This window comes from Luteibacter rhizovicinus (assembly GCF_004342265.1).
Classification (GTDB): domain Bacteria; phylum Pseudomonadota; class Gammaproteobacteria; order Xanthomonadales; family Rhodanobacteraceae; genus Luteibacter; species Luteibacter rhizovicinus_B.
The window spans coordinates 57672-288357 of sequence record NZ_SMCS01000004.1 but is presented as its reverse complement, the minus strand read 5'-3'; the positions used below and the strand labels follow the sequence as shown (position 1 = coordinate 288357).

At 63.7% G+C, this 230686-nt stretch carries 202 protein-coding genes, 1 tRNA gene and 1 riboswitch (2 of these 204 only partly in view); of the genes, 79 read left to right on the top strand and 124 right to left on the bottom strand.

Going from position 1 to position 230686, the window contains the following annotated elements:
• Window positions 1–791, bottom strand: the 5' portion of a protein-coding gene (gene sufB, locus EC912_RS12130) for a Fe-S cluster assembly protein SufB (protein ID WP_132144684.1). It extends 670 nt beyond the left edge of the window; the window shows 791 of its 1461 coding nt (coding positions 1–791); the start codon lies at window positions 789–791; its stop codon lies beyond the left edge, outside the window.
• Window positions 792–817: 26 nt separating this feature from the next.
• On the bottom strand, window positions 818–1261 hold the full coding sequence (locus tag EC912_RS12125; RefSeq protein ID WP_132144349.1) for an SUF system Fe-S cluster assembly regulator: 444 nt from the start codon (window positions 1259–1261) through the stop codon (window positions 818–820).
• 247 nt (window positions 1262–1508) lie between these two features.
• Here EC912_RS12125 and EC912_RS12120 point away from each other — a divergent pair, with 247 nt between their 5' ends.
• Window positions 1509–1847, top strand: a complete 339-nt coding sequence (locus EC912_RS12120) for a P-II family nitrogen regulator (RefSeq protein WP_132144347.1) — start codon at window positions 1509–1511, stop codon at window positions 1845–1847.
• Window positions 1837–3168 (top strand): ammonium transporter, encoded by a 1332-nt coding sequence (locus EC912_RS12115; RefSeq protein ID WP_207906830.1) that lies wholly within the window; start codon window positions 1837–1839, stop codon window positions 3166–3168. The genes EC912_RS12120 and EC912_RS12115 overlap by 11 nt, the downstream gene beginning before the upstream one ends.
• A 153-nt stretch (window positions 3169–3321) precedes the next feature.
• Here the strand turns inward: EC912_RS12115 and EC912_RS12110 are convergent, their stop codons facing one another.
• Window positions 3322–3945 carry a glutathione S-transferase family protein gene (locus EC912_RS12110; RefSeq protein ID WP_132144345.1) on the bottom strand — a complete coding sequence of 208 codons (624 nt, stop codon included), beginning with the start codon at window positions 3943–3945 and terminating at the stop codon, window positions 3322–3324.
• A gap of 328 nt (window positions 3946–4273) precedes the next feature.
• On the opposite strand from EC912_RS12110, the gene EC912_RS12105 reads away from it, so the two are divergent.
• On the top strand, window positions 4274–7285 hold the full coding sequence (locus tag EC912_RS12105; RefSeq protein WP_132144343.1) for a TonB-dependent receptor: 3012 nt from the start codon (window positions 4274–4276) through the stop codon (window positions 7283–7285).
• A gap of 584 nt (window positions 7286–7869) precedes the next feature.
• Here the strand turns inward: EC912_RS12105 and EC912_RS12100 are convergent.
• The 4 genes from EC912_RS12100 to EC912_RS12085 all read right to left on the bottom strand — a co-directional run bounded on the left by EC912_RS12100 (window position 7870) and on the right by EC912_RS12085 (window position 11668).
• Entirely contained in the window at window positions 7870–9147 is a 1278-nt protein-coding gene (locus tag EC912_RS12100) for a nucleotide sugar dehydrogenase (protein ID WP_132144341.1), read from the bottom strand.
• A 63-nt stretch (window positions 9148–9210) separates the two neighbouring features.
• Window positions 9211–9699 (bottom strand): RidA family protein, encoded by a 489-nt coding sequence (locus tag EC912_RS12095; RefSeq protein WP_132144339.1) that lies wholly within the window; start codon window positions 9697–9699, stop codon window positions 9211–9213.
• The gene (locus EC912_RS12090) at window positions 9696–10094 is read right to left on the bottom strand and encodes a c-type cytochrome (protein WP_207906829.1); all 399 of its coding nucleotides are present in this window, start codon (window positions 10092–10094) and stop codon (window positions 9696–9698) included. The genes EC912_RS12095 and EC912_RS12090 overlap by 4 nt, the downstream gene beginning before the upstream one ends.
• Window positions 10091–11668 (bottom strand): flavin monoamine oxidase family protein, encoded by a 1578-nt coding sequence (locus EC912_RS12085; RefSeq protein ID WP_132144679.1) that lies wholly within the window; start codon window positions 11666–11668, stop codon window positions 10091–10093. The genes EC912_RS12090 and EC912_RS12085 overlap by 4 nt, the downstream gene beginning before the upstream one ends.
• A 254-nt stretch (window positions 11669–11922) precedes the next feature.
• On the opposite strand from EC912_RS12085, the gene EC912_RS12080 reads away from it, so the two are divergent.
• On the top strand, window positions 11923–12939 hold the full coding sequence (locus EC912_RS12080; protein WP_132144337.1) for an aminoglycoside phosphotransferase family protein: 1017 nt from the start codon (window positions 11923–11925) through the stop codon (window positions 12937–12939).
• Window positions 12936–13613, top strand: coding sequence for an N-acetylmuramate alpha-1-phosphate uridylyltransferase MurU (gene murU, locus EC912_RS12075; RefSeq protein ID WP_132144335.1), 678 nt, complete (start codon window positions 12936–12938; stop codon window positions 13611–13613). The genes EC912_RS12080 and murU overlap by 4 nt, the downstream gene beginning before the upstream one ends.
• On the opposite strand, the gene EC912_RS12070 is transcribed toward murU, so the two are convergent.
• From EC912_RS12070 to EC912_RS12055, 4 genes are all read right to left on the bottom strand, one after another.
• Window positions 13610–13852 (bottom strand): hypothetical protein, encoded by a 243-nt coding sequence (locus EC912_RS12070; protein ID WP_132144333.1) that lies wholly within the window; start codon window positions 13850–13852, stop codon window positions 13610–13612. The two genes, murU and EC912_RS12070, sit on opposite strands and share 4 nt — an antisense overlap.
• A 290-nt stretch (window positions 13853–14142) precedes the next feature.
• Complete coding sequence (motB, locus tag EC912_RS12065) at window positions 14143–15174, bottom strand: flagellar motor protein MotB (RefSeq protein ID WP_132144331.1); 1032 nt, start codon at window positions 15172–15174, stop codon at window positions 14143–14145.
• A 9-nt stretch (window positions 15175–15183) separates the two neighbouring features.
• Window positions 15184–16038: a flagellar motor stator protein MotA gene (motA, locus tag EC912_RS12060; protein WP_132144329.1), complete on the bottom strand. Its 855-nt coding sequence runs from the start codon at window positions 16036–16038 to the stop codon at window positions 15184–15186.
• A 129-nt stretch (window positions 16039–16167) separates the two neighbouring features.
• Window positions 16168–17505 (bottom strand): two-component system sensor histidine kinase NtrB, encoded by a 1338-nt coding sequence (locus EC912_RS12055; RefSeq protein WP_132144327.1) that lies wholly within the window; start codon window positions 17503–17505, stop codon window positions 16168–16170.
• Window positions 17506–17673: 168 nt separating this feature from the next.
• Between EC912_RS12055 and EC912_RS12050 the strand changes: the two genes are divergently transcribed.
• Window positions 17674–18042 carry a response regulator gene (locus tag EC912_RS12050; protein ID WP_165973580.1) on the top strand — a complete coding sequence of 123 codons (369 nt, stop codon included), beginning with the start codon at window positions 17674–17676 and terminating at the stop codon, window positions 18040–18042.
• A 4-nt stretch (window positions 18043–18046) separates the two neighbouring features.
• Here the strand turns inward: EC912_RS12050 and EC912_RS12045 are convergent, their stop codons facing one another.
• Window positions 18047–18337 carry a hypothetical protein gene (locus tag EC912_RS12045; RefSeq protein ID WP_132144317.1) on the bottom strand — a complete coding sequence of 97 codons (291 nt, stop codon included), beginning with the start codon at window positions 18335–18337 and terminating at the stop codon, window positions 18047–18049.
• Window positions 18338–18506: 169 nt separating this feature from the next.
• Between EC912_RS12045 and EC912_RS12040 the strand changes: the two genes are divergently transcribed.
• Complete coding sequence (locus tag EC912_RS12040) at window positions 18507–18746, top strand: hypothetical protein (RefSeq protein ID WP_132144315.1); 240 nt, start codon at window positions 18507–18509, stop codon at window positions 18744–18746.
• Between the two features lie 63 nt (window positions 18747–18809).
• Here EC912_RS12040 and secF read toward each other — a convergent pair whose 3' ends face one another.
• The 4 genes from secF to tgt all read right to left on the bottom strand — a co-directional run bounded on the left by secF (window position 18810) and on the right by tgt (window position 23340).
• Complete coding sequence (gene secF / locus EC912_RS12035) at window positions 18810–19772, bottom strand: protein translocase subunit SecF (RefSeq protein ID WP_132144313.1); 963 nt, start codon at window positions 19770–19772, stop codon at window positions 18810–18812.
• Window positions 19773–19788: 16 nt separating this feature from the next.
• Window positions 19789–21663 (bottom strand): protein translocase subunit SecD, encoded by a 1875-nt coding sequence (secD, locus tag EC912_RS12030; protein WP_132144311.1) that lies wholly within the window; start codon window positions 21661–21663, stop codon window positions 19789–19791.
• A gap of 45 nt (window positions 21664–21708) precedes the next feature.
• Complete coding sequence (gene yajC, locus EC912_RS12025) at window positions 21709–22053, bottom strand: preprotein translocase subunit YajC (RefSeq protein WP_132144310.1); 345 nt, start codon at window positions 22051–22053, stop codon at window positions 21709–21711.
• 156 nt (window positions 22054–22209) lie between these two features.
• A complete protein-coding gene (gene tgt / locus EC912_RS12020) occupies window positions 22210–23340 on the bottom strand; it encodes a tRNA guanosine(34) transglycosylase Tgt (RefSeq protein ID WP_132144308.1) in 1131 nt (376 codons plus the stop codon).
• Window positions 23341–23508: 168 nt separating this feature from the next.
• On the opposite strand from tgt, the gene EC912_RS12015 reads away from it, so the two are divergent.
• Window positions 23509–24663, top strand: coding sequence for a flagellar hook-length control protein FliK (locus EC912_RS12015; RefSeq protein WP_132144306.1), 1155 nt, complete (start codon window positions 23509–23511; stop codon window positions 24661–24663).
• The gene (locus EC912_RS12010) at window positions 24660–24929 is read left to right on the top strand and encodes a flagellar biosynthesis protein (RefSeq protein ID WP_132144304.1); all 270 of its coding nucleotides are present in this window, start codon (window positions 24660–24662) and stop codon (window positions 24927–24929) included. Before EC912_RS12015 ends, EC912_RS12010 begins: the two co-directional genes overlap by 4 nt.
• A 154-nt stretch (window positions 24930–25083) precedes the next feature.
• On the opposite strand, the gene murD is transcribed toward EC912_RS12010, so the two are convergent.
• From murD to EC912_RS11995, 3 genes are read right to left on the bottom strand one after another with little or no spacing between them, the layout of a single operon-like run.
• Window positions 25084–26439: a UDP-N-acetylmuramoyl-L-alanine--D-glutamate ligase gene (gene murD / locus EC912_RS12005; protein WP_132144302.1), complete on the bottom strand. Its 1356-nt coding sequence runs from the start codon at window positions 26437–26439 to the stop codon at window positions 25084–25086.
• The gene (gene murL / locus EC912_RS12000; RefSeq protein WP_132144300.1) at window positions 26426–27772 is read right to left on the bottom strand and encodes a UDP-N-acetyl-alpha-D-muramoyl-L-alanyl-L-glutamate epimerase; all 1347 of its coding nucleotides are present in this window, start codon (window positions 27770–27772) and stop codon (window positions 26426–26428) included. The genes murD and murL overlap by 14 nt, the downstream gene beginning before the upstream one ends.
• Entirely contained in the window at window positions 27769–30330 is a 2562-nt protein-coding gene (locus tag EC912_RS11995) for a bifunctional aspartate kinase/diaminopimelate decarboxylase (RefSeq protein WP_132144677.1), read from the bottom strand. Before EC912_RS11995 ends, murL begins: the two co-directional genes overlap by 4 nt.
• A 191-nt stretch (window positions 30331–30521) precedes the next feature.
• Between EC912_RS11995 and EC912_RS11990 the strand changes: the two genes are divergently transcribed.
• From EC912_RS11990 to EC912_RS11970, 5 genes are all read left to right on the top strand, one after another.
• Window positions 30522–31835 carry an amino acid permease gene (locus EC912_RS11990; protein WP_132144298.1) on the top strand — a complete coding sequence of 438 codons (1314 nt, stop codon included), beginning with the start codon at window positions 30522–30524 and terminating at the stop codon, window positions 31833–31835.
• 47 nt (window positions 31836–31882) lie between these two features.
• Window positions 31883–32431, top strand: coding sequence for a (2Fe-2S)-binding protein (locus EC912_RS11985; protein WP_132144296.1), 549 nt, complete (start codon window positions 31883–31885; stop codon window positions 32429–32431).
• Window positions 32428–34704: a xanthine dehydrogenase family protein molybdopterin-binding subunit gene (locus EC912_RS11980; protein ID WP_132144294.1), complete on the top strand. Its 2277-nt coding sequence runs from the start codon at window positions 32428–32430 to the stop codon at window positions 34702–34704. The genes EC912_RS11985 and EC912_RS11980 overlap by 4 nt, the downstream gene beginning before the upstream one ends.
• 10 nt (window positions 34705–34714) lie before the next feature.
• Entirely contained in the window at window positions 34715–35476 is a 762-nt protein-coding gene (locus EC912_RS11975) for a class I SAM-dependent methyltransferase (RefSeq protein WP_132144292.1), read from the top strand.
• A gap of 142 nt (window positions 35477–35618) precedes the next feature.
• Entirely contained in the window at window positions 35619–36902 is a 1284-nt protein-coding gene (locus tag EC912_RS11970) for a polyhydroxyalkanoate depolymerase (protein WP_132144290.1), read from the top strand.
• Between the two features lie 197 nt (window positions 36903–37099).
• Here the strand turns inward: EC912_RS11970 and EC912_RS11965 are convergent, their stop codons facing one another.
• Window positions 37100–38161: an aldo/keto reductase gene (locus EC912_RS11965; protein WP_132144288.1), complete on the bottom strand. Its 1062-nt coding sequence runs from the start codon at window positions 38159–38161 to the stop codon at window positions 37100–37102.
• 128 nt (window positions 38162–38289) lie between these two features.
• Between EC912_RS11965 and EC912_RS11960 the strand changes: the two genes are divergently transcribed.
• Window positions 38290–39186 (top strand): LysR family transcriptional regulator, encoded by an 897-nt coding sequence (locus tag EC912_RS11960; RefSeq protein WP_132144286.1) that lies wholly within the window; start codon window positions 38290–38292, stop codon window positions 39184–39186.
• Here the strand turns inward: EC912_RS11960 and EC912_RS11955 are convergent.
• On the bottom strand, window positions 39175–40308 hold the full coding sequence (locus EC912_RS11955) for an SLC13 family permease (protein ID WP_132144284.1): 1134 nt from the start codon (window positions 40306–40308) through the stop codon (window positions 39175–39177). The two genes, EC912_RS11960 and EC912_RS11955, sit on opposite strands and share 12 nt — an antisense overlap.
• A 100-nt stretch (window positions 40309–40408) precedes the next feature.
• Complete coding sequence (locus EC912_RS11950; RefSeq protein ID WP_132144282.1) at window positions 40409–41173, bottom strand: DUF4097 family beta strand repeat-containing protein; 765 nt, start codon at window positions 41171–41173, stop codon at window positions 40409–40411.
• A gap of 171 nt (window positions 41174–41344) precedes the next feature.
• Between EC912_RS11950 and EC912_RS11945 the strand changes: the two genes are divergently transcribed.
• Window positions 41345–41866 carry a hypothetical protein gene (locus tag EC912_RS11945; protein ID WP_132144280.1) on the top strand — a complete coding sequence of 174 codons (522 nt, stop codon included), beginning with the start codon at window positions 41345–41347 and terminating at the stop codon, window positions 41864–41866.
• Between the two features lie 233 nt (window positions 41867–42099).
• Here EC912_RS11945 and mazG read toward each other — a convergent pair whose 3' ends face one another.
• Genes mazG through gspN form a run of 5 tightly spaced genes read right to left on the bottom strand, consistent with a single transcriptional unit; the run spans window position 42100 to window position 45836 of the window.
• Window positions 42100–42897 carry a nucleoside triphosphate pyrophosphohydrolase gene (gene mazG, locus EC912_RS11940; RefSeq protein WP_132144278.1) on the bottom strand — a complete coding sequence of 266 codons (798 nt, stop codon included), beginning with the start codon at window positions 42895–42897 and terminating at the stop codon, window positions 42100–42102.
• A gap of 8 nt (window positions 42898–42905) precedes the next feature.
• Entirely contained in the window at window positions 42906–43715 is an 810-nt protein-coding gene (gene cysQ / locus EC912_RS11935; protein WP_132144276.1) for a 3'(2'),5'-bisphosphate nucleotidase CysQ, read from the bottom strand.
• Complete coding sequence (gene nudE, locus EC912_RS11930) at window positions 43712–44269, bottom strand: ADP compounds hydrolase NudE (RefSeq protein WP_132144274.1); 558 nt, start codon at window positions 44267–44269, stop codon at window positions 43712–43714. The genes cysQ and nudE overlap by 4 nt, the downstream gene beginning before the upstream one ends.
• Window positions 44266–45066: an inositol monophosphatase family protein gene (locus EC912_RS11925; RefSeq protein ID WP_132144272.1), complete on the bottom strand. Its 801-nt coding sequence runs from the start codon at window positions 45064–45066 to the stop codon at window positions 44266–44268. Before EC912_RS11925 ends, nudE begins: the two co-directional genes overlap by 4 nt.
• On the bottom strand, window positions 45063–45836 hold the full coding sequence (gene gspN / locus EC912_RS11920; protein WP_165973579.1) for a type II secretion system protein N: 774 nt from the start codon (window positions 45834–45836) through the stop codon (window positions 45063–45065). The genes EC912_RS11925 and gspN overlap by 4 nt, the downstream gene beginning before the upstream one ends.
• A gap of 59 nt (window positions 45837–45895) precedes the next feature.
• Between gspN and EC912_RS11915 the strand changes: the two genes are divergently transcribed.
• A complete protein-coding gene (locus tag EC912_RS11915; protein WP_132144268.1) occupies window positions 45896–47269 on the top strand; it encodes an adenosylmethionine--8-amino-7-oxononanoate transaminase in 1374 nt (457 codons plus the stop codon).
• Between the two features lie 97 nt (window positions 47270–47366).
• Here the strand turns inward: EC912_RS11915 and EC912_RS11910 are convergent, their stop codons facing one another.
• Window positions 47367–47993: a 2-hydroxychromene-2-carboxylate isomerase gene (locus EC912_RS11910; RefSeq protein WP_132144266.1), complete on the bottom strand. Its 627-nt coding sequence runs from the start codon at window positions 47991–47993 to the stop codon at window positions 47367–47369.
• 82 nt (window positions 47994–48075) lie between these two features.
• Here EC912_RS11910 and EC912_RS11905 point away from each other — a divergent pair, with 82 nt between their 5' ends.
• A complete protein-coding gene (locus EC912_RS11905; protein WP_132144264.1) occupies window positions 48076–48807 on the top strand; it encodes a 16S rRNA (uracil(1498)-N(3))-methyltransferase in 732 nt (243 codons plus the stop codon).
• 65 nt (window positions 48808–48872) lie between these two features.
• Here EC912_RS11905 and EC912_RS11900 read toward each other — a convergent pair whose 3' ends face one another.
• The 12 genes from EC912_RS11900 to glyA all read right to left on the bottom strand — a co-directional run bounded on the left by EC912_RS11900 (window position 48873) and on the right by glyA (window position 59338).
• Window positions 48873–49841 carry a potassium channel beta subunit family protein gene (locus EC912_RS11900; protein WP_132144262.1) on the bottom strand — a complete coding sequence of 323 codons (969 nt, stop codon included), beginning with the start codon at window positions 49839–49841 and terminating at the stop codon, window positions 48873–48875.
• 10 nt (window positions 49842–49851) lie between these two features.
• Window positions 49852–50349, bottom strand: a complete 498-nt coding sequence (locus EC912_RS11895; RefSeq protein WP_132144260.1) for a phosphatidylglycerophosphatase A family protein — start codon at window positions 50347–50349, stop codon at window positions 49852–49854.
• Window positions 50346–51299, bottom strand: coding sequence for a thiamine-phosphate kinase (thiL, locus tag EC912_RS11890; protein WP_132144258.1), 954 nt, complete (start codon window positions 51297–51299; stop codon window positions 50346–50348). Before thiL ends, EC912_RS11895 begins: the two co-directional genes overlap by 4 nt.
• Window positions 51300–51348: 49 nt before the next feature.
• Window positions 51349–51792 (bottom strand): transcription antitermination factor NusB, encoded by a 444-nt coding sequence (nusB, locus tag EC912_RS11885; RefSeq protein ID WP_207906828.1) that lies wholly within the window; start codon window positions 51790–51792, stop codon window positions 51349–51351.
• A complete protein-coding gene (gene ribH / locus EC912_RS11880) occupies window positions 51789–52256 on the bottom strand; it encodes a 6,7-dimethyl-8-ribityllumazine synthase (RefSeq protein ID WP_132144253.1) in 468 nt (155 codons plus the stop codon). Before ribH ends, nusB begins: the two co-directional genes overlap by 4 nt.
• A gap of 45 nt (window positions 52257–52301) precedes the next feature.
• Window positions 52302–53243, bottom strand: coding sequence for a muramoyltetrapeptide carboxypeptidase (gene ldcA, locus EC912_RS11875; RefSeq protein WP_132144251.1), 942 nt, complete (start codon window positions 53241–53243; stop codon window positions 52302–52304).
• Window positions 53244–53295: 52 nt separating this feature from the next.
• Window positions 53296–54393 carry a 3,4-dihydroxy-2-butanone-4-phosphate synthase gene (gene ribB / locus EC912_RS11870; protein ID WP_132144249.1) on the bottom strand — a complete coding sequence of 366 codons (1098 nt, stop codon included), beginning with the start codon at window positions 54391–54393 and terminating at the stop codon, window positions 53296–53298.
• 50 nt (window positions 54394–54443) lie between these two features.
• Window positions 54444–55085, bottom strand: coding sequence for a riboflavin synthase (locus EC912_RS11865; protein WP_132144247.1), 642 nt, complete (start codon window positions 55083–55085; stop codon window positions 54444–54446).
• Window positions 55086–55209: 124 nt separating this feature from the next.
• Window positions 55210–55382: riboswitch (FMN riboswitch) on the bottom strand.
• Between the two features lie 63 nt (window positions 55383–55445).
• The gene (locus EC912_RS11860) at window positions 55446–56426 is read right to left on the bottom strand and encodes a Gfo/Idh/MocA family protein (protein ID WP_132144245.1); all 981 of its coding nucleotides are present in this window, start codon (window positions 56424–56426) and stop codon (window positions 55446–55448) included.
• Window positions 56423–57484: a bifunctional diaminohydroxyphosphoribosylaminopyrimidine deaminase/5-amino-6-(5-phosphoribosylamino)uracil reductase RibD gene (ribD, locus tag EC912_RS11855; protein ID WP_132144675.1), complete on the bottom strand. Its 1062-nt coding sequence runs from the start codon at window positions 57482–57484 to the stop codon at window positions 56423–56425. The genes EC912_RS11860 and ribD overlap by 4 nt, the downstream gene beginning before the upstream one ends.
• 60 nt (window positions 57485–57544) lie before the next feature.
• Complete coding sequence (gene nrdR / locus EC912_RS11850; protein ID WP_132144243.1) at window positions 57545–58063, bottom strand: transcriptional regulator NrdR; 519 nt, start codon at window positions 58061–58063, stop codon at window positions 57545–57547.
• Window positions 58064–58081: 18 nt separating this feature from the next.
• On the bottom strand, window positions 58082–59338 hold the full coding sequence (gene glyA, locus EC912_RS11845; protein WP_132144241.1) for a serine hydroxymethyltransferase: 1257 nt from the start codon (window positions 59336–59338) through the stop codon (window positions 58082–58084).
• 288 nt (window positions 59339–59626) lie between these two features.
• Here glyA and EC912_RS11840 point away from each other — a divergent pair, with 288 nt between their 5' ends.
• On the top strand, window positions 59627–60733 hold the full coding sequence (locus EC912_RS11840; RefSeq protein ID WP_132144239.1) for a reprolysin-like metallopeptidase: 1107 nt from the start codon (window positions 59627–59629) through the stop codon (window positions 60731–60733).
• A gap of 503 nt (window positions 60734–61236) precedes the next feature.
• Complete coding sequence (locus EC912_RS11835; RefSeq protein WP_132144237.1) at window positions 61237–61644, top strand: hypothetical protein; 408 nt, start codon at window positions 61237–61239, stop codon at window positions 61642–61644.
• A gap of 156 nt (window positions 61645–61800) precedes the next feature.
• On the opposite strand, the gene EC912_RS11830 is transcribed toward EC912_RS11835, so the two are convergent.
• Complete coding sequence (locus tag EC912_RS11830) at window positions 61801–62967, bottom strand: hypothetical protein (RefSeq protein ID WP_132144235.1); 1167 nt, start codon at window positions 62965–62967, stop codon at window positions 61801–61803.
• A 245-nt stretch (window positions 62968–63212) separates the two neighbouring features.
• Between EC912_RS11830 and EC912_RS11825 the strand changes: the two genes are divergently transcribed.
• The 4 genes from EC912_RS11825 (at window position 63213) to EC912_RS11810 (ending at window position 67090) form a co-directional block, all read left to right on the top strand.
• On the top strand, window positions 63213–63881 hold the full coding sequence (locus tag EC912_RS11825; protein ID WP_132144233.1) for a hypothetical protein: 669 nt from the start codon (window positions 63213–63215) through the stop codon (window positions 63879–63881).
• Window positions 63882–64045: 164 nt separating this feature from the next.
• On the top strand, window positions 64046–65704 hold the full coding sequence (gene ettA / locus EC912_RS11820) for an energy-dependent translational throttle protein EttA (RefSeq protein ID WP_132144231.1): 1659 nt from the start codon (window positions 64046–64048) through the stop codon (window positions 65702–65704).
• A 71-nt stretch (window positions 65705–65775) separates the two neighbouring features.
• Window positions 65776–66591, top strand: a complete 816-nt coding sequence (pyrF, locus tag EC912_RS11815) for an orotidine-5'-phosphate decarboxylase (RefSeq protein WP_132144229.1) — start codon at window positions 65776–65778, stop codon at window positions 66589–66591.
• A gap of 115 nt (window positions 66592–66706) precedes the next feature.
• Window positions 66707–67090 carry a helix-turn-helix domain-containing protein gene (locus EC912_RS11810; RefSeq protein ID WP_132144227.1) on the top strand — a complete coding sequence of 128 codons (384 nt, stop codon included), beginning with the start codon at window positions 66707–66709 and terminating at the stop codon, window positions 67088–67090.
• On the opposite strand, the gene EC912_RS11805 is transcribed toward EC912_RS11810, so the two are convergent.
• Together EC912_RS11805 and def are read right to left on the bottom strand one after the other, a co-directional pair.
• Window positions 67087–67365, bottom strand: coding sequence for a DUF427 domain-containing protein (locus EC912_RS11805; RefSeq protein WP_132144225.1), 279 nt, complete (start codon window positions 67363–67365; stop codon window positions 67087–67089). The two genes, EC912_RS11810 and EC912_RS11805, sit on opposite strands and share 4 nt — an antisense overlap.
• A 52-nt stretch (window positions 67366–67417) precedes the next feature.
• The gene (gene def, locus EC912_RS11800) at window positions 67418–67954 is read right to left on the bottom strand and encodes a peptide deformylase (protein WP_132144223.1); all 537 of its coding nucleotides are present in this window, start codon (window positions 67952–67954) and stop codon (window positions 67418–67420) included.
• Window positions 67955–68218: 264 nt separating this feature from the next.
• Here def and EC912_RS11795 point away from each other — a divergent pair, with 264 nt between their 5' ends.
• On the top strand, window positions 68219–70294 hold the full coding sequence (locus tag EC912_RS11795) for a carbon starvation CstA family protein (RefSeq protein WP_132144221.1): 2076 nt from the start codon (window positions 68219–68221) through the stop codon (window positions 70292–70294).
• A gap of 11 nt (window positions 70295–70305) precedes the next feature.
• On the top strand, window positions 70306–70512 hold the full coding sequence (locus EC912_RS11790; RefSeq protein ID WP_165973578.1) for a YbdD/YjiX family protein: 207 nt from the start codon (window positions 70306–70308) through the stop codon (window positions 70510–70512).
• 16 nt (window positions 70513–70528) lie between these two features.
• Here the strand turns inward: EC912_RS11790 and EC912_RS11785 are convergent, their stop codons facing one another.
• From EC912_RS11785 to xerD, 5 genes are all read right to left on the bottom strand, one after another.
• The gene (locus EC912_RS11785; protein WP_132144219.1) at window positions 70529–71425 is read right to left on the bottom strand and encodes a DMT family transporter; all 897 of its coding nucleotides are present in this window, start codon (window positions 71423–71425) and stop codon (window positions 70529–70531) included.
• Entirely contained in the window at window positions 71422–72303 is an 882-nt protein-coding gene (locus tag EC912_RS11780; RefSeq protein ID WP_132144217.1) for a glycosyltransferase family 2 protein, read from the bottom strand. Before EC912_RS11780 ends, EC912_RS11785 begins: the two co-directional genes overlap by 4 nt.
• Window positions 72304–72496: 193 nt before the next feature.
• Entirely contained in the window at window positions 72497–76357 is a 3861-nt protein-coding gene (gene purL / locus EC912_RS11775; protein WP_132144215.1) for a phosphoribosylformylglycinamidine synthase, read from the bottom strand.
• 159 nt (window positions 76358–76516) lie between these two features.
• Window positions 76517–77272, bottom strand: coding sequence for a DsbC family protein (locus tag EC912_RS11770; RefSeq protein ID WP_132144213.1), 756 nt, complete (start codon window positions 77270–77272; stop codon window positions 76517–76519).
• 94 nt (window positions 77273–77366) lie between these two features.
• Entirely contained in the window at window positions 77367–78260 is an 894-nt protein-coding gene (gene xerD, locus EC912_RS11765; protein WP_132144211.1) for a site-specific tyrosine recombinase XerD, read from the bottom strand.
• A gap of 122 nt (window positions 78261–78382) precedes the next feature.
• On the opposite strand from xerD, the gene EC912_RS11760 reads away from it, so the two are divergent.
• Entirely contained in the window at window positions 78383–78862 is a 480-nt protein-coding gene (locus tag EC912_RS11760; protein WP_132144209.1) for an RDD family protein, read from the top strand.
• On the opposite strand, the gene EC912_RS11755 is transcribed toward EC912_RS11760, so the two are convergent.
• A complete protein-coding gene (locus EC912_RS11755; RefSeq protein WP_132144207.1) occupies window positions 78855–80825 on the bottom strand; it encodes a hypothetical protein in 1971 nt (656 codons plus the stop codon). The genes EC912_RS11760 and EC912_RS11755 overlap by 8 nt on opposite strands.
• Window positions 80826–80869: 44 nt before the next feature.
• Window positions 80870–81904, bottom strand: coding sequence for a hypothetical protein (locus EC912_RS11750; protein ID WP_132144205.1), 1035 nt, complete (start codon window positions 81902–81904; stop codon window positions 80870–80872).
• A gap of 414 nt (window positions 81905–82318) precedes the next feature.
• On the opposite strand from EC912_RS11750, the gene fusA reads away from it, so the two are divergent.
• Both fusA and EC912_RS11740 read left to right on the top strand, forming a co-directional pair.
• Window positions 82319–84358 (top strand): elongation factor G, encoded by a 2040-nt coding sequence (gene fusA, locus EC912_RS11745; protein WP_132144203.1) that lies wholly within the window; start codon window positions 82319–82321, stop codon window positions 84356–84358.
• A gap of 60 nt (window positions 84359–84418) precedes the next feature.
• Complete coding sequence (locus tag EC912_RS11740; RefSeq protein WP_132144201.1) at window positions 84419–84907, top strand: GreA/GreB family elongation factor; 489 nt, start codon at window positions 84419–84421, stop codon at window positions 84905–84907.
• Between the two features lie 53 nt (window positions 84908–84960).
• Here the strand turns inward: EC912_RS11740 and EC912_RS11735 are convergent, their stop codons facing one another.
• The gene (locus EC912_RS11735; protein ID WP_132144199.1) at window positions 84961–85440 is read right to left on the bottom strand and encodes an SET domain-containing protein; all 480 of its coding nucleotides are present in this window, start codon (window positions 85438–85440) and stop codon (window positions 84961–84963) included.
• A gap of 188 nt (window positions 85441–85628) precedes the next feature.
• On the opposite strand from EC912_RS11735, the gene EC912_RS11730 reads away from it, so the two are divergent.
• The 3 genes from EC912_RS11730 to EC912_RS11720 all read left to right on the top strand — a co-directional run bounded on the left by EC912_RS11730 (window position 85629) and on the right by EC912_RS11720 (window position 88515).
• Window positions 85629–86120 carry a hypothetical protein gene (locus EC912_RS11730; RefSeq protein WP_132144197.1) on the top strand — a complete coding sequence of 164 codons (492 nt, stop codon included), beginning with the start codon at window positions 85629–85631 and terminating at the stop codon, window positions 86118–86120.
• A gap of 21 nt (window positions 86121–86141) precedes the next feature.
• Window positions 86142–87917, top strand: a complete 1776-nt coding sequence (locus EC912_RS11725) for an acyl-CoA dehydrogenase C-terminal domain-containing protein (protein ID WP_132144195.1) — start codon at window positions 86142–86144, stop codon at window positions 87915–87917.
• Between the two features lie 118 nt (window positions 87918–88035).
• Window positions 88036–88515: a GNAT family N-acetyltransferase gene (locus EC912_RS11720; protein WP_132144193.1), complete on the top strand. Its 480-nt coding sequence runs from the start codon at window positions 88036–88038 to the stop codon at window positions 88513–88515.
• 108 nt (window positions 88516–88623) lie between these two features.
• Here the strand turns inward: EC912_RS11720 and EC912_RS11715 are convergent, their stop codons facing one another.
• Entirely contained in the window at window positions 88624–89379 is a 756-nt protein-coding gene (locus tag EC912_RS11715) for a SapC family protein (protein ID WP_132144191.1), read from the bottom strand.
• Between the two features lie 274 nt (window positions 89380–89653).
• Between EC912_RS11715 and EC912_RS11710 the strand changes: the two genes are divergently transcribed.
• Both EC912_RS11710 and dxs read left to right on the top strand, forming a co-directional pair.
• Complete coding sequence (locus EC912_RS11710) at window positions 89654–90262, top strand: HNH endonuclease (protein ID WP_132144671.1); 609 nt, start codon at window positions 89654–89656, stop codon at window positions 90260–90262.
• 75 nt (window positions 90263–90337) lie between these two features.
• Window positions 90338–92233 carry a 1-deoxy-D-xylulose-5-phosphate synthase gene (dxs, locus tag EC912_RS11705; protein ID WP_132144189.1) on the top strand — a complete coding sequence of 632 codons (1896 nt, stop codon included), beginning with the start codon at window positions 90338–90340 and terminating at the stop codon, window positions 92231–92233.
• Between the two features lie 523 nt (window positions 92234–92756).
• On the opposite strand, the gene EC912_RS11700 is transcribed toward dxs, so the two are convergent.
• The 3 genes from EC912_RS11700 to prmC form a co-directional block, all read right to left on the bottom strand.
• Window positions 92757–93488, bottom strand: a complete 732-nt coding sequence (locus EC912_RS11700) for an RHS repeat-associated core domain-containing protein (protein WP_132144187.1) — start codon at window positions 93486–93488, stop codon at window positions 92757–92759.
• A 178-nt stretch (window positions 93489–93666) separates the two neighbouring features.
• Complete coding sequence (locus EC912_RS11695; protein WP_132144185.1) at window positions 93667–94827, bottom strand: alginate lyase family protein; 1161 nt, start codon at window positions 94825–94827, stop codon at window positions 93667–93669.
• 134 nt (window positions 94828–94961) lie between these two features.
• Window positions 94962–95804 carry a peptide chain release factor N(5)-glutamine methyltransferase gene (gene prmC, locus EC912_RS11690; protein ID WP_132144183.1) on the bottom strand — a complete coding sequence of 281 codons (843 nt, stop codon included), beginning with the start codon at window positions 95802–95804 and terminating at the stop codon, window positions 94962–94964.
• Between the two features lie 49 nt (window positions 95805–95853).
• Between prmC and EC912_RS11685 the strand changes: the two genes are divergently transcribed.
• Window positions 95854–96729, top strand: coding sequence for an alpha/beta hydrolase (locus EC912_RS11685; protein ID WP_132144181.1), 876 nt, complete (start codon window positions 95854–95856; stop codon window positions 96727–96729).
• 3 nt (window positions 96730–96732) lie between these two features.
• Here EC912_RS11685 and EC912_RS11680 read toward each other — a convergent pair whose 3' ends face one another.
• Window positions 96733–97632, bottom strand: a complete 900-nt coding sequence (locus tag EC912_RS11680) for a phytanoyl-CoA dioxygenase family protein (protein WP_132144179.1) — start codon at window positions 97630–97632, stop codon at window positions 96733–96735.
• Between the two features lie 134 nt (window positions 97633–97766).
• Here EC912_RS11680 and EC912_RS11675 point away from each other — a divergent pair, with 134 nt between their 5' ends.
• Both EC912_RS11675 and EC912_RS19860 read left to right on the top strand, forming a co-directional pair.
• On the top strand, window positions 97767–98894 hold the full coding sequence (locus tag EC912_RS11675; RefSeq protein WP_132144177.1) for a Gfo/Idh/MocA family protein: 1128 nt from the start codon (window positions 97767–97769) through the stop codon (window positions 98892–98894).
• A gap of 269 nt (window positions 98895–99163) precedes the next feature.
• Window positions 99164–99643 carry a DUF4879 domain-containing protein gene (locus EC912_RS19860; protein ID WP_132144175.1) on the top strand — a complete coding sequence of 160 codons (480 nt, stop codon included), beginning with the start codon at window positions 99164–99166 and terminating at the stop codon, window positions 99641–99643.
• Between the two features lie 51 nt (window positions 99644–99694).
• Here the strand turns inward: EC912_RS19860 and EC912_RS11665 are convergent, their stop codons facing one another.
• The 4 genes from EC912_RS11665 to EC912_RS11650 form a co-directional block, all read right to left on the bottom strand.
• Complete coding sequence (locus tag EC912_RS11665; protein WP_132144173.1) at window positions 99695–100393, bottom strand: hypothetical protein; 699 nt, start codon at window positions 100391–100393, stop codon at window positions 99695–99697.
• Between the two features lie 181 nt (window positions 100394–100574).
• Window positions 100575–101618: a LacI family DNA-binding transcriptional regulator gene (locus EC912_RS11660; RefSeq protein WP_132144171.1), complete on the bottom strand. Its 1044-nt coding sequence runs from the start codon at window positions 101616–101618 to the stop codon at window positions 100575–100577.
• 102 nt (window positions 101619–101720) lie between these two features.
• Complete coding sequence (locus EC912_RS11655; RefSeq protein WP_132144169.1) at window positions 101721–102092, bottom strand: hypothetical protein; 372 nt, start codon at window positions 102090–102092, stop codon at window positions 101721–101723.
• A gap of 124 nt (window positions 102093–102216) precedes the next feature.
• Window positions 102217–102765, bottom strand: coding sequence for a hypothetical protein (locus tag EC912_RS11650; protein ID WP_132144167.1), 549 nt, complete (start codon window positions 102763–102765; stop codon window positions 102217–102219).
• A 106-nt stretch (window positions 102766–102871) separates the two neighbouring features.
• Here EC912_RS11650 and EC912_RS11645 point away from each other — a divergent pair, with 106 nt between their 5' ends.
• On the top strand, window positions 102872–103387 hold the full coding sequence (locus EC912_RS11645) for a DUF4879 domain-containing protein (protein ID WP_165973577.1): 516 nt from the start codon (window positions 102872–102874) through the stop codon (window positions 103385–103387).
• Window positions 103388–103458: 71 nt separating this feature from the next.
• Here EC912_RS11645 and EC912_RS11640 read toward each other — a convergent pair whose 3' ends face one another.
• The 4 genes from EC912_RS11640 to EC912_RS11625 all read right to left on the bottom strand — a co-directional run bounded on the left by EC912_RS11640 (window position 103459) and on the right by EC912_RS11625 (window position 107960).
• Window positions 103459–106140 carry a M1 family metallopeptidase gene (locus tag EC912_RS11640; protein ID WP_132144163.1) on the bottom strand — a complete coding sequence of 894 codons (2682 nt, stop codon included), beginning with the start codon at window positions 106138–106140 and terminating at the stop codon, window positions 103459–103461.
• Between the two features lie 97 nt (window positions 106141–106237).
• Window positions 106238–106594, bottom strand: coding sequence for a DUF1428 domain-containing protein (locus EC912_RS11635; protein ID WP_243649247.1), 357 nt, complete (start codon window positions 106592–106594; stop codon window positions 106238–106240).
• A gap of 85 nt (window positions 106595–106679) precedes the next feature.
• Complete coding sequence (locus EC912_RS11630) at window positions 106680–107222, bottom strand: carboxymuconolactone decarboxylase family protein (protein ID WP_132144159.1); 543 nt, start codon at window positions 107220–107222, stop codon at window positions 106680–106682.
• 189 nt (window positions 107223–107411) lie between these two features.
• The gene (locus EC912_RS11625) at window positions 107412–107960 is read right to left on the bottom strand and encodes a peroxiredoxin (RefSeq protein ID WP_132144157.1); all 549 of its coding nucleotides are present in this window, start codon (window positions 107958–107960) and stop codon (window positions 107412–107414) included.
• Window positions 107961–108110: 150 nt separating this feature from the next.
• Here EC912_RS11625 and oxyR point away from each other — a divergent pair, with 150 nt between their 5' ends.
• A complete protein-coding gene (gene oxyR / locus EC912_RS11620) occupies window positions 108111–109076 on the top strand; it encodes a DNA-binding transcriptional regulator OxyR (protein ID WP_132144155.1) in 966 nt (321 codons plus the stop codon).
• Between the two features lie 12 nt (window positions 109077–109088).
• On the top strand, window positions 109089–109691 hold the full coding sequence (locus EC912_RS11615) for a hypothetical protein (protein ID WP_132144153.1): 603 nt from the start codon (window positions 109089–109091) through the stop codon (window positions 109689–109691).
• Between the two features lie 19 nt (window positions 109692–109710).
• Here EC912_RS11615 and msrA read toward each other — a convergent pair whose 3' ends face one another.
• The 3 genes from msrA to EC912_RS11600 all read right to left on the bottom strand — a co-directional run bounded on the left by msrA (window position 109711) and on the right by EC912_RS11600 (window position 111246).
• Window positions 109711–110358, bottom strand: coding sequence for a peptide-methionine (S)-S-oxide reductase MsrA (gene msrA / locus EC912_RS11610; RefSeq protein WP_132144151.1), 648 nt, complete (start codon window positions 110356–110358; stop codon window positions 109711–109713).
• A 63-nt stretch (window positions 110359–110421) separates the two neighbouring features.
• Window positions 110422–110940 (bottom strand): adenine phosphoribosyltransferase, encoded by a 519-nt coding sequence (locus tag EC912_RS11605; protein ID WP_132144149.1) that lies wholly within the window; start codon window positions 110938–110940, stop codon window positions 110422–110424.
• A 36-nt stretch (window positions 110941–110976) separates the two neighbouring features.
• Entirely contained in the window at window positions 110977–111246 is a 270-nt protein-coding gene (locus EC912_RS11600) for a putative signal transducing protein (RefSeq protein WP_132144146.1), read from the bottom strand.
• Between the two features lie 122 nt (window positions 111247–111368).
• Between EC912_RS11600 and EC912_RS11595 the strand changes: the two genes are divergently transcribed.
• From EC912_RS11595 to EC912_RS11550, 10 genes are all read left to right on the top strand, one after another.
• Entirely contained in the window at window positions 111369–113096 is a 1728-nt protein-coding gene (locus EC912_RS11595; RefSeq protein WP_132144144.1) for a glutamine--tRNA ligase/YqeY domain fusion protein, read from the top strand.
• The gene (locus tag EC912_RS11590; protein ID WP_132144142.1) at window positions 113096–113650 is read left to right on the top strand and encodes a nucleoside deaminase; all 555 of its coding nucleotides are present in this window, start codon (window positions 113096–113098) and stop codon (window positions 113648–113650) included. Before EC912_RS11595 ends, EC912_RS11590 begins: the two co-directional genes overlap by 1 nt.
• 59 nt (window positions 113651–113709) lie before the next feature.
• Window positions 113710–114420, top strand: coding sequence for a TVP38/TMEM64 family protein (locus EC912_RS11585; protein ID WP_132144669.1), 711 nt, complete (start codon window positions 113710–113712; stop codon window positions 114418–114420).
• A 145-nt stretch (window positions 114421–114565) separates the two neighbouring features.
• Entirely contained in the window at window positions 114566–116482 is a 1917-nt protein-coding gene (locus EC912_RS11580) for an ATP-binding response regulator (RefSeq protein WP_132144140.1), read from the top strand.
• A gap of 178 nt (window positions 116483–116660) precedes the next feature.
• A complete protein-coding gene (locus EC912_RS11575) occupies window positions 116661–117350 on the top strand; it encodes a response regulator (protein ID WP_132144138.1) in 690 nt (229 codons plus the stop codon).
• Between the two features lie 68 nt (window positions 117351–117418).
• Window positions 117419–118459 (top strand): phosphate/phosphite/phosphonate ABC transporter substrate-binding protein, encoded by a 1041-nt coding sequence (gene phnD, locus EC912_RS11570; protein ID WP_132144136.1) that lies wholly within the window; start codon window positions 117419–117421, stop codon window positions 118457–118459.
• Window positions 118460–118578: 119 nt separating this feature from the next.
• On the top strand, window positions 118579–119967 hold the full coding sequence (locus EC912_RS11565; protein ID WP_132144134.1) for a sensor histidine kinase: 1389 nt from the start codon (window positions 118579–118581) through the stop codon (window positions 119965–119967).
• 98 nt (window positions 119968–120065) lie between these two features.
• A complete protein-coding gene (locus tag EC912_RS11560) occupies window positions 120066–121016 on the top strand; it encodes a VTT domain-containing protein (RefSeq protein ID WP_132144132.1) in 951 nt (316 codons plus the stop codon).
• 58 nt (window positions 121017–121074) lie between these two features.
• A tRNA-Lys gene (locus tag EC912_RS11555) sits at window positions 121075–121150 on the top strand.
• Between the two features lie 335 nt (window positions 121151–121485).
• Window positions 121486–122940 carry an alpha-L-fucosidase gene (locus tag EC912_RS11550; protein ID WP_132144130.1) on the top strand — a complete coding sequence of 485 codons (1455 nt, stop codon included), beginning with the start codon at window positions 121486–121488 and terminating at the stop codon, window positions 122938–122940.
• Window positions 122941–123334: 394 nt separating this feature from the next.
• Here EC912_RS11550 and queC read toward each other — a convergent pair whose 3' ends face one another.
• From queC to EC912_RS11455, 19 genes are all read right to left on the bottom strand, one after another.
• Entirely contained in the window at window positions 123335–124018 is a 684-nt protein-coding gene (gene queC / locus EC912_RS11545; protein ID WP_132144128.1) for a 7-cyano-7-deazaguanine synthase QueC, read from the bottom strand.
• A 59-nt stretch (window positions 124019–124077) separates the two neighbouring features.
• Window positions 124078–124770, bottom strand: coding sequence for a 7-carboxy-7-deazaguanine synthase QueE (gene queE / locus EC912_RS11540; protein ID WP_132144126.1), 693 nt, complete (start codon window positions 124768–124770; stop codon window positions 124078–124080).
• A gap of 3 nt (window positions 124771–124773) precedes the next feature.
• Entirely contained in the window at window positions 124774–125601 is an 828-nt protein-coding gene (gene ybgF, locus EC912_RS11535; RefSeq protein ID WP_207906827.1) for a tol-pal system protein YbgF, read from the bottom strand.
• A 3-nt stretch (window positions 125602–125604) separates the two neighbouring features.
• A complete protein-coding gene (gene pal, locus EC912_RS11530; protein WP_132144124.1) occupies window positions 125605–126117 on the bottom strand; it encodes a peptidoglycan-associated lipoprotein Pal in 513 nt (170 codons plus the stop codon).
• Between the two features lie 252 nt (window positions 126118–126369).
• Window positions 126370–127686, bottom strand: a complete 1317-nt coding sequence (gene tolB, locus EC912_RS11525; RefSeq protein WP_132144122.1) for a Tol-Pal system beta propeller repeat protein TolB — start codon at window positions 127684–127686, stop codon at window positions 126370–126372.
• A gap of 123 nt (window positions 127687–127809) precedes the next feature.
• Entirely contained in the window at window positions 127810–128751 is a 942-nt protein-coding gene (locus tag EC912_RS11520; RefSeq protein ID WP_132144120.1) for a cell envelope integrity protein TolA, read from the bottom strand.
• A complete protein-coding gene (tolR, locus tag EC912_RS11515; RefSeq protein ID WP_132144118.1) occupies window positions 128738–129181 on the bottom strand; it encodes a protein TolR in 444 nt (147 codons plus the stop codon). Before tolR ends, EC912_RS11520 begins: the two co-directional genes overlap by 14 nt.
• Before the next feature lie 19 nt (window positions 129182–129200).
• The gene (gene tolQ / locus EC912_RS11510) at window positions 129201–129884 is read right to left on the bottom strand and encodes a protein TolQ (protein WP_132144117.1); all 684 of its coding nucleotides are present in this window, start codon (window positions 129882–129884) and stop codon (window positions 129201–129203) included.
• 29 nt (window positions 129885–129913) lie between these two features.
• Window positions 129914–130321 (bottom strand): tol-pal system-associated acyl-CoA thioesterase, encoded by a 408-nt coding sequence (gene ybgC, locus EC912_RS11505; protein WP_132144115.1) that lies wholly within the window; start codon window positions 130319–130321, stop codon window positions 129914–129916.
• A complete protein-coding gene (ruvB, locus tag EC912_RS11500; protein WP_132144113.1) occupies window positions 130318–131358 on the bottom strand; it encodes a Holliday junction branch migration DNA helicase RuvB in 1041 nt (346 codons plus the stop codon). Before ruvB ends, ybgC begins: the two co-directional genes overlap by 4 nt.
• Window positions 131359–131425: 67 nt before the next feature.
• On the bottom strand, window positions 131426–133312 hold the full coding sequence (locus EC912_RS11495) for a potassium transporter Kup (RefSeq protein ID WP_132144111.1): 1887 nt from the start codon (window positions 133310–133312) through the stop codon (window positions 131426–131428).
• Window positions 133313–133326: 14 nt separating this feature from the next.
• Window positions 133327–133926 carry a Holliday junction branch migration protein RuvA gene (gene ruvA, locus EC912_RS11490; RefSeq protein WP_132144109.1) on the bottom strand — a complete coding sequence of 200 codons (600 nt, stop codon included), beginning with the start codon at window positions 133924–133926 and terminating at the stop codon, window positions 133327–133329.
• Window positions 133923–134444 (bottom strand): crossover junction endodeoxyribonuclease RuvC, encoded by a 522-nt coding sequence (gene ruvC, locus EC912_RS11485; RefSeq protein WP_132144107.1) that lies wholly within the window; start codon window positions 134442–134444, stop codon window positions 133923–133925. Before ruvC ends, ruvA begins: the two co-directional genes overlap by 4 nt.
• Window positions 134445–134479: 35 nt before the next feature.
• Window positions 134480–135229, bottom strand: a complete 750-nt coding sequence (locus EC912_RS11480; RefSeq protein ID WP_132144105.1) for a YebC/PmpR family DNA-binding transcriptional regulator — start codon at window positions 135227–135229, stop codon at window positions 134480–134482.
• A 73-nt stretch (window positions 135230–135302) separates the two neighbouring features.
• Entirely contained in the window at window positions 135303–135935 is a 633-nt protein-coding gene (locus EC912_RS11475; RefSeq protein WP_132144103.1) for an esterase/lipase family protein, read from the bottom strand.
• Window positions 135936–135948: 13 nt separating this feature from the next.
• Window positions 135949–137715 carry an aspartate--tRNA ligase gene (gene aspS / locus EC912_RS11470; RefSeq protein WP_132144101.1) on the bottom strand — a complete coding sequence of 589 codons (1767 nt, stop codon included), beginning with the start codon at window positions 137713–137715 and terminating at the stop codon, window positions 135949–135951.
• Between the two features lie 106 nt (window positions 137716–137821).
• Window positions 137822–138457 carry a DUF3011 domain-containing protein gene (locus EC912_RS11465; protein ID WP_132144099.1) on the bottom strand — a complete coding sequence of 212 codons (636 nt, stop codon included), beginning with the start codon at window positions 138455–138457 and terminating at the stop codon, window positions 137822–137824.
• Window positions 138458–138562: 105 nt separating this feature from the next.
• Window positions 138563–139168, bottom strand: coding sequence for a DUF3011 domain-containing protein (locus tag EC912_RS11460; RefSeq protein ID WP_132144097.1), 606 nt, complete (start codon window positions 139166–139168; stop codon window positions 138563–138565).
• A 106-nt stretch (window positions 139169–139274) separates the two neighbouring features.
• Window positions 139275–139580 carry an FmdB family zinc ribbon protein gene (locus EC912_RS11455; protein ID WP_132144095.1) on the bottom strand — a complete coding sequence of 102 codons (306 nt, stop codon included), beginning with the start codon at window positions 139578–139580 and terminating at the stop codon, window positions 139275–139277.
• Window positions 139581–139953: 373 nt separating this feature from the next.
• Here EC912_RS11455 and EC912_RS11450 point away from each other — a divergent pair, with 373 nt between their 5' ends.
• Window positions 139954–142326 (top strand): TonB-dependent receptor plug domain-containing protein, encoded by a 2373-nt coding sequence (locus EC912_RS11450; protein ID WP_132144093.1) that lies wholly within the window; start codon window positions 139954–139956, stop codon window positions 142324–142326.
• Window positions 142327–142462: 136 nt separating this feature from the next.
• Here the strand turns inward: EC912_RS11450 and clpB are convergent, their stop codons facing one another.
• Window positions 142463–145045 (bottom strand): ATP-dependent chaperone ClpB, encoded by a 2583-nt coding sequence (clpB, locus tag EC912_RS11445; protein WP_132144091.1) that lies wholly within the window; start codon window positions 145043–145045, stop codon window positions 142463–142465.
• A 146-nt stretch (window positions 145046–145191) separates the two neighbouring features.
• On the opposite strand from clpB, the gene otsB reads away from it, so the two are divergent.
• The 3 genes from otsB to EC912_RS11430 all read left to right on the top strand — a co-directional run bounded on the left by otsB (window position 145192) and on the right by EC912_RS11430 (window position 148539).
• A complete protein-coding gene (otsB, locus tag EC912_RS11440; protein WP_165973576.1) occupies window positions 145192–145962 on the top strand; it encodes a trehalose-phosphatase in 771 nt (256 codons plus the stop codon).
• Between the two features lie 115 nt (window positions 145963–146077).
• Window positions 146078–147493 (top strand): alpha,alpha-trehalose-phosphate synthase (UDP-forming), encoded by a 1416-nt coding sequence (gene otsA, locus EC912_RS11435; RefSeq protein WP_132144087.1) that lies wholly within the window; start codon window positions 146078–146080, stop codon window positions 147491–147493.
• A gap of 89 nt (window positions 147494–147582) precedes the next feature.
• Window positions 147583–148539 carry a DUF2167 domain-containing protein gene (locus EC912_RS11430; RefSeq protein ID WP_132144085.1) on the top strand — a complete coding sequence of 319 codons (957 nt, stop codon included), beginning with the start codon at window positions 147583–147585 and terminating at the stop codon, window positions 148537–148539.
• Here EC912_RS11430 and pgeF read toward each other — a convergent pair.
• Together pgeF and rluD are read right to left on the bottom strand one after the other, a co-directional pair.
• The gene (pgeF, locus tag EC912_RS11425; protein WP_132144083.1) at window positions 148536–149306 is read right to left on the bottom strand and encodes a peptidoglycan editing factor PgeF; all 771 of its coding nucleotides are present in this window, start codon (window positions 149304–149306) and stop codon (window positions 148536–148538) included. The genes EC912_RS11430 and pgeF overlap by 4 nt on opposite strands.
• A 2-nt stretch (window positions 149307–149308) precedes the next feature.
• Window positions 149309–150280 (bottom strand): 23S rRNA pseudouridine(1911/1915/1917) synthase RluD, encoded by a 972-nt coding sequence (gene rluD / locus EC912_RS11420; protein ID WP_132144081.1) that lies wholly within the window; start codon window positions 150278–150280, stop codon window positions 149309–149311.
• 69 nt (window positions 150281–150349) lie between these two features.
• On the opposite strand from rluD, the gene EC912_RS11415 reads away from it, so the two are divergent.
• Complete coding sequence (locus EC912_RS11415) at window positions 150350–151174, top strand: outer membrane protein assembly factor BamD (RefSeq protein WP_132144665.1); 825 nt, start codon at window positions 150350–150352, stop codon at window positions 151172–151174.
• 659 nt (window positions 151175–151833) lie between these two features.
• Here EC912_RS11415 and EC912_RS11410 read toward each other — a convergent pair.
• The 8 genes from EC912_RS11410 to EC912_RS11370 all read right to left on the bottom strand — a co-directional run bounded on the left by EC912_RS11410 (window position 151834) and on the right by EC912_RS11370 (window position 167340).
• A complete protein-coding gene (locus EC912_RS11410) occupies window positions 151834–153450 on the bottom strand; it encodes an NAD+ synthase (RefSeq protein ID WP_132144079.1) in 1617 nt (538 codons plus the stop codon).
• Between the two features lie 88 nt (window positions 153451–153538).
• Window positions 153539–156547: a TonB-dependent receptor gene (locus EC912_RS11405; RefSeq protein WP_243649246.1), complete on the bottom strand. Its 3009-nt coding sequence runs from the start codon at window positions 156545–156547 to the stop codon at window positions 153539–153541.
• Between the two features lie 529 nt (window positions 156548–157076).
• Window positions 157077–158123, bottom strand: coding sequence for a serine hydrolase domain-containing protein (locus tag EC912_RS11400; RefSeq protein ID WP_132144077.1), 1047 nt, complete (start codon window positions 158121–158123; stop codon window positions 157077–157079).
• Between the two features lie 2 nt (window positions 158124–158125).
• The gene (locus tag EC912_RS11395) at window positions 158126–158845 is read right to left on the bottom strand and encodes a M15 family metallopeptidase (RefSeq protein ID WP_428993099.1); all 720 of its coding nucleotides are present in this window, start codon (window positions 158843–158845) and stop codon (window positions 158126–158128) included.
• Window positions 158826–161477 carry a membrane dipeptidase gene (locus tag EC912_RS19800; protein ID WP_343136954.1) on the bottom strand — a complete coding sequence of 884 codons (2652 nt, stop codon included), beginning with the start codon at window positions 161475–161477 and terminating at the stop codon, window positions 158826–158828. Before EC912_RS19800 ends, EC912_RS11395 begins: the two co-directional genes overlap by 20 nt.
• On the bottom strand, window positions 161474–162742 hold the full coding sequence (lysA, locus tag EC912_RS11380; protein ID WP_132144073.1) for a diaminopimelate decarboxylase: 1269 nt from the start codon (window positions 162740–162742) through the stop codon (window positions 161474–161476). Before lysA ends, EC912_RS19800 begins: the two co-directional genes overlap by 4 nt.
• Window positions 162743–162801: 59 nt before the next feature.
• Window positions 162802–165795, bottom strand: coding sequence for a TonB-dependent receptor (locus EC912_RS11375; RefSeq protein WP_132144071.1), 2994 nt, complete (start codon window positions 165793–165795; stop codon window positions 162802–162804).
• 51 nt (window positions 165796–165846) lie between these two features.
• Entirely contained in the window at window positions 165847–167340 is a 1494-nt protein-coding gene (locus tag EC912_RS11370; RefSeq protein WP_132144069.1) for a transglutaminase-like domain-containing protein, read from the bottom strand.
• A 168-nt stretch (window positions 167341–167508) separates the two neighbouring features.
• Here EC912_RS11370 and EC912_RS11365 point away from each other — a divergent pair, with 168 nt between their 5' ends.
• The 7 genes from EC912_RS11365 to EC912_RS11335 are packed head-to-tail and all read left to right on the top strand — an operon-like array spanning window position 167509 to window position 175246.
• On the top strand, window positions 167509–168657 hold the full coding sequence (locus tag EC912_RS11365; protein WP_132144067.1) for a DUF819 domain-containing protein: 1149 nt from the start codon (window positions 167509–167511) through the stop codon (window positions 168655–168657).
• 22 nt (window positions 168658–168679) lie between these two features.
• Window positions 168680–170071 carry an SH3 domain-containing protein gene (locus EC912_RS11360; protein WP_132144659.1) on the top strand — a complete coding sequence of 464 codons (1392 nt, stop codon included), beginning with the start codon at window positions 168680–168682 and terminating at the stop codon, window positions 170069–170071.
• Window positions 170072–170111: 40 nt separating this feature from the next.
• On the top strand, window positions 170112–171206 hold the full coding sequence (locus EC912_RS11355; RefSeq protein WP_132144065.1) for a dipeptide epimerase: 1095 nt from the start codon (window positions 170112–170114) through the stop codon (window positions 171204–171206).
• 10 nt (window positions 171207–171216) lie between these two features.
• Window positions 171217–172068 carry a MurR/RpiR family transcriptional regulator gene (locus tag EC912_RS11350; protein WP_132144063.1) on the top strand — a complete coding sequence of 284 codons (852 nt, stop codon included), beginning with the start codon at window positions 171217–171219 and terminating at the stop codon, window positions 172066–172068.
• A 21-nt stretch (window positions 172069–172089) separates the two neighbouring features.
• On the top strand, window positions 172090–172860 hold the full coding sequence (locus EC912_RS11345) for a L,D-transpeptidase family protein (RefSeq protein WP_132144061.1): 771 nt from the start codon (window positions 172090–172092) through the stop codon (window positions 172858–172860).
• On the top strand, window positions 172857–174101 hold the full coding sequence (locus EC912_RS11340) for a dicarboxylate/amino acid:cation symporter (protein ID WP_132144059.1): 1245 nt from the start codon (window positions 172857–172859) through the stop codon (window positions 174099–174101). The genes EC912_RS11345 and EC912_RS11340 overlap by 4 nt, the downstream gene beginning before the upstream one ends.
• Complete coding sequence (locus EC912_RS11335) at window positions 174098–175246, top strand: NAD(P)/FAD-dependent oxidoreductase (protein WP_132144057.1); 1149 nt, start codon at window positions 174098–174100, stop codon at window positions 175244–175246. The genes EC912_RS11340 and EC912_RS11335 overlap by 4 nt, the downstream gene beginning before the upstream one ends.
• Window positions 175247–175453: 207 nt before the next feature.
• On the opposite strand, the gene sucD is transcribed toward EC912_RS11335, so the two are convergent.
• Together sucD and sucC are read right to left on the bottom strand one after the other, a co-directional pair.
• Window positions 175454–176326: a succinate--CoA ligase subunit alpha gene (sucD, locus tag EC912_RS11330; RefSeq protein WP_132144055.1), complete on the bottom strand. Its 873-nt coding sequence runs from the start codon at window positions 176324–176326 to the stop codon at window positions 175454–175456.
• Between the two features lie 10 nt (window positions 176327–176336).
• Window positions 176337–177569, bottom strand: coding sequence for an ADP-forming succinate--CoA ligase subunit beta (gene sucC / locus EC912_RS11325; protein ID WP_279389028.1), 1233 nt, complete (start codon window positions 177567–177569; stop codon window positions 176337–176339).
• A gap of 274 nt (window positions 177570–177843) precedes the next feature.
• On the opposite strand from sucC, the gene EC912_RS11320 reads away from it, so the two are divergent.
• A complete protein-coding gene (locus EC912_RS11320) occupies window positions 177844–179478 on the top strand; it encodes an ATP-binding protein (RefSeq protein WP_132144657.1) in 1635 nt (544 codons plus the stop codon).
• Between the two features lie 68 nt (window positions 179479–179546).
• A complete protein-coding gene (locus EC912_RS11315; RefSeq protein WP_132144051.1) occupies window positions 179547–180935 on the top strand; it encodes a sigma-54-dependent transcriptional regulator in 1389 nt (462 codons plus the stop codon).
• A gap of 332 nt (window positions 180936–181267) precedes the next feature.
• Here EC912_RS11315 and EC912_RS11310 read toward each other — a convergent pair whose 3' ends face one another.
• The 4 genes from EC912_RS11310 to EC912_RS11295 form a co-directional block, all read right to left on the bottom strand.
• Window positions 181268–182824: a response regulator gene (locus EC912_RS11310; protein WP_132144049.1), complete on the bottom strand. Its 1557-nt coding sequence runs from the start codon at window positions 182822–182824 to the stop codon at window positions 181268–181270.
• Window positions 182825–182876: 52 nt separating this feature from the next.
• Window positions 182877–183323 (bottom strand): response regulator, encoded by a 447-nt coding sequence (locus EC912_RS11305; RefSeq protein WP_132144047.1) that lies wholly within the window; start codon window positions 183321–183323, stop codon window positions 182877–182879.
• Window positions 183320–185119 (bottom strand): ATP-binding protein, encoded by a 1800-nt coding sequence (locus EC912_RS11300; protein WP_132144045.1) that lies wholly within the window; start codon window positions 185117–185119, stop codon window positions 183320–183322. The genes EC912_RS11305 and EC912_RS11300 overlap by 4 nt, the downstream gene beginning before the upstream one ends.
• 264 nt (window positions 185120–185383) lie before the next feature.
• Window positions 185384–187726: a GH92 family glycosyl hydrolase gene (locus EC912_RS11295; protein WP_132144043.1), complete on the bottom strand. Its 2343-nt coding sequence runs from the start codon at window positions 187724–187726 to the stop codon at window positions 185384–185386.
• 161 nt (window positions 187727–187887) lie between these two features.
• Between EC912_RS11295 and EC912_RS11290 the strand changes: the two genes are divergently transcribed.
• The 4 genes from EC912_RS11290 to EC912_RS11275 all read left to right on the top strand — a co-directional run bounded on the left by EC912_RS11290 (window position 187888) and on the right by EC912_RS11275 (window position 192544).
• Window positions 187888–188937: a LacI family DNA-binding transcriptional regulator gene (locus EC912_RS11290; RefSeq protein ID WP_132144041.1), complete on the top strand. Its 1050-nt coding sequence runs from the start codon at window positions 187888–187890 to the stop codon at window positions 188935–188937.
• A gap of 107 nt (window positions 188938–189044) precedes the next feature.
• Window positions 189045–190274 (top strand): L-fucose:H+ symporter permease, encoded by a 1230-nt coding sequence (fucP, locus tag EC912_RS11285; protein ID WP_243649258.1) that lies wholly within the window; start codon window positions 189045–189047, stop codon window positions 190272–190274.
• Window positions 190275–190349: 75 nt separating this feature from the next.
• On the top strand, window positions 190350–191330 hold the full coding sequence (locus EC912_RS11280; RefSeq protein ID WP_132144037.1) for a carbohydrate kinase family protein: 981 nt from the start codon (window positions 190350–190352) through the stop codon (window positions 191328–191330).
• Window positions 191327–192544 (top strand): AGE family epimerase/isomerase, encoded by a 1218-nt coding sequence (locus EC912_RS11275; protein WP_132144035.1) that lies wholly within the window; start codon window positions 191327–191329, stop codon window positions 192542–192544. The genes EC912_RS11280 and EC912_RS11275 overlap by 4 nt, the downstream gene beginning before the upstream one ends.
• Before the next feature lie 138 nt (window positions 192545–192682).
• Here EC912_RS11275 and ligD read toward each other — a convergent pair whose 3' ends face one another.
• From ligD to EC912_RS11255, 4 genes are all read right to left on the bottom strand, one after another.
• On the bottom strand, window positions 192683–193549 hold the full coding sequence (gene ligD / locus EC912_RS11270; protein ID WP_132144033.1) for a non-homologous end-joining DNA ligase: 867 nt from the start codon (window positions 193547–193549) through the stop codon (window positions 192683–192685).
• A gap of 175 nt (window positions 193550–193724) precedes the next feature.
• The gene (locus EC912_RS11265) at window positions 193725–195650 is read right to left on the bottom strand and encodes a CocE/NonD family hydrolase (RefSeq protein WP_132144031.1); all 1926 of its coding nucleotides are present in this window, start codon (window positions 195648–195650) and stop codon (window positions 193725–193727) included.
• A gap of 90 nt (window positions 195651–195740) precedes the next feature.
• Window positions 195741–196640: an endonuclease/exonuclease/phosphatase family protein gene (locus EC912_RS11260; protein ID WP_132144029.1), complete on the bottom strand. Its 900-nt coding sequence runs from the start codon at window positions 196638–196640 to the stop codon at window positions 195741–195743.
• Between the two features lie 134 nt (window positions 196641–196774).
• Window positions 196775–196984, bottom strand: coding sequence for a hypothetical protein (locus EC912_RS11255; RefSeq protein ID WP_207906826.1), 210 nt, complete (start codon window positions 196982–196984; stop codon window positions 196775–196777).
• Between the two features lie 279 nt (window positions 196985–197263).
• Between EC912_RS11255 and EC912_RS11250 the strand changes: the two genes are divergently transcribed.
• The 6 genes from EC912_RS11250 (at window position 197264) to EC912_RS11225 (ending at window position 204570) form a co-directional block, all read left to right on the top strand.
• Window positions 197264–198277: an NADP-dependent oxidoreductase gene (locus EC912_RS11250; protein ID WP_132144025.1), complete on the top strand. Its 1014-nt coding sequence runs from the start codon at window positions 197264–197266 to the stop codon at window positions 198275–198277.
• Between the two features lie 139 nt (window positions 198278–198416).
• Window positions 198417–201068, top strand: coding sequence for an autotransporter outer membrane beta-barrel domain-containing protein (locus EC912_RS11245; RefSeq protein ID WP_165973575.1), 2652 nt, complete (start codon window positions 198417–198419; stop codon window positions 201066–201068).
• Between the two features lie 835 nt (window positions 201069–201903).
• On the top strand, window positions 201904–202176 hold the full coding sequence (locus EC912_RS11240; protein WP_132144021.1) for a hypothetical protein: 273 nt from the start codon (window positions 201904–201906) through the stop codon (window positions 202174–202176).
• 619 nt (window positions 202177–202795) lie between these two features.
• Complete coding sequence (locus EC912_RS11235) at window positions 202796–203539, top strand: TIGR02117 family protein (RefSeq protein WP_132144019.1); 744 nt, start codon at window positions 202796–202798, stop codon at window positions 203537–203539.
• Between the two features lie 7 nt (window positions 203540–203546).
• Window positions 203547–204083, top strand: a complete 537-nt coding sequence (locus tag EC912_RS11230) for a DUF6630 family protein (RefSeq protein ID WP_132144017.1) — start codon at window positions 203547–203549, stop codon at window positions 204081–204083.
• A gap of 163 nt (window positions 204084–204246) precedes the next feature.
• Window positions 204247–204570, top strand: coding sequence for a lysozyme inhibitor LprI family protein (locus EC912_RS11225; protein ID WP_207906825.1), 324 nt, complete (start codon window positions 204247–204249; stop codon window positions 204568–204570).
• 297 nt (window positions 204571–204867) lie between these two features.
• Here EC912_RS11225 and ssb read toward each other — a convergent pair whose 3' ends face one another.
• From ssb to EC912_RS11155, 14 genes are all read right to left on the bottom strand, one after another.
• Window positions 204868–205464, bottom strand: a complete 597-nt coding sequence (gene ssb, locus EC912_RS11220) for a single-stranded DNA-binding protein (protein ID WP_132144013.1) — start codon at window positions 205462–205464, stop codon at window positions 204868–204870.
• A gap of 292 nt (window positions 205465–205756) precedes the next feature.
• The gene (locus EC912_RS11215) at window positions 205757–206275 is read right to left on the bottom strand and encodes a fimbrial protein (protein WP_132144011.1); all 519 of its coding nucleotides are present in this window, start codon (window positions 206273–206275) and stop codon (window positions 205757–205759) included.
• Window positions 206276–206335: 60 nt separating this feature from the next.
• Window positions 206336–206869, bottom strand: coding sequence for a fimbrial protein (locus EC912_RS11210; RefSeq protein ID WP_132144009.1), 534 nt, complete (start codon window positions 206867–206869; stop codon window positions 206336–206338).
• On the bottom strand, window positions 206862–207395 hold the full coding sequence (locus tag EC912_RS11205) for a fimbrial protein (RefSeq protein ID WP_132144007.1): 534 nt from the start codon (window positions 207393–207395) through the stop codon (window positions 206862–206864). Before EC912_RS11205 ends, EC912_RS11210 begins: the two co-directional genes overlap by 8 nt.
• Window positions 207396–207423: 28 nt before the next feature.
• Window positions 207424–210012: a fimbria/pilus outer membrane usher protein gene (locus EC912_RS11200; protein WP_165973574.1), complete on the bottom strand. Its 2589-nt coding sequence runs from the start codon at window positions 210010–210012 to the stop codon at window positions 207424–207426.
• A 112-nt stretch (window positions 210013–210124) separates the two neighbouring features.
• Window positions 210125–210874, bottom strand: a complete 750-nt coding sequence (locus tag EC912_RS11195) for a fimbrial biogenesis chaperone (RefSeq protein WP_132144003.1) — start codon at window positions 210872–210874, stop codon at window positions 210125–210127.
• 84 nt (window positions 210875–210958) lie between these two features.
• The gene (locus EC912_RS11190) at window positions 210959–211516 is read right to left on the bottom strand and encodes a fimbrial protein (RefSeq protein ID WP_132144001.1); all 558 of its coding nucleotides are present in this window, start codon (window positions 211514–211516) and stop codon (window positions 210959–210961) included.
• A gap of 275 nt (window positions 211517–211791) precedes the next feature.
• Window positions 211792–212499 (bottom strand): response regulator, encoded by a 708-nt coding sequence (locus tag EC912_RS11185; protein WP_243649243.1) that lies wholly within the window; start codon window positions 212497–212499, stop codon window positions 211792–211794.
• A 14-nt stretch (window positions 212500–212513) separates the two neighbouring features.
• Window positions 212514–215186, bottom strand: coding sequence for a sensor histidine kinase (locus EC912_RS11180; protein WP_132143997.1), 2673 nt, complete (start codon window positions 215184–215186; stop codon window positions 212514–212516).
• A 52-nt stretch (window positions 215187–215238) separates the two neighbouring features.
• Window positions 215239–215829: a potassium-transporting ATPase subunit KdpC gene (kdpC, locus tag EC912_RS11175; RefSeq protein WP_428993100.1), complete on the bottom strand. Its 591-nt coding sequence runs from the start codon at window positions 215827–215829 to the stop codon at window positions 215239–215241.
• Window positions 215830–215912: 83 nt separating this feature from the next.
• On the bottom strand, window positions 215913–217955 hold the full coding sequence (gene kdpB / locus EC912_RS11170) for a potassium-transporting ATPase subunit KdpB (RefSeq protein ID WP_132143993.1): 2043 nt from the start codon (window positions 217953–217955) through the stop codon (window positions 215913–215915).
• Between the two features lie 4 nt (window positions 217956–217959).
• Complete coding sequence (kdpA, locus tag EC912_RS11165) at window positions 217960–219678, bottom strand: potassium-transporting ATPase subunit KdpA (protein WP_132143991.1); 1719 nt, start codon at window positions 219676–219678, stop codon at window positions 217960–217962.
• Between the two features lie 2 nt (window positions 219679–219680).
• The gene (kdpF, locus tag EC912_RS11160; RefSeq protein ID WP_132143989.1) at window positions 219681–219770 is read right to left on the bottom strand and encodes a K(+)-transporting ATPase subunit F; all 90 of its coding nucleotides are present in this window, start codon (window positions 219768–219770) and stop codon (window positions 219681–219683) included.
• A 143-nt stretch (window positions 219771–219913) separates the two neighbouring features.
• Entirely contained in the window at window positions 219914–221089 is a 1176-nt protein-coding gene (locus EC912_RS11155) for an MFS transporter (RefSeq protein ID WP_132143987.1), read from the bottom strand.
• A 126-nt stretch (window positions 221090–221215) separates the two neighbouring features.
• Between EC912_RS11155 and EC912_RS11150 the strand changes: the two genes are divergently transcribed.
• Window positions 221216–222214 carry a polyprenyl synthetase family protein gene (locus EC912_RS11150; RefSeq protein WP_132143985.1) on the top strand — a complete coding sequence of 333 codons (999 nt, stop codon included), beginning with the start codon at window positions 221216–221218 and terminating at the stop codon, window positions 222212–222214.
• Between the two features lie 46 nt (window positions 222215–222260).
• Here the strand turns inward: EC912_RS11150 and EC912_RS11145 are convergent, their stop codons facing one another.
• The 3 genes from EC912_RS11145 to ubiH form a co-directional block, all read right to left on the bottom strand.
• Entirely contained in the window at window positions 222261–223043 is a 783-nt protein-coding gene (locus EC912_RS11145) for a dienelactone hydrolase family protein (RefSeq protein ID WP_132143983.1), read from the bottom strand.
• 89 nt (window positions 223044–223132) lie between these two features.
• Window positions 223133–224344 (bottom strand): UbiH/UbiF/VisC/COQ6 family ubiquinone biosynthesis hydroxylase, encoded by a 1212-nt coding sequence (locus tag EC912_RS11140; protein WP_279389027.1) that lies wholly within the window; start codon window positions 224342–224344, stop codon window positions 223133–223135.
• On the bottom strand, window positions 224341–225549 hold the full coding sequence (gene ubiH / locus EC912_RS11135) for a 2-octaprenyl-6-methoxyphenyl hydroxylase (protein ID WP_243649242.1): 1209 nt from the start codon (window positions 225547–225549) through the stop codon (window positions 224341–224343). The genes EC912_RS11140 and ubiH overlap by 4 nt, the downstream gene beginning before the upstream one ends.
• Before the next feature lie 94 nt (window positions 225550–225643).
• On the opposite strand from ubiH, the gene EC912_RS11130 reads away from it, so the two are divergent.
• The 4 genes from EC912_RS11130 to EC912_RS11115 all read left to right on the top strand — a co-directional run.
• A complete protein-coding gene (locus EC912_RS11130; RefSeq protein WP_132143979.1) occupies window positions 225644–226243 on the top strand; it encodes a hypothetical protein in 600 nt (199 codons plus the stop codon).
• 10 nt (window positions 226244–226253) lie between these two features.
• Window positions 226254–226814, top strand: a complete 561-nt coding sequence (locus EC912_RS11125; RefSeq protein ID WP_132143977.1) for a cob(I)yrinic acid a,c-diamide adenosyltransferase — start codon at window positions 226254–226256, stop codon at window positions 226812–226814.
• A gap of 224 nt (window positions 226815–227038) precedes the next feature.
• Window positions 227039–229495, top strand: coding sequence for an LPS-assembly protein LptD (locus EC912_RS11120; RefSeq protein WP_243649241.1), 2457 nt, complete (start codon window positions 227039–227041; stop codon window positions 229493–229495).
• A gap of 143 nt (window positions 229496–229638) precedes the next feature.
• Window positions 229639–230686 carry the 5' portion of a peptidylprolyl isomerase gene (locus EC912_RS11115; protein WP_132143973.1) on the top strand. Its footprint extends 347 nt past the window's final position, so 1048 of the gene's 1395 nt are visible here — the first part of the coding sequence; the start codon lies at window positions 229639–229641; its stop codon lies beyond the right edge, outside the window.

Below are 230686 nucleotides of genomic sequence, written 5' to 3'. Positions count from 1 at the left end.
AGCGCGACCAGCTCGACGACCGCCGCGTGCAGCTGGTTCTCGTCGCGCATCGGCGCGGTGCAACCTTCGAGATAGGACACATACGCATCGTCTTCGACGACGATCAGCGTGCGCTCGAACTGTCCGGTGTTCATCGCATTGATGCGAAAGTAGGTCGACAATTCCATCGGGCAACGCACGCCCTTCGGAATGAAGACGAAGCTGCCGTCGGAGAACACCGCGGAGTTCAGCGCCGCGAAATAGTTGTCGCCGGTCGGCACGACGCTGCCCAGGTACTGGCGGACCAGGTCGCCGTGCTCGCGGATGGCCTCGGACATCGAGCAGAAAATCACACCTGCTTCGGCCAGTTCCTTACGGAAGGTGGTGCCGACGGACACCGAATCGAACACCGCGTCGACCGCCACGCCCGCGAGCTTCGCGCGTTCGTGCAACGGCACACCGAGTTTCTCGTAGGTTTCCAGCAGTTTCGGGTCGACTTCGTCCAGCGATTTCAGGCCGGCCTTCGGCGCCGAGTAATAACTGACGGACTGATAGTCGATGGGCGCGATCTCAAGCTTCGCCCAGTCCGGCTCCTGCATGGTCAACCAGTGACGGTAGGCGGCGAGGCGCCATTCGGTCATCCACTCCGGCTCCTGCTTGATCGCGGAAAGCTGGCGGACGACGTCTTCGCTGAGTCCGGGCGGAAGGCTCGTCGATTCGATATCCGTGACGAAACCCGCCTCGTAGCGCCGGTTGAGGGCCGCTTCGACTTCGGCGTTGTCGCGCACGGGCGCTGCCACTTCGCGTGTCATGTTTTCGCTCTCGTTCATGCGTTTGCTTATCCCGCGGCGGTCGCCGCGTGTTTTGCCGTCGCCTGCGGGGCGCCGGCAAGCATCTGTGCCAGGGTCATGGCGCGCAGCACACCGTCGACGGCACCGCTGACCTGCTGCCAGCTACCGCGCACGCCGCACTGCGACTCGCGCTCGCACTGGCCCTGCGCCGCGCTGCACTCGGTCATGCCGATCGGTCCTTCCATCGCCTCGACGATATCGGCAAGGCTGATCGCCTCGGGCGCACGGGCGAGCCGGTAGCCGCCGTTGACGCCACGAAACGACTCCACCAGACCCGCATGCCCCAACAGCTTCAGGAGCTTGCTGACCGTGGGCAGTTCCAGACGGGCGCCGTCCGCGATCTGCGCCGTGCTGAGCACGTCGGCAGGGTGCGCGGCGATGACGGTCATCACCACGGTCGCGTAATCGGTCAGTCGGCTGACACGGAGCATCGGGGAAGGTCGGGTGTGGATACAGGACCAAAATGGTACAGATTGTGTCGTCCCAACGCAATCCGGTTGCACTGCACCATAAGCGGGCAACATGCCCCATAGACGTGCGCGATATGGAGGCAGGCCGGATCGCTACCCGGACGCCTCCCCACGCAACCCACTGTAATGACTTGATTTAGCGATTGGAAAATCGCTGGCACGCAATCTGCTGGGTGCACTCAGGGCCATCAACCGGGGAGCGAGTCGCATGAAGTGGATCAACGCGATCATCAAGCCATTCACGCTGGACGATGTCCGCGAGGCATTGGCCGAGGTGGGAGTGCAAGGGATGACGGTGACCGAGGTCAAGGGCTTCGGGCGCCAGCACGGACATACCGAGCTTTACCGCGGCGCCGAATACGTCGTCGATTTCCTGCCAAAGCTGAAGATCGAAATCGCCGTATCCGACGAACAGCTGGAACGCGCCATCGAGGCGATCACGACCGCCGCGCGCACGGGGAAGATCGGCGACGGGAAAATCTTCGTCATCGACCTCGAACAGGCTATCCGTATCCGCACCCAGGAGATCGACGCCGATGCGCTCTGAATTCCGACGTATGCTCCGGGCGCCTGCCGCTGCCCTCACCTGCCTGCCGCTGACGGCCTTCGCGCAGACGGCGACGCCCAAACTCGACAGCGGCGATACCGCGTGGATGCTGACGTCCACCATGCTCGTGCTGCTGATGACCATTCCCGGCCTGGCGCTTTTCTACGGCGGCATGGTTCGCGCGAAGAACCTGCTCTCGGTCCTGATGCAGTGTTTCGCCATCACGGCGCTGGTGACCGTGCTGTGGATCGTCTACGGCTACAGCGTCGCCTTCGATACCACCGGCATGGTGGAAGGCAGCACCAACATCCATTCGTTCGTCGGAGGCTTCAGCCACGCGATGCTCGCGGGCCTGACGCCCAACAGTCTCTACAACACCGTGCCTGAGGCTGTGTTCGTCATGTTCCAGATGACGTTCGCGATCATCACGCCCGCGCTGATCGTCGGCGCCATCGCCGAACGCATGAAGTTTTCCGCGCTGCTGGTCTTTACGGCGCTGTGGTTCACGATCGTGTATCTGCCCATTGCGCATATGGTGTGGGGTGGCAAGGGATCGTTCCTCGGCGATCTTGGCGTGCTGGACTTCGCGGGCGGTACCGTCGTCCATATCAACGCGGGTATCGCGGGCCTCGTCGGCTGTCTGGTGATCGGCAAGCGTCGCGGTTATCCGACCACACCGATGCCGCCGCACAATCTCGGTTACACCCTGGTCGGCGCAAGCATGCTCTGGCTGGGCTGGTTCGGTTTCAACGCGGGTTCCGCCGTGGCAGCGAATGGCAGCGCCGGCATGGCGATGCTGGTGACACAGATCGCGACAGCGGCCGCCGCCATCGGTTGGACGGCCGTCGAATGGCTGACCCATCGCCGCCCCAGCGTGCTCGGTATCGCATCGGGTGCGGTCGCCGGCCTCGTCGCCATTACGCCCGCGGCGGGCACCGCCGGACCGGGAGGCGCGCTGGTTCTCGGACTGGTGTCGGGCATCGTGAGTTTCTTCTGCGCCACGCGACTCAAGCGTTATTTCGGTTACGACGATTCGCTGGACGTCTTCGGCGTGCATGCCATCGCCGGCATCGTCGGCGCTTTGCTGACCGGACCGCTGGCCTCGGCCACGCTCGGCGGTTTCGGCAACGTCACCGACCTCGGCCTGCAGTTGTGGATTCAGTTCAAGGGCGTGGCATTCACCATCGTGTGGAGCGCGGTGCTGTCGTACGCCATCTTCAAGGGCATTGCGTTGACGATGGGTCTGCGCGTCGACGAAGAACAGGAGCAGGTCGGCCTGGATATCGCGCTGCACGAGGAGCGTGGTTACAACCTGTCGTAAACCTGCTCTTTTGTAGGAGCTCGCTTGCGGGCGAAAGCCAAAGAAGCGGTGATGCCGTGGGTGACATCCGCAGCCAGGATATCGGACTGGCGGATGTGAACACCCGGCGTCCTCTCCCTGTTGGCTTTCGCTCGCAAGCGAGCTCCGTATGTGTCAGGCCGCTGCCAGTTCCGCATCGCGTGCCCGTGCCCGCACCACCGCCGGACGCGAATTCACGCGATCGATGTACGCCTGCACCAACGGCGTCGCCTCCACCAGTTTGAACGCGGTGATCCAGGTCAGGGCGTTGCCCCAGAGTATGTCCGCCGCCGAGAAACGCTCGCCGAGGACGTAAGGGCCCTTTTCAAGTTGCCCCATCAACGTGGACAGCATCGTGTCGTAGTCGCCGTACGGACACATCGACGGCGGCGTGGGGCCGTAACCCTGCGACTTGTCCACCACGGCCGGCTCGAAGCAGCTGGCATAAAAAACCATCCAGCGCAGATACGGCCCACGCAGCGGATCGCCGATAGCGGGGGCGAGGCCAGCCTCCGGATACAGGTCGGCCAGATACAGGAAAACCGCGACCTGCTCCGTCACCAGCGCGCCGTCATGGACGATCGCCGGCACCTTGCCCATGGGATTGACCGCCAGGTATTCCGCACCGCGCTGCTCGCCCGCGCGCATGTTCAGCTGATGCAGATCGTAGTCGGCCCCCAGCTCCTCCAGCAGGATCATCGTTCCACCGGCCCGCGTCTGCGGCGAATAGAAAAACGTGACGCGCGACTTCGTATCCATGGCGGTTCTCCGGTGGGGAAACGTCGAGTCTAAGACCTCGCAATCGCAAATACCTGCGCCCGCCCCATGTCTGCTGTCAAGTACGCAAATCCGGCAAAAACCCTACTAGGACACTATTGTCATCGATGTTTCACGAAAATTTGACAACAGTGAAATGTCCGTATAAACCTACGCCCGCAGCTTTTTGCGATACCCAGGTTCTGGCCACAGGGGAGTCACCGGCCAGGACCACGCGGACGCTGTCTACCGCGGTCGTTACCACAAACGATCGCACTTCAATCCATAAAAAGATGGGCCCCGTTCGCGGGGCCTGACAGGGGCTCTTTGCATGATCAGATCCATCCACGGCCGCACCGGCTTTTTGCGGCCCACCGCGCTTGCACTCGCACTCGGTCTGTCGATCGGCGGCGTCGCGCACGCGCAGTCCAACGCCTCGGGCGTTGTATTCGGACGTACCGCGGCCGACGCCGGCACGGTCGTCCACCTGCAGAACAAGGACACGGGCTTCAGCCGTGACATCACGGTCGACGCCGACGGTCGCTACCGCGCCTCGTCGCTGCCGGTCGGCCGTTACGACGTGTCGGTCATGCGCAATGGCACCGTCGTGCAGACGCGCGAAGATGTCGCCGTCCAGCTCGGCACCGGCACGGACGTCTCGTTCGTTTCCGAAGCCACCGGCGCCCAGACGCTGGAAGGCGTGCAGGTCACCGGCAACGTGCTGCCGGCCATCGACGTTTCGTCGGTCGACTCGCGCACCGTGCTGACCTCCGAACAGCTGCAGAAGCTGCCCATCGCGCGCGACGTCACGTCCGCCGCGCTGCTGGCTCCGGGTGCCGTTGGCGGCGACTCGCGCTACGGCAACGTCGCTTCGTTCGGTGGCGCTTCGGCCGCTGAAAACCAGTACTACGTGAACGGTTACGCCGTCACCAACGCACTGACCGGCCTGGGCCTCACCAGCCTGCCCTACGACGCGATCGACCAGCAGCAGATCTACACGGGCGGTTACGGCGCCGAATACGGCCGTTCCACCGGCGGCGTGGTCAACATGATCACCAAGCGCGGCGGCAACACGTTCAAGGCAGGCGGCCAGATCGTCTACACGCCGACCGGCCTGCGCGATTCCCCACGTGACATCTACCTGGTCAATGGTCAGCTGTATCAGGACCGTGCGCGCAACAAGAGCTGGAACACCGAATACTCCGCATACATCAGCGGTCCGTTGATCAAGGACAAGCTGTTCTTCTACCTGACCGGCGACTTCATCAAGCAGGAAGGCATGACCATCGGGTCAACCGCTGCTTCGACGCATACCGACTTCAGTACGAAGACGTCGCGTTACCTCGCCAAAGTCGACTGGAACATCACGGACAGCCATCTGCTCGAACTGACCGGCTTCAGCGACAAGACGACCAATACCGACCAGATCTACGCGTACAACTACGCCACCGGCACTCGCGGCGCTTACCGTGGTTCGGCTTACACGAAGAACTACGGCACCGCAGGCGCGACGCCGGGTGGCGACGTCTACATCGCCAAGTACACCGGTTACATCACGGACAACCTGACGATCAACGCACTGTACGGCCGCAGCACCACGGAACACGTGCAGACGACCAACAGCGTCGGCGGCAGCTGCCCGCTCATCAGCGGCAGCTTCACCGTCGGCGGTCAGGCCGTCTTCCCGCCCAGCTGCTACCTCGTTGGCCAGCTGCTGGCGCCGGGCGCCAAGGACAAGACGCACGGCTGGCGCCTCGATGCCGAATATCGCATCGGCGATCACGACATCCGCGCGGGTCTCGACAACCAGACGCTGCAGTCTTTCGCCGGCAACTCGTACGAAGGCCCCGAATCGGGTCGCGGCAACGGCGGCTCCTACTACTGGTCGTATGGCAACGCCAACAAGACCGGCACGATCCAGGGCTATCCGGACGTACTGTTCTCGCCGAACCAGCGCTATGTCCAGCGCGTGTACTACTACGCGGCATCGAACGTCGAAACCGTGCAGGAAGCGCAGTTCATCGAAGACCACTGGCAGGTCACCGACCGCTGGCTGGCTTACGTCGGCCTGCGTAACGAGCAGTTCAAGAACATCAACGGCGGCGGCGACGTCTACGTCAAGCAGCGTCATCAGCTGGCCCCGCGTCTTGGCGTGAGCTGGGACGTCTTCGGCGATTCGACGCTGAAGATCTACGGCAATGCCGGTCGCTACCACCTGGCCATTCCGTCGAACGTCGCCGTGCGTGCCGCGTCGGGTTCGTACTACCTGCGCCAGTTCGGTTCCTTCGACAGCATCGATCCGGTCACCGGCGCACCGATCGGCTTCAAGCCGAACGGCAAGGAATACCCGTCGAACGGTCATGACGGCACCAACCCCGATTCGCGCACCATCGCGGCCAAGGGCATGGGCGCCTACTACCAGGACGAGTACATCCTGGGCTTCGACAAGATGTTCGACAACAACTGGACGGTCGGCGCCAAGGGCACGTACCGCAAGCTGAAGAGCTCGATCGACGACTTCTGCGATTCGCGTCCGTTCACGAACTGGGGCAAGCGCAACAGCGTCGACATGAGCAAGGCCGTCGTGTCGGGCTGCTACCTGTTCAACCCGGGCAAGGCGAATACGTTCCAGGTGAACATGGACGGCAAGGGCACGTTCCGCGACGTCACGCTCACCAAGGAAGACTTCACCAACAACGGCATCGGCTTCCCGGAGCTGAAGCGTAAGTACGTCGCGCTGAACCTGTACGCCGAACACCAGTTCAACCAGCAGTGGTACGGCAAGGTCGACTACGTCTGGTCGCACAGCTACGGCAACTCCGAAGGCATGCTGAAGTCCGACATCGGCCAGCGCGACCCGTCGGTCACGCAGGACTGGGATGCACCGGAACTGATGGTCGGCTCGAACGGCTCGCTGCCGAACGACCGCAAGCACCAGCTGAAGGCGTACGGCTACTACCAGTACAACCCCGAGTGGCTGTTCAGCGCCAATCTCACGGTAGCTTCCGGCCGTCCGGTCAACTGCCTCGGCGTGGCTCCGGGCGACCCGGTCAAGTACGGCGCCGCCTACTTCTACTGCGATGGCAAGGTTTCGCCCCGTGGCAGCCGTGGCCGTCTGCCGTGGACCGAGCAGCTTAACCTCGGTGCGGAATACCGTCCGGCGTTCGCCGACCACAAGCTGGCGTTCAACGTCGATGTGTTCAACGTGTTCACTCAGCAGCGCAAGACCAGCGTGATCGAAGTCGGCGAGAACAGCGCCGGCGCTCCGGTCGTCACGTACCTGCGTCCTGCGTCCTACAGCGCCCCGCGTTACTTCCGCTTCGCGGTTCGCTACGACCTGTAACTGTGACAAAGCGCCGCGCGGGACCTCCCTTCCGCGCGGCGTTGCTGACTTCTTCGAGATATCTCGGACCCGGCCCCCAGGCCGGGTTTTTTTATGGTTCTTCACGCACTGCGGGAACGGTCTCGTGCAGCTCATCGCTCTTTGGTTGAGGACAGTCGCTGGGCGGCTCGTGTTATCCGTGACTTGGTCGCCTCACGCTCGTGCGTCGACGCGATGCTTTCCTCCACGTCATCGCAGCATCCGGAAGAGCCGTCGGCCACCACCCTCGACGCGACTTGCGGAACCGAGCGCGGCGGGCGGACAAGGCCCGCAGGGGGCGGACCTGGACGGTCCGCCGTTTTTTCTGAGGCAGGGAGGCCGAATCAAAAAACCCCGCCCGCAGCGCGGGCGCGACGGGGCGTAAGCCATCAGACAAAAGCCGCGCAGCGGCTCTCCTTCCCCGAGCGACGGTGAAGCCGGAGCGTCGAGGGTGGTGGCCGACGGCTCTCCCCGAAACGTCCGAGCGCGAAAGCGATGGCGAAGCCGAGCCCTCCCGAATTGCAGAAAGAACCAAATAAATCGCACCGATCCCTAAAACAACAGCGTCAGAGGCGACCGTCTACCGCATTTTGCGGAAGTACCGACTTCACGTCGTAAACCACACCGCCTGGCTTCGCGAACGCGCGGATGCGTTCCGCGCCGAAGTCGCGGAACTGCGAATGCGCCACGGCGATGATGACCGCGTCATAGACGCCTTCCTCGATCTGCACGATCGGACGCAGGCCGTATTCGCGTTCGGCTTCGTCGGCATCGACCCAGGGGTCGTAGACATCGACGCTGGCCATGGAGTGCTGCAGCTCGCGCGTGATGTCCACGACGCGCGTATTGCGCAGGTCCGGGCAGTTTTCCTTGAACGCCAGCCCCAGCACCAGTACACGCGCATCGACGATATGCAGACGGCGTTCGCTCATCAACCGGATGACGCGGTCGGCGACATAGGTTCCCATGCGGCTATTGATACGCCGCGCGGCGAGGATCAGTTCGGGGTGGTAACCCGTGACCTCCGCCTTGTGCGTTAGGTAGTAAGGGTCCACGCCGATGCAATGACCGCCCACCAGACCCGGACGGAACGGCAGGAAGTTCCACTTCGTGCCCGCGGCTTCCAGCACTTCTTCCGTGTCGATGCCCAACCGGTTGAAGATCAGTGCAAGTTCGTTCACCAGCGCGATGTTCACGTCGCGCTGCACGTTCTCGATGACCTTGGCCGCCTCCGCGACACGCACCGACGAGGTCTTGTGCGTGCCCGCGCGAATGATCGTGCGATAGAGCGCGTCGACGCGCTCGGCGGCCTCCGGCGTGGAGCCCGACGTCAGCTTGCGGATGTCCACGACGCGACGCGCGTGATCGCCGGGATTGATGCGCTCCGGGCTGTATCCGCAATGGAAGTCGACGTTGAACTTAAGACTGGAGCCTGCCTCGAGAATCGGCACGCAGACTTCTTCGGTGGTACCCGGATAAACCGTGGACTCGAAAACGACCAGATCGCCCGGCGTCAGCAACTCGCCGAGCATGCGGCACGCACGTTCCAGCGGCTCCAGGTCGGGGCGCTGCGCCTCGTCGATGGGCGTGGGCACGGTCACGATATAGACATTGCGATCGCGCAGGTCGTGCACCGATTCGGTATATCGCAGGCGCGCCGCGTCGGTCAGCGCGTCCGCCGGTACTTCCATGGTGTGATCGCGGCCCGAGCGAAGCTCGGCGATGCGCGCCGGGTTGATGTCGAAACCGAGCGTGTCGTAATGCCTGCCGAATTCGACCGCCAGAGGCAGTCCGACGTAGCCGAGGCCGATGATGCCGATCCGCGGATCCGAGGTAGAGACCATGTCGCAACCGAGCTTAAAAGAAAGGAAGCGTACATGGTCGGACCGCCGATCAGGAACTGGTCGTCAGGGACGGACGGCCGTGACCTCGATTTCCACCAGGAAGGCCGGGTTCGCCAGCGCCGCGACCTGCATCGCCGAACGCGACGGCAGGTTCGGCTGTGCCGGCGTGCCGAAGAACTGCGTATAGCCCGCCATGAAACCCGCGAAGTCCATCTTGCCGCCCTTGGCCGGATCGCCCGCCAGGAAGACCTGCATCTTCACCACGTCGCCCATGCCCAGGCCCATGCCCTTGAGCTGCTTCTCGATGGACGTCAGCACGCCAACCGTCTGGGTCTTCGTATCGCCATAGGCCGCCAGGGAATCCTTCGCCGCGGAAGCATCGGCCACGGGAGGTACGACACCGCTCAGGAAAACCAGGGTCTTTCCGGCCGGTATTTCGACCGCCGCGGAAATGGGAAACGTGCTGTTCGGGATTTTGTGCCTGACGACGTCCGCGCCGAACGCGGAGGTCGAAAGAATGAAGGCGGACAGGAACATCGCGAGGTTTTTCATGGTTTCTCCGGTGGGCGAAGCGCTTTGACGTCGGCGGCGCTTAAGGTATCGGGATAATGGTTACCGAGATGGGTGCGTACGTAGTTCACCACGCTTGCGATCTGTTCGTCGCTGAACATCTGGCCGAACCCGGGCATCGCGCCACGACCGTTCATGACCATCGCGGCGGGATAGAGAGGCGCCAGCAGCTTCGGATTGCCGGCGAGCGCGGGATAGGCTCCCGCACCCGTTGCGCCCTTGCCGTCGGCCATGTGGCAGGCCTGGCACAGGTGGGTAAAGATCGTCCGGCCATCCACCGTCGCAGCGTCTTTCCGGTCGATGAAGGCATCGTCGTGTCCGGCATGCGCCATGCCCGCGATCGCAAGGGTCACCGCGAAGATCGGCATGCGCATCATGCGTGGCCTCCCGCGAGTGCGCGTCGATGCAACTGGTCGATGGCGCTCAGCGACGAGAGAATCGCGCCTTCCTGCCATGCGGGAAGATACGAGGCATGCTCGCCGGCCAGTGCAATCCTGCCGTCGACGGCGCACAGATCGGCGTAATGCTTCTCGCGCTTCTCGTCGGTCCACCAGCCGAAACAGCCCAGCGTGAAAGGCGAGCGATGCCAGGCGACAGCCATGCCGTTCTCGAACGTCTTGTCGTACTGCGGATGGATCTGCCGTCCGTATTCGAGGGCCTTGCGTATCCGCTCGGCCGGATCGAGCGCCGTGAATTCGAATGCTTCCGTGAAGAACGTATACGAGCCCAGCAGGACGCCCTTCTTCGTGCCGAAGCCGTGACTGGGATAGGACAACATGCCGATAGGCAGGTCGCTGAACGACACGCCGCCATAGATGGCATCGTCTTCCTCCCAGAATCGCCGGCTGAACTGAAGCCCGACCTTCGACGAAGACATATAGGGTACGGCGCCGATCGCGGCCGACATCGCGCTGCCTACCTGGATGGGAATCTGGCTCAGGATCGACAACGGTATGGTGCACAGGCACCAGTCCGCTTTCGACTGCTGCTTCGTGCCTGGCGCTTTCGTGTCTTCCCAGGTGACGGTGACGCCCTGCCCGTCCTGTGCGATGTCGGTCACCTTCGCGCCGTAGCGGATAAGACTGCCGACTTCGCGGGTAAAGGCGCGGGCGATCGCATCCATCCCGCCAACCGGCTGCATCATCGTCGTCTGGTATTCGTACTGATCGCTGGCGGCGATGTTGCTCCACAACCGTGCGTTGAGCACGTCGTGCAGATTCGCCGGCTTCGAGAATTCGGGTTTGCCAAGTGCTCCGCCACCCGCGTCGCGGGTATAGCCGCGATGCTCGCTGCTCTCGATGCCGGATGCGTAAGCGAAGTCCTTGTTGAGGCCGCCCCACTGACGCAGTGCCTCGAGCAGGATCTCGCGATCCTCCTTCGTTACCAGGTCGTCGAGCCGCCCTTTCGACGAGGCCTTGGCCAGCAGTTCGCTGATGCCGCCCTGAAAGTCGGCCTTGACCTCGCGCAGTCGCTGCGGCTTGCCGCCGTAGACATCGCGGCCGTGGAAATAGGCGTTGTGGTTGACCTGTACGAACGGCTCCAGCGCGACGCCCAGCTGACGGCAGTAATCGAGCACACCGTAATGGTGATAGGGAATGCGCCACGGCCCGGGATTGAAGTACTGACCCTGGTCGAACTGGCAGGTCTGGGTATGGCCTCCGAGTTCCGTATACGTATCGCCGCCGCGCAGGGTCCAGTTCCGGCCGCCCGCGCGCTGGTTGTATTCGAGTACCTGAACTTTGTAGCCGGCCTTGCGCAGTTCGTACGCCGCGACCAGCCCTGCCAGGCCCGCGCCAAGAATCAGCACGGATGCGCCGTTGCCCGAGCCGGTCAGCGGCGGCGGCCGCCGGTACGTCGACTCGGCGGCGAAACCCAGCCCCGACATCGCCTGATACATCAGCGCCCCACTCCCGGCGACGCCGATCATCCTCAGGAGCTGCCTGCGGGTCATGGGTAACGAACTGACGTTATCTGGCATGGTCTCTCCCCTCTGCCTGAAGCAAAGCACAAGAAACGGATGGCGACAACGGGGAAAACGGGGGTTGGGGGATGGGTAGTGGGGGCGTGGTTCCGGCGATTGTCCGAGGGAATGACAATCGCCCAGCAGACGTAGCGTTCGCCGGGCGATTGTCGTTCCCTCAAGCGTTCGTCGGAAACACGCCCCCACTACCCATCCCCCAACCCCCGCTTCGCTATCATTCGCCCATGCCCACAACATCCACCGACCGCTCCGCCGCCCGCCTCGCCTGGGCCCGTGCCGCCACCGGCCACCCTGGCCTCGCGCTGGTACCCGCCTCGGCTGACGCCAGCTTTCGCAGCTACTGGCGAGGCGACCTCGATGGCCGCACCGTCATCGTCATGGATTCGCCGCCCGCGCAGGAAAATCCCGCGCCGTGGATCGACATCGGCGGCAGACTCGCCGCTGCCGGCCTGCACGTTCCGGCCATCGAGGCCGTCGATGCGACGCAAGGCTTCCTGCTTATCGAGGACCTGGGCACGCGCACGTACCTGCCGGAGCTGAACACCTCGTCGGTCGACGCCCTCTATGCCGACGCGCTCGATGCTCTGGTCCACATGCAGACGCAAGTCGACACCCATGATCTCCCCGCGTTCGACCGCGCATGGCAGACCATGGAACTGGAAATCATGCCGACATGGTTCATCGAAAAGCACCTCGGTCTGCCCATATCGTGCGACGAGTGGGATGTCGTCGAAGCGGCGTTCGACACGATCATGCATGGCATCGCGGAGCAGCCGCGCACTTTCATGCATCGCGATTATCACAGCCGCAACCTGCTGATCTGTCCGCCGCATAACCCGGGCATCATCGATTTCCAGGGTGCCATGGTGGGACCGGTCACCTACGATCTGGCCTCGCTCCTGCGCGACTGCTATATCGCCTGGGACAACGAACGCGTGGAAGGCTGGGTGGAAGGCTACCGTCTGCGCCTGCTCCACACGCATATCATCGGCGAAGACATCGACAGCGACCGCTTCCGACGCTGGTTCGACCTGGCCGGATTGCAGCGGCACATCAAGGTACTCGGCCTCTTCTGCCGCCTTTGGTATCGCGACGGCAAGGCCGGCTATCTCGACGATCTGCCACGCGTACTCGCCTATGTACTCGACGTCGCGCGGCGCCATCACGAACTGGCGGACTTCGCCGATCTGATCGAACGAAAAGCAGCCAGCCGCGACATCCGCCGGCCGCTCGAAGCATGAGGCATGCCCTGATCCTGGCCGCCGGGCTCGGCGAGCGCATGCGCCCTCTTACGACGCACACGCCCAAGCCCCTGCTCGAGGTCGGTGGCAAGCCGCTTATCGTGTGGCATCTGGAAAAGCTCGCGGCCGCCGACGTACGTTATGTCGTCATCAACACATCGCATCTTGCCGATCAGTTTCCCGCTGCGTTGGGCGACGGTTCGCGCTGGGGCATGCGTATCCGGTACGCCTATGAAGGGCCGCAACCGCTCGAAACCGGCGGAGGCATCCTCAACGCATTACCGCTGCTCGGGCCCGAACCGTTCATCGTGGTCAGTGCCGATATCTACAGCGACTTCGACTACGCGTCGCTTCCAGCCGAACCGGATGGCGTAGCTCACCTCGTGATGGTTCCCAATCCCGACTGGCATGCGAATGGGGACTTCGCGCTCGCGGATGGACGTCTTTATGAAGACGATGCGCCGGCCGCCGCCGAACGGCTGACATTCGGCAATATCGGTGTGTATCGACGCGAGATCGTCAGCGGTCAGGAACCGGGGCGGTTCAAACTGTTACCGATGTATCGACGCGCCATGCAAGAAAAGACGCTTCGTGGCGAACGCTACGACGGATTCTGGCGAAACATCGGCACGCCCGCACAACGGGACGAACTCGATGCGCGGCTTCGCGACTAAACTACCGCATCTTCGGCGCCGAGCAGCTTCAGCCGCTCGTGTCCGAGCGCGAAAGCTTCGTTGTAAGCACTGGTGATATCGCTGTAAGCATGGGTGCCCGTTCTGGTTTCGATCTCTTCGCCCTGCGCATCGAGAATACGATAGCTGGAACGATAGACCGATTGACCGGTATCGTCGTCCTGCTTCATCGCCTTGGCGACAACACGAAGTTTACTGTGACTATTACTGTTGCTATTCACTAGTTGCTCCTTCCCCTGTTGCCCCATCCTGCGCCCCGCGGGAGCCGAGCGCAAGCGCCGGTCGCCACAAGGGATTCGGCACGCCATGCCGTGCTAAGTTACGGAGGTTGCACGTCAAATCGAGCTTCCGGCACGACCTGCCGCCAGCAGCGTGCCGACTCGCTCCATCGCTACGTCAATTGGACGTCCAAACGTTTATCGCTGGCGAAAATCCGGCGGCATCCGGATGGAGACATCGTCACGACGCCCCTCGTATCGCATACCTGTTCAGATCGCCTGACGTACGTCGTTCAGATCGGTGCCCGAGGCGGCGCCGGAGGCGGTGCTGCCGATTCCCGGGTCGACACCTCGGCCGCGTGCGATGCCGGTGCCGCTGGCACGCCAGCGCCAGCGTGCCCGGGTTCGGCCGGATGAAGGACCGGTACGCTGGGCAGCGCCCTGGGCGCGGACACCAGTTCCGACGACAAAGCGGCCCTGGCCGCCTGCTCGGTCATGACGACGATGCTGATACGGCGATTGATGGCGGCCGAGGGATCGTTCTTGTCGAACGGAACCGATGCCGCGAGACCCACGACACGAGCCACCTTGGCCGCCTGCATGCCGCCATCGGTCAACGTACGTCGTGCGGCGTTGGCGCGATCGGCCGACAGTTCCCAGTTGCCGTACTGGCTGTCCGCCCGGACATAGGGTGCGCTGTCCGTGTGGCCCGAGATGCTGATCTGGTTGGGCACCTGATTCACGAACCCTGCCAGCTCGTGCAGAATCTGGACGGTATAGGATTTCAAAGCACCGCTGCCCATGTCGAACATGGGCCGGTTCTGCTTGTCGACGATCTGGATGCGTAGCCCCTCGGACGTGATGTCGAGCAACAGCTGATCCCTGAACGGCGCCATCGCCTGACTCTTGGCGATCGCTTCGTTGAGGTCCTTCATCAACTGTTCGAGGCGCTTCTTTTCCTTTTCTTTCGCCAGCTTCTCGGCTTCCTCGGCACTAGGCGGAGCAAACGCGGATTCCTTGCCCGGACCGGTGGGCAGGTTCATTGCGCCACCCAGCTTGATCATGCTGGTACTCGCGCCACCGGGACCCGTTCTGCCCGAGGGCGCCATGGTCGACTGTCCCTGCGTCATGCTGGGATTTCTGAAGTATTCGGAGATCGCCGCGCGCTGCTGTTTCGTGCCGGCGCCGACGAGCCACATCACCAGGAAGAACGCCATCATCGCGGTGACGAAGTCGGCATAGGCGACTTTCCACGCACCGCCGTGATGGCCGCTGCCGCGGTTCTTTCGTCTCCGGACGATGATGACCTGTTTCAGTTCGGACATGGCGACGGCTTAACGAACGGCTTTCAGGTGCGCTTCCATGTCCTGGAAGTTCGGGCGCGTCCTCGATGTCAGCGACTTGCGGGCGAACTCGATCGCAACCATCGGGTTGTAACCGCGAAGCGAGGCAAGAAGACCGACCTTTACGCATTCGAATGCTTTGCCATCTTCTGACACCCGCGCTTCCATCGCCGCGGAGAGCGGTCCGACGAAGCCGTAGCAAAGAAGGATGCCCAGGAACGTGCCCACCAGCGCGCCAGCGATGTGCTCGCCGATAACGACGGCATCGCCATCGATGGACTTCATCGTGATGACGATGCCGAGAACCGCCGCGACGATACCGAAACCGGGCAGCGCGTCGGCCATTTTCTGGACGGCGTGCGCGGGTGCGACCGCTTCGTGATGATGGGTTTCCAGTTCGATGTCCAGCAACTGTTCGAGCTCGTGCGGGTCCATGCTGCCGCCGACGATCAGACGCAGGCAGTCCGTGATGAAGTCGACCAGATGGTGTTCGGCGACCAGACGCGGATAGGCCGAGAACAGCGAACTGGTCGCTGGGTTCTCGATATGCTCTTCCATCGCCAGCTGCCCTTCCTTACGCATCTTCACGAAGATGTCGTAAAGCAGCGACAACAGATCGACGTAGTCCTGTTTGCGGTACCTCGGCCCTTTGAAAAGAGCGGCGATGTCGCGCAGCGAGCCCTTCACGATGTCCATCGAATTGGCACTGATGAACGCACCCAGCGCGCCGCCGAAGATGATCAGCAGTTCGTAGGGTTGCCATAGTGCGCCGATGGTGCCGTGTGAAAGTACGTAACCGCCCAGTACGCTGACGAGGACAATAATGGAACCGATAATGACCAACATGAAAACATTCCTCTCAGCCAGGGACGCTCCGAACGGCAATGAGTGACAGGCAACAAGGCCCGCGTAAACGTATTCAGAGCATCTCTGAGGTCTTATCGGCAGCGATCTCCATGAGTTGAGCGACTTTCGTCACACTTTCCGCACGGAATCGCTCATCGGTTCCACGACGCCGAAGTAACGCGGGAAGACCAGCTGAATCCTGGTGCCCCGTCCGGCTTCGCTTTCCACCTCGATGAAACCGCCCGCCTGGGCCACGCTGCCATACACCTCGGCCAGGCCGAGGCCGCTGCCGCCGGCTCTCGTCGTGAAATAGGGCTCGAAAAGGCGCTGGCGTACCGCTTCGCTCATCCCCTCGCCGCTGTCGCTCACAGCGATGGCGACGTAGCGGCCCGCCCCGCGGTCGCGCAACGAAACGCCCGGCATCGCCACCAACTCCCGAGCGAACAGCTCGATGCGCACCGTACCGCCGGCCGTCATCGCATCGCGAGCGTTCAGGCACAGATTCATGAGCGCCTGCTCGAGGGCGTGACGGTCCAGATACGCGGGGAGCCGCTCCTCGGCCGTTTCGACGACCAATCCAATACGCCCACCCATGCCGTGCCGCGCGAAATCGCCGAACTCGTTGACCACCTGCACCAGGTCTAGCGGTTCCGGATGTGCGGGATGCGTCCTTGCGAACGCAAGGAGGCGGCGTGTCAGCGCCGTCGCATGCCGGGAACCCTCGACGGCATAGCGGAGCATCTTGCGATGCTGGGGAGCCAGCAACTCGATGTCTTCTTCCAGTCCGCTCAGACTGACGATGACGGTCTGCAGCATGTTGTTGAAGTCGTGGGCAATGCCTCCGACCAGTTGCCCGATCGCCTGCTGCCTGTGCGCTTGCCGGGCGCTTTCCTCGGCGAGCCGGCGCGCGGTCGTCGCCATATTCAGCTCGGTACTGACCTGGGCGAGCCGCCGCTCCGCCGCCTCGAGCGCGTCATGCTCGGCCGCCAGGCGCTCCAGCAACGTTCCGTAACGGCTGGTGGCGGATACCGAGCTGGCCACAGTCTCGTTCAATTTGTCCTGCAGCCGTTCGTTGATCGACTCCAGCGCGACCTGGAGTTGCACCCGATCGGTGATGTCGCGGCTGATGACGATGAAATGATCGAACGAGCCGTCGTCGGCCAGCACCGGCGTCACGGACACATCCCACCAGCGCAGCGCGCCGCCGGGCGACGGCCGCGTACAAGCGAACGTCACGCGGGTGCCCGACCGCGCAGTGGCAAGGGAGCGCGCCACCATCTCGCGGGCGTCCGCCGGCCACAGGTCGATCCACGACACGCCCAGTGCATCCGCCGGATTGTCGAACCCGAGCACCGCGGCACCGCGGCCGCCGATGAAACGGATGACACCATCCGGATCGAGCTCCTTTATGCAATCGGCGGAAGCTTCCACGTACTCCCGGTATTTGCCGTCGGTACTGTTCGCCACGAAGGAATGCTCGCTTTTTTTGTGTGTCGACCCGTATGGAGACGCAGCGTCGGCGGAGTGTCAAGTCCGGTTGTCGCCGCGCGGCGTCCATCGTTGTACCAAAGGCGTCACGGTTTACCGACGCGAGGTGGGACACATTCCCGGCCGACGCCTCGCAATGAGATCCCTATGCAGTCAGACGAAGCCACGGTACTCATCGTCGAGGACGACCGGAACGTGCTGGATATCACGGGCTTCATGCTCGAACTGGCGGGCTACCACGTACTCACGGCGTCCAATGCCACCGATGCGCTTTCTGCCGTCCGCGAACATCCGGACATCGGCCTCGTCTTTACGGATGTGAATATGCCCGGCGACATGGACGGCATCGAAATGCTGAACGAACTACGCCGCCTCGGACTGAGCATCCCGGTACTGGTCGTGTCCGGCGACGTGGGCGGCGTAGAGCACCGTATCGGCATCCGCACGTCGTTCCTGCCCAAGCCTTACGACCGCCGTCAGCTTCTCCAGGCCGTGGAAGCGGCGCTGCACAGCTGAGCGCCTAGTCGCGCTCCTCGGCTTCTTCTTCGCCCGGCCGGTCGTCGTCGAATCCGGTCTCCCCTTCCGCGAAGACCGGCGTACCGTCTTCCTCGACATCCAGGACCAGTCCGAGCGCTTTCTCGGCCGCCGCTTCGGCAACGCCGAGTTCGCGGAAACTCCGGTTGTCGTACACCGTGAAGTACTGCGGGAAGCCCGGGCCATTGGGATGAACCGACAGATACGCCGTATAGCGGGAACCGTCCTTGCTGGCGCCAGATCGCATCACAAAGTTCGGGAAGGCGCGTTCGGCCATGGTTCTTTCCAGCACGGGGAGGATGTGAACCGGTAGTTTAGCGCGCGACCACCCCTGCCGTTCAGAAAATGGGCACTTGCTGGGATCACTTTTGTAGGGTATTTCCTACAAGCGTCGACGTCACATTTGTCTGCACGGCGTCACGAAATCGAGCACAGGGGCTCAGTCGATGAACACTTCCACCAAGTACGTGCCGTCCAGGAGGCTGGTCTGGACGGTCGCCGCATTCCTTGCCGTTGTCGGCATGAGCGGCCTGGCTTTCGCACCCAAAGTCGCTGCCGCCGTACCGCGAATGCCTCTTCAGATCGCCTACGCGTGGCTCTGCGCCTCGCTGATCGGTGCCGCCTATGTCGTCGTTACGCTGCGTGACGACGCCGAAGGCGCGAGCCGGGACGACGAAGAGTTCTGAGAAGCGCAAGGACCATAAAAAAGGCCCGGACTAGCCGGGCCTTTTCACTACTGATGCGATGACTCAGGGCCGGCGAGCAAGCTCGCCCTCGTCCTTGGCCACCGGCATCAGGTCCTTCTTCGACACGCCCAGCCACAGCAGGATCGGGCTGGCGACGAAGATCGACGAGAGCGTACCGACCAGGATGCCGATCAGCATCGTGATCGCGAAGCCATGAACCACGGGGCCGCCGATGAAGTACAGCGCGGCCATCGTGATACCCGTGAACAGCGACGTGATGATGGTTCGCGAAAGCGTGCTGTTGATCGAGCGATTCAGCACTTCTTCCGGCGTGGCGTTGCGGCTGACGCGGAACAGTTCGCGAACGCGGTCGAATACGACCACCTTGTCGTTGATCGAATAGCCGACCACCGCAAGCACCGACGCCAGAACCGTCAGGTCGAATTCGCGCTGGGTAAGCGCGAAGATGCCCAGGGTGACCAGCACGTCGTGGACTTCCGTGGCCAGCGCCGCGATGGCGAAGCGCTTCTCGAAGCGGATCCACAGGTAACCCATGATGCCGACGATGACGAAGATCACCGCGACGATACCGTCGCTGCGCAGCTCTTCGCCAACCTGCGGACCGACGAACGAGCGGCTCGTCATACGCACATCCGGACGCGCCGCCTTCAGCGCCGCGACAACGTCCTGCGCGACCTTGCCCGCGGCCTCGTCGCCGGAGAGGCCGGTGGACGCGGTATCGTCCTTGCCCTGCAGGCGTACGGACAATTCGCGCGTGCCGCCCACGGCCTGCACAAGCGTGTTTTCCAGGCCGGCCTTTTCGAGCGCCGTGCGAACGTCGGCGGTGCTGATCGGGTTGTCGTAAGCGACGCCGACCACGATACCGCCGGTGAAGTCCTGGCCGTAATTGAAGCCCTTCCCGAGGATCAGGCCGACCGAGCCCAGCATCAGCAGGATCGCCAGACCGATGCTGAAACGGCGCAGGCCCAGGAAGTTGAAGTTGGAATTGTGGTTGAAGATTTCCATGTCGTTCTCCTGCCCCTTAGACCGACAGCGTCTTGAGCTTGCGGCCGCCGTGGATCAGCGCGGTGATGGCGTGGGTCACGGTCACCGAGGTGAACATGGATGTCAGGATGCCGATGAACAGCGTAACGCCGAAGCCCTTGATCGGACCCGAGCCCATCGTCATCAGACCCAGCGCGGCAAGCAGATGGGTGACGTTGGCATCGAGAATGGTCGCCCATGCCTTGTCGTAACCCGTGCGGATCGCGGCCAGCGGCGAGGAGCCGTTGCGCAGTTCTTCGCGGATGCGTTCGCAGATGAGTACGTTGGCGTCGATCGCCATACCGAGCGTAAGCACGATACCCGCGATACCCGGCATGGTCAGCGTCACACCGATCAGCGACATCACGGCAACGAGCAGCACCAGGTTGAGGAACAGCGCGATGTCGGCGACCAGACCGAAGAGCTTGTAGTAGATCGCAGCGGCCAGCAGCACGAGGCCAAGGCCGATCATCACGGCATTGAAACCCTTCTTGATGTTGTCCGCGCCAAGGCTCGGACCGATGACGCTTTCGGCGACGATGTCGACCGGCGCGGCCAGCGAACCGCCACGCAGCAACAGGGCGAGATCGCGGGCTTCCGAATCGCTCGGCAAGCCGTTGGTCTGGAACTTGCTGCTGAACGGGCTGCTGATGTTCGCGTAGTTGATGACCTCTTCGGTCGTCTTCGGCACCTTCACTTCCTTGCCGTCGATGATCTTCACCTCGTTCACGCGGGTGATGTAGAGCACCGCCATCGGCTTGCCAACGTTCGCGTTGGTGAACTCCGCCATCTTGCGTGCGCCGGAACTGTTCAGCTGGACGTCGACATTCGGCGTACCGTTTTGCTGGTCTCGGCCCGAGTTGGCGTTGATCAACTCGTCGCCGGTCGCGATGATTTTCTTGCTGAGCAGGTACGGACGGCCGTCGCGGCCGTAGTACAGCTTCGCATCGGGCGGCACGCTGCCCGAACGGGCGGCGTCCACTGCCTGCTGCGGGCTGTAGAGGCCGGCGCGGTATTGCAGCGTCGCGGTCGCGCCGATCAGCTTCTTGGCCTCGGCCGTATCCTGGACGCCGGCGAGTTCGACGATGATCTGGCTTTCGCCCTGCTGCTGGATGATCGGCTCGGACACGCCCAGCGCGTTGACGCGATTGCGCAGCGTGCTGACGTTCTGGCGGATGGTGCTCTGGGCCAGTTCGCGCAGCTTTGCCGGCTTGACTGTCGCATTCAGCACGAAACGATCGCCGGTCGTCGGGCCATCGCCGACCTGCAGGTCGGTGTATTCCGTGGAGAGCAGCGTCGCGGCTGCCTGACGGTCCGCGTCGGAACGCAGGATGACGCCAACGCCCTGACCACGCGGATTGCGGTTCACCGAGTCGTACGGGATGTTCTTGTCGCGCAGCAGGGAACGAATGTCCTCGGCGTAACGCGTTTCCTGCGTGTCGACGACCGCGTTCTGGTCCACTTCCATCAGGAAGCGCACGCCGCCCTGCAGATCGAGGCCGAGCGGCATCGAATTGGCATTGATCGAACGAAGCCAGCCGGGCACCGTCGAAGCCAGGTTCAGCGCAACGGTGTACTGCTCGCCCAGCGATTGACGCAACGCATCGCCCGCTTTCGACTGCGAGTCGGCATCGGGGAAGCGCGCGAGCAGGCGCGTGCCGGCGGCGTCGATCTCGACGGACGACACGGGCGTCTTGTTCTGCTGAAGCACCCCTTCGACCTTGGCCTTCAGAGCCGCATCGACGGTAGCACCGCGATTGGCCGATATCTGTACGGCGTTCTGGGGCGGGAAGATATTCGGCAGCGCGTAAACGAGACCGAACAGCAACACGATTACGACCAGCGCATATTTCCAGCGTGGAAAATCAGTCATGCCTTGCATTCCATTAAAGCGGCAACCGAGCCGCGGCAGCGGGCGTCAGGAGTTCTTCAGCGAGTCCTTGGGGAGGACCTGCGAGATAGCGCCCTTCTGCACCTTGATCGACACGTTCGGCGCGATTTCGATGCTGATGAACGACTCGCCCACTTCCGTGATGCGACCGGCGATACCGCCGCTGGTGACCACTTCGTCGCCCTTGGACAGCGCGGAAAGCAGCGCGCGGTGCTCCTTCTGACGCTTCATCTGCGGGCGGATCATCATGAAATAGAAGATGCCGAACAGCACCGCCATCAGGATCAGGGGCGACAGGCCGAACGCGCCATTGGGGGCCGCGACGGCTGGAGCGGCGGCCTGGGCAAGTGTTGCGGAGGTCATGATGCTCATCGGATATCTCGCAAGTTATGGAACGGCCTGAAAAAAATGCCCGTTCGCTGAAAAAGATCGTGGATTATGCCACGCACCCCGGCCCCGTGCACCGGAAGTGAACGGGTTGGGGGCCGCGGGGATCGAACCCAAGCCGGCTGGCGGCCCGGTGGCGGGTCAGCCGTCGACCTCGGCCTTGTGCCGCGCGGCATAGAAGGCGGCGACGAAGTCCTCCAGAACGCCCCGCTCGATGGCGTCCCGCAGACCGGCCATCAGGCGCTGGTAGTGCCGCAGGTTGTGCATCGTGTTGAGCTGGGCGCCGAGGATCTCGTTGCAGCGGTCCAGATGGCGCAGATAGGCCCGGCTGAAGCCGCTGGCGCAGGTGTAGCAGTCGCAGCCCTCTTCGATCACCCGGGTATCCATGGCGAACTTCGCGTTGCGGATGCGCAGGGTGCCGCTGGCCGTGAACAGGAAACCGTTGCGGGCGTTGCGGGTGGGCATCACGCAATCGAACATGTCGATGCCGCGGCGTACCGCCTCGACGATATCCTCCGGCCGGCCCACGCCCATCAGATAGCGCGGACGGTCCTTCGGCAGCATCGGCAGGGTCAGGTCCAGCGTGTGGTTGCGCTCGGCTTCCGGCTCGCCCACGGCCAGACCGCCGATCGCATAACCGTCGAAGCCGATCTCGACCAGCCGCTCGGCCGAACGGTGGCGCAGCTTTTCGTACGTGCTGCCCTGGACGATACCGAACAGCGAGTTGGGATTCTTCAGATCGTCGAACGCCTGCCGCGACCGCTCGGCCCAGCGCAAGCTCAGTTCCATGGAGTCGCCGGCCACTTTCTCCGTGGCCGGATACGGCGTGCACTCATCGAAAATCATCGCGATGTCGGAATCCAGCACCTTCTGGATACGCATGGATTCCTCGGGCGAGAGAAACACCTTCGAGCCGTCGACCGGTGAGGCAAAGGTCACGCCCTCTTCCGTGATCTTGCGCTTGTGCGCCAGCGAAAAGACCTGGAAGCCGCCGGAGTCCGTGAGGATCGGCTTTTCCCATCCGATGAATTTATGCAGCCCACCGAACTCCCCGACGATGTCGAGGCCGGGGCGCAGGAACAGGTGAAACGTGTTTCCGAGAATGATTTCCGCGCCAATATCGTTGATATCGCGCGGCGTCATGGCCTTCACGGAACCGTAGGTGCCCACGGGCATGAACGCGGGCGTTTCCACGGTGCCGCGTTCGAATCGGACGCGGCCGCGCCGGGCCGCGCCATCGGTGGCGAGGAGGTCGAAAGCTAATTGGGTCATGGACATAGTTTAGCCGGTCGAGGCATCACCTGTAGGGGCGCGCTCAAGCGCGCTCCTACAGGGAACGGGCCCTTGCGCCTTCTAAAGTTCTTGCGAAATCGGCCGATGCCCTGAGCAACAGGAACGCGCCCATTCGGGCCGCGACAACGGACGCAGGAGGCCCTGCCCATGAACATCCCACCGACCACCAGTCTGGCTGCCCAGCTATGGGCGGGCGCGGCTGCGGGTACCGCCGGTTCGGTGGATAGCTGGCGTGTCGGTACGTTGCTGTCGGCGAATCTGCTCGGACTGAGCGATCAGGGCCGGTTGTTGCTCCAGGTGGGTGGCATGACGGTCGAGGCCGATGCCGCGGGCACCCAGCTTCCCCAGCAGTTCCAGGTCCGCGTCCTTACCCAGGGCGCACAACCCCAGCTCGAAATCCTGGCCCAGCCGGCCGGCGACCGCATTGCCATGCAAGGACTACGCGATCGGCTGCCTCTGCAGAATGGTTATGCACCGCTGCTCGGCGTACTCAGCGCGCTGGCGCGACGACCCGCTGCCCGCTTGCTGCCCGCGCCGCTACGCACCGCGCTGGCGACGCTGGAAGCCGCTATCAGCAAGCCCGGCGATGTGGGCAGTCCGAGCGGCCTGAAGGAAGCCATCGCACGCAGCGGGCTATTCCTGGAGTCGCGCCTGTCCACGCCCGCGGATGAAGCACCCGCCACCGACGACTGGAAAGCCGCCCTGCTCCAGCTTCGTCGCACGCTGGACGAACTCCCGCCGGCGCGAGCTCGCAGCGGCTTGCCGCCCTCGCTGAGCGACACCGCGCCACCGTTGCGCCAGCGACCGCTGATCGCACAGATGCGTCTGCCTGAGATGTCCACCGAAACCGAAGTCGAGGACCTCGTCGCCCAGTTGCGCGTGAATGTCCGCAGCGCGCTCGCGCGCGTGGAAATCGCCCAACTGGAATCGCCACCGCAGACCGGCGTGTGGATGGTCGAAATTCCGCTGGGCGGCGTTCGCGGATACGACATCCTGCAACTGCGCATCGAGGAATCAGCGCCGCGTCCCGAAGATCGCGAAGGCGCATGGACCGTCGGCTTCGCCGTCGATCTGCCGTCGCTTGGCGCCATACAGGGAGAAATCCAGTTGCGTACGACGCGCGTGTCGGTACGCATCTGGGCGCAGCACGGCCCGACGGTGAGCCGCATCGAAGACGAATTCCTGACGTTGCGCCAGCTACTGGAACGCAGTGGCCTGCAGCTCGACCACCTCAGTTGCATCCATGGCCTGCCCCAGCCAGCCGGCGCGTACAGCGCCGTATTACTCGAAGCCACCGCATGACCGCCAGCCTGCCTTCGCCCCGCCGCAGCGTGACGCTGCGGGTCGCGTCACCCACCGACAGTGGCACCAGCAAACATATCGATGCCGCCGGCGTGAAGGCCATGCTCGATCGCGCCCAGTCGCTGGGGCTGTCGCCGCATCTCGATCCGCAGATAGCGACGCTGCTGGCAGCCGTGAAGCTGCGCGACGATGTACCGACCGAGCTCTATGCGGCGCTGGCGGCGGTGGTGGGTACGTTGCTGTCGGCGGCGCAAGAACAGCGCTGACTTGCGGATCTTCTGGGCAATCGCTGTTCGGCTAATCCGCTCCGTTGGCTTTCGCGCGCAGGCGCGCTCCCACAGAGATCAATAGCGCGTTCCTGTCTTTCTGTGGGAGCGCGCCTGCGCGCGAAAGCCAACGGAGCGATAAAGCCGTAACGCCTCAGTAAACGCCCAGCCCCTGAATCGACGCGACACCCGCATCGAAACCCGCCAGCTCCGCGAATCGCCGACCGCGGTCGGCATAGTCGTGGAACTGATCGAAACTCGGCGCGCCCGGCGACAGCACGACATAGCCGTGACCATCCAGCAACGCGCGGGCTTTGCTCACCGCACCCGCAAGATCGGTCGCGTGATGCACGACCCCGACGCCAGCGGCTTCAAGAGCTGCCGCGATGCGCTCGCCGTTCGCGCCCTGACAGACGATAGCCAACGGCGCATCGACACGCATCGCATCGACGAACACGCTCCAGTCAAGACCGCGATCGTGGCCGCCGACAATAAGCGCGATGCGCTCGCCCTGCAGGCTTTCCAACGCGGCGAGACTGGCTAACGGCGTCGTGCTGATGGAATCGTTGACCCAGCGCAGCCCGTCGCGCTCCCCGAGCGGCTGCAGGCGGTGCGGCAGCGGCGCAAAAGTCGCGAGCGCGGGCGCGGCGGCACGCGCATCGAAACCCATGAGTTCGAGCGCCGCCAATGCGGCACATGCATTGACGGCGTTATGCAGGCCCGGTGCCGTAACGCACGCGGCTTCGATCACACGTTCGTCGCCGCGACGAATCCAGCCATCGGCGACATGCCAGCCCTGCGCGTCGCCGAAACGGTGCACGTCGGGATGCGCCGCAACGTGAGCCAACAGCGTAGGCTGCATCGCGTTCACCAGCACACGGGAAGACGCGCTCGCAAGCTTCAGCTTGTCTTCCAGATAACGTTCGCGCGAACCGTGCCAGTCGAGATGTTCTTCGTAAAGGCTGGTCACGACGCCAAGATCGACGCCACTCGCATCGCCCGTCTGAAAACTCGACAGCTCGATCACCCACAGGCCGGCCTGCGCGTCGTCGAGTTCGAGCAGCGGCAGACCGATATTTCCCGCCAGCGCGGTGCGAACGCCGAGCGAACGTGCCAGATGCGCGATAAGCGCACTGGTCGTGCTCTTGCCCTTCGTACCGGTGACGGCGATGGTGTGCGCGTCGCGATGCGTCGCGAACCACAGTGCCGTTCCCGATGTGAATCGCGTACCGCGTGCAGCCGCCTCCAACAGTTCGGGGCGGTAAGCGGAAATACCGGGCGATTTGATGACGACATCGAACGCCGCGAGTGCGGCCGCGTCGGGTGCGATGTCGTGCACGCGCACGTCGTCGCCGAACGCATGACGTACCGCCTCCACTTCGGACGGCGAACAAAAAAGATCCAACACCTGTCCCGGCAGGTGCGCGCGCAACGCAGTCAGCGCCGCGCGCCCTTCGCGCCCGAATCCCCAGACCGCGATGGCGCGTTGCCGGAGATCAGCCCAGGGCATCCAACGCTCCGCTCAGACGCTGCGGCACCAGATGCGACGCGCCCGGCTCGAGCCAAGGCTCCAGCGCGAGTTCTGCCACGTCCAGTTGCGGGAGGATTTCCCGACGAAAGCGAACGATCAGGGCGTCTTCGCGCCAATCCGGCCGTTGCGACAGCGCATGCATCGCCGCGCGCGCTTCCGCGCCTTCGCCGACGCATTCGAATGGCTTGTGATCCTGGAATTCCAGCAATGCGTCGAATCCGGCCACCTGCGATTCGTCGTCGAGCAGGTTGCGACCGAAGATCGACAGTAAACGCTGCTTGGGCATGAACGGCGCCAGCGCCAGAAAAACGAAATGGCATTTCGGGCACTGCCCGCACCAGCGATCCGCCGGCTTGGGGCCGAGGATACGGAAGTTGCGGTTGCAGCTGGAGAACACTTCGAAATACGGCGCACCGAGCCGCGCGAACGCGCTCGTCACCGCCAGTTCCGAATACGGCCGCAACAGCGAGCAATAATCGAGATCGCTGGCGACGTGTCCGTGCAGATAGTCGTGCAGGGATTTTTCGAAACCGAAGCCCTTGCTCCACTGGTGGTTCACTTCCTGCCCCTCGTACTCAAGGGTGGCGACGGATGCCGAACGCTCGTTGGCGAACACGATGCTGTCGTAGCCATAAAGGATGGCGGCCAGCACCAGGATCGCCGAATTCACCGCGGTCACCGGAATGTGGCCGTTCCAGGCACCCATGCGATTAAGCTCGAATAAACCCGGCGCCAGTTCGCGCGCGATGTTCAGCGTGGTCAGGCCCGTGCGTTCGGCGCAGGTGGCGATCAGGGGCGAGTTGCCTACCCATACGGCCGTCGCTTCCGCGCCGATCGATTTGATCGCCTCGACGGCCACGACCGAATCCTTGCCGCCACCGATCGGCACGAGCGAACGCTGCGGCAATCCGATAGCACCCGCACGCGCCGGACGCGTACCACCGGTCGGAAAACGCACGCGGCCACGCAGGTCGAGGCGGTTGCGATAGGCGAACTCGGCCAGACCGTGCAGATACAGCGAGTCCAGCAAGGTCGCGGTGTCCTCGTCGGGCGTCCAGCCTTCGACGACGATCCGTTCCGGAATACCGGCCTTGTAGTAACTGACGCCGGCGACCAGATGCAGCAATCGCAATGCCGCCTCGAACGCACCCGCCCGTTCGGCCGGAACGGTCGGCGCGCCGGGGAACGTCACCCGCTCGATCAGCTCCGGGCCATCGTCGAAGGCATAGACCAGTTCGGCGACGCCATCGGCGAACCCGTGGCGAACGAAACGGAAGGATGCGGCGTTGCGGGGATCGGCGAAGCTACTCATGGAAGCAATACCTCGTCGGCTTCGTCGCGCAGGTTGTAGCGCGACGACATCACCGCACCATACGCCCCTCCCTGTCCGATCAGGATCACGTCGTCTTCCTTCGATTCGGGCAAACGACGATCCGAGCCGAGCACGTCGCCGGATTCGCAGATGGGACCGACGATCTGATACATCGTCGTGGCCGGTTCGCCGAACCGGGTGAGGTTGGCGATCTCGTGCCACGCGTCGTAAAGCGCGGGACGAATAAGACTGTTCATGCCCGTGTCCAAGCCGAGGTAACGCACGTTGGCGCCCTTCTCCTTGTCCTGGGTGACGCGCGCAAGCAGCACGCCCGCATCGGCCACCAGGAAACGGCCCGGCTCCATCCACACCTGGAACTGCGGATACGCCTGACGTACCGATTTCAGCACACGGTCCAGCGCACTCATATCCAGCGGCGTTTCGCCCGGGTGCGAAGGCACGCCGAGTCCGCCACCGATGTTCAGGATGGAAATGCTGCCGATACGTTCGGCCAGCGCGGCGAGCTGCGAATAGACCTCGCCCCAGTGCGCCGCATCGAGAATGCCCGAGCCCAGATGGGCATGCAGGCCGATAACGCGCGCGCCCGCCGCATCGGCAAGACGCAGGAAGCGATCGATATGTTCGATGGGTACGCCGAACTTGCTGCCCGTGCCGCCCGTGCGCACTTTCTCGTGATGGCCAAGGCCCCGACCGAGGTCGACGCGAAGCATGATGTCGCGACCGGCGAACAGATCGCCCCAGTGTTCGATGGGATGCAGCGCGTCGATACCGATGGTCGCGCGCGTCGCCAGTGCGGCGACGAAGTCGCGGCGCGCGGCGAAGTTCGGCGTGAACAGGATCGGCGCCGTCTCCGGCACCGCCGCCTGCACGACGGCCAGCTCGCCCGGCGACACGCATTCGAACGCCATGCCTTCCTCGGCCAGCGCTTTCAGAATGCCCGGATGCGTATTGGCCTTGACGGCGTAATGGACGCGATCGATAGCGGAGAGGGTTTTCAGTCGACGCGCCTGCGCACGGATCGTGGGCAGGTTGTAGACGTAACGCGGCGTGCGTTCCTGCGCCAGCTCAAGCAGTTTCGGACGCTCGGCCTGCCACCACTGCGCAGGGGGCAACACCTGCTCGCCGGTACCGTAAAGCGCCTGCCAGCTCGGTCCGAACAACAGGCTGTCGTCGGTGCGCAACGCGCCGGCGCCGATCAGCAGTTCGTGCAGTCGCGGCAGCATGTCGTCCACTACGTCCTCGTCGACCACGAAGGTCAGGTTGAGATTATTGGACGACTGGGAAATCAGGTGCACGCGCAGCTGACCGAACTCGGCCAGCACGCCGGACAGCTTGTGCAGCATCGAGCGCATGCCGCGACCGACCAGCGTGATCGCGGCGCATGGCGCAATGACCTTCACCCGGCACACGCGCGCCAGGTCGGCGGCCAGCGCGGCGATCGCGTCCGAATCGAGCAGGTTCTCGGTCGGATCGAGCGAGACCGTAACGTTGGTTTCGGCCGAACCGATAAGGTCGACGGAAAGACCGTGGCGCTTGAACGCATCGAACACGTCGGCGAGGAAGCCGACCTGTTGCCACATGCCCACGGATTCCATCGAGATCAGCGTAATGCCTTTGCGTGCGCTGATGGCCTTGATGCTGGGCGCATGCTCGCGCACTTCGGGACCGATGGACGTGCCTTCCAGCTCGGGCCGGTTGGTGTCCTTGATCAGCAACGGCACGCGCGGTTCGCGCAACGGCGACAGGCAGCGCGGATGCAGCACCTTGGCGCCGGTCGATGCGATTTCCTGGGCTTCTTCGTAATCCAGACGCTGCAACAGACGCGCACCGGCCACCTGACGCGGATTGGCGCTGAACATGCCCGCGACGTCGGTCCAGATTTCCACGCGTTCGGCGCGCAACAGGGCACCGAAGTAAGCGGCCGATGTATCCGATCCGCCGCGACCGAGCAGCACCGTGCGGCCTTCCACATCGCGCGCGATGAAGCCCTGCGTGATGAAGACCTCGCCCAGCGAGGCGAGGCGCGCGGACAGTTCCGCGTCGTAGTGCGGTTCGACCATCGCCGAGAGCAGACGCGTGCGCTCGTTCTGGTTCGGCAGCGCGACGGATGCGAGGCAATCGCGCGCATCCAGCCATGCCGTCGTCAAACCGTTGGCACTGAGAAAAGCCGCACCAAGAGCGCTGGACATCAGTTCGCCGTGCGCCTGCACCCGGGCCTGCCACGCCAGCTCGCCGAGTTCGGCGGCGCCGGCGTCGGCCAGTGCCGCCAGATCGGCCAGCCGCGCACCCAGGGTTTCGGGCATGGCCAGCGCCATGTCGGCAAGCAGCGTGTGGTGGCGATCGGCCAGTGCGGCGGCCGCTTCCGAGCGGCGTTTCGATTCAGTGTGCGTGCAAAGCTGTTTCAGGCCATCGGTAATGCCGGACAGTGCCGACACCACGATCAGCACGCGGGCGCCTTCGGCGCGACGCGATGCTGCGAGTTCGAGGATATTGCGCCAGCGCGCAACGGTGGCGACGCTGGTGCCGCCGAACTTCATGACGATCCAGGGCGCGTTGGCGGGCAACGGCGCTATTGCGTTTTCGCTCACTGAGGAATCTTGCCGGTTGGGGGGAATGGAAGTCCGGGAGTGTTGCGCTGCAAGGCGAAAAAGGCAACGAGAGCCCCCCGCTCTTGCCCCTCACGCCCCTCCCCGCCATGCTTCACGGTCACTCCCAACGAAGCCGCCAAATGTCCTCCACCGGGTACGTCCGTCGTCTTACGCTCATGGATGCCGCGCTGATCGTCGTCGGCGGCATCATCGGCGGTGGCATCTTCGTCAATCCGTATATCGCGGCGCAGCGGACATCGTCCGGCCTGATCCTGCTCCTGCTGTGGGTGGGTGGCGGTCTGCTGACCCTGATCGGCGCCCTCTGCTATGCGGAACTCGGCGCGCGCCGGCCGCAGGCGGGCGGCAGCTACGTCTATCTGCGCGAAGCGTTCGGACGCCCCGCGGGGTTCCTGTTCGGCTGGACCATGCTGCTCGTTATCTACAGCGGCAGCAGCGCGGCGGTGGCGACCATTTTCGCCCTGTACGCGACACCGGCTCTCGGCCTGCCCCCGTCCATGACCCAGCCGTTGACGGTCGGGGCGCTGGTCTTCGTCACGGGACTCAACCTGTTCGGCATCCGCTTCGGCGCCCAGGTACAGAACGTCTTCGCCATCCTGAAACTCACCGCCGTGGCGGTGCTGGTAGTGACCGGCCTGGCCTTCGCCGGCGCGGGCAGCACCCAGGCGCTGGCCGCCGATCCGACCGTGAGCGACGTCGGTTTCGTCGGCGCGTTGCTACCGGTGCTCTTCGCGTATAGCGGCTTTACCTATCTGAACAATCTGGCGGGCGAGGTGCGCGATCCGCAGCGCACGCTGCCGCGCGCCCTGTTCCTCGGCATGATCGTCGTCGTCGCCGCCTATACCCTGACGAACTTCGCGTACCTGTCGGTACTGGGCCACGGCGGTCTGGCGGAAAGCCGCGCACCCGCCGCGGATGTCATGCGCCGGGTCTTCGGCGAGCCAGGCGCGAAAGTCATCGCGATCGGCATTGCCATATCGGCCCTGGGTTTCTGCAATATCACCCTGGTCGCCGGCGCCCGCGTGCTTCAGGTCATGGGCGACGACGGCATGTTCTTCAAAATCGTCGCGCGCCTGCATCCGCGCTACCACACGCCGAATATCGCCCTGGTGCTGCTCAGCGGCTGGGCTATCGTCCTGGCGATGACGACCGACTTCGAGCAGTTGCTGAACTTCGCCACGTTCGGCGACTGGTCCGCCTGCGCTATCACCGTCGCCACGCTGTTCTGGTACCGCATGCGCGACCGCGAAGTGCCGGCCTTCCTGACACCCGCCTACCCGCTGCTGCCGGTGCTGTTCCTTATGACCGTGGTCGGCGTGGTGGTGGCCACCGCCATCAAGAACCCGCTCAGCGCCGGTGTCGTCGGCCTGATCGTGGTGGCGGGCATACCGGTTTACTTCGTATGGCGTCGCCTGTTCAGTAAAGTCGCTCACTAAACACATACACCGATGCGACAATGACGGCGCTCGAGTGAGGAAACCGAATGGCACAGCAAGGCCCGACCGCCCCAGTCCCCGTACCGAAAGCCGGCAGCACCCCGCCGGTGTCCAAGCCCGTGCGCGAAGGCATCGACCTGGTCGTCAACGACAAGCTCTACCGGCACACGGGCGACAAAACGATGCCCCTGCTCTGGTATCTGCGTGACGAACTGCGCCTGACCGGCGCCAAATACGGCTGCGATCAGGGCGACTGCGGCTTCTGCACCGTGCTGGTCGAAGGCAAGGCCGTGGCCTCCTGCACCACGAAGATGGAAAAGCTCGCCGGCAAGCGCGTCACCACCGTGGAAGGCCTGGCCGACGGCCAGGGCAAGCTGCATCCCGTGCAGCAGGCCTGGATCGACGAGGACGCCACCATGTGCGGTTATTGCCAGCCGGGCCAGCTGATGGCGGCGGTCGACCTGCTCTCGCGCCAGAAGAATCCATCCGACGCGGACATCGACAAGATCGGCAACCTGTGCCGCTGCGGCAGCTACGGGCGTATTCGCAAGGCGATCAAACGCGCCGCGGCGACCATGAAGGACGCCAAGGCATGAGTGGACAGGTCCAGATCTCGCGCCGCCGTTTCCTGCAGTTCGCCGCCGGCGCCGCCGGTGCGCTCATCGTCGGCGTGGGCAGCGCGTCGGCATTCGATCGCCCCGTACCGCTTGGCCTGCTCGGCGACGCGTGGTCCCAGCTTGGCCCGTACCTGCGCATCGCGGCGGACGGCCGCATCTATATTGGCGTGCGCGATCCCGACAACGGCGAAGGCACGGCAACATCGCTCGCGCGCATCATCGCGGACGAACTCGATGCCGACTGGTCGCAGGTCGTGGTCGAGCAGTTGGGCCTCGGCATCGAAGAGGGCAACGGCGAACCTCGCTGGATTTATGGACGGCAGCACAGCGGCGATGCCAGCAGCATCCCCGCCGCATGGGCCGATCTGCGACAGGCTGGCGCGCTGGCGCGCTGGCTGCTGTTCCAGGCGGCCGCCCGCCGCCTCGGCGTACCGGCGGAACAGATCCGTGGCGCCAAGGGGGCCGTGCTTGCTCCGGACGGCCGTCGCCTGCCCTACGGCGACCTTGCCGCTGCGGCTGCCGCATTGCAGGCGCCGTCCGAAGCTCCCCCCGTCAAATCCGCCGATCGTTACACGCTGATCGGTCAGCCCGCCGGTGACGTCAACGCCCATGACATTGTCACCGGCCGGCAGAAATATGCCATCGACGAGATGCTGGGCGATGCGGTCGTTGCCGTGCTTTCGCGCTGCCCCTTCCCCGGCGGCACGCTGGACAGCGCCGATCGCGACGCGGCAAAGAAAGTCGATGGCGTCTACGACGTCATCGACATCCAGCCCGAACAGGGCCAGCAGTCGGGATACACGCCGCAGGCGGTGGGCATCGCCGTGCTGGCGAGGGACACCTGGGCGGCATTGCAGGGACGCGTGGCACTGAAGGCCACGTGGAAAGCGGGCGCCAGCGCCGAGCCAAACACCGGTGCGCTGGAGCAGCATGCCGTCGCCATGTTCGACGACGAATCGGTACAACCCTCGATCGTGCGCAACGACGGCGACATCGCTACCGCGCGCAAGAAAGCCGCGCGAGCGCTCGAAGCCACGTACTTCCAGCCCTGGGTGGCCCACGCCACCGCCGAACCGCCGAACTGCATCGTCCGCCTCGATCCCGATACCAGCGTCACGCTGATCGCGGCCACGCAGGCGCCACGTCAGGCCTATGCCGTCGTGCAGCGACTGACAGGATTCAAGCCCGACCAGATCGATATCCGCGTACCGCGCGGCGGCGGCGGCTTCGGTCGTCGCCTGCAACACGACTACGTCGCCGAAGCGATGCTGATCGCGCTGGCGAAAAAATCCACCGACATTCGTACGCGAGCGATCAAGGTCATCTGGACGCGCGACGAAGACCTCGCCCACGATTTCTATCGCCCGCTGGCCGTGCATCGCCTGAACGCATCCATCGACGCGAAGAAGAAGATCGCCGGTTGGCACCAGCGCATGGCCAGCCCGTCGATCCAGAAGGGTCGAGGCGTCGCCGACAATCGTCTCTGGCAGTCGGAACTGATGCCCGACGCGCTGCCGGCCGGCCTCGTACCGAATTTCCGCAGCGACTGGTACTCGCTGGACTCCCAGTTGCCACGCGGTGAATGGCGCGGCTCGCCGCACGTCACACCGACGTTCGCGACCGAATGCTTCATCGACGAAATCGCGCACTCGCTGAAAGCCAACCCGCTCGACTATCGCCTGGCCATGCTCGGCGACGCGCACCAGCTTCCGTACAACGGCCGCGGCGGTCCGATCGATACCGCACGCCTTGCGAACGTGTTGCGGATGGCCGCTGAAAAGATCGACTGGACTCGCTGGCTGCGTAGCGAGAACGGTCTGGGCATCGCCTGTGCGTATGTGTGGGGCGCTTATGTCGCGCATGCGATCGAGGTCGCTCCCACCGCCGACGGCATCGATATCCAGCGCGTCGTCTGTGCGGTGGACGTGGGCCGCGTGGTCAACCCCTCCGGTCTGGAAGCACAGATCGCCGGCGCCACGATGGATGCGCTGTCCACCGCGATGAACCTGGCTATCACCGTTAAGGACGGTCAGGTCCAGCAGCGCGGTTTCCGGGACTACCCTTTGTCCGCCACGGCACAGATGCCCAACGAGGTCGAAGTAGCCATCGTCTCGTCGACCGCCGATCCGACGGGCGCCAGCGTCATGGGCGTACCTTCGACCGCGCCGGCACTGGCCAACGCCGTCTTCCGCGCCACCGCGGTGCGTATACGCAGACTGCCGCTGTTACGCGAGCTCGCCCGACTACGCTGACGGAATCGCCATGACCTTCGCATCCTTTTCTCCGGAAACGCCGGGCCCACGTACGGATGCGGATCTGATCGGCAGCAACCGGCGCTTTTACGATGCGCTCTGGCGCGACGCGAAACTGTTCGCGCCGGAGCGATTCAATACGTGGCCGCTCGTCGCCGAACTGGCCGCGACGTCAACATCGCGACTGGAGGTCGCGCCGGGTTTGCGGCCACGCCTGCCACTGGTCGATACCCAATTCGTCGATCTCAGCCGTCCCGCGCTGACGGAACTCGGCCGTCACGGCGCTCATGTCGCCCAGGCGATGATCGGTGCGCTGCCCTTCGTCGACAACAGCTTCGATTTCGTCTGCGCCTTCGACATCCTCGAACACGTGGTGAACGACGAAGGCGCACTCGGCGAGCTTGCGCGTGTCGCCCGCCCCGGTGCTTCGCTGCTGCTGTCGGTTCCGCTGCATCCTTCCGCATGGAACGCGTTCGACGAATTCGTGGGCCATTACCGGCGCTACGAACCGGCCGCCGTGACGGAGCTTCTCGCCCGCCACGGCTTCGTTATCGAACGCAGCGCCGTGTACGGCATGCAGCCGAAATCGTCGAAGCTGCTCGATCTGGGCCAGTGGTTCCTGACCCATCGCAGGGCCCGCGCCATGTGGTGGTACAACAAAGTCTTCATGCCGCTGGGCGTGCGGTTCCAAAAGCCCCTGGCCCTGAAAGACGGGTTCGTGGCGGGCCCGGAAGTGGACGAGATCCTGCTGGTCTGCCGCAAGCGGGCTTAACCCCTGCGAGCGCTCCTGCGTCAAACATCGCCAGGAATACCCCCCAACACCTACCTTTCCCCAATCAAACCAAAGCCTTAACACGTGGTGCACCGCCACAAGCTAAGATGCGCCACCTTCCCCATCCCCCCGGACGCTCTGCATGCTCTACCTCATGCACGAATGGCAACGCTCGATGCTCGGCCCCCTGACCTACTGGGCCGAAGCGAGCGCGAAAATGTTCGGCGATAGCGGCAGCTTTATTTCCCGCATGCCCGGCGCGGATCGCGCGGCGGCGGGATACGAACTGATGTACCGCCTGGGCAAGGCGTACGAGAAGCCCGAATTCGACATCCACAGCGTGCAGGCGCACGGCCACGAAGTGGCTATCGTCGAACAGGTGTCGATGGCCAAGCCGTTCTGCACGCTGAAGCGCTTCAAGCGTTTCAGCGACGATCAGGCGACGGTCGACAAGATGAAAAACGATCCGGCGGTGCTGGTCGTCGCGCCGCTGTCCGGTCACCATTCCACCCTGCTGCGCGACACGGTGCGCACGCTGCTGCGCGACCACAAGGTATACATCACCGACTGGGTCGACGCGCGCATGATTCCGGTCGACGAGGGCTCGTTCGGTCTCGCCGATTACGTTGCGTACATCGAAGAATTCATCCGCCATGTCGGCGTGCATCGCGCGCACGTGGTGTCCGTGTGCCAGCCGACCGTGCCGGTGCTCGCTGCCGTCTCATTGATGGCCGCGCGCGGCGAAGCCACGCCGGCGACGCTCACGCTGATGGGCGGCCCGATCGATACCCGTCGCAGTCCGACCAGTGTCGACAACCTCGCCACCACACGTCCGCTGTCGTGGTTCCGGAACCAGCTGATCCATAAGGTGCCCTGGCAGTATCCGGGTGCCGGCCGCGCGGTATATCCGGGCTTCCTGCAGCATGCGGGCTTCATCGCCATGAATCCCAGCCGTCATGTCATGTCGCACTGGGACTTCTACGAGAACCTGCGCAAAGGCGATCTCGACGACGCCGAAGCGCACCGCAAGTTCTACGACGAATACAACGCCGTGCTGGACATGCCGGCCGAGTATTACCTCGACACCATCGAAACCGTTTTCCAGGAACATCGTCTTCCGATGGGTACCTGGGAAATCGACGGCGAACTGGTCCGTCCCGCGAAGATCAAGGGCACGGCCCTGCTGACGATCGAAGGCGAACTCGACGACATCTCCGGCGCGGGCCAGACGGAAGCGGCGCACGATCTGTGCAGCGGTATCGCGAAGAAGAGCCGCAAGCACATCACTGTCGCGGGCGCCGGACATTACGGCATTTTCAGCGGCCGTCGCTGGCGCGAAACGGTGTATCCGGATGTGCGCGATTTCATCAAGCGCTTCGATCGCGGTAATAGCTCGACGGGCGCCAAGGGTCCGAAGAAAGGCTGATCCGTACCGCGCAAGCGCGCGCTCTGTCTCCCTGTGGGAGCGCGCCTGCGCGCGAAAGCCAACAGGGCGAGGAAGCCGGATATTCACAGTCGCGAGCCAAATCTCCTGGCCGCGGATGCCACCCACGGCATCGCCGCTCCGTCGGCTTTCGCGCGCAGGCGCGCTCCCACAGGGAGACAGAGAGCGCGCTTTTGCCTTCACCAGCCTCGGCGCACCTTCGTACCGCCCGTAATAATCCCGTTCGTCAGCGGCCGCGCCATGAAATCGTGCGGGAAGCCCAGCTCGATTACGCTGATCTCGTCGAGCCGCCGCGCCTGATCGTCCGACAGCACCAGATCGAGCGCACCGACGTTGTCCTCGAACTGTTTCAGCGTCCGCGCACCGATGATCGGAATCACCGAAGGCGCGACACGACGCATGGTCCACGCAAGCGCTACCTGGGCCGCCGAGCGGCCCGACTCCTTCGCGATTTCGCCGACCACGTCGGCGATGTCCAGCCCGCGAGCCGTCAGTGCGCCATTGCCCACCGCAACGCTCTTGCGCGTACCCACGGCTTCCGTCGCCGGTACGCCATTCATATCCGCACGCGTGTATTTGCCGGTAAGCACGCCGCTGGCGAGCGGCGACCAACCCAGCACGCCGATGCCCATTTCGTGAGCCATCGGCAGCAGTTCGCGCTCCACGGTGCGCTCGATCAGGTTGTACTCGATCTGCAACGCCGCGATCGGCGCAAGACCACGTAGCGCCGCCACGGTCTGCATGCGCGACACCTGCCAGGCGGGCGCGTCCGATATGCCGACATACATGACCTTGCCGGAACGCACGATGTCGTCGAAGGCGTGGATGATCTCCTCGGCGGGCGTAAGCCCATCCCAGGCATGCAGGTACATCACGTCGATGTAGTCGGTGCCGAGCCGCTCCAGACTCGCCTCGACGGAGCGCAGCATGTTCCGCCGATGATTGCCGCCTGCATTCGGATTGCCCGGCTGCATGTTCATCGTGTACTTCGTGGCAATCACCACCTCGTCGCGATGCCCGGCGACGAACTGCCCCAGCAACCGTTCCGAGCTGCCGCCCGTGTAAAAGTTAGCCGTATCGATGAAGTTGCCGCCGCGCTCGCGGTAGGCATCGTAGATGCGCCGCGATTCGCTGGCATCCGCGCCCCAGCCCCAGTCGTCGCCGAAGGTCATTGTGCCCAGCGACATCGGGCTTACGCGCAGGCCTGTGCGGCCGAGGGTCAGATAGTCGTCCAGTTGCATGGCATGGGTTCCGTTTCATCGGGCCGCGCGGAGTGCGCCACCCATGACGACGAGGCTAGACCGCTTATTACCTCGCAAACATCCCATTCGAGTGCATGCACTTTGAAGTTGTGCTTTATAGTCGGGCCATGACCCCCGACCTGTTACCCGCCATCGCCGCCTTTGCCCGGGTCGCCCACCATGCGAGCTTCACGCGCGCCGCGGTCGAGATGGGCGTATCGCCGTCGGCGCTGTCGCAGACCGTGCGCAACCTCGAAGCACGCCTCGGCGTTCGCCTGCTCGATCGCACGACGCGACGCGTCGGCGTCACCGAACTGGGCCAGCGCTTCCTGATCGATGCCCAGCCGGCGCTGGCCGCGCTGGCCGACGCCGTCGCGGGTATCGACGAGATGCGCGACCGGCCCGCCGGCCTGCTGCGCCTTAACGTGTCCGACGCGGTAGCGACGATTCTCGTAGCCCCTCACCTGCCCGACTTCCTGGCCGCCTACCCCGATATCGTCGTCGAGCTGCACTGCGACACGAAGTTCATCGATCTTGTCGCCCATGGCTTCGATGCCGGCGTCCGGCTCGGCGAAAGCGTCGAAAAAGACATGGTTGCCATCCGCATGGGCGGCCCGATGCGCCAGGTGACGTTCGCCACTCCCTCGTACATCGAACGGCACGGCGCGCCCGACACCCCCGAAGCGCTGCACGAACACAACTGCATGAACATGCGGTTCGCCGGCGGCGACCTCTATCGCTGGGATTACGAAGATCGGGGACGCGCCTTCGACGTCGCGGTGAGCGGATCGTTCATCAGCAACAATCTCGGCCTGCTGCTCGATGCCGTGCGCGCGGGTGCGGGCATCGGTTGCTGCTTCGAGCAAACCGTGCGCGACGATCTGGAAAGCGGCCGACTGGTGCCGTTACTGGAACCGTGGTGGCCGACCTTCCCCGGGTTCTATCTCTACTACTCGAGCCGCGCGCACATGCCGCGCAAACTGCGGGTCTTCATCGACTTCCTGCAGGCGCGGCTACACCCGTAAAAGTAAGTAGCCCAGCACGGCGGCGACCACGAAGAACGGTCCCGAATACAGGTGAAACGTTATCCACGCCCTGCGCTCTCCGAGCAGGCGCAGCGCGATCAGGTTCGCCAGCGAGCCGAGGATGAAGCCGAAACCGCCGACGCTCACGCCCCAGGCGATGACCTTCCAGTTCTGCGAATACTCGGCCAGCGCGATCGCGGCAGGCACATTGCTGATGCCCTGCGACGCCAGCGCGCTCGCCACGTAGAGCCGCTTCGGATCGGCCAACCCCAGGCCGCCGATGAAGTCGTGCACCGAAGGCAATCCCGCCAGCAGTCGCAGGTCGACGAACATCAGTACGAAGACGATCAGCAATCCCCAGTCGATGCGCGCCACGATATCGCGGCGGACGACAAGGAAAACCACGAGCACGGCAGCGAGCGCCAGCGTCGTGTAGTGCATGTCGGCGAGTACAAGGAACGGCAGGTACAGCAACGCGGCGATAGTCAGAAGGTGACGATCGAACACATGGTCGTCGACATGATCGTGGACCTTCAACGCCGTCGCGGGAAACGAAACCGCGGTCAGCACAATCAGCATGGCGAACAGCATCGCAACCAACGGCGCCATCGACCACACGAACGAACCGAATCCATTGCCCCACTGTTGCCAGATAAAAAGATTCTGCGGATTGCCGATAGGCGTCAGCGCCGATCCCGCGTTGACCGCGAGCGCTTCGAACACAACGAGTTTTGTCGCCGGCATGCGTGCGGCGCGGCACATGCTCAATGTGAGCGGCACCATGACGAACAACGACACGTCGTTCGTTACCAGCATCGACAGCACCGCTGTCACCAGCACGAGAACCAGCGCGGTCATGCGACGCGTGGCGGTACGCTCGATCAACCAGCTGCCGATGCGATGCAACGCACCGCTCATCTCGACGGCTTTCGTGAGAATCAGCAGACCGGTAAGTGTCGCTATCGTCCGCCAGTCCACCAGCCCCGGATAGCCCGCTATCTTCCCGGGCGATATCGCCGTCAGCACGACCAGCGCGGCGAGCAGCGCGAGGAACAGATAGTCGTGGCGCAGTCCGCGAATGGACTCGGGAACCCAGCGCAGAACACCTTCTTTGTCGCCCATCCGTCGGTTCCATGGCCGGTAACGCCGACCTGACGCGGATGATAGGCGATGAGTGCGTGGCCGTGGCGTGCAGGCACCGCCTGCACGCCACGGCGAACGATCAGCGGTTCTTGTTCGGCAGGTCGACCTTACCCGTGACGCCACGATGATCGACATCGCCGCTACCCAGCGAATTGACCGTGAGATTGCCCTTCACGCTGTCGACGTCGAGCGAGCCGGAGCCGACCGTATTCACCTTCACGCTACCCGACACGTCGCGCAGCTTGGCCTCGCCGGAGCCGATGCTGCCGATCGAAACATTGCCCCGCACCGTCTTCGCTTCGACATCGCCCGAACCCACCGCGCTGACCTCGGTATCGCCGACGTCCTCGGCATCGACATCGCCGGAACCGACCGCCGTGCTGAAAGCACCGGCGACTTTGTGTACATGCAGATCGCCCGAACCGACCGTACTCGTCAACGAGGCCACATTGCGAACGTCGGCTTCGCCCGACCCGACCTTCACCGCCACCGGCAGGGCCGACGGTATCTGGATAAGCACGTTCAGATCGGAGTAATTGTTGCCCCAGCCCCAACCGCGATTGTTGTCCTGCAATTCGACGATCAGCGTGTCGCCTTCGCGATGCTGCTCCACCGTGAGACCGTTCAACCGGTCCTTGTCCGAAGCGCACGCCTTGCCGCGCACCAGCACCTTGCCGGTCGAGGTGCCTTCGAGATGAAGGTCATGACTATTTACGACAACCTGGATCGCTTTCGCGCCAGCCAGATCGATGTCGAGATTGCGATCGGCCGGGAACGCGCACTGCTGGTGGGCGAACGCCAGAGCGGGCGAAAACAGCAATGCGGTCAACAGATATCGGCGCATGAAATCCTTCCCTCGTCATGATGGTAGTGAGTACGTACCCCGATGGGATGCATCCGCCTCGCAAAAGGTTGCATCCTCTTCGCGAAACTGAACCGAACGTCGACGGCCTCCGTCAACCACCCGTGAAGCGACACGTTCTTGGGACGGCAACATCCACCCAGGAGACACCCTATGCAACGCAAGACCCTGCTCGCCAGTGCCGCCACCCTGCTCATCGCCGGTTCGGCGACCTTTGCGTTCGCGCAGGATGGCACGACGCCCCCGCCGGCCGCCCCTGCCGCAAGCCATGCCATGCAGTCGCCCAAAGACGCTCCCAAAGGACGTCCGGATGCCCAGCGCGGCGACCAGCACGGCTGGGGTGGACATGGCCGCGACGGTGGCATGCGCGGCGAAGGCGGCGTGATCGGCGACCTGCGCGGCCTCGAACGCCTCTACATCATGCAGGGCCGCGCGAAGGACCTGCCGGCGCTGTACAACGAAGTCCTCGCCAAATCGCAGAACCCGCGCGTACGCGACTACGCCTACCGCCACCTGGCCCGCGCGCAGATGATGCAGCCGGCCAATGTCGACCAGGCCATCGCGACCATGCGCAAGAGCCTCGACGAAAGCCTGGCGCAGGACGCAAAGCGTCAGGCCGCGATGGAGCAGTGGCGCGCAACGAAAACCCGCGCTACGGATATCGGCAATAAGTGAAGGTAAGTGCGTGAAGGAAGGGCGCGGTGCTTCAACCACCGCGCCCTTCTTGTTGCGATGCGCGGTTTGATGCACGGCTTTCCGTGGGAGCGCGCCTGCGCGCGAAAGCCAACGAAGCGGCGATGCGGTAGTTGGCATCCGCAGCCAATAGATCGGGCTCGCGAATGTGGGCATCCGTCTTCCTCGCCCTGTTGGCTTTCGCGCGCAGGCGCGCTCCCACAACAGCTATGGCATCACTGAAGTTTTACGCGACGCCATAGTTCTTCCTGCTGCTCCAGCGAATACGACGAAAGCTCGCGCCCTTCATCCGCCGCGATTTTTTCCATCGCGCGAAAACGCCGCTCGAATTTCGCATTCGCCGAACGAAGCGCCCGCGACACATCCACCTTCGCATGACGCGCCAGGTTGGCGACCACGAACAACACGTCGCCGATCTCATCGGTGAGGCGCTCCACATCGGCACCGGCATCGAACTCGGCGCGCACTTCGTCCACTTCTTCGAGAAGCTTGTCGAGCACGGGGCGATGATCGGGCCAGTCGAACCCGGTCTGGGCCGCGCGTTTCTGTAACTTCGTGGCACGCTGCCATTCGGGCAGTCCACGCGAAATACCCGCCAGAGCGCTCGTATCGTTTTCGCCGCGCGCGGCGCGTTCGTCGGCCTTCAGCCGTTCCCAGTCCACCATCTGCTCGGTGAGGTCCGTGTAGCTCCGGTCCGCGAAAATATGCGGATGGCGACGGATCATCTTGTCGCAGATCCCACCGGCGACATCGTCGAAGTCGAACAGCCCCGCCTCTTCCGCCATACGCGAATGAATCACCACCTGGAACAGCAGGTCGCCGAGTTCGTCGCGAAGACCGGCGTGGTCCCCGCGATCGATCGCATCGGCGACCTCGTAGGCTTCTTCGATCGTGTACGGCGCGATGCTCTCGAACGTCTGCTTCAGGTCCCACGGACATCCGCCGTCCGGATTGCGCAGGCGAGCCATGATGGCGAGTAGTTCGTCGATGCGGGATCGGGTCGCGGTAGACATGGGAGCCTTCAGGGGTCGATGAGTCTCGCGGCCCAGTCCGTTCGCGGGTCGCCGCAGGCAATGAATTCGGGATTGATGAGGGAATCGCGCGTGTTGTAACGGAACGGCCGGCCGGCCAGGTCCAGCACCGCACCGCCAGCCTCTTCCAGCACGCACTGCGCGGCGGCGGTATCCCATTCGGACGTGGCGCCCAGGCGCAGATACAGATCGGCGTCGCCACGGGCAATGATGCAGAACTTCAGCGACGAACCAAGCGCGAATGTTTCGTGCGGACCCAACCGTTGCAGCAGCGTCGCCAGACGGGCGTCGCCATGCGTGCGGCTACCGGTGACACGCATGGGCGTGGGCGGTACGCGTGTACGAATGGGCTCGCGATCGGCAGCTTCGCTGCGTTCGCGCCATGCCCCGTTTCCACGCGTGGCCGCGTACAGATCGCCGGACACCGGCGCGAGCACCACGCCCAGTACCGGCCGATGATCTTCGATCAGTGCGATGTTGACGGTGAACTCGCCATTGCGCTTCACGAACTCGCGCGTGCCGTCCAGCGGGTCGACCAGCCAGTAACGACGCCACGTGCAGCGCTCCGACCAGGGAGCCGCCAGCGCTTCCTCGGAAATCAGCGGAATGCCGGGTGTCAGCAAAGCCAGCCCTTCGGCGATGACTTGCTGGGCCGCCAGATCGGCCGCGGTCACGGGCGAGGCATCCGCCTTGCGAATGACTTCGAAGTCCTCGGCATAGATGGCGAGGATGGCATCGCCGGCACGACGCGCCAGCGTGGCGATGGCGGGAAGCAGCTCGTGTGGCGACGCGGCACTCACGCGGGATGGTAACGGCCGGCGAGGTATTCCCTCGCCATGAACAAGGCGGCGATGGAGCGACCTTCGGTCACGTCGTCGCGGGCGATCAGTTCGTGCAGCGCGTCGAGGCGCCAGGGCACGACTTCGAGCTCTTCCGGCTCGTCGCCCTGCAGGCGCTCGGGGTAGAGGTCTTCGGCAAGCACCACATGCGCCAGATGGGTCATATACGAGGGCGACAGCGACAGCGTGCCCAGTATCTTCAGCTTGCGCGCACCGAAACCGACTTCCTCCTTCAGTTCGCGGTTGGCGCCCTGCTCGGCCGTTTCGTCCTGATCGAGGCGGCCCTTCGGCACGCCCAGTTCGTAGCGGTCGACGCCCACGCCGTATTCGCGCACCAGCAGCACGGTTTCCGGATCGCGCATCGCGACGATGATGACGGCGCCTAGCCCCCCGCCCTTCAGCCGCTCGTAGGTCCGCGTTTCGCCATTGGAGAAACGCAGGTCCACCTGCTCGACATGGAGGAAATGGCTATCGGGGGCATCGCGCGTGGCGAGGATCGTCGGACGTTCGTTCATCGGGCGATTGTAACGCTGGCGAAGCGACGGAGCGCCTCGGCGTGAAGTCCGGGCGTTCCGGCAAGGACGCTGCGCGTATCCAGGCTGGGCGCGTTGCCCTCCAGATCGGTGAAGACACCACCCGCTTCGCGGACGATGACCGCGAGGGCGGCGATGTCGAGGATATTCACGTCCGACTCGATCACCAGGTCCACGGCGCCGCGGGCCAGCAGGTGATAGTGGCAGAAATCGCCATAGCCGCGAATGCGATTGCTGTCGCGGATGAGCTGGCCGAGAGCATCCCAGCGACCGTCGGCGGTCATCGTCTTCACATTGCCGGTCGACAGCGACGCCTGCGCGACTTCCGATGTGGATGCGATCCGCACGCGCTCGCCGTCGAGGAAGGCGCCGCCGCCGCGCACGGCCCACATGGTTTCGCCATACACGGGCGCGGACGAGACACCGAGCACGAGTTCGCCGCGCCACATGAGGGCAATCTGCGTGGAAAAGAACGGTGTGCGACGCACGAAGCTCTTCGTTCCGTCCAGCGGATCGACCAGCCAGAGCAGTTCGCGCTTCGGGTCGTCCACGCCGAATTCTTCGCCGTAGATACCCGCCTCGGGCAACGCCTGAGTCAGTATCTCGCGGATGGCCAGTTCGGCTTCGCGATCGGCCACTGTCACGGGGGTGTCGTCGCTTTTGACGATGACGTCGACACCGGAACGCCAGTAATGACGAATCACCGTGGCGGCCGCATCGGCGGCGACACGCGCGGCGACGAGCGCCTGTTCGAGGAAACCCCTATCGACGATGGTCATGGCGACTCCGCGGGAACCAGCCCCGCCTTGCGTTGGATATGTACGCTGCCATCCGGACCGACCGGCCCGAAGCGCGCGATGAGATGACGGAGCGCCGTATCGGCGATGCGCGGACGCAGCAGCACATCGGCGCGCCAGCCCAGCGGCGAAGCGGCAATATCGCCCTTCGTGGCCAGCGAACCGCTGCCGTCGTCGGCCAGCGTACCGCGCAGGAAACCGCTCGCACTCGTTGCCTGTAGCTTCAGACCGCCCAGCACGATATGTCCTTCGGGCGTCTGGATGGCCGCATCGGCCCAGCTAACCTCGCCATTCAGCGTCATCGGCCAGTTGCCCTGGAATACCGCCTCGGATACCTGGCCGTCCAGCGTGCCACGCGGATGGAGATCGCCGGCCAGCGGCTGACCGGCCAGCGCTGCCGCATCCAGATGGAAAGTAACGTCGTGCCATGCGCGCGAATCGGCTGTCACCTGATCGTACCGGCCATCGAAACGACCCCGCGCGCCAGCCACGTGCAGCAGCAGATGCGTACGGCCCAGCACCACCTCCCGGCCCAGTTGCCAGTCCGCCGTGCCGAGCACGGCGCCATCGGACAGCACCACGCGATCGGCGTGACCCTGCCATACGGAGCCCGAAAGCCCCTCGAACGACATGCCGTGCATACGCTTGGAAAGCAGTGGCAGCGCTACCCGGGCGGGCATGAACCAGAACAGGAGGCCGGCCGCCACGATCAGCAACACGACGCATAAAACGACCCAGCGAATCCACTTCAAAACCTTGCATCCTCTCGCTATCGCTTGAGTCCGATGGGCGGCGGGCCGATCATGCCGGGATGACCGACGCCTTCCTCGTTCCACCCACATCCAATGCCGCGCTCGCAGCGCGCGATCTCAACGTGCTCTGGCACCCTTGCACGCAGATGCACGACCACGAAACCCTCCCCATGGTACCCGTGGTTCGCGGCGAAGGGGTGTGGCTCGTCGACGCGGACGGGCGGCGCTACCTCGATGCCGTGAGTTCCTGGTGGACCAACCTGTTCGGCCATAGCCATCCGCGCATCGCCCATGCGGTCAAGGCGCAGCTGGACACGCTGGAACACGTGATCTTCGCCGGATTCACCCATGAGCCGGCGATCGAGCTGGCCGAAGAGCTGGTACGTATCACCCCGCCGGGGCTCGAACGCGTCTTTCTCGCCGACAACGGTTCGGCGGCCATCGAAGTCGCGCTCAAGATGAGTTTCCACTATTGGCTGAATCGGGGACATGGCGAGAAAACGCGCTTCATCGCACTGACCGGCAGCTATCACGGCGAAACGCTGGGCGCGTTGTCCGTCAGCGATGTGGCCCTCTATCGCAAGACCTATGCGCCATTGCTGCTGACGCCGGAACTGGCGCCGTCGCCAGATGCCTATGAGGGCGAACCGGGGGAAACCGCCGCCGACACCGCGCGTCGCCGCCTGCTCGACATGCGCGTTTTGCTGGAACGCCACGCGCACGAAACCTGCGCCGTTATCGTCGAACCGCTGGTGCAGTGCGCGGGTGGCATGCGCATGTACGACGCGACTTATCTCACGGGCCTGCGTGCGCTGTGCAACGAGTTCGACGTACACCTTATCGCCGATGAAATCGCCGTCGGTTTCGGGCGCACGGGGACCATGTTCGCGTGCGAGCAGGCAGGTATCTCGCCGGACTTCATGTGTCTGTCGAAGGGACTGACCGGTGGCTTCCTTCCGCTATCGGCGGTGGTTACCACGCAGGATGTCTACCAGGCTTTCTACGCGGAATACGCCAGCGGCAAAGCCTTCCTGCATTCGCACAGCTATACCGGCAACCCGCTCGCCTGCCGCGCCGCCGTCGCCACGTTGAGCCTGTTTCGCGACGAGCCCGTGCTGGAACGCAACCGGCAGCTCGCCGCGCATATGGCCACACGCATCGCTCCGCTTCGCGATCATCCGAACGTTGCCGATGTGCGGCAGACGGGAATGATCGCCGCCGTGGAGCTGGTGGCGGATAAGCGCACGCGTCGTCCGTTCGCCGCGGAAGAACGGCGTGGTTTGCGCGTTTATCGGCATGGGCTGGAAAACGGCGCATTGCTGCGGCCGCTCGGGAATATCGTGTATTTCATGCCGCCGTATGTGATTACCGAGGCTGAGATCGATTTCATGGTGGAGACGGCGGTGGCGGGGATTGATGTGGCGGTGCGGTAGGTCATTCATCGCCCCCAACACCCCTCACCGTCATTCCGGCGCACGTGCGCCGGAATGACGGTGAGGGGGATGAGTAGTTCCGCCAAAATCACTGTGCCTAAAGCCGCGAAGCCCCCACCGGCAACGCCACCACCCGAAGCATCTCCGGATCGCTGGCCAGCGATGGATTCTCCAGCCACTCCATCGCGAACTCGTGCGCATCGCCGCCCCAGAACAGGTCGGGCCCGATCGCCAGCGTCGGCACGCCGAACAGCCCGGCAGCCATCGCGGCTTCGAAATTGGCCTGCAAGGCCGCTTTCACGTCAGGTGCCGAGAGTGCCGTGCGAAGGTCGGAAATCCCCAGCGATTCGGCCAGCGGAGCGATGGCCTCCGGCGTATCCGCCGCCCGCCCCTGCCCCCATATCCAGTCGAAAATCGCATCCACCGTCGCCACGGTCGCTCCCGCAGCGATGCACAGCCGCAAAGCCAGCAGCGGATTGAACGGGTGGGTCGGGGGGAATACCAGCGGCTGGCCGGCCCGTCGAGCGCGCCAGAGTACGTAGCGATAAGAGAACTCGCGTTTGTGCGGAATCTCCGCCGGTCCCTTGATATCCAGCCGATTCAGCAGCGCCCCGAAAAGAATGGGCCGAAGCGTCACCTCGCGGGTGGCCGCCAGTTCGCGAATACGCGGCCATTGCAGCCAGGCGAACGGCGAGATGAAGTCGAAGTACCAGACAACGGGCATGGCGTAGCTCCTTGGGGACCCTGCGGGACGATAGCGCGACGCCCGGTACAATGCCCTATTCCCCCGAACGACAGCCAGTCCCATGCGCAGCATCCGCATCCACGTCGACGCCCCGCTGGCCAGCGGCCACGACCTTATCCTGCCCGCGCAGGCCGGCGAACACGTCGCTCGCGTGCTGCGCCTGGAGACAGGCCATCCGCTGATCCTGTTTTCCGGCGACGGCAACGACTACGACGCGACGATCGTTTCCGTGGGCAAGCGCGAAGTGGTAGTAAATATTGGCGATGTGCGTGCCGTCGTCAACGAGTCGCCGCTGGCGTTGACGCTCGCTCAAGGCGTCGCGCGCGGCGAGAAGATGGACCTGATCGTGCAGAAGGCCACGGAGCTCGGTATCGCGCGCATCGTGCCGCTGATTACCGAACGGTCCGAGGTAAAGCTCGACGCCGCGCGGGCCGAGAAACGTCTGCTGCACTGGCGTGCCGTCGCGGCCAGTGCATGCGAGCAGTCGGGACGTGCACGGCTGCCAACGATCGAGGCAGCGCAGCCATTGGCCGCGTGGTTGTCCACGCTGGGCGAAGGCGGTCCGGCGCGGCTGGCGTTATTGCCCGAAGGTACGCACCGTCCGGCCGATCTGAAACTCGAAGGCCTCGCGATACTGACTATCGGTCCCGAAGGTGGTTTCGGCGAACGCGATCGCGCCGCGCTGGCCGCCGCTTCGTTCACGGGTCTTCGTCTGGGGCCACGTATTCTGCGCACGGAAACGGCCGGACTGGCGGCGATAGCCGCGCTACAAACCCTCTACGGCGATTTGTAACGACACCGGCACGCTCTTTGTAGGAGCGCGCTTGCGCGCTCCTACAAACGATGCGGCGAGTCTGTTTACTGGAGCGCCTGATCGATCCGGTACATCGTCGCGTCGTCCAGTTTCGACAGGTGATCGATCGCGCCCAGGTTGTCTTCGAGCTGCGACTTGCGGCTCGCGCCCAGCATCACCGTCGACACATTGGGGTTCTTCAGGCACCACACCAGCGCCAGCTGGGTAAGCGACATGCCCAGATCGCCGGCGATGGCCGCCAGCTTGCGCACGGACTTCAATCCGGCGCCACCGTCGTTCAACAGCCGATCGCGCAGCCACGCGAAATCCGGATGGCCGAGTCGCGAATCGTTCGGCACGCCGTCGTTGTACTTGCCGGTAAGCAGGCCGGACGCCAGCGGCGACCAGATCGTCGTACCCATGCCATAGCGCTCGTACAGCGGCTCGTATTCGATCTCGACCCGTTCGCGATGCAACAGGTTGTACTGCGGCTGCTCCATGCTCGGCGCATGCAGATGCTCGGTCTGCGCGACATCGTGCGCTTCGGCGATTTCGTCGGCCGTCCATTCGCTGGTGCCCCAGTAAAGCACCTTGCCCTGCCGGATCAATGCATCCATCGCCCAGACGGTTTCGGCGATGGGTGTGTCGGGGTCGGCCCGATGGCAGAAATACAGGTCGAGATAGTCGACACGCAACCGCTGCAACGCCTGATGGCAGGCCTCGGTGACATGCTTGCGCGACAGTCCGCGCTGGGTGGGTTTCGGATGGGTCGTGCCTCCGAAGAACACCTTGCTCGATACGCAGTAACTGTCGCGCGGAAAACGAAGATCGGCGAGGACATCGCCCATCAGTCGTTCGGCATCGCCGGCGTTATAGGTTTCGGCGTTGTCGAAAAAATTGACGCCGCGATCGTAGGCCAGCGCCATGATTTCGCGTGCATCGGATCGTCCGACCTGTCTGCCGAACGTGACCCAGGCGCCATAGGAAAGCGCGGAAAGCTGGAGGCCGGTACGGCCGAGTCGACGGTATTCCATGGCAAACCTCTCAAACGAAACGGAGGACGATCCAGAGCACCACGGCCGCGAATACACCGGCGACCACGTCGTCGAGCATGACACCCATGCCGCCTTTCACGCGACGGTCGAGCCAGCCGATGGGCCAGGGTTTCCATACATCGAAGATGCGAAACAGCACGAAACCCGCGAGCACGGCCCACCACGGCGCGACCAGCGCCGGCAGCAGGGCGATCCACTGCCCGATGAATTCGTCCCAGACCACGCTGCGATGATCCGCAACGCCCAGCGCACGGCCGGCGACGTCGCAAACCCATACACCAAAGGCGAAGCCCACGACGATGATGACGAGCCACGCGGCGACGGACAGATCGCGCAACAGCAGCCACGGAAGAATGGCGGCAAGCGAGCCGAAGGTTCCCTGCGCTTTCGGCGCGAGGCCCGAACCGAATCCGCAGGCCACCCAGCCCGCCGGATGGGCCAGCAATGCGCGGCGCGACGCCGCATCCAGAACGTACTTGTCGCTCATGACGCGAAATGATTCCAGCCGGTGTGTGACGGAGACAGAACGTTGCCCGCCGCATCGAGCACGCGGACGCCCTGCCCTTCGACGATACGACCGATACGCGTGACGCCGCAGCCCACGCGCGCAAGATCGGCGGTCATGGTGGCCGCGCGATCGGCGGGTACGGTGAAACACAGTTCGTAATCGTCGCCGCCGGACAGCGCGAAATCGAGCGCCACGGCATCGTCGAAATGACTGAACAGCGCGGACGAGCGTGGAAGCATGGGGGCATCGATAGTCGCGCCCACACCGCTGGCGGCGCAGATATGGCCGAGGTCGGCGACCAGTCCGTCGGAAATGTCGATGCAGGCAGTGGCGATGCCGCGCAGGGCCTGCCCGGCCGACACGCGCGGCACGGGCCGGTTCAGACGTTCGATCAGCGCGGCATACGGCGCGACATCCGGTTCGCCCAGACAGCGCAACCCCGCCGCCGCATCGCCCAGCGTGCCGGTCACCATCACGATATCGCCCACGCGCGCACCGCTACGCAGCAGCGCTTCGCCGGGCGAGGTGAAGCCGTGCACCGCAACGGTCACCGTCAGGGGCCCGCGCGTCGTGTCGCCGCCGATCAACGCCAGCCGGTACGACCCGGCCAGCTGCGCGAAACCGTCCGCCAGACCGTCGAAAAAAGCCGGGCTGCCGTCGGGTGTGGAAAGCGCCAGCAGCGCCCACGCGGGCGTGGCGCCCATCGCGGCAAGATCGGAAAGGTTGACCGCCAGCGCCTTCCAGCCGATGTCTTCGGGCGAGGTGCCGACCGGGAAATGCACGCCTTCGACGAGCGTGTCGATGGCGACGGCCAGTTCGCGCCCCGCAGGGACGGCGACGATGGCGGCATCGTCGCCGATGCCGGTGCGCACGTCGTCGCGCTGGGTATCGGTGCGCCGGCGGATGCGTTCGATCAGATCGAATTCCATGCGGCCTCTCTCTTGTCGATGAAGGCGCGCATGGATCGACGCGCCGGAATCAGGAACGCTTTTCCGCGGTTCGCCAGTGCGTGGCGAGCTTGTCGAGTACGCCGTTCACGTAGCTGTGGCCGTGGTCGGCGCCGAAGCGCTTGGTGACTTCGATCGCTTCGTTGAGGATGACGCGGTAAGGCACGTCCGGACGGTATTTCAACTCGTAAGCCGCCAGACGCAGGACGGCGCGTTCGATCTGGTCGATCTGTTCGACTTCGCGATCGACGAACGGCTTTATGCCCTTGTCGAGTTCGGCGACGTGGCGTTCGACGCCGCGCAGCAGATCCTCGAAGTACTCCAGGTCGGCCACTTCCATATCCTGCTCGTGGCGGAACTGTTCGATGACCTGACCCATGCCGCTACCGCCGACCTGCCAGGCATACAACGCCTGAAGCGCGCGACGACGGGCGCGCGAGCGGGCGGCGAGGTCGATACCGGACGGCTTGTTCATGATCCGAGCTTCGCGTACAGGTTGACCATTTCGAGCGCGGCAATGGCGGCATCCGCGCCCTTGTTGCCGGCCTTGGTGCCCGAGCGCTCGATGGCCTGCTCGATGCTGTCGGTGGTCAGGACACCGAAGGCGACCGGCACGCCGGACGCATAGGCGGCCTGGGCCAGACCCTTGGCGGCTTCGCCGGCCACGTAGTCGAAGTGCGGCGTCGAACCGCGGATGACCGCGCCCAGACCGATCACGGCGGCGTACTTGCCCGACAAGGCGACCTTGTTGGCCGCCAGCGCGATTTCCCAGGCACCGGGAACGCGGATGAGGTCGATGGCGTCGTCGGCGACACCGTGGCGGACCAGCGCATCGCGTGCGCCGGCAACCAGCGGCTCGACCACGAAACCGTTGAAACGACCGGCGACGATGGCGAAACGGCCCTTGGGGGTGGCGAAATCGCCTTCGATGATCTTCATGGGTGGATTTCCTTCAAGGCGTCGACCGCGGGGCGGCCGGGTATTTTACGGGTTTTCGGCCGGGCGCAGGTGGGGATGCCCGGCAAAGGTCAGGGTTGCCGCGTCGTTCTCGACCCGCAGGCGGGCGGGAACGCCGAACGGCAGCGTGAATTTCGTGGGGCCATGCCCGAATGGCAGCCCCCGCACGATGGGGATGCCCGCCGCGGCCGCGATACGCTCGATCGCGATGCCAAGGTCGTAGCCGTTGTCGTAGTAACTGAGGCGATAGCTCGTGAAATCGCCAAGGACCAGAGCTTGTTGCCGCTCCAGAATCCCGGCGTAAAGCAGGTGATAGAGCATCCGCTCCACCCGGTACGGCGGCTCGGCAATGTCTTCGACGAACAATATGCCGCCGTCGATCACGGGAAAGTACGGCGAACCGACCAGCCCGGAAAGCATGGCCAGGTTGCCGCCCCAGAGAATGCCCTCGACATCGAGCCGTTCCGCCGCCGCTCGCGGCCAGTGGGCGCCGCCCTCACGGGAACCGAGCGTGTCCCAGAAATGGGCCAGCGTGACGGGATCGGCCTCGGGCGCACCGAAATCCGGCCCCAGCATCGGTCCACCGAACGTGACCAGTCCGGATTTGACGTACAGGGCGCACTGGATCGCCGTGAAGTCGCTATGCCCGACGATCGGCAGCGGCGATGCGCCGAGCCGTTCGCGCAGGCCGTCGTAATCCAGCCGGGCGAGCAACGGATGCGCGCCATAACCGCCGCGCACGGCCAGCACGATGTCCGGCAGCGGCACCGAGGGATCCGCCAGCGCGTTGATGTCGACGGCGCGCTCGGCGTCCGTTCCCGCGAAACGCAGGTGCCGGCGCTCGAGAACGTCGGCCCCGGAGATACGGTGGCCCTCCTCCTCGAACCGCACGATGCCCCGGCGCATCGCGTCGGGGTCGTGCGGGTAACCGGAGGGGGCGATCAGACGAATGTCGCGCGATGGACGCATGGGTCTTCTTTACGGGTGAACGGGCATGGCCATAGTGTCGCCTGAAAAGCGATCAGCCAACCTGCTCCACGACTTCCAGACCGAAGCCGGCGATACCGACGAGCTTGCGCGGGGTGCCCAGCACGCGCAGCCGGCGGACGCCCAGGTCGGCGAGCATCTGCGCGCCGAGGCCATGCTGACGCCATTCGCGATGCTCGTCGCGCGGCGGAGCCACCGGCGCGGTGTCTCCTTTCAGGCGCGCCAGCAACGCTTCCGCCGTGTCCTCACCGGACAGCACGAGCAGGACGCCACGGTTTTCGTCCGCGATACGCCGCAATGCCTCGGTAACCGTATGGCCGAGGTCGGACCGGCGCAGGTGCAGCACATCGGACAAGGTGTTGCGTACGTGCACGCGGGTGAGCACCGGCTCGCCGTCGGTGACGTTGCCGCGCGTCAACGCGAAATGCAGGTCGTGGCGAATGGCGTCGCGATAGGCCACGAGGTGGAACTTGCCGAACTCGGTGTCGACTTCTTCTTCGTGCACGCGCTGGACGGTCTTCTCGGTTTCGAGGCGATAACGGATCAGGTCGGCGATGGTGCCGATCTTCAGACCGTGCTTTCGCGCGAAGATTTCCAGTTCCGGCCGGCGTGCCATCGAGCCGTCGTCGTGCAGGATTTCGATAAGAATCGACGACGGTTCGCCCATGCCCGCCAGCGCGGCCAGGTCGCAACCCGCTTCCGTGTGACCCGCACGGGTAAGCACGCCGCCCGGCTGCGCGGTCAACGGAAACACGTGACCGGGCATGTGGAGGTCCGAGGGCTTGGCGCCCTGCGCCACCGCAACCTGGATGGTATGCGCGCGATCGTGCGCGGAGATGCCGGTGGTGACGCCTTCGGCGGCTTCGATCGAGACGGTGAAGTTGGTGTGGTACTGCGAACTGTTGTCGCTGACCATCGGTCGCAGACCAAGCTGTCGCGTGCGCTGCTCCGTCAGCGTGAGGCAGAGCAGTCCGCGCGCTTCGCGCACCATGAAGTTGATGTCTTCGGGCCGCGCTTTCTCCGCGGCCATGATGATGTCGCCTTCGTTCTCGCGGTCTTCGTCATCGAGGATGACGACCATTTTTCCGGCGCGGATGTCTTCGAGGATTTCGGGAATGGTGTTGAACGGCATGAGGTGTTCCGTAATGGGTAAGCGTCATCCGTGTAACGGATGGCGCGGAGTCAGGCGAAGCCGTGCTGCTTCAGGAACGCCTCGTCGAGGCGCGGCGCATCGCCGCTTGCCAGCAGCCGTTCCACGTAACGCGCGATCACGTCGACCTCGATGTTCACCGCATCGCCCGCGCGTCGCGCCGCGAATGCCGTGTGCTCGACCGTATGAGGAATCAGATTGACGCCGAACCGCGTGCCCTGCACTTCGTTGACGGTGAGACTGGTACCGTCGATGCAGATGGAGCCCTTGGCGGCGATATAGCGGGCAATGGGCGCGGGAACCTCGAAGGTCCAGCGCTGCGAACGCCCGTCGGGCGTGACGGAAACGACCTTGCCCACGCCGTCCACATGACCGGATACGAGATGGCCGCCCAGACGGTCGGCGAGGCGCAGCGCTTTCTCCAGGTTTACCGGATCGCCGGCTTTGTGTTTGCCGAGCGAGGTATGGGAAAGCGTTTCGTTCGAGACATCGGCCGCGAAGCTGTGTTCGTCGAAGGATATGACGGTGAGGCAGACGCCCGAGACAGCGATGCTGTCGCCTAGGGCGACGTCGCTCATGTCGAGATCGGCGGTGCCGACCACCAGACGGACATCGCCGCCACGGGGTTCCAGCCGCGCGATGCGGCCAACACTCTGGATGATGCCGGTAAACATCAGCAGTTGCCTCCTGGGGAGGCGATGACGCTTGTACGGATTTTCATGAAACGTTTCCCGCGCGAAGTATGCGAAAAACGCCCCAAGGCGCATGGCGGCACGTCCCCCCGAAAGGGAGCGCGCCTGCCGTCTTCTTTCATCCGGACTCTCGGGCGACGTTCGCACGCCACCTCAACCGTCGGCTCCGGCATTCGACCGGATCTGCTGACCCCTCGCAACTTCACGAAGGCGCTCGCGGGCTTGTCCCCGAGGGGACCTACCGCCGGTGGGGAATTTCGCCCCGCCCTGAAGACGCTACTAGTGCCGGGCCCGTAAAGGCCAGCCCGGCAAGGATATCACGTGGGGCCTGGCACCCCGGGATCAAGGCCGCAGAACGCGATCCATGACCCAACTGGTCCGCGCACCGGTCGTGCCGGTCGACGGGCTGCGACCCTGTCCCGTTAGCTCGGCCACGATCGTTTCGATCAACGGTTGCTGGATGTGCCGGGGATTGGCGATGTCGAATGCTTCGACCTTGCCGCCGACATCCAGCAGGATCGGCGACTCGCCGAATGTGGCGAATGCGATGCGACCGGCGTCGCCGATGATTTCAGTGCGGTCTTCGCGACGGTCGGCGCCGAAGTTCCAGAGGCCGGTACCGAGGACGCCGCTTTCGAACGCGAAGCTCATCGCTACGCTGTCCTCGGCGGGATAGGCGCGAAGCTGGTTCGATGCGACGCCGCTGGCCGATACGATCGGGCCCAACAGGAAGTCGAGGATGTCGAGCGTGTGGCAGCCGATGTCCACGAAGATGCCGCCGCCGGATATTTCCGGCAGCACGGTCCACGGGAGGTTCGCCGGATCGCGGTAACGGTCGTCCAGCGGATGGTGCAGCATTGTGTTGACGATGCGTGGTTGACCGATCGCACCCGCCGCCAGCAACTCGGCGATTTTTCGGAAGCGCGGCAGCATCCTCCGGTAGTAAGCCACGAACACCGGTACGCCGGCCGCATGACCCGCGCGTACGATGTCTTCGCATTCGGCGTGATCGAGCGCCATGGGCTTCTCGATGTAGACCGGCTTGCCAGCCTCGATGCACATCAGTGCGTACTGGCGATGCGACGACGGCGGCGTAGCGATGTATACGGCGTCCACCTGGGGATCGGCGATCAATGCCGCCGCATCGTCGTACCAGCGGGGAACGCCGTGCCGCTCGGCATAATCGCGCGCCAGCGCACCGTCACGGCGCATGACTGCGACCAGCGACGAGTTTGGAATTTTCGCGAACGCAGGACCGCTTTTGACTTCGGTGACATTGCCGCAGCCGATGATGCCCCAGCGCACCGCGGACAACGCCGTCATGCCGCCGGTCGCAAGGTCAGGCGCATATCGTCGCCGACCTGGCGACGATCCATGGTCCGCAGTTTCCAGCGCGTCGTCATATCGTCCAGCGGCGGAAGGTTGAGCAGCGGGCGTCCGGTATGTCCAAGGAGGATGGGCGCGATGTAGATGACCAGTTCGTCCGCGAGCCCTGCGGCGAGCAGCGCCCCGCACAAGGTGGGACCGGCTTCGACGTGGACTTCGTTGACGTCGTGCCTGGCCAGCCAGTGCATGACCGCGGCAAGATCGAGCCCATCGCCATCGGTGCGGATCGTGTCGCGCCGAACACCCTTCAAGTGGGCGGGTACCGGCGTATCGGCCGCGTGCAGCAGCCATGTCGGCGCGGCATCGTCCAGCACGTGAGCCCCGGCAGGGGTACGTAACAGCCGGTCGACGATCACGCGCATGGGCGGAACAAACGCTTCGTCGCCGGGCAAGCGCACCGTCAGTCGCGGATCGTCGCCGAGTACCGTACCGCTGGCGGAAAGGATGGCCGAACTGCGCGCGCGCAGACGCTGCACATCGGCGCGCGCCGCTTCGCCGGTGATCCACTTCGACTCGCCGTTGGCGAGCGCGGTGCGTCCGTCCAGACTCATCGCGAGTTTCACGCGTACCCAGGGGCGCTGCCGCTCGATGCGGCTGAAGAAACCGATGTTCAGATCGCGCGCTGCCTCGTGCATCAGGCCGACCTGCACGTCGATGCCTGCGTCGCGCAGCTTTGCGATGCCCGCACCGTCGACCTTCGGAAACGGATCTTCCACGGCGACGACGACGCGTCCCACGCCCGCGGCGATCAGCGCGTCGGCGCAGGGCGGCGTTCTGCCGTGATGCGCGCAGGGTTCCAGCGTGACATACGCCGTCGCGCCGCGAGCCGATTCACCCGCTTCGCGCAGCGCGAACACTTCGGCATGCGGCTGTCCCGCACGCGGATGCCAACCCGTGCCAAGCACGGTGTCGCCGCGCGCGATGACGCAACCAACGCGAGGATTCGGCTGGGTGGTGTAGAGACCTTTCGCAGCCAGGCGCAGTGCATGCGCCATGTGTACGTGGTCGATGGCGGGGAAGAACGGACGGGTCATGACGAGTACATCTCCAGCACTTCAACTGCCCTTCCGGCCTCGCTTGACCACATCCAGCAACGGTAGCTGCAAGCCTTCGATAGACGGTAGATCCCGTTCCAGTTTCTCGATTTCCTCGCGGAACGCATGGACGTCCTCGAAGCGACGATAGACCGACGCGAAGCGAACGTAGGCGACCTGATCGAGCTTCTTGAGTTCGCGCATGACCAGCTCGCCGACCTGACGCGAAGGTACTTCGCGATCGCCGCTGCGGCGAAGGTCGTTGATGACGGCGTGTACGGCGATGTCCACCGCATCGCTGGCGACGGGACGTTTCTGCAACGCACGGTCGAAGCTCACGCGCAGTTTCTGTTCGTCGAACGCTTCGCGACGATCGCCGGATTTGACGATCGCCGGAAGTTTCAGTTCCGCCGTCTCGAACGTATTGAAACGTTCGCCGCACTGGGGACACTCGCGTCGCCGCCGCACCGTGCTGCCGTCCTCGGTAAGACGGGAGTCGATGACGCGGGTGTCTTCGTGCTGGCAGAAGGGACAGTGCATGGGTGAGCTTTAATCAGCTCAGCCGTAGACCGGGAACGATTTGCATTGCGCCGTGATCTTGTCGCGAACCGTGGCGATCACCGCTTCGTCGGCGGGTGCGTCAAGCACGTCGCAGATCCAGTTCGTCAGTTCGACGGTGTCGGCTTCCTTGTAGCCGCGCGTCGTGATCGCTGGCGTGCCGACACGCAGGCCCGAGGTGACGAACGGCGAACGCGGATCGTTCGGCACCGCGTTTTTGTTCACGGTGATGTGCGCTTTGCCAAGGGCCGCTTCCGCGTCCTTGCCCGTGGTATCGCGACCGATCATGTCGATCAGCATGAGGTGGTTTTCGGTGCCGCCGGAGACGATTTTGTAACCGCGCTCCATGAACGTTTTGGCCATGGCCTTGGCGTTCTTCACCACCTGCTGCTGATACGTCTTGAATTCCGGCTCCAGCGCTTCCTTGAACGCCACGGCCTTGGCCGCGATGACGTGCATCAGGGGGCCGCCCTGAATGCCCGGGAATACGACGGACTGGAGTTTCTTCTCAATCTCTTCGCCGGCACCCTTCGCCACGATGATGCCGCCGCGCGGACCGCGCAGCGTCTTGTGGGTGGTAGAGGTGACCACGTGGGCGTGCGGCAGGGGGCTGGGATAGACGCCAGCGGCGACCAGACCGGCGATGTGCGCCATGTCGACGAAGAGGTATGCACCGACCTTATCGGCGATCTCGCGGAAACGCGCCCAGTCGAGCACCTGCGAGTACGCCGAGAAACCGGCGACGATCATCTTCGGCTTGTGCTCGACGGCGAGTTTCTCGATCTCGGCATAGTCGACCAGACCGGTGTCGGGCTGGATGCCGTACTGGACCGCATTGAATATCTTACCCGAGAGATTGACCTTGGCGCCGTGGGTCAGGTGACCGCCGTGCGCGAGGCTCATGCCCAGGATGGTGTCGCCCGGCTGCAGGAGGGCGAAGTAGACCGCCTGGTTGGCCTGCGAGCCCGAATGCGGCTGCACGTTGGCGTAGTCGGCGTCGAAAAGCTGCTTCAGGCGCTCGAGCGCCAGCTTTTCGGCGATATCCACGTACTCGCAGCCACCGTAGTAGCGCTTGCCGGGATAGCCTTCGGCGTACTTATTGGTCAGGACCGAGCCCTGGGCCTCCATGACGCGCGGGCTGGCGTAGTTCTCCGAAGCGATCAGTTCGACGTGATCCTCCTGGCGGCGTGCCTCGTGGGCGATAGCCTTGGCCAGTTCGTCGTCGTAACCGGCGATGGTGCAGTCCTTCGGAAACATCCTGACCTCGTTAGCGGGAAGCGGGGAAGAGCGAAAGTGTAGCGCCCATGCGGGTTTGCAGCCACTGGCGCGGAAAACACCCCAGCGGGGCGCCCCGGGAGGCCGGTGCGTGCCGGAATACGCCGCTCCGGCGCCGTCCATATCCTGCGAGCAGTCGTGTACTGACGCGCCGGAGGCGCTCGCTGCAGTCGACGGCGCGTCGATGCCTGTCAGCAAGATGCATGGCCCCCCGGGAATACTTCCGGCCGGCAATCGTGCCGGGCAAGATCAGAAAACAAGGAGGTTTCCATGCCGTCGGCCATCCAGCGGTCGCTACCCTTCGTCGTCGTGCTCATTGCGGCGCACATGGCCGGCAACGTCTACGCAACGACTCCCACGACTTCCCAGGTGGTCGCCGAATTCGACAAGGCCGTATCGGCCGGACTGCCCCAGGTACTTCAGTTGCCTCCCGAATCCCACCTGCCGCACGAGCTGCGTACCGATACCCAACAGCATCGCGGCCCCGACGCCCAGACCGAATCGCTCGACCTGATCGTGCAATCGCGCATGCGCTCGGCCGTGATATTTCCCGACGACACGGTCGCCACGCTCTACGACGCTACCTGGAACGGCACGCCCGTCGTGATTACGCGCATCGGCGAGCGCCTGGACATTACCTCGCACGATGCGGAAGCGATCGACGTCACCGGATTTGTCGCCGATAGAGATCGGATCGATCACCACGGCGTCCCGGTTTCCAGCGCTCCCGTCGATACCGGACCGAATGCCCGTAGAGCCGACGCCCATGCCGGCCTCGCCGTCAATGAGCCCGCCGCGCCGATCATGGAAAATGCCTCGCCATACATCCCTGGAATCGATTTCTGGATATTCGTCCACGACGACGCGCTCGCGACCGGAATCCAACGCATCCATTCCGAGTATGTAGCGTGGTGGATCGCCGATCTCCAGCGCAATGTCATTACCGATCGGGACCTACGCGTGTGGTATCGCACCACGATACCGACCGTTACCGATTTCAATTACGCCGACCGACCTTCCCTGATTACGGAGTGGCAGAACACGGCGAGGGCCTATTTTCTTGAGCGTGAGGTTCCGCGTCACCCCCAGAGCAAATACCTGCTGCTGACCCGGCACTTGATTAGCCACACCGTAGAAGGCCGAGCGCAACAGGGGGGCGATGCCGGACTGGCCAGTCTCCGTGGCGATGCCCTGGTCATCGCGCACGAGTTCGGACACATGCTGGGCGCTACCCACGAAGACAGCGAAGTGCGCGGATGCGGATTGTGGGCATGTCACACCACCATGGATTCCGGCTCGTTCGGGAGTTTCTTCCGGGCGGCGACATTCGACTACTCGCCGGGGAACAAAGCCAATATCCGGGCATCGCTGCCCTGATAGACGGCCCGAAGCACCCGGGCCGCCCGGAATCGCGAAACGCAGGATTAATCCGCGCAACAGGAGCTAAAGACCGTGCATCTCAAAGGCTTTATGAACTTCGCGTGCCTTGCAGGTATCGGGATATATCTGTCCGGGGAGCAAGTCATTGCCCCGCCGTAGTTACCCGATCGGGCAATCACCTGGGAATTTCTTCCATGTCGGAGAGCGGCCTCGAAGTCTCCGAATTCATATCCGGAAATGACGAGGCATCGAAAGAATGTTCCGACGACGTGGCTCACGCACCGGACCATCTCAGCAAAAACGAGCCCGTCGGGCCGAGGCCGGAAAGAGCGGCAAAACGTCCGGACATCCCGCCTGTCATCGACCCGCATCAGTCGGCCTTCCACTTATTCATCCACGACGACGTTCGCAACATCGCAACGGACCGCATCGATGCCGCGTACGTTGCGTGATGGATCGCCGACCTGAAGAAAAACGCGCTGCCCACCGAAAAGCTGAGAGTGATCTATCACCGCCAGCTCGAAGGAGTTACGGACGTCCGTTACGGACACGAAGAGACACTGGATGAATGGACCGACATCATGGAGGACTATGTGGAACGTAACTGCATTCCATATACGTCACGGCAAAAATTCATGCTGATCACCCCAACCAGGCTCTCGCCCGTGCGCGCCGGCGTCGCCTGGCCACGCGGAAACTTCGCCGTTGCAACGCTGGACAATAGCTACCCTGTCATCGCGCATGAATTTGGCCATTTGCTTGGCGCGAAGCATGACGACGGCGAAGTGCGGTACTACGGCTGGTGGTGCGAGACGAACATGATTTCTCCGAGCACGTCGCTGCGTAGCAATTGCTATGTCTTTTCAAAACAAGCAAATCAGCACATACGAGATCACGTATATCGATAGACGCGTCTCCGTGCGATCGTCGGCAGGAGCCACTCCGACCTTCCGATAACGCCCGGGAGAAGCATGCTATCGCATCGGGCGATAGCGAGAAGGGCGGCGCCAGGCCGCCCTTCTGTTTTGTATAGGTCCGCCGTCGCATGGCAGCGGACCCCATCGTCAATCCACTGGCATATCGCGCAACAAGCTTAGCGAATGCTCCTTCGGGATCGGAGAGGAGCCATTTCTATAGATCTCGCGGATAGTCCGTTGATTCGCTGGCGAGTACGTATAGCAGTTCGAGCGAAGCAATGAGTGCACATCGAGCATATTGGTTTCGCAAATCCAACCGTTGAAACCTGTATCGGCATCGGCATGGGTGGCGCCAAGCATATGACCGAACTCATGCGCGAACGTTGGGTACGGCCCCCTGATCGACCCAATGCCTTCGATACCGCCTTGCCAACTGACGCCGGCCACGCCGTGATAGGGCAACGCCTTGGTAATCAGAAAATACTTGTGCCGCCACGAGTGCTTTTCGTACGGAAGGCCTTCGACCTGAGCATAGGCATGGACCGCATCGGACCAGTCGATGAGTACGTTCCGGGTACCGTAGGAGATATCCGTAACACCCCTAACGGAACCGCTGTACAGAAGATGCACCGGCTCGCCGATCAGCACTCTTCGCAGATCGGCCAGCCACCAGGCGACGAACCCTGCATGGATGTCGTGTGGATCGGTGTTTCTCGTGTCGTCGTGCGGGAACAGATAGAAGGTCAGCTCGTCGTCGGGATATCGCGGCGACGGAACCATGGACGACGCTACTTTCGCGCCTGTAGTCGCTTGGGCCACCGGATCGGCGCGTTCGGACGAATGTTCCGTCTCCCCGCCGATATAGGTATGTGGCTCGGCACTGCCGGTGACGAAGCCTGTGACAACGACGCCATCCTTGCCGGGAATACTGATATCCAGATGCTCGCCCGAACGCGTCACGACAGCCGGGCTTCCCTGCCACGTGGCCGCGTACATGGTCCCTGGCGCTTCGCCGGGAAAGACGACGTCCACCTCCAGGGACGTCTCTATGACCAGGTCCCCCAGGTTGACCTTTCGCGCGACACCGGCGGACGCGACGGGAACGCCAAGCGTGCGGGGTAGTCCTGCCGCCACCGCCTCATCGAAGAGGGAAACGATGTCGCGGAGTGCATTGGCATTTTTGTCTTGAGCAAAAGACACGGCGGGAAGGCCGACGAATGCCGCGCAAGGCAGCCAGATCAGGGATCGGCGAATCAATGGAGAAAAATTCATGGACGTTCCTTCGCTATCGGATGGTAAGCCGGCGTCCCACATCGACACCGACGCTCACGATACAAAATCGATACGTCTTCGAACCTCCCGGGACAGTCGTAACCGCGTCTCCCGACAACCTCCGACGATCCAATCCGACGCCCTCTCGCGAACTCGCCCTCGTCCGTTTCCCGCCTGTTCCGGAACACACTCCATGCCGTGCGCGCCACGACGTATGGCCATCCATTCGCCGCGATACGCAACAACCGCAACCAGGTCACCCATCCACATCATGAACAAGGACGCCCATGACTATGTCGATCCCTCGAATTCGGAACAAATGTATCGCCGCTGCGTTCGCACTCTGCCTTGGCGGCTTCCTGAATACCGCTTTCGCCGCGGAACCGGAGAAAGAGCCGCCGCTGACGTTTCACATATTCGCGCACGACGATATTCCGGACAGCGAAGCACAGCGCGTGCACACGCGACTATTGTCGTGGTGGCTGGCCGACATGACCGACACGGTGCTACGCGGCTGGAATATCCAGGCGAGGATTCACCGGCACGTGCCCGGCGTAACGGATATCCGCTACGGCGACGATCGGGCCTATGACCGCTGGAAAGGATCGGCCACCCGATTCGCCGAGCGCGAAAAGCTGCGAATCAACGGCTGGAACAAGTTCATGTTGCTGACCGGCGCCAGTCCTTACCCGGGGACCAGTGGAATCGCCCAACATGAGGGAGATTTTGCGCTGGCATCCGTCAACGCCAATGCCGCCGTCGTTGCGCATGAATTCGGGCATACCCTGAGCGCCGTGCACGACGATTCCAAGGTACGAGGCAGCGACGCGTGGTGGTGCGAGACCAATATGGTTCCCTCGGCCAGCCAGATTTACAGGGATTGTCGAGCCTATAGCCCGGAAAACCAGGAGCGCATCCGTACCTATGTGACCGGACTGGCCCTGCCGTCGCCCTGATTCCGGGAATGGGGCCCGGAAACGGGCTTGCCACGGCCGCCTTCATGAACGAAGCCGACCCGGCCCGCAAAGACAGGGCAGACCCCTCCGGGACACGATATAATTGGGGTTTGCCCACCCGGAGCCACCGCACCGGGGGCGCGGCATCGCCTGACGGAGCGCCCATGCAATACATCTACACCATGAACGGGGTCAGCAAGATCGTCCCCCCGAAGCGCCAGATCATCAAGGACATCTCCCTCTCGTTCTTCCCCGGCGCCAAGATCGGCCTGCTGGGCGTGAACGGCGCGGGTAAGTCCACGGTCCTCAAGATCATGGCCGGCGTCGATACCGACTTCCAGGGCGAAGCGCGCGCCAATCCCGGCACCAAGATCGGCTACCTGGCCCAGGAGCCGCAGCTCGATCCCGAGAAGACCGTCCGCGAGGCCGTCGAGGAAGGCGTGTCTGAAATCCTGGACGCCCAGAAGCGTCTCGACGAAATCTACGCGGCCTACGCCGAAGAAGGCGCGGATTTCGACAAGCTGGCCGAAGAACAGCAGAAGCTCGAAAACCTGCTTGCCGCCAACGACGCGCACGCGCTCGAGCGCCAGTTGGAAGTCGCTGCCGACGCTCTCCGCCTGCCGGCGTGGGACGCGAAGATCGGTCCCCTGTCCGGCGGTGAGAAACGCCGCGTGGCGCTGTGCCGCCTGCTGCTCTCCAAGCCGGACATGCTGCTGCTCGACGAACCCACCAACCATCTGGACGCCGAGTCGGTCGACTGGCTCGAACAGTTCCTGCACGACTATCCGGGCACGGTCGTCGCGGTGACCCATGACCGCTACTTCCTCGACAACGCCGCCGAGTGGATCCTCGAGCTCGATCGCGGCCGCGGCATTCCCTGGAAGGGCAACTACACCGAGTGGCTGGAGCAGAAGGACGAGCGCCTGAAGCGCGAGGAAGCCACCGAAAAGGGTCGCCAGAAGGCCATCGCGCGCGAGCTCGAGTGGGTCCGCTCGGCATCGAAGGGGCGCCAGTCGAAGGGCAAGGCGCGCCTGAACCGCTTCGAGGAACTGAACTCGGTCGACTACCAGAAGCGCAACGAAACGAACGAACTGTATATCCCGCCGGGCGAACGCCTGGGCCAGGAAGTCATCGAGTTCAAGAACGTTTCGAAGTCCTTCGGCGACCGCATGCTGATCGACGACCTGTCGTTCAAGGTGCCGCCCGGCGCCATCGTCGGCGTCATCGGTCCCAACGGCGCCGGCAAGTCGACGCTGTTCAAGCTGATCACCGGCAAGGAAACGGCGGACAGCGGCGAAGTGAAGCTGGGCCACACGGTTCAGCTGGCCTATGTCGACCAGTCGCGCGACAACCTCGATCCGAAGAAGAACGTCTGGGAAGAAGTCTCCGGCGGTGCCGACATCATCACGATCGGCCGCTACGAACTTCAGTCGCGTGCCTACATCGGCCGCTTCAACTTCAAGGGCACCGACCAGCAGAAGATCGTCGGCAGCCTGTCCGGCGGCGAGCGCGGTCGCCTGCACCTGGCCAAGACGCTGATGCAGGGCGGCAATGTGCTGCTGCTCGACGAACCGTCGAACGATCTGGACGTCGAAACGCTGCGCGCCCTCGAAGACGCGATGCTGGAATTCCCCGGTTGCGCCATGGTCATCTCGCATGATCGCTGGTTCCTCGATCGCATCGCCACCCACATCCTCTCGTTCGAAGGCGACTCGCACGTCGAGTTCTTCCCGGGCAACTACAACGAGTACGAAGCCGACAAGAAGCGCCGCCTCGGCGACAATGCAGGCCCGAAGCGCGTGAAGTACAAGAAGCTGGTCTGATCCGGCTGGAGGGGGCGGGCCATGCGCCCGCCCCCGTAGTTCTCAAGCGTCCGCCCGATTCGAGGTTCATCATGCACTTCATGCAGTCTCTGAAGGACGCTTGGCGTCGCAACGATTCCCTTGTCTGTGTCGGCCTCGATCCCGAGCCCGGCCGCCTTCCCGCATCCATCGCGGGCGATGCCGATGCGATCTTCGCGTTCTGCCGCGACATCGTCGACGCCACGGCCGACCTCGTCTGTGCGTACAAGCCGCAGATCGCGCACTTCGCCGCGCAGCGGGCCGAAGACGCGCTGGAACGACTGATCGCACATATCCACGACCGGCACCCCGGCGTGCCCGTCATCCTTGATGCGAAGCGGGGCGACATTGGCTCCACCGCCCGGCATTACGCCAGCGAAGCATTCGATCGCTACAAAGCCGACGCCGTCACGCTGAACCCCTATCTGGGCCACGACTCCATCGCGCCTTTCCTGGAGCGTGCCGACAAGGGCGTCATCCTGCTGTGCCGTACGTCCAATCCCGGCGGCAAGGATTTTCAGGCACTCGACTGCGGCGGCGAACCGCTCTATCTGCGCGTGGCGGAAACCATCGCCCGCGAATGGAACGGCAACGGCAATTGCGCGCTCGTCACCGGCGCCACGTGGCCGGAAGAACTCGGCAAAGTCCGCGCGGTCGTCGGCGACATGCCGCTGCTCGTCCCGGGCATCGGTGCGCAGGGTGGCGATCTCGAAGCCGCACTGCGTCACGGCCTCACGGCTGCGGGCGACGGCCTGATGATCTCCTCGTCGCGTGCCATTCTTTATGCATCGGGGACATCGGATTTCGCCCAGGCCGCGCGTAAGGCAACCGACGAACTAAGGCAGGCGGTGAACCGTCATCGTGGCTGATTCGCGAAACCATGAACAACTTGTCCCCTTCCACAACCGCAAATCGACGAAGATCGCGCGTCGCTAACGAACAATAACCGGCTCAAGGACGCGATTGCATTGAACCGGAGTAGTCATGCCTTCTTCCAACCGAGGTTTCTCGCAGCGCCTGCATATGGCGCTGGACATGTCAGGCCTGAAGAAAGGACGGGGCCGCACCACCCAGCTCGCCGATCTTTTCGACGTCAGTCGCGAAACGGCCCGCAAATGGCTTAATGCCGAAGGATTGCCCGAACTGGCACGCCAGATCGATATGGCGGTGCGTTTCGGCGTCAATTTCGAATGGCTTGCGACCGGCCGCGGCGCACCCGAAGGCGTCACCGGCGTACGGGAACCGCCCGCGATGTACCGGCCGGAAACCCGGGAACAGCTGCGCCTCGTCGGCATCGTCACCCGCCTGCCCAGAGAGCGGCGCAATGCATTGCTGCTGATTGCCGAAGCCCTGGCCGACGTCACCTAGACCACGTCGACACCCTTCCAGAACGCCACGCGACCGCGAATGGACGCGGCGGCTTCGGACGGCGTCGGATAGAACCATGCCGCATTGGCGTTGACCTCGTCGCCGACGACCACGTCGTAATAGCTTGCCGTGCCCTTCCAGGGGCATACCGAGTGATGGTCGCTTGCGCGGAAGTGTTCGCGCTTCAGCGTGGCCTCCGGAAAGTAGTGGTTGCCTTCCACGACGACGGTATCGTCGCTTTCGGCGAGTAACTGGCCTTTCCACGTCGCGCGCATGCAGGCTCTCCTCAATGCCGCTGTGTTTTGTGCAGGAGCGGGCTTGACCGACTTAATCGTCGCCAATGTCCTGCCCGGGAAACAGGACATCGGTGTAGCCGAACTTCGAGAAATCGGTGATTCGCGAGGGATACAGGCGCCCGATCAGGTGATCGCACTCATGCTGCACGACGCGGGCATGAAACCCCTCGGCCGTCCGGTCGATGGGCGCTCCCGATTGATCGATGCCCTGGTAGCGGATCAGCGAGTAACGATTCACCGCGCCGCGCAGACCGGGCACCGACAGGCAGCCTTCCCAGCCTTCCTCCATGTCCTGGGACAGCGGCGTAATCACCGGATTCAGCAGAATCGTGCGCGGCACGGCCGGCGCATCGGGATAGCGCTCGCTGCTGTCGAATCCGAAGATGACCAGTTGAAGGTCGATACCGATCTGTGGGGCGGCGAGACCCACGCCACCTGCGTGATACATCGTGTCGAACATATCCGCGATCAGCTCGTCCAGCTCCGCGGTGCCTATCAGTTCGGGCGGCACGAGCGGCGCGATGCGCAGCAAGCGCTCGTCTCCCATCCTCAGAATGTCGCGGATCATGGTGTGGCTCTCGGTGGTTATTCGGGCACGTTATCTCATCAAGATGGCGTTTTGCGGGGAGGCTCTCAAGGGGGATTGGGGATGGGTAATGGGGGGCGTCGATCCGAAGGCCCCGCTACGCCCTGCCCCCGCTCCATTGCACCGCAACATCCCCCGCGCTCCAACGCCATACGACCAATGGCTAATACACCGAACCGCCCCACGCCATTGACCCCCGCGACGCACGGGACGACCCTTGTCCTATCCGCAAGGGGAGCGTCACACATGCAAACTGTTCAGGTAAAACCGAGTCCGGCAGGAAAAATCCTCTGGGCCGCCATCGCCATCGTGGGCGCCTGGTGTCTGGGCGTCGTCGCGCTGCGGCGCGGCGAACCCATCAACGCGATCTGGGTCGTCACGGCCTCTATCGCCGTCTTTCTGATCGGCTACCGTTTCTATAGCCGGTTCATCAACAATCGCGTCCTGCAAATGGACCCGACCCGCGCTACGCCCGCCGTGCTGCGCAACGACGGCCTGGACTACGTGCCCACCGATAAATGGGTTGTTTTCGGTCACCATTTCGCGGCGATCGCAGGCGCCGGCCCGCTCGTCGGCCCGGTCCTGGCGGCGCAGATGGGTTATCTGCCCGGCACCCTCTGGATCCTCGTCGGCGTGGTCTTCGCCGGCGCGGTGCAGGACTTCATGATCCTGGGCCTCTCGCTTCGCCGGGACGGTCGTTCGCTGGGCAATATGCTGCGCGAGGAACTGGGCGAAGTGCCGGGCGTCATCGCCATGGTCGGCGTCCTCGTCCTGATGATGATCGTGCTGGCGGTACTCGCGCTGGTCGTGGTCAAGGCACTGACGCACAGCCCCTGGGGCACGTTCACCGTCGCCTGCACGATTCCCATCGCTTTGCTGATGGGCATCTACCTGCGCTATATCCGCCCGGGCCGCATCCTCGAAGTATCGATCATCGGTCTGGTCCTGCTGCTTGGGTCGATCTGGTACGGCGCGCACATCGCCGCTTCGCCGACGATCGCTCCGATGTTCGATTTCGACGCCAAGGCGCTGGCCTGGCTGCTGATCGGTTACGGCTTCTTCGCCTCCGTACTGCCCGTCTGGCTGCTGCTGGCCCCGCGCGACTACCTGTCGACCTTCCTCAAGATCGGTACCATCGCCCTGCTCGCGCTGGCGATTTTCCTCGCCGCCCCGACCCTGCAAATGCCGGCCGTGACGAAGTTCATCGACGGCAGCGGTCCGGTCTTCAGCGGCAACCTGTTCCCGTTCCTGTTCATCACCATCGCATGCGGTGCCGTGTCCGGCTGGCATTCGATCATCGCCTCGGGCACCACGCCCAAGCTGCTGGCCAGCGAAGGCGAGGCACGCATGGTCGGTTATGGCGGCATGCTGATGGAGGCTTTCGTCGCCATCATGGCGCTGATCGCCGCCGCGTCGCTGCATCCGGGCGTCTACTTCGCGATGAACTCGCCTGGTGCCCTGATCGGCACCACCGTCGAACAGGCGGCCGCGACCATCAGCCAGTGGGGCTTCCTCGTTACACCCGCCGAACTCAGCGACACCGCGAGGAACATCGGCGAGGGGACCATCCTCAGTCGTGCCGGCGGTGCGCCGACTTTGGCGGTGGGCATGGCCCAGCTGCTGCACGGCGTGCTACCTGGCGAGGGCATGATGGCCTTCTGGTACCACTACGCCATTCTGTTCGAAGCGCTGTTCATCCTGACGACGGTGGATGCGGGTACGCGCGTGGGTCGCTTCATGATCCAGGAAATCGCAGGCCTGATTTACGCGCCGCTGAAACACACCGAATCGTGGACCAGCAATGTCATCGCTACGGTTATCTGCGTGGGCCTGTGGGGATATTTCCTCTATCAGGGCGCCGTGGATCCGCTGGGCGGCATCAACACCCTGTGGCCCCTGTTCGGTATCGCCAACCAGATGCTGGCGGCTATCGCGCTGATGCTTGCCACCGTGGTCACGGTGAAGCTGAAACGCGAGCGCTACGTGCTGGTGCCGGGCGTTCCGGCGATCTGGCTCGTGGTGTGCACGTTGACGGCCGGCTGGCAGAAGCTGTTCGACAACAAGATCAGCTTCACCGCCGCCGCGCAGAAGTACGCCGACGCCATGGCCTCGGGCAAGCTGCTCGCACCGGCCAAGACCGCCGAGGAAATGCAGCGCATCGTCACCAATAACCGCGTGGACATGGCCCTCACTGGCATCTTCATGCTGCTGGTGCTGACGATGGTGTTCTTCGCATTGCGCGCTATCGCTAAGGCGTGGCGCACGAACCATCCGACGGCGAACGAGGAACCGTACGTCGCCGTCAGCAGCGTGGCCTCCTGAAGGAGAACGTCATGACCGATAACCTGTCACAACAGCCGCGGTCGATCTGGAAGTGGGCGGTGCAAACCGCCCGCCTCTGCTGCGGCGTACCCGACTACGACGTCTATGTGAAACATCTGAAGGAGCATCACCCGGACCGGCCGATACCGAGTTACGGCGACTTCTTCAGGGAGCGGCAGATCGCGCGGTACAAGGGTACGGGCGGGCGTTGTTGCTGAAACGAAACCCGCGTTGCTACACCTCGTGATGAAGCGTCTCGGCGGAGGGTTCGCCCTTCCGCCGGGGCATCAGTTCCACCAGATACATCGCGGCCAGCACCATCAGTCCGCCGATCGCCATGCGTAGCGTGAGTGCGTCATAACCGAGCACCACAGCGAATCCCGCCGCGAATACCGGCTCGGTCGTCATGACGATCGCCGCGCGCGTCGCCGGCAGATGGGCCTGCGCCCAGGTCTGCACAAGCATCGCGCCGGCACCGGCCACCAGCGCCATGTAAAGCACCGCGATCCATGCCGCATTATCGGGCGGGAGCGACGGTCCGTGGGGAAGCGTGGAGCAAAGGCTTACCGTCGCAATGCCCACCATCTGCACAGCCGACATGCCGAATGCTTCGCCGGGCCGCGACCAGCGGCTGAGGCCAATGATGTGCAAGCCGTACAGCGCCGCCGACGCCAGCGTCAGCCAGACGCCAAGATCGACTTCGAAACCGTGCAGTGCAAGCACCGCGAGACCGATGGTCGCGAGCGCGACGGCGACCCAGGTCACGGCGGGCATGCGCTGCCCCAGCAGTGCCCAGGCAAGCAGAGGAGTGAAGACGACATACATGCCCGTGACGAATCCGCTGACGCTTGGCGAGGTCAACGACAATCCCTCGGTCTGCAACCATTGCGCGAATCCATAGAGCACGCCCAGACCAAGGCCGCGCACCAGCTGCGGCCAGCCGAGCCTAAGAACGGGACGCGCGAACAGCACCAGCATGACGACGGCGGCGATAGCGAAACGCACGGCAAGAAAATCGACGACGGACATGCGCCCGACGACATCCTTGATCAGTACGAACGTAGAACCCCAGACCGCGGTGACCGCGAGCAGGCCGATCGTGGCGAGACCGGTCGCGCGCGGCGACGTCATCGCCGTGCCAGTCGCCACAGCTGTCCCGGAATCCTGACGACGAAATGCGCCCAGATACCAAGCCAGACGACCGCGGCGACGAGCGGCTTGCGTGCCGCCGGATCGTGCAACCGGAACCATCGCCACATGCCGCGATGCTTGAAGCGGCTGACAAACACAGGCCGGTGCCGGCTCGATCCACCCTTGCCATGCAACACGCGTACGTCGCCGGCGAGGATGACCTCATAGCCCGCGTCGCGTGCGCGACGGCACAGATCGAGATCTTCGCAATGCAGGAAATAGGTTTCGTCGAAACCATGCAATTCCGCGAATACCTTGCGCGGCAATAGCATGATGGCACCGGACACGGCTTCGACGCGCTCCGGGCCATCGGGTAGCGGACCGGGAATATTGACGCCGGGATAGCGGGCATCGTCCCTGTCGCGGCCGGTCATCGTGTTGATCGCCCGCGCGAGCAGCGGATCGCGGCGACGCGAGGCGGGATCGGGCACCCCCTGGTTGTCGCACACGACCGCACCGACAATGCCCGTCCGCGGGCCGATATAGGCCAGCATGCGGGGAAGCGTGTCGGCCTCCAGCAGGCAGTCGGGATTGAGGATGAGAACGCTCTCGCCATTCGCCGTCGCGACGCCGCGATTCATCGCGGGTCCGAAACCCAGATTGGCGCCGTTATACATAACCCGCACGCGCGAGTCGTCGGCATAGGCGCGATCGATGGCCTGCGGCACGCCATCGGACGAGGCGTTGTCGACCACGATGACTTCGACAGGCAGCGGCGAGAGCAACGCATGCTCCACGCATTCGCGCGTGAAAGGGCCACTGTCGGCAAGGACGATGACGATGCTGACTTTCGGCGAAGGGGTGATGGGGTTGTTCACGCGCCGATTATGCCATGCGGCCGAAACCCATCTGCTCTCTTGTAGGAGCCCGCTTGCGGGCGAAAGCCAACAGGGCGAAGAAGACGGATGCTCACATTCGCGAGCCCGTTCTGCGGGCTGCGGATGTCACGCAGGGCATCGCCGCTCCGTTGGCTTTCGCCCGCAAGCGGGCTCCTACAAGAACGGCGCGGGGTTAGCCGCACCACACCCGCGCATTGCGGAACATGCGCATCCAGGGCGAATCCTCGCCCCAGCTATCCGGATGCCAGCTGAGCTGTGCCGTACGGAATACGCGCTCCGGGTGCGGCATCATGATCGTGACGCGGCCATCGGCGGCGGTGAACGCCGCAAGACCTCCCGGCGATCCGTTCGGATTCAGCGGGTAGCTTTCGGTCGGGCGACCGCGGTTGTCGACGAAGCGGGCGGCACCATGGCTCTTCGACGGGCTGCACACGCTCGGGAAGTACACGCGGCCTTCGCCGTGCGCAACCGCCACGGGAATGCGCGAACCGGCCATGCCCTTGAAGAAGAGGCTGTTCGAGTCGAGGATTTCCAGCGTCGACAGGCGCGCTTCGTACTGCTCCGACGCATTGCGCAGGAACTGCGGCCAGTGCTTCGCGTCGGGAATGATGTCCTTCAGGCCCGACATCATCTGGCAACCGTTGCAAACGCCCAGGGCGAACTTCGTGGTGTCCTCGAAGAACCACTGGAACTGCGCACGCAGCTTTTCGTTGTAGAGGATGGACGTGGCCCAGCCGCGACCCGCACCCAATACGTCGCCGAACGAGAAACCACCGCAGGCAGCGAAGCCGCGGAAATCGTTCAGGTGAATCCGGCCACTGGCCAGATCGGACATATGGACGTCCACGGCATCGAAGCCGGCGCGGTCGAACGCCGCGGCCATTTCCACCTGACCGTTGACGCCCTGCTCGCGCAGGATGGCCACGCGGGGACGTGCGCCCTTCGCGATGTACGGCGCGGCGACGTCCTGCGCCGGATCGAACGTCAGCTTCGGAGTGATGCCCGGATCGGCATCGTCCTTGCGCCAGTCGTTCTCCGAATCGGCGCTCTGCGGGTTATCGCGCAGGCGCTGCATCGCGTAGCTGGTTTCGTTCCACGCGGCGAAGAGTTCCGACCAATACCATTTGAAAACGGCGTCGCCACCCAGATAGAGCTTGATGCCGAGCTTTTCTTTCGGCCGGCCGATCTGGTGCGTCATGCCGGCGAGGTTGTGCTTCACCAGCAGCGACTCGAATGCTTCGCGGTTCGCGGCGGCCACCTGCACGACGGCGCCCAGCTCCTCGTTGAACAGCGCACGCAGCGTCGCGTCGGCCCAGCCGTCCAGACGAATTTCGAGACCGCAGTGACCCGCAAACGCCATTTCCAGCAGCGTGACGATGGCACCGCCGTCGGAACGGTCGTGATATGCCAGCAGCATGCCGCTGGCGCTGGCTTCCTGGATCAGTTCGAACATCGCGCGCAGTCGCTTCGGATCGTCCAGATCCGGCGGTACACCACCGCCACGGTTGAAGACCTGGGTCAGTGCGGAACCGCCAAGGCGATCGCGACCGGCACCGAGATCGATCAGCCACAGTTCGGTATCGCCACGGTCGAGCTTGATCTGCGGCGTCAGCGTGCGGCGCACGTCTTCCACGCGACCGAAGCCGGTGATGACCAGCGACACCGGCGATACGGTTTTCTGCTTCTGTTCGCCATCCTTCCACACCGTCGTCATGGACAGCGAGTCCTTGCCGACCGGAATGGAGATATCGAGTTCGGGGCACAGCTCCATGCCGACGGCCTTCACGGCGTCGAACAGCGCGGCGTCCTCGCCCGGATGGTTCACGGCCGCCATCCAGTTCGCGGACAGGCGCAGCTCGTCGAGCTTCAGCGGCGCGGCGGCGAGATTGGTGATGGCCTCGCCGACCGCCATGCGTGCGGCATCGGCACTGGAAAGCAACGCGATCGGCGCACGTTCGGCCATGGCCATCGCTTCGCCGGTATAACCGTCGAAGCCGGTCATCGTGACGGCAACGTCCGCCACCGGCACCTGCCACGGACCAACCATCGGGTCGCGCGTGTTCAGGCCGCCGACGGTGCGATCGCCGATGGTGATGAGGAAGTTCTTGCTACCGACAACCGGCAGGCGCAGGACGCGCATCAGCGCCTCGTCCATGCCGATGCCGGTGAGATCGGCGACCAGGTCGACGCGCGGTTTGACGCGCTTCGCCTCGCGATGCATGCGCGGCGGTTTGCCGAACAGCACGTCCATACCGAGGTCGATCACGGTCAGGTCGCGACGCGGATCGCGCACGAGCAGGCGCGGTTCGGCCGTGGCTTCGCCGACGACGGCGTACGGACAGCGTTCGCGCGCGCAGAACGATTCGAACAGCGGCAAGTCGTCGCCGCCGATGGCGAGAACGTAACGCTCCTGCGATTCGTTGCTCCACACCTGCATGGGCGACAGCGTGGGGTCGTCGCACGGCACGGCGGACAGATCGATGACGCCACCGACGCCCGCGTCGTTGAGGATTTCGGGAATCGCGTTGGACAGACCGCCCGCCCCGACGTCATGGATGCTGACGATCGGGTTCTGGTCGCCACGCGACCAGCATGCGTCGATCACCTGCTGGCAACGACGTTCCATTTCGGGGTTGTCGCGCTGCACCGATGCGAAATCGAGTTCGGCGCTGGACGTACCCGAAGCGACCGACGAGGCCGCACCGCCGCCCAGACCGATGAGCATGGCCGGACCGCCGAGAACGATGACCTTGTCGCCCGGACGTACAGCGCGCTTGTCGACCAGATCGGGACGGATGGCGGCAAGGCCACCGGCGATCATGATCGGCTTGTCGTAGCCGCGACGAACGCCCTTCTCGCCCGTTTCCTGTTCGAACGTGCGGAAGTAACCGCCCAGTGCGGGCCGGCCGAATTCGTTGTTGAACGCGGCGGCGCCGAGCGGGCCGTCGCGCATGATCTCGAACGCCGACGCCATGCGCGGCGGCAACGGACGATCGGTTTCCCACGGACGCTTCAGACCGGGAATACGCAGATGCGACACCGAGAAACCGGTAAGACCGGCCTTCGGCTTGCCGCCGCGCCCCGTCGCGCCTTCGTCGCGAATCTCGCCGCCGGCGCCGGTCGCGGCGCCCGGCCACGGTGCGATGGCGGTGGGATGGTTGTGCGTCTCGACCTTGATCGCGAAAGGCGCGCGCTCGGTGTGCGGGCGGTAAACGCCATCGGCCGGATCGGCGAAGAAACGCTTGCCTTCGTAGCCGTCGATCACCGCGGCGTTGTCGTGATAAGCGGACAGCGTATGCGCGGGCGATTTCTGGTGCGTGTTTTTGATCATACCGAACAGCGAAATATCCTGTTCCGCGCCGTCGATCGTCCACGTGGCATTGAATACCTTGTGGCGGCAATGCTCCGAGTTCGCCTGCGCGAACATCATCAGCTCGGCGTCCGAAGGCGCGCGCCCCATCTCGGCATAACGTTCCGCGAGGTAGTCGATTTCGTCGTCGGCCAGGGCGAGGCCCAGTTCGACGTTCGCCTTCGACAACGCGCCACGCGCGTCGTCGCCGAGTTCGATACGTCCCAGCGGACCGGGCTCGCCGACGAGGAACAGGCCATGAGCCTCTTCGATGCCGGTCAGCACCGACTGGGTCATCGGGTCGAAAAGCGACGTCATCACCGCGTCGTAGCTCGGCTCGTCGGCGTCGGGCAAGCCCGTGATCCGCCAAGCCATGCCACGCTCCACGCGACGGACGTCGAAGCCGGCGCCATGCAGGATATCGGTGGCCTTGCTCGACCACGGCGAGATCGTACCCAGACGCGGAACGACCCACAGCGTGGCCGCTTCGGGCGCGATGTCCTTCGCCTCCAGCACCTGCAAAAGGCGCGCGCGAGCGTCGCCCTGCGGCGCGTCGGCGACATCGATGAAGTACGTATGCCAGGAGGCCTGCACGCGCGTGCCGTGATGCAGGGCATCCAGGCGGGCGTTCAGGCGTTCGAGGCGGAAAGGCGAGAGGGCGCTCTGCCCGTCGAGTGCGATCATGCGGGAGGGATGGCGCTACGGGAAAACGAGCATTCTACATCATGCTGCGGAACAGCATGTTGGGGTGCGTCGAGAGGGGTGCGTCAATCTGCCGCAGGCCGGCAAGACCTCATGCAGGAGCCCGCAAGCGGGCTCCTGCACACGCAAACGGGGCGTCGCTCAGCCGCCCTTGGCTGCCGAACCGGCCGGCGCGTTTACGGCCTTCAGAAGCTGGGCCGGGGTGACGTAACCGCCGACCACATCGCCGTTCTCCGTGAGGATCGTCGGCGTGCCGTTAACGCCAAGACGCTCGCCCAGTTCGAATTCGTCCTTGACCGGGTTCTCGCAGGTCGCCGGCTTGACGCTTGCGCCGGTCATGGCCTGATTGAAAGCGTTCTTGCGATCCGACGCACACCAGACCGACACGGCCTTGGTGTACGACGGCGTTGCGCCGCCGGACGTGGTCTGCAGGCCTTCGCGCGGCCAGAACAGATATTCGACGGCGATGCCCTGCTTGTTGAATTCTTCGATGTGCTTGTGCAGTTCGCGGCAATAGCCGCAGTCGACGTCGGTGAAGATCGTGACGGTGTGCTTCGGATTCGGCGGCGAGAAAATCAGACGCCTCGACGCGGGAACCTTGGCGAGTTCGGCTTTGCGCGTGGCGGCCCAGCTCTGCGCGCTGAGATCGGTCTTGGCTTTCAGGTCGACCAGATTGCCGTTGAGCATGTACCGCCCGTCGGAACTGACATAAACCAGACGCCCGGAGGCCACGACCTGATAAAAGCCCGGCATCGGCGCGGGCGCGACGCTGTCGACCTGGATGCCCGGGCCGAGCGCTTCCACGGCGGCGCGAACGGTTTTTTCGTCGTTGTCCGCGGCCACGGCCGCGAAGGCGAATGCACTGGCGGCGAGGGCCAGCAGGGTCTTCTTGAACATCGGGTACTACTCCATGTCGAACCGACGATTGGGCTAGCCGTTTTTGACACGGGCGCAGGCCGATCGGTTCCCTATTGTTGCACAGGCCCCATGGTCACCCACGGGGGTGGTGCTGGGCGTGAAGGCGCTTCAGACCTTCCTTGGCGACCAGGGTATAGATCTGCGTCGTACTCAGCGCGCTGTGACCGAGCAGCATCTGCAACGCGCGCAGGTCGGCACCATGATTGAGCAAGTGTGTGGCGAACGAGTGACGCAATACATGCGGAGACACGCGCTTGCCCGGAATACCCACCTGCATCGCATATCGCTTGACCAGGGTCCAGAACATCTGCCGCGTCATGCCCTCGCCCCGTTGCGACAGGAACAGCGCCACCGGCTGACGACCGCGCGCCAGTTGCGGCCGCGCGCCAGCCAGATAGGCATCGATATGCGTCAGTGCTTCCTCGCCGACGGGCACCAACCGGTCCTTGCCACCCTTGCCCGTCACGCGCAGCACGCCTTGCCGTGGGTTGAGACCCGACAACGGCAACTCGACCAGTTCCGACACACGCAGACCCGAGGCGTACATCAGCTCCAGCATCGCCCGGTCGCGCAGACCCAGCGTCGTCGAACTGTCCGGGGCAACGATCAGCGCTTCGATATCGCGTTCGGGAAGTGCCTTGGGCAGGCCTCGCGGCATGCGCGGGCGCTGCATCAGCAACGTGGGATCCTCGCGCGCGCCGTCGTCGCGGGCCCGCTGGGCATAGAACCGGCGAAACGCCGATTGCCGGCGGGCCATGCTGCGCACCGCAACCGGCTGCTCGCCGTGATACGCGGACAGATCCTCGCGCCCCGCATCGGCAAGGCTACGACCCCGCCCGGCCAGCCAGCGGGCCAGCCCTTCAAGGTCGCGCCGGTACGCTTCCAGCGTGCGATCGGCCAGCCCGTCCTCGGACCAGACGCGCTCGATGAAACGGGCGATCAGGGTTTCGTCGGCAGGAGAAATCATGCGGGGAGTTTACCGTCGCGCCGCGCCCGACACACGACGAGCCTTTGCAGAATCGCGCGCGCCACAGGCCGGGGCGGCCAGTCGTCTACAATCCGCGACTGCATCCACCGAAGCTTCCGCCCATGCACGCAGCCCCCTTCTGGCGTCGCCTCGCCGCCATCGTCTACGACCTGCTCGCCGTCATCGCGATTGTCATGGTCGTGGGACTGCTCGCCCAGATGGCGACCGGTGGGCGCATCGCGGACGAGCATGGCCAGTTGCTGACCTGGTGGTACCAGCCGGTGCAGGGGCTGGTCGTCGGCGCTTACTTCTTCTTTTCGTGGCTGCGCGGCGGACAGACGCTGGGGATGCGCCCCTGGCGCATTCGCGTTACCGACCGCGAAGGCCGCCCGCTGACCTGGCAGCGCGCCGCGATCCGTCTGGTCGTCGCCGCGTTGCCCATCGCCTTGCTGACGATCTATCCGCTCACATCGCTGCGTATCGCCGCGTGGGCACCGGCCATCGGCTGGGCCATCCTGCTTGCTCCCGCACTCTTCGACGCCCGTCGCCGTGCCATTTACGACATGGTCGCCGGCACCGAAATCCGGCCGCTGACTACTTGAACTGATCGCTGGCCGGCACCCACGAGTCGCCGGGTTTCGGGGCGGGACGGGCGATCTGCACGTCCGCCGCACAACCGGGCGGCAACGGGCCGCCCGAGACTCGCGCGGTCGCGCATAGCGCGCTGTTGTCGAGCACCACCGCAGGAGCGGCTGTCGTCGCGGCGTTCGCCGGCGGCAGGTCGGCCGCGAGCGGTTTCGATGGTGCCATCGTCTGGTTTTTCGCCAGTGCATCCTGCGCAACGGCTTCGCCGGGTTTGTCGCCGTGGCAACCGAAGGACAACAGCGAAATCGCCTTCATCGCCGGATTCGGCGTGCCGGGGCCACCCGAGCAATCGACGCGCACACCACGCGGCAGAGAGATGGCCGATTTGACCGTACTGCCTTCCACGCCGTGCCGCACGGCGGTGTCCACGGAGCTTTCGCCCTTCGGCGTCCAGGCACCATCGAAGCGCGTGGCCTGATAATCGACGTGCACCCTGCCGCGAGTCATCACGTCGGTATTGCCGTGCGGACGGACCTGTATGTAGGTACCGACGGCACCGCGCTTGTCGCCCTGCCCGCCCGCGACACCGTCGTCGCGCTGCGACGTCCCGTTGGCGCCGGTGGTTTTCGTGCCGGTGTCGGCGCCGTTGGCCGCACCCGGCTTACCGGTCTCCGCAACGGCGCCCGGCGTATTCGATCCCGAGGCGGCAGCTACGCTTTCGCCGGGTGCGCCCGGCGCACCTTCGGTTGTCGCAGCCGCATGCTCGCCGGCGGCCTTGCCCTGTTCGTTCCGCGTCTGTGCCGTCGATTCTCCCGAAGCGATATCGCCCGGCGCTTCGCCGGGCTTCGCCGCCGTCGTGTCGATGCCGGCAAGCGGTCGCTGGACGTCGCCGGGCGCGACCTCCGGTGCCTGCACAGCGGGTTTATCGGCCGTCGATACGGGCGCGCCTATCGCCGGGCGCGGCACCGCATCCGGTAGCGGAATGGCGGCGAGTTCCGCCGTGGTATCTACGCTGGGCGCACGGATGTTGTCCGGCGAGACCTTCGGCGGCACGGAACGGGCGTCGACTTTCAGGTCGAGCGCGGGCGCCGTGGGTTCCGCCGCGACGGTCGGCAAGGGCTCTTCCTGCGGAGTCGGCGGCGCGGCCGTGGTTTCGACCTCGGGACGCGGCACGGTCGCCAGCGTCATGGACGTCGTCGGAACTTTGGCCGCCGAGTCGGCGACGATCTGCGGCGGCGTGGGACGCACATCCGGTTGCGAGGCTGGCGTGGGTGGAATGGCCAGCGACGCCGGCGGCGGCATCGCCACCGTGCCTTCGATCTGCGCCTTGCGCACAGGTTCGGGCTGAAAGCGCGGCGGCACGACTTTCGGCTGCGGCTGGTCCATTGCCAGATCGGGTGGCGCCTGCTCGGGGATGGGAACCTTCTCCAGATCCGGCTGCGGAGGCGGCGCCTTGGACTGGACGACGGGACGCTCGGGCGTCGCTTCGATGCTGGGCATCGGTGCAACGACTTTCATATTTGGCTTCACGACGGGCGGCACGGCGGCGGGAACGGCGATGGCCGGTATCGCCGAGCGCGCATTCGTCGCGACCGCCGCTGCGCGCGTATCGCGCGATGCCTTGCTGGCCGTCGCGTTCGCATTCGCTCGCCGGGATTTCTCGACCGGCGCCTTCGACGGCGTGCCACGTACCGGAGGCACGGGCGGAGGCGGCTTGTCGATCAGCCGCACTTCCAGCGCGGCTTCGGAATCCTGATCCGGTAGCGGAGGCAGCACGTCGTACGCCGGCCCCAGAATCATCCCGAACAGGAAAACCAGATGGATGACCAGCGTACCCACCATCGCCATGACACGCAGCAGCCGATCGCGAGGACGCTCGCGCAACCGGCGGCGATAGACGAGCGCATTCATTGCCGCCTCGCGCGGCGAGGCGGGCAGCGAAGCAGTCGTGTCGCTGTCCGGAATGGGCGGTGTTGGCATGGGTCGGTAGTGTGGGGCACCGCCGACCGCAATGACAATGAGACCTAACCGCCGGTCCTGCGCTTCCGTTCCGCGTTTTCCTGATCCATCGCCTTGATGGGCGTGTCCGAAGGACAGCCCTGCGGTAACGGCTTATCGGCACGGAAGGCCGCGATGCACTGGGCCTCCGTCTGCTTGGGCGGCGCGTTGGGATCGTCGGGCAGGTCTTTCACCAGCGGATTGGCCGGCGCCATGTTGAGGCGCACGTCGCCGTCCTTCTTCGACGGCGGAGGCGGCGGGTCACCGCCGCAGCCCACGGGCAATACGAAGAACACGGTCGAGCAATGCAGGCGAGCACCGCCGGGAAGGTTCATCGTGCTCTTGACCGTGGTTTTTTCCATCGCCTTGCGCAGGCCTTTGTTGATGACGTTTTCATCGCGAGGCGCCCAGTCCTTCTCGAACCGCGTCTCGGTGTATTTGACGGCGGTCTTGTGTTCCATGATCTGACTGTCGCCGGTCGGATGCGGCTGGACGTAGTCCGGTTTCGGCTGGCTTCCCTTCGTTTCGGGGGTCAGCGTGATACTGCCGTCGGTTCCATAAATATTGAGCTTCGGCGCCACGGACGTGGCCGGTGCGGGAGCGGGCGCTTCCACCGTGGCGGTCATCGCATCCTTCGCCGGCGCTTCCCGATGCGGCACGGGCTTCGGCGCCGGACGGGTCGCCTCGGGCGAACTCACCTTCGGCGGCGGCTCCGTGGGTGGAGGCGTTACGACCTGCGCTGCCGGTGGCGGGCGCGGTGCATCGAGCAGGCGAACCTGCAGCACGTCCTCGTCGCTGACGGGCACTTCGGCGGGCACTATCGGCTGCGGCTGCATTTCGTAGCGGACGACGAAAATAAGGACGATATGGAAGATCAGCGCCAGCGCGAAGGCGACGCCGAAGCGGAAAGGATCGCGCGGCGGTTTGCGCCAGCGCATGCCATGCAGCAGATCGCGCGTCGCGCCATCCAGTGGCGTCAGACCCGAACGGCCGCCCACCCCCGACGTATCGAGCCGGTGATGCCGTAAAAATTCGGGAGATTCCTTACCGGGATACTGCATGCGTCAGACCGCGGTCCCGGAGTCGACAGGCTTGTTCAATGGTGATGTCCCGCGAGGTGTGGTGGAGCGCGCCCGAGTGTAAGGCGTCGCGGTGAGTCCCTGCTGACTGACCCCGGATCGGGGGAAAGATTCCCGACAGCCCTCCCTTCACCTGACCGTCATTCCGGCGCACGTGCGCCGGAATGACGGTCAGGACGGGGTGAGGCCGAGGGAAGTCACGTCCACTCGCCCCACTTGATTCCCGCCCCGATTGGGAGAAGTCTAGGGGACGGGCTCAACCGCCCGCCCACCGCCATGACCGTCCGCCATCCGGACGACCGTGACGGCCCGCTTGTCGTCACGCAGATAGCGGACGAGACGCGACGCCGCACCCGACGCCGCCGAAGCCGCTTCTCACAAGAGGAGGGTCGCATCGTGTCGCACGTCACGGAACGCATCCGCAGTCTCGCCCTTGCCGGCCACGCAGGTGCCGGCAAGACCACGCTTTTCGAAGCATTGCTTCACGCCGGCGGCGCCATCGCGACGACCGGAACCGTCGAACGCGGCAGCACGGTGTCCGATTCCGATCCGCAGGAAAAGGCCCGCGGCCATTCCATCGATTCAGCCATCGCGAGCATCGAGCGCGGCGGCTTCCGCTTTCACCTCATCGACACACCGGGATATCCGGACTTCCGCGGCCCCGCGTTCGCGGCCCTGACCGCCGTCGATACGGTAGCCGTTGTGGTCAACGCCGCCAACGGCATCGAGCACGGCACGCGAACCATGATGAACCACGTCAGGGAACGCGGTCTCGCATGCATCGTCATCGTCAACCGTATCGACGTCGAGAACATCGATCTGAAGGGCATCGTGGATGCACTTCGCGAAGAGTTCGGCGACCGCTGCCTGCCCGTGAACCTGCCCGCGACGCAAGGTCATTCGGTACGCGACGTGTACTTCCAGACACGCGGCGAAAGCGATTTTTCATCGCCCGACGAAGCGCATCGCCACATCATCGACCAGGTCGTCGAGATAGACGACGAGGTCATGGAACATTTTCTCGAAGGCGGCGAAACATCGCTCACAGCGGACGAGCTTCACGACGCGCTGGAACATTGCCTGCGCGACGGGCACCTGGTCCCGATCTGCTTTACCAGCGCGCGCGACGGCATCGGCGTGCCTGAACTCCTGCAGCTTATCGAACGCATCCTGCCCTGCCCCAAAGAGGTCAATCCGCCGCCCTTCCTGGACGGAAAGGACACACCGGTCGATGTGCTTGCCGACCCCGCGCGACATGTGGTCGCCGACGTCTTCAAGATCGTCAACGATCCGTTCGTCGGCAAGCTGGGCATCTTCCGCGTCTATCAGGGAACCGTGCGTAAGGACGCCCTGCTGGTCGTCGACGACGGACGCAAGCCCATCAAGGTGGCGCATCTGTTTCGACTGAAGGGCAAGGAACACGTCGAGATCGACGAGGCGTTGCCCGGCGATATCGCCGCGGTGGCGAAAATCGACGACGTGCATTTCGACGCCATCCTGCACGATGCCGCCAACGGCGAACGCATCCATCTGGCGCCGGTGGCTTATCCCCAGCCGATGTTCGGCCTGGCCGTCATACCCGCGCATAAAGGACAGGAACAGAAACTCTCCCAGGCCCTCGCGAAGCTTGCCGAAGAAGATCCGTGTTTCCGCGTCGAACACCACAAGGAACTGAACGAGACTGTCATTCGCGGCCTTTCGGACCTGCACCTGAAATTGATGCTCGAACGGATGAAGGCGCGTTACGACGTCGACGTCACGACGCATCCGCCGCGCATCGCTTATCGGGAAACGATCGGCGGCGCCGCGGAAGGCCATCACCGGCACAAGAAACAGACCGGAGGCGCGGGACAGTTCGGCGAGGTATTCCTGCGCATCGAACCCCTGGGACGCGGCGAAGGTTTCGTGTTCGCGGACGAAACCAAGGGCGGCGTGATCCCCGGTCAGTTCATGCCCGCGATCGAGAAAGGCGTCCGGCAGGCACTGGATGGCGGCGCGGTCGCGGGATACCCGATCCAGGATCTTCGCGTGATCGTCTACGACGGCAAGCACCATCCGGTCGACTCGAAGGAAGTCGCCTTCGTCAGCGCGGGCAGGAAAGCGTTCCTCGACGCGGTCGTCAAAGCGCATCCGCAGGTACTCGAACCCATCGTCGACCTGGAAGTGTCGATACCGGAACACAACGTAGGCGATGTAACAGGCGGTCTTGCCGCCAAGCGCGCCCGCATTCTCGGCACGGATGCGCTGCGCGGCGGCGAAATCGTCATCAAGGCGCAAGTGCCCCTGGCCGAGCTGGACGACTATCCGATCGAACTGAAGGCGATGACGGGTGGCCAGGGTCGTTACGCGCTGGATTTCAGCCACTACGAACCGGTGCCCCCGGTCGTGCAACGCAAACTCACCGAAGCGTGGAAACCCCACGCGGACGACGACTGACGGTCGCACAGCCCGATGCTCCGCTCGCTGGTGGTGTGGTTAACGAGGAGGAAAGAAAGTATGAGTCGCGCATTCGTCAAGGAAAACGACAGCCCCGAGGCCCTGCCGGACACGCCGGTCAGCGAGCATCCGAACTACGTGACACCGCGCGGCCTGGAAGGCTTGCGAGCGCGACTCGATAACGCGCTGCGCCACCGTGCCGCACTGGCGGCGGAACCGGAATCCGTCGAGAAACAGTCGTCGCTTGCGCCGCTCGATCGCGATATTCGCTGGTTGCAGGCACGTGTTTCGGGCGCGATCGAAGTGAATCCGGCCGAACAGCCTCGCGATCACGTGGCATTCGGCGCAACCGTCACCGTACGCGACGACGAAGGCGAGCGGCGCTATCGCATCGTCGGCGAGGACGAGGCGGATGCGGAGCAAGGCAGCGTGAGTTATCTCTCGCCACTGGCGCACGCGCTGCTCGGCGCACGCGTGGGCGACGAGGTGCTGTGGAAACGCCCGGCCGGCGACCGGCACATCGAAATCGTGGCGGTCAACTACGAATAAACAGCGCAGCCTCCTCTTTAGGAGCCCTCTTGCGGGCTCCTACAGGGGGAGACTCAGGCGCCCTTGCGCTTCGGCTTCAGCATCGTGCCGATGCAGTTGGACGAACCGCAGCGGCAAGCCCAGAGTTTCTTGAGGCGCGCGGTATGCGGCATGTCCAGCACGATGCCGTAGTCGTAGGTGAGCTCCTCACCCGGCGCGATATCGCGGATGGCCTCGATCAGCACGCGATCGTTCTTCGACGGCTTGCCGTCAACGGCTTCCTCGATCAGCGCCTGGCAGTTCGGATCGCAGCTATGGTTGATCCAGCGCGCCGTGTTGCCATGGCTGTTGCCGTCGACAATGAATTTGTCGTTGAGCGTGAACAGGAAGGTATGACCTGTTTCACCGCCGTCGCCATAGCGCTTGTCCGCCTGGGCATGGGTGATGCGGTCGCCTTTGTATTCGATGATGTCATCGCCGGCTTCGATGTGCGCTGTGGCGAAAACGCCGTTGCCGTGAATGGGGGAGCGTCGTGCGGCGATACGTCGGGACATGTGTTTACCGGGCTGGAAGTACGGATTGGGTCGGGTCGTGATGATGCCTGCTGGCATCGCGCTTGGGAACCGCGTTTGATGCGGCGTTTCAAACGGGCCACTCGCATCGACAGGCTACCTCATGCGAACATCGAACGGTTGTTCGAGCAGCCGCCGTCCCACGTTATACACAGGTCGACCCCGCGCCCATGAATCGCTCGCTTCCACTCCGCTGCGCGATCGTCGCGCTGATGCTGCTAGTCGCCGCCTGCGGCCCGGCGAAGAAAAGCGTGTTCCCACCCTCTGTCACGCTGCAAGAAGTGCATGCGAAACCCGGCGGGGTGTGGCACATCGTCCTGCGCCTGCGCAATAACAGCTACGGCGGCATGTCCTTCACGAATTTCCAGGGGCAGCTGCGCGTCGGCGACCTGGGCGCCGTGCTGCTCGACCGCAAGCTGGACCTCGATATCCCCTCGTTCGCCGCCGACGTGGCGAACGTCGACATTCTTCCCACGGCCGACATGTCCGCCGCCCTGGCCGCCCTTGCGGCCAGGGGCAGCAGCGGCGCGCTGCCTTACACGCTTTCCGGCAGCGTGACCGGTCTTCCGGAACAGGAAAAGAAGCCGCGCACCTTCGAGGTGCATGGCAATAACTGGATCTCGCCGGTTCCCGGCATTCCCGACACCTATCGCTCGCCCTGAGCGCGCACATCAGGACTCACCATGACGATCTATAAAGCCCCGCTCGATGACATGCGCTTTGCGCTCTACAACGTGCTTGGCGCCGAAAAGGTACTGGCCGGTCTCGAAGGCGGCGGCGACCATAACCGCGAACTGATCGATGCCGTGCTCGACGAAGCGGCACGCTTCAACGAACAGGTGCTGGCGCCGCTGAACGCATCGGGCGACGAAGAAGGCTGCCACTACGACAAGGCCACCGCGTCCGTCACCACGCCGAAGGGCTTCAAGGAAGCCTATCGCCAGTACGCGGACGGCGGCTGGGCCGGTCTCACGGCGCACGAAAAATTCGGCGGTCAGGGCCTCCCGCACGTTCTCGGCGCGCTGACCAAGGAAATGATCGACTCGGCAAATATTGCCTGGGGCATCTATCCCCTGCTCTCGCAGGGCGCCACGGACGCACTGGAACACCACGGCGACGCATGGCAGCAGGACACCTTCCTGAAGCCGCTGGTCGAGGGTCGCTGGACGGGCACGATGTGTCTCACCGAACCCCAGGCCGGCTCCGACCTCGGCCTGCTGAAGACGCGCGCCGAACCCAATGGCGACGGCAGCTACAAGGTCAGCGGCACCAAGATCTTCATCAGCGCCGGCGATCACGACTTCGCCGAAAACATCGTCCATCTCGTGCTGGCCCGCCTGCCCGACGCGCCGGCTGGCAGCCGCGGCATTTCGATGCTGGTGGTGCCGAAATTCCGGGTAAACAAAGACGGCTCGCTCGGCGAGCGCAACAAGGTGGCCGCCGGCGCCATCGAACACAAGATGGGCATCCGTGGTTCGGCGACCTGCGTCATGAACTTCGACGATGCCGAAGGCTGGCTGATCGGCCCGGCGCACAAGGGCCTGATGGCCATGTTCACCATGATGAATGCCGCGCGCCTCGCGGTAGGCATCCAGGGCCTGGCCATCTCCGAGCGCGCCCTTCAGAACAGCCTGAACTACGCACGCGAACGCCTGCAGATGCGTGCGCTCTCCGGCCCGGTCAATCCCGACAAGCCCGCCGATCCGCTCACCGCGCACCCGGACGTGCGCCGCATGCTGCTCACGCAGCGCGCGTTCGTCGAAGGCGGTCGCGTACTCGCCGCCTACGCAGCGCTGCAAAGCGATATCGAAACGCGCGGCACCGACGAGAGCGAACGCAAGAAAGCCGGCGAGCTGCTTTCCTTCCTGATTCCCATCGCCAAGGGCCTGCTCACCGAAGCGGCGCAGGAATGCACGAAGGAAGCCCTGCAGATCTTCGGCGGCCATGGTTACATCGCCGAGCACGGCATGGAGCAGTTCGTCCGCGACGCGCGCATCATCACGCTGTACGAAGGCACCACGCAGATCCAGGCGCTGGATCTGTTGGGCCGGAAGATCATGCAGTTGCAGGGTGCCGGCCTGAAGCACTTCCTCGGCGAGATTTCCGATTTCTGCCACGCCCACGCCAGCGACGAAGCCCTGGCGCTCTTCATCGGCCCGCTTGCCGTCGCCGCGAAGGGCTGGGGCGATCTCACCCAGGACGTCGCCAAACGCGCCGCGGCCAATCCGGAAGAACTCGGTGCCGCCGCCGTCGACTATCTGTATTACTCCGGCTACGTGACACTGGCCTATTTCTGGGCCCGCAGCGTACTGGCGGCATCCGTGGCCGGCGTGCCTGCCGATGTCCGTCAGTCCAAGCGCGACACGGCAAGTTTCTACTTCGCCCGCATCCTGCCCCGCATGCACATGCACAAGGCAGCGATCGACGCGGGCGTGGCAACGTTGCCCGAAGTCATCTGATTCCCTACGTCCGATGGCCGGGTCATACCGGCCATCGGACGTCAGGGACTTTCGTCCGACATGACGAAGGTGTAGAAACGGGCGTTCCAGAGCCATTCGCCGCAACGGTATCCGCACGATGAGCGATCCAGCGTTTCCGATCCGCCTGGCTGAAGGCGACGACGACGACTTCATCCTTGAGCAGGTTCCCCGCTTCGTCGACTTCACGCTTCCCACCTGGCGTCGACGCAACGAGTGTATCGAGGGCATCCGCAAGGACCTCGTCCATCACCTGGACGACCAGCCGCCCAACAGCTTCCTGTTCGTCGCCGAGAACGAAGACGGCGAGCGCGTCGGCTTCATCCACCTGCAAAAAACGCAGGACTTCTTCAACGGCCGCACCAACTGCCACATCTCGGACATCGCCGTGGCCGAGGAATACGAGGGCCAGGGCGTCGGTCAGGCCCTGCTACGGCATGCCGAAACCTGGGCTCGCGAACACCGCTGCCAGTTCGTGACGCTGGCGGTATTTCCCGGCAACGAGCGTGCGCGGGAACTGTACAAAAGCAGCGGCTACGGCGAGGACCTGATGCGCCTGGCCAAGCCCGTCTCGCGATAACGCACGGTCGGCAAGCTTTCTGTGGGAGCGCGCCTGCTCGCGAAAGCCTTCAAGAAGCGAAAAAGCCGCCTGAGGGCGGCTTTTTCGCGACTGCGTTACAAAGACCTATCAGGCCTGCACGCCATCCTCGGCCTTCTCGCGCACGTCGAGACGTGCGGCAAGACGATCGATGTTGGCCAGCGACACCAGATGCGCGTAGATCCAGCCGAACGCGCCTTCCTTCAGGAATTCGTGAGCGACTTTCTCATCGAGCTGGCGCAGCTTCTCTTCGTTGATCACGAAGAGGCCATTGAGGTTGATGCCCTTGCCGTCCTTCTGCAGGGTGATGGTGCGCGGCTCGAGCAGGTTGTGCTCGCGCAGCTTGCCCATGAACCACTGGGTGCGGGCGACATGGTCCTGGAATTCGCCGAGGAAGTTCACGGCGTTGGTCAGGACCGGCGCGTCGGTGCCGTCTTCGTTGAAGAGACGCTCGCCTTCGGTCGGGTTGAAGCCTTCATAGCCTTCGTCGAGGAAGACGGTGAAGTCGTCGCCCTCGGTGCCCACCGGCTTTTCGGCCAGCACGAACGGGTAGCGGCGAACGAAAGCCGGGATATAGATGCCCTGCTCCCAGAAACCGTTATCGCCGATCATCAGGTTCTCGCCCTGACGAAGGCCCAGCAGCGCCATCGGACCCGCGTCTTCCACGGCATTGCCGGCGAAGAGGATCGGGAAATCGCGGGCGGCCGGAGCGAACTCGACACCGGTCAACGGTACGGAGTGCACTTTCTCGGCGAAACGGACGTTATTCACGGCCTTCAGGCGAAGGTCGCGATGGGTCGTACGGTTAAGAGGAACCGGACGCTCGTAGAAAAGCACTTCTGCCACGTTGAAACCCTCAGGCCCGCCGCGCCTGGGAAGCCACCCCGGCCCCCCTTCCAAACCCGGCCGGGCTCAGCTATCGAACGCCCACTATATCAGTGGGAAGGCCGTCCGGCAGCCCCGCAATATCCGTACCGACGCGACTGCGAAACGTAGCAAAAGTGGGCTATGCTCGGGCTGTCGGCCCCCTTTAAGGCGGAGCCGACCGGGTATTTACCCGGTTCGCACGGAGTTCGCTTTGCTGGAACGCTCTTTCGCTGATACGAAGGACGAGACACAGATGCTGATGGAAGTGCCACCTATGGAGACACCTCAGGTCGCCGCCCTGCATGCGACGAGGGTGCTGTCCCTCGACGCGGCTGGACGTATCCTGGACTGGATCAGTTGGCAGGACGCCGTTTGTCTGTACGTACGCGGCGCCGTTGCCTGGACCCTTGGCGAGGCCTGTCTCACGGTCCACGGCGGAACCAACCGCCTCAGCGGCAACCAGAGCACCCTCCAGCTGCATCCCATCGTCGCCAGCACCGGCCATTGCCGCGAGCACGCGATCGACCCCGCCCCGGCCCTGACCAACACCGCGCTGTTCGCCCGCGACCGCCACATCTGCCTGTACTGCGGCAGCCAGTACACCCGCCACGAACTCACCCGCGACCACGTGATGCCCCTCTCCAAACGGGGTGCGGACGAATGGGAGAACGTGGTCAGCGCCTGCCTGGCCTGCAATCTGCGCAAGGGCAACCGGACACCAACCCAGGCCAATATGCCCCTGCTCGCGGTACCTTATCGCCCCAGTTGGGTCGAGCACCTGATCCTTTCCAACCGTAATATCCTTACCGATCAGATGGAATTCCTGGTCAGCCACCTGCCGAAAAACCGCCGTCCGGCATGATCTGACAGGGCCTGCCCGCGCCTGTTCACGATTTCTCCCTTGCCCGGCCCGACGTGTCGGCGAACAATACGCACTATGACCGACCTTTCCCGCTACCCCTATCTGGCGCAGATCGACTCGCCGGAGGATCTCCGGCGCTTCACGGAGAACGAGCTGCCCGCGATCGCCGACGAGCTTCGCGGCTACCTGATCGAGGCCGTGGCCTCGTCGGGCGGTCATTTCGGCGCAGGGCTGGGCGTGGTCGAGCTGACCGTCGCCCTGCACCATGTCTTCGAGACACCGCGCGACCGGCTGGTATGGGACGTCGGACATCAGTGCTACCCGCACAAGATCCTTACCGGCCGCCGCGACCGGATCACCACGATCAAGAAGAAAGAGGGCCTGGCTCCCTTCCCGCGTCGCGAGGAAAGCGAGTACGACACCTTCGGCGTCGGCCACTCGTCGACCTCGATCTCCGCCGCGCTGGGCATGGCGATCGCCGCGCAACGCAAGGGCGACCATCGCAAAGTGGTCGCCGTGATCGGCGACGGCGCGATGACCGCCGGCATGGCCTTCGAAGCGCTGAACCACGGTGGCGATGTCGAGCCCAACATGCTCGTCATCCTCAACGACAACGGCATGTCGATCAGCGAGAACGTCGGCGCGATGACCAAGATGATGGCGCGCGCGATGTCCAGCCGCACGCTCAACGTCTGGCGCGAGCGTGCCAAACGCGCCATTCCGAAGCAGTCGCTGTTCGGCCGCTTCTTCAAGCGTTGGGAAGAACACGCCAAGGGCATGTTCGTCCCGTCGACGCTGTTCGAGGAACTGGGCTTCCACTACACCGGCCCCATCGACGGCCATAACCTGCCCCAGCTGCTCACCGCGCTGAACACGGTCAAGGGCCTGCCTGGCCCGCAGTTGCTGCATGTCATGACCACCAAGGGCAAGGGCTACGAGCCCGCCGAGAAGGCGCAGATCGAATACCACGCCGTCGGTCCGTTCGATCCGGTGGCCGGACTGGTCAAGAAGGGCGCGCCGGCTAAGCCGACCTATACCGATATTTTCAGCGACTGGCTTTGCGACATGTCCGCCGCCGACGATCGTCTGCTGGGCATCACCCCGGCGATGCGCGAAGGCTCGGGACTGGTTCGTTTCTCGAAGGAATACCCACAGCGCTATTTCGACGTGGCCATCGCGGAACAGCATGCCGTGACGCTCGCCGCGGGCATGGCCTGCGAAGGCGCCAAGCCGGTCGTCGCAATCTATTCCACCTTCCTGCAGCGCGCGTACGATCAGGCCATCCACGATGTGGCGCTGCAGAATCTGGACGTCACCTTCGCGATCGATCGCGCGGGCGTCGTCGGTCCGGACGGCGCCACGCATTCGGGCAGCTTCGATCTGTCGTTCATGCGCTGCCTGCCGAACATGGTGATCATGGCGCCAGCCGACGAAGCCGAGTGCCGGACCATGCTCACCACCGGCTTCCGTTACAACGGCCCGGCGGCGGTGCGCTATCCGCGCGGCACGGGTCCGGGCGCCGTCATGCGCGAAGAACTGGATACCTTCCCCATCGGCAAGGCCGAAGTACGCCGCCGCGGACACCACGGGCTGGCGATCCTTTCGTTCGGCACGATGCTCGCGCAAGCCTCCGTCATCGCGGCGGAAGTCGACGCGACACTCGCCAACATGCGCTTCGTCAAACCGCTGGACGAGGAACTGATCCTCGAACTCGCACGCACGCACAAGGCCTTCGTCACGATCGAAGACAACGCCATAGCGGGCGGTGCTGGCGCAGGTGTCGCGGAGTTGCTCGCCGCTCGCGGCGTAACGCTACCCATCCTTCACCTGGGTCTTCCGGACGTCTATCTGGAACACGGCAGCCGCGAGGAAGTGCTGACCATGGCGGGCCTCGACCTTCCGGGCATTCGCACCGCCATTCGCACGCGGTATCCACAGCATGTCGCAATGGCAGTAGCCAGCGCTGGATGAGGCCTTGCGCCGCCACAGGCTGCGCGAGACCTGCCTTCACGCCATGCGGCAGCTACACACACGTTAAGCCGTGGCTCCAATCATCGGCACTGTTCACCCCGTAGCGGAAACACCAGTTGCTTCGAGACCGTTGGATCGGGATCGAGGGACGGACCAAACTCGCTATACGGAAGAAGCGCGGTCAGCGCGGCGCCAGGGGCGACACGAATGTCGCAGTCGGCTGGACAGTAACCAAGATTCCGATCCCGGACCGGGATGCGCTTTCCCGACTGCTGGACGTAAACCTCATCGGAGCGTTGATCCACATAGCCCCGAGCGTTCGGCCATGCGCCAGCCTCTATGCAGATCGCCGCAGCAGAGTCATTCACGAAACGAAGCTCGAACGACCGGGATGCCGGCACGTCCCGGATATGGACCATGCTATCTATCAGGCCGCCAACGGGCGAATGCTGGGCACCAGCCGCGCAAGCGCTGAGGAAAGTAAGAAGCAGCAACGCGCTGAGAGATAGCCCCACCAATCTCTTCACTGTACGAAGTCCGTGAGATGGTCGGGATTGACCGCCGCGCGATTTGGTTCACGATCTCGCAGCAGGCGAAAGTAATACCCACCATCATCAAACTTGTATGCCGTATGTCCTTCAATTCGCTGATCGTGCAAACCTGCTGTATGGAGCGACTCATGCCCAGCAGCCCATCGCAAGGTCGATGAACTATGAAATGACGAATGGGAGGTGTTGACGTAAATATTGCTGCCACCCACTTCCGCAGCGGCTAGACCATTCTTCGAAAGTCCCATAGCACCCCACTCCAACGCCGATTTGGCATTGGCGACAAAGCCAGATCCCGCACCAGCGCTAAGTGCCTTGGCACCGTCCGACATAGCTATCGCCGCCGCAGCCAGCGCCGCCGGTGATGCGCTACCAGCGCCAACTACATTCTCGAAAGCAGCAACTGTATTACGCGTCGAGGCGCTCAGATCGCCACCTGCGGCGGTTTCTTCAGCGGCTTCGAACAGCTTTGTTGCGGCCGCCTTCTGCTCACTGGCCACACGTTGTTGCGCCTTATCGAATCGATCCCAATCCTTGTCCGTCCAACCAGATCCACGCTCATAATTTCCGCTGGGATCAATCCTGCTTATCGGGTTATTAGATACGTATGCATATCCATTCACGCTGCCGGTTTGTCCTGGAGAGACACCGACCGCATCCATCGACAGGAACCGCCCTGTTTCTGGGTCAAGGTAGCGGGCTTGCATATAAATTATGACCACTAAGATCGCGCCCGGTAATTACGTCGACAAAGCCCCCCTTTTCTTTAGAATCGTCCGGGCCACGGGACTCTACATCAACATGTCGCCACGGCAGTAGCCAGCGCAGGCTGACCACTGCCGAGTCACGCGGCTGTGAGTGCGAGTGCGCCACACAGCCGCGACGTCACTGGGCGGTACCGGTTTCCGCGTGGGTCAACGTCTCCCACAAATAGTGGAACTGGCCGTGGGTTGGACGTCGCGCCGGCAGCCATCGGCTCGTCTCCGGCAACCTGGCGCCCAACCGGTTCACGTAGTGGTTGTAGCCAATTTCGAATGTGCCACTGAGATCGCCCTTGACTACGCCACCGCATACCCATGCAGGCACGTCGGCGTTCTTCAGGCCAGCGTGATACTCCATCGCCGCGATCAGCCTCTCTGGCTCCTCACCGTAAAGATCGATTCCCTGGATACGCGCCGTCTCGGCCACGTTGATAAGACCGGCTATGCCATAGGCATTGTGTTCAAGGTCACGGCAGGTTTCCTTGGCATGACCGGCAACGAACACCGACTGCCCGTACCAACTCGCAATAAGTTCGTCGCCGACCTTCGGACACATCGCCGACGTTAGCGGTACGACGCCATCCTTCGGCAGATAGATGCTGGTCTTGATCCGCTCGCGCCAAAGATTCACGGCCTCATCGAAGGCCCGCCTGTCGTTGAGGAAGATTGCGATATTCGCCCTGGCCTCGATAGCGCTCGTCTGCCAGTTGAATTCGTTGCATCGGCCCATTCGGGCGATGTCGGGAAGATACTGTTCGCGCAGCATGCGCGAGAATGCGTCGATATCGTTGTCCCGCCACTCGCCGGAGGTATAACGGACGATCTCCGCAGCCCGCGGCCAGAGCTGCGCGGACCATGACGCCTGCAACGGCGCATTGGTATTTGTGTGTCCCCCACGCAAGGTCCCGGACCAGGCGTTCATGATATCGATCGCCTTGCGGGCGTGCCTTACGTCACCCAGATATGCCCATAGCAGCGCATGGGTATACGCGGCTTGCGCATCCCGCCATTCGTCTGTGCAACCGTAATCGGGTTTCGAGTAGGGCCCGCACTCTACCGTTGCCCATGCATGCGGAATGTAATCGAGACTGCCAAGATCGGAGTCCCGCGCTTTTGCCAATGCGCTCAACGCGAGCGGGCTACCTTCGGAAATATGCCGACGAACGATCTCAAGCTGCTCATTGCCCACCAGAATACCGGGATGCGTAAGCGCAGGTGAAATACCGCTTGCGCATGCACATGTCGCGACGACGAACAGCGCGACTCCGTGGAAAAATTTTTTCATCTTCGATTCCTTGTGCGGCGAAAGCGCCGACAAGGAAGCTATGCGCGGAGAAAGATGTTCGCTAGACAGCAAGCGGGGATCGCGCAGAACGCCTACCGATGCCGTCGGACTCGCCTGTGCGGGACACTGTCGCCCTATTCCGGAATCGATCGTCCACCACTGACGCGATCGCGCGCCTCAATATCCTGCGCGGTGAAAACATCGATGAAACCCGCGCTCTCGAGCAACGTACGCACGACATGCCCCTGCTCCCAGCCATGCTCGATGAGCAGCCAGCCGCCCGGCAAGAGTTGCGCGAGGGCACCCTCGACTATGTGCCGTATGTCATCGAGGCCATCCGCACCGGAGGCCAGCGCCGTTACCGGCTCAAAGCGCAGATCGCCTTCGCCGAGATGCACATCGTCAGCTTCGATGTACGGTGGATTGCTCACCGCGATATCGAAACGTTCCCCGGCAACAGGTTCCCACCAGCTTCCGAGTCCGAACCGGACGCGCTGCAAACCCAGCCGCTCCGCATTGCGTCTCGCCACATCGAGGGCAGCCGCACTGGCATCGACCGCGACGACGCGAGCTTCCGCTCGCTCGCTGGCGATAGCCAGCGCGATCGCGCCGCTGCCCGTACCGAGATCGATTACCGCGGCGTCTTTCGGCATGCGTTCGAGCGCCAGTTCGACGAGAAGCTCGGTTTCGGGGCGCGGGATCAGCGTCGCGGGAGTCACTTCAAGCGACAGCGACCAGAAGCCCCGCTGGCCCACGATGTAAGCCACGGGCTCGCCGCCTGCCCTGCGCTTCACCAGCTCGTGAAAACCTGCGATCGATGCATCCGGGAGCACGTCGTCGGCATGCGCGAACAGCCATGCCCTCCCGACACCAAGCACATGGAGCAGCAGCAGCTCCGCTTCGAGTCGGTCGCCAAGCAGGACGGTCGCGTCGCGAAGCAGGGTTCGCACATCGGTGGCGGGGCTGGATGCGTTCATTGCCGGGGAGTTTAGCAATCCCGGCACGCACAACCCCTAAACTGCCCAAATGACTCCGCCCTCATCGCGTCCATGGCGCTTCGCGTCGATCGCCTTCGGCATCCTGCTGCTGTCCGGCTGTCACGGCATTTTTTACGGAACCGTCAACGCGCGACAGGCCTCGGGTGGCGTTCTCCAACAACGCAACGTCGTATTCGACCGCACGACAGGCCTCGCGCTGGATGTCTACTCGCCGGTCAATGCGGCCCATGCACCCGTTGTCGTCTTCTTCTACGGCGGGAGCTGGAAGAACGGCAATCGCGCCTGGTATCGCTGGATGGGCGAGGCACTTGCCGCGAAAGGCATCGTCGCCATCGTCCCGGACTACCGCCTCTGGCCCACGGTACGCATGGACGAATTCATGCGGGACAGCGCCCATGCCGTCGCCTGGGCGCGCGACAACGCCGCGCTCTACGGTGGCGACCCGCATTCGTTATTCGTGATGGGGCATTCCGCGGGCGGGCACATCGCCGCGCTGCTGGCGACCGACGCGCGATGGCTGGGCGAGGTCGGCATGAAGCCGCGCGACCTGGCCGGCTTCATCGGTCTGGCCGGCGCTTACGATTTCCTGCCGCTGGACGAAGACGACTACATCGATATGTTCGGCCATACCGCCGCCGAACAGGCGCGTTCGCAATCGATCAATTTCGTCGACGGCGACGAACCGCCGATGCTGTTGCTGCAAGGCGAGAGCGACGGCATCGTCGAACCTTCCAACGCCATTTCGCTGGAAGGACGCATGCGCGAGCAAGGCGAACCGGTGGATGTTCGGATGTATCCCGGCACGGGACACATGGGCCTGCTGTTTTCGTTCGGACCATGGACCGGGAAGTCGACCGCCCTGCCCGACACCCTTTCGTTCATCCATGCACACGTCGCGCACTGACGATTACTTTGTCTGCATCGTCGTCCGGCCTTCGGCATTGCCACCGCGCGCCGCGTCGAGGATTTCGGGATAGGGATAGTGCAGACCGAGCAGCTGACGCATGTCGGAACTGGCGGCATCGACGAACGACGATGGCAAAGCTGCGGGAATATTTTCCATCGGCTTGACCCATTTGGGCAGGTATTGAATCAGGATCGCCGAACGATCGGCGCGCGAATGATTGGGCATCGCGCAATGCCAGACCGCACCGAAGAAAACCACCGTATCGCCAGGTTCGCCCAGCATGCGTTCGCAGCGGTCGAAGAAGCGGTCGCTTTCGTCGGGATAACGAAGGCTGCGCTGCGAACCGGGTACATAAGCCGTCGCGCCGGTTTCTTCGGTAAACGGATCGAGCATGATCGTCGCCTGCGCATTCAGCGGGAACGACGAATTCAGCCGCACCGGATGGGTTTGCGGTGTGTGGTAGTCCCAATAGGGATAATCGATATGCGGCTCCTGCCCGGGGCCACCGGGAAGAATGCGATTGGCCGCGATCGAACCCATGATGAACTCCGTGCCAAGGAACGCGCGCATCGTCTGCATCAGTGCCGGATGCGCCGCCATGCGCGAGAAAACGTCGCCCTTCGCCAATAGGTTCCACACGCGCCGCTGAAGACTGAGCTTGCCTTCGCGCTCCGCGGCTCCCTGGAAATGCGTGACCTTGGCGGCCTCCGCATCGCCACTCGACTCGCGCATGACGATCTCGCGCGCTTCTGCGATCTCGTCGGTGCCGAACAGACCGCGCAATGTGACGGCGCCCACTCCCTCCAGCAATTCGCCGACGATCGTGTCGGTATCCAGGTCGTCGACCGTGAATATCCGGGGCGTGACAAGCGGACGGCGAGAGGTGACGGACGCGTTCATGAAGGAGACTCCTGCCTTGGGCGGCGATGGGTTTGGGTCGATCTCGGCATCCAAGCTAGGCTTTTTTGCAAGCGCTTGCAAACCGCAGTGCAGCATCCGTAGAGTCGACCCGTCACCCCTCCAGGACCAGACAGATGCGTGAACTAGGAATCGGCCTTATCGGCGCGGGATACATGGGAAAGGCGCATACGTTGGCGCTGCGGACAGTCGACGCCACCTTCGGGACTGCGCTGCGGCCGACCTGCGCATCCATAGCGACATCGACCGCCGAAGGTGCCGCAGAGCATGCGGCGCGCTGGGGTTGGCAGGACTCCACCGGCGACTGGCGCGAACTGGTCGACAACCCAGCCGTACAGGCGGTCATTATCGCCACGCCACCGCGTACGCATCGCGATATGGTCATGGCCTGCATCGCAGCACGCAAGCCGGTGTTCTGCGAGAAACCGCTCGGATGCAACCCGGCCGAATCGCTGGCCATGACCGAAGCCATCGAGCACGCGGGATTGCCGAACATGGTCGGCTTCAACTACATCCGCACGCCCGCGAGCCAGCTGGCCCGACAGATCATCGCTTCCGGCGACATCGGCGATGTGATCCAGATCACCGCCGAACACGTCGAGGACTATCTGCACGACCCCGCCCTGCCCGCTTCCTGGCGCACGCGCATCGCCACGGGTACCGAAGCCGGGGCGCTCGGCGACGTAGCCCCTCATATCGTCAACGCATGCCTTCGGCTGGTCGGCCCTGTCGAATCGCTGGTCGCCGACGCACACGTCGTACAGTCCACGCGCCTGGGGCCGAACGGACCGGAAACCGTGGAGAACGACGACCAGGGCCAGATGCTCCTGCGCTTCGCCAACGGTGCGTCGGGCTCGCTCAGTTTCAGCCGCATGGCCGCCGGCCGGAAGATGGGCTACACGTATCGCGTCACCGGCACACGCGGCGCCCTGGCATTCGACCAGGAGGATCAGAACGCGTTATGGCTCTACGACGCAACGCGTCCGGTCGAACGGCGCGGTTTCCAGAAAATCGTCATGGGCCCCGCGCATCCGGACTATCTGGCCTTCAACCAGGGTGTGGGACACGGTACCGGATACAACGAACAGATCGTCATAGAAATGCGCGACTTCCTTGAGGCCATCGCAACGGGTAAAGCCATATGGCCGACGTTTCGCGACGGATACGAAGTCGACCGCATCATCGCCGCCGCACTGCGTTCCAATGCGGAGCGTCGCTGGGTAACTATCGGCGAGGTCGCCTGACGGTCGCGCTACTGCGTTCAATCCCTTCGCGTCGCAGGAAGGAAGCACTGACTTTCGTCCGCGAATAGCCGTGCACAACGAGAGGGAAATTGAAGCCCTGTGGGCCGAACTGCCCGTGGCTTCCGGCATGTCGCGCGAACTGGCTCCTCGCGTCCTACTAATGGTGACGGCGCAGCTCTTCGATCCGCATCTTTCGGCCCCTGCATCGGGACATCCGGCGAATATCGACACTTTCTCCGCAGCATTCGGCTGCATGAGAAGGTCAACCAATGAAACGTCTGCTCGTGGTTGCGGCACTCTTCGCCGCGCTTCCCGGAATGATATTCGCGCAAGCTTTCCGCGATATGCCCCGCTCCGGTGTAGCAAGTCGCCCCGCTCCACTACTAACAAGCACCCATGTTACCTATGTGGAATCAGCGATTGGCGGGCCCGAAAATGTACCTCCATCACAGTTTCTCCCACAGACGGAGCGGGATCACGGTGGCGCAATAATGGATGTCGCCGTATTCGAAACAGGACTGGCCTCCAGTCGAGGTGCATCGATGAATGGCGTGACATTGCCGCACGGCTCGCAATACAGAACGGAAAATTATTGCGGCGCTGGAGGGTGGCATGTCTGCAGGCCCGGCGAGGAAGTCCAGGGCTTCATGCGGTACTGGAAACTCGACGGTTACCAGTCGGGCACGTTCGAGCAAGTGACTTATTCGAGTCGAGGCCAGCGCTTCTCAGCCCGCCTATTCATTCGATAAGGCGCAGGAGTACCGCAATGAAGTGCCAGGCATCCGCCTGGCACTTCACATTCACGCGTGCCAGTTTTTCGACGACCGATCTGTAGCGTCGCACCGGCAATGTGCCAGAACTTCCGGAAGCTTTGGCCGCCCCTGCCATTGCTCGGCAACCGCCTTCACTCTGAGCCAGTAGTCGCGATTCACGCCCTGGCTCACCTGCCCATGGTCCGCCTGAAATTGCATGGCGGCGAGAATGTCCACAGGCCGATTATTACTCGGCATATGAAATGCACATTCTTTCGGATCGAGCGGCATGTCGCGAATCGGCGAAAAGCCAGTCACATCCAGACGACCCAGCCCACCGGCATTAAATATCTCCCATCCCGCAAGACGCGCCTCCATGCCCGTCATATGCCTGAAATCGTATCGACCGGCCATATCGGCACGCTCGCCCCACGGCGGCGGATGGGCGGCTATGCCGTCTTTATTCGGCTCGTTGCGCGCCATACCTTGCGAGCTCTTCGCCTGATATTCCGTCATGATGTTATGAATAGCGATCTTGAATGGAGACGCCGCCCGATTGACTGAAGCATTCCCCACCGCACGTGGAGTTGTTGTGGGCTCTCGCGATCGAACCGCCGCCTGTGCCGACGAGTTTTTTGGGGCCCCGTACTGCGGGAGGTTGCGATAGAACTCCGTTTCCGGAGGCTTCCCCTTCCTCTGATCCACAGGTACAACCGCCTGATTTGAAACACTGCTTATTTGCGTCATGGCACCATCCTGGTGAGCGCGGTATGCGCGCAGAGGCCGAAGCAATAGCTTCGCCAGATATCAGGAGTCATCACAAAATGCGTCGCAACCCGACAAACATATCGGCGATAACCTCGGCGATGCGTTGGAACACGGGCCGTCGCTCCCGTTGCATCTACCGGGTCATATCACCACTGGATAGCTATCGGCGGGATCGCCTCACGGCCGCACGCAGGCTGCCGCGCTCGATCAATTCACAGGGAAAGAGGCGGCTGCGCGGTACCGATTCGCCATCAGCCATCCAGGCCACGATACGTTCGATGGCGTGCAGCACCATGTCCCGGATCGGCTGCCGCACCGTTGTCAGATTATAGGCGGGCCATGCCGCCAGCGGCATGTCGTCGAAGCCGACGACGCTGATGCGTGAAGGAACGTCGATGCCGCGCTCGCGACACGCATCGATCGCGCCAAGCGCCAGCACGTCGTCGCCACAGAAGACGCCATCCAGACTGGCATGGGCATCGAGCAGCGCATGCATCGCACGACGGCCGTGTTCGTGCGTGTAATCGCCAGCATAGGTAACGACGCGCACCGAGGATCCGGCGGCCTCGGCGAAACCGCGCCCGCGATCCAGCGTCGCCGCATCGCGTTCGGCGCCACCAAGGAAGGCCAGTTTCCGCAATCCGCGCGTCAGCATGGCCTCACCCACCAACCGCCCGCCCGCCACGTTGTCGACCGTCACGACAGGCGCCGGCGTCTTTCGCCCGGCCCGGCCGAAGACATGCAATACGGGCAGGCCCGCCGCGCGACACGATTCGGCAAATCCGTCCGGTGGCGCCGACGTCGCAATCAGCACCGCGTCGACGTTGTACTGCTGCAACATATCCAGCGCGGCCCGACCATCGTCGTTCGCCCCGAGATTCGCCAGCAGCGGGCGCAAGCCACGCGACTGAAGCTCGCGGGTAAACAGATCGAACACTTCCATGAAGGTCGGGTTCGCGAAGTGATTCGACACCAGTCCGATCAGCTCCGTCCGCCCGGTCATCAGACTGCGTGCCAGATGATTCGGCCGGTACCCCAGCTCCTGCGCAGCAGCGAGTACACGTTCGCGCGTCTTCGACGAGACGCTCGCGCCTTCGGTAAAGGTCCGCGATACGGCGGAAATCGAAACGCCCGCCGCGTCGGCGACATCGCGTGCGGTGGTGCGAAGTGCGCCGCTGTCGTTCGTCCGGTGGCGGGCGGTCATGCTGTGAGGTTTGCCGACGTCATGTGGGCAGTATGCCCGGTGTGCCGGGAAAGTCACGGGGGTCGGAACCATGCTATTCCGACCCACTCGCAACCCATCCGATCAACAGCGGACGTTGAATCCGTGTTTGGCATGCCTGCCGGTGCTTTTGCACGACATCTCGACCTGCTCCTTGTGGCGCTCCGCGTACACCTTCTGCCGATTCATCACTATCCCGTGCAACGTCTGCCGCACCCGGTCGATGACCTTCTGTTTCGATGCCGCACTCATGTCTTTCTGCCCCATACCTATGTTCTGGATGGTCAATCGCGACAGCGGCGTCTTCCTGGCGTTCGGCGTCGAACCTTTGACGTTCGCATTCGCTTGCTTCGCGACTTCGCGGTAGGACGGCCCGGTGGTGTGCTTTGCGTCATTCGCGCTATGGCTGGCAACGTTCGGATTGCGTGCACCGAAGTGGGTAGCAGAGGGGATCATGACTTCTTCCTTGATGACGGATGGGTGGTAGATGCAATGAAGCAATCTGGCTACCAACCAACACCGACATGCTTCGTGCTAGCCAATCGCTTACACACATGTCGGACGCCACCGCACAGATCATCTAAGCCTGCTCGGAAATGCCGCGCGTATTGGTTTCGAGATAACGAAGCTTGCTCCCCAGATCGAGCCAGAAGGACGCACCCTCGGGGTCACGGATAGAGGTATGGAATTTCGCAATGCCATTGATCGAAGCGAAGATATCGATGGGAACATCTGGCCTCTCCCGTAGAGCGTCGGGAGGCACGGCATCCATGAGACATGCGCCCTCCAAAGTGCTGATTCGTTCGCTCTTTACCCAGTCGTCAACCAGAGCGTGAAAGTTCCGCGGACTTATCCGAGAGAAGTCGAAGCGAAGTTCGGCTGACGATCTAGATGTACTACCGGGCATTGGTTCTTCCATACGCTCCCGAGTTCGACTCCGCGACAGCAAGTCTGGTGCGGATGCTGGCGATGACGTCAATCCATTGATTTGCATGATGCCTCCTATCGGGATGATGAGCTTGTGTAACCAAGCAACATCGATTCCAGCCTGCACCGATTCCATGGATCGTAAGCCATCGCGCAATCCAACTTTCTCCGACGCAACACGCACGTATTCACGAAGCAGCATGAGAGCCATCGCCTGCATGTGTTGTCGAAAACGATGATTTCGTTACGACCAACGGATGCACATCATCATTACGGGCAATCTGCCCGCACCTGTTAAGGGAGGTAGCATGAAAATTACAGTCGGAAATTACACGCGAGCGGTAGTGTTGTGTGCCATCGCACATGCAGGCACCTCGACCGCTCAGGAACAGATGCACCAAGCGATGGACTCCGAAGCAGTCGGTACCTATAGCGTCCTTGGCGAACGAATGGGATCGGCATCTTCGCTCTCAGCCGCTTATGTAGTTCGAGTGATTTCGACGGCCGGGGGCATTGAAACCTTTGGGCCTTACGCGTCGGCATCAACGCAACTCGATCACGGTGGAGCAAATATGACAATTGTTACCGATGAAATCGGTTATGGGCGATATGCCCAAGCAACACTCCTGAGCAATCCCTTGCAAGAGATTCGCACTGAGCCACTTTGCAGTGCCGCGAATCCGCAACCGTGCAGCCGCGGCACCATCGTCGGCTACCGGCGCTACTGGAATGCCTCCGGCTACCAGGGTGGCAACTTCAACTTCACCGTCTATCCGAGCAATGGCGGAGGCAGCGTCCGCTCGGCGAGCATCACCATCCAGTAATCCGACGAATCAAAAAAAACGCCGGGCGATTTCTCGCCCGGCGTTTTTATCTCAGCGTGACTTCCGAACGATCAACGAATCGACTTCGGATCCTGCTTTTCCTTCAGCGCCGCGCAGAGCAGCGTCGATTCCGTGGTCTGGGCCAGACCGCGTTCGGCACCGGTGACTTCCTTCAGACGGGGCTGGAAGAAGGCCGTCAAGCGATCGGCTTCGACCTTGGAGCAACCGCCGCCACCGGCAAGACCCGGGAGCTGGCCGCCGGCGAAGCTGCCTGTGCGGGCCACGACCTTGTCGTAGTTCGTCACGAACCACTTCCAGAGACCGTCACGGCTCGCTTCCGTATCGCGGGCACCGCGGAGGATGGCGGCCATTTCACCGACCTTGACGTCCTTACCCAGGGCGAAGTCGCGCGCCTGATCGGCGAGCGGGCCCCTGGCGGCCGACAGGCCCTGAAGCATGGCGTTGCGCTTGGCCGGATCGCTGGTCTTCGGGATCTCGGCGATCAGCGCGTCGACCGCGGGCTTGCCACGTTCCTGCACGGTAACTTCCAGAGCCAGGCCCAGCAGGTCCGGATCGGCCGCATCGAGGTCCAGGTGACCGTCCTTGACCTTCAGTGCCGCATCGCCCTGCTTGAGCAGTTCGGCGCGAACTTCCGGTACGGCGATTTCGGAACCGGAGAGGAAGTCGACCAGCGCGCTGCGGGTCAGCGTGTCGTTATCCTGCTCGCCCGCCTTCTTGCGGAAGCCCAGCGTCTGCAGCTTCGGATAGTAGGCGTCCTTGGCCCAGGCACGCAGATGCGCGCGCTGTACGTCCGTGACGGCTTCGTGCGACACGATCCAGCCAAGCAGCGCCATCGGCGCCGTCGACACTTCGCGCGTCTTCGATGCGGTCAGCGGCTTCAGCGCGGCAAGTGCGTCGCCCGCATCGATGTCGCCGTGCTGGAAGCCAGCGCGAACGGCATCGGCGTAAGCCAGCTGCTCGGCATCGGTCAGCGTGCCGACTACCTTCGAGAGGCTGGCCAGATCCTTCTTGCTCTGCGCGAAGCGGTAGTAACCGCGACCGTTGGCATTCGGCAGGACCCATGTCGGCGAGCTCGCGCCTTCCAGCGCGATCGTGCCAGTGGCCTTGTCGAGCAGTTCGCACGCGACCTTGTTGCCGCCGCCGGTCGTGCCATAACGCACGCAGAGGGGCACGCCCCACACGCGGTTGGCGTCGCCCGTGCTGCCCAACGGCAGGTAACGGCTCTGGGTCAGGTGCAGCACGGTCTTGCCGCCTTCCTGCTTCACTTCGGTCGCCACGTAGGGCACGCCCGACTGATTGAGGAAGCTACGGAAGGCATCCTTGAACGGCGCGCCCTGGCCGGAAGCTTCGGCGATCGAATCGATGAGGTCGTCCGCGCTGGCGTTACCGAACTTGTGCTTTTCGATATAGGCACGCATGCCCTTCTGGAAGACCGGGTCGGTGACATAGCCCTCGAACATACCAAGGACGGCGGCGCCCTTCTGGTAGGTGATGCCGTCGAACGCTGTCTCGATGTCGCCATTGCCGGTGATGGGCTGACGGATCTTGCGGGCGCTGACGAGGCTGTCGTTGGACATCGCACCCTGCGCACCGCGAACGCGGTCGAGGTCGGCACGGTATTCCGGGTGGACCTTGGTCGTGATCTTCTGCTGCATCCAGGTCGCGAAGGCTTCGTTCAGCCACAGATCGTCCCACCACGCCATGGTGACGGTGTCGCCGGTCCACTGGTGCGCCAGCTCATGCGCGTTGACGTTGAACGAACCGCGGACGTACTGGGCCGGGGAATCCGGATCGATCAGCAGCAGCCAGTCGCGGAAGGTGACGAGGCCCGCGTTTTCCATGGCGCCCGCGCTGAAGTCGGGGGCAGCGAGCAGGTCGAGCTTGTCGAAGGGATAGCCGAAACCGTAGTAATCCTCCAGCGTGTGGATGATCGACTGCGTCTCGCCCAGCACATGCTTCATGCGGTGGCCTTCGCCCTTGGCGGCGATGCCGCGCAGCTCGGTCGAGCTGGCGCGGAATGCGGTCGGGGCAATGTCCGGACCTTTCACGACATCCCACGGACCGACGGCGAATGCGACCAGATAAGTCGGCAACGGCTTGGTCGTCGAGAAGGTAAGCGTCTTCCAGCCTTCGCCCGCCTTCTCTTCTTTGATCTGCTTGGTATTGGCCACGCCGACATCGTCGGCCGGAATGGTCAGGCTGATGTCGTATGGCGTCTTGAACGACGGCTCGTCGAAGCCCGGGAACGCGTAACGCGCGGAGACCGGCTCCATCTGCGTCATCGCATAGGGCACGCCCTCGTGCGAGACCTTGTACAGGCCCTGCAACTGCTTGTTCAGCGGTGCGGTGAATTCGATCGCAAGGGAGATTTCCTGCGGCTCGAGCTTCGCGCCGAGGTCCACGCGGGCGACGCCTTCCTTCTCGGCGGCGACGGTGTACTTGCCGACATGCTTCTTGCCTGCTGCGTCGGTGACGGTGACCTTGCTGACTTTCAGGTCGTGTCCGTGCAGCCAGACGAAGTCGGATGCCTGCGACAGCTTGACCTTGATCGTCGTGCTGCCGCTATAGGTCTCCTGCTTGGGATCGACCTTGAACGACAGACGGTAGGCTTCGGGAGTAGCCCAGCCCGGCAGATGGCCGAGCGGCGCGGCGGCGTCCGTGCCGGCGGCGAGCGCCGCACCACAGCAGGCGGCGAGCGCGGTGAGAACGAGGGGACGGACGAAACGACGCATGAGGGTGGGGCTCCTTCGGATGAGCCCGTAACGTAGGGACGACCATGACCTCCGACCCAGTGCCAGAAGGCATGGGCGACCCAATCAACGTTTGCGCCTACAGGGTGACCAGCGGCTTGAATCCGCCCCAGAACATACGCTTGCCGTCGAACGGCAGCTTTTTTGGATCCATCAGATCGGCCAGGCGGGGGTCGCTCATGACCGCCTTCAGCACCCGGTCCCGATCGCGTTTCGACTGATAGATGACCCAGGCGAAGATTACGGTTTCGCCGGGTTTGAGCTTCACGCTCTGCGGAAAGGAGGTCGTCTTGCCGGGTTTTACGTCGTCGGCAACGCATTCCCAGTATTCGAGGGCGCCGTGCTCGCGCCAGACCTTGGCCGAGCGGCGCGCCATTTTGCGGTATTCGGCAAGCCGGTCTTCGGGAACCGGTAATACGAAACCATCGACATACATGACAGAGTCCTCCTCACCCATAGGGAAAGGAAGACTCGTCCTTTACATGCGAACGGAGCGTTAAGCAGGCTCCGCCCCGGGTCGATCAACCCGCGACTTCGGCCTGTTCGAGCACCACGGCCACTGCATGGATCACCGAGGCAATGCGTACCGCGCTCTGGATGCCCTGCACGGAAACGCCGCCGTCACGAAGCACTTTGTCGTGCGAGTCGATGCACATGCCGCAACCATTCACCGCGGAGACGGCGAGCGAGACCAGCTCGAAGTCGTTCTTCGCGTCGCCCTTGTAGGCGCCGATCACGTTCATGCGCAGCTTCGCCGGGATGGTGGCGTACTCCGGATGGCTGACCAGGTGCTGGAAGCGGTAATAGATGTTGTTCATGCCCATGATCGCGGCCGAACCCTTGGCGGCGGTCAGCTGCTCGGCGCTGGCGTGCTCAGCGGCGAACGCCGCAATGGCCTGAGTCAGCGGCTTGAACCGCGACGAGTAAGCGGAGCCCAGGGCAACCATGGCGATCTGCGCCATGTTCAGGCCGGGAGCACCCGCCTCGCTCAGCACGGAATCGAGGTTGAGCTTGAGGTCTTTGGCGTAATCGGGAATCTGGCTACGAAGATCGGCGACGCTCATGGAAAGCACCTTTGTCTTGAACGATAGGAAAGAGGCGCGGAATGGCTCGGCGCGATCGCCGGTTCACGCGGGACACGCTCACGTGTCGGGTCATTAAAAGAGGCGGTGAAGCGAACTTCACCGTCTCTGGAGGTTGCCCACGCCGCGCGGGGAGGAGCGATGCGGCGTGGGACTTACGGCCTTTATTGCTTAGGCGACCTTGAGGGTCTCGTCGCCGGACTTCCAGTTGCAGGCGCACAGTTCGTCGGTCTGCAGGGCGTCCAGAACACGCAGGACTTCGTCCGGGTTACGACCGACCGAACCGGCCGTGACGTAGACGAACTGGATCTCGTTGTTCGGGTCGACCAGGAAGGTCGCGCGCTGAGCAACGCCGTCTTCGGTCAGGATGCCGAGCGCCGAGGTCAGGTCTTTCTTGATGTCGGCCAGCATCGGGAACGGCAGGTCGCGCAGGTCGGCGTGGTCCATGCGCCAGGCGCGGTGGACGAACTCGGAATCGGTCGAAGCGGCCAGGATCTGGCAATCGCGGTCGGCGAACTTTTCGTTCAGATCGCCAAAGCCCTTGATCTCGGTCGGGCAAACGAAGGTGAAGTCCTTCGGGTAGAAGAAGACGAGCTTCCACTTGCCCTCGTAGGAGGTGTCCGAGATTTTCGAAAACGCGTTTTCGATCTTGTCGGCCAGCTTGCCGCCGGGCACGGCATCGAGGTTGAACTTCGGGAACTTATCGCCAATGGTCAGCATGGTTGACTCTCCTGGTTAAAAAGGGACAGATGTGTCGGCGCGCTTGGGGACGCGACTGACGACAAGATTACGCCTCGGGAAGGCATATCTCAAATCAATTGTAAGCATGGTTATGATAGGGTACGACTATCAGACCAGCGGGCTATTCTCATGAACCTGCGCGACCTTCAGTACCTCGTTGCACTGGCCGAGCATCGCCATTTCGGCCGTGCCGCGGAAGCCAGTTTCGTCAGTCAGCCGACGCTTTCGACGCAGATCAAGAAGCTCGAGGACGAACTGGGTGTCGCGCTCGTCGAGCGTACACCGCGAAAAGTATTGCTGACGGATACGGGTCGCGAAATCGCGCGCCGTGCCCGCGACGTACTGTCCGAAGTCGACGAGATCAAGGCTATCGCCCAGCGCACGCGCGATCCGGAATCGGGCACCATCCGCCTTGGCATTTTCCCGACGCTTGGACCCTACCTGCTACCGCATGTCATTCCGCACCTGCGTACCCGCTTCCCCCGGCTGGAGCTCTTGCTGCGCGAAGAAAAAACCGAACAGATCATCCGCATGCTGCGAGAGGGTGCCCTCGACGCGGGCATCCTTGCCCTGCCCGTCCACGAGGACACGCTGCACACCGAATTCCTGTTCGAAGAGCCCTTCGTGCTGGCGGTGCCCGCGAGTCACGCGCTCGCGGATCGCGAATGCCTGCGCATGGACGACCTGGCCGATCAGAACCTGCTTTTGCTGGAAGACGGTCATTGCCTGCGCGACCAGGCGCTGGAGGTCTGTCATATGGCCGGCGCCGGCGAAAAATCCGGCTTTCGTGCGACCAGCCTCGAAACCCTGCGTCAGATGGTTTCAGCCAACGTAGGCATTACGCTGCTACCCGCGCTTGCCGTGCAACCGCCCGTCGCGCGATCGGAAAACATCCGCCTGATCGAGTTCGAAGCGCCGGCACCCAGCCGGCGCATCGCCATGCTCTGGCGCAAGAGTTCATCGATGACGCCCTTTCTGCAAAGCCTGGCGGATGTCATTCGCGACGTTCCCGCCGAACTGCTGACCACCCAGGGATGCGCTTCGCGTCAACGGGACGCCGCTTCCAACGTTGCCGGTCACAGCAATCCTGCGTGATCGGGCTTCTTGATGAGATTCTGGTTAATAGCCCTATTGCTACTTTGCGGCCTGGGGATGGCGAACTGGTGGCAGCACCGGCCCGCGCATGCGGCCTCGGGCATGCTCGCGGCGAGCGCACCCGCCCAGACGGACATCGACGGGCATCCCGCCGAGCTGCATAGCGGCCGGTTCACGCTGGACCCGCGCGCCAACTTCGATATCACCGCCCGGGTACTGTCGCGCGAGGACTACCAGATGGACGACCTCGCGCCGATATCCCCGACCGATCTGACCCTTGGCTGGGGACGGATGTCCGATACGGCCGTCCTCGACCGCATCCGTATCTCGCAGTCCAACCGCTTCTACTTCTGGTACACGGACGATTTTCCGATCCCTCGTCGCGAGATCGAGGAATCCAGCGCGAACATGCACATGATTCCGGCCAGCAACGCTGTCGCCCGTGCGCTACGCGCTGTTCGTCAGGGCGAAATCGTGCATTTGCGAGGGTTCCTGGTGAACGTGCATCGCGACGACGGCCGCGCCTGGAACACGTCGCTGACACGCGACGACACAGGCGCCGGCGCATGCGAAGTGGTGCTGGTGGAAGACATCGGGGAAACGCAGGCGAATTGACGCCGGCGCCACGTCCGCATCAGACATCCACACCGATCGGGCATGTAACGCCCGTACCGCCAAGCCCGCAATAGCCAGCCGGGTTCTTCGCCAGGTACTGCTGGTGCTCGTCTTCGGCGAAGTAGAACGGAACGTCCTGGCGGATCTCGGTGGTAATCGCGCCATAACCCGACGTCGACAACCGCTTCTGGAAAAGATCGCGCGACGCCTCGGCGTCCGCCAGTTGCTCGGCGTCGCCGACGTAGATCGCGGAGCGGTACTGCGTGCCCGCGTCGTTGCCCTGACGCATACCCTGGGTCGGGTCGTGGTTCTCCCAGAACACCTTCAGCAACGTGTCGAAGTCGACCTTCGCGGGGTCGTACACCACGCGCACGATCTCGTCGTGACCGGTCTCGCCCGAACACACCTCGCGATAGGTCGGGTTTGGCGTGTAACCGCCCGCGTAACCCACCGAGGTCGAAATCACGCCGGGAACCGACCAGAACTTGCGTTCCGCGCCCCAGAAACAGCCCATACCGAACAGGGCGACTTCCGCGCCGGCGGGCACGTCCTTGAAGGAACGGCCCGTCACGTAATGACGGTCCTCGACCTCGAGCGGCGTGGCGCGACCGGGCAGTGCCGTGTCGGGCTGAGGCAGACGCTGTTTATAGGCACCGATACCGATCATGGCCAGACCTCCTTGGGGATGCCCCGGAAGATGCGGTCGTCCCCACCGGTTTGCAACGTGGAATCAGGACAGGATCAGGGCGTGCAGCGGCGTGGCACCCGTCCAGCGCGGGCGTCCGGCAAGAGCCGCCAGCTCGATCACCACGCTGCCGCCGACCACCTCGGCACCGAGGCCGTCGACCAGACGCCGTGCGGCTTCCAGTGTGCCGCCCGTCGCCAGCACATCGTCGACGATCAGTACCCGCTCGCCCGCGCGCAGCGCACTGGCGCCGACTTCCAGACGATCGACGCCATATTCCAGGCCATAGTCGATGCCGATAACCGGCGGCGGCAGCTTACCCTTCTTGCGCACGGGCACGAAGCCCGCATGCAGCGTGCGGGCCAGCGCGGCGCCGAAAATGAAACCCCGCGATTCGATGCCGCAGACGGCCTGCACGCCCAACTGCCGCCATGGGTCGGCCAGTGCTTCGATACAGAGAGCGAACCCGTCGGCATCGGCCAGCAAGGGCGAAATATCCTTGAACAGAACGCCCGGCCGGGGGAAATCCGGCACGTCGCGGATGAGGTCGGAAATAGCTTGCATGGGGGAATCCTTTCGCTTTGCAGGACAAGCTCGCCGTCAGGCGAACAGGATATCGGTATCGCCCGGATCGTCGGCCAGCGCCGCGCGCGCCTCCATCAACTGGGCATCGACCGCGCGCACAATGATCTCGGCGGCTTCGGAGCAGCCTTCGGGCACCATGACGGCGACGAAATCGCGGGCGGGAAGCTGACCTACCGCACCGGTCAGGAACTCGCCGGAAACGAACGCGGGAATCTCGGCCCGCTCGAGCGCATCCTTGACCAGATGGGCGTCGATGAGGGATTCGGCGTGGTAGGCGATACGCATGGAACCCAAGCTAACCCGCCGCCAGGCCAACGGCAAGCGGCAGTCTGGCCAGGCCGCCCCACGAATGCGCCCATGCGGGTAAACTCATCCGTTTGCCGCATCCGACCTACCGAGCCCTCCCGATGTCGACCGAAACGCCTGCTTCGCAGCTCCACTTCATTGGCCAGATCGTTCGCGACGACCTCGCCTCGGGTAAGCACAGCGTTATCCATACGCGCTTTCCGCCCGAGCCGAACGGTTATCTGCATATCGGCCATGCGAAGTCGATCTGCCTGAATTTCGGCCTCGCCTCCGAGTTCGCGGGCACGTGCAACCTGCGCTTCGACGACACGAATCCCAGCAAGGAAGACGTGGAATTCGTCGAGGCCATCCAGCGCGACGTCAAGTGGCTGGGCTTCGGCTGGGCCGAACTGCGGCACGCCTCGGATTACTTCGAGGTCTTCTACCGTTCGGCGCTGAAGCTGATCCGCGACGGCAAGGCGTATGTCGACGACCTCTCAGCCGAGCAGATGCGCGAATACCGCGGCACGCTGACCGAAGCGGGCCGCAATTCGCCGTATCGCGATCGTTCCGTCGAAGAAAACCTGGACCTGTTCGAGCGCATGCGCGCGGGCGAGTTCGCCGACGGTGCGAAAACGCTGCGCGCGAAAATCGACATGACGTCGGGCAACATCAACATGCGCGATCCGGCGATTTACCGCATCCGCAAAGTCCATCACCAGAACACCGGCGACGCGTGGCCGATCTACCCGATGTACGACTATGCGCATTGCCTGTCCGACGCACTGGAAGGCATTACGCATTCGCTGTGCACGCTGGAGTTCGAAGATCATCGTCCGCTGTACGACTGGTGCGTGGACAACGTCGACCTGAAGAACCATCCCGACCTGTGGCAGCCGCTGGTCGACGCCGGCCTGTCCACGGCTCCCAGCAAACCCCGCCAGATCGAGTTCTCGCGCGGCAATCTGAATTACACGGTGATGAGCAAGCGCAAGCTGCTCACGCTGGTGGGCGAGAACCTCGTCGATGGCTGGGACGACCCGCGCATGCCGACGATCGTCGGCGTTCGTCGTCGCGGTTTCACCGCCGCATCGATCCGCCTGTTCTGGGAACGCATCGGCGTGAGCAAGCAGAACAGCATCATCGACATGAGTGTGCTCGAAGGCTGCGTGCGCGAGGATCTGGACGCCGCCGCGCCGCGCCGTCTGGGTGTTATCGATCCCTTGAAACTGGTTATCACCAATCTCGACGCCGGCCATAACGAAGAACTGACGTTCCCGAACCACCCGAAGGACGAGAGCTTCGGCACGCGCAGCGTTCCGTTCTCGCCGGAGTTGTGGATCGAACGCGAGGACTTCGCCGAGGTGCCTCCGAAGGGTTTCCACCGCCTGAAACCCGAGGGCGAGGTTCGTCTTCGCGGTGTCGGCATCGTCCGTTGCGACGAGGTCGTCAAGGATGCGGACGGCAACGTCACGGAACTTCGCGGCACCCTCGACCTCGACAGCCGCACGGGCATGCCCGGCTCGGAGCGCAAGGTGAAAGGCACGATCCACTGGGTCAGTGCCCGCCATGCGATTGCGGCCGAAGTGCGCCTGTACGACCGCCTGTTCGATGTGGTCGATCCGGACGACGACAGCGACGGCAAAACCTATAAAGACCACTTGAACCCGAATTCACGTCGTGTGGTGCAGGGTTACGTCGAACCGGCCGCTGCCGGCGCCACGCGCGAGGATCGCATGCAGTTCGAACGTCTCGGCTATTTCGTCGCCGACATCGCCGATCACACGGCCGACCGCCCGGTGTTCAACCGCGTGGTAACGCTGCGCGATTCGTGGGCGAAGCAGCAGTAATGCTTTACGCACAGGTACATCTCACCCTTCCTGCCTGGGTTCACGAAGCCGTCGATGCCGGCGCCATGTATGTCGGCGACGAAGCAAAGGTCGGCCTCGCCATCGAACTTTCGGGCCGTAATGTCGACCTCGCGACCGGCGGTCCGTTCGGCGCCGCCGTGTTCGATGGCGACCGTCTCGTCGCTGTCGGCGTCAATCGGGTCGTGCCGCATTCGTGCTCGGTCGCCCATGCCGAAATGATGGCGTACATGCTCGCGCAGCAACGCCTGCAGCGTTTCCGTCTCAACGAAGACGGCAGCCGCTTCAGTCTTGCCACCAGTTCCCAGCCATGCTGCCAGTGTTACGGCGCCACGGTCTGGGCAGGGGTCGACGAATTGCTGATCGGCGCACGCGCCGAGGACGTCGAGGAACTGACCGAATTCGACGAAGGCCCGTTGCCGGCCGACTGGATCGGCGAACTGGAAAAACGTGGCGTCGCCGTGCGCCGGGATATCCGCCGCGACGAAGCGCGCGAAGTGCTTCGCCGTTACGGCGAAAGCGGCGTCCACTACTGAGTCCATCGCATGGCCACTCGCGCCCCGTCGTCCCGCCCTTCCGAACACCGGTGGCTACGCTGAGCCGCTGGCGCGCCGCGCTTCCGCTGATTCTGCTGGTGCTGGCCGGCATCGTGTTGCTGTATTCCGGTGCGCTGGATCGCTTCCACCCGACACACCTGCTTGCCAGGGAAACGGATCTGCGCGCCTCGGTCGCCAGTCACCCGTGGCTATCGGGGCTTACGTATATCGGCTTGCTGACGCTTGCCGTATCGACGGGCATCCCCGGCACGGTCGTCATCATTTTCGCCGGCGGTCTCGTGTTCGGCGTCACGACGGGGACCATGCTTTCCTCGATAGCGTTGACGCTGGGCTCGCTGCTTCTTTACCTCGCCAGCCGCTATGCCTTCGGCGCGGGTGGCAAATCCCCACCCGCGCTGGTCGAACGGCTAAGACACGGTTTCTCGGCCCATCCGGTCAGCTATACGCTGGCACTGCGTTTCATCCCGATCATGCCGTTCGGCGCGATGACGATGGCGCTGGCGTGGCTACGCTGTCCGCTCTGGCTGTTCCTTGGCGCTACCTGGCTTGGCGGTACCGTCTCTCTGATCTTCGAAACGTCGGTGGGCGCCGGCCTGGGCGACGCACTGGGCGCGGGCCAGACCTTCGGCCCCGCCCTTCTTCTCGAACCTCGCCTGCTGCTGCCGCTTTGCGCACTGGCTTTGCTGGCGCTGCTGCCGTTGGGCGTGAATGCCTTGCGCGAACGGCGGGCGCGGCGCAATCGGTCCTGACCGGCAAGTTATCCATCGATGAACGGTGAAGGCAACCGGCCCCGCCTCGTCGTCAGTCTCCCCATCCCCCAACCCAGGCATCCGCCATCCGATCTGCGGTAGGCTGTGCGCTTGGCGCCCCCGGACGGGGCCGCCGGGGGGTTCCATGCGCGAGTCATCGGGTTCGTGGCTGGAGAAAGTGTGGCGTCGTACGTCGCTGGTCCAGCGGCTGACCTTTGTCGCGCTCGTTCCGACAGCCACCAGCGCCATTCTGCTATTTGCCCTTCTGACCCGGCACCAGATGGACACCCTGCGCGACATGGGTCGCTCCACCGCGGACGCTATCGCGCAACAGGCGGCATCGGTGGCCGGAGATGCGCTTCGCGAAGGTCAGCGCCGGGAACTGGGCCGCATCGCGCAATCGATGATCCAGCTACCCCAAGTCGCACGCGTACGCATCGCCGACCGCGATGGCGAAATCCTTGCCGACCGTCGCAACGGCAGCGTCGACGACAGCGATGCCCTGACCGTGTCGCGAGAGGTCATCGACAATGCAACGCGGCAATCGATCGGTTCGGTCACCGTCGACGTCAGCGTGACCGAAGCGGTAACGGCGCAACGATCCAGCCTGCGCAGCGCGTTGATATGGCTGGTACTCAGCCTGATCATGGCGGTCATCATGGGTTGGTCGACCGCGCGCTGGATGAGCGCGCCGTTGCGACGACTCGCCATCGCCGTGCGTCAGCTCGGCCTTGGCGACCGTACGGTAGTCGTACCCGTAACGGACGACACCGAGATAGGCGATCTGCAACGCGGCTTCAATGGCGCGGCGTCGAAACTGCTGGACGCGCAGATCGGCATGGAGCGGGAAATCGCCGCAGCCACGGAAGAACTCGCACGCAAGAACGCCGCACTGGAAGCGGCGAGCGTCGCCAAAGCGCGATTCCTCGCGGCGGCTTCGCACGACCTGCGCCAGCCGCTATACGCACTGACGCTGTTTTCGTCGGGACTGGCCGTGGACGAATACGATCCGGGAAGACTGGATCGCATCGCCCATATCCAGGAGTGCGTGGATGCGCTCGATCATCTTTTCAGCGAGCTGCTCGATCTTTCTCGCCTGGAAAGCGGCGCCATGTCGGCGGTGCTCCGGCCGTTCCCTCTGGACGACATTTTCGAGGAAGTCAGCGTCAACTTCCGCATGGTGGCCGAGCAGCACGATCTTCGCCTGGTCGTACGCCCGACGAATCTATGGGTGCGCAGCGACCGCACCATGCTTGCACGCATCCTCAACAACCTGGTGAGCAATGCGCTGCGCTATACGCAATGCGGCGGCGTTCTCGTGGCTGCGCGGCAGCGACGCGGGCAGCTGATCCGCCTCGACGTATGGGATACCGGCAGCGGCATACCCGAGGAACACCATGAGCATATTTTCGACGAGTTTTTCCGTATAGAAGGCCATCCGGATTCGGGGCGGCACGATGGACCGCGTCGTGGCCTTGGTCTGGGCCTGTCGACGGTGCAGCGTCTTGCGCGTCTTCTCGGCACGCACGCGACCGTAAGGTCCAAGCTCGGCACGGGCAGTGTTTTCAGCGTCATGCTTCCGGAAGTCGCTCCGGCGATGGACACGATACCGGTTCCGCAAAACGCCATGCCGGCCCACGATGTCGCGGGCATGCGCGTCCTCATCATCGACGACGAACCGAGCATCCTCTCCGGCATCAGCTATCTCCTGGGTAGCTGGGGCTGCGAAGTCGCAACGGCCGAGGATGCGCAGGAGGCGATGGAAGCGGTCCAGATGTGGCAGCACGCACCCGACCTTGTCATTTCGGACCTGCGCCTTCGCGAAGGCAGCGGACTCGACGTGCTGGCTCTTCTGGACCGGTATTTCCGACGCCGGCCAGGGGATCCTCCCCCCTTCGCACGCGTTCTCATTACGGGCGAAACGCGCAGCGAACACCTGCGCGATGTCGATCAGGAAACCACCCCCGTGCTCTATAAGCCCGTTTCGCCCGAACGCCTGCGGGAAGTATTGATCTCGACCGCCGCGAAACACGCCACGACATTGAACCAGCAAAGCACATAGCAGTTGCTTTTGTTGCCATGCCGCATCCATAGGCACTAATCATGCTCATAGTTATGTTTGTCGTAACGCATCTCCGACGAAAAATACACACGTTTGGATTGCATATGTTGCAGCGCGTTCCCGGCAGGGCTATCGTCGGCGTTGGGGCAGGCTTTCAGCCGGCAGAGAAGTACGAACCATGCTGATCCTAATCGCGGATGACCATCGGCTGATTGTCGAGGGGGTCAAGCTTAAGCTTGCCGAACTGGGTCCCGACACCCAATTTGTCGTCGCGTCGAATGCCGATGAAATACGCGCCGCAAGCGCCCAGACACCGTCTCCCGATCTGGCCCTGGTCGATATGGCCATGCCCGGTGCCCACGGCACCGACCATCTCGAGGCACTCCATACCGCTCTGCCATCGCTGCCCATCATTGTCCTGTCCGGCTCCGAAGACCCGGCAGTCATCCGCGATGTCCTGCATATCGGCATACGCGGCTACATCCCCAAGTCCTACTCCCCAGACGTCATGCTGAGCGCGATTCGCCTGGTACTTTCCGGTGGCGTTTACGTACCCCAGATGGCCCTGGCGGAAATCGATGCGGCTGGCGACGGCACGGCCTATCCCGGCAAGGGCGGCACCGGCAGGGCTCCCCTCCACCACCAACTGGCACTCCTGCTGACCGATCGCCAGATGGAAGTCCTTTTCCTTCTTAAGAAAGGCAGTCCGAACAAAGTCATAGCCCGTGACCTGAAAATCAGCGAGGGTACGGTGAAGATCCACCTGGCCGCCATTTTCCGCGCGCTCAGCGTCCGCAATCGCACCGAGGCCGTCTCGGTAGCCGCCAAACTGGACCTCTCCGCCCCAAGCCAGCAAGTTTCGTCGTAAGCTGCTGCGGGACAGGGCACTGCGCCGCGAGCGATCGCAGCGCGCAAGATGGTTCTCGGGGCAGGCATATGCTGGAACGTCATCGAATATCGCGGTGGATACGCGCACGCCATCGCTGGCACGTTCTTTTACTGATCCTGGTCTTTGCGTGCACCCCTGCCCTGGCGCAGAAATCCAGAAACATCGACGAGGATCCCGGAGCGCCGCTCACCTTCGGCATCCTGCCCATCGGCGGACCCGCCGAATCGCTGGAAGCGTGGCAGCCGATGCTCGACGACCTGCGCAAAGCGCTGGATCGTCCCGTTCGAAGCATCTCCGTCACGACGTACGAAGGCATCGCGCAGGCCATCAGCGAACAGCGCGTCGATATCGCCTTCCTGTCCGGGCGACTGGCACTGGATGCCGTGACCCGGCACAACATGCAGGTCATCGCGCACCTCACGCGCGGCGACGGATCCAAGGGTTACAACGCGTTGCTCATCGTCGCCACCGATTCCAAGCTGCGCACGCTCGATCAGCTTTTCTCGCGCCAGGGCCGCTGGCGTTACGCGCGCGGCGAAGCCTTGTCGGTATCGGGCTATCTCGTTCCGGAAACCCAGTTGTTCGCCGCGCGCGGCCTCGATTCGGATACGTTCTTCTCTAACGTTCACGTCGACAACCATCAGAACAACGCGCTTGCGGTGGCGAACGGCGAAGTGGACGTGGCGACGAACAACACCGCCGACCTCGAGCGCTTCGCCCAACACTTCCCCGACCAGTACGCACGCCTTCGCGTGCTCTGGCGCTCGTCGCTGATTCCCCATGCGGTCATCGTGGTACGAACCGATCTGCCGCTGTCGCTGCGCGAACGCATCGCGACCTTTCTCGTGAACTACGGCAAGGGAAAGGACAGCGTACGCGAAGAAGCCAATCTCCAGCATATCCACGACATCAGCGGTTTCGCGCCCGCGAGCAACAACGACCTGGCACCCTTTGCCGACATCGAATACACGCTGGAGCGACGCCGCGCGACGACCGCTCAATGGGTCAGCGAGGCGGCCCGCGAAGCTCGCCTCAAGAAGATCGAAGACGATCATCGCGCGCTGGTCGGACAGTTGCGCGCGCATTGACCCACGACCCTAGGTCGAATGGGCTAGGCCTGCTGGCTACATCGCTTTGAGTATCGCGCTGCCGTCGCGCGCCCACTAGAGTCGGGTCATCGCCAAAGCTCCGTCCAAGGCTCACCGCCATGACAGCGTCGCTCCAACCGGCTCGCCGTCCCGTGCGGCTTCGCAGCAGATTGCTGCTGAGCGGCCTGCTGCCCATGACGCTGGTCGCCCTGACCATGGTGGTTGCGTTCACCGCGACCTACATGAGTTCGCTGACCACCGAGGCGCAAGCGCTTGCCACCGCACAGGCTTTTCGCATCGGCGAAAGCATGGTGGATGCAGGCAACGACGAACACCTTCGGCGCGCGCTTCAACTGGCGTTGACTGCCAACCCTCCCACGACCCTGGTCAGTCTGCGCAGGGACAACGGCAGGCAGATCGTCATCGACAACGGTGCCCCTCTCGCCAAAGCCGCCACCTACCGTGTCACCGTCGCAACGCCCTATGGCGAACTGACCGCGATCTCGGATGCGCGTCCGTCGAACGACCGGCGCACCTCCGCCCTATGGTTCGGAACCTTCATGACCCTGGGCATACTTGCCATTTTCGCGCTGGCGACTTGTGCGCATGCATCGCTGATCGTACGTCCGCTCGATACCGTACGCGATCGTTTCATGCGCGTGCTGCGTGGACGGCCATTCATCGAACCCGTCCAGACCGGCGTCGTCGAATTCGATGCACTCGACGAATGCATCGACAAAGTAGCCGAACTGCGCGCGCATCACGAAGATCGCATGGCCGAAGCGCTGCGCCTCCGGCTTCGCGACATTGCACGGCAAACACGGTTCGTCGCACGCTTCGGCGACCACTTCCGCCAGCCGCTACAGGCCATGGGCCTGTTCGTGGCGGGCATGCAGCCGGGCAAGGATCTGCATCAACGCGCGGCGCTGGCGCAGATCGGTTCGAATCTGGTCCGCATGACCGAGTTGCTCGATGCATTGATGGAAATGGCGAGATTCGATGCCGGTATCGTCGAACCTCTGCCCGTCGATCTGATCGCATCCGACCTGTTCGTGCGTGAGCGCGACACCTGCGCGGCCGAAGCGCATCGGCTGCATGTCGACCTGCGCTGGCGCGGTGGACGCCTCCCGCTACATAGCGACGGAGCACTGCTCGGCGAACTCCTGCATCGTCTGGTGGCGAACGCCATGGCGAGCGCGCCCCACGGCCGGGTACTCGTGGCCGCGCGTCGTCGCGGTCGCGGCGTCCGGATCGAAGTCCGCGACAACGGCGTCGGCATCGATTTCGAACAGCAGGAACGCATCTTCGAGGAATTCGTCCGGCTTCCTGGCCACGTGGATTACGGGCTGGGGCTGACCATCGCCCGACGCATTGCCGATGTGCTTGGCGGGCAGATCGGCGTGCGTTCGCGACCCGGCGCTGGCAGTACGTTCTGGGTGGAAGTCGATGGCGTCGACCGCCGGGGCGACTGGAACGCCGAGTCCACGTCGCTGCGCCGTGCCAGTTGACCGTCGCCCATTGAGACTGCGTCCCCGCGCCGCCATGTGTCGCGTGTAACCCATCCGGCGTATCGTTCCGCGATGGGATACTGGAGACCCGCGGGACAATGATACTTTCGAGCAACGACTGGGCAGGGGCTGCGCCTATAGCGGCCTTTGTAAGCGTGTTCGCGGCGGCGATCGGATTGCCCGTGCCCGCCATGCCCGCGCTTATCGTCGTCGGAAGCACTCTCGTCGCCCTGCACAATCCGCCACTCGTCCTGGCGACCTTTGTCGGCGCCCTCGCCGGCGCCTTTGCCGGCGACGCCGTATGGTTCATGACCGGCCGTCGCTACGGCTATCGCGTACTTGATCGTCTGTGCAAGATCTCGCTGTCGCCGGATACCTGCGTGCGTCGTGCGGGCGGCTTCTTCGAGAAACGCGGCGTGAAGCTATTGCTCATTTCGCGTTTCGTACCCGGCCTGTCGCTGGTCGCCATTCCCATCGCCGGGGCGGCCGACACGCGCTTCTCGCGATTTACCCTCTTCGATCTGATCGGCGCGGGATTGTGGATCTCCGTCGGCCTGACCGTCGGCATGGTTTTCTACCGGCAGATCGATGCCGTACTCGCGCTGCTGCGCCAGTTCGGCATGGGCATGGTCGCCGTGGCCATCGCCGGGCTCATCCTGTGGATCGCCTTCCGTTGGGCGCGTCGCACATTGCTGATCATGCAGCTGAAGAAAAACCGCATCACGGTCGACGAACTCTCCATCCTGCTGGCCAACGACCCGGGTGCGCTCATCGTCGACGTCCGCGCCGCAAGCGTCCGCAAGGACGATCCCTACATCATTCCCGGCTCGCGGCTGTTCGACCTGAGCACCGCCGAGGATGAGCTGGCCGCGCTCCCCAGACACATGCCCCTGGTCATCTATTGCTCGTGTCCCAACGAGGTCACGGCAGCGAAGGTGGCCCAGCGGCTGACCCGGCTGGGCTTCGCCAACGTGCGCCCCCTGACGGGCGGCATCGGCGCCTGGCGCCAGGCCGGCCGCGACGTCGAGGCCATCGTCGCCACGCTCTGAACCGCATGAGGTTGTGCGACTCCGCGCCTCCCACTAAACTAGCGGGCTGTTCGCGTAAGGGTCGTTAGCTCAGTTGGTAGAGCAGCGGACTTTTAATCCGTAGGTCGCCGGTTCGAATCCGGCACGACCCACCATTACGCCCTGATACCTGCCGCTCGTTCACGCAGCGACCGAAAAGCGCACGGCGCTTACCTTCTTCCGTTCATACCGGGTCACGGCCTCTCACCGGGGAGCCCGCCCGCTCGTCCGCCTTTCCGCGCCCCTCTCCTGCGCGATGACTTTCGCAACGACGACGCAATCGAACCCATACCGATCACTCGCTCCTCGAACACCCGGTCCGCGGCAACTTAGATCGATTGAATCGGCGCAAATTTGAGCGCATGCTCGGCGAATTCGCGACACCCCGCGCCGCCTTTGCAAGGCACGCGCATCCCTTGCAGGTTACTCAGGTAAAGGAGATCCATCGCGCATGAATCGTCGTGAATTCTCGAAGGCGCTGGCATTCGCCGGCGGCATCGCCGCAACCGTCCCCCTCGTCGCAAAACCATTCGCTCCTTACACCGCAAGCGGCACCGCGGTAGAAGGAGGCGATCGCCTTCTTCGCGCACAGCAGGCTTTCCTCGACCTGCGCTTCGGTATGTTCATCCATCTCAACATGGCGACGTTCGAGGAGCGCGAATGGGGCGACCCCACGCTGTCGCCGCACCTGTTCAATCCCGCTCATCTCGATACCGACCAGTGGGCACGCGCCGCGCGTTCGGCGAACATGGGTTACGGCTGCCTCTCGACCAAACATCACGACGGCTTCTGCCTGTGGCCCACGAAGACCGGCAGCGCCAACGTCATGGATTCGTCGTACCGGCACGACATCGTGCGTGCTTACGTCGACTCCTTCCGCGCGCAGGGCCTTAAGCCGTGCCTGTATTTCTCGATGCTCGACCTGCGCGCCGACATTCGCGCGCGCACCGTAACCCCCGCGAAAATTGCCCTGATCGAAGCGCAGCTCACCGAGCTATTGACCCAATACGGCCCCATTACAGCGATGATCTTCGATGGCTGGAACGCGTCGTGGTCTCGCATCGGTTACGACCAGCTGCCCTACCGTCGCATCTACGATCTGGTAAAACGCCTGCAACCCGACTGTCTGGTCACGGATCACAACGCAGGCAGCTATCCGGGGCCCGCGCTTTACTACACGGACATCAAGCAATACGAGCAGCACGCCGGCCAGAAAATTCCGGCAGACAGCGACGTTCCTTCGCAGTCGGGCACGACGCTGCAAAGCGACTGGTTCTGGAAAACGGCTTATCCGAATCAGGAACTGCGCGCCGCCCGCCAGATCGTCGACGAATGGCTGGTTCCCTTCAATCGCAATCACTGCAACCTGATCCTCAATGTCGCGCCAAATCGCGACGGACAATTCGATCCGAACGCCATCGAACGGCTCGCGGAAATCGGCAAGCTCTGGAAGAACGAAGGCCCCGCACCGACCATCCACGCGTCGACGATCGTCACGACTCCCAATCTCGCCGCAGGCAAACCCGCCTACGCCAGCAGCAGCGCCGATGCCACCGGACCGGACCTGGCATTCGACGATCGCTTCGGTACATTCTGGGTCGCCGACGAAGGGAAGACGACCGCGTGGCTCGAAGTGCGCCTCGGCAAGCCAACAGCGTTCAATACACTGTCGATCGTGGAATCGAAAAGCCTCGAGGACTACGGCACCGCGAGTCGCATCGCATCCTATCGCGCGGAATACCAGCGCAATGGGCAATGGAAGGAACTCGTATCGGGTGAACATCCCGCGCCCTTCCAGTTCCATACATTCGGGCGCGTGGAAGCGGAGAGCGTGCGCATACAGCTAACCTCCACGGGAAAGCCGCCCGGGCTGGCGGAGCTGGGGCTCTACGACGAGCCGGCCTAAACCGCAGCAAATCGCACCGCTCCCTCTCACCGTCGTCCCTGCGCAGGAGCGACGGTGAGGGGTGAGATGGACAAGGGATTGTCAGTGGTGCGCTTTGCTCGTCACACCTATTGCCTCGCCGCTCGGTGGAACCAGCCGGCCCCCTCGCCGGGCCCGGTAGGAGGGCGAGGGTGGACTGGTGGAAAAGGCCCCGCAGGGGGAAGGGGCAGGACGCCCCTTCCTCGGTGCGCGGGCAGGAAGCCCGCTCACCGAGCCCCGTCAGTCCACCCGCGTCGCGCAGCGACCGCCCGACGTGGGCCCGGCGAGGGGGTCGGCTGGTTCCATACGACGACGCCCCGAATGACGACGCTCTTCCAGCGAATAACTGGTCAAATATGCCGAAAAGCGCACCCGCTTAGACGTAATGCGTAGGATCGACAACGCCAGCCTCATGAAACCCCTGCGCCCGCAGACGACACGCATCGCAATGCCCGCAAGCACGCCCCTGCGCGTCGGCGTTATAGCAACTGACGGTAGCGGCGAAATCGACGCCCAGACGCTCGCCTTCGCGCACGATCTGCGCCTTGCCCATATTCATCAGCGGGGCATGCACGACGATACCCGCACCTTCGACACCCGCTTTGGTAGCGACGTTGGCCAGCGTCTGGAACGATTCGATAAACGCGGGACGGCAATCGGGATAGCCCGAGTAATCCACCGCGTTGACTCCGCAGAAAATATCCGACGAGCCCAATACCTCGGCCCACCCAAGCGCGATCGAAAGCATGATCGTATTCCGCGCCGGCACGTAGGTAACGGGAATGCCTTCACCGCCCTCCTCCGGCACATCGATATCGGCCGTCAACGCCGAGCCGCCGATGCTGCGCAGGTCGACATGCACTGTCTTGTGCACCACGGCGCCAAGCATCTTCGCCACACGCTCCGACGCTTCGAGTTCCGAGCTGTGCCGCTGTCCGTACGCCACGCTCAGTGCATAAACCTCGAACCCCTGTTCGCGAGCCATCGCGATCGTGACGGCGGAATCCATGCCTCCAGAGACGAGGATGACGGCTTTACGAGACGGGCTGGATGCGTTCATGGCGATTACCACCGGGTTTACGGGAAAGGAAAAGAACCAGGCCCTCAGGCCCGGATGGATCAATGTCCGGCGGCGTCGTTCCACAGCAGCTTATGCAGCTGCATCTGGAAGCGGACAGGGAGGCGCTCGGCGAGAATCCATTCGGCCAGTTCGCGCGGCTCGACCTTACCGTGCACGGGCGAGAACAAAACCATGCAGCGCGACACCAGCCGGTGTTCGGCAAACGCATCGCGCGACCACTCGAAGTCGGCGCGGCTCGCGATCACGAACTTCACCTGGTCGTGCGGAAGAAGATGGTCGAGGTTCGACCAGAGATTGCGCGCGCTCTCGCCCGAGTCGGGCGGCTTCAGATCCATGACCTTGCGAACACGCGGATCGACCGCGGCCACGTCCAGCGCGCCGGACGTTTCCAGCGATACCTCGTAACCGGCATCGCAAAGCTTACGTAGAAGGATCAGGCAGCGCTTCTGTGCCAGCGGCTCACCGCCCGTCACGCATACATGGCGTGCGCCATGACTGGCGACCTCGGCGAGGATGGCATCGATATCGTGCCACTGCCCGCCATGGAACGAGTACTCGGTATCGCACCAGACGCAGCGCAACGGGCAGCCGGTAAGGCGCACGAATACCGTCGGCCAGCCGATGGCATCGGCCTCACCCTGAATCGAGTGGAATATCTCGGTGATGCGCAACCGTTCCGCGACAGGCGCGGCCGGCGCTGCATCCGCCGGAATGACGGTGCTGCCGCTCATGACTTAGTTTGCCGGTGGACGCTGCATCCGACGCAGACGTTCCTGGGCGAGGCTGGCAGCCTTCGAGCCGGGGTATTTCGAGACGACCGACTTCAGCGTCGCCGTGGCGGCATCGTTCTGCTTGAGCTGTGCCTGGCAGTAGCCGACCTTGAGCAGGCCGTCGGAGACCTTTTCGCTCTGCGGATACAGCTTGACCAGACGCTGGAACGCCTCGAGCGCGACCGGATAATTCATGGTCGCGTAGTACGACTCGCCCAGCCAGTAATAGGCATTGGGCGCGAGGGGACTGTCGGGATACTGCTGAAGGAAATCGCGGAAGCCACGCGAAGCGGCAACGAAATCGCCGCCACGCAGCGATTTGAAAGCGGCGTCGTAAGCAGCCTGTTCGCCTGCCGAGGCGGTAGCGGCCGGAGCGTTCGCGGCGGGCGCGGCTGTTGCCGGCTTGCCCTGCGGAGGTGTCGCCGCCGGCGCGACGGGTGCCTGTGCCGCCGGTGCGGGCGCGCCTTGGGCGCCGCCCTTTTCAAGACCGCCGATACGCGAATCGAGATCCGAGTACTGGGCCTTGCTGGAATCCTGGAGTTGCTGGTTCTGGTGCTGGAGTTCTTCGATCTGACCCTGCAGCTGCTGAACTTGCTGCTGGAGATCGTTGACCTGGTTCACCAGTGTGGTCGTGCCCTGGTCGCGCTGCGACTGCTGCTCGAGGCGCGACACGCGGTCGGCGAGGCTCAAGCGGGAGTCCTGTGCATGGACCGGCAGACCGAAGAGCGTGGCAGTCGCTAATGCGACCGCCACGCCAAGCCTGGCCGTGAAGCTGTTAGCCAGTTTCTTCATTACTTACTTCGCGGTGTACACGATCTCGACGCGCCGATTCTTGCTCCAGCAATCATCGTTGTGCTCGCGGCAGGTCGGCTTTTCTTTGCCGTAGCTGACAACATTCAGCTGACCAGCCGAACCGCCAGCAGCCTGAAGGGCGCTGGAGACGGCATTGCCACGACGCTCGCCGAGGCCGAGGTTGTATTCACGCGTGCCACGCTCGTCGGTGTTGCCTTCGAGGGAGATGGCCGACGACGGACGGTCCTGCAGGTACTTCGCGTGGCACGCGACGATCTGCTGGAATTCCGGCTTAACCTCGTTCTTGTCGAAATCGAAGTACACGACGCGCTGACGGAGGCAGGCATCGGTGTCGAGATCGGACGGCTGATACTTGCCGTTGGTGTTGTTGCCCGAGTTGTCGACCGTCTGCTGGACGGGCGGCTGGACGGGCTGCTTGACTTCCTGCTTCTTATGGCAGGCGACCGCGCCCACGCACAGCAGGGCGGCCAGGGTGACGCGAACGGTCTTATTCATGGGACGTTCCTTCAACAGTTGAGTTCCGACAGTCGATTACGGTTACGGGACAGGCACCGCCGGTTGTCCGGCTGTTTTTTTTACTTACATCCGCGTCGACGGAGCACTGTCCCGTACCCCTGCCAACGCACCGGCAACCGCGTGGAACGCCGTTACCAGTTAAATCTTTCGTCCGCAGAAAAGGCGCGGATGCCCGCGCCCTTTCCCTGGACTTTGCCAAAGTCGCGCGCCGCTTATGCGACGTCGCGCCAATCAGCGCTGTCTGTATGGACCCCAGGACGGTTCGCGAACATCACCATCCGAGAGGACGAGACGCTGACGCACCAGACCGTCGGCCGAAACCGCGTAAAGGACGCCGCGCGTACCCTGCGATGCGGCATAAAGCAGCATGCTGGCATTTGGCGCGAAGCTAGGCGAATCGTCCACGTTGCCGGGAGATACGAAGCGCACCTGATTCCCCAGGCTACGGTCCATGATTGCGATACGATACACGTTCCCGTTGCCCTGCACCATCGCAATCTGCTTCCCGTCGAAGCTGAGCGAGGGGCTGGCGTTGAAGCCGCCCTGGAAGGTGAGGCGCGTGGCGTTGCCGCCCGAGATCGACGTCTGGTAGAGCTGCGGCTTGCCCGAGCGATCCGAAGTGAAGATCAGGCTCTGGCCGTCCGGCGTAAAGGTCGGCTCGGTGTCGATCGCGAAGTTGTTCGTGACCCGGGTTTCGGTGCGGCTGGCCACGTCGATGATGAAGATTTCCGGGTTGCCCACATAGGACAGGCTGACGGCTAGTTTGCTGCCGTCCGGCGACCAGGCCGGTGCGCTGTTGATGCCCTTCGGGTGCGATGCGATCAGGCTACGCGAGCCGGTTCCGATGTTCTGCACGTAAACGGCCGAGTTGCCGCTTTCGAACGAAACATAGGCGAGCTTGCTGCCGTCCGGCGACCAGGCCGGCGAAAGCAGGGACTCGCGCGATCGAGCCACCACCTGCGGATTGAAACCATCCGAGTCGGCCACGATCAGCGAATAAGTAGTGTTATTGCTCACGCCAACGGCGGTGACATAAGCGATACGAGTCCAGAACGCGCCACGGACGCCGGTGATCTTTTCATAGATCTGGTCGGCGATCTGGTGGGCCACGCCGCGCAGGTCGCCGGACGGTGCCGTGAACGACTGGGCAAGCAGGCTCTGCTGACGATTGACATCCCACAGTTCGTATTCGACGCGAATCATCCCGCCGCCGGCATCCGCGATGCGGCCGATGGTCAGATAGTCCTGCTTGAGCAGGCGCCAGGTCGCGAACTTGATGTCGGCACCCTTCGACGGCGCTTCGACGATGTCGGCCTTGTCCAGCGAGCGGAACTTGCCCGAACGGTTGAAGTCGGCGCGGATCACGTCGGCGACATCGGTCGGCAGCGGTGCCCCGCCTTGCTGTGCGAAGGGAACGACGGCGATCGGCGTGGCGGTCTTGAGGCCGTTCGCGATCTCGACGTTGAGCGACTGGGCAGCCACCGGACCGGCCACGAAGGCGGCCACGAGCGACACGAGTATGGCTAGGCGGGAAATCGTTCTGCGCATGGGCTGATTCATTGCGACCTGGATATAGGGAAACGGCTACGGGATGTTAACCCGGCCCGGAGGCCGAGCATGACCGAGGTCTGAACCGCCGCGCGCCCAACGGGACGCGCTGGCGGCCCATCATTAAGGCCGGAAGGTGAAGGTGATGTCGCGTTGGTAGACATCCTCGAACCCGGCATACGGAAGCGGCTGGGCACGTAGTACGGCATTTTCGACGTACGTACGCTGCGATGCGTTGTACGGGCAGCTGGCATCGACCTTGACGCTGGTTACCTGCCCACCGGGGATCTGGATCACATGAACCTGGCAGGGCACGTTCGGCATATCGTCCGGGCGGGTGTAGTTGGCCGTCACCGCGTTCTGGATCGCCGCGATGTACAGACCCAGCTTGCCGCTGTCTTTTCCATTGGTACCCGTCTGCTTCTGGGCGGCCGCGGGCAGGTCGGGCAGACCGTCGTCCTTCGCATTCTGCAGATCCTTCAGTTGCTGCTCGGCCTGCTTCTTCGTCGAATCGGCTTTCTTCGTCTGCGCCTTGGCGGCATCGAGCTGCTTGAAGATCTCGTCGATCTCCTTCTGCTTTTCCTGCTTTTTCTTTTCGTTCTGCGCGTCGATTTCGGCCTGCTGCTGCCGCTGCTTTTCTTCCTGGAGCTTCTTCGCGTCCTCGGCCTTCTGCAGAGCGTCGTCGACGACCTTTTCCTGATCCTTGACGTCGGGCTGCTTGGGCGGCGGCGGCAAAGTCGGCACCGGCGGCTTCACCGGCTGAGGAGGCGTCGGAGCCGGAATAACCTGCGGCGGTGGCGTGGTGTCCGGCGTCGGCTTGACCTTGGTCGCCTTTGGCGGCGGACTGCCCGTCGGCCCAACCAGCGTCGCCTCGATGATCTGACCGGGCAGCTCGAGCGGCGCCGGACACTTCATCGGATTCCAATCCGCGGGCACGCCCAGTCGCTCGGCGTACTCTTCGTACGTCGAGCAGGGAATGATCGCAAAGGCCAGGAAGGCCACGATGCCAAGATGCAGCAGCGCGGCGAGAACGACCGCGCGGGACGTTTCCTTACGGTTTGCCATTCTTCGCGCCCGACTCCGGCTGGCTCATCAGGCCGATCTTGGACACGCCGGCCTCCTGCAGGATGGGCAGGATCGCGTAGACCTTGCCGTAGCCGACACGGTTGTCGCCAGCCACCAGGACCTGAAGCTCGGGATTGGAATTGTGATAAGCCGTGATCCGCGTACGGAACTCGTCCGCGCTGACCGGCTGGCGCTTCTCGCCCTCGGCCGTCAGGTATATCTGCCCCGTTTCGTCAACGGAGACGACGACGGGATCTTTCTTGTCCTGCAAGGACTTGGCGTTGGTCTGCGGCAACTGGATGTCGACGCCGAGATTCATCATGGGCGTGGTGACCATGAAGATGATCAGCAGCACGAGCATCACGTCGATATAGGGAACGACGTTGATCTCGGACTTCAGTTTTCGCTTTTGCCGGCGATGGGGGCGCATGGTAGTGATCGCTCCGGCCTCAGGCGACGTCGTCGGCGTGGATCTGCCGCTGCAGCACCGAAGAGAATTCTTCCTGGAATACTTCGTAGCGGGAAGCCAGGCGCTCGACCTTGTTGGCGTAGCGGTTGTATGCCCACACGGCCGGGATAGCGGCGAACAGGCCCATGGCCGTCGCGATCAGCGCTTCGGAAATATGCGGCGCGACCACGGCGATGGTGACGTCCTTCATTTCGCCCAGGCCCTGGAACGCGCCCATGATGCCCCAGACGGTACCGAACAGACCGACGTACGGGCTGATCGAACCGACGTTGGCGAGGAATTCGAGGTTCTGTTCCAGCTTGCCGATTTCGCGGGTGCCGGCCACGCGCATGGCGCGCTCGGAACCTTCCATCACGCGGTTGACGTCGGTCACGCGACGCTGGCGCTGGCGGGCGAACTCACGGAAGCCGGCTTCGAAGACGTTCTCGATGCCATGCTGGCCGTCGCGGTTACCCACTTCGCGGAACAGGGCAGCCAGGTCGGCGCCGGACCAGAAGCGGTCCTCGAACGACTCGGCGTTCTCGTGCGCCTGCTTCAGCTGCGAGTACTTGCGGATGATGATCACCCAGGACAGGAACGAGAAGACCAGCAGCAGGAGCATGACCAGCTGCACCGGCAGGCTCGCTTCCGCGACCAGCTTGAAAATGTTCAGTCCACCGTTCATCGCTTCTGGGCTCTCCGCCGGGTATGTCTTTAAGGGGTAGGGAAATGTTGGGGAAACAGGTCGCCCGGAATCTGCGCCGGCCGCATCGTTACGAGGTCGACACAGGCAACGCGCACCGTGGCGCGGACCAGCACCGTGCCGTCACCGCGCGCGATCTCCTGGGCGAACAGCATACTGGCTGAGCGCCTCTCTTTGACTGCCACGGAAACAGCGAGTTCATCATCCAGACGGGCCGGGCGCAGGAAATCGAGCTGCATATCGCGAACGACGAAGGCCAGACCGGTGCGCTCGCGCAGCCCGACCTGGTCGATACCCTGTGCGCGAAGCCATTCCGTACGAGCCCGCTCCATGAATCGGAGGTAGTTCGAGTGGTAGACGACGCCACCGGCGTCGGTGTCTTCCCAGTAGATTCGCACGGGCCACGTGAACGTCGTCATGCATCGCCCGCGAACAGGTCCGGCGCCATCGACTGGCGCGGCGGCGGGTTCAGGCCCAGATGGCGCCACGCTTTCGCCGTCGCCATACGGCCGCGGGCCGTGCGGATCAGATAGCCCTGCTGGATCAGATAGGGCTCCACGACGTCTTCCAGCGTGCCACGGTCCTCGCTGAGCGCCGCGGCCAGCGATTCCACGCCAACCGGACCGCCCTCGAAGTTTTCGATGATGACGCTGAGCAGGCGGCGATCCAGATCGTCGAATCCCTGCATGTCGACCTTGAGCATGTCCATCGCTGCACGGGCCAGGTCGTGGCTGATGCGTCCGTCGCCGCGTACTTCGGCGAAGTCGCGGACTCGCCGGAGCAACCGGTTGGCGATACGCGGCGTACCGCGCGCACGGCGGGCGATTTCGACGGCGCCCTCCAGCTCGCAGGCGATGCCGAAGATCTTCGCCGCGCGACGGACGATCGCGGTCAACTCATCGACGCTGTAGAACTCCAGCCGCTGGATGATGCCGAAACGGTCGCGCAGCGGTCCCGTGAGCAGACCCGCGCGCGTGGTCGCGCCGATCAGGGTAAAGGGGGGCAGGTCGAGCTTGATCGAACGGGCCGCGGGACCTTCGCCGATCATGATGTCGATCTGGAAGTCTTCCATCGCCGGATAGAGCACTTCCTCGACCACGGGCGACAGGCGGTGGATTTCGTCCACGAACAGCACGTCGTTCGCTTCGAGGTTGGTCAGCAGCGCGGCGAGATCGCCTGCGCGCTCAAGTACGGGACCCGACGTGGATCGCAGGTTCACACCCAGCTCGTTGGCGATGACATGCGACAACGTCGTCTTGCCGAGGCCGGGCGGTCCGAAGATCAGCACGTGATCCAGCGCCCCGCCCCGCTTGCGCGCGGCCTCGATATAAATCGACATCTGCTCGCGCACCGTCTCCTGGCCAAGATACTCGGCGAGGCGTTTGGGGCGGATGCTGGCCTCCAGCGCCTCGTCGTCCATGGCGGCCGCGGTGGAGATGATGCGGTGTTCGGTCATTGACGCATTATGGCAGGACGAGGGGCCCAATGGCCCCTATATCCCTGCCTGCCGGACGCCCGGCAGGTCAGATTTCGACCTGCGCACCCAATTCGATCAGGCGATTGCCCGGAATCTGGAAGAACGCCGTCGCCGGCAGCGCGTTTCTCGCCATGAACGCGAACAGCTTGTCCCGCCACAGGGCCATGCCGGGACGCCTGGCATCGGCGACGATGGTTTCGCGCGACAGGAAGAACGTCGTGTCCATCATGTCGAAATCGAGGCCGAGATTCGTGGCGCGGCTCAGCGACAACGGGATGTTCGGATCTTCCGCGAAACCGAAGCGCAGTTGCAGACCGAAGAAGCCCCCGCCGAAATCGATGACTTCCATGCGCTCGTCGGCTTCGGCCAGCGGGGTTTCCAGCATCTCCACCGTCAACAGCACATTGCGCTCATGCAGCACTTTGTTGTGCTTGAGGTTGTGCAACATCGCGTGCGGCACGGAATTCTGATTCGCGGTCAGGAACACCGCCGTGCCAGGCACGCGCAGCGGCGGATGATCGGAGATGTTGGCGATGAAGGGTTCGAGCGCCAGACCGGACTGCTTGATTTCCCGCACCACCAGTTCCCTGCCGCGTCGCCACGTCGTCATCATCGCGAAGATAACGACGCCGAGTACCAGCGGGAACCAGCCACCGTGGGCGATCTTCAGTGCGTTCGCTCCGAAGAATGCCAGATCGATGATAAGGAACAGGACGCCGACCGAAATGACCGCCGACCAGTGCCAGTGCCAGCGCTTGCGCGCCACGACCAGTGCCAGCAGCGTGGTCATCGTCATCGTGCCGGTCACCGCGATACCGTAAGCGGCACCCAGGTTGTTCGACGAGCGGAAGCCCAGCACCGCCAGCATGACCAGGACCAGCAGCAGACGATTGATCCACGGCACGAAGATCTGCCCGGACATCTCGCGGGACGTATGCACCACCGCCATACGCGGCGAATAGCCAAGCTGCATGGCTTCGCGCGTCATCGAGAACGCACCGGAAATCACCGCCTGCGACGCGATGACGGCGGCCATAGTCGACAACGCGATCATGGGATAGAGAAAGTCGTCGGGCACCATCTTGTAGAACGGATTTTCGATGGCGGACTGGTCGTGCAGCAGCAGCGCGCCCTGCCCGAAATAGTTGATCAGCAAGGCGGGCAGCACGAAACCGAACCACGCAACGCGGATCGGTTTTTTACCGAAGTGCCCCATGTCCGCATACAGCGCCTCGGCGCCGGTCAGCGCCAGTACCACGCCGCCAAGCGCGATGAACGCCTGCTTTTTGTGTTCGAGGAAGAAGTCGACCGCATAGATCGGGTTGACCGCCGCCAGTACCTGAGGATGCTGGACCAACTGATTCAGGCCCAGCATGGCAAGCACGAGGAACCACAAAGTCATCACCGGCGCGAAGGCCTTGCCCACCGTCGCGGTGCCGTGCCGCTGGACCGCGAAGACGAAAAACAGGATGACCAGACTGATCGGGACCACGTAGTCCTCGAGCTGTGGCGTCGCGACCTCAAGACCTTCGACCGCCGACAATACCGAAATCGCAGGTGTGATCACGCCGTCACCATAGAACAGCGACGCGCCGAAAATACCGATGGCGGCCAGCACCCAGCGCGCTCGCGGAGACCCGCTGACACTGCGCTGCGCAAGCGCCATGAGCGCCATGATGCCGCCCTCGCCCTTATTGTCCGCGCGCATCACGAAGGTCACGTATTTCAGTGAAACCACCATGATCAGCGCCCAGAAAATGAGCGACAGAATGCCCAGCACGGCGGCCGGCTGTGGCGACATCCCGTGTGTGCCCAACGTTTCTTTCATCGTGTACAGCGGGCTCGTGCCGATGTCGCCGAATACGACACCGATCGCGCCAAGCGCGAGAGCGCCGAGGCGTTTGCCATGCGCGTGCTGTACGTCCGTCTGCATCTCCGGATTCACTATCAGCCCCCCAGAGCGGCGCGTAGCGCCTTGCGAATGATGGCCTCGGCGGTATCGCCTTCGGCCGCGGCCTTACCGACCAGCCTGGCGGCTTCCGGTGGCTTGTAACCCAATTGCTGGAGCGCGATCGTCGCCTCGCCAACCGGGTCGGTCGGCAGTTCGCCCATCGCTCCGTTGACGCCCGGCAGGCGAACGCCCACGGCATCCACACGATCGCGAAGCTCGACCACCATGCGTTCGGCGGTTTTCTTGCCGATGCCCGGAATTTTGGTCAGCGCGGCGATATCGCCCGAATGCACCATACGCGCGAGATCGTCGGTAGCCACGCCGGAAAGAACCGCCAGCGCGATCTTCGCGCCGATACCGCTGACCTTCAGCAGATTGCGGAACATGGCCCGCTCGGTTTCGCGCAGGAAACCGTATAGCGCCACGCCGTCTTCCTTGACCGCGTAATGGGTAAGCAAGGTCACTTCGCGGCCGGTGGCCGGCAGGTCGTAGATCGTCGACATAGGCGCGTCGACGTCATAACCCACGCCACCCACTTCGATGAGCAGGGACGGCGGTTGCTTGCTGATAAGGGTGCCACGCAGTCGACCGATCATCGGCGACGCCTCCATGCGGTGCGCGGAATACCCACGCGTTGAATGCTCGAACGCGTATGCGCGTGTGCGATGGCGATCGCCAGCGCATCGGCCGCGTCCGCCTGCAACGGGCCTTTCAGGCCGAGAATGATGCCGATCATGTGCTGGACCTGGGTCTTGTCGGCGCGGCCCGTACCCACCACAGCCTGCTTGACCTCGGTCGCGGCATATTCGTGCACGGGGATTCCCTGGCTGACGACGGCACAGATGGCGGCGCCGCGCGCCTGCCCCAGCTTTAATGCCGAGTCGGCGTTACGTGCCATGAATACACGCTCGATCGCGGCTTCCGCCGGACCGTGCGTGCCGATGATGGCGCACAACTCGTCAAATATGCGTTTGAGGCGCAGGGGAAACGTTTCTTCGCCCACGACGACCAGCGCGCCGTGGAAAACATGCTTCAGGGAACCATCGTCGGCCACGTCGATTACACCGACGCCCGTGCGCTGACTGCCCGGATCGATGCCGAGAATGCGGACCATGCTTGAAGGGTGCCGATACGAGTGAGGCCGAGACCTTACTCCTGATCGGCGTCCTCGGGGGGAAGCAAGGCGTTGTGATAGACCTCGTCGACGTCGTCCAGGGCGTCCAGGCGCTCGAGCAGCTTCTCGAAATGCTCAAGCGCTTCGCCGGTCGGCGTGACCAGCGGACCGTTCGGACGCATGACGACATCGGAGCTGTCGACCTTGAAACCGGCGGCGGCGAGCGCCTTGCGCATTGCCTCGACCGCAATGGGATCGGCGGCCAGCAGGACGGTACCGACACCGTTGGCGATTACGACGTCTTCCGCGTCGTTCTCGATCGCGGCTTCCTCGAGCTTCGACTCGACGCCCGCATCGCCACCGGTGTGGACGACGACCTGCCCCACGCGGGTGAACTGGAATGCCACCGAATTGGTGGTGCCCATGTTGCCGCCAAGCTTGTTCAGCGCGGCGCGCACGTCCGCGACGGTGCGGGTCTGGTTGTCGGTCACGCAGTCGATGATCAGCGCGGTACCCGCCGGGCCGTAGCCTTCGTAACGGATTTCGTGCATGTCGGCGCCGCCGTCGGCACCCGAGCCGCGCTTGATCGCGCGATCGATGGTGTCGCGAGTCATATTGGCCGACAAAGCCTTGTCCACGGCCGCGCGCAGGCGCGGGTTCTCCGCGGGAATGGGTACGCCGCCGCGGGTCGCGATGGTGATTTCGCGGATCAGCTTGGTGAATACCTTGGCGCGCTTGGCGTCTTCGGCATTCTTGCGACCTTCGATGGACGGGCCTCTACCCATAACATTTCCTGCCACTTACAGACGGACAAGCGGCGGATTTTACCCGAATGGCGAGCGCGTGCGAGGGAAACCCTCAGGCGACCTCGAAACGCCCGTCGCGCAGGAACGAAATCACCTGGCGCGCCACATCCGCGGACACCAGCAGGCCCGTGTGACTGGTTTCCAGCGTGCAATGGGCGGCGATACCGGGTAGCCGGGTTTCCGCCACGGCCACCGAGCCGTCGTGCTCGGTGTTCAGATCGCCCAGAAACGCGCCAAGCCCCATGGGCATGCGCCCGGCGACCATGCCGACCTCGCGTCCGCCGTCCCAGCGCTCCAGTCCGTGTTCGAGCAGTTCGCGACTGCGGCCGAGCAGCATGTCGCCACCCCAATGCCCCGTCAGGCCACGCGCGGCGGCGCTGCCGGCAAGCGGCGAACCCAGACAGACGATCCTGCCGGCCGGCAGGTCGTCCTGCTCGCGACAGGCCAGCAGGGCCAGGATGCCGCCCAGGCTATGGCCCACGATATGGACCGGCGCGGGAGCCAGCGCCTTCATACGCTTGCGCAGTCGCTCGATCGCCTTTTCGGGGGGCGAGGCCACGCTCATGTATTCGAAGCGGTGGACCTCGAAATTCGCTTCGCGCAGGCGACGTTGCAGCATCGCCAGCGCGAATCCCCTCATCCACAGGCCGTGCAGCAGAATGACCTGGGGCGCATCGGCGCTCATCGCATGCGGGCCGTCAGGCCTTCGGCTCGATGGCGACCCGCACGTGCAGTTCCTTCAGCTGCGGATCGGAGATCGTCGACGGTGCGTCGGTCATCAGATCCTGTGCGCTGGTGGTCTTCGGGAAAGCGATAACGTCGCGGATCGACTCGGTACCCGCCATCAGCGCGGCGATACGGTCGATACCGAAGGCCAGGCCACCGTGGGGCGGCGCACCCATGCGCAGCGCCTTCAGCAGGAAGCCGAACTTCGCGTCGGCCTCTTCCGCACCGATGCCCAGCAGTTCGAATACCGCGCTCTGCATGTCGGGACGGTGGATACGGATGGAGCCTCCGCCGATTTCGTTGCCGTTGAGCACCATGTCGTAGCCGCGACTGACCGAGTTCGCGGCGTTGGCGCGCAGATCGGCGATGTCGTCGACCTTCGGTGCCGTGAACGGATGATGCAGGGCGACGTAACGCTTTTCGTCGGCGTCGTATTCGAACATCGGGAAGTCGGTAACCCACAACGGCTTCCAGGCATTTTCGACCAGACCGCGGTCGCGACCGACCTTGATACGCAGGGCGCCCATGAAGTCGGTGACCGTCTTCCACGCGCCCGCGCCGAAGAACACCAGATCGGTGTCCTGCGCGCCGGTCAGCGCGAGGATTTTCTCCAGCGCGGCATCGTCGAGGAACTTCAGCACCGGCGAGGCAACGCCTTCGCGGCCCTTGGCCAGGGATTCGATTTTCATCCACGCCAGGCCCTTCGCGCCGTACTTGCCGGCGTATTCGGCGAGCAGGTCGATGTCCTTGCGGGAAAGGTCCGAGCCGCCCGGCACGCGCAGCGCGGCCACGCGGCCCGCCGGGTCGTTGGCCGGTTCGGCGAACACCTTGAACTCCACGTGTTTCACCGCCTCGGCGATGTCGTTGAGTTCAAGGGGAATGCGCAGGTCGGGCTTGTCCGAGCCGAAGCGGCGCATGGCCTCTTCGTACGTCATGCGCGGGAAGCTGGCATCCAGCTCGACCTTGCGCACTTCGCGGAACACGTGACGGATCAGGTCCTCGACGAAATCCTGCACGTCGCGTTCTTCGACGAAGGCGAACTCCAGGTCGAGCTGGGTGAATTCCGGCTGGCGATCGGCGCGCAGGTCTTCGTCGCGGAAGCAGCGGGCGATCTGATAGTAACGATCGAAGCCGGCCATCATCAGCAACTGCTTGAACAGCTGCGGGGACTGCGGCAGCGCGTAGAACTGACCCGGATGCACGCGACTGGGCACCAGGTAGTCGCGCGCGCCTTCCGGCGTGGCCTTGGTCAGGATCGGCGTCTCGATATCCTGGAAACCCGCGTTATCCAGATAGCGGCGCAGCTCGCGCACCAGCGCGGTACGCGTGCGCATCATCTGCTGCATTTCCGGGCGGCGCAGGTCCAGATGACGGTACGTCATCCGCATGTCTTCGTTCGGCGTCTCGTGCAGCGCGAACGGCAGATCGCGAGCCGCGTTGAGGATTTCCACGCGCCCGGCGATGAGCTCCACCGTGCCGGTCTTCAGCTTGTCGTTGGACGCAAGGCGCTTGCGGATCTGGCCGGTGACCCTGATGCAGAACTCGTAGCCGAGCTCACCCGCGATGGCGAACGCATCGGCGTTCTCGCGCTCGATCACGACCTGGGCAATGCCCTCGTGGTCGCGAAGGTCGACGAAGGCCACGTGGCTCTGAAGACGAAGCGTATTGACCCAACCGCAGAGGGTGACGTCCTGGCCGATCAGCGACTCGTCGATCAGACCGCAAAAGTGCGTGCGCATGCGCGTGAAGACTCCGGGCCGCCGTGGCGGCGTAAAGCAGTGAAAAGACCCCGGATCGTACCATGACACGGGGTCTCCCAAGGCCGCCGGAGATCACGCGGGGCGCTCAGTCGTATACCTCGAAAATACCGCGGCAGCCCTTGTCCACCCAAACGCCGGCCCGGTTCCACCCCCAGCTGTAACCTTCCTGGCAACGGGCGTCGGACAGTTGCCGGATCATCCGGCCATCGTGATTGCCGCGCCCCGCGAGACAGACGCGATACCGCCGCTCCCGGCTATTGCATTCGACAACGCGCGAGGACGTGGCACCGCCCGGCCGGGCCTCCCCGGCCCTGTGCGTTTCATCGTACGGTCGAGCCCAGTCGAACCCTCCATGGCCGCGATCGCGGTCCAGCACCCCCGTCCGGTCCCGATCGCGAGATTCATCGGCATGAACAATTCTTGCGCGCCGGACGTGGATGGATTCGCGATCGGAGACCTCGGCAAACCGGGCCCGGCAACCCCGATCCACCCACAAGCCTTCGCGATCCAGGCCCCAGTTAACTCCTCGTTCGCAATAGGCTTTCGACAACCCCTTGACCACTTTGGCGTCCTGCCAGGTCACAAAGCAGCGAGTGAAGCGGGCATCCTGGCTCTCGCACGTGACGGGCCCCTCCTGCGCGAGTGCTTGCGAGAGGAACGACCAGGCACCGGTGAGTCCGGTAACGATAACAACGAGAAAGACGATAGCGGCGACGCGCATGGCAACTCCTTGTAGCTGTCTTGGCTTCCTGCCGAAACAATACGTACGTCGCCCTAACCCCGAGGACAGTTAACTTCACCGATGCACGTAGGCGCTCGCCCCAGCTCAGCGTACGTCGACTGAAAACTGCGCCCGGCAGCCCCGGTCCACCCAGATACCGCGACCGTCCCAGCCCCAGCCCTCGCCTTCGTTGCAGCGCGCGTCGGACTTGCGCTTGATCAGACGGACCCCGCCGCGACCGACATCGATGTTGCAGCGGTTGTACCGGCTGTTATTGCTGTCGCAATCGACGATGCGTTCGCGCCCCCAGCCACCCGGCCGGCCATAGCCATCGTCGGGACGTCCACCGCCCCAGCCCGGCCGGTCGTCGTCGTCATCCGGACGACCGCCACCCCAGCCGGGACGACCATCGTCGTCACCCCAGCCAGGACGCCCGCGCGCGGGAACGAACTGGCCACGGCACCCTTTGTCGACCCACAGGCCCTGACGATCCATGCCCCAGCTACGGCCTCGCTCACACGGGGCATTCGAATCCTGGCGAACCAGCTCGGCATCGCGCCAGGGCACATCGCATCGGGTAAAACGTCCGCCATTGCTATCGCAATGGATCGGGCCATAGCCCTGCGCATGCGCCGTGACCGGCACGCCCACTCCCGCTCCCACGACAAACGCCACCGCCGCTATAGCGACCATGCCGACAAAACCGCGCATACGTAACTCCCGCTGTGAATGACCCCAAGCTATCGCATCATCCACAACGGCCATTGAACGGAATCGACGAAAGCGTTTCCGTCCCTGCGCGGCGATTAGCGGCCATTCAGTCGGTCGACGCGCCACCCGTGGATGGCGCGGCTGCAGGGGCGGGCGCGGGGGCCGGAGCCGCGGCCGGAGAGGCGGGCGCCCCGCTGGAGCCTTCGACCAGGTTCTTCTTTTTGTCGCCGTCCTTCTTGAAGTCGGTTTCGTACCAGCCGCTGCCAGCCAGACGGAACGACGGCGCGCTCAACATCCGCCCTACGCGGGGCTCGCCGCAGGTCGGGCAGATCTCCGGATCGGCGTCCGAGATCTTCTGCAGGCGTTCGAAGCGATGCCCGCAGGCCTGGCACTGGAATTCATAGATGGGCATGGGGGAAGCTCCGGATCTGGCGCATTGCGCGCCGTAGCCCGGCATTATCTGTCCAAAGGCCGGCTTTTCAATGGGCGCGCGCACATCCCTCTATTTCCATGGGCGCGAATGCTTGCTTGCAGGAGCCCGCTTGCGGGCGAAAGCCAACGAAGCGGTGACGATGTGCGTGGCATCCGCAGCCCATAGATCGGGCTCGCGGAGCTGAGCATCAGGCTTCCTCGCCCTGTTGGCTTTCGCCCGCAAGCGGGCTCGTACAGAAAGCGGGATTTCTTTGGACGTCTAAACGGCTGTTGACCTGGCATCGCATTTTATGCAAGCCTGACATTTCGTGCACCGCAGCATAACGCCATGGTGCCTTTCTGGGGAAGACAATATGAGCCTGCAACGCATCCGTGCACGACACGCCGCGCTTACCACCGCCATTGCCCTGGCGCTGACCGCGAACTGCTCGATGGCCCAGGACGCACCGCCGACTCCCGAAAAAGCATCCCAGCTCGACACCGTCGTGGTGACCGGCACACGTGCCACCGGACGCACGGTCAGCGAATCGCTTGCTCCCATCGACGTGCTCGGTCCACGCGACCTGCAGGCCACCGGCACCACCGAACTTGCCACGGCGCTTGCGCGCGCCCTGCCCTCGCTCAATTTTCCGCGGCCTTCGCTGACCGATGGCACGGACGGTTCCCGCCCTGCCCAGTTGCGCGGCCTCTCCCCGGATCAGGTGCTGGTGCTAGTAAATGGAAAGCGCCGGCACACAGGCGCCATCGTGAATCTCAACGGCACGCAGGGGCGTGGTTCGTCGCCGGTCGATCTCAACGCCATTCCGATCGAGGCGGTCGACCACATCGAAGTCCTGCGCGACGGCGCGGCTGCCCAGTACGGCTCCGATGCCATCGCCGGTGTCATCAACATCGTGCTCAAAGGCGGCGCGACCGGCGGCAGCGTCAACGGCACGCTGGGTAAATACAGTGCTGGCGACGGCATCCAACGCGATGGCGGCGGCGATATCGGTTTCGCCCTCGGCAAGGATGGCTGGATACGCGTGGCGGGCGATGCCGGTCACGACGACCCGACCAATCGCGCGGGCCCCGATCTGCGCAATCCCGCCGATCCCAGCTATGGCCGCGTCAACCAGCGCTTCGGCGATCCGGACGTCAAACATCAGTCGGCGTTCGTCAACGCCCAGTACAACCTGGCTCCCACGGTCACGCTGTATGCCTTCGGCAACGCGAGCAACCGCAACGCCGACGCCGCCGGCTTCTGGCGCCCCGGGCTGGACAGCCGCAACATCCGCTCGATCTATCCCGACGGCTTCCTGCCAATCATCGCCACCACGTCCAAGGACCGTTCGCTGGTTGCCGGCATCCGAGGACAGACGGCTGGATGGAACTGGGATTTCAGCGGCAACTACGGCCAGAACCAGCTGCAGTTCGATGTCGACAACAGCCTGAACACCACAATCGGCCCCACCAGTCCGACGCACTTCTACGCAGGTACGTTGCAGAACACCGAAAAGCTGGTGAACCTCGACGTATCGAAAGACTTCGACGTGAGCTGGCTGCACAGCCCGCTGACCTTTGCATGGGGCGGCGAATACCGTCACGAAAACTACGAAATCGACGCGGGCGATCCTACGTCCTACGCCGGTACCGGCGCGCAGGTTTTCCCAGGATTCCGGCCATCGGACTCGGGCTCGAACAGTCGACATAGTTATGCGGCTTACGCCGAACTGGATGCTGAAGTCACCGAGAAACTCTCGGCATCCGCGGCGGCCCGCTACGAGAAATACAGCGACTTCGGCAACACGGTCGCCGGCAAGCTCTCCGCGCGCTATGCCTTCACCGACAAAGTCGCATTGCGTGCCACGGCCTCCAATGGTTTCCGCGCGCCGTCGCTCGCACAGCAGTTTTACTCCACGACATCGACGGTATTTATCAACAGCGTGCCGTACGAAGTGCGCACGTTCCCGGTCACCAGTCCGGTCGCACAATCGTTCGGCGCGCAGAAGCTGAAGGCCGAGAAGTCGACCAATTACAGCCTCGGCCTTGTCGTGCAACCGACCGATGCCACATCGGTCACCGTCGATGCATATCAGATACGTATCGGCGACCGCATCGTCCTGTCCGAAAACCTGACGGGCACCGCCGTCGCGGCATTCCTCGCCGCGCAGGGCTATCCGGGGGTCAATGGCGGCCGCTACTTCACCAACGCCGTCGACACCCGCACGCGCGGCGTCGACATCGTGGGCAGCTGGCGGCCGAATGTTTCGGTCGGCACGCTCGACCTCAACCTTGGCTACAACTACAACAAGACCGACATCCTCAACATCGCGCCCAATCCGCCGCAGCTATCGCAGAACGGACTCACGCTGCAGCGTATCGGCCGTGTCGAACAGGGTCGCATCACGAAGGGATCGCCGCGCGACAAACTGACCCTGGGCGGTAACTACCGCCTCAGCGATTGGGGATTCCGCGCCGATCTCAGCCGCTACGGGCAGTTCACGGTATTGAGCACCGTACCGGCGAACGATCAGACGTTCTCGGCGAAGTGGGTGCTCGATCTGGCCGCCGATTACAACGTCGACAACTGGACGTTCACGCTTGGCGCGGACAACATTTTCGACAAGTATCCGGACAAGGTACTTGCGGCGAACAGTACGTCGGGGATTTTGCCGTATAGCAGCAGCTCGCCGTTCGGGTTCAATGGTGCGTTTGTTTACGGGAAGGTGGCGTATCGCTGGAAGTAACGCGTTCTAATTTTGGGAACGCGCCTGCGCGCGAAAGCCTACGGAGAAGAGAAAGCGATTTCCTCGCTACGTAGCTTTCGCGCGCAGGCGCCCTCCCACGGAGAGCAAGCACCCGATGGCCACCCGGGCCTTACTTTTACTCCGCCGAAAACAGCAGATGCGACCCGTCCGAATCCACGCGAATCGTCTGACCCGGCGCGAATGCTCCAGACAGAATCTTCTGCGCCAACGGGTTCTCCAGTTGCTGCTGAATCGCCCGTTTCAACGGACGCGCGCCATAGACCGGATCGAACCCGGCGCTACCGAGCAGATCGACCGCGGCATCGGTCAGTTCCAGTTTCAGCTGGCGATCCGCCAGACGCTTGCCGAGGTAGTCGAGCTGGATGCGCGCGATCGAACGGATCTGCCTCTTGTCCAGCGGGCGGAATACCACCAGGTCGTCCAACCGATTGATGAACTCCGGACGGAAGTGGCCCTGCACGACGCCTAGCACCGACGCCTTCATCTGCATGTAATCCGCTTCGCTGTCGCCCGCCTGCTCCTGGATCAGGTTGGAACCCAGGTTCGAGGTCATGACGATGACCGTGTTGCGGAAATCCACGGTGCGACCCTGACCGTCGGTCAGGCGTCCATCGTCCAGTACCTGCAACAGGATGTTGAATACGTCCGGATGCGCCTTCTCGACTTCGTCGAGCAGAATCACGCTATACGGCCGGCGACGTACCGCCTCGGTCAGATAGCCGCCTTCTTCGTAACCCACATAACCCGGAGGCGCGCCAACCAGCCGGCTCACGGAATGCTTTTCCATGAACTCGCTCATGTCGATGCGGATCATCGCGTCCTGCGTATCGAACAGGAATCCCGCCAGCGCTTTACACAGCTCGGTCTTGCCCACGCCCGTGGGACCTAAGAACAGGAACGAACCGTAAGGACGATTGGGATCGGACAGACCCGCGCGCGCACGACGGATCGCGTCGGATACGGCGCGAACCGCTTCGTCCTGACCGACGACACGCGCATGCAGTGCCTCTTCCATATTCAGCAGCTTCTCGCGCTCGCCTTCCAGCATCTTGGCGACGGGGATGCCTGTCCAGCGCGAAACCACTTCCGCGATTTCCTCGGCGGTGACGCGATCCTGCAACAGGGTGAAATCCTGCTGCTCCGCTGTCTGCGCGGCGGCAAGCTGCGTTTCCAGTTCCGGCAGCCTGCCGTACTGGATCTCGCTCATCCTCGCGTAGTCCTGCCGACGCTGCGCGGCCTCCAGTTCCAGACGCGCCTGCTCGATCTGTTCCTTGATCTTCGTCGCACCCTGCAGGGTGGCTTTCTCCGATTTCCAGACTTCATTGAGGTCGGAGAATTCGCGTTCGAGTTTCTCGATATCGCTTTCCAGAGTGGCCAGACGCTGCTTCGATTCCTCGTCTTTCTCCTTGCGCAATGCCTCGCGCTGGATTTTCAGCTGGATCAGGCGGCGCTCCAGACGATCGAGTTCTTCGGGCTTGGAGTCGATCTCCATGCGGATGCGCGAGGCCGCTTCGTCCATCAGATCGATGGCTTTGTCGGGCAACTGCCGATCCGGGATATAACGCGCCGAAAGCGTCGCCGCCGCGACGATCGCGGGATCGGTGATCTCCACGCCGTGATGCACCGCGTAACGCTCCTTGAGGCCACGCAGGATCGCGATCGTATCTTCCACGCTGGGTTCGCCCACGAAGACTTTCTGGAAACGGCGTTCGAGCGCCGCATCCTTTTCCACGTATTTGCGGTATTCGTCCAGCGTGGTCGCACCGATGCAATGCAGTTCGCCGCGCGCCAGCGCCGGCTTCAGCATATTGCCCGCGTCCATCGCGCCGTCGGCCTTGCCGGCACCGACCATCGTGTGCAGTTCGTCGATGAACAGGATGACGCGGCCTTCCTGCTTCGAAAGATCGTTGAGCACCGCTTTCAGGCGTTCCTCGAATTCGCCACGGAATTTCGCACCCGCGATCAGCGCACCCATGTCCAGCGACAGCACGCGCCTGTCGCGCAGGCCTTCGGGCACTTCGCCGTTAATGATGCGCTGGGCCAGTCCTTCGACGATGGCGGTCTTGCCCACGCCCGGCTCGCCGATCAGCACCGGATTGTTCTTGGTGCGCCGCTGCAGTACCTGGATCGTGCGCCGGATTTCCTCGTCGCGACCGATCACCGGATCGAGCTTGCCGTTTTCGGCACGCTCGGTAAGGTCGATGGTGTACTTCTCCAGGGCCTGGCGTTGTTCCTCGGCATTCTCGGACTGCACTTTTTCTCCGCCGCGCAGCTTTTCTATAGCCGCTTCCAGACGTTCCTTCGTAGCGCCGGCCGCCTTCAGCGCACCGCCGATTTCACCACGATCCTCCAGCGCCGCCAGGACGAACAATTCGCTCGCGATGAACTGATCGCCGCGCTGCTGCGCGAGTTTGTCGGTGAGGTTGAGCAGGCGTGTCAGTTCGTTGCCGACACTGATATTGCCTTCCTGTCCGGTGACCCGCGGAAGACGATCCAGTATTTCGGCCACGCGCTGACGCAAGGTCGGCACGTTGACCTGGGCCTGGGTCAGCAACGGGCCCGTGGAACCACCCTGCTGGTCGAGCAAAGCAGCCATCACGTGTGCCGGTTCGAGCAAGTTGTTGTCGCGCCCCACGGCCAGCGACTGGGCGTCGGCAAGGGCCTGCTGGAACCGCGACGTCAGCTTATCCATTCGCATCGGTTTCTCTCCCATATCTGTCTGGCAGCCCCGCGCCGCCACTGGCCCATAGGTGCGGGTCAGACCATACGCCTTCAACCGTCGACTAAAGGTCGTTTTCACAAACGGACTGGCAGACTGGGCACCCGCTGCCGAAACGAGTCAACGTGACCGCACCGCATCGATCCCTTCCGCTCGGCGCCCCGCCTCCCAGCCTCGTTACCGCACGTAGCGCCCTTTTTCTCGACGCCGACGGCACGCTGCTCGCTTTCGCCGACGATCCCGAAGGCGTCACCGTCGACTCCGGCCTCGTGCCGATGCTGGACCGCCTGCGCGAACAACTCGGCGGCGCGCTGGCCCTGGTCAGTGGCCGGCCCATTGCCAGTCTGGACAGGCTCTTCGGTCGTCCGGCATGGGCCGCCGCCGGCCAGCATGGACTGGAACGGCGCGGCGCGAACGGCGCCATCGAAACGGCGATAGTCGACCCGGCGGAACTGGCCGCTCTGCGCGATGCCGTATTCGCACTGGCATCGTCGTTGCCGGGTGTGCGCGTGGAAGACAAGGGATTCTCCATCGCCCTGCACTGCCGCGAGCGGCCGGAACGCCAGACCGCGCTGGCCGCGCTGACGCCCGCCGTGGCGGCGCGCTTTCCGGGTTTCGAAGTGCAGCCGGGCAGCTATGTCTATGAGTTCAAGCCACGCGGCATGGACAAAGGCAAAGCCGTCGAAGCCATGCTTCGCAGCGAACCGTTCGCCGGCAGACGCCCCATCTACCTCGGCGACGATTTCACCGACGAACACGCCTTTGTCATCGTCAACGCACACGGCGGCAGCAGTATCAGGGTCGGAACGCGCGAACCCACGGTCGCCGGTTTCACGTTACCTAGTCCGGCCGGCGTCCATGCTTGGTTGGCTGACGTGAGCGCCACGCTCACATAGAGGAGACGCAGTCGATGCCCCAACTGGAGAGCCGCCCGGCGCCAGCCCAGCCCGATTCCGGCAGCGGAATGCAGGCTTGTACCGAATCTGTCGCCGCGCAAAAGGCCGCGCGACCGTGAGCCGCCTCGTCGTCATCTCCAATCGCGTGGCGCTGCCCCGGCAAACCCAGACCGGAGGGCTCGCATCGGCAATGAACGCCGCACTCCAGGAACGCGGGGGCTTATGGTTCGGCTGGAGCGGCAACGTCGCCGCCGACAGCGGCAAGGAAGTACACGAGGTCACCGAACGCAACATCAGTTACGCGACGATCGATCTCTCGAAAGCCGACCACGACGACTACTACAGCGGATTCGCCAATCGCGCCCTGTGGCCGCTGTTCCATTATCGCGGCGACCTCGTCGATTACCGGCGCGATCATCTCGAAGGCTACCTGCGCGTCAATCGCGTCTTCGCGCGTACCGTCGCGAAACTGATCCAGAAAGACGACGTGATCTGGGTACACGACTATCACCTGATTCCTCTGGCCGCCATGCTTCGCGAGCTGGGCGTCGAGAACAAGATAGGATTCTTCCTGCATACGCCACTTCCCGCGGCAGGCCTGTTGATCACGCTGCCACGGCATCGCGAACTGCTGGAGCCACTGGCGTCGTACGACCTGGTCGGTTTGCACACCCAACGCGACCTGCGCGCGCTGGAAGATTATTTCCTGCACGAACTCGGTGCCGCGATGCGTACCGGCGGCCGCATCCGTGCCGCCAATGGCCGCATCTTCCGGGCCGGTGTCTTCCCCATCAGCATCGACACCGCCGAAGCCGTGGAGCTGGCGCATCGCGCGGAAGACACCGGCGCGGTCTCCCGATTGCGCGCCAGCCTGGACGATCGCGCGTTGATCATCGGCGTCGATCGGCTCGATTATTCCAAGGGCCTGCCGGAACGTTTCGAAGGATTCGCGCGCCTGCTGCGCGACCACAAGGACATGCGCGGTCGCGTCTCGCTGTTGCAGATCGCGCCGCCGTCCCGCTCCGACGTTCCCGAATACCGCCAGCTCCGTCGCGAACTGGAACGCAGCGCCGGCCATATCAACGGCCAGTACGCCGAACCGGACTGGGCACCGATCCGCTACGTCAACAAGTCGTTCGCGCATAAGGTCCTGGCGGGCTATTTCCGCGTGGCCAAAGTGGGCCTCGTCACGCCGCTGCGCGATGGCATGAACCTCGTGGCCAAGGAATACGTCGCCTGCCAGGACCCGCAGGACCCCGGCGTACTCGTGCTGTCCCGCTTCGCGGGCGCGGCGCAGGAGCTGGATGCGGCGCTGCTGGTCAATCCGTCGGACCTGGACGAGGTATCCGATGCCCTGTCGCGCGCCTTGAAAATGCCGCTGAAAGAGCGCCGCATGCGCTGGCAGTCGATGATGGACGTCCTGGAACGCAACGACATCACGGCGTGGCGCAACGCCTTCATGCAGGCCCTGACCGAGCCGCCGAAGGTCAAGCCGGATATCTTTCTGCCGACGCCGTTGACGATATCGTGACCCCCGCGCCACGGCGCGCGCGATCTCGTACAATCTTGCGGTCGCGTTCTTCGACACACCGTGTCGCGCGAACTCCAAGGGGACATTCAATGACGATCGCGTCCTGCGCGCTGCGGGCGGCCCTGCTTGCGGCCCTCGCCACCGGACCCGCTGGCCTTGCATTCGCGGAACCCATTCCTGTCGTCGTGGCCGACGATGGCGCGGCTGCGTCTTCGGACGATGCCGCCGACGATGCCGCGCTGCGTAAATTCCTGTCATCCGTCACGCTGCAGACGGGTAACGTCACCGTTCCCGGCGCACATGCCACGCTGAAGCTCAAGCCCGGTTACGCCTTCGTCCCCGCGAGCGATGCCCGGCGCGTACTCGAAGACCTGTGGGGCAACCCGCCGGACAAGGACGTACTCGGCCTTATCGTGCCCGGCACCACGTCGGACGTGCTGACCCAGGAGAGCGCCTGGGCCGTGATCGTCACCTACTCCGACGATGGCCACGTCCGCGACGACGAAGCGAAAAACATCGATTACGACGACCTTCTGAAAGACATGAAGGAAGGCACGCACGACGCCAACGAAGAGCGCGTCAAAGAGGGCTACCCGGCCGTCGAACTCGTTGGCTGGGCCACCGCGCCCCATTACGACGCCGACTCGCACAAGCTCTACTGGGCTCGCGAACTGGAGTTCAAGGACAAGGACGGCGAGCAGTCGCGCAGCCTGAATTACGACATCCGCGTGCTGGGCCGCCATGGTTATCTGCAGCTTTCGGCCATCGCCCCCATCGGCCAGTTGCCCAAGGTCGAAAAGGACATGCCGGAAGTGCTGGCCATGACCGATTTCGAAGCCGGCAAGCAGTACGGCGACTTCGACGAGAAAACGGACAAGATCGCGGCATACGGCATCGGCGCACTGGTCGCCGGTGGCATCGCGGCCAAGGCCGGCCTGTTCGCGAAACTGGGCCTGCTCCTGCTCGCCGCCAAGAAATTCATCGTGATCGGCATCGCCGCGATAGGCGGGGTCATCGCGAAGTTCTTCAAAAAGAAGAAGGACTAACCTTCATGAACTCCCGCCCGAACGGGCGGGAGTTTGCAGACGTCGGTCCAGATCAGCGACGCGAATCGCCCGCTTCCCGCGGCATCGCGGCGATACGAATAGAACCGCTCGTCGGTCAGGGTGTCGAATCCCCCGCCGTAAATGCCGGCAACGCCCGCACCCGCCAGCCGCATCCGCGCCAGCGCGTACAGATCGCATAGCCAATGTCCGGGACGCGTGGGACGAAATGCCATGCTCGCCGCGGCATCCACGGTCACGAACGCATCCCGCACTTCGTCGCCCACTTCGTACGATGCAGGACCGATACACGGCCCCATCCATGCGATGACTTCACCGTCCATCGCTTCGACCGTCCGTTCGAGCACACCCGCGAGCAATCCACGCCAGCCCGCATGCGCGGCACCGATGCGTTTTCCGTCCGGCGAACAGAACAGCACGGGCAGACAATCGGCCGTCAGAATCGCGAGTACCTCACCCGGCCCCGTCGCCACCGAGGCGTCGGCCTCGGGTTCGACCGGACCGGCCGGGACATTCGCCACCGCCGTTCCGTGCACCTGCCGCAACCAGAGCGGCGTGGCGGGCAGGTCCAGCGCCGTTACCAGCGCCTCGCGATTGGTCGCCACCGCGTGCGGATCGTCTCCGCAACGCGATCCCAGATTGAACCGCCCGAATGGCGCGGCCGACACACCCGGCCCCAGCCGCGTGGTCACCACGGCACGGACACCGGCAGACACCGGCCAGTCGGGGACAATCCACGGTTCGCTCATGCTCAGTCGTCCGGATGCTGCGCCGTATCCAGACGCAGTGCCTCGATCAGGGCTTCCTGATCGGCCGGGCGCGGCGAGGCGAAGTCCAGCGCCTCGCCCGTGATCGGATGTTCGAACGCCAGACGCTCGGCATGCAGCGCCTGACGACGGAACCCGCGCAGAACATCGATCAGCGCCTGATCGGCACCGCGCGGAAGACGCAGGCCGTTGCCATAAAGCGGATCGCCGATCAGCGGATGCCCCATATGGGCCAGATGCACGCGAATCTGATGGGTACGGCCGGTTTCCAGATTGCACTGGAGCACGCTATGGGCGCGGAAGCGCTCGCGTATCCGGTAATGGGTGATCGCCTCCTTGCCGCCATCCTCCACGTCGCGCACGCCCTGCTTCAGGCGGTCGTGCTGGTGCCGGCCGATGGCCTGATCCACCGTACCGCCGGAAACCATGGTGCCGATGACCACCGCCTCGTACTGGCGATGTACGTCGTGGCGGGAGAGCATCGCCACCAGCGCCGTATGCGCCGCGATCGACTTGGCCACCACCATCAGGCCGGCGGTGTCCTTGTCCAGCCGGTGCACAATGCCGCCACGCGGCAGCTCGGCCAGCTTCGGACAATGGTGCAGCAAGGCGTTCAGCAGGGTGCCCGCCGGATTGCCGGCGCCCGGATGGACGACCAGGCCCGGCGCCTTGTCCAGCACCAGCAGGTCGTCGTCCTCGAAGCGGATATCGAGGTCCATGGCCTCCGGAGCCGCCACGACCTCGGCCTCGAGCTCCGCCTCCAGCTCCACTTTCTCCCCGCCATGCAGCAGTTGCCGCGGGGGCGCCTTCTTGCCGTCGAGCAGGACCGAGCCCGCTTTGACCCATCCGGTCAGGCGGGATCTTGAATATTGCGGGAACATCTCGGCCAAAGCCTGGTCGAAACGACGTCCCGCGGCCGTTACTGGCACCGTGGCCTCATGCCGAAGCACGGTCACGACCGTGCCCCCGGAAACTGGCCGGTTTCGGCTATCATGCAATTTCGCTTAAGCATCCGAACTCTCTCAATGCGCGCTACCAAGCTGATAATTCTGCTCGCTCTCGCCCTCGCGACCAGCGCCTGTTCGATGTTCCGCCATAAAGGCGACACCATCGACACCATGCCGGTGGACAAGCTTTATGCTACTGCCCACGAGTCGTTGGAAAACGCCGACTTCGCCGCGGCAGAGAAAGCCTACCAACGGCTCATCGCCCGTTTCCCATCGGGTGACATCAACGAACAGGCTCAGATCGAGCTGGCTTACGCGCAGTACAAAGACAACAAGCCGGAAGACGCGTCCTCGACGATCAATCGATTCATCAAGACGTTTCCGACCCACAAGCATGCAGATTATGCCTATTACCTGCGCGGTCTGATCAATTTTGATCGAACCGGCGGTCTGCTCGAGCGCTATATCCAGCGCGACGGCGCCTCCACGCGCCGCGATCAGGGCTATAACCTGCAGTCTTTCGACGACTTCAGCCAGCTGACGCGCCGCTATCCGAACAGTGCCTACGCCACGGATGCCCGCCAGCGCATGATCTTCCTGCGCAACCAGCTGGCCCAGTTCGAAATCAACGTTGCCACCTACTACGTGCGGGTGAAGGCCTATATCGCCTCCGCCGACCGCGCGCAGTACGTCATCGAGCATTACCAGCAGTCGCCGCAGACCGCGGACGCCCTGGCGATCCTCACCCGCAGCTACATCGAGCTGGACCGCCAGCCACTGGCCGAGCAGACCCGTCAGGTGCTGGCGCTGAACTACCCGAACCATCCCTACCTCACCGACGCCAAGTGGCCACATGGCCCATCGATCTGGCGCAAGGCGATCCCGTTCTCGGGTCACCATTGAGGAACGAAAAAACCGGCGAAAGCCGGTTTTTTTTGGCCGCCATTTGCCGCACTGCTGGAGCGCGGGGCTTGTCGCTGCTATGTGGCGAGGTAAAGCGTCGTAACGTGCGGCGATGAGGCAAAGGAAGCCGGGGGGTACGAGCCGTCTGCGCGCGTGATGCCGACGATCGCCTCACGACGCCCTCTTCCTCACCGTCACCCCGGCGTGCGCCGGGGTCCGCAGCGACCACGTTTGGCAAGACCCATTCGCTGAGGTTTTCGTTTGAAAGCGGTCAGCGCCCTCGCGACAACCGACCACCTCGCCGCGGATTCCGGCGTGCGCCGGAATGACGGTGAGGGGTGAGGTAGCGCAAGGAGACGTCAGCGGTTCGCTTTGCTCTTCACACCCATTGCCTCACCGCTCGGCGGAACCAGCCGGCCCCCTCGCCGGGCCCGGTAGGAGGGCGAGGGTGGACTGGCGGCAAAGGCCCCGAAGGGGGAAGGGGCAGGACGCCCCTTCCTCGGTGCGCGGGCAGGAAGCCCGCTCACCGAGCCCCGCCAGTCCACCCGCGTCGCGCAGCGACCGCCCGACGTGGGCCCGGCGAGGGGGCCGGCTGGTTCCATGCGACGACGCCCCGAATGACGGTGCTCTTCTAGCAACACGCCGCAAAGCACAACCGCCTATCGCCACCCAGAAGTAATCGGATACCGACGCTCACGCCCGAACGCCTTGGTCGTCACCCGCGGCCCCGGCGCGGACTGCCGACGCTTGAACTCATTGACGAAAACCATGCGGATCACACGGCGCACGGTCGCATCGTCGTAACCGGCCGCGATGATGTCTTCCGCCGATTGCTCGCCTTCGATGAAACGTTCCAGGATGGCGTCCAGTTCGTCGTAAGGCGGCAGCGAATCCTGATCGGTCTGCTCGTGGCGCAGCTCCGCCGATGGCGGACGCTCGATCACCGCCTTCGGAATGGCGCCATCGATCCCCGCGCGCCAGCGCGAAATGTCGTAGACCACCGTCTTGTAGAGATCCTTCAGCGGGGCATACGCACCGCACATGTCGCCGTAGAGGGTGGCGTAACCGACGGCCATTTCGCTCTTGTTGCCCGTGGACAGCAGCAGGCGGCCGGTCTTGTTCGACATGGCCATCAGCAGCACGCCGCGCGAACGCGACTGGAGGTTTTCCTCGGTGATATCTGGCGCCCTGCCCTCGAATACCGGCGCCAGCGTGCCGACGAAGGATTCGTAGATGTTCTCGATGGGAAGAACGTGGTATTCGACGCCGAGATGCTCGGCCTGTGCCTTGGCTTCGTGCAGCGACAGGTCGGACGTGTAACGCGTGGGCATCATGACGGCCGTGACCCGGTCGGCGCCCAGCGCATCGACCGCGATGGCCAGCGTCAGCGCCGAGTCGATACCGCCGGACAGGCCAAGCAGTACGCCCGAGAAATGGTTTTTGCAGACGTAATCGTGGACGCCGCGAACGAGGCCCGCATACATGACGACATGCGGATCGCCTTCGTCGGTTTCGGGCCAGTCGATGGCTTTCAGGGAGCGCGATGCGCTGTCGAACTCTACCGCCAGCAGCATTTCCTCGAACGAGGGCGCACGCGCCGCGATGTGCCCGTTGCGCTGTACCAGCAGCGACCCGCCATCGAACAGCAGGTCGTCCTGGCCGCCGACGAGGTTGACATAGGCGATCGCCACGTCGTTCTCGGTGGCGCGCTGGCGCAGCAGACGTTCGCGGGTAGCGGCCTGGCGGCTGTCATACGGCGATGCATTGATGACGAGCAGTAGTTCGGCGCCCGCCGCCGCCGCGTGCGCGGCCGGCTCGGCTTCCCATATGTCCTCGCAGATCAACATGCCGACGCGCACGCCCTCGATCTCGAAGACGCGACTGTGCTCGCCGGCGCGGAAGTAGCGTTTCTCGTCGAACACGGTGTAATTGGGGAGCGCCTGCTTGTGATACGTCCACTCGACCGCGCCGCCTCGGAGCAGGCTCGCGGCATTGAATACTTCGCCGCGCGTATCCGGATGCCCGACCACCGCGGCGATACCTTCGATACGCGGCGCCAGCGAGGACAGTTCCACGGCACAAGCTTCGAGGAAGCTCGGGCGCTGAAGCAGGTCTTCCGGCGGATAGCCGCTCAGGGTCAGCTCGGGAAAAGCGATGAGGGATGCCTTGAGCTGGTCCCGGGCCTTGTCGGCCAGCTCCTTGGCCCGTAAAGCGTTGGCGTGGGTGGCACCAACGGGAAAGTCGAACTGAGCCAGAGCGAAGCGAAAAGATGTCATGGGGACGGTCGTTATCGTACGGGCGAAGAAGCCGATGATAACGCCGTAGCGACCCGCCGACCCGGCGAGTCGCTACGGCTGGCCCACATCAGAAGTCGTACGAGACGCTGAGTCGCCCATAACGCGGGGCTTGCCGCTGGGTCACGACGCCGTAAGCGGCCTCGGCCACGCCCGGACCCGACTCGGATACCGGATAACGCTGAAGCGCATGCTGTTCGTTGAGCAGGTTGAAGATGCTCGCACTAAAGGCCAGTTTCTTATCCGCGAAATCGGGGCGGTAAGTCAGGCCAAGGTCGATCTGCCGTACCCAGGGCAACCGGCCCTGTTTGCCTGGAGGAGACGGTTGGCCATCGCAGAAGTGGTAGTACGGGGCGTAACCGACCGGGTCTTCGTGGTTCGGGCCGTAGTAGCCCAGGCAGTGGCGAGGCGTCCCCGAGATCGCACTGATATTCGCCGAGGCGAGCCACTCGGGTGTGATCTGGTAATAGCCGAACAGTTTGATCTGATGCGTGTGGTCGTTGTTCTGGGGACCGTTGGTGTTCTCCATGATCGCGCCGTTGTCCCAGTCCTCGCTGGTGGAGGTGGCGGTCTGGTTGAGGTCGGAGCGAAGCTGGCCTTCGGTGTTGCCGTAGCTGCGCGAGAACGTATAGCCGGCCTTCCCGTACCAGCGGCCGTCGAACGGATGCTCCAGCAACAGTTCCAGGCTGTAATACGCACGCTTGAGCGCGTCGAAGCCAAGCTCCTTGTTCGTCACCGGCACGGCGACATAGTTGCCGGACGTATCCTTCAGGTTGAACGTGTTCGCCCGGCCCGGATTGAACAGATAGCAACTGTTGGCCTGCTTGGCGTCGATCGCATAACCCAGCGACCGCCCCTTGGCGACGATGGCGTCGATATCGCAGAAATCGTCGATCGCGTTGCGCAGCTTTCGATAGGTCACCTTGGCGCCGTACAGCCAGTGATCGCCGGCAAGCTTCGTGAAGCCGAGGATGTATTCGTCCTGATTCTCGGCTTTGATTCCCTTCGCGGTCACCGTACGCGGATCGGGCAGGATGCCCAGCGCGTTATTCGACGATACCGGCACGCCCGGCGCGATAGCCGTCAGGCCGGTCGGCGTGCCGTCGTTCGCGATGCCGGTATAGGTGAAGTACTGGCTGGTACTGAGGTAACCGCCCGCCGCGTTCAACGCCGGATTTAGTGGCAGCCCGAGGTAGTAGCGCCCCGCGTTGCCATACACCTTGAAGCTCGCGTCGCCGTAAACGTCCCAGCTGAAACCCAGCCGGGGCGCCCACTGCGGCTTCGTCTGCCGGATGAACGCTTCGCTGTTGGCGTTGTAATTGGTGAACTGGTCGTTGCGAAGACCCAGCGTCAACAGCAGCCGGTCGCTGACCTGCCACTTGTCCTCGACGAACTGCGCGCGCTGGGCCGAACGCACCGTGGCCAGGCTCGAACTCACACCCTTGACGACGTAGTAACCGTTCTCGCCGCCCGGATACGCTCCGGGCGCGGCGACGCCCAGACCCGTCGAGATCGGAAGATTCGGCTGGCCCTGTGCATAGGTCCAGATGTTGCCCGGCCCCGAACTCGAACTGCCCTGGTCGCGCGCAACCGCCGTCTGATTGTCGATGCCGGCCGTAAGCGTGTGATCGCCCAGCACATAGCTGACGTCGAACCGCGTATTGGTCGTGGTGTTCCCTCGTCCGGGATTGGTCAGCGACAAAACGGTCTGGTTACCGTTGCGGGTCGAGCCGCCCGTGATCGCGGGATTCTGGTAGACCAGTCCGCCGATATACGTCGCGCTGGGATCGTAACCGGGTGGACTGATGTAACTGACCGTATCCATCTTGCCGTACTGCGCCGTCACGGTCAGGCTGTCGGTGATGTAACCCGTGTATTTCGCGGTATAGACGTCGCCACCGTATTTTTCATTGCTGGCGCCATTGATGTACGCGCCGCGCTGCCGCGCGGTGTAATCGTAATCGTAGATCGCTCCCTGCTTTTCGCTCTTGTCCGACACACCGGTCACTTCGACGATGTTGCTGTCGTCGATATTCCAGTCCAGCTTCGCGTACCAGCGCGGCAGGTTGTAGCGGTATCTCGTATCGGGCGCCTGCGTCTTTGTCACGTCGCTGACCGTGTTGCCGGTCTGCCGCTCCACTTCCGCCGCGGCGAAAAGAAATAGTTTGTCCTTGATCAGCGGACCGCCGGCATAGGCACTGACTGTCGTACTCGTTTCGGTATTGGCGCGGTTCGGCGCATACAGCGATCCGGCGCGCGGCTGCGGCGGCAGGCCGTTCGTGTAGTAGCTGTCGATGCTCTGCGCACGGGCGGCGTTCGGCTCCCAGATGACCTGGGTGCCCCCATGCCATTCGTTCGTACCGCGCTTGCCCACCACGTTGATGACACCGCCATCGGACCGGCCGTACTGCGCGCTATAGCCGCCCGTATAGACTTCCTGCTGGTCGATCGCGCCATACGGCAGCGACAGGCCGCCGAAACCGCGCAACGGATCGGTGGTGCTGAATCCGTTGATGTAATAGGCGTTCTCGCTCGCGGCGGAGCCGCCGAAGGTCACCAGCGAATTGCCCGTGGCGCTCTTGTAGCCGCCGCTGTTGTCGACGACGCCGGGCGCCAGCAGGGCAATCGCTTCGGACGAGCGCGCGAGCGGCAGTTTCGCTAGCTGGTCCGCGGTGACGATCGTCCGCGAATCCACGGACGTTACGTCGATCGATGGCGCTACGTGCGCCGACACGCTCACGCCGCTCAGGTCCTGTACATCGCGATCCGCGAAAGACACCTCCACGCCCGAACCGACGCGTAGTGCGATGTTGTCGCGGGTCTGTGCCGGCGCGCCCTGCCTTATCACCGATACCGTATAGGTGCCGAGCGGCAACTGCGCGATCGAGTACTTGCCGCGTGCATCCACGGATGTTTCGCGGGTCAGGCCAGCCCCGTTGTCCACGCGGACGATATCGCCATCGTTCGCCTTGACCTGGCCATAGATCGTTCCGGTGGTCGACTGCGCCCATGCGCCATCGGCCAGCGCGGCGAACATCGCCGCGACGAGCAGCGATTTTTTCAGTAACGGCGTTGCCATCGAGCTATCTACCCCTTCCCAAAAGAAAGCCAGCCTCCGGCGCACCGCCTTCTATAAGGGCGGCGGGCGCGTTCGCAGCGGCTGGCAGGATCGACGGACAAAGCCGCCCGTTACGCCTGCGCGGCGTTTATTCGAGTCAGTACGGTCGAGCGGACAGGAGCGCGACTACCCGCGGGGCCTCAGGCCATGCGCGAGGCGCGCTCTAGATACAACATCGCGGCGCGATACGCGCATGGCGACGGGAAAGGCGAAAAGCCGGATGTGGGAAGTGCACGGACAGCCCCTTTGTCTGCTGCTGCGCACCATTTGTAGCACACTGGAAGGGCGTGTCAACCGTATCGACGTTTAGACGGCCATATTGTGACGCATGCACATTGTAGTAGCCCGCTTGCGGGCGAAAGCCAACAGGGCGAGGAAGACGAATGTTCACCTCCGCGAGCCCGATCTACGGGCTGCGGATGCCACGCACAGCATCTCCGCTCCGTTGGCTTTCGCCCGCAAGCGGGCTCCTACAGAGAGCGGGGCGGGTTTAGCGAAACAATGCAGCCACCGCCAGCGCCGTGCGATACGGCTCGGGATCGTTCCGGTTGGTCAGCAGGATCACGGTGAGATGGTGGCCGGGATATCTCACGATGACATTCCTGAAGCCGATACTTTCGCCCGAATGCCACAGTGTCTCGCCGGTAATGCGCCAGCCGAAACCGTATTCGATGGTGGGATCGTCCGTATGCGTCCACGGGCGGAAAGCAAGGCGGCGAGACTCGTCGATCAGCAGCCGGTCGTCGTATAGCGCGGCATCCCAGCGAGCCAGATCGTCCACCGAAGAATAGATACCCCCGTCGCCGAGGACCGCGCTGGTCATGCTCTGGTCGGTGCGCGTCCAGCCACCGCCCTCCTCCGAATACCCGAATGCACGATGGTCGACGGATGGCCCGCCCTGAACATAGGCAAGCGTGTGCGCCATGCCCAGGGGCTGGAAAATGCGCTCGTGCAGGAAAGCCTGGAAACTCATGCCGGATGCTTTCTCGACGATGAGCGCGAGCATGGCGTAACCGCCGTTGCTGTAGCGGTACTGGCTACCGGGCTGGAAGTACGTACGATTCGTGCTCTCCAGCAGATGCAGCACGTCGACGTCGCGAAGCTGCACTTTCGTGTCCGGCGCCATGATGTCTTCGTAATCGATCAGGCCGCCTGTATGCGTCAGCAGATGACGGATGGTAATGCCGTCGGCGGCAGAAGGCAGGGACGGCAGCCAGCGGCGCACGGGATCGTCGAGGCCGACACGACCGTCCTGCACCAGCAGGAGAATCGAGGCCGCCGTGAACTGTTTGGTGACCGATGCAAGCCGGTAATTCGTGGCGGACGTGGCGGCGACACCCTGCTCCAGGTCGGCCATGCCATAGCCGCGACGGACAACCGGAGCACCGTCCTTCAGCACCAGCAACGATGCACCGGGTACGTTACCGGTATAGCGCTGCATCAGTCCGTCGACATCCCGGTTCCGTTTCGCCGCGCTGCCGGCACAACCGGACAACACCACAACAGCGACCGCCAACCAGCCCAATGCTTTGCGCATGATTACTCCACCGGTACGTCGTAGATAACGCCAGGCTCCGCCGCGGATGGCAACGTGTAATGCCACCACTCCTGCGGATAATTCACGAAGCCCGCTGCCGCCATGGCCTTGACCAGCCGTTGCCGGTTAGCCCGCTGTCCGGGCGTCGCCGTCGGCGAATCGGTATTGGCGAGAGGATCGAAGAAATCGAAATCCGTACCCATGTCCAGCGGCAGGCATCCCTTGCCGCCCGGCACGCAGCGCATCAACGTGAGATCGACCGTCGCGCCCTTGCTGTGCCCGGAGATGGGCGCGATGTAATCGCCCAGCAGCGCGCTCTTATCGAGGTTCGGATAATGCAGAGCCTTGGTTCGCACGTCGGCGAGGTCGTGTGCCCAGCGCACGAAGGCCTGCACGGCGCGCGCGGGACGATAGCAATCCCACACCATCAGCCGCATGCCATCCTTGCGAAGCGCCGTCTCGACGCGTTGCAGCGCCTGCGCGGCGGAGGTACGCAGATAGCAGCGCGGTGCGGCGTAACCGTCCACCGGAGCGCCGGTAAAGTTGTCGCTACCCGCGTAGTGAATGCTCTCTTCGATATCCGGAACCAGGTCGCGAATATCGACCATCCCCGCCTCGGCCGGCGTGCTTGCCGGCGATATCGTGGGCGGTGGCTCCGCCGCGTACGCGCCACCTGTCGAGAGCAGCAGCCACACGCATGCGCTACGGGCAATCGCGGACACGGGCGAACGCGAGATCTTCGAAATCGTTGCTGAAGTCGGCATCGGGATCGACCTTGGCCAGGTGGAGCGTTGAGGGGTCGGTCAGGTCGAGCCACGGCTCGGCATCGACCTGTTCGCGGTTCCACTGTACGAGATATCGCTTGCCGACCCGCTTCAACATACCGGTCATCACGGGGGACCGGGCGGATACGAATGCGACCCCGTCGTTGGCCGGGCAAATCGATACTTCACCGAACCACGGGTCGCGCCACACCCCCAGAAATGTCTTTCCTTCCGCGGCGGTGACGGCTTTGCGGCCTGCCGTATCCGGTGCGTGCGAGGCCTTGCCTGCTTTCGACTCCGCCGAGATACGGTCGGCGTAGTACGCCACATCGCGATCCTCGCCCGGCGCGGTGAAGCGCTTGAGCAGCGCTTCGGCGAGTGCGTCGCGTGCGTCCTCGCCCCCTCCGTTCATCAGGATCACGAACCCGGACTGCTGCTTCGGCAGCAGACTGACCGTCGAATACATACCCGAAAGCGTGCCGGTGTGCGAAACGCTCCACATGCCGTCGACATCGGCCAGTCGCCAGCCATAGCCATAGGCGTACAGATGCGTGTCGTTCCATGCGCGGCGACGCTCGCCCTCCGGCATCGGCATCTGTGCGGACCAGAGCGGTTCGCGCTGGGCTGCCGTAAGCCACGTCTGCTGCGCCGCGGTCGGCGCCAGCCAGTTGTTCGCCCAGCGCAACATATCGTCCAGACTGCAACGCACGCCGCCGGCGGCGGCCGACGTAATGGCCGGCACGGTATCGCCGTCGACGTTCGTCACTACATTCCGGTCGTGCAAACGCAGATGCGGCTGCGCTACGTTGCCTACCTCGTCGCGCCGCCACTGTCCGATCTGGCAGCGTGCAAGACCGAGCGGCGCGAATACTTCGCGACGCAACAGTGTTTCGTACGGCGCTCCACCCGCGCTCGCCGCCACCTCGCCCGCAACGACATAAAGCAGGTTGTCGTACGCGTAACGCGAACGAAAACTGTGTTCGGGTTTCAGGTACGCCAGTCCGGCAAGGATGTCCTTGCGCGTGAATGTGTTCGGCTCCGGCCACAGCATCAGGTCGCCCGCACCCTCGCGCAGGCCGCTGTTATGAATCAGCAGGTCGCGCACTTCGATCTCGCGGGCAACCCACGGGTCGTACATACGGAAATCGGGAAGGTACTTCGTCACCGGGTCGTCCCAGCGCAGTTTGCCGGCGGCAACGAGGCGCGCCAGCAACGCCGTGGTCATCGCCTTGCTGTTGGATGCGATCTTGAAGAGCGTGTCGCGATCGATGACCTGACCGGAACCGGCGATGCGCTCGCCTGCGGTGCGCGTATAAACGACCCGGCCGTTCTCGATGACACCGACCGCCAGGCCCGGCAAGTCGTAACGCCGCATGGCTTCGTCGAACAGACGGTCATACGGTGTCGCTGCCTGCGTGACGACGCCCCATACCCGCAACAGGTTGCCGCCCCATATCTTCGCGATATCCGCATCGCTGAAGCCACGTCGACGCAGTCCCGCCGTGACATGGCGGGTTTCCGATGCATCCATCCAGCCCGTCACCTCGCCACCGCCGTCGAAATCCGAGGCAATGCCGACGTGATCCACGCCGGCGACCTTCACCATGTGCTCGATGTGGTCGAGGAAGTCTTCCAGCGTCGCCAGAGGATGCGTCTGCTGGATGCGAAGCATGCCCTCGGCATACGCGGGCAGGTAATCGTGCTTTTCGCTGTCGTACTCCGCGTCGCCCGCACCCTTCGCCACGTCCGTCTGCAGCTTCTTTTCCGCCGCCTCGCGCGCGGGGTCCTTCTTCAGGAATTCCTTATACGCCACCGCCTGGATCACGCCGCCCTTCGCCGCTATCGCACGGAGCAGATCGTCCGGGAGGTTACGCGGATGATCGGTAAGCGCCCGTGCCGAAGAATGCGACGCTATGATCGGCACGGACGAAGCGGCCAGCACATCGCGTACGCAGGCATCCGATGCGTGCGAGATATCGACCATGATCCCGAGCTGGTTCGCCCGATGGACCACCGCGCGACCGAAGTCGCTCAGGCCAAGGTTGCTGTCCGGCTTGTCGCCAAGTTCCGCCTTCGGCAGCGAACTGCCACAAAGATCGTTGTTGCCGACATGGGCGAGTCCTATATAGCGCGCGCCGCGAGCATAGGCCGCATCTAGCCGATTCAGATCGTGACCCAGCGAATACCCGTTCTCGATGCCGATCATCGCCGAAAGACGGCCAGCCGCACGGTTGGCCACCGCGTCTTCCGGTCGCCGGGCCAGCCGGATGCGATCCGGGTAACGCGCCAGCATCAGATCGATGTCATCGTACTTACGCGCTGCCTGCGCGACGGCCTTCGCATAGCCGGCTGGCGTCAGCGGCCCCTGTTCCACGTAGATCACGAAGAACGCAGCGTCCAGGCCACCGCGTTTCATCTTCGGCAGATCGACCTTCAGCACGCTGTCCTTGCCCGCATCGAAGCGCGGGTCGTGCATATAGGACAGTGGAATATCGACATGGGTATCGATCGTGATCGGAGGATCCTGCTCCGCCCGCGCGAGCGGACTGGCCAGAAGAAGGGACAGCGCCGCCGCGTGGATCGTTTTCATGCTATCTGCCAGTCGTTCGCCGGCTGCTCGCCGGCAATCATTTCATCGAAGGTTTGCCGCCTGCGCACGACCGCGTAGCGCCCGTTTTCAACCATGACTTCGGCGGCCAGCGGACGCGAGTTGTACGTACTGGCCATGGACGCACCATAGGCTCCCGCCCCCAGGATGGCCACCAGGTCGCCCGGGCGGCATGCCTCCATCTCGCGTTCACGCGCGAACGTGTCGCCGGTCTCGCAAACGGGGCCGACCACGTCGTACACCTGCATCGATCGTGGCGTCTCGTGCAGGGGGACGATATCGTGCCAGGCGTCGTACAGGCTGGGCCGGGCCAGATCGTTCATGGCCGCATCCAGCACGAGGAACTGACGTTCGTCGCCCTGCTTCACACGCAACACGCGCGTCAGCAGCACGCCAGCCTCAGCGACAAGGTAGCGCCCCGGCTCAAGCAGCAGGGCGCCATCGAATCCTGTCAGCGCCTCGCGAATCGCCGAAACATAGCCAGCCATATCGACCGCGCGGTCGCTCGCGCGATAGCGAACGCCAAGGCCGCCGCCGACGTCGATGCTGCGGATCGCATGACCCGCCGCGACCAGTTCGCGCCACAGGTCGCCCACCCTGCCGATGGCAAGACGAAACGGTGCGACATCGACGATCTGCGAGCCGATATGTACGTGCAGGCCATCGAGCCGCACATGGGAAAGCGAACCGCTTCCGGCAAACCAGCGGCGCGCCTCGTCGATACTGACGCCGAACTTGTTCTCCGACTTGCCGGTGCTGATCTTCGCGTGCGTCAAGGCGTCGACATCGGGATTCACACGGACGGCGGCGTGAGCCACGCGGCCGCGTTCGCTGGCGAGCCGTTGCAGCGATGCCAGCTCGTCCGCCGATTCGACGTTGAAACGCGAGATGCCGGCGTCCAGCGCGGCGAGAATTTCCCTGTCCTGCTTCCCGACACCGGAAAAGACGATACGCCCGGCGGGAATGCCCGCGCGTAACGCGCGCCACATTTCGCCCTCGGAAACGATATCCGCGCCGACACCTTCGGCAGCCATCAGCTGGAGGACCGCGAAACTGGGATTGGCCTTCACGGCATAACAAAGCGTAGCCGGCCGGCTGCGAAGTGCCGTCGCAAGACTGGCGATGCGATGGCGGATCGTCGCGGCCGAGTACACGTAACAGGGGGTGCCGACCGCCTGCGCGAGCGCGTGCGGATCGACGCCGTCGAATACGGTTTCGACGGCATGACTATCGGAGCTGGCGATCATGATGGGCATTCCCGGAAAAAGAAGGCGCCCCATCCATCGGGGCGCCAGGGGAGAGAACATCAGAAATCCAGCGAAACCGTCAACTGGCCGAAGCGGGGAGACTGGAACCGCTGCGGCTGGAGATAGGTCGAACTGGTGCCGCCGACCGAGGTCTGGAGGTCCTGGTCCACGCCAAGGGTGCGCTGCTGGTTAAGCAGGTTATAGACGGCAAGCTTCACGCGCAGATTGTTCTTATCGCTGACGGGAAGCAGATAGGTCACGCTCGCGCCGAGGTTATACGTCCACGGCGTCCGCTCCTTGCCACGCGGCGAGGACTGGTAAACCCGGTTTTCCGACACCGGGTCCGCACAGTTCTGCACGCAGATGAAATAGCTGTGGTACACGGTCGCGTCGTATGGATTGCCCACGCCATAGCCGGTGATCGGGCTGCCCGAGAGCAGGACCAGATCGGCGCCCACCTGCCAGTGCTTGTTGATTGCGTACGTGCCACGGAACTTGAACTGGTGGCGATGATCGTTCGGCAGATAACCGCTGCTGAGGTTGACCCACGGATCGTCGAAGTTTTCCGTGCGGCCGGTGTCGTCGAAGTTGGTGTCCGAATTCACCGGGCCTTCCGCATTGCCGCGGTTCCATGACAGCACGTACGACGCATTGAACGCCCACTTCTCGTCCCATGCGCGATCCACCTGAAGCTCCATGGAGGCATAGGTGCGCTTCGGCTTCTTCCATCCGCGCTGGCCAAGATAATTACCCTGCGCGTCGTACATCGCCCAGCCCTGCTTCGACGTGTCGACGGTCAGCCAGCCGTCCGGCTTGCCGTCGCAGTTGGTGTCCCCATAAACGGTGACCTTCGAGCCTGGATTGGCCATCACCCAACCGACGTAGCCATTGCCGCCGCACTGGGGCGTCGCGCTGATCTCCATGTCGTCAATCGCGTTATGCAATTTGCGGTAGGTTCCGCTGACACCCCATGACCACTTGTCGTCGATCGCCTGCTGGAAACCGAGGATCGCCTCGTCCTGGTAGACCGAGTCCATATCGCGGTCCACTTCGGAACGCAGATCGCCCACGGTACCGTTGCCCTGCGAGTTGTCGACCTGACCGATCTGCGGCCCGAGGATCGGCATCGCGTAAGGCGAACCGTTGCGGTCGAGTATCTGGTAACCGTTGAAGGCGTAGTACGTGCGCTCGTCGAGCAAGCCGCCCGCCTGCTTGATATTGATCACGTTGGCCACGGGCAGGTAATAGCGGCCCAGATTGCCGAAGATCTTGGTCGTACCGTCGCCGTGCAGATCCCATGAGAACCCGAGGCGCGGCGCGATCATGTTGTCCATCTTGATATAGCTGGCACCATTGCCCGCCTTGTTGTCGAAGGCGTCGCTGCGCAGGCCGACATTGAGCAGGAAGTTCGGTGTGATCGACCAGTTGTCCTCGAGGTAGTACGCAGAGTTGGTGGTTTCGAAATTGCCGCCGATCTCATAGCGACGTGCTCGCACGTAGGCTGTATAACCCGCCGGCACGACACCGCCGTTCTCGATGGTCGCGCCGGGCGTCGTCGCGTAGATGTTGTAGTAGAAGGCGCCCGGACCGGGATAGTGGCGCTGGTAATCGGACGAATCGACTTCGTGGTCGTAACCGAAACGCACAAGGTGTTCGCCGAGGTTCCATTCGAAATCGGCGCGACCTTGCTTGCGCACGTCTTTGCGCTTTTGCACCGACGTGCTCGTACTGCAACCCAGCGGAACGCCGGGCGCCGGCACGGCCGATGTCCTGGCGACGGGATTGCACTCCAGATCGCTCTGGGCCCGGGTGAATGCCTCCCGCTCGTTGCGTCCATACATCAGCTTCATCGAGAAGTCGTTGGTCAGATAACTGGTATAGGTGAGATTCCAGTTCTTGCCGCCGGTGTCGCTGTAGATTTCGTCGTTCTTCGCGCTGGTGGTTTTCGTGTCGAAATCGTAGTTGTAGACCGAGCCGATGTTCTTGTCCTTATCGGAGAACGCCATCAGCTCCAGCAGGTTCTTGTCGTTGATATGCCAGTCGATCTTGGCGCCCCAGAAGCCGCTGTCCGTATCGTTCTGGGTCATGACCGTGCCGGTGTTGTCCGTGTTGCGCGGGGTATAACCGCGCGCCTCGTACATCGCGAAGAAGAACAGTTTGTCCTTTACGATGGGACCGGACGCGTACACGTTCATCTTCGTGCGCGTGTAGCGGTCGTCCGACGAGGTGATGTACCGCTCGCCATCCCAGTAACGATCGTTCTGCTGTGCCTGCCAGGCACCCGGCTCGAACGTCATTTCGGTACCGGCCTTGAACTCATTGGTACCCGAACGCGTGACGGCATTGACCACGCCACCGGTCGTGCGACCGAATTCTACCGAATAGCCGCCGGTCTTTACCTGGAATTCCTGATAGAACGCGAACGGCGCCTCGGAGAAACCGTTGCGGTTATAGAAATCGGTAACGTTGAGGCCGTTCACGTAGAACGAGTTCTCGGCCACGGACGAACCGCCGAACGAGATACCGCCGAATCCGGCATTGCCCTTGTTGACGCCTGGCGCCAGCAGCGCCACCGACTGGACGCTCTGGTCCACGGGCAGTCGCGCGAGCTGGTCGCGGCTGATATTCGTCGCCGTTTCCGTCGAGGTAACGTCCACCGCGGTCACGACGCTGGACGCGGTGACGCTCACGCCTTCCAGCTCGGTGGGGGTACCGCTCTTCTCGCCGATATTCACCGTGGTGGCGTTGCCGAGACTGACGTTGACGTTCACCGGATCGCCGACCGGCTTGCCGTCCTTGCTGCTTTCCAGCGTGTAGCGACCGATAGGCAGGAACGGAAAACGGTAATTGCCGCTATCGTCCGCCGTGACCGACCGGGTGAGCCCGGTGCCCGGATCGCGCACCGTTACCGTGGCGCCCGCCTTGGTACGGCCGACCACGGAACCGTCGGTATTCGCCGCATGCGCTGGTTGCCACGCCGCGAAGCAAAGCCCGATTGCCACACACAAAGCCCCCCGACGCAGCATGCGCCGGCTCGTGTTGATCTCCCCCATCTCCCCACTCCCATAAGATGATGTTATCGATACCGCAAAAAGTGACTTGAGTTAGCCGCCGCCGCTCCCCTGCGCTGGCGCCACCGTCTGCCACTGAAAGTCGTAATCCCACTGGTCGAAATACAGGTTGCCGCCCTTCCACTCGACTTCGCCACGCTGCGAATCCACGGTCTCGGACCGGAAGAAGCGCTTCGCCGGTACCAGCGGCTGCGAATAGTCGTCGTTGAAAGCGATGCGATACGCATCGAGGCCGCCGAGGTAAAACCATTCCAGCGCGGCATCGCCGGGCTTCGCATGCGGCCCCGGATGCAGGCGACCGAAGGTCACATCCATGGGCACCCAGCCATACGGCGCCAGATACACCTGACCCCAGTCGTGGATGTTGTTGTACTTGCCATCGGAGAATATCCAGCCGGACTGCCAGCGCGCGGGGATGCCATTCATGCGCAGCAGCGTCATCAGCAGCAGCGTCTGTTCGCCGCAATCGCCATGGCCGGCATGCAAGGTGTAGTCGCCGATATTCGAAAGGGTCGAGTACTCGCGAGCGCCCGCCCAGGGAATACGGTCCACCGCGGCGAACAGCTTCTGCGCGACAAGATACGGATTGGTTTCGTTACCGACGGCATCTCGCGAGAACTTGCGCATCGCATCGGTGAAAACGATATGCGGCGCGCGCTCGGCGACGTAAGGCGCCAGCTCGGGAGTCATCGGCGCACGCACGACTTTCTTCGCGTCGATGGCCTGATAGCGTGCGTACAGCGTGACCTCGTAGGTCACGGCGAAGGTCGTCGGCTTGCCCGACCGTGCCGGCTGCTCCAGATAGGCCGTGCGCTGCAACGTCGCTTCCGGTGCGATATCCGCTTTCACGGGTTCGCTGCGGATCAGGCGGACGTCTTCCTGCTGACCGGCGATGGCGCGCGGATACGGAATCCAGGCGCGTATCGTCTCTCCGGCGGGCACCGCATCGGCGTTTACGGTTACGGTCTGCGTCACGCGGACACGTCGCGGCAACACGCTGTTTTTCCCGCTGGCCAGCGCGGCGTCGCGTACGGCGCGATGGTGATCGTTGAGGAGTTCGTTCGGGCCGTCGTCGAACGGCGTCTGTACTTTGCGGCGAGCCAGCGCTTCGGGACTTACGCGAAACAGGTTGCCGGGCGATCGCTTGAAGTAAAGGGTACGTCCGTCGATGACCTGCTTTTCCAGCAGTCCCGCTGCATCCCATCGTGCGAATTCGGCGTCGGTAAGATCGGGAATCTGCTTGCGCAGACGCGTCTTCACCGCATCCGCGTCGAGCGTGAAGTCGATGAGTATCCGGCGCATGCGCTCGCGCTGGAACAGCAGCTCGTCGTTCTTCTGTGCGGAGACGCCGGGGGCCGAAAGGGCCTTGGCGATATCGGCTTCAGCCTCTCGAAAGTGGCCCGCGTCGATCAGCCCGACGACCTGCCGCACCGGATCGCCGGCCTCCGCCGCGATCGCGCCGAAGGACGCCGCGAGCAACAGGATGGCGACACAGGCGGTACGCCCGATCGCGTTTTGACGTGCCATTGCCGGTTTCACCGCCCCAGGTCCCCTTCTCGAAAGAAGCTGCTGTCGCTGCATCGCTTCGAGGCTGTGTAACATGCTTGCAAAGCGCGGTCAATAATTTATGCTTCAGGCGTAGACAATCGGAATAGATATTCCTGACTCCGCCCCGGCGGCACCCAAAGGGACCCCATGATCCAGTCGGTTTGGCCTTATCTCGCCGTAATGCTGCTTGCCGCCGGTTTCTGGCCAGCCATCGAACGCCGCTTCGGCTGGAAGGTATTCGAGGTTCTTCCCCCCATCGTCCTGACCTATCTGATGGTCACGGCGCTGTCGGTTGCCGGCCTCTGGGGCGCCAGCGAGGAGATCCACGCGGCGCAGTCGATGCTCGTCGCCCGGCTGGTTCCCGCCCTGCTGTTCCTGCTGATGATCAACTGCGACCTGCGGGCGATCTTCGCGCTCGGCCCGCGCGTGCTCGCCGTGTTCGTGTGCACGTCGATCAGCCTGTTCATCGCCTTCGTCGTCACTTTCCTGATGTTTCGCCGCTGGTTGCCGGGCGACGGATGGATGCCGCTGGCGTCCCTCAGTGGTAGCTGGGTGGGCGGCACGGCGAACATGATCGCCGTGAAGCAGGCGATCGGCATGTCCGACACCGCATTGGCGACGACACTGCTGACCGACGCGCTGGGTTATTCGATGTGGGTGGTGGTGCTGTTTTCGGTAGCGCGACTCGCACCGGCGTTCAATCGCTGGGCCCGCGCCAAATCCAGTGCGGATATGGCCGTCGCCGAAACGGCGCCGCGCGCGCCCGCCACGGGGGACAGCGTGCTGCTGTGGCTGGGGCTCGCGCTGCTCGTCGCCGCGTTGTCCGCATGGCTGGGCGCGGAACTTCCCGTCGGCAGCATGGTGACGGGCACTACCTGGACGATCCTGCTCGCCACGGGCGCGGGACTGGTCGCCGCGCATACGCCGTTGTCGCGCCTGCCCGGCGCGCAGGCGGTGTCCAGCGCGCTGCTGATTTCCGTCGTCGCGGTACTGGCGTCGCAGAGCAGCTTCGCTGGCATCGCCGCCGCGCCCATGTATTTACTGTGCGGCCTGAGCGTCATCGCCATCCATGCGGTGCTGCTCGCGCTGGCGGCACGCGTATTCCATTTCGATCTTTACCTGTGCGGCATTTCCTCGCTGGCGCACATCGGCGGCGTGGCCGCGACACCGGTGCTGGCCGCCACGTACTCGCGTTCGCTGGTACCCGTGGGCATCCTGCTCGCACTGCTCGGCTATATCATCGGTACGGGCTTCGGTCTGGTGGTAGCGACCGTCCTGTCGAGACTGGCTACCTGATAAGGACGACGGTATGCATACCCTGAGACGTTCCCTGCTCGCCGCGACACTCGCACTGGCAATGGTGGGTGCTCCGGTCCTCGCACGCGACGCGTTGCCCGTTCCTCCGTCCGGCGTCATGGGCATCGCCGATGCGCAGCTCACGCCGGAGTTCTGGGTGGGCAGGCTCACCGCTCCCGACGCCGTCGTGCTCGATACCGCGGCTATCGCCGCGCTCAATGCGAAGGTCGCGCGCCTCGATCCATCGATGCACGACATTCGCCACCTTCCCGCCACGCTGCCGCACGATCGGGTCGGGGCATGGATCGCGAAGCTGTCGAAGCGGCCGTCCGGAGCATTGTTCGACGCCGCCGGTAAACCGGTACCCTCGTCCGCGATAGACGCGGTAATGGACAACGTCGCGCTCGCCGCCATTCCCGCCGAAGTATCGCCACGCTACGGCATGGCGGTACGCCGCACCGCCCTTCGCGGCTATCCTACCGATGCGCGCGTGTTCAGTCACGCCGGCGATACCGATATCGATCGCTTTCAGGAAAGCACGTTATTCCCGGGCGATCCGCTGGTCATCGCCCATACCAGCCGCGACGGCCGCTGGCTGTTCGTCGTCAGTCCGCGCTACGCCGCGTGGGTCGTCCGCGAGGATGTCGCCGAAGGATCGGCCGACAAGGTGTTCGCATACACGGACCGAACGCCGTATCGCGTCGTCACCGGCGCGAAGCCGCGTACCGTGTTCACGCCCGAAGCGCCGGCCGTTTCCGAAGTGCAGCTGGATATGGGAACGCGCTTTCCACTCGACACGTCGCTGCCACCCGATCAGCCCGTCAACGGCCAGAGTCCGTATACCTCGTGCGTGCTTACCCTGCCCGTCCGTGGCGCCGATGGCTCGCTGTCCTTCCAGCCGGCCCTGCTGCAACGGAATCAGGATTCGGCTGCCGACTACCTCCCGCTGACCCGCGCCAACGTCATCCGTCAGGCATTCAAGTTCCTCGGCGAACGCTATGGTTGGGGACATGCGTACAACGGTCGCGATTGCAGCGGCTTCGTGTCGGATGTCTACCGCAGCATGGGCGTGCAGATGCCGCGCAATACCAGCGACCAGAGCATCAGTCCGGGGCTCGACCATCGCCGGTTCACCGATGCGGACAGTCACGATGCGCGCGAAAAAGCCGCGCTTGCGCTCGAGGTCGGCGACCTGGTTTACATCCCCGGCCACGTGATGATGGTCATCGGGAAAATCGATGGCCAGCCCTATGTGATCCACGACGTCGGCGGCATGAGCTATCGCACGGCCGACGGCACGATGCGTCACGTCAAACTCAACGAGGTATCGGTCACCCCGCTGTTGCCCATGATGTTCAACGACCGCCAGACGTTCGTCGACCGCATGACCAGCATCGTCCGTATCCGTCCCTGAAGTCATCCGTGCGCCCCTTTCTCTCGATCAGCGGGAATCAATGAAAATCACCGATATCCAGTTCGGCATGCTGCGCGTGCCGTTGAAGACGCCCTTCAAGACGGCGCTCAGGACCGTCGACAAAGTCGAGGACATCGTCGTCATGGTGCATACCGACGACGGGAACATCGGCTATGGCGAGGCGCCCGCGACCGCCGTCATTACCGGCGACACCCATGGCTCGATCGTGGATGCGATCCGGCATTACATCGCGCCCCGGCTGATCGGCCAGGACGTCGCGGACCTCAACCGGCTGACCCAGCTGATCCAGGGTTCGATGGAAAAGAACTCCAGCGCGAAAGCGGCGGTCGAAATCGCCGTCTACGACCTGTGGGGCCAGCTTTACGGCGCACCGCTCTACAAGTTGCTCGGTGGCGGCGATCCGGTAATCACCACCGATATCACCATCAGCGTCGACTACATCGACAAAATGGTGGCCGATTCGATCGATGCCGTGGAACGGGGTTTCGAATCGCTGAAGATCAAGGTCGGCAAGGACATCGGCGTCGACATCGAGCGCGTGCGCGCCATTTATGCCGCCGTCGAAGATCGCGCCCTGTTGCGCCTGGACGCCAACCAGGGCTGGACAGCCAAGGAAGCGGTCTACGCACTCAACACGCTGGAGAATGCAGGCGTCCGCCTGGAACTGGTCGAACAGCCCGTGAAGGCGCGCGATCTCGAAGGCATGCGCTACGTGACCGAACGCGTGCACACGCCGATCATGGCCGACGAAAGCGTGTTCGGCCCGATGGAAGTCATCGACCTGATCCGAATGCGCGCGGCCGATATCATCAACATCAAACTCATGAAAACCGGCGGTATATCCAACGCCGTCCGCATTGCCGATATCGCCGGCATGTACGGCGTGGAATGCATGATCGGATGCATGCTGGAAACGAGCATCAGCGTCGCCGCCGCCGTCCATGTTGCCGTAGCCCATGCCAATATCATTACGAAGGTGGATCTCGACGGACCCTCGCTGTGCCTGTACAACCCCGTCGATGGCGGCGTGATCTTCAACGAGTCCGAGATATCGGTGACCGACGCGCCCGGCCTGGGCATCCGCGAAATTCGCGGCCTCGAACCCTGCGGCTGAGGTTGCCCCCATGTCGCCACTGGTCAAGATTCGTTCCGAACGCGACAGCATGTCGGCGGTAGAGCGGCGTATCGCCGACTTCATCCTCGAGAACGCGCTGTTGCTGCGCGACTATTCCTCGCAGCAACTGGCGAACGCGCTCGGCATCAGCCAGTCCAGCGTCGTGAAATTCACCCAGAAGCTGGGCTTCCGCGGTTATCCCGACCTCAAGTATTCGGTAGGCGAGGCCATCGCACGCGACAATGGCGACGCGGATAACGTGGCGACGGCCGCCGACGCGTCGGACGATCCGCCCGGCACCGTTCTGTGGCGACGCAAGAACGAAGCGGAGGAAGCCACACGACTGATCAACTCGCGCGAAACCGTCGAGCGTACGGTGCAGGCCATCGACGCAGCCGGCCGGTCGGGCAAGGTGTTCATCATCGGCCTGGGCGAGGACGATATTTACGCGCGGGGATTCGCGCTAAAGCTGTCGCTGCTCGGCATTCTCGCCATTTACCAGTTCGATGCCGCGCGCATGGCCGCCAATATATCCACCGCGCAGCCGGGCGATGTACTGCTGGCGTTCTCCGAGCATGGCAAGCATCCGGGACTATGCAAGATCGCACGCTTTTTCCATGAACGCCGCGGCCAGGTGATTACGGTCACGCGGCACACCTCCAATCCACTGCGCGCTCTGGCGGATATCGCCCTGGTCGTTTCCGCACACGACGACCTGCCGTACATCCAGTCGCTGGTGTACCAGTCCTCGTTGCAGCACCTGCTCGATACCGTATTCGTCAGCCTTTGCGAAAGCGACGACACGCGTCATGCGCAGCTGGTTGCCAACCTCGACCGCATCCAGCAAACGCTCGATTCCTGACCCGACCGGACGCCAACGCCCATGCCAGAACTTCGACGTTATCCGCGCGCTGTCACCGCTGCCCTGATGTTGTTTGTCAGTGCGATGCCGTATGCCCGTGCAACCGATGCACCTGTCGCATGGACAAGTTCCCGGCAGATGGTGCTGGTGATCGTCGACGACTGGAATACCGATCACGGGACGTTGCGTACGTATACGCGCGATGGCGATGCATGGCGGCCGGATGGCGCAACATCGGACGTGACGATCGGAAGCAACGGTGCGGCGTGGGGCATCGGTCTCAACCCGGCCCCGTCCAACGGACCCGTAAAAGTCGAAGGCGACAACCGTAGCCCGGCCGGCGTATTTCGCATCGGCCCCGCATTCGGTTACGCGGAAACGAGCGGAACCGGCATGCCGTATCGCGGGCTCACGGCATCCGATTACTGCGTCGACGTCAGCGACTCGCCTTATTACAACCAGCTCGTCGACACGCGAAAGGTCGGAGAGAAAGCCGTCGAAGGCTCCACGGAACCGATGCGGCGCGACCTGCATTTCAACGGCGACCATGCCTACCGGATCGGCTTCGTGATCGAACACAACCCGGATGCACGCAAGGGCAAGGGCAGCTGCATTTTCGCGCACCTGTGGAAGTCGCCCACCTCGCCGACCGCGGGCTGTACGGCCATGACGGATACCACGATGGAACGTCTGCTTGCCTGGCTCGACCCGAAGAAACAACCGGTCTTCGTACTTCTGCCGAAGAACGAATACGCCCGGCTGCGCAACACCTGGCGGCTGCCGGCACCGTGACGCCGACGCGACGGGTACTCATCGGTCTGGCCGCCGGCGCCATCCTCGGCATCGCGCTCGCCTCGTACGCGCCGGATACCGCCGTGCACGTGGCGGATGCCGTGCAGCCGCTTGGCAAACTGTGGCTGAGCGCGTTGCAGATGACCGTCGTGCCGCTGGTACTGGCGCTGGTTGTCGTCGGCGCGAATGCCGCAACGGATGCCGCTGCCTCGGGACGTATCGCCCGGCGCGCGCTGATCGTCTTTATCGTGATCCTTGCCCTGGGTGCCGCGGTCGCCGCGCTTGCCGCGCCCATGTTGTTCGCGTTGTTTCCGCGCAGCGCGGCACTGACCGACGCACTGAACCATGCGGTCGCGACGCATGCACCCGTTGCCGCGGCGCCTGTCGGTTGGGCGGACTGGCTCGGCGGCATCGTGCCCACCAACGCGATCATGGCGGCGGCGCAGAACGCCATGCTGCCACTGGTGGTGTTCGCGATGTTCTTCGGTTTCGCGCTGACCCGCATCGACACGACGCGCCGTACGCTGGTCGTCGGCTTTTTCCAGGCCGTCGCGGACGCGATGATCGTCATCGTGGGCTGGGTACTGGCGGTCGCGCCGTTCGGCGTCTTCGCGCTGATTCTGGCCGTCTGCGCACGCGCCGGCCTGCATATGCTTGGAGCGCTCGGCGTGTACGTGCTGGTGGAATGCGCGATTTATATCGTCGTCACCGCACTGATGTTGCCCGTCGTTCGCGTGTGGGGCCGCGAATCGATGAGCCGTTTCGCCGTCGCCATCGTCCCGGCGCAGATCGTCGCGGCCAGCACGCAGTCGTCGCTGGCGTCGATGCCCGCCATGTTGGAAAGCGCGGATCGACGACTGGGCTACCCGCCGGCCGTCACCGCGCTCGTGCTGCCCATGGCGGTCTCGCTGTTCCGGTTGACCAGCCCCGTGCAGTACGTCGTCTCGGCGAGTTTTATCGCATGGGCTTACGGGATCGATCTTGGCGTGGCGCAACTGGCCGCCGGTGCGGCCCTCGCGGTGGTGATCAGCCTTGGCTCGATCGGGCTGCCGGGACAGGTGACCTTTATCGCCACTAATCTTCCCGTCGCACAGGCGATGGGCTTGCCGGTAGGACCGCTGGGCCTGATGCTGGCGGTGGACACGCTTCCCGATGCGCTGGCGACGCTGGGCAACGTCACCGCGGACCTGGCGGCGACGAGCGTCGTCGCCGCTCAATCGCGTAAAGACGACGACGCATGAACGACACCACGGACTTCGACATCATCGTGATCGGCGCCGGCATCGCCGGTGCGTCGATCGCCTGGTTCCTCGCACCGCACGCGCGCGTGCTTATCCTGGAACGCGAAGCCTTCGCGGGCATGCATACGACGGGCCGTTCGGCCGCGCACTTCAGCGAGTCCTACGGATCGCCGCAGGTGCGTGCGCTGACCCGCGCCACGCGTCCGTTTCTCGACCGTCCGCCCGCCGGCTTCGCAGGACATCCGCTGCTGCTCCGTCGCGGCAATGTCGTTATCGGCAACGTCGCGCAGGCCGATCGCGTGCGCGAGGAGTACGAGACCGTGAAGCCGCACACGCACGACCTCGAATTAATCGAAGCTCGTCGCCTTCTGGCGATGGTGCCGGTGCTGCGTCCGGAAGCCGCGCATATCGCGCTGTTCGAACCCAGTTCCGCGGATATCGACGTCAACGAATTGCATCAGGGTTTTCTGCGTGGCGCACGCGCACGGGGAAGCGAATTACGTCTCGATGCCGATATTCGCGGCATCGCGCGTAACGCCGGTCGCTGGGAAGTCGCCTGCACGGAGAGGGCCTATCGCGCGCCGGTGCTCGTGAACGCCGCCGGTGCCTGGGCGGACGAGGTGGCCGTGCAGGCCGGCGTCGCTCCCATCGGACTCGAACCCCGACGCCGCTCCGCATTTCTTTTCGAGCCGCCGCCGGCCATCGATACGAGCACATGGCCTTTCGTCGTGGATATCGACGAGACCTTCTATTTCAAACCCGACGCGGGGCTGCTGCTGGGCTCGGCCGCGAACGCCGACCCCGTCTCGCCGCACGACGTGCAGCCGGAGGAATACGACATCGCGCTCGGCATCCATCGCATCGAGGAAGCCACGACGATGACGATCCGCCGTCCGACGCGTACGTGGGCGGGATTGCGTTCGTTCGTGGCCGATGGCGATCTCGTCGGCGGTTACGACACTGACGTGGAGGGTTTTTTCTGGCTTGCTGCGCAGGGCGGCTATGGCATACAGACCTCGGCGGCGATGGCCGAGGCGTGTGCGAACCTCGTGCTGCACCGGCCATTGCCGGCGCATCTGGTGGATGCGGGGCTTTCTGCGGAAATGCTTGGGCCGGCGAGACTAAGACGCGACCCGCTCTTGTAGGAGCCCTCTTGCGGGCGAAAGCCGACGAAGCGGCGATGCCATACGTGACATCCGCAGCCAACAGATCGGGCTAGCGGATGTGAGCATCCGTCTTCCTCGCCCTGTTGGCTTTCGCCCGCAAGCGGGCTCCTACAAAAAAAGTGTGTCGCCAAACAAAAAGGCCGCGGCAATGCCGCGGCCTTTCGTACTACGAACGCTTGCGCGCTCTTACTTCATCAGACCCGCGAGCGTCTTGCCGAGATCGGCAGGCGACTTCACGGTGGTGACGCCGGCTTTCTCAAGCGCCGCGAACTTCGCGGCCGCCGTGCCCTTGCCACCGGAGATGATCGCACCGGCATGGCCCATGCGCTTACCGGCCGGAGCCGAAGCGCCGGCGATGAACGATACGACCGGCTTCTTCACGTACTGGGCGATGAACTCGGCCGCGTCTTCTTCCGCGCTGCCGCCGATTTCGCCGACCATGATGATGCCTTCGGTCTGCGGATCGTCCTGGAACAGCTTCAGGCAGTCGATGAAGTTCAGACCGTTGATCGGGTCGCCGCCGATGCCGATGCAGGTCGACTGGCCGAGGCCTTCGTTGGTGGTCTGGAAGACCGCTTCATAGGTCAGCGTGCCCGAACGCGACACGATGCCGACCTTGCCCGGCTTGTGGATGTGACCCGGCATGATGCCGATCTTGCACTCGCCCGGGGTGATGATGCCGGGGCAGTTCGGACCGATCAGGATGGTGTCCGGATGCGACTTCAGCACGTTCTTGACGCGCAGCATGTCGAGGACCGGGATGCCTTCGGTGATCGTCACGATGACCCGGATGCCGGCTTCGACGGCTTCGAGGATCGAGTCGGCCGCGAACGGAGGCGGCACGAAGATGACCGACGCGTCGGCGCCGGTCTCGTTGACCGCTTCCTTCACGCTGTTGAAGACCGGCAGACCGATGTGCTCGGAACCGCCCTTGCCCGGGGTCACGCCGCCGACGACCTTGGTGCCGTAGTCGATGGCCTGCTCGGCGTGGAAGGTGCCCTGCTGGCCGGTGAAGCCCTGGACGAGAACCTTGGTGTTCTTGTTAACGAGGACGCTCATGGTTCTCTCCTCAGCCCTTGGCCGCAGCCACGGCTTTCTGGGCCGCGTCGTTGAGATCGTCGGCCGGCGTGATCGCCAGACCGGAGTTCGCCAGCAGTTCGCGGCCTTTCTCTACGTTCGTGCCCTGGAGGCGCACGATGACGGGGATCTTCAGACCGACTTCCTTCACCGCGGCGATGATGCCTTCGGCGATGAGGTCGCAGCGAACGATGCCGCCGAAGATGTTGACCAGGATGGCCTGCACCTTGTCCGACGACAGAATCAGCTTGAACGCTTCCGTGACGCGTTCCTTGGTGGCGCCGCCACCGACGTCGAGGAAGTTGGCCGGCTCGCCGCCCGCCAGCTTGATGACGTCCATGGTGGCCATCGCGAGACCGGCACCATTGACCATGCAACCGATCGTGCCGTCCATCGTCACGTAGTTGAGGTTGTGGCGGATCGCGGCGGCTTCGGCTGCGTCTTCCTGCGTCAGGTCGCGCATGGCGGCCAGATCGGCGTGACGGAATTCGGCGTTGTCGTCCGAGTCGACCTTGCCGTCGAGGGCGGCAAGGTTGCCGTCTTCGAGCACGGCGAGCGGGTTCAGCTCGACCAGCGCGAGGTCTTTCTCGTTGAACAGCTTGTACAGGCCAAGCATGATCTTGGTCAGCTGGCCGACCTGCTTCGCGTTGAGATCCATCGCGAAACCGAGCTGGCGGCACTGGTACGGCTGCAGGCCTTCGACGAAGTCGACGGAGAACGTGTGGATGTCTTCCGGCGTCTCCTTGGCAACCTGCTCGATGTCCACGCCGCCGTGCTTGGAGGCGATGAACGAGATGGCCTTGGTATCGCGATCGACGAGGATCGAGAGGTACAGCTCGCGGGCGATGTTGGTCGCGTCGGTCACCAGCACCAGGTTGACGGGCAGCGCACGGCCGGCCGACTGGTAGGTTTCCATGTTGGTGCCGAGCATGCCCTTGGCAGCGGCGCGGACGTCGTCCAGGCTGCGGCAGAACTTGACGCCACCGGCCTTGCCGCGACCGCCGGCATGGATCTGGGCCTTGACCATCCACTGCGTGCCACCAAGGTGCTTGGCGGCGTCGACAGCGGCATCGGGAGAGTTGGCGACTTTGCCCGGCGGTACGGCGATGCCGTATTTCGCGAAGAGCTCTTTAGCCTGGTACTCGTGGAAATTCATTCGATACCTCGAGCGAACGGAAGAAAACGTACGAATGCGTACAAGCCAGCACGCGGCTTGTACGGGCATGGGGGATGGTGCGCGCGGGGGCGCGGCGCCTTCATGCAGTGCGTGGAGCCGACAGGACGTCGTCGGGTTTTCACACAATACGGCCGGGTATTTTCCCGGAAGGGCGCCCAGATGGAAAGGGGCGCGGTGCCGTTGCCCGTCCGCGAAGGCCTTTAGCGGCTCCGGAGAAGCCCAAATGCCCCCGATAACCCGAAATGTGTCATGACGGCTTCCGTCCACGCCTATACTGCCGGGGACTGAGGGACGCCAGGCGGAGGCTCGAACCGTGTCAACTATCGCGTCGAACCTCACCACGAGGAACAGCGGGGGAAATCAGAGCACGGCGCGTCACGAGCTCTTCTTTTTCAATTATTTCCGCCTGGGCCAGGCCGCTGTCTATATCGCCCTGGCTTTCCGGCCGGGCCACCTGGCGTGGCCCACCCTGCCCGATCCGTTGCTGGCCCGGGTCATGGCACTGGCTTACCTGCTGGTCGCGCTGGTCATGGTGGCCCGCACCCGGCAGGCGCTGAATCACCCTGTTCTGGTCGTGTCCGCCGGCCTCGTCTTCGACGTGCTGGCCGCGGCGGTCGCCCTGATCCTGATGCACGATGTGCGGATGGGCGTGGCGATGATGCTGGTGGTGAATATCGCCACCGGCTCGCTGCTGCTGCCGTTGCGGCTATCCATGTTCTTCGCCGCCGTGGCCTCGCTGGCCATGCTGGGGCATACCTTCTTCGACGAGCAGCCGGGCAGCGGCGACCGCGAAATGCTGGAATACGCACTGTTCGGCGTGGCCTATTTCGCTTCCGCATCATTGTGTTACGTACTCGGCCGGAATATCCGCGCATCGGAGGCGTTGGCCGAGCAGCGCGGCATCGACCTGGCCAACCTCTCGCAGGTCAACGAACTCATCATCCGGCGCATGAAAACCGGCGTGCTGCTGGTGGACGAGGGCAATCGCATCCACCAGCTGAACGAATCGGCGTGGATGCTCATGGGCAATCCCTCGGCCGACCAGCGCGACCTGGGCACGCTGGCCCCGGAACTGTCCCGACGCCTCTATCACTGGCGCACAGCGGGCAAACTGGATGAAACGGCCACGGCACTCGCCGACGGCGTCCCCGAGGTCGTGCCCCGCTTCTCCCGGCTGGCGCCCAACGACGATTCCCACGTCCTGATCTTCCTGGACGACACCTCGCTGCTGTCGCGCCGCGCCGAGGAACTGACCCTCAGCTCGCTGGGGAGGCTTTCGGCGTCGATCGCCCATGAAATCCGCAATCCCCTGGCCGCCATCCACTATTCGGCGCAGTTGCTGGCCGAATCGACGGACATGAACGACACCGACCTGCGCATGGTCGAGATCATCAACAACCACTGTTCGCGCCTCAACGAAATCATCGAGAACATCCTCCAGCTGTCGCGCCGCGAGCGCTCCCGGCCGGAAACGCTCGACCTCAGCCAGTGGGTCCACCACTTCGTGGCCGAATACCGCCAGGGCAACGACCTGGGCGCCGACATCCTGCGCGCCGTGGCGCCGGGCGAGCCGGTGGCCGCCGTCGCCGATCCCCAGCATCTGCAACAGGTCGCCTGGAATCTCGTCCAGAATGCACTGCGCTACGGGCGCATGCCGAACGAGCCGGCACGGGTGATGATCGTGGCGCGCAACTCCGACACGGGCACGCCCATCCTCGAAGTCATCGATCGCGGTCCCGGCATCCCCCCGAAAGTCGCCGCACAGATATTCGAACCCTTCTTCACCACGCACGAATACGGCACGGGGCTTGGCCTCTACCTGGCTCGCCAGATGAGCGAGGCCAATCAGGCCGCACTGGAATACGTACGCGTGGCCGGTGGCGGCAGCTGCTTCCGGATCAGCCTCACTCCCCCCGCACGAACCGCTGCCTCCGCCCCCGTGGCGGCAAGAGCGTGAACGCCGCGCTTTGCGAAGGCGTCCGGGCAGGGTTAACCTTTCACGCTTAAGGACATCGACCGGAACTCATGAGCAAACAGACCGTACTGGTCATCGACGACGAGCGCGATATCCGCGAGTTGCTGACCATCACACTCGGTCGAATGGAACTCGACGTCGACGCGGTAGGCAGCGTCAGCGAAGCGCGGAGCGCACTGGCCGGTCGTCGTTACGACCTCTGCTTCACCGACATGCGCCTTCCCGACGGCAGCGGTCAGGAGCTGATCGAACTGATCAGCGAGACCTATCCGGAAACGCCGGTGGCCATGATCACGGCCTACGGCAACGTGGACGCGGCCGTGAACGCACTGAAAGCCGGCGCTTTCGACTTCGTGTCGAAACCCGTCGACATCCAGTTGCTGCGACGGCTGGTGCGTACCGCGCTGAAGCTCTCCGAAGAACGCAAAGCCGAAGCCGGCGGCGCGAAGGGTGCCCAGTCCTCCGATCGCCTCATCGGCACTTCGGCCGCGATGCAGCAGGTGCGCTCCACCATCTCCAAGCTCTCGCGCAACCAGGCGCCGGTCTATATCGGCGGCGAATCGGGCGTGGGCAAGGAACTGGTCGCCCGCCTGATCCATGAAATGGGCCCGCGCGCTCCCGGCGCCTTCGTGCCCGTGAACTGCGGCGCCATTCCGTCGGAGCTGATGGAAAGCGAGTTCTTCGGTCATCGCAAAGGCAGCTTCACCGGCGCCCACGCGGACAAGGAAGGCCTGTTCCAGGCGGCACAGGGCGGCACGCTGTTCCTCGACGAAGTCGCGGAGCTGCCGCTGCACATGCAGGTCAAACTGCTGCGCGCCATCCAGGAAAAAGCGGTACGCCCCATCGGCGGCCGCGACGAAATTCCCGTCGACGTGCGCATTCTGTCCGCCACGCACAAGGATCTGGCCGCGCTCGTCGAGCAAGGTCTGTTCCGCCAGGATCTTTTCTACCGCATCAACGTCATCGAGCTGCGCGTTCCACCGCTACGCGAACGTCGCGGCGACGTGCCCGCGCTGGCCGATTTCATCCTGCAGCAGTTGGCCACCGAATCGGGCATGCCCAGCGGTCGCCTGAAGCCCGACGCACTCGCGGCCCTGGAGTCCTATCATTTCCCGGGCAACGTCCGCGAACTGGAAAACATCCTCGAGCGCGCCATGGCCATGGCCGAAGGCGACACGATCGAAGCGGGCGATCTGATGCTTCCCCAGCGCACCCATACCGCCGACGGCACGGGCGGCGCGGCTGTCCCCGCGACGTCCGCATTGCGCGGAACGGCACACAGCGATGTACCGCTGGAAGATTACATTTCCAACATCGAACGCGACACGATCGTGAAAGCGCTCGAAGAGGCCCGCTACAACAAGACCGCTACCGCGCGGAAACTCGGCATCACGTTCCGTGCGCTGCGTTACAAGCTGAAGAAGCTGGGCATCGACTGACACATAGGGCGATCGAATCTGACAGATCCGTTCGCCCTGCGCCGACAACCGCACGGCTCCCGGATTTCCATACTCCGCAACGGCGTCCGCATACCGCGGTCGCTCTCACGGAGCTCAGGCATGCGGAAATCCCTGGCACTATTCGCGCTCCTTGCATCACCCATGGCATCGGCGCAGGTCGTGGACCATTGCCCGCGCCCCTCGGCAATCGTCAACGATCGCGGCGTCCACCACGCGGCGACGCCGCTGAGTGCACGTTTCGCAAGACCGCCCACGACTGATCCTCAACGGCGCTCGTCGGGAGGAACTGCTCGTTGCAGGAGCGCGACGGCTTAAACGACTTTCCCTTCGCTTGCATCCAGCGCCTCGCGCACCGTGCGCAACAACGCCCGTGCCTGCACGGGCTTGTCCAGTACGTAGAGATGTTCCAGGGTCGGAAGTTCGTCGAGGTTCGGCGGGGATTCGGGGCGGGCAAGGAGAAGTACCGAACGTTTGTAGCCGCGTTCCAGCAACGCCGCCAGCGTGCGCACGCCCGTGAACAGATTCATGTCGGCATCCAGTACGACGAGATCGGGAATGCCGTGCGCTTCGATCCATTGCAACGCGGCGGTGCCGCTCTGGCTCGCGCCCGCCTGATAGCCGTAAGCGTCCAGGGTATCGACCAGCAGCGAGAGCTGCATCGCTTCTTCGACGACAACCAGTACGCGCTCGGCTTCGCCAAGCAGACCGGTTTCGGTGCGCATCGTTTCCGCGATCGAGTCGTCGCCCTCGGCAAGCGGCAGGTACAGATGGAATTGCGTGCCTTCGCCGGGTTTGCTGCGCACACGCATGACACCGCCATGGCTGGCGATGATGCGTTTGCACGAAAGCAGACCGAGCCCGGTACCGGTTTCCTTGGTGGTAAAGAACGGCTCGAACAGACGTTGGAGGACGTCCTGCGACATCCCTACGCCAGAATCGATCACGCTCAGGCGAAGATAGCGACCCGCGGCGGGCTGCTCACCTTCGACGAAGAAGTCCTCGGGAAGATTGATCTGTGCCGTTTCGACACGAAGCTGCCCGCCATCGGGCATAGCCTGAAGCGCATTGAGGCACAGGTTCAGCAGACACTGCTGCAGTTCGGTGTGGTTGCCTTCGATGGAAATTTCCGGGTCGAAGACATCGACATCCATCTGCACCGTGCGCGGCACACTGCCCTGCATCAATAATTTCAGCGCGTCGAGCAGCGCCCCGAGGCGTACCTGCTCCGCGCGACGTGCGCCACGGGCGAACGAAAGCATCGACGAAACCATTTCCAGCCCACGCCGTCCGCAGTCGCGCACCAGCGCACCGAGACGCGCCAGGCGCGGATCGTCGGCGTAGTCCTGCAACGTATCCCCAGCCAGCAATAACGGCTGAAGAAGATTGCGCAGATCGTGACTGAGACCGCCAGCCAGCAACGCCAGGCTCTCGAAGCGCTGCGCACGAATCAGCTCCAGCTCGGCGCGCGCACGCGCACGCTGCTCTTCGGCCTCGCGCAATGCGCGACGCACCGCGGACGCAAGACGCACGGTGTTCTGCTTGAGGATGTAGTCGGTGGCGCCGTTGCGCAACGCTTCGATGGCCGCCTCTTCGCCCAATGTCGCCGAAACGAAGATAAACGGGATATCGCTGCTGCGTTCGCGCAACACTTCCAGCGCACGTTCGCCGCTGAATACCGGCATGCTCAGATCGGACAGAATGATATCCGGGTGGAATTCGTCCAGCGCCTGCGTGAAGGCCGCCTCGTCCTCGACCAGACGTACCTCGTACTCGAGGCCATCCATATCGAGCTCCGAAAGCACGAGCTCCGCGTCGAGCGGGCTGTCCTCGACCTGGAGAATCCGGACCTTTTGCGCTTGTCCATTCATGTGGGTATGGATCTCGTCGTTCCGCTCGTGACTCTGGTTCGGATGGGGTGGTTCAGATGGGATCGGGGCGCTGGTTCAGCACTGCCCAGAAATGACCGAGCGTCTGCACGGCGGTGAAGAATTGCTGCGCGTCGACGGGCTTCAGCACATAGGCGTTGACGCCCAGATCCCAGCTCCGCGCCAGATCGCTTTCCTCGCGGGACGAGGAAAGAATGACCACGGGCAGGCGCCGGCGCTGTTCGTCCGTACGCAACTGCTTCAGCACTTCGAGACCATCCATTCGCGGCATCTTGATGTCGAGCAGCACGACGGCGGGATCGCCCTCGGGACGATCGGCGAAGCGGCCGCGACGATAGATATAGTCGAGACAATCGACACCGTCCTCGACATGGACGATGGGATTGGCGAGCTTGGCCTCGCGTAGTGCATCCATCGCCATTTCGGCGTCGGCACTGGAGTCTTCGACGAGCAGGATGGTGCGCAGGTCGCGTTGGTTCATGTGTCACCCATTCTTGAGCCCGGCACATCGGAGGCCGGTAGTGAAAAGTGGAAAGTGGCGCCGCGGTCGACTTCGCCATCGGCCCAGGTCCGTCCGCCGTGGCGCGCGATGATGCGGCGTACGTTGGCCAGGCCGATGCCGTTGCCGGGAAATTCCGAAGCGCGATGCAGACGCTGGAACACGCCGAAAAGTTTGCCCGCGTACTGCATGTCGAAACCGGCACCGTTGTCCGATACCGTGAATTCGTAGTCCCCGGCACCCGTGCGGCCGAGTTTGACCTCGATCAGCGCGCGCTCCCGGTGAGACGTATATTTCACCGCATTGCCCAGCAGGTTCTGCCAGACCGTGCGCAGCATGTTTTCGTCGCCGATCACGATGGGCAGCGGTGCGATACGCCAGTCGATATGTCGTTCCTGCGTATCCGATTCGAGAAGCGCCTTCGCTTCTTCGACCAGCGACTGCATGTCGACCGGCTGCAGACGCAACGCGCCGCGGCCGAGCCGCGAAAAAACCAGCAGGTCGTCGATCAACTGGGCCATGCGCCGGGAAGAACTGCTGATGACGTCGATGTAATGACGCGAGCGCTCGTCGGCATCTTCCCCCAGCTGGGCTTCCAGCTTGCCGGCGAAACCGGAGATATGCCGCAGCGGGGCGCGCAGATCGTGCGATACCGAATAGCTGAACGCTTCGAGCTCGCGATTCACGTCAGATATCTGTTCGACCTTGCCTTCCAGCTGACGGTTCAGTTCGTTGACCTTCTGCTCGACCAGCGCACGCGCGGTGATATCGCTTACCGTCAGCAGCAATGCCGGCTTCTTGCTGTCGGGCTGATGGATGCGACGGGCGTTGATCACCACGAAACGGTCGATGCCATCGACCGTGCGCTGGGTAAGTTCGTAGTCCCACAGTTCGCGATCGCGCGCTATCACATCGTTCAGCCGCTGCAACAGAGCGCCATCGGTCCAGGCACCGTCGCCGACGTCCTGAAGCGGAATGTTCCTATCCCGGTCGCTGTCGATACCGTAGAGCTCGCCGAAGGCGGTGTTCACCAGCAACGTGCGCAGGTCGTCGTCGAGCATGGCGATCGGCTCGCGGACGGCCTGCACGATCAGCAGCGACCGCTGCACGGCTTCCTGCATTCTCGATTCGGCATTCAGACGGATGGCTATCTGCCGCTCGGAAACGACGACGACGATACCGAGCAAGGCTATCTGCGCCAGCGCGGCGATCAGCAGTACGAGCCGGTTATTCGTGGCCAGTTCGTTCGCGCGTTCGCGACGCGCGGTGAGCAAGGTGTCTTCTTCGGCCACGACCTGGGAGATCAGATCGCGAAAGGCGAAGAGCTTGCGTGAATCTTCCATCGATTCGAGCGCACCGGTGCGGTCGCCGGCATGCAGGCGCTTGAGTGCCTGATCCATCAGTACGATGCGGCCGTTCGCCACGGCCTCCAGCGCGCCAAGACGCGTCATCTGCGAAGGATTGTCGCGCATCATGTCGCGCAGGTTGCCGAGAACGCCGGGAACGACCTTTCGCGCGCCTACGGCGCGATCTTCCAGCACGGGATCGACGACGGCACCCGGCGCAAGCATGGTGTAGACGGCCGCTTCGTTATCGCGCAGGGCGGCTTCGAGGCGATAGACGCTGGTCTTGACCTCGGCGGTATGCGTAACCCAGTCGCGCGAAACGAGTGCATCGTCGGCGCTGGAGCGCGTCACGATATAGGGAAGCCCCACGATCACCACGACGGCGACCAGCAGGCCGGCCATGCGCCAGCGCAGTCCGATACGTTGGATCATGCGACCACTACCCTCACAGCCCTTCCTGCCCGGGACGGACACGCATTCTGGCACGCTTCGCGCGTGCATGCTGTTGACGGGACGGTCACGGAGGCCTCGGAATCGATGCAACAGGCGCCCCTTCGCTTACCCCGGACGCGTCCGATTTAACGGAATGCGACCGGGAGCGAGTGTGCGCCTGTCCTGCAGGAGGCGTGCTTTTTGCAGGACGTGGCGTGAAACCGTCGTGAGGGGTGGGAGCGGCGACGCAGAAACCCCAACTAATTACGGCGCGACCTTCGACATCGACGACGGCCGTGCGGAAGGCGCGGTACCCCAAGTCTTATTCGGCTGCGCCTGCATCGTGAATTTCAGTTCGCCACCCGCAACGATTTCCTCATGCCGCACATACGTGCGATCGAGCGGCTTGCCGTTCAACGTGACCTGCCCCACATACGGATGCGACGCATCCAGATGCTCGGCGGACACGGTGAAACGCTTGCCGCCCGGAAGATTCAGCGTCACCTTGTTCACGAAGGGGCGACCAATGACGTATTCGTTGCTGGCCGGCGTGACCGGATAGAAGCCCATCGCCGTGAACACATACCAAGCCGACATCTGGCCCAGGTCGTCGTTACCCACCAGTCCGGTCGGCGTGGGCGTGTACTGGGTGTCCATGACCGTCTTCAGGCGTTCCTGCGTCTTCCACGGCTGACCCGCGAAATCGTACAGATAAGCCATGTGATGGCTCGGCTCGTTGCCGTGCGCATACCAGCCGATCAGGCCGGTAATGTCTTCGACGTGCGCGAACGCTTTCGGATCGACCTTCGCGTCGAATACCTCGTCGAGCTTCTTCACGAAGTTGTCCTCGCCACCCAGCGCGGTGACCAGGCCCGCGATGTCCTGCGGCACGAACCAGGAATACTGGTACGCATTGCCTTCGGTGAAGTCGCTGCCGTAACCGGCCTGCCCCGGATCGAACGGCTCGCGGAAGGCCCCGTCGGATTTGCGCGCACGCACGAAGCCGGTTTTCGTATCGAAGCTGTTGCGCCAGTTACCGGCGCGCTTCGTGAACGTATCGGCGACGTCGTTCTGTCCCATGGCGCGGGCCATCTGCGCCAGCGACCAGTCGTCGTATGCGTATTCGACCGTCTTCGACGCGGCTTCCGGCTGACGGTCGATCGGCACGTAACCGAGCTTCATATAGTCGTCGAGGCCACCGTACGGACCATAGGACGCACTGGCCACCATGGCATCGAGCGCGGCCTTGGCGTCGTAACCGCGGATGCCCTTCATATAGGCATCGGCGATCACGGGGACGGCGTGGTAGCCGATCATGCACCACGTCTCCATGCCCTGGTACGCCCACACGGGCAGGATGCCGAACGGACTGGATTGCTGCGAGGCAATCAGCGAACTGACGAAATCGTTGCTCTTTGCCGGCTGGAGCAGGGTCATCAACGGCTGCTGCGCGCGGAACACGTCCCACAGCGACCACGTGGAATAGAAGTCGAAGCCCTTCGCCGTATGCACCTGGTTGTCCGGACCGCGATATTCGCCATTGACGTCCATGGACAGACCCGGTGCGATCATCGCGTGATACAGGGCCGTGTAGAACGTCTCGCGCGTCTTCGCCGGAGCGTCGACATCGACCGTGGCCAGCGCCTTTTCCCACGCCCCGCGCGCTTCGGCGCGACGGGCGTCGAAGTCGAAACCGGCGCCATCCTTGTCGAGATTGGCGATCGCGTTGTCCTCGCTGACCGAGGACACGGCGACCTTCACGATCAACGGCTTATCGAGCGGCCCGAAGTCGAACACACCCTCCAGCGCCCGGCCGGTCTGCCCGTCGCGGTCTTCCGCGCGATTTCCGGGGCCGCCGAAGCCGTGATAGACGATGTCCTTCTCGCGGTTGTAGAGCATGCGCGAGGTCATCGGCTGATTGAAACGCATGGCGAAGAAGAGCTGCCGACCCGGCGCCCAGCCGCGGGTCGAACGACCGCCGGTCACCGTACCGTCGGCGCGAACGCGCAGGCTCGCCCACAGGACCTTGCCGTCGTAGTCGTAAATGCTGGGACGAAGATCCATCAGCACGTGGGCCGGCTTGCCCTTCGGGAAGGCGTAGCGATGCCAGCCCACGCGCGTCCCCGCGGTCAGTTCCGCGCGAATGCCATAGTCGGCCAGCGTGACCGCGTAGTAACCTGCCTCGGCTTTCTCGCTCTTGTGATCGAAGCGCGACCGATAGCCACTGCCCGGTTGGTCCGGGGTACCGGGGTCCAGCCGCACGTCGCCGGCGATCGGCATCACCAGTACGTCACCCAGGTCCGAATGTCCGCTGCCGGAGAAGTGGGTATGCGAAAAACCGAGGATGCTGCTGTCCCCGTACTGATAACCGGCCGCCCACTTATAGGCGTGCTTGAAGTCGGGCATGGCCGTGTCGGGACTGAGCTGGATCATGCCGAAGGGCACCGTGGCGCCTGGGAAGGTATGTCCGTCGCCACCCGTGCCCACCATGGGGTCGACCGCGGACCAGGCGCTCACTGGCTTGCCGGCCGCCGCGACCCCGGCCGCGAAGGGGACGGACAGCGCCGCGGCCAGCAGGCCACGACGCAGACGGATGAACTTCGACATTCGGCTTCCCCTCGATCGGATCGTTACAAAGGATTTGGATCGTGATAAACGGACTGAAGCTATCAAACTTGCTTCGCCGATGCATGTTGCAGTGCGTGATGCCTTGTTTGCCGTCCCGAGCGATGATCGCCCGGATTTAGATCGTTTGAAGGAACGAGCCGATGCCCAAGCCACCCCCGCAGCGCCGCAAGGTCACCCTCGCCGATATCGCGCTGGGGTGTGACGTTTCGCGTGCCACCGTCTCGCTGGTACTCCGCGGCAGTCCGCTGGTCAATTCAGCCACACGGGCCAGGGTCGAGGCCGAACTGAAGCGGCAGGGCTACGTGTACAACCGCGCCGCGGCCAACCTGCGCCGCCGAACCTCGTCCAGCATCGGCCTGGTCGTCAACGACCTGGGCAACCCCTTCTTCGCCGAATTCGCGGCAGGTGCCGACGAAGCGCTGGGCCGCGCCGGCTTCGTCACCCTGCTGGGCAATACGGGCGAATCGCCCGAGCGCCAGCAGGCGGTACTCAACTCGCTGGTCGAACACGGTCCGGCGGGCATCATTCTCTCGCCCGCCGAGGGCAGCGAAGGCGAACGCGTGCTTGCCGCGGTCGGCGTCCATACGCCCCTGCTGGTCTTCAACCGCGAACTGCCCGACGCCCAGGGCGAACATCGCTGGGACACGCTGGAAATGGACAACGAGCGTGGCGCCCGCCTCGCCACCGAACATCTCATCGGCCTGGGCCACCAGCGCATCGCTTTCTTCGGCGGCCACCGCGACTCCAGCTCCGTGGAGCAACGCCGCCGCGGCTATACCGGCGCCATGCGCGATGCGGGACTCCCCATCGACCCCGCCTGGCTGATCGAAAGCGCTCCCACACGCCTCGAAGCCGCCCGGCAGACGGGCGCGCTCTTCCTGCGCGATCCCGCCCCCACGGCCGCGGTTTGCTACAACGACGCCGTCGCGCTTGGCCTGATGCTTGGCCTCACCCGGCGTGGACGGCGTCCGGGCGAGGATTTCGCCCTCACCGGCTTCGACGATGTCGCCGAGGCTTCCGTCAGCGTCCCGCCTCTTACCACCATCGCCGTCGATCCACGCGGTCGCGGCAGGCAGGCGGCAGAACTCATCCTGAGCAGACTTTCCAATCCAGACGCGGCACCGGGCCACACCATCGCGCCCGTGCAGCTGGTGATTCGCGAAAGCAGCTGCGCACCCCATTCTTCCTGACCCCAACGGAGCGCCTCATGGCTATTGCTTCCGCGCCAACACCGCCCGCGTCGTCCGCCAAGGCTGGCGACACCCGTTACACCTACTTCCCTCTCGCCCTTGGCGTGATGACCACGATCTTCTTCATGTGGGGTTTTCTTACCTGCCTGAACGACATCCTGATTCCCCACCTGAAAGCCGTGTTCGAACTGAGCTATGCGCGCGTCATGCTCATCCAGTTCACCTTCTTCGGCGCGTACTTCCTGATGTCGTTGCCGTCCGGCCGTCTGGTCGCGGCGCTCGGCTACAAGAAGGGCATCGTGGCCGGTCTGGCCATCGCGGGTATCGGCGCACTCGGCTTCTGGCCGGCCGCCGCGCTGCATAATTACGAGGCGTTCCTCGGCGCGCTGTTCGTCCTGGCCACCGGCATCACGGTGCTCCAGGTCGCAGCCAACCCGTATGTCGCCCTGCTCGGACCCGAGCGCACCAGCTCCAGCCGTCTCACGCTGGCCCAGGCGCTCAACTCCGCCGGTACGGCCATTGCCCCGATCTTCGGCGGCTTGCTGATCCTGGCCAATACAGTCAAGAGCGGCGACGAAGTCTCCCAGATGTCGGCCGTCGAACAGGCGGCCTACCGCGCGCAGGAAGCCAGCTCGGTACAGGGCCCGTACCTCGGCCTCGCCGTCGTGCTGTTCCTGCTAGCTATCTTCGTCTGGCTGTTCCGCCTGCCGGCACTGGAAGAGTCCACCGAGAAGGCCGACACCTCGAAGCACACACTGAAGGACGCCCTGCGCTATCCGCATGTGTTCTTCGGCGTGCTGGGCATCTTCTTCTACGTGGGCTCTGAAGTATCGATCGGCAGCTTCCTGGTCAACTACCTGCACATGCCGGAGATCGGCAATTTCAGCGAGAAGGAAGCCACCCACTACGTTTCGGCGTACTGGACGCTGGCGATGATCGGTCGCTTCATCGGCTCGGCCCTGCTGGTCAAGGTCTCGCCGCGCCTGCTGCTTGGCCTGTTCGCCATCATCAACCTCGTGCTGCTGCTGACCACCATGACGACAACCGGCATGGTGGCGGTTTACAGCGTCGTGGCCATCGGCCTGTTCAACTCGATCATGTTCCCGACGATCTTCTCGCTGGGTATCGAGGGTCTCGGCCCCCTGACCGGCAAGGCGTCCAGCCTGCTGATCATGGCGATCGTCGGTGGTGCGCTGATGCCCTATATCCAGGGTCTCTTCGCCGACCACATCGGCGTGCAGCACGCCTTCTTCATTCCGCTCATCGGTTACGCGTACATCGTGTTCTACGGATTCAGCGGCTCCAAGGTTCGTGCGGTCCCCACCACCACGCACTGACCATCACGTCTGGCGACGGCCGGCATTCGACCGGCCGTCGCGCAGTTTCCTCGCCATAGGACAGGCTTCAATCGCATGGCATCCATTCTTTGCTTCGGCGAAGCGCTGATCGACTTTCACGCGCAGCCGCAAGCTGGCGGCAACCAGCCGCCTGCATTCGTTCCCTTTGCCGGCGGCGCTCCCGCCAATGTCGCTGTCGCGGCCGCTCGCCTGGGCGCCCGCTCGCGTTTCGCGGGCATGCTCAGCCGCGACATGTTCGGCGATTTCCTGCTGAAGAGTCTCGACGAACTCGGCGTCGGCACGGTCGATGTCGTGCGCACCGACGAGGCGCGTACCGCACTTGCCTTCGTCGCGCTCGACGAACTCGGCGAGCGCAGTTTCAGCTTTTATCGTCCGCCAGCCGCCGACCTGCTTTTCCGTCCGGAACACTTCCGTGCGGAGACGTTCGACGATGTGGCCATCTTCCATGTCTGCTCGAACAGCCTGACGGAAGCGGCTATCGCCGACACCACCATCGACGGCATGCGCCGTGCCCGCGCCGCGGGTGCGCTGGTCAGTTTCGACATGAATCTGCGCCCTGCACTCTGGCCGCGCGACGAAGCACCGATGCCGCGCTTGTGGAACGCGCTGCTCGAAGCCGACATCGTGAAACTCAGTGCCGAGGAGTTCGCCTTCATCCATGCGGGCGCCGGTTCCGACGATGCACTGCTTGCCCGCTTGTGGCGTGGCGAAGCGAAGGTGCTGCTCGTGACCGACGGTAGCGAACCGATGCTCTGGTTCACCCGCGACGGACGCGGCACGATCCCCGGCTGGCCCGTCACGACCGTCGATGCGACAGCGGCGGGCGATGCCTTCGTCGGCGGCTTGCTGAGCCGTCTGACCGACGAAAAAATCACGCGCGAAACGTTGTCCGGGCTGCTCGCCGACACGTCGCGCTTCCACGACCTGCTGCGTTTCGCCGCCGCGTGCGGCGCGATCACGGTCACCCGCAAGGGCTCGTTCACGGCCATCCCCGATCAGGCCGAAGTACGCGCCTTCATGGAGAAACACACATGACAACCGTACCTCTTCCCGATTTCCGCTCCGCCGATGTCCTTCGTGCGCACATCGCCAAAACGATGGCGTTCTACAAGCCCAACGAGATCGATCCGGCGGGTGGTTTCCTCCAGTACTTCAAAGACGACGGCAGCGTGTACAACCGCACGCACCGTCATCTGGTCAGCAGCACGCGTTTCGTTTTCAATCACGCGATGGCGGCTATCGAGTTCGGCAAGGCCGAGGACGTCGAAGCCGCCCGGCATGGCCTGAAGTATCTGCGCGAAGTCCACCGCAATCCCGAAACCGGCGGTTACGCGTGGACCATCGAGTCCGGCAAGCCCGAGGACGAAACCTATCATTGCTACGGCGTGGCCTTCGTCCTGCTGGCGTATTCCTGCGGCGTGAAAGCCGGCATTACCGAAGCCGCCGCATGGATGGACGAAACCTGGGACCTGTTCGAAAAGCGCTACTGGGACCCCGCATACGGCCTGTACAAGGACGAAGCCGACAAGCACTGGAATTTCTCGGGCTATCGCGGCCAGAACGCCAATATGCACACGTGCGAGGCGATGATCGCCGCTTACGAGGCAACGGGTAACGACCGTTATCTCGATCGCGCGCTGCTGCTCGCCGACAACATGACGCAGCGTCAGGCAAAGCTCGGCAACGGGCTGATCTGGGAGCATTACGACATTCACTGGAACGTCGACTGGAAGTACAACCTCGACAATCCCAAACATCTGTTCCGCCCGTGGGGATTCCAGCCCGGCCATCAGACCGAATGGGCGAAGCTGCTGCTGATGCTGGATCGTTATACGACCAAGCGTGGCCAGTCGATCGACTGGCTAGTACCGACGGCACAGCATTTCTTCGACAAAGCACTAGCCCATGCCTGGGACGACGAGCACGGCGGCATCGCCTATGGCTTCTCGCCCGAAGGCGATGTGTGCGACGACGACAAGTATTTCTGGGTTCAGGCCGAATCGCTCGCCGCCGCCGCGCTGTTGCACGATCGCACCGGCGAGCCGCGTTATGCGGTGTGGTACGACAGGATCTGGGCGTATTCGTGGGAACACTTCGTCGATCACAAGTACGGTGCCTGGTATCGCATTCTTACGCGCGATAACAGGAAGTACGACGACGAGAAGAGTCCAGCCGGGAAAACCGATTACCACACGATGGGTGCGTGCTATGAAGTTATGGCGCTTATCCGGCGGGGTGGGAAGCCCTGAGGTAGCAAAGGAGCGGCTACACCGCTTCGTAGGCTATCGCGCGCAGGCGCGCTCCCACAGGAATCAAGAGCGTGTACCCGCTCTCTGTGGGAGCGCGCCTGCGCGCGATAGCCTACGAAGCGATGAAGCGAAACTCGCCTAGAGCAGCTCCCCCAACACCTGCCGCGACACCGCCATCCCCTCCCACGGATCCTCCCGCAAATCCCGCGCCCGCTTCAACGCCCGCTTCAATCCAAACGCCCCACCCGTCTTCAACCGCCCGATCTCCTCCCATCGCACCGGCATGGCCACGGGCGCCCCGGCCCGTGCGCGCAGCGACCACCCGGTCACGCTCGTCGCACCTCGCGTATTGCGCAACCAGTCGATGAAGATCAGCCCTTCGCGCTTCGCCTTGCTGGCTTCGGCGATGTAACGCGCCGGCCGCTTCGTCACCAACGCATCCGCCACGCTTTCGCAGAACGTCTTGACCTCGCCCCACGACGGTCCCCGCTGGAACGGTGCGACGACATGCAGCCCCTTGCCGCCCGACGTCCGCACAAAGCTTTCCATCCCGGCGCCGAGCAATACATCGCGAATATCCCGTGCCGCCGCGGCTACCGTTTTCCACTCCACGCCTTCCGCCGGATCGAGATCGAAGATGAGACGATCCGGCTTGTCCGGATCGTCGACACGTGCGCCCCAGGGATGAAACTCCAGCGTGTTCATCTGCACCAGCTCCAGCACGCCTTCGATGCTGTCGACATAGATGTATTCGGCCGGATCGCCGTCTTTCTCCGTGAGTTTCACCGCTGGTACGTGCGCACCCAGCGTATCGGCGTGATGTTTCTGGAAGAAACACTGACCTTCCGCGCCGTGAGGACAACGCACCACCGACAACGGGCGGTTCGCCAGTTCGGGTAGCAGCCAGCGCGCGACGGCGGCGTAGTAATCGGCGACGTCCTGCTTCGTGATATTGCCCTCGGCGTATACCACGCGTTCGGGATGCGTGACCTTGAAGCTCGCCATCGCTCAGCCCGCCCGATGCTTCGCGGAGGCTTGTTTCATCGACCTGCGGATCATGGTGAGACTCCCGAACGAAAAGCTGGGCGTAGAGAACTACGCCCAGCTACGTCGAGGAAATGGCAATAACGTCCCGCACCCACTAAGGAGGGCGCAGTGGGCGTTTCGCGGCTGCCTCGTATTACTTTCCTTGCACTACCGGCAGCTCGATCGCGCTCGCCTTACCCGGCGCATGCCATACCTGCTGCGTCGCCTTTACGTAATCGGTCGGCTTCGCGAAGAAGATGTTCGGCACGTAGGTCTGCGGATTGCGGTCGTACAGCGGGAACAGGGACGATTGAATCTGGACCATCACCCGATGGCCCGGCTTGAACACGTGATTGGCGGTGGGCAGGCCGAACTTGTAGAGCAACGGTTCGTTCGACGCGAGCGCCTTCGGCGTTTCGAAGCTCTCGCGATAGCGGCCACGGAAAATATCCATGGATACCGCCAGCTCGTATCCGCCCATGGCCGGGTTGGACGCCACGATTTCGGGATAGACGTCGATCAGTTTGACGACCCAGTCGCTGTCCGTACCGCTGGTCGCGGCATACAGATTGACCTGCGGCACACCGGAAATACGTAGCGGCTCGGTCAGCGGCTCGGTGACATAGGTGAGCACGTCGGGGCGTCCGTCGACAAAGCGCTGGTCCTGCACGAGCCAGGTGGTCCACGACGTGCGGTCGCCGAAACGCACCGGACGCGGCACGTACGGCACCGGCTTGGCGGGATCGGATACATAGTCGTCGTGCTCGGCCTGCCCTGCCGCCGGCGCCGTGAACGACAGGACGCCGGACGCGTTGAGGTAAAGCGGCTTCGATTTCGACTTGCAGCCTTCGGCACAGCTGAGCGGCCAGGACTTGAGGCGGTCCCAGTGATTCTCGCCCGTGTTGTAGATCAGTACCGGCGGCGTATCGGCGCGCGGCGCGCCGTCCACCAGGTACTGGTCGAAGAACGGCCGCAGCACGTCGCGGCGGAACTGCAATGCCGTATCGCCATCGAACTGCAACGCGCCCAGCGAAGCCGCGTCGTAGTTCACCTGGCTATGGCGCCACGGCCCCATGACCAGGTAATTGTGGTCGTTACCCTTGTCCTTCGGCTCCATCGCTTCGTAGCTATGGATGGCACCCCACATGTCTTCCTGGTCCCACAGACCCTGTAGCCACATGGTCGGCACTTTCAGGGGCTGTTTGGCCATCACCTTGTCCAGCGCCTGTCCCTGCCAGTACGCATCGTAGGACGGATGCTCGCTGACCTTCTTCCAGTACGGCAGTACGTCCATGCCCGTGAGCCGCGCATAGTCCCCCGCCGAACCGGCGGCAAGAAAATTGGTGTAGTCGTCGTAACCTTCGCGCGCCGTCGTCGAGCCCTTGCCACGCGCCGTGGTCTGGCCGATGAAGTAATCGAAATTCGTCTGGCGGAAGGCACCGTAATGGAACCAGTCGTCGCCCATCCAGCCATCGACCATGGGGCTTTCGGGCACGGCGACCTTCAGCGCGGGATGCGGATTGACCAGCGCCATGACGACGGTGAAGCCTTCATACGACGAACCGATCATGCCGACCTTGCCGTTGGATTCGGGCAGGTTCTTCACCAGCCAGTCGATCGTGTCGTAGGCGTCGGTCGAGTGATCGACTTCGCTGGAATTCAGCGGTCCGCGCAGGGGGCGCGTCATGACGTAGTCGCCTTCCGAACCGTACTTGCCGCGGATGTCCTGGAAAACACGGATGTAGCCGCCATCGACGAAGACTTCGTCGCCCTGGGGCAGCAGGTCGCGCATCTTCGGCGATTCGAGGCGCGCGGCGCGGCCGCTGGCGTTGTACGGCGTACGCGTGAGCACGATCGGCGCGTGCTTCGCTCCCTTGGGTATCACGATGACGGTATGCAGCTTCACGCCGTCGCGCATCGGGATCATGACGTCGCGTTTGACGTAGTCGAGGTTCGCGGTCGGACTGTCGAACTTCGGCGGAATATCCGGCGTCATCGGCGGTGTCTGCGCGGCGGCAAGCGATACGGCAAGCGCGGCGGACAGGGCAAGCATAGGCAACAACGTGCGACGAACGGTCATTGAAGTTCCTCTGTAACGATGGGACGGACGCGGCCCCTACCGCGTCCGTCGATGCATGCTATTGGGGCTTCCCAGCAGTCTTGCGAACAGTCACCGCGTCAGCATGATCGACACGGGGCAGTGGTCGGAGGGATGTTCCGCTTCCGGCACGCCATAGGTGAACTCGTTGAACGACCCCGTGACCATACGCGTGCTCGCCGCGCGATTCATCACGAGGTGATCGATGAAGTCGGGATATTTCGCCTCGCACGTGGCCGAATGTCCGGCTGTCGCGTCGACGAGGTTGACACCCGGTGCACTGCGGCCGAGGTCCAGCCACACGCGATCGCCGGGCAGGTCGAGTCGACGGTTCCAGTCGCCAAGGATGACGAAGGCGGCGCCTTCTTTTTCGCGCTCTCCGATCCATTTTTGCAGTACGGGCACCTGATCGAGCAGGACCGGGCAGGCACTGCCCTGGTCGCCCTTGAAACAACCGCTCTTCAGGTGGACACCCAGCAGGCGAAGCGGCTGACGGCCTTCGACGGTGATGTCCACACCCCAGCGCAGGTCCGGATTGCCGACACCCAGTTCGCGTACGTCGTCATGCCGGGTGAACGGGATGCCGTTGCGAATAGCGAAGCCCACATCCTGCTTCCGGATCGTCAGGCCATCGCGCGAACCGCCGCACGCGCCGTGGCGGCCACTGTCGGGCCGTTCGGAAAACACCACATGGTATTTGTCGGGCGTGAACACCCGTGCCGCGGCTTTGGCGGTTTCCACTTCTTCGAATGCGATGACGTCCGCATCCATCTGGTCGGCATAGCGGCGCATCGCCGCATAGTCCGCCTCCGTGCGCGGGCGGCAGCCCGTGCCATCGGCCTCGGCCAGATGCTCCATGTTCCAGGTAACGATTTTCAGGGGGGTAGCGGGTGCGGTCGTGCGCACCGGCGCATGGCAGCCGGCAACGAGAACAGCCAGGCCACAGAAGAGGGTCAGACGGAAACGGGACATGCGTGCTTTCACCCTGATAGTAATCGGGTGATCGTGCCCCATTCAGATGCTGGTGGAAACCGGCCGAAAGTCCCGGTTACCGCGTCGCCGATCCAGCCAAACCTGCGCGAAGCGAACTTCGCGCAGGTTTGTTCTTACTTGGCCGCGGTGGAGCTGGGTGCCGGCGTTGCTGCCGTACCGGTAGCCGCAGGCGCCGTTTCGGGTGCCGCAGCCGGTGCCGCAGGAGCAGCGGTGGATGCAGCAGGCGGCGTGGCCGCTGCCGGCGGCGTGTCTTCCGTCTTACTGCAGCCGGCCAGCAGGGCGGCCGCGACCAGGGCAAGGGCTAAGGTCGATACAGTCTTCATGATGGCTCCTCTTAATTATCCAAATAGGGACAGGCGCGGCGTCTCGACATACGCCAGACGGCGCGCATTCCACGGCGAATCGCCGCGCCTGCCTATATACCATGCCACGAATACCGTTCCGGGCGACAGATCGTTCGGTGTAAGCCGTTCAGACATGGGTGAAGGTTTCGAGACGGCACGATCACCGGACAAGCCCGTCCGGCAGTGCTATACCTCCCGCCTGCGAGGCGCCAGAGGCCGGTCGTGGCCGCCATTGTTTTCGACGCAGGAGGTCGTTTCATGCTGTTAAACCGTCAGTTACGCCTGAAAACCCGCCCTGAGGGTCTCGTTCGCCGCGAGGATTTCGATCTCGTCGAGGAAACGACACCCGAGATTGCGGAGGGCCAGACGCTGGTCCGCGTGCTCTATCTGTCGATGGACCCCACGAATCGCGTGTGGATGACGGACAAGCCGCAGTACATGCCGCCGGTCGCCATCGGCGAAACCATGCGGGGACTCGGCCTTGGCCGCGTCGTCGCCTCCCGGTCGAATCATTTTGCGGAGGGCGACCTCGTCCAGGGGCTGCTCGGCTGGCAAGACTATGCGGTCATCGACGATAAGCAGGCGAAACAGTTCGCGAAGCTGCCATCCCATCCCGGCGTACCGCTGCCTACCCTGCTTGGCGCGTGTGGCTTCAGCGGACTCACCGCCTACTACGGCCTGACCGAAATCGCCCCCGTTCAGCCCGGCGAGACCCTGGTCGTGTCCGCGGCGGCCGGCTCCGTCGGCTCGATCGCCGGACAGATCGGCAAGCTCAAGGGGGCCCGCGTCGTCGGTATTGCCGGTGGCGCGGACAAATGCCGCTATCTCACCGAGGAGCTGGGCTTCGATGCCGCCGTCGACTACAAGGCGGAGAACTGGAAGCAGGCTCTCGCCGCCGCGACGCCCGATGGCGTCCACGTCAACTTCGAAAACGTCGGCGGAGCGGTGATGCGCGCCGTCCTCGGACGCATGGTCAACGGTGGACGTGTCGCGTTGTGCGGGCTCATCGCCAACTACAACAGCAACGAAAAGCCCAGCGACGATTACAGCATCATCATCGTCAAGCGCCTCACCGTTCGCGGCTTCCTTGCATTCGACTTCCCCGACAGCCAACGCGCGGCGAGCGAACTCGTCGGCTGGGTCAGGGACGGCCGCATCAAGGCCGAAGAAACCGTGGCGGAAGGATTGCCCAACGCGCCGGTCGTGCTGAATCGCCTGTTCGACGGCAGCCATCGCGGCAAACTGGTACTGCGCGTGGCGGACGACATCTGAGCCGGACGCCATGCCCCACTAATTCAGAGTAAAAATTCAGACTAGTCGTATTCGTCAACGTGGGCTCGCCCCTTAGTTTGCAGCGTTTAACGCAAACTTTGGATGACGAATGCAACACGGACTACAACGATTAAGTGTATTGGCCCAGTCCGTCGCGCTGCTGCTGGCGCCCGGCGTCAGCGTGGCGGAGGACGAAGGTCTGGTGGTGGACGGCGAGCGCGCCTACCTGCTCGCAGGTGCGAAAGTGAAAGGCAATGGCGTCCACGCCCTGCACGTACTGAATGGTGGCAGAGCTTTCTCGACCGACCTCGAATTCGTCGCGCACGGCTCCCAGGCCAATGGGCTACGCGTACTGCACGACAGTAGTCTGGCGCTACTACAGGGTGGCGTAGTCCATACACACGGCGATGTGGCGGACGGTGTGCTGGTCGGCCGCGACGGTCCGGCCCCCGTTGCGGGACGAGTGGAGTTGCGCAGTGTCGATGTGCATACCTGGGGAAACAGCTCCGCGGGCGTGAAGACTCTCGGCGGTGCACAGGCCTGGGTGTACCGAAGCACCATCGGCACCCACGGCATCGGCGCGTACGGCCTCGCGGTCGGCGCGGGGTCGCGTGCGTTCGCGGAAGATACGGTTATCCACACGCTGGGAGATAAAGCCTATGCCGTCGATATCAACGGCGCGAACGCCAGCGTCGAGCTGCGCGACACGACGCTCGTCACCGAAGGTAACGCGGCGGAAGGTATTTACCTGCTGGACGGCGCGTCGGCGAGTCTGGCAAACGTAACGATCAGTACCACGGGCGAATTCAGCTACGGAATCAATGCCAATAGCGGCACACGAAATCTGATACTGAATGGCAGCCGGATCCTGACGACCGGCGCGAGCGCTACCGGCTTGTGGGCGTATATGGCTGGAAACGTCGACATCGAAAACAGCAGCATCCGCACGACGGGCACAGGTGCGCATGCCCTGCACGGCCAGGGCGGAAGCAAATTGCATGTATTCCAGAGCGAAATCGCGACCGAGGGCGAGAAGTCCTGGGCGGCGGCCATCACCGAGGGGTCGTCGCTGAAACTGGTTGGCAGCACCCTGATAAGCGAACGCTATGGCGCTATCGTTGCCATCGGCGCCTCCGCCATCGACGCGACAGCCGGCGCGCGAATTACCGGAGGCAACGGTACGCTGTTATCGGTCGGCGGAACCGCCGACGCTCCGCTATCGGTAACGATGAGCGATAACGTCTTTGCCAGTGGCGACATCGTCGGCCGCGGAGCGATGCCCGACCGCGAACGCGTCGTGCTTTCGCTGGACAAAACATCGCAATGGACCGGTGCGAGCCGCATTCTGGATAGCCTGACCCTGAACCATGGCAGCCATTGGACGATGACGAACGATTCGCGTGTCGGCAACCTGCGCGTCGACGGCAGTTCGATCGTCTTCGCGCCACCGGTCGACGGCCAGTTCCGAACGTTGCGCGTCGATGGCGACTATGTCGGCAACGACGCATTCCTTCGAATGAATGTCGCACTGGCCGGCGACGACGCGCTGGGCGATCTTTTCCATGTAGCAGGCAATACGTCGGGACGCACGACGATTGCCGTCGACAACGCGGGTGGCGTGGGCGGCCTTACGCTACGAGGCATCCGGCTCGTCGGCGTGGATGGCACGTCGGCGGGCGAATTTGTTCTGGGCGGTCGCGCCGTTGCCGGCGCGTATGAGTACTTTCTGGTAAAGGGCGACGCGCAGCGCGCGGGCGACGGCGACTGGTATCTGCGTTCCACGGCGCCGAACGATCCTGGCCCGGACCCCGAGATAGGTATTAGCCCCGATCCGGCCATCGACCCACCCGTCACACCTCCGCCGCCCTATGTCTGGCGTCCCGAAGCAGGCACCTATCCGGCGAACCAGCGAGCGATGACCGACATCTTCCAGACGTCGCCGCACGACCTCCGCGGCGATGTCACCGCACAGGGCACATGGGCACGTATGGATCACGGCCATGCCACGTACGACGCAGGCGACCAACTTGCGACGACGAGCAATACCTGGTCGCTTCGCATCGGCCGCGATCTCGCGCACTGGGAACGCCGCGGCCTGGGCATGGCGGGCGTCATGCTGTCCACCGGACAGGCGCATACGAGTACCTATTCGCATATCAGCGGATATGCATCCCGTGGCAAGGTGCGCGGCGCGGCACTCGGCGTCTACGCAACGTGGTACGCGGACCCGGCCGCGATCGAAGGCTTTCGTGTCGATGCATGGACGCAGTACGCGCACTTCAGCAACAGCGTCGAAGGTTCGGGACTTCCCCGCGAGCGCTATAGCGCCGGCACGCTCGACGGCTCGGTCGAAACCGGATACGCGTGGCCTGTTGCCGCATCGGGAACGACAACCGTTTTCGTCGAGCCGCAGGCGCAGCTGACCTATACCGCAATCGATGGAACGCCTCACCGCGAAGCCCAGGGCACCCTCGTCGTCTTCGACCATGCAGCGGGCATGTCGTCGCGCATCGGCATGCGTATCCACGCTCGCCATATCCTGCATAACGGAACCGTCATTCAACCTTTCCTCGGCTGGAACTGGCTGTATCGTCAGCGCTCGCTGGATCGCATGACCTTCAATGGCGAAGACGTCGCCACGGGCGCACCGGGTCGCAGGCATGCGGTCACGGCGGGCCTGGAAGCCCGTCTCGCCGGACATTGGTCGGTCTGGACGAACGTCGAGTCCAGCGTCGGGAAAAGCCATTACCGCTCGCTGGGCGGGACACTGGGTGCGCGCTATTCGTGGTGACGACGATCAATCGCCGCGCCTCACGCGCCCCTCACCGTCGTCCCTGCGCAGGCAGGGACCCAGTGCGGTGCATGCGGTTGTCGCGATCACGCTCATCAGCTCTTCGCCGTAGCGTCGGCCGTCGGCACATCGGTACGCACGGCACAGAGCCCGCCGCTGCCCTCGTCGCGCCCACGTCGCGCAATCACTGCCTCGCCCTTCCGCACTCACGCACGCTCCTACGGGTCGCGACGAGGACAGCGACAGGCTCTTCCGGATGGCGGGGCGTGTTGTGGCGAAGAGCGGCGACTTTTGCTGCTCTCAGTCTTACCCAACGTGGTCGCTGCGGACCCCGGCGTACGCCGGGGTGACGATGAGTGGGCGGCGGCTTTCCGCACTCAGGTCACTCGGCAGTCTTGGCAGATCTTGCGCAGGAACGCTCTTGAGCGCGATGTCCTCGAGGTTGCGGGAAGTGCTGAATCACCGTTATCGCGATAACCCACTGCACCGCACTGGATTCCTGCCTGCGCAGGAATGACGGTGAGGGATGGTGTGGCTTCATCGCACTCTCAAACAATTACCACGCATTTTTCGGAATAATCGGATGGATGCGTGGGTGAGGGGTTGCGATGCTTGCCGGGCCGTCGACCCTTTCGATGGCCGGGCGTAGAAACCCGATCTTGCAATACCACGCAGGTGACTTCGGTCCCTGCGTTCACTCCCGCGTGTTTATGGCGGACGTGTCGGGCAGGCTTCGGCCTGGCCGGGTTTGGTATTGCAGCCGGTTTTCTACCCCGACACGTCCGCCACCTCGCGTCATGCGCGGTGGCGGCTCATCGGTCACGCGGAGCCGTGTATGTCCTCTTCCCTCATTTCCTCCTGCCCCGTTTGCCACGGCAACCTCGCGCTTTCCGTCGACGAGTTGCACGATGCTGCGCAGATGCGACTTACCGCCTCGACGGCGATCTTGAGTCAGCTGGCGCTTTCGACACACACCGATTTCGATGCGACGTCGATGTCGCAGGCGCTATCGTCGGTGCGTCGCTTGGTCGACGAGGCGGCTGAGTTCGTCGTGGCGATCTGGCGCGAGAAAGGTCATGTCGTAAACGCCTCGACTCAAGCGGCCTGACCCGGACGATAAAAAGTCGAAGACCTCCCTTCGCCTCACGACGTCATCCCCCTCACCGTCACCCCGGCGTACGCCGGGGTCCGCAGCGACCACGCGGGGACAAGCCCGAACGCTGAGGTTCCCGCTTTTAAAGCGACCATGGTCGTCGCGACAACCGACCGCCTCGCCGCGGATTCCGGCGTGCGCCGGAATGACGGTGAGGGCGAGTGGACGCTTTCGACTTGATCCGAAAACGCGTGCGCTTTACTGAGAGCGGAAAACTGCCGCTCTTCCCCACAACAAACCCCAACACCCGGAAGAGCCTGCCGCTGCCCTCGTCGCGACCGGTAGGAGCGCGCGTGAATCGGGAAGGACGAGGCAGTGATTGCGCGACGTGGGCGCGACGAGGGTAGCGGCAGGCTCTGTGCCGTGCGCTAACGATGTACCGCGCTACGGCGAAGAGTTGATCGTATGCGGTCGCGACAACCGCATGCACCGCACTGGGCTGCTGCCTGCGCAGGAGCAACGGTGAGGGGCCGTGTAAGCTTGTCCAGATTTGACGGACACCTGAATTGTCCGCCAGCGGAGGGCACTGGCCGATGTATCTGAAAACGGGATTACCCAGACAGAAGACTGCCCCGTGACCACGGCACCCGCCCGGCTATGGTCGATCCTGTGGCGCGGCATGCTCGCCATTTTTCTGCTTCCCGTCGTCTACCTCGTCGCCGCCCTGCTGCTGGGCTGGCTTCCCGTCAATCGCGACTGGCACGACGCCGACCGGGGCATCACTGTGTGGTTGACGACCAACGGCGTGCACGCAGGTCTGACCATGCCCATTCGCAACGAATCGATGGACTGGACGGCGCTTTTTCCCGTGCGTCCGCCCGACGGTCCATCGGGCTCTTCGCCAGAGGTCGTGACGGTTGGATGGGGCGACCGGACCTTTTTCCTCAACGTGCCGACGTGGAACGATCTGGATGCGTCGACGGCGCTTTACGCGCTGAGCGGTCTCGATCGGACCGTGATGCACGTCGAGTACGAAAAATCGCCGGTTCCGGGGCCGGACGCGGTGGCATTGACGCTTACGCCGGAGGCTTACGGAAGGCTGGTGGCTTTCATTCGTGCAAGCACGACGATGGATGCCAATGGCCGCGCTGTCCCGATCGAGGGGCATGGCTACGGGGAGAACGATGCGTTTTACGAGGCGCAGGGCCACTACAGCCTGTTCACGACCTGCAACCAATGGGTCCGCGACGCGCTTTCGGCGGCAGGCGTTCGCGCTCCCTGGTGGGCGCCGTTCGACAAGCCGCTATTCTGGCAGCTGCGCCGGGACGCTTCCGGCGATAATACGTTGCCTGGCGTGCCGCCCCACCCCCATCAGTGATCCGATCATGACTTCATTCGACGACGATTTCGATTCCGAACACGACCTCGACCACGATGAGGAGAGCGGCGATCCGGTGGAAGCACGCATCTGGCATTTGCTGCTCCTGATCAATCCCGGCGACGAGGATATGGCGATGCAGCAGTTCGCGGCGTATCGCGAGGCCATGACCGAGGCGGCTGAAGACACCGATCCGGTCGAAGTGATCGCCCGCATCATCGACTGGCGCTCGGGTTTCCAGGTAGATGCCGACGATACGCATGCACTGGTGCAGGCTGTCGACGAACTGGCGGCGCGCTGGAATCTGTCCATCGATTGGAATGGCGATCCGGACGACGACGATTTCCATGACGACATGGACGCGGCGTCGCTGTTTTCTACGGCCTACGACTATCTGGCCCAGTTCGGTTACACCTTATGGGCGTGGGAAACCGACGAAGGCAATTACGCAGGATGGATCACCCAGACCCGCGACAACGAACCCATGCGCGAACTGGCTACCGACCTTCGCATCAATATGCGACTGGGAAGCGACGTAACGTAGGGTCACCACACTTCACGTATCACGATTCCAGCCGGCGCCGAGCCGGTGGCGATAATCCGAACCGATCGTTGGAGGAAGCCCGATGCGAATGCTCTTCACGTGTTTCGCGCTCATCGCAGTCCTGCCCGTAGCCACCGCTCAGGCGGACGATTGCGCTAGCGCCATGAGCCAGTCGGCTATGAACATGTGTGCCGACCAGGCTTACAAGAAGACCGACGCAGAACTCAATACGGTCTACAGGCAAATCACCAGTCGCCTGAAAGACGATAAGGAGAAAACAAAGCTCCTACTCGTGGCGCAGAAGAACTGGCTGGCTTTTCGCGACGCCGAGTGCACCTTCACGACATCGGCCAGCGCGCAGGGAAGCATTTATCCGATGCTCGTGGCTCAATGCCGCGATGGCTTGACCCGCCGCCGCATCGACGACCTCAAGGGCTACATGACATGCGAAGAAGGCGATATGAGTTGTCCCGTGCCATCGAAGTAGCCTGCAATCAGCAAAACGCAGCCTGCGGCGCCTCAGCCGGGTCGACCCTTGGGGCCGCCTGAGCTGAGGGCCGCGATGACTCATTTACGAAGTGAAAGCGGAGCTACGGCCCGTGCCCGAAGGGACAGCATGAAGGCCCAAGGGCCGACCCGGCCGCGGCCTCCGCGACGCACGAGCGTGAAGCGGCTGTCCTTGACCGAAGAGCGACCTGACCCGCCAGGTCGTTTCCGGTAATACGTGAAGAGCCTTTATTTATGCGTAGCAAAGGCCGCGTAGCAACGGCCGACGTGGTGAAGATCAGAACGGAATATCGTCGTCGTCGAAGCCTTCGTTGCTGACCGGAGGCGGTGCCTGGCGCGTCGGGGCGCCGCGGTCGTTGCCGCCGCGCGACTGGCCGTAGTCGTCGCCGCCGCGGTTGCCGTAGTTGCCGCCACCGCCCGAACGCTGGCCACCGCCACCGCCACCGCCACCGCCACCAGCGGCTGCACCGCTGCGTGCCTGCTGCGGACGGGCGTTGCCCTGGCCGCCACCGAAGCCGCCGCCACCTTCCGCGCCGGCGTTGCCGCCGAGCATCTGCATTTCGTTGGCGATGATGTCGGTCGAGTAGCGCTCGACGCCGTCTTTATCGGTGTACTTGTCGGTGCGCAGCGAACCTTCGATATAGACCTGACGGCCCTTCTTCAGGTATTCGCCTGCGATTTCGGCCAATTTGCCGAAGAGCTTGACGCGGTGCCACTCGGTGCGTTCCTGCTTCTCACCGCTCGCCTTGTCGGTCCAGGCCTCGGACGTGGCGATGCGCAAGCTTGTGATCGCCGTACCGCTGCCGGTGTACCGGGTTTCCGGGTCCGCGCCGAGGTTGCCGACGATGATGACTTTATTTATGCCGCGTGCCATGGATTTCCCTCGTTTGCTGTCTGTTCACCGCGACCCGAAGGACGAACCGGCGTCGAGTCCGCCCATCTAACCACGCTCCCCCTGCTGGGGTCGACGGGCCGGGCGGATCGGACCGGTTATTTTCCGGTATCCGTCCGGGGCCTGCAAACGGTTGCCCGGAAACGGCCCCAGAGCGCGACCTCTGAGGCTGCCCGACCCGCGCCGACGGGTCCAGAGGCATGAAGGAGGACGAACGAAGGGCTTCGCGGATGGCATTTGCCAGCCCGGCCCGCGTCCCACCGGGGACCGGTCATCAGGCGAAATCGATGAATACGACAATGCAGGCATTGGCGTCGCCCACTCCCAGCGCGCCGATGCGACGGTAGCGTACACGGAGCCCAAAGCGATTTCCCTGACTGGCGGGCATCCAGATAAGTGGCGCGTTGGTGTCGTTGGGCAGGATGGCCTGACCGTCCTGCGTCTGCAGCTCGATGGCCACGCCTTTCGAGCCACCGGACGCGAAGAAAAGTTCCGGATGACCGTCGGTTGCGGCGGATGGCGCGTTGAAGGTCATCAGAATCTTTTCGACGGCGAAACATCCTGTCGTCACGATATCGCCCGCCACCCAACTGCCCACATCACCCACCTCAGGCAGTGACAACGCAGATACATCCCCCAGCTCGAACCTCACGTCGCGCGACTGGTCGAAGCCGCAGCTACCCGTCAGGCGCCCCTGAACCCTGGCGTCGATCCGGTCCGCGCGAGCGGCATGGAGGCTTGAAGCACCCATGGGCAGGACGCTCAGGGCCAACCTCAGCGCGACAATTTTCATATCAATCCATTGATGAGTTTAAAAGAGGACGCTCCCTGTGGGTCGACCGATCGCAAACGATCACTCGAACATCATGCCCACGGTTACCGTGGCGTCGGCGTTGCCTGGGGTCATGTCGCGCACGCGCTTGTAACGCGCGCGATAACCGAACTCTCCCCGAGCAGGCAGAGGATCCCAGACCACCGGCTGAAGGGATCGGGGCACGACGGGACGACCGTCTGCGGTCTGCAGTTCGATAGCAATGCCTCGCGATGCATCGTCCACGGCGAACAAATTCGCGTCGTCGACGTCAGGCACGCCGTCGAAACTCATCAGGACACGGTTTACCGCATCGCACGCCGTCGCGCGAAATGCCCGCTCGACCCACGGACCCGGTGCACCCACAGCAGGAAGTTCGCTCGCCTTGATCTGTCCAAGAGGTATCTTGAGGTCCGCCGTTTCGAACGCGCATCCGCCGACGATGCGACCATTCACCCAGAGATTGACGCTCTCCGAGGCGCCCGGTTGCACCGATGCACCGGCACTCGACGCGAACGAGATCGCAAGGCATGCGGTGGCCATAGCGACCGCGAACACTCCTGATCTGCTAGTCATAGGTAATGTCCACCCTGATCTGGGCGTTGGCCGCGCCGGCTTTCATCTCGCCCGTCCGCACATAGCTCGCCTTGAACGGGTACTTGCCCCCGTTTGGCTGAGGCGCCCAGTTAAGACTGCCCCCCGGCTTGACTTGCCTGCCATCCTTCGTCTGGAGATTAACGGCGATACCTGCGGCGCCGCCGGGAGCGAGAGCGAAAAGATTGGGATAGCCGGGCTCACCCGTGCCCACGAACGCCATCTTTACATTCGTTACACCGTGGCAACCGGTCGACTCAATGGCGTTCTCGGCGTTGCCCACTTCGGTGCCCACCTGGAGGAAGTCGCTCGCCTTTACGTCACCAATATCGAACAGGACGTTGGTCGTTCTGAACCCGCAACTACTGATCAGATTCCCAGTGACGGCAAAGTGGAGTTGAGGACCTGGCGTGGATGCAAGCGCGGGTAAGGAACACGAACAGAGTGCCAGCAGTATCAGGCCCGATGCGTGCAGTCGGTGCGGCGCGGCGTTGTTTGGATGAATCATGGACAATGCTTTCCTTCGAGTGAACGGGTTAGTGCGAACGAGCCGTGGCAACAGGCGTCGTTCGTGCACACGATGACGTGACGGTGGTAAGCGTCTTACCGGATGTCTTTGGCAGGTCGGCAGGCAATGCGATTTCGCAGTGCTGACCGGCACCGGCGCCCCAACGTACGGTCAGGGTGAGGCTATCGCCGCCGTCGCGTACGAAGATGCGGCCGCCCTGCCCCACGACACCGACCACCTGTCCCTGGTGATCGAGCACTTCGGCACCGAAAGGCAGCGTCTGACCGTCATCGGCGCGCGTCTTGACCAGCAGAGCGCGTCCGTTGACCGTTTCATACTTCACCAGCACGACGGCGCCGCGATGGGGTGCAACGCGTTGACTGGTCGCTTTGATTTCCACATTGAGCGATGTGCCGACGGGGTCGACCGCGACCTCGTTCATCTGATATGGCGTGAGATACGGGACCACACCGTAACCACGACGATCGAGCTTCGCACCGCGCGTGTTGGAGAGCACCGCGCCCTTCGCATCGGGCGCATGGGCAATGGCGATCGTTTCGCCAAGCGTCTGCGCCAGGGTCACGCCTCCGCCATGCACCACGAGACCACCTGAAACACCCGCCGACGCGGTACGAATCTCGCCGTCGCTGCTGGCACCGAGGGAGACGTCCGCGACGGGCGCCGCGTAGTTCCCCGTCGCCTCGATCGAAGTCCGGCCGCCGCGGCGCGTGGCGCTACCTGCGTAACTGTATTGACCCATGCTGCCGGCGGTTCCGCTGATACCGGCTCGCACATGCCTGCCACCGGAGGTCTCGTGCCCCACTTCCGAGGAAAAATAAGGGGAACGCGGAGCGCTACCGAGAGGCAACGACAGGGTGAGTTGGGCACGTGTTTCCGTGCGGCTCCTGCCGGTCGTCGCCAGCGCCGTCCGTACCCGCTGGACACCGATACCGACGGTCGCCGAGCGGATCGTCGTGCTGTACCCCGCGGAATACGTGACCGAATTTCGTTTCGCATTCCAGAAGCTCTCTGCCGACCCGGAAAGAAACAGCGAACCACGCCGGTCGCCCAACGACTGGTTGAGCGTCAGCTCGAAGCGACTGCGGATGCGTTCGTAGTCGTGGATGTCGTTTCCCTGCCGATACAGCGAACGCAGACGGCTTGCGTCAAGAAGACTGAGATAGCTGGCAGTGGAATAACGGTACGCGCCAAGGGCGAAGATCGTGCCGCTTTCGGAAAATGTCTTGCTGTAACGGAGCTGCACACTATGCCCATTGGACACACCGAGGCCGGGTACGTTCGCCCGCGCATAGGTGATATCGGCCGATAGCGCGCCGATGCGCGAGTTGAACGCCGCGCCGAACTGATATGCGCCATAGCCACGCGACATCACGCCGCCAACATAGCCCGTGACGTTGTTGCTGATACCGTGACGGAGCGTGGCCTGCGCGATATAGGGCCGCTCCACCTGCTCCACTTCGTTCAGATGGCCGGCACTGACGGCATAGTCCGTCTGTCCCTCCCGCAAGAGATTCGGCGTTGCGGCATACGGCACCTTGAACTCAACGCGGCGACCGTCCGCCTCGGTCACGGTCACGTCGAGGTCGCCACCGTAACCTGTCGGATAAAGATCGTCGATGACGAAAGGCCCAGGAGGTACGGTGGTTTCATAAAGGCTGATGCCGCGCTGCGTCACCGCTACCCGCGCATTCGTCGCGGCCACGCCTCGAATGACCGGCGCGTAGCCGTTGCGCGATCCCGGCAACATGCGCTGATCCCTGGCAAGCCGCACACCCCGCACGCGGAGGCTGTCGAACATGCTGCCGTCGGTATAGGTATCGCCGAGGTATAGCTGCGCGCCCATCGAGGGCAGGTCGCGATGCACGTAGCTGGCATTCTTCTGGTAACGGATACCGTTGCCAGACACTGCGTTCAACGTGCCGGTATGACGAAAATGCCAACCGCGCAGATTGGCCCCCGCGTCCAGGCCGACATATGACGTTGTCGTGGAACTGCGACCAGTCGTTGTTCGATATGAGCTGGCCCGATAAGACAACAGACCGGCATCGATACCCGGATCCCACAGTTCGGGAGGCACGTAACCGCGCGGCAGACGATTGACGTAAACCTGGGGAACCGTGAGTTCGAGCGTCTGGTCCGAGACGTCGAAGTTCGCCGTGGCACCGGGAATAATCTGGTCGATGGTCTCGCATGCCGGGCTTTCGCTACGGGATGCGGGAAGGGTCACGTCACCCGCTTTGGCTCCGTATTCAATAAGCCAGTTGCGCGCGATGCATGGTCGGGCGCCCATATTGTCGTCAATGACGGCGAAACGCACATCGCGTTGCCCCTTCCGTTCGCCATTGAAGTACACGTCCACGGAATAGACGTCGGGCAGTACGACATTGGCCCGGCCAAACCGCGATACATCGGCAGCCGCACGGCTGCCCGTCGGAAAGAACCGGCTATCGAACTCAACCGCTTCGTCATTCACGCTCGTTTCGGCGGCAACGGCCGTGCCGCTGACGCCTGCGAGAAGCGCGGCGTGGATAAAAGCGCCGAGGACATGCGGTCGTTCCGCATGCCTTGGGGTAGTGATGCTCAGTCGCGGTCGCATTGTGTCCAGTCCATTAGTCATTCGCGGCGGTCGCGCAGGCGCGTCCGATCCACCGCAGTTAGCGGCCGAGCAGGGAACTTGCTTACGGCGCCGATGGAGCGTCGGCAGGTAGTTAATGAGTCAGATGCGCGTTCGCGGAAACCATCGCACCGTAATCGTTGATCGTCTTGAACTCGACGGTGAGTTCCTTTGCGGAAGCATCGACACCGACGATCGGGAAACGAGTTTTTTCGCCCGGCGAAACCATTCCGCCACCTGCTTCGCGCTTGGCGAAGCGCTGGCTACCGGATACCAGGGCAACGTCGCTGAACGTGACGTGGTACGGCGTAGGATTGGTGACTTCGAGCTGGACTTCCTGGCCTTCGCGAATCAGGGTCCAGGTGAGTTTCTGCGGCGCTTCGACGGACGCATAAGCCAGATTTTCCGGCCGGTAGAACAGCTTGATCCGGATACGAAACGCGAACTGCAGAATATTCTGCCCCGCGGCGTCTTTCGGTTTGGGTGGAACCTCGAGAACGTTAAGCCAGAACAGGGTTTCCTTGTCCGTAGGCAACGGCTCGCCCGTATGGATAAGGCGAAGCGAGTGCCCCTTGCCTGGCTCCATACGAAAGATAGGCGGAGATAGCGTGAAGGGAGCGTCCGCCGTGTCGGGACTGGATCGTTCGTCTCCATTGTCCACCCATGCCTGCACCAGCGCGGGATCGGTGGCCTTGTTCTGCAGTCTCACCGTCACTTCCCGGGCTTTCGCCGGAAAAACGACACGCGTACCGCCAATAATAACGCCCGCCCATGTGGGCAACGAAGAAAACGCAAAAAAGGCGGCGATGCCGACGAGTACGAAAAGTTTTCTATAACCAGGCATGGTTCATATTCCTTGATCCGGAAGGGGCTCGTCGCACATGCGACGAGCCCCGCCGCGCGGACTCGCGCGGATCGACTTAATCGATCAGTCGAATGTCACGTTGAAGCCAATGCGGCTGTTCGCCGTGCCGGCCACCGGATTACCCAGGCTGTGATAGCGGGCAATAAGAGGAATGACAGCTGTGTGGTTCGCGATCACGACCGGGTGCGACCGCTCGGTGAACATATGAATAGCCTTGTCGTCGTCCTGGTTGGCCACTTCGATCTGCACGCCCGTCGCGCCGCCGGCATCGACATTCAGACGTCCGGTCGTCGTATCGAGAAGCGGGCTGCTCGTATCGAAGCCGACTCGTGCCAGCTTGCCGTCCTCGCAACCGGTGTCGCCGCTGCCGCCAATCGTGATGCTGAATCCACGGTCGCCCGCCGTGGCGCCGGCCGTAGCCAGCTTGCCAATCGGAACGCCGCCCAGATCGACATCTTTCTTCGCGAGATTCTGGCCTGGCGGCTTACCTTCGATGAGACAGGTGGACGTGGTGAGGGAGCCGGTGAAATTGATCGTACCATCGAGGTCCGCAGCGCCTGCGGTGAAGCTGGTCGCGCCCAGCGTGATGGCGATAGCCAATGTGATGGTTGAGATTTTCATGGTGAATCCTGCAATAAGGAAAAGGAAATGGTCGAAGCTGTGCGGACAGGGGGATGTCTATCCGCGACGCCTCGATGACAAGTATCGGGATCGCGACGCTCCGCGCCGATAAGGCAATTCTGAAAATTCGGCGCAATTAAAAGTGCGGGGCGTGGACACCACCCGTGGCCTCCACGAATGCAAGTCGCACAATGCCGTCGTAACCGCCCACACAAGGATCGGTCGTCGTGTTCAAAGGGTATGTATGTGCGGCAGGGCGAGCCCGCGCCTTCCGATCAACCCGTACCGAGGAACCGGTAGCCGACGCCCGCTTCGGTCTTCAGCCATACGGGCGATGCGGGATCGTCGCCAAGCTTCTGCCTGAGCTTCCCCACGACGATGCGCAGGTAGTGGGTGTCTTCGACGTGGGTCGGTCCCCACAGGTCGCGAAGCAGGTGCTGCTGGGTCACTACGCGCCCCCGGTGCGCGATCAGCGCGGCAAGCACACCGTATTCTTTCCGCGTCAACGCTAGCGGCTGCCCGTCGAGACTGACTTCCCGCCGCGCGAAATCGATATGCAATCGACCGTCGTCGTAGACCGGCGACGCGATCGCGCCATCGGGCGCTTTCTGCCGAAGGAGTACGCGCAGTCGCGCCATCAGCTCCTGAATGCCGAAAGGCTTGGTGACGTAGTCGTTGGCACCGGCGTCGAGCGCGCGCACCTTCTCGGTTTCGCTATCGCGTACCGAAAGCATCAACACCGGCACCTGCGACCACTGCCGCAGTTCGGCCAGCACATCGTGCCCTTCCCTGTCCGGCAGGCCGATATCGAGAATCACCAGGTCGGGCGTCCGCGTCGCGGCCATGGCAAGACCCTCGGCGGCGTTGGCCGCGAGCAGAACCTCGTACCCCTGCGCACGCAGGCCGATGTCGAGAAAACGACGGATCTGCGTTTCGTCGTCGATGACGAGGACACGGGGAGCTGCATTCATACGGGCGGCCATGAGACGGAACGCCCCTATTGTGGCGCGGATTCGGGCGAACCGGACGTCATGGGCAGCGAGATACGGATCGTGGTGCCCTGCCCCCCGGCTCCGGGCAAGGCTTCCACGGCACCGCCGTGCGCGCCGATCATGCCGCGACAGATGGCAAGGCCCAGACCGGTACTGTGCGCGCCGCGATCGCCCCGGGCCACCGAGTAGAACATGTCGAAGATACGGCGACGCTCGTCTTCCGGGATGCCCGGCCCACGGTCGCTGACGTCGATCAGCAGACGCTGGTTCTCCATGCGCGCAAGGAGACGAACGGGCTCGTCCGGCGGCGAAAACTTCGCCGCGTTCTCCAGCACGTTGAACAGCGCCTGTTCCACCAGTGCGGGATGGACGTAAAGCAGCGGAATATCCGGAGCGACCGTTGCCTCGACACGCGTATCGGGGAATGGGGACCTCAGGCGCGACGTGGCCGAAGCAACGACTTCGTTCAGATCGACCCAGTCCCGGTTGAGTTTGAGTCCGCCATGGCCCAGGCGGGTCATGTCCAGAAGATTCTGGATGTAACGATCGAGCCGCTGCCCTTCGCCCAGAATGGCATCGAGCAATTCGCGCCGCTCGCCCGCGGGCACCGAGTCCCAATAAGCGGCGAGCGTGCCCGCCGAACCGATCATCGATGCCAGCGGCGAGCGCAGGTCATGCGACACCGACGACAGCAACGCATTGCGCAACCGCTCCGTTTCTCCCTCGAGACGGGAGCTTTCCAGCTCGCCGGACAACCGCACGCGCTGCAGCGCCTGCCCGATATCCTGCGCCATGGCCAATGCCAGGCTCCGGCGTTCGATGTCCGGCTCGGACTCGCCGGGTGCGAAACGAAGCGCGAGCACGCCGACGCTCGGTTCGCCGCCCAGGGGAAGAACCCAGCTGGCGGAGGCATTGAGCGTGTCCGTGTACCGGCCTGCGGGCTCGCGATGCCGGTCGCTCCAGTCCGCGGCGGCACCGTCGTGCGTATCCAGTTCGAAACGATGCGGCGCGGCAGCCCCGACGCGCATGGTGCCGTCGGCTTCGCGCACCAGCACCGCGGCGGTGCAGCGAAGCGAACGCGAAAGCGCATCGGCACCCACCATACGGACACTGTCCGCATCGGTACTGGCAGTCAGGTGCTGGCCCAGCGAAAGCAGTGCGCGACTTTGCGCATGCGCGCTGCGTAACGCCTGCACCTGACTGGACAGGCGCGTGGCGAGCCGGCTGCATACCAGCGCCGCGACGAGGAACAGGCATACGGCGAGCAAGTCGTCGAGATTGCTTATCGCGAGCGTGTAACGCGGCGGCGCGAAGAAAAAGTTGTATCCGAAAAAACACAGCAACGCGGTGTAGACCGCCACGGCCATCCGCGTTCTTACCGCGACGATCAGCACGGCGGTGAGAAAAATAAGCGACAGGTTGGCAACGGATAGATAGCGGTCGGCGATGAACGACAGTCCGAAAGCAATGAGCGCAGCCACGGTCGCGAACACGTACTCGCTCCGCGAACCCTTGCCGCCCGGCATACGCAGGCGGCGACGCGCGATGGCGCGCTCGCTGGGTGTCGCAATAATCGTCAGTTCGAGATGGGCACCGCGGCGAAGCAGTTGCTGCGTGAGCGACAAACCCAGAAAGCGCGCGATGGGACGCTCGCGCGTACGTCCCAGGACGATTTGCGCCACGCCCTCCCGATCCGCATGGGCAAGTAACTCTTCCGCCACCGCATGGCCGCGCAATACGACGGCATCGCCACCCAGCCGCCGCGCCAGGCGCATGGCGGCATCGATCGTCTCGCGACGCTCGACCGACAACGTCGCGCCGGTATCGACGAACGCGATAGTCCAGGGCGTGCCGCGACGCTCCGCGATCCGTCGCGCGACGCGGACCAGATAATCGCTGTGCGGATATCCGTCGATGGCCGCGAGAACGCGGCGACGCACCGGCATGGCTCCGCCATGGGCGAGCATCTGTTCGCGCAGTTCGCTATCGACATGCTGCGCGACGGTTTCGACCGCCAGCTCGCGCAACGCCGCCAGGTTCGCCGGCGAGAAGAATGCGTTCAGCGCATGATTCGCCGTATCGGGCAGATACACCTTGCCCTGGCGCAACCGTTCGATCAGTTCGCGCGGCGGCAGATCCACCAGCACGATATCGCGCGCCCGGTCGAGGAAAGCATCCGGAACGGTTTCGCGCTGCGCCACGCCGGTAATGCGGCGGACCTGATCGTTCAGGCTTTCGACGTGTTGCACGTTGAGCGTGCTGTAGACGGCGATCCCCGCCTCCATCAGCTCGGCGATGTCCTGCCAGCGTCGCTGGTGACGACCGGTGGGAAGGTTCCGATGAGCCAGTTCGTCGACGAGGATGACGGCTGGTTTCCGCGCGAGCGCGGCGTCCAGATCGAACTCCCCGAATCGACGGCCCTGATAGTCCACGGCGAGGCGCGGCAGCACCTCGAGACCCGCCAGCAACGCCTCCGTATCGATGCGGCCATGGGTTTCCACCAACCCCACCACGACGTCGATGCCCTGCCGCTTGAGCTCGATTGCCGCCGAGAGCATGGCGTAGGTTTTCCCCACGCCGGGCGCCGCACCCAGGAAGACCTTGAGGCCGCCACCACGCGCTTCGTCCGCGACATCAAGCAAGGCGTCCGCGCGAGCGCTTCGATCGTTACCCGTCATGCGATGGCGTCCCGGGATGGCATGCCGGCATGGTAGCCCACACCGGTTGCCTTCATGGAGTCGCCCGATCCAGCGCGAGGTTCGCTTCCAGCACGTTGACGCGTGCCTGTCCGAGGACGCCGAACGTCGGCTGACGCGTGCTGGCGGCAACGGCAGCCCGTACCTGGTCCGGGCTGATGCCGCGTGCCCGGGCGATACGCGCCACCTGCACATCGGCGGCGGCGGGCGAGATATCCGGGTCGATGGACGAGCCCGAAACCGTCACCAGGTCGACCGGCACGGCCGACGGCGCGATACCTTCGCGCAGGGCAACCGCTGCGGCGCGTTCCGAGATCGCCTTGCGGAGATCCGGATTGCTGGGCGCGAGATTGCTGCCGGCCATGGTCAGCGTGTCGTAACCCGCCGCCGAAGGGCGCGGCGACAGATAGCGGTCGCTGACGAACGGCTGCGCGACCAGTGCGCTTCCGACAACGCGACCCTGGCTACGCAGCAGGCTGCCTTCGGCCTGCGCCGGAAACAGTGCGTGGCCGGCGAGCGTGGCGACCAACGGATAGAGCAGTCCGCAGATGACGATGAAAACCACGGCGAACGCGATGCTCGGCCAGACAACGGAGGGACGTCGCGCCGCGCTATCGCTGCTCAGCGTGCCGGGAATACCGTGCACCGAGGGCTCGACGTCGATGCCGTCGTCTTCGAGGTAGTAGTTACGGGAATTCATGGAAAACCTCACGCGCCCAGCAGGGGCGACAGCAATAGATCGATGGCCTTGATCGCGATGAAGGGCAGCACGACACCGCCCGCTCCGTAGATCAGCAGGTTCCGGCGTAGCAGCGCTTCCGCACTCATCGGACGCACGCGTACACCGCGCAGTGCGAGCGGAATCAACGCGGGAATGATCAGCGCATTGAACACCAGTGCGGAGAGCACCGCGCTGGTCGGACTGGCCAGGTGCATCAGGTTCAGGGCACCGAGTGCGGGAATGCTTCCCGCGAAAATGGCCGGAATGATGGCGAAGTATTTCGCCACGTCGTTGGCCAGCGAAAACGTCGTCAGCGCGCCACGGGTGATCAGCAACTGCTTGCCGATCTCCACTACCGCGAGCAGCTTGGTCGGATCGGAATCCAGGTCGACCATGTTGCCGGCTTCGCGCGCCGCCTGCGTGCCCGAGTTCATGGCAAGGCCGATATCGGCCTGTGCCAGCGCCGGCGCATCGTTGGTACCGTCGCCGACCATCGCGACCATGCGGCCGCCGGTCTGCTCGTCGCGGATGCGCTGGAGTTTGTCCTCCGGGCGCGCCTCGGCCATGAAATCGTCGACGCCCGCTTCGGCGGCAATGGCCGCGGCGGTTAGCGGGTTGTCGCCCGTGATCATGACCGTGCGCACACCCATGGCGCGCAGCTGGGCGAAGCGTTCGCGCACACCGTGTTTCACGACGTCGGACAACGCGATGACACCAAGCAGGCGGCGATCGTCCGCCACCACGAGCGGCGTACCGCCGGCGCGAGCGATCCGCTCCACGGCCGTCGACAGATCGCCGGGAATGACCATGGCGCGCGCACTCGCCCATGTATGCATCGCATCGCTGGAACCCTTGCGAAGGACGCGGCCATCGGGGAAGTCGACGCCGGACATGCGCGTCTGCGCGGTGAACGGCACGAATTCGCCGCCGCGCCCTTCGATAACCGAACCGCGCTCGCGGGCCAGCTGGACGATCGACTTGCCTTCGGGTGTCGGGTCGGCCAGCGAGGCGAGCAACGCGGCGTCGCGCAGTTCCACATCGCGCACGTCGCCCACTGGAACGAAAACGGTCGCGCGACGATCGCCGTGCGTAATCGTGCCTGTCTTGTCCAGCAGCAGGACGTCGATATCGCCGGCCACTTCGACCGCCTTGCCCGACTTGGCGATGATGTTCGCCTTCAGCGCGCGATTCATGCCCGCGATACCGATGGCCGGCAACAGACCGCCGATCGTCGTGGGAATCAAGCAGACCAACAGAGCGATCAGTAGCACCACATCGGCTTTCGCACCGACGAAGGCAGCCTGCCCCGGCAGCGTTGCCACGACGGCGAGGAACACGATCGTCAACGCGGACAGAAGTACGGTCAGTGCAAGTTCGTTCGGCGTCTTCTGCCGGCTTGCGCCTTCGACGAGCGCAATCATGCGATCGAGGAAGCTGTCGCCGGGATCGGTCGCGACCTCGACGACGATGACATCGGAAAGCACCCAGGTACCGCCGATCACGCCCGACCGGTCGGTACCGGCTTCGCGCAGCACGGGGGCGGATTCACCGGTAACGGCTGCCTCGTTGATGCTTGCGACGCCTTCGACCACATCGCCATCGGCGGGAATGGCTTCGCCCGCGGATACGCGGACACGATCGCCGCGACGCAGCTGGGTCGCCGGAACGATGTCTTCGCCGCCATCGGCACGAACACGTCGCGCACTCAGTTCGGCGCGCGTCGAACGCAGACTCTGCGCCTGTCCGCGCCCTCGTGCCTCAGCGACCGCTTCCGCGAAATTCGCGAACAGTACGGTCAGCAGAAGAATGAGCGTTACGGCCGCGGAGAATCCAAAAGGCTGGGCAGTAAAAGCCGCATGTACGGTGAACGCGGCACAGATCACCGTGCCGACCGACACGGTAAACATGACCGGATTGCGCGCCGCGGCACGTGGCGCCAGTTTCGCGACACTTCCGATAACGGCTTCGCGCAGGGCGGTTGCGTCCAGTGTTCCCCGCGTAGCGGCGGATTGGGAGACGGAGCTATTCATGGGTTCACCGGATCGAAGGAGCGGCCAGGCTCAGCCACTCGCCAATAGGGCCGAGGACCAGGACAGGCATGAAAGAAAGAAGCGCGAACAGCACGATTACCGCGAGCATCGCGAAGCCGAAGGTCGGCGTTTCGACGCGTAGCGTGCCGTTGCCGGCGGGTGCCGCGCGCTTGGCGGCGAGGCTTCCCGCGACGGCCAGCGGAATCAGGATCGCCGGGAAGCGGCCGAGGGCAAGCACGACGAAGCACGACATATCCCACCAGACCGTGCCGCTACTCAGTCCCGCGAAACCCGAGCCATTGTTCGCATAGGCGGAGGTGTACTCGTAGAACACCTGCGACAGGCCGTGGAACGCGGGATTCGAATTACCGGTAATCGACGGAACCGAAAGGGCGATGGCGGTCAGTCCCAGCAACACGATCGGCTGCAGGACCAGCAACGCCGACAGCAGCTTGATTTCGCGCGTTTCGAGCTTGCGCCCGAAGACCTCTGGCGTGCGACCCGTCATCAATCCGCAGACGAACGCCGTAATCCACATATAGATGAGGAACCCCAGCAATCCGCAGCCAATGCCGCCCCAGACCATGTTGATCAGCATCGCGGACATCGTCGCCAGGCCCGTACCCGGGTTCATCGAATCGTGCATCGCATTGACCGAGCCATTGTTGACCTGTGTGGTCAACGCCGCCCACAGCGCGGAATCGACCGGGCCGAGACGCTGCTCTTTTCCTTCCATGTTCGGCGCGTCGGCCACGATGCCGTGCGCTGCCGCGTTCGGATGTTGCTCGGAAGTCACGGCAAGCGTCGTCAGGGCAATGCACAACGTACCCATCACGGCGAAGATCAGCGCCGTGAACCGACGCCTGCCCACGAACGCGCCCGCCATGAAGATGCAGGCCATGGGCAGCAGCGGAATAGAGACCACTTCGAGCAGGTTCGAAAGCGGCGTCGGATTTTCCAGCGGCACGGCGCTGTTCGGGCCGTACCAGCCGCCGCCGTTCGTACCCAGCTGCTTGATCGCGACCATCGGCGATACCGGGCCGACCGGAATGGTTTGCGACGCCATGCCTGCCGCACTGTCGACGGGCACGGCATGATGTGCGCCACCGAACGTAGCCGGGACACCTTGCCAGGTAAGCGCCAGCGACAGGACCAGACAAAGCGGAAGAAGGATACGCAGCGTCGCGCGCGTCATGTCGGCCCAGTAGTTGCCGAGATCGCGCGGTTCGCCTTCGCGTGCTTGCGCAACGTTCAGTCCACCCACGATGCCACGCAACACGGCGACCAACGCAGCCAGTCCCATGACGGGACTAAGCATCTGCAACGTCACGATGCCGGTCATCTGTGCCAGGTACGACAACTGCGCCTGCCCCGAATAATGCTGCTGATCGGTATTGGTCAGGAACGACATCGTCGTATGCAACGCCGTATGCCACGACATGTTGGGCACGCCGTCCGGATTCAACGGCAGCCACGCCTGCGTCATGAACACCGTGAAAGCCAGTACGAACAGCGCGACATTGCTGCCGAGAAACGCAGCGGCATAACTCCGCCAGTCCATCCCACGAGCGGGATCGACGCGCAGCCAGCGATAGATAAGCCGTTCGACGGGAGCGAACACTATGTCCAGGCGACTCGCCCGCCCCTGCATGACGACAGCCATATAGCGACCGAGCGGCCATGCCAGAAGGATCGCCAGACCGAATGCGATGAGAATTTCCATACTCAGAATTTCTCGGGATGCAGCAGGGCGACAAGCAGGTAACCACCGAGCGCCAGAACGGCACCCAGCAGCACGATATCGATCACGTTCATGACGCTTGGAACTCCGGATGGGATCACGGAGCAAAGTGTGGTCGCGAGGGGCGTAAAGGCTCTACGTGTGGGTCAGGCAGGTGCGTAAACGCAGCGTAAAAACCATGCCCACCCTCACCGTCGCCCCTGCGCTACTTCAGTTTCTATCGGGCAATACGCTGCGCGCCCCAAAGCGTCAACGGTAGCCAGACAAGCGTCAATGCAGCAGCGGCAACGAACACACCGTGCAATCCGAACTGTCCCAGCGCAACACCACCCATCGCGCCACCGACAAACGCGCCGAAGAACTGGCTCGTGGAATAAGCACCCATCGCCGCCCCGCGCAGATGCTCGGGTGCAAGTCGCGACACGAGGCTGGGCAGTGCCGCTTCGAGCAGGTTGAAGGCGGAGAAGAACATGGTCGCGGCCACGCCCAACGCAAGGACCTGCGTTCCCACCATCGACATACCCAGCAATGCCAGTCCAAGCGCGGCGATGCACCCGACGACGATACGCAGGCTTTGCCGGACGTCGCGCATGCGCGGAAGCGCCGCCCCCATGACCAGCGCCGCGATGACCATCACCGGGAGGTAGAGCTCCCAGTGCCGCGCGACCGGCAGGTGCAGCACGTCGCCCAACAGCAACGGCAGGCCGACGAAGCTCGCCGTCAGCAGGGCATGCAGGAAGAACACCGAGCCGTTGAGGACCAGCATGCGGCCGTCGCCGAGCATGCTCAGGACAACCCGCGCCGACGCGGCGGCCGGTGCCCGGACACGCTCGGGTGTCGGGACGAGAAGCCAGAGCATGGCGATGGCCAGCACCGCCAGGATCGATGTCGCGCCGAACAGGCCGCCGAGCCCGGCGACCGCCTCCAGCGGGGGTCCGAGGATCAACGCCAGCAGGAAGGACAGGCCAATGGATACGCCGATGATTCCCATCACCTTGCCACGGTTGTCCTCGTCGGTCAGATCGGCCGCCAGTGCGGTACCCGCGCCCGCCACGGCGCCCATGCCCTGGAGCGCCCGCCCGAGCACGATGCCGTCCAGCGTCTGCGCCAATGCCGCGACGCCGCCACCGATGGCGAATACCACCAGGCCCAGCGTGATCGCCGGTTTACGGCCAATCCGGTCGGACAGCAGGCCCAGGGGAATCTGCAACAGCATCTGCCCGATGCCGTAAACGCCGAGTGCCAGCCCGATAAGGAACGGCGTGGCCCCCGGCATGTGCCGGGCATAGAGCGAGAACACCGGAAGGATAAGGAACAGTCCGAACAGGCGCAGGCTGATCACGCAGGCAAGGGTCAGTGCGCTGCGGAGTTCGAGGGAACTGAGTTTGCTCACGCGTAGGATCGGGCGCCGGAACGGAAGGGATCGAGCCGCGATTATACGGATGGCGCAGCCGTCAACGGCGACATGACGGCCCAGACCCTATAATCTGCGCTGATTCGCCGCATACGAACGCTCTCCATGGATTCTCTCGCCGTAAGCCGTCAGCCAGTCGATTTCGCCCGCGTACGCGCCCTTGCCGCCGGGGACATGGCCGAGGTCGATGCACTGATCCGCCGCCGGCTCTCGTCCGACGTGGTGCTGATCAACCAGATCGCCGACCACATCATCGCCAGCGGCGGCAAACGCCTGCGGCCGATGCTGCACACGCTGGCCGCGCGGGCGGCCGGATACAACGGGGGCGAACACGCGAAGCTCGCGGCCATCATCGAATTCATCCATACGTCCACCCTGCTCCACGACGACGTGGTGGACGAATCGGACCTTCGGCGCGGACGCAAAACGGCCAATGCCCTATGGGGCAATGCCGCCAGCGTGCTGGTCGGCGACTTCCTGTATTCCCGTTCGTTCCAGCTGATGGTCGAACTGGGCGACATGCGCATCATGCGCATCCTGGCCGACACCACGAACACCATCGCCGAAGGCGAGGTGCTCCAGTTGCTGAACATCGGTAACGCCGATGTCGACGAAGCTGCCTATCTCGCCGTCATCGAGCGCAAGACAGCGGTACTGTTCGCCGCCGCGACCGAACTCGGCGGCGTACTGGGCGGCCTGCCCGAAGATCAGATCGCCGCCCTGCGCCGCTATGGCATGGAGCTGGGCTATGCGTTCCAGATCGCCGACGATCTGCTGGATTACGTTTCCGACGCGGACACGCTGGGCAAGAACATCGGCGACGATCTGGCCGAAGGTAAGCCGACGCTGCCGCTGATTTACGCCATGCAGAAGGCAAGCGCGGAAGAAGTCCAGTCGCTGCGCCACGCGATCGAACATGGCGGCCTGGATTCGCTGGACCGCATCATCGCGGCCATCCGCGACTCGGGTGCGCTCGACCGCACGCACGAACGGGCCGTCCAGCACGCCGACGCGGCACGCGCCGCACTGGACGCGCTGCCGCCGTCGGAATATCGCGATGCGCTGGCGACGCTGGCCGACTATTCGGTCGAACGCCGCTTCTGACTCACGACTCTTGTAGGAGCCCGCTTGCGGGCTCCTACAAATGCTGTTACTTCGCGAAAACCTCATTGAGGAACGTGTGCATCGCCGCATAGGCGCGCGTTGCGGTGCGTTCGTCGTAACGGCAGTTACCCGGCTTGTTCGCCGCTTCTTTCTCCGTGAAGCAGTGGACGGCACCGCCGTAATCGACCAGACGCCAGTCGACCTTCGCGTCGCGCATCTCCGACTCGAACGCGGCTTTCTGCTCGGCGGGCACGTTCGTATCGTCGGCACCGTTCAGCGCCAGCACCTTCGCCTTGATCTGTTTCGCCAGCGCCGGATCGTCGGTGCTCAACAGACCGTGGAACGACACCACGCCCGCGATGTTCGCACCGCTGCGCGCGAGATCCAGGACGGCGGAACCGCCGAAGCAGAAACCGATGGCCGCGAGGCGACCGGTATCGATGGGCGCCTTGCCCGCCTGCGCCTTCAGCTCGTCCAGCGCGCGAACGATGCGATGGCGCATAAGCCCGCGATCGGCGTAAAGCGGCTTTACCGCGGCCAGGGCCGTATCGTCGGAGGTCGGACGCACCGTACCGCCGTACATATCGGTCAACAGAATCACATAGTCCTTGCCGGCGATCATTTTCGCCTTGGCCACGGCCATGTCGTTCACGCCGTACCAGTTGGGCACCATCACCAGGCCGGGACGTTTGGCGGTGACCGCATCGTCATAGACGAGCACGCTCTTGAACGTGGTGCCGTTCTCGGTCCACTCGACCGGCCGGCTGACCATCGCGGCCTGCGCCGCCCCCATGAATCCAAGCAGTAGGAATAAGGCAAGACGACGCATCGACTTCTCCAGGGCAACGTATAGAAGCGCGCCAGCGCGCGGGAACCAACGAACACGGTGAAGCGAAATCGGGGAAAGAGCTTAGCGCACTACAATCCCGCGGCATGCCGACCGAGCAGGCGTTTCAGAGGTCCGGTTTTTTCGAGCAACCGCACGCCCATGCCACGCGCCGCGACCAGCGGTGCGGCCTGCCATCCATAAACCCGTCCTAGCGCATCGAAAGACAGCGCATCGAGCGTGTCGGCGCTGCGTCGGCGCCGGGCATAACGGCGCAGTACGTGCGACGCCGCGATATCGCTGCCGGCGTCGCGCGCGGCAACCAGCACATCGCGCAGCTCCGTCACATCGCGAAAACCCAGGTTCACGCCCTGTCCCGCCAGCGGATGCACCGCATGGGCCGCATCGCCCAGAAGTACGAGCCGGCCTATTTCGTAGCGATCGGCAAGCTGCAACCGGAGCGGAAAGGCGGCCCGGGCCGTCGTCGCTTCGATGGGCCCCAGCCGAAAATCGCTGGCCACGCCGAGGGCTTCGCAAAATGCCCGGTCGTCCATGGCGAGTACGCGAGTGGCCTCCACCTCCGGCAACGACCAGACGATGGAACTACGGCCGTCGGACAGAGGCAGGAACGCGAGCGGACCGCCGGGCAGGAAACGTTGCCATGCGGTCGCCTCATGCGGGCGGGCCGTGCGCACATGAGCGACGATGCCGCGCTGCGCATAATCGCGGCCGCGCGTACCGATGCCCACCATGCCGCGCAGGGGCGACTGGCTGCCATCGGCGGCGACGACCACACGCGCCGAAACGAATTGCCCGTCCGCCAGTTCCAGTTGCGCACGATCTTCCCGCATGGCGTAGCCGGAAACTTCGGCGGGGACGATCCGGCGTACGCCGGCTTCGTCGAGTGCACGCCACAACGCGGTTTGCACGAGACTGTTTTCGACGATGAATCCGAGAACGTCGCGACCTTCGTCGGCGGCGTCGAAATGGATCGTGGCGCCATTCTCGCTATCCCACACGCACATGCGCGCGTAAGCCGAAGCGCGGGCCTCGCGTATCGCGGACCAGACGCCCAGCTCATCGAGCAGTCGCACCGACGAGGGGGCAAGACCGACCACGCGCAGGTCGACTTCGGCCGAAGCGTCCCAGGGCGCGGGTTCACGCACGTCGATCAGCGCGGTCGAAAAGCCTGCGCGCGCCAGCGCCAATGCAGTGGCCGCGCCCACCATGCCGCCGCCCACGACGGCGATATCCAGAAGACCGCCGCGACGGCGCGACGATTCGTTGCTTATAGACGCGTTCACGGCGTCGGCTCCCTGATCGCTGCGGGAGCGTGTTCGCGAAAACCCATGCCGCGCCGTGCCATGGCCCGACGCAAGGGCGGCACACGGTCGAAAGCCAGCATCGCGAGCGAACGTAAGGGGCCGAGGAACGGCTGTTCGAGACAGGCGAGCCGGACCAGGCCGTGACTCATCGCCATAGTGCCCTCGCGATCGCTCTCGCGACGCGACGCATAGTCTGCAAGCAGACGCGCATCGCCCGGATCGGACGCCCCGGCAACCAGCTCGGACAGCGTCAGCGCATCGCGCAGGCCCAGGTTGAAACCCTGCGCCCCGATCGGGTGAACTGTTTGTGCAGCGTTGCCGACCACGACGGCGCGCGGACCGGTCAGCGATTCGGCGGCGACACGGCGGATCTCGTACGGATGGCGCTTACCCGGGCGTGAAAGCCGGCCCAGGCGCCAGCCAAAACGATCCTGGGCAAGTGCGCTGAAAGCCGCGTCGTCCATCGCGGCGACATCGGCGGCTTCGTGCGCGTCCACGGTAAGGACGAGCCCTAGCCTGCGCTCCGCCAGCGGGAGGACGGCGACGGGTCCCCGATCCGTGAATCGTTCGAAGGCACGCCCGCGATGATCGCGCTCCGGCGTCATCGTGCAGACAAACAGCGTCTGCTCGTAGTCGTGGACACGCGTGCCGATGCCGAGCTGGGCCCGTACCTCGGAATGCGTGCCATCGGCGGCGACCAGCAGGGGTGTCGAAAGGCGGCGTGGGCCATCGGGCGTTTCCACGGCAACGGACCATCCGCCCTCGAAGGCCTCGATGGCACCGACCCGCCCGGGAGCGATACGCGTCAGGTGGCGGCAGGTATCCAGCCGACGAAGCAAGGCTTCGCCGAGTTCGCGGGCGGGCAGTGTCCAGCCCAGCGCATCGACGCCTTCCGCGGCGGCATTCATCCTGACGCTACCGAAATCGCCCGCGCGGCTGACATGAATATCGACGATGGGGGTCGCCCGTGGCGCCGCCAGTTCCCAGACGCCGATAGCGGTCAGGCCGTTCACGGTCGCACGGGCAAGGGCGAGATTGCGTTCGTCGTAGCTGGGCTGGGCGCCGGTACGTGGCGCGGCCGCCTCGATAAGCACGGCCTCGCGGCCCGCGGCATCCAGCGCGATGGCAAGACTGGCGCCGACGAGGCCGCCGCCGACGATGATGATGGGATCGTTCGCGGTCATGGGCGTCATGATACCGGCACTAGGACTTGTCGGAGCGCCTGTAGGAGTGCTCGCCGCTGTAGACTAGGCGCCTGTCGCTTCCGGAGTTCGACCCATGGCATTGACGCAAAAGCACCGCGTCGGCATTTTCCTCGCGCTGGCCGCCGTGATGGCCGCCACGCGCATGAACCACTTCGGCGCGTTGCCCGATGCCTCGTGGGCCGTCTTCTTCCTGGGCGGTTTCTGGCTGCGCGGCTCCGCGCGCTGGGCTTTCCCGATACTGATGGCCGAAGCCGTGCTGGTCGACTTCATCGTCATCACGAACCAGGGCATGGATTTCTGGAGCCACTACTGCGTTTCCGCGGCCTATTGGTTCCTGGTTCCGGCCTATTTCAGCATGTGGCTCGGGGGCGGCTGGCTCGCTCGCCACGCTCGCGCGCTGGACGCCAGGGCTTTCGGCCTGCTGGTGGGCAGCCTGGTGGCGACCGTCAGTGTCTGCTACCTGATTTCCAACGGCAGCTTCTACTGGCTGAGCAACAGCGTTCCCCAGCCGCGCAGCATGGGCGCCTGGATGGAAAACCTGGCCGACTGGTATCTGCCTTACCTGCGCACTTCCGCTATCTATGTCGCCATCGGCGCCGTCATGCACGTACTGGTCGTGAAGCTCACCGCCACCCTGCGCCATGACCAGGGCGCAGGCCGCCCGATCCACTGACGGGCATTCCGTGGGCAATCGTCTTTCGAAGATATACACCCGGACCGGGGACGACGGCAGCACCGGCCTCGGCGACGGCAGCCGGACCGGCAAGGACTCCTTGCGGGTCGCGGCCTATGGCACCGTCGACGAACTGAACAGCACGATCGGTATGGTGCTGGCCGCCGATGGCGTCGACGACGACGTCCGCGAGACGCTTGCCCAGATCCAGCATGAATTGTTCGATCTGGGCGGCGAACTCTGCATCCCCGGCATGGCCATGGTGCAGGACGCCGATATCGACCGGCTGGAGAACGTGCTGGACGGCTTCAATGCCGACCTGCCGGCGCTCAAGGACTTCATCCTGCCAGGCGGCGGCATGGCCGCATCCTGCTGCCATCTGGCCCGGACCGTCTGTCGCCGTGCCGAACGCGATGTGGTCGCGCTCGGTCGCGTGGAAGAGGTCAGGCCGCAGGCCCAGCGTTACCTGAACCGCCTGTCGGACCTGCTCTTCGTCATCGCACGGGTACTGGCCCGCCGCAGTGGACATGGCGAAGTGCTCTGGCAGCACGAGCGCCGCCCGCGCACCTGATCCGGCTCCGGGCCAGCTCGATCGGCTTCACGAAGCGAAACCATGAACGGCCGTTCGGCAACCGGACGGCGACAGACGGCATACTGCCCGGGTGTAAGCTCGGCCCGCCGCTGGGCATTCGTCTTTATCTATAAGGAACGTGTGTCATGGGGAATGTTTCGACGCGCCGTGGGGACAAGGATTCTGCTAGGTTAGCTGCCTTTCGAACGGAACAGACCGCGCCAGTGACGTCACGCAAAAGCATCCTGCCTCAACGCCGCCTGCTCGCGGTTGCCGCCGCCCTCTTCGTCTCGGGTATCGCCGCCGATGCGGTTCGCGCCGAAGACGCCCCCGCGCCCACCGCGGCGAAGCGGGAAGCACCCGTCGCGTACTGCCCCCTGGGTTCCTTCGTGTGTACGCCGCGGCCGATCAACTACAACATGTGTCGCCCGAACGCGATGCTGGACTTCTACGATCCGACGATCACGAAGGACACCACGCTTCGCGATACCGCGGTCACGAACACGAACTCCATCTCGGTCGAAAGCACCGAACCGAACGTCTATCACATGATGGGCGGCGTACGGCTCGAGCGCGCCGATCAGTTGCTGCGCGCCGACGACGTCCATTACAACGCGGACACCACGGCTTACGACGCGCAGGGCAACGTGCGTTACCAGGAAGCCGGGATGTTGATGTCGGCCGACCACCTGACCGGCACCACCAATCCGAACCAGGGCGAAGCCGACAACGTCCGCTACCAGATGCTGCAATCGCGCGGCAACGGCGTCGCGGCCCACGGCACGCTGCTGGACCCGATGCACAGCCGCATGCATCTGGCCAGCTATTCCACGTGCGATGTCGGCAGCCACATGTGGGAGTTCAGGGCGAAAGAAATTACGCTCAACAAGGACACGGGCGTCGGTACCGCGCGAAGCGGGACCATGCGCTTCAAGAACATTCCCTTCATGTACCTGCCCTACTTCACCTTCCCGCTGGACGACCGCAGGAAGAGCGGTTTCCTGTACCCGACCTTCGGCAGCTCGAGCCATTCGGGCCTGTATCTGGGCGTGCCTTATTACCTGAACCTGGCGCCGAACTACGATGCCACGGTCGAACCGCGCTACTACTCCGATCGCGGCTTCATGGCCGCCGGCGAGTTCCGTTATCTGTTCGCGCGGACCAACGGCACCATCAATCTGGAATACATGCCGCACGACAAGGGTCCCGACGACGACATCAGCGGCACCAGCGATCGCGGCGGCAGCAAGCAGCGCTACCTGATCAAGTTCGCCAACTCGACCTCAATCGCGCCGGGTTGGACCTTCGCAACGAGCATCAACCGCGCATCGGACAATCAGTATTTCCGCGACTTCAATAACGACATCTTCGGTGCCGCGACGGGCCTGCTTTCGTCGAACGCCTATATTTACGGCAACGGGAAATACTGGAACACGTCCTTCGGCGCCGATTCCTACCAGAACGTGGACGCGGGTCTGCCCAATACGGTCGCGCCGTACAAGCGCTGGCCGCGTGCCACCTTCAACGTCGACTATCCGATCAACCGATGGCTGACGACGGGTATCGCGACCGAGGCCGTAGCCTTCCGCAAGAGCGATGCCGCCGATCGTCAGGTCGACGGCGACCGCCTCGATCTCTACCCCTTCCTGGCCGCCGATTTCCAGGGCGCGTCCTGGTTTGTCCGCCCGAAGCTCGCCTACCGTTACACGGGTTATCAGCTCACGAGCGATTACCAGCAGTTCGGCTTCAACGAGCGGAAACCCAGCCGTTCTGTGCCTATCGCCAGCGTCGACGCGGGCCTGATCTTCGACAAGCAAACCAACCTGTTCGGCACCACCTACACGCAGACGCTCGAGCCGCGTCTGTACTACCTGTACGTGCCTTACCGGGATCAGTCGAACCAGCCCATCTTCGACACGAACGCGATGTCGTTCGACTTCTGGCAGCTGTTCAGCCCGAACCGGTTCTCGGGCGCCGACCGCCAGATGGACGCGAACAACATCACCGCGGCGCTGACCACGCGCCTGCTCGACGACGGCGGCGTGGAGCGCGTATCGGCCAGCATCGGCCAGATCCGCTACCTGACCAACCAGCGCGTGCAAATGCCCGGCGTGCTTCCCACCGACTACAGCGGATCCGACTACATCGCTCAGTTCGCCGTACAGCTGAACGACCTCTGGCGTGTCAACAGCTCGTACCAGTGGAATCCGAATACGTCGAAACAGGGCGTCCTCAACGAGCAGAACCAGATCATCTACGAAGGCCACGACACCGATCTGGCGACCGTCCAGGTCCAGCGCCGGATCAAGGGCGACGGCATCCTCAATTTCTCCTACCGCTATCGCCGCAACGTGATGGAACAATTCGATACGTCCGTGGTCTATCCGGTCTCGGAACGCTGGCGCGCGCTGGCCCGCTGGGTCTTCGCCCGTCGGGATATCGTGCCAAACGTGGCTGGCAACCAGGTGTTCACATTCTCCAACCGGACGCTGGAAGCGGCCGTGGGCGTCGAGTACGACAGCTGCTGCGTGGCGTTTCGCCTGCTGGGTCGCCACTACGTGCGCGACTACACGCGGAGCACCACCAACGCGATCATGTTCGAGGTTGAATTCAAGGGCTTGGGCTCGCTCAGCCCGCAGACGGGGACCTATCTGCGGCGTGCTATCCTTGGCTATCAGTAAAGGGGATTTCGCATCCCTTTGAGACTCCGGACAAGGTCGTCGCGAACCGCGGCGGCCCGCCCGGTTTTCGACACGACGAGGCGGCGCATCGCGCCTCCAAGATGACTCACCGACACGCCCACTTGGGCTCCAGGCTCGATTCGATGAAGCAGATCCTCGCTTACTCCCTGCTCGCCGCCGCCCTAGCGGCTGCCGTTGCGCCCGCCGCCCGTGCCCAGCTGATGCAGCCGGCAACGCCCGCGGCCGCCGGCGGCGTCGCTGCCAGCGGCACACCCGGCGGCAACGGCTCGCTCGACCGGATCGTGGCTGTCGTCGACGAAGAAGTCATCCTGCAAAGCGAACTCGACAACGCGATGAACGCCATCGTCCGTCAGTACGCCAGCAATCCGGGCCAGCTGCCGCCGCAGAACGTGCTGGCGCGCCAGGTGCTCGACCGTCTGATCCTCATGAAGCTCCAGGTCGCGAAAGCCAACGACCAGGGCATCCGCGTTTCGGACGCCGACATCGACGCCGCTGCCGCCAACGTCGCGCAGCAGAACAAGATGACGCCCGACCAGCTGCGCGCCGCCGTCGAACACGACGGCTACAGCTATGCCGCCTTCCGCCAGCAGCTGTCGGAGCAGATCACCGCCCAGAAGCTGCACGAGAACGTGGTGCGCGACTCGGTCACGGTGACCGACGCCGAAGTGAACAACATGCTCAACAGCCCTGCGTACAAGGCAGGCGAAGTGCATCTGGCGCACATCCAGATCAGCACACCCAGCGGCGGCGGTGCCGACGACATCGCACAGGCCCAGAAGAAAGCCGAAGACGCGATCAACGCCGTCAAGGGCGGCATGGACTTCAACGCTGCGGCCATCCGTTTCTCCGACGCGCCGGACGCGCTCGAAGGCGGCGACCTGGGCTGGCGTCGTCTGGACGAAGTCCCGCCGGCGTTCGCCGATGCCGTGACCTCGCTCAAGCCGGGCGAAACGACTCCCGCACTGCGTGGCCCCACCGGGTTCCACATCCTGAAGCTGGTCGACACGCGCGCTCCGGGCAAGCAGATCGTCACCGAGTATCACGCCCGCCAGATCCTCATCAAGCCGTCCGAAATCGTGACGCCGGAACAGGCCGAAAAGAAAGCCCAGGACCTCTACACCCGTCTCGTCGACAAGAAAGAAGACTTCTCGAAGCTCGCGAAGGACGAGT

Bases quoted from the DNA above. Each gene is read 5' to 3' on its own strand.
- EC912_RS11205 (WP_132144007.1), bottom strand. From the start codon at position 207,395: ATGATTCATCCAAACAACGCCGCGCCGCACCGACTGCACGCATCGGGC.
- purL (WP_132144215.1), bottom strand. From the start codon at position 76,357: ATGATCGCACTCGACGGGCAGAGCGCCCTCTCGCCTTTCCGCCTCGAA.
- queC (WP_132144128.1), bottom strand. From the start codon at position 124,018: ATGAACGCATCCAGCCCGTCTCGTAAAGCCGTCATCCTCGTCTCTGGA.
- EC912_RS11605 (WP_132144149.1), bottom strand. From the start codon at position 110,940: ATGCAAGCTATTTCCGACCTCATCCGCGACGTGCCGGATTTCCCCCGG.
- EC912_RS11400 (WP_132144077.1), bottom strand. From the start codon at position 158,123: ATGCGCAAAGCATTGGGCTGGTTGGCGGTCGCTGTTGTGGTGTTGTCC.
- lysA (WP_132144073.1), bottom strand. From the start codon at position 162,742: ATGATCGCCAGCTCCGATAGTCATGCCGTCGAAACCGTATTCGACGGC.
- motA (WP_132144329.1), bottom strand. From the start codon at position 16,038: ATGTTGGTCATTATCGGTTCCATTATTGTCCTCGTCAGCGTACTGGGC.
- EC912_RS12100 (WP_132144341.1), bottom strand. From the start codon at position 9,147: ATGGTCTCTACCTCGGATCCGCGGATCGGCATCATCGGCCTCGGCTAC.
- EC912_RS11785 (WP_132144219.1), bottom strand. From the start codon at position 71,425: ATGACGTCGCCGCGCGCGACCGGTCTCGCCACGATCGGCCTGCTCGCG.
- EC912_RS11895 (WP_132144260.1), bottom strand. From the start codon at position 50,349: ATGAGCGACAAGTACGTTCTGGATGCGGCGTCGCGCCGCGCATTGCTG.
- EC912_RS11830 (WP_132144235.1), bottom strand. From the start codon at position 62,967: ATGTGGGACGCCGGCTTACCATCCGATAGCGAAGGAACGTCCATGAAT.
- glyA (WP_132144241.1), bottom strand. From the start codon at position 59,338: ATGTTTCCGAAGGACTGCACCATCGCCGGTTACGACGACGAACTGGCC.
- mazG (WP_132144278.1), bottom strand. From the start codon at position 42,897: ATGTCTACCGCGACCCGATCCCGCATCGACGAACTACTCGCCATCATG.
- EC912_RS11275 (WP_132144035.1), top strand. From the start codon at position 191,327: ATGACAACCGTACCTCTTCCCGATTTCCGCTCCGCCGATGTCCTTCGT.
- EC912_RS11405 (WP_243649246.1), bottom strand. From the start codon at position 156,547: ATGGCAACGCCGTTACTGAAAAAATCGCTGCTCGTCGCGGCGATGTTC.
- EC912_RS12115 (WP_207906830.1), top strand. From the start codon at position 1,837: ATGCGCTCTGAATTCCGACGTATGCTCCGGGCGCCTGCCGCTGCCCTC.
- EC912_RS11735 (WP_132144199.1), bottom strand. From the start codon at position 85,440: ATGTCCCGACGTATCGCCGCACGACGCTCCCCCATTCACGGCAACGGC.
- secD (WP_132144311.1), bottom strand. From the start codon at position 21,663: ATGACTGATTTTCCACGCTGGAAATATGCGCTGGTCGTAATCGTGTTG.
- EC912_RS12040 (WP_132144315.1), top strand. From the start codon at position 18,507: ATGAACACTTCCACCAAGTACGTGCCGTCCAGGAGGCTGGTCTGGACG.
- EC912_RS11580 (WP_132144140.1), top strand. From the start codon at position 114,566: ATGCGCGAGTCATCGGGTTCGTGGCTGGAGAAAGTGTGGCGTCGTACG.
- EC912_RS11960 (WP_132144286.1), top strand. From the start codon at position 38,290: ATGACCCCCGACCTGTTACCCGCCATCGCCGCCTTTGCCCGGGTCGCC.
- EC912_RS11180 (WP_132143997.1), bottom strand. From the start codon at position 215,186: ATGACGGGTAACGATCGAAGCGCTCGCGCGGACGCCTTGCTTGATGTC.
- EC912_RS11450 (WP_132144093.1), top strand. From the start codon at position 139,954: ATGAGCCTGCAACGCATCCGTGCACGACACGCCGCGCTTACCACCGCC.
- EC912_RS11680 (WP_132144179.1), bottom strand. From the start codon at position 97,632: ATGAACGCGTCCGTCACCTCTCGCCGTCCGCTTGTCACGCCCCGGATA.
- EC912_RS11590 (WP_132144142.1), top strand. From the start codon at position 113,096: ATGCTTTACGCACAGGTACATCTCACCCTTCCTGCCTGGGTTCACGAA.
- EC912_RS11760 (WP_132144209.1), top strand. From the start codon at position 78,383: ATGCACGCAGCCCCCTTCTGGCGTCGCCTCGCCGCCATCGTCTACGAC.
- EC912_RS11915 (WP_132144268.1), top strand. From the start codon at position 45,896: ATGACCGACGCCTTCCTCGTTCCACCCACATCCAATGCCGCGCTCGCA.
- clpB (WP_132144091.1), bottom strand. From the start codon at position 145,045: ATGCGAATGGATAAGCTGACGTCGCGGTTCCAGCAGGCCCTTGCCGAC.
- EC912_RS11955 (WP_132144284.1), bottom strand. From the start codon at position 40,308: ATGGGCGACAAAGAAGGTGTTCTGCGCTGGGTTCCCGAGTCCATTCGC.
- ldcA (WP_132144251.1), bottom strand. From the start codon at position 53,243: ATGCGTCCATCGCGCGACATTCGTCTGATCGCCCCCTCCGGTTACCCG.
- EC912_RS11480 (WP_132144105.1), bottom strand. From the start codon at position 135,229: ATGGGTAGAGGCCCGTCCATCGAAGGTCGCAAGAATGCCGAAGACGCC.
- ybgC (WP_132144115.1), bottom strand. From the start codon at position 130,321: ATGACGACGTTCACGTGGCCCGTGCGAATCTACTGGGAAGACACCGAC.
- ybgF (WP_207906827.1), bottom strand. From the start codon at position 125,601: ATGAAGAAACTGGCTAACAGCTTCACGGCCAGGCTTGGCGTGGCGGTC.
- dxs (WP_132144189.1), top strand. From the start codon at position 90,338: ATGACCGACCTTTCCCGCTACCCCTATCTGGCGCAGATCGACTCGCCG.
- EC912_RS11630 (WP_132144159.1), bottom strand. From the start codon at position 107,222: ATGAGCGTCGCCGATCTTCGTAGCCAGATTCCCGATTACGCCAAAGAC.
- EC912_RS11215 (WP_132144011.1), bottom strand. From the start codon at position 206,275: ATGAAAATTGTCGCGCTGAGGTTGGCCCTGAGCGTCCTGCCCATGGGT.
- EC912_RS12090 (WP_207906829.1), bottom strand. From the start codon at position 10,094: ATGATGCGCATGCCGATCTTCGCGGTGACCCTTGCGATCGCGGGCATG.
- EC912_RS19860 (WP_132144175.1), top strand. From the start codon at position 99,164: ATGAAACGTCTGCTCGTGGTTGCGGCACTCTTCGCCGCGCTTCCCGGA.
- EC912_RS11430 (WP_132144085.1), top strand. From the start codon at position 147,583: ATGACGATCGCGTCCTGCGCGCTGCGGGCGGCCCTGCTTGCGGCCCTC.
- EC912_RS11860 (WP_132144245.1), bottom strand. From the start codon at position 56,426: ATGACGGCGTTGTCCGCGGTGCGCTGGGGCATCATCGGCTGCGGCAAT.
- EC912_RS11925 (WP_132144272.1), bottom strand. From the start codon at position 45,066: ATGACCATCGTCGATAGGGGTTTCCTCGAACAGGCGCTCGTCGCCGCG.
- EC912_RS11905 (WP_132144264.1), top strand. From the start codon at position 48,076: ATGCGCAGCATCCGCATCCACGTCGACGCCCCGCTGGCCAGCGGCCAC.
- msrA (WP_132144151.1), bottom strand. From the start codon at position 110,358: ATGATCGGTATCGGTGCCTATAAACAGCGTCTGCCTCAGCCCGACACG.
- EC912_RS11635 (WP_243649247.1), bottom strand. From the start codon at position 106,594: ATGTATGTCGATGGTTTCGTATTACCGGTTCCCGAAGACCGGCTTGCC.
- tolQ (WP_132144117.1), bottom strand. From the start codon at position 129,884: ATGAACGGTGGACTGAACATTTTCAAGCTGGTCGCGGAAGCGAGCCTG.
- tolB (WP_132144122.1), bottom strand. From the start codon at position 127,686: ATGCGCAGAACGATTTCCCGCCTAGCCATACTCGTGTCGCTCGTGGCC.
- EC912_RS11595 (WP_132144144.1), top strand. From the start codon at position 111,369: ATGTCGACCGAAACGCCTGCTTCGCAGCTCCACTTCATTGGCCAGATC.
- EC912_RS11185 (WP_243649243.1), bottom strand. From the start codon at position 212,499: ATGGCCGCCCGTATGAATGCAGCTCCCCGTGTCCTCGTCATCGACGAC.
- EC912_RS11900 (WP_132144262.1), bottom strand. From the start codon at position 49,841: ATGGAATACCGTCGACTCGGCCGTACCGGCCTCCAGCTTTCCGCGCTT.
- phnD (WP_132144136.1), top strand. From the start codon at position 117,419: ATGCTGGAACGTCATCGAATATCGCGGTGGATACGCGCACGCCATCGC.
- EC912_RS11640 (WP_132144163.1), bottom strand. From the start codon at position 106,140: ATGCGTCGTTTCGTCCGTCCCCTCGTTCTCACCGCGCTCGCCGCCTGC.
- EC912_RS11355 (WP_132144065.1), top strand. From the start codon at position 170,112: ATGAAAATCACCGATATCCAGTTCGGCATGCTGCGCGTGCCGTTGAAG.
- EC912_RS12085 (WP_132144679.1), bottom strand. From the start codon at position 11,668: ATGACCCGCAGGCAGCTCCTGAGGATGATCGGCGTCGCCGGGAGTGGG.
- EC912_RS11660 (WP_132144171.1), bottom strand. From the start codon at position 101,618: ATGACCGCCCGCCACCGGACGAACGACAGCGGCGCACTTCGCACCACC.
- EC912_RS11130 (WP_132143979.1), top strand. From the start codon at position 225,644: ATGGCATTGACGCAAAAGCACCGCGTCGGCATTTTCCTCGCGCTGGCC.
- EC912_RS11965 (WP_132144288.1), bottom strand. From the start codon at position 38,161: ATGCAACTGGACGACTATCTGACCCTCGGCCGCACAGGCCTGCGCGTA.
- EC912_RS11970 (WP_132144290.1), top strand. From the start codon at position 35,619: ATGCTCTACCTCATGCACGAATGGCAACGCTCGATGCTCGGCCCCCTG.
- murL (WP_132144300.1), bottom strand. From the start codon at position 27,772: ATGAGTAGCTTCGCCGATCCCCGCAACGCCGCATCCTTCCGTTTCGTT.
- EC912_RS11310 (WP_132144049.1), bottom strand. From the start codon at position 182,824: ATGAATGGACAAGCGCAAAAGGTCCGGATTCTCCAGGTCGAGGACAGC.
- EC912_RS11600 (WP_132144146.1), bottom strand. From the start codon at position 111,246: ATGCGTATCGCCTACCACGCCGAATCCCTCATCGACGCCCATCTGGTC.
- EC912_RS11675 (WP_132144177.1), top strand. From the start codon at position 97,767: ATGCGTGAACTAGGAATCGGCCTTATCGGCGCGGGATACATGGGAAAG.
- EC912_RS19800 (WP_343136954.1), bottom strand. From the start codon at position 161,477: ATGAAAACGATCCACGCGGCGGCGCTGTCCCTTCTTCTGGCCAGTCCG.
- pal (WP_132144124.1), bottom strand. From the start codon at position 126,117: ATGAATAAGACCGTTCGCGTCACCCTGGCCGCCCTGCTGTGCGTGGGC.
- EC912_RS11625 (WP_132144157.1), bottom strand. From the start codon at position 107,960: ATGCTGACCATTGGCGATAAGTTCCCGAAGTTCAACCTCGATGCCGTG.
- EC912_RS11950 (WP_132144282.1), bottom strand. From the start codon at position 41,173: ATGCGCCGATATCTGTTGACCGCATTGCTGTTTTCGCCCGCTCTGGCG.
- aspS (WP_132144101.1), bottom strand. From the start codon at position 137,715: ATGCGCACGCACTTTTGCGGTCTGATCGACGAGTCGCTGATCGGCCAG.
- EC912_RS11335 (WP_132144057.1), top strand. From the start codon at position 174,098: ATGAACGACACCACGGACTTCGACATCATCGTGATCGGCGCCGGCATC.
- EC912_RS11975 (WP_132144292.1), top strand. From the start codon at position 34,715: ATGACCTTCGCATCCTTTTCTCCGGAAACGCCGGGCCCACGTACGGAT.
- EC912_RS11805 (WP_132144225.1), bottom strand. From the start codon at position 67,365: ATGCGCGCGACGTGGAAAGGCCAGTTACTCGCCGAAAGCGACGATACC.
- yajC (WP_132144310.1), bottom strand. From the start codon at position 22,053: ATGAGCATCATGACCTCCGCAACACTTGCCCAGGCCGCCGCTCCAGCC.
- EC912_RS11565 (WP_132144134.1), top strand. From the start codon at position 118,579: ATGACAGCGTCGCTCCAACCGGCTCGCCGTCCCGTGCGGCTTCGCAGC.
- murD (WP_132144302.1), bottom strand. From the start codon at position 26,439: ATGCCCTGGGCTGATCTCCGGCAACGCGCCATCGCGGTCTGGGGATTC.
- EC912_RS11685 (WP_132144181.1), top strand. From the start codon at position 95,854: ATGACTCCGCCCTCATCGCGTCCATGGCGCTTCGCGTCGATCGCCTTC.
- kdpB (WP_132143993.1), bottom strand. From the start codon at position 217,955: ATGAATAGCTCCGTCTCCCAATCCGCCGCTACGCGGGGAACACTGGAC.
- EC912_RS11290 (WP_132144041.1), top strand. From the start codon at position 187,888: ATGCCCAAGCCACCCCCGCAGCGCCGCAAGGTCACCCTCGCCGATATC.
- EC912_RS12095 (WP_132144339.1), bottom strand. From the start codon at position 9,699: ATGAAAAACCTCGCGATGTTCCTGTCCGCCTTCATTCTTTCGACCTCC.
- EC912_RS11230 (WP_132144017.1), top strand. From the start codon at position 203,547: ATGACTTCATTCGACGACGATTTCGATTCCGAACACGACCTCGACCAC.
- prmC (WP_132144183.1), bottom strand. From the start codon at position 95,804: ATGAACGCATCCAGCCCCGCCACCGATGTGCGAACCCTGCTTCGCGAC.
- EC912_RS11145 (WP_132143983.1), bottom strand. From the start codon at position 223,043: ATGCGTCGTCTTGCCTTATTCCTACTGCTTGGATTCATGGGGGCGGCG.
- EC912_RS11655 (WP_132144169.1), bottom strand. From the start codon at position 102,092: ATGATCCCCTCTGCTACCCACTTCGGTGCACGCAATCCGAACGTTGCC.
- kdpF (WP_132143989.1), bottom strand. From the start codon at position 219,770: ATGAACGTGATCGATATCGTGCTGCTGGGTGCCGTTCTGGCGCTCGGT.
- EC912_RS11495 (WP_132144111.1), bottom strand. From the start codon at position 133,312: ATGCAGACGGACGTACAGCACGCGCATGGCAAACGCCTCGGCGCTCTC.
- EC912_RS11455 (WP_132144095.1), bottom strand. From the start codon at position 139,580: ATGCCCATCTATGAATTCCAGTGCCAGGCCTGCGGGCATCGCTTCGAA.
- EC912_RS11710 (WP_132144671.1), top strand. From the start codon at position 89,654: ATGCTGATGGAAGTGCCACCTATGGAGACACCTCAGGTCGCCGCCCTG.
- EC912_RS11645 (WP_165973577.1), top strand. From the start codon at position 102,872: ATGAAAATTACAGTCGGAAATTACACGCGAGCGGTAGTGTTGTGTGCC.
- EC912_RS11795 (WP_132144221.1), top strand. From the start codon at position 68,219: ATGCAAACTGTTCAGGTAAAACCGAGTCCGGCAGGAAAAATCCTCTGG.
- ruvA (WP_132144109.1), bottom strand. From the start codon at position 133,926: ATGATCGGTCGACTGCGTGGCACCCTTATCAGCAAGCAACCGCCGTCC.
- EC912_RS11695 (WP_132144185.1), bottom strand. From the start codon at position 94,827: ATGAAAAAATTTTTCCACGGAGTCGCGCTGTTCGTCGTCGCGACATGT.
- EC912_RS11150 (WP_132143985.1), top strand. From the start codon at position 221,216: ATGGATTCTCTCGCCGTAAGCCGTCAGCCAGTCGATTTCGCCCGCGTA.
- EC912_RS11350 (WP_132144063.1), top strand. From the start codon at position 171,217: ATGTCGCCACTGGTCAAGATTCGTTCCGAACGCGACAGCATGTCGGCG.
- EC912_RS11210 (WP_132144009.1), bottom strand. From the start codon at position 206,869: ATGACTAGCAGATCAGGAGTGTTCGCGGTCGCTATGGCCACCGCATGC.
- ssb (WP_132144013.1), bottom strand. From the start codon at position 205,464: ATGGCACGCGGCATAAATAAAGTCATCATCGTCGGCAACCTCGGCGCG.
- EC912_RS11265 (WP_132144031.1), bottom strand. From the start codon at position 195,650: ATGACCGTTCGTCGCACGTTGTTGCCTATGCTTGCCCTGTCCGCCGCG.
- pgeF (WP_132144083.1), bottom strand. From the start codon at position 149,306: ATGAGCGAACCGTGGATTGTCCCCGACTGGCCGGTGTCTGCCGGTGTC.
- EC912_RS12110 (WP_132144345.1), bottom strand. From the start codon at position 3,945: ATGGATACGAAGTCGCGCGTCACGTTTTTCTATTCGCCGCAGACGCGG.
- EC912_RS12045 (WP_132144317.1), bottom strand. From the start codon at position 18,337: ATGGCCGAACGCGCCTTCCCGAACTTTGTGATGCGATCTGGCGCCAGC.
- nudE (WP_132144274.1), bottom strand. From the start codon at position 44,269: ATGAACGAACGTCCGACGATCCTCGCCACGCGCGATGCCCCCGATAGC.
- xerD (WP_132144211.1), bottom strand. From the start codon at position 78,260: ATGATTTCTCCTGCCGACGAAACCCTGATCGCCCGTTTCATCGAGCGC.
- EC912_RS11575 (WP_132144138.1), top strand. From the start codon at position 116,661: ATGCTGATCCTAATCGCGGATGACCATCGGCTGATTGTCGAGGGGGTC.
- ribH (WP_132144253.1), bottom strand. From the start codon at position 52,256: ATGAAGATCATCGAAGGCGATTTCGCCACCCCCAAGGGCCGTTTCGCC.
- EC912_RS11990 (WP_132144298.1), top strand. From the start codon at position 30,522: ATGTCCTCCACCGGGTACGTCCGTCGTCTTACGCTCATGGATGCCGCG.
- thiL (WP_132144258.1), bottom strand. From the start codon at position 51,299: ATGGAATTCGATCTGATCGAACGCATCCGCCGGCGCACCGATACCCAG.
- EC912_RS11225 (WP_207906825.1), top strand. From the start codon at position 204,247: ATGAGCCAGTCGGCTATGAACATGTGTGCCGACCAGGCTTACAAGAAG.
- sucD (WP_132144055.1), bottom strand. From the start codon at position 176,326: ATGAGCGTCCTCGTTAACAAGAACACCAAGGTTCTCGTCCAGGGCTTC.
- ruvC (WP_132144107.1), bottom strand. From the start codon at position 134,444: ATGGTCCGCATTCTCGGCATCGATCCGGGCAGTCAGCGCACGGGCGTC.
- sucC (WP_279389028.1), bottom strand. From the start codon at position 177,569: ATGCCCGTACAAGCCGCGTGCTGGCTTGTACGCATTCGTACGTTTTCT.
- EC912_RS11190 (WP_132144001.1), bottom strand. From the start codon at position 211,516: ATGAAAATCTCAACCATCACATTGGCTATCGCCATCACGCTGGGCGCG.
- EC912_RS11840 (WP_132144239.1), top strand. From the start codon at position 59,627: ATGCCGTCGGCCATCCAGCGGTCGCTACCCTTCGTCGTCGTGCTCATT.
- tolR (WP_132144118.1), bottom strand. From the start codon at position 129,181: ATGCGCCCCCATCGCCGGCAAAAGCGAAAACTGAAGTCCGAGATCAAC.
- EC912_RS11665 (WP_132144173.1), bottom strand. From the start codon at position 100,393: ATGACGCAAATAAGCAGTGTTTCAAATCAGGCGGTTGTACCTGTGGAT.
- EC912_RS11650 (WP_132144167.1), bottom strand. From the start codon at position 102,765: ATGCTGCTTCGTGAATACGTGCGTGTTGCGTCGGAGAAAGTTGGATTG.
- EC912_RS11200 (WP_165973574.1), bottom strand. From the start codon at position 210,012: ATGCGACCGCGACTGAGCATCACTACCCCAAGGCATGCGGAACGACCG.
- def (WP_132144223.1), bottom strand. From the start codon at position 67,954: ATGATCCGCGACATTCTGAGGATGGGAGACGAGCGCTTGCTGCGCATC.
- EC912_RS11475 (WP_132144103.1), bottom strand. From the start codon at position 135,935: ATGAGCGCCGATGCGCCCCAGGTCATTCTGCTGCACGGCCTGTGGATG.
- EC912_RS11945 (WP_132144280.1), top strand. From the start codon at position 41,345: ATGCAACGCAAGACCCTGCTCGCCAGTGCCGCCACCCTGCTCATCGCC.
- EC912_RS11300 (WP_132144045.1), bottom strand. From the start codon at position 185,119: ATGATCCAACGTATCGGACTGCGCTGGCGCATGGCCGGCCTGCTGGTC.
- EC912_RS11825 (WP_132144233.1), top strand. From the start codon at position 63,213: ATGACTATGTCGATCCCTCGAATTCGGAACAAATGTATCGCCGCTGCG.
- ribB (WP_132144249.1), bottom strand. From the start codon at position 54,393: ATGCCGTTCAACACCATTCCCGAAATCCTCGAAGACATCCGCGCCGGA.
- EC912_RS11995 (WP_132144677.1), bottom strand. From the start codon at position 30,330: ATGAAGTTCGGCGGCACCAGCGTCGCCACCGTTGCGCGCTGGCGCAAT.
- EC912_RS12050 (WP_165973580.1), top strand. From the start codon at position 17,674: ATGCAGTCAGACGAAGCCACGGTACTCATCGTCGAGGACGACCGGAAC.
- EC912_RS11365 (WP_132144067.1), top strand. From the start codon at position 167,509: ATGATCCAGTCGGTTTGGCCTTATCTCGCCGTAATGCTGCTTGCCGCC.
- EC912_RS11725 (WP_132144195.1), top strand. From the start codon at position 86,142: ATGACGATCTATAAAGCCCCGCTCGATGACATGCGCTTTGCGCTCTAC.
- EC912_RS12080 (WP_132144337.1), top strand. From the start codon at position 11,923: ATGCCCACAACATCCACCGACCGCTCCGCCGCCCGCCTCGCCTGGGCC.
- EC912_RS11375 (WP_132144071.1), bottom strand. From the start codon at position 165,795: ATGGGGGAGATCAACACGAGCCGGCGCATGCTGCGTCGGGGGGCTTTG.
- EC912_RS11415 (WP_132144665.1), top strand. From the start codon at position 150,350: ATGCGCGCTACCAAGCTGATAATTCTGCTCGCTCTCGCCCTCGCGACC.
- EC912_RS11615 (WP_132144153.1), top strand. From the start codon at position 109,089: ATGAGATTCTGGTTAATAGCCCTATTGCTACTTTGCGGCCTGGGGATG.
- EC912_RS11740 (WP_132144201.1), top strand. From the start codon at position 84,419: ATGAGTCGCGCATTCGTCAAGGAAAACGACAGCCCCGAGGCCCTGCCG.
- EC912_RS11865 (WP_132144247.1), bottom strand. From the start codon at position 55,085: ATGTTTACCGGCATCATCCAGAGTGTTGGCCGCATCGCGCGGCTGGAA.
- EC912_RS11255 (WP_207906826.1), bottom strand. From the start codon at position 196,984: ATGAAGACTGTATCGACCTTAGCCCTTGCCCTGGTCGCGGCCGCCCTG.
- EC912_RS11790 (WP_165973578.1), top strand. From the start codon at position 70,306: ATGACCGATAACCTGTCACAACAGCCGCGGTCGATCTGGAAGTGGGCG.
- kdpA (WP_132143991.1), bottom strand. From the start codon at position 219,678: ATGGAAATTCTCATCGCATTCGGTCTGGCGATCCTTCTGGCATGGCCG.
- EC912_RS11810 (WP_132144227.1), top strand. From the start codon at position 66,707: ATGCCTTCTTCCAACCGAGGTTTCTCGCAGCGCCTGCATATGGCGCTG.
- EC912_RS11295 (WP_132144043.1), bottom strand. From the start codon at position 187,726: ATGTCGAAGTTCATCCGTCTGCGTCGTGGCCTGCTGGCCGCGGCGCTG.
- EC912_RS12120 (WP_132144347.1), top strand. From the start codon at position 1,509: ATGAAGTGGATCAACGCGATCATCAAGCCATTCACGCTGGACGATGTC.
- EC912_RS11980 (WP_132144294.1), top strand. From the start codon at position 32,428: ATGAGTGGACAGGTCCAGATCTCGCGCCGCCGTTTCCTGCAGTTCGCC.
- EC912_RS11750 (WP_132144205.1), bottom strand. From the start codon at position 81,904: ATGCAGTATCCCGGTAAGGAATCTCCCGAATTTTTACGGCATCACCGG.
- EC912_RS11345 (WP_132144061.1), top strand. From the start codon at position 172,090: ATGCCAGAACTTCGACGTTATCCGCGCGCTGTCACCGCTGCCCTGATG.
- oxyR (WP_132144155.1), top strand. From the start codon at position 108,111: ATGAACCTGCGCGACCTTCAGTACCTCGTTGCACTGGCCGAGCATCGC.
- EC912_RS11195 (WP_132144003.1), bottom strand. From the start codon at position 210,874: ATGCCTGGTTATAGAAAACTTTTCGTACTCGTCGGCATCGCCGCCTTT.
- EC912_RS11730 (WP_132144197.1), top strand. From the start codon at position 85,629: ATGAATCGCTCGCTTCCACTCCGCTGCGCGATCGTCGCGCTGATGCTG.
- EC912_RS11460 (WP_132144097.1), bottom strand. From the start codon at position 139,168: ATGCGCGGTTTTGTCGGCATGGTCGCTATAGCGGCGGTGGCGTTTGTC.
- EC912_RS11250 (WP_132144025.1), top strand. From the start codon at position 197,264: ATGCTGTTAAACCGTCAGTTACGCCTGAAAACCCGCCCTGAGGGTCTC.
- EC912_RS12125 (WP_132144349.1), bottom strand. From the start codon at position 1,261: ATGCTCCGTGTCAGCCGACTGACCGATTACGCGACCGTGGTGATGACC.
- EC912_RS11700 (WP_132144187.1), bottom strand. From the start codon at position 93,488: ATGCAAGCCCGCTACCTTGACCCAGAAACAGGGCGGTTCCTGTCGATG.
- nusB (WP_207906828.1), bottom strand. From the start codon at position 51,792: ATGAACAAGCCGTCCGGTATCGACCTCGCCGCCCGCTCGCGCGCCCGT.
- EC912_RS11985 (WP_132144296.1), top strand. From the start codon at position 31,883: ATGGCACAGCAAGGCCCGACCGCCCCAGTCCCCGTACCGAAAGCCGGC.
- EC912_RS11720 (WP_132144193.1), top strand. From the start codon at position 88,036: ATGAGCGATCCAGCGTTTCCGATCCGCCTGGCTGAAGGCGACGACGAC.
- EC912_RS11910 (WP_132144266.1), bottom strand. From the start codon at position 47,993: ATGCCCGTTGTCTGGTACTTCGACTTCATCTCGCCGTTCGCCTGGCTG.
- murU (WP_132144335.1), top strand. From the start codon at position 12,936: ATGAGGCATGCCCTGATCCTGGCCGCCGGGCTCGGCGAGCGCATGCGC.
- EC912_RS12105 (WP_132144343.1), top strand. From the start codon at position 4,274: ATGATCAGATCCATCCACGGCCGCACCGGCTTTTTGCGGCCCACCGCG.
- EC912_RS11755 (WP_132144207.1), bottom strand. From the start codon at position 80,825: ATGCCAACACCGCCCATTCCGGACAGCGACACGACTGCTTCGCTGCCC.
- pyrF (WP_132144229.1), top strand. From the start codon at position 65,776: ATGCACTTCATGCAGTCTCTGAAGGACGCTTGGCGTCGCAACGATTCC.
- EC912_RS11280 (WP_132144037.1), top strand. From the start codon at position 190,350: ATGGCATCCATTCTTTGCTTCGGCGAAGCGCTGATCGACTTTCACGCG.
- EC912_RS12010 (WP_132144304.1), top strand. From the start codon at position 24,660: ATGACCGCCAGCCTGCCTTCGCCCCGCCGCAGCGTGACGCTGCGGGTC.
- EC912_RS11315 (WP_132144051.1), top strand. From the start codon at position 179,547: ATGAGCAAACAGACCGTACTGGTCATCGACGACGAGCGCGATATCCGC.
- EC912_RS11305 (WP_132144047.1), bottom strand. From the start codon at position 183,323: ATGAACCAACGCGACCTGCGCACCATCCTGCTCGTCGAAGACTCCAGT.
- EC912_RS11550 (WP_132144130.1), top strand. From the start codon at position 121,486: ATGAATCGTCGTGAATTCTCGAAGGCGCTGGCATTCGCCGGCGGCATC.
- ruvB (WP_132144113.1), bottom strand. From the start codon at position 131,358: ATGACCGAACACCGCATCATCTCCACCGCGGCCGCCATGGACGACGAG.
- EC912_RS11520 (WP_132144120.1), bottom strand. From the start codon at position 128,751: ATGGCAAACCGTAAGGAAACGTCCCGCGCGGTCGTTCTCGCCGCGCTG.
- ettA (WP_132144231.1), top strand. From the start codon at position 64,046: ATGCAATACATCTACACCATGAACGGGGTCAGCAAGATCGTCCCCCCG.
- ligD (WP_132144033.1), bottom strand. From the start codon at position 193,549: ATGGCGAGCTTCAAGGTCACGCATCCCGAACGCGTGGTATACGCCGAG.
- secF (WP_132144313.1), bottom strand. From the start codon at position 19,772: ATGGAAATCTTCAACCACAATTCCAACTTCAACTTCCTGGGCCTGCGC.
- EC912_RS12015 (WP_132144306.1), top strand. From the start codon at position 23,509: ATGAACATCCCACCGACCACCAGTCTGGCTGCCCAGCTATGGGCGGGC.
- ubiH (WP_243649242.1), bottom strand. From the start codon at position 225,549: ATGACCGCGAACGATCCCATCATCATCGTCGGCGGCGGCCTCGTCGGC.
- queE (WP_132144126.1), bottom strand. From the start codon at position 124,770: ATGAGCGGCAGCACCGTCATTCCGGCGGATGCAGCGCCGGCCGCGCCT.
- nrdR (WP_132144243.1), bottom strand. From the start codon at position 58,063: ATGCACTGTCCCTTCTGCCAGCACGAAGACACCCGCGTCATCGACTCC.
- motB (WP_132144331.1), bottom strand. From the start codon at position 15,174: ATGTCCGAACTGAAACAGGTCATCATCGTCCGGAGACGAAAGAACCGC.
- ribD (WP_132144675.1), bottom strand. From the start codon at position 57,484: ATGGCGCATGCACTGCGCCTGGCTGCGAAAGGTCTCTACACCACCCAG.
- EC912_RS11465 (WP_132144099.1), bottom strand. From the start codon at position 138,457: ATGCGCGTCGCCGCTATCGTCTTTCTCGTTGTTATCGTTACCGGACTC.
- EC912_RS11410 (WP_132144079.1), bottom strand. From the start codon at position 153,450: ATGACATCTTTTCGCTTCGCTCTGGCTCAGTTCGACTTTCCCGTTGGT.
- EC912_RS11370 (WP_132144069.1), bottom strand. From the start codon at position 167,340: ATGGCACGTCAAAACGCGATCGGGCGTACCGCCTGTGTCGCCATCCTG.
- EC912_RS11240 (WP_132144021.1), top strand. From the start codon at position 201,904: ATGTCCTCTTCCCTCATTTCCTCCTGCCCCGTTTGCCACGGCAACCTC.
- fucP (WP_243649258.1), top strand. From the start codon at position 189,045: ATGACCACGATCTTCTTCATGTGGGGTTTTCTTACCTGCCTGAACGAC.
- EC912_RS11770 (WP_132144213.1), bottom strand. From the start codon at position 77,272: ATGTTCAAGAAGACCCTGCTGGCCCTCGCCGCCAGTGCATTCGCCTTC.
- tgt (WP_132144308.1), bottom strand. From the start codon at position 23,340: ATGACCCAATTAGCTTTCGACCTCCTCGCCACCGATGGCGCGGCCCGG.
- EC912_RS11560 (WP_132144132.1), top strand. From the start codon at position 120,066: ATGATACTTTCGAGCAACGACTGGGCAGGGGCTGCGCCTATAGCGGCC.
- EC912_RS11260 (WP_132144029.1), bottom strand. From the start codon at position 196,640: ATGTCCCGTTTCCGTCTGACCCTCTTCTGTGGCCTGGCTGTTCTCGTT.